Below are 229,658 nucleotides of genomic sequence, written 5' to 3' on the forward strand. Positions count from 1 at the left end.
TGTCGATCGCCGCGGTCAAGGTGGGCATGCTGGCGACGGCGGAGGCGGCCGCGGCGGTGACCGCGAAGGCCCGGTCCGGCGCCCTGCCGAACCTGGTCGTCGACCCGGTCCTGGAGGCGGCCGCCGGCCGCCGCAGGGGCGTCGTCACGGCCCTCGAACGCCTGCTGCCGTACGCCACGGTGGCCACACCCAATCGGGAGGAGGCGTCGGCCCTGGTGGGGTGGGAGGTCTCCACCCCGGCCGACATGGCCGGCGCGGCGGCGCAGATCGCCTCCAACGGCCCGAAGTTCGTCGTCGTGACCGGCGGCGACATGGTCGCGGGAGACGAGGCGGTCGACGCGGTCTGGACCGATGCCGGCGCCCGGTTCCTGCGCTACCCGAGGGTGCAGACCCGCAACAACCGCGGCACCGGCTGCACCTTCTCGGCAGCGATCGCCGGCCGCCTCGCCCAGGGCGACGAGGTCCTGGAGGCGCTGGTCGCGGCCAAGGAATACGTGTCGCGCGGCCTGTCCGGCGCGCGCGACTGGCAGTTGGGCAACGGCAGCGGACCGCTCGACCACTTCGGTTGGTCGACCTTCGCGGCGTTCTCCGCGAGCTAGTCGTCCTTCTGGGTAGTCGACCGCAGGCTGCGGCGCGGCACGTCGTCGCGGCGGCGTTCGTTGACCGGCTCGGGGGCGCCGAGGCCCGTGACCCAGTCGACGTATTCCTCGTCGCGCTCCCCGATCGGCTTGTCGCTGCCCTTGCCACGGCGGCCGCGGGTCGACTCCGGCGCCGGGTCACTCTCTGGCTCAGCGGGCGTCTCGGCGACCTCGGAGGTGTTGTTGCGGTTGCGGCGGAACAGCCCGCGGGACGGCGCCGGCTCGCCGGCGTCTGCTTTGGCGTCGTCGTCCTCTTCCGGCTTGGCCGGCTCCGGGTCGTCGATGTCCCAACTGCCCGCGTCGCCGCCGAGGTCGACGCTGCGCAGGTGGCGGTCGGAGCGCCCGGCCCTCCGGCCGCCCCGGGTGCCGCCGTCGCCGGCCGACTCGGCGGGTGTCTGGTCTTCGGCGCCGCGCGCCCGGTCGGCCCAGGACCGGCGACCGCCCTCGTCCGCGGCGTCAGGCACCGAGCCGAGGTGAGGCCGTCCCTCGGCCGGCCCGCCGCCGAAGCGTGGGTGGATCGAGTCGGCGTCGTGGCCCGGCCGTGAGATTTCCGAGTCGGCGTCGAAGCTTCCGGCGTGTGAGTCGGGCGTGCCCGAGTCTCGGCCCGCCCAGGCGCCGGTGGTCTCGGCGGCCTGGTCGCCACCGCCGAAGCGGCCGCTGACCAGCCCACCGAAGCCGAAGCCGCGCGGACCCGTAGGCGCTTGGTCGTTGCCTCCCGGCGCATCGTCGGGGTCGGCTGGTGCCGAGCTCGTTGCCGTTGGCACGTCGACCCAGTCGCTGTCGGTCGTCGGCGCGGGTGTCGCCGGCTCGGACTTGTTCTTGCGGCGGAAGAGGCCGCGGCGCTTCTGCTCCGGCGCCTTGGCCGGCGCGGTCGCCTCGGCGGGCGGCGCTGCGTCAACGCGGGCGCTGGGCCCTGCGGGCGGCATGCCCGGCCCGCCCGCCGTCAGGTCGGGGCCAGGGCCCGGCGTGATCGGTGGCGGCGGCGTCCAGGCCGGCGGCGCCAGCCGCCAGTCCGGCATCTCCCCATCGGCCTGGGCCGGCGCGGTGGTCGCCGTCGGCCGCCCGGCCGGTGGCGTCGATGCGCCCGGCCAGTCAGGTCGGCCGCTCCAACCCGACGACCCCGCGCCGCTGGTCTGTGCCGGGTCGTCGACCCGGCCAGCGCCGCCGCGCTGCCCGGCGCCGCCGAGGTGTCCGGCGCCGCTGGTCTGTGCCGAGTTGTCGACCCGGCCAGGCCCGCCGCGCTGCCCGGCGCCACCGAGGTGTCCGGCGCCGCTGGTCCGTGCCGGGTCGTCGACCCGGCCAGGGCCGCCGTGTCGCCCGGCGCCACCGAACGGGCCGGCGCCGCTGGTCTGGCCCAGGTCGTCAAGGCCGCCGAGCCGCCCGGAGCCGCCGAGGTGTCCTGCGCCGCTGGTCTGTGCCGGGTCGTCGAGGCGCACGGGGCCGCCGTGCCGCCCCGAGCCGGTCGGTAGGTCGATCGGTGCCAGGCCGTCGGCGTCGCCCGCGCCCGGCTGGCGGGGCACCCGGCTCGGCGTCGGGGGCTGCGGTCGGATCGCCGTGGGTCGCTGGTGAAGGTCTCCGTCGTCGCGGCGCTGCGGGCCGTTGGCCGGCACCACCGGCACGGACGCCGCCGTGAAACTCGAGGTCTTGTCGGTGCGCCAGTCGCCCGGGCCGCTCGCGGGCTGCCGGTCGAAGGGCCGGATCGGCGTCGGCTCGGGGCCAGGCGGCGGCGAGACGACCTCCGGCTGGCGCGGCGGCGCTACCGGCGTGGGCGGGTTGAACAGGGAGCCGCTAGTCGGCCCGTCGCCGACCCGTGGTGGCACGGACCGCTCGACGTCGCCGAGGTCTCGTGCCCGACCAAGCCCGGACCCGCCGAGCGGGTCGTCGCGGCCCGGGATCGTTCCGGTGCCGAACAGGTCGTCGTCGCGCTTGGCGGGCGGCGGGTCGACGTCGCCGCGGTCGAACGAGCTCGTCGGGGTCGTGTCGTCGCCCCAACGGCTCTCCGAGTCGCCTGGCTTCGTGGTGCCCCAGGCATCGAACGTGCGGGGCTCCTCGTCGCGCGCCATCGTGTCGTCGGCGCCGTGGCCGGGGAAGACCTCAGCGGTGTGGTCACCGTGCCGACCGGGGGCGCTCGCCGCCGCCCGTTCGCCGGTGAGTTGCCGCGCCACCGCGGCCAGGACCGATCCCAGACCGCCCGCCGCCACCGCGATCAGCGCGCCCCAGTAGGGCGCCGCCTGGTAGCGGTCGGGGTCGTCGCCCGGGCCCGCGATCAGATAGGCCAGCGCCAGCAGCGCCGGACCCACCACGCCGGACACCGCGACCGGAATCACGGGCAGCCCCCGCCAGCGGGCCAGGGCGCCGATGCCGGCGCCGGCGGCCAGCGCGAGAGCCGGCATCACGATCACGGCCAGCCGCTGGGCGAGGCCGTCGCCGAGCCAGGTCGCGTCGAGCACGCCGAGGCGTACCTCTGGCAGCGGGTCGTCAGGTCCTAGCGACGGAGCGACCGAGAGGAGCGCGACCAGCCAGACCACGACGGTGACCGCGCCCAGGTTTAGCCCGGCCACCCGCTGCGACAGCACCGCCACCGCGGCGAAGACGCCGACCAGGGCGCCCAGGACGGCGGACAGGCCGGCGATGGTGACCGCGCTGCCGGAGCTGATCGTCGCCACCCGGGACGGCAACATCGCCAGCGGGGCGACGGCCATCGCGCCGACACCGCCGGCGACGGCGACCGCGACGCGCGAACCGAGCGTCGGTCGTAGGTCGTCGCGAGCGGCCAGCCAATGGCCGGCCAGGGCGCCGGCGACCGCGGCCAACATCGCGAACCACGCGACCCAGGCGAGGTGTGCCGTCCACTGCCCGGGCGACTGCTCAAAGTCACGGGCGAACCGCACCACGCCCAGCCCGTAGGCGAAGCCGAGTTGACCGGCACCAGCGAGCAGGCCGACGCCGAGCGCCGCGAGCAGCACCCTGCCCCAGGTCCGATAGGCCATGCGGGCACGGTACGGCCCACGCAAGCGGACCGCCACCCGCCGATCGGAGACTGTGGATAACTACGCAGGGTCAGAGGTTCTGCAGGATACGCAGGGCGCGCGAGACGCGGAACATCGTGTCACTGTCGGCGACATCGACGACCTCGGTGAACCACTTCTTCATCGGCGACGACAGCCGGTCGGGCATGACCACATAGGACCCCATCGGCACGGCCAACGGTGAGTCACGCAACAGATCGGACTCGACCACTTCGACCACGATCAGGATCGGTACGTCGGTGCTGTTGTAGAGATCGGAACTGACCACCAGGCCGAGGCGTTCACGGGCGCCGTTGATGCGCCAGATCTCGCCCCTACGCGGCACGCCCGTCGCCTCCGAAGAGGGCCTCGTCGACCATCGCCGCCTCGCGCTCGTCGGCCAGCGCGGCGGCCTCGAGCTCCGCACCCGCCCGGCCGACCACCGCCGCGTGCGCCGTGAACAGCTCGCGGACCGCTTTCTCCCGGGCGGCCTGGTCCATCCACGCGGACAGGGACATCCCCTCGCGCTTGGCGAACCGGCGGGCCTCTTCGATGGTCTCGTCCGAGAACGAGAGAGTCACCTTGGCGGTCATACCAACGACCATACCAAGATGCATCCGTTGGGTACGCCCAGCAAGCGCACCGCAGCTCTTAGCACTTTTGAAACAAACGGGACGCCGCGCCGAAACGGGACACCCGCAGGCTTCCGAACATGGCCCCACGGTCCGGCGATCTGACGGGTTTCACCGTCGGCGTCACAGCGGACCGGAGCCGCGACACCCTCGGCAGTCTGCTCGAGGGCAGCGGCGCCCGGGTCGTACTCGCCCCCGCACTGCGGATCGTCCCGCTCGCCGACGACACGGAGCTGCGCGCGGCCACCAGGGCCTGCCTGGACCGCCCGCCGGACATCGTGGTGGCCAACACCTCGATCGGCATGCGCGGCTGGCTGGAGGCGGCCGCGGGCTGGGGCCTGGCCGAGCCGCTGCGCGGGGTCCTGGCGCAGGCCTATCTGGTCACCAGGGATCCCCGGGTACGCGGTGGTCCAGACCACGCGGCGCCGGTGGAGGAGAGCTACGCCGAGCTGATCGACCACCTCCGCGACCGGGGCGTACGCGGTCAGGTGGTGGCCATGCAACTGCCCGGCGAGCGCCAGCCCGAGTGGACCTCCGCGCTGGAGGCCGCCGGGGCGACCGTGATCGAGATTCCGGTGTACCGCTGGGCGCCGCCGCTCGACCCCGCGCCGCTGCACCGCCTGGTGGACCTGATCACCGGCCGGCTGGTCGACGCGGTCGCCTTCACCTCCGCTCCCGCGGTCAACGCCCTGCTGCGGGCAGCCGGGCCGGGCAGCGAGGACGTGCTGGCGGCGTTCCGGCACGACGTGCTGGCCGCCTGCGTGGGCCCGGTCACGGCGGCCCCGCTGCGCCGGCACGGCATTCCGGTGGTCGCGCCCGCCCGGGCCCGGCTGGGTGCCCTGGTCCGGACGATCATCAAGGAGCTGCCGCCGCGGGCGATCAGCGTGCGGGCGGCCGGCCACGACCTCACCCTCCGGGGTCACGCGGCAGTGGTCGACGGCGCGCTCAAACCGCTCGCTCCGGGCCCGATGGCGGTGCTCCGGGCGCTGGCCGCGGAGCCCGGCCGGGTGTTCTCCCGGGGCGCCCTCCAGCGGACCCTCCCGAGGGGCGCGGACGAGCACGCGGTCGAGATGGCGGTGGCCCGGCTGCGGGCCGGTTTGGGTACCCCTAGAGTGGTGCAGACCGTGGTGAAACGCGGCTACCGTCTGGCTGTAGACTGACGGTGGCCCCGGCCACAACCCCGTTTTGACCCTGCCTGCTCGCAGCAGGTATTGTTGTCTGCTGTTGTGCGCGACGTGTGACTATCTCTGGCGCGCGACCCCAGACCGACGACGAGACAAGGTAAACCTGTGCGTACGTACAGCCCGAAGCCGGGTGAGATCGAGCGTCAGTGGCTCATCATCGACGCGTCTGACGTCGTGCTGGGCCGGTTGGCCACCCACGCGGCCACGCTGCTGCGCGGCAAGCACAAGCCGACCTTCGCCCCCCACGTCGACACCGGCGATTTCGTCGTGATCGTCAACGCTGGCAAGGTCGCCCTGACCGGCAACAAGCGCCAGAACAAGGTCGCCTACCGGCACTCCGGTTACCCGGGCGGCCTCAAGCAGGTCTCTTACGAGGAGCTGCTCGCGAAGCGCCCCGACCACGCGGTCGAGCTCGCCGTCAAGGGCATGCTCCCGCACAACAAGCTCGGTCGTCAGCTGATCAAGAAGCTGAAGGTCTACCCCGGCGCCGAGCACCCGCACGCCGCGCAGCAGCCGGTGCCGTTCGAGATCAAGCAGATCGCGCAGTGAGCGCGGACGAGGAAGTCACCAACATGACCGACATCAGCGCGCCCACCCCGGTCGACGTCGCCGAGGCCCCGACCGAGACGGTCACCGCTCCGGCGCCCGCCGCGGCGACCCGCGCCCCGCGCGGCGACCGTCCGATCCAGACCGTCGGCCGGCGCAAGGAAGCCATCGTCCGGGTGCGCATCGTGCCGGGCACCGGCAAGATCACCTGCAACGGGCGCGAGCTCGAGGAGTACTTCCCGAGCAAGGTCCACCAGCAGCTCATCCGTGAGCCGCTGGTCACCACGGAGAAGGCCGAGGCGTTCGACGTCATCGCCAACCTCCGCGGCGGTGGCATCACCGGGCAGGCCGGCGCGCTGCGCCTGGGCATCGCCCGTGCGCTGATCACCAACGAGCCCGACGACCGTCCGGCGCTCAAGAAGGCCGGCTTCCTCACCCGTGACGCACGGGTCAAGGAAAGCAAGAAGTACGGTCTCAAGAAGGCCCGTAAGGCTCCGCAGTACTCCAAGCGTTGATTCACTGACCACACGGCCGGGATCTGCCATCGCCACGGCGACGGCGGCCCGGCCGTTGGCATTCCCGGACCCGAATTACAGCGGAGGATCAGATGGGTCGTCTCTTCGGCACCGACGGGGTACGCGGTAAGGCGAACGCCGACCTCACCCCGGAGCTCGCGCTCGCCGTGGCGGTCGCCGCCGCCCGTACCCTCGCCGAAGTCGACCGGTCCCACCCGCCGCTGGCCGTCGTGGGCCGCGATCCGCGGGCGTCCGGTGAAATGCTCGAGGCGGCCACCGTCGCGGGCCTGACCAGCGCGGGCGCCAACGTGGTGCGGGTGGGCGTGCTGCCCACGCCGGCGGTGGCCTACCTGGTCGCCGAGACCAAGGCCGACTTCGGCGTGATGCTCTCCGCCTCGCACAACCCGATGCCCGACAACGGCATCAAGATCTTCGCGGCCGGCGGGCAGAAGCTGCCGGACGACATCGAGCACCGGATCGAGGCGGCGATCGAGGCCGGCACCGCCGGCTGGACCCGGCCGACCGGGGCCAGTGTCGGCCGCGTGCACGACCTGCTCGACGGCGCCGACCACTACGTGCAGCACCTCATCGGCTCGGTCACCCACCCGCTGGCCGGGCTCAAGGTGGTCGTCGACTGCGCCAACGGCGCCGCCGCCGACATCGCGCCGGTGGTCTACCGCGAGGTCGGCGCCGAGGTGATCGCGATCCACGCCGAGCCGGACGGGCTCAACATCAACGACGAGTGCGGCTCGACGCACCTCGACGCGGTGCGCGAGGCGGTCCTCGCCAACGGCGCCGACCTGGGCATCGCGCTCGACGGCGACGCCGACCGGTGCCTCGCGGTCACGGCCACCGGCGACACGGTCGACGGCGACCAGATCATGGCGATCCTGGCCCTGGCCATGCGCGAGGCCGGCACGCTGACCGCCGACACGTTGGTCACGACGGTGATGAGCAACCTCGGCCTGAAGCTGGCCATGCGCCGCGAGGGCGTCAAGCTGGTCGAGACCAAGGTGGGCGACCGCTACGTGCTCGACGAGCTGCGCGCCTCCGGCCTTTCGCTGGGCGGCGAGCAGAGCGGCCACATCATCATGCCGGCGTACGCGACCACCGGTGACGGTGTGCTCGCCGGCCTGCACCTGATGGCCCGGATGGCCACGACCGGCAAGCCGCTCGCCGAGCTGGCGTCGGTGGTCAGCAAGCTGCCGCAGGTGCTGATCAACGTGCCGGTCGGCGACCGTACCGTCGGCGCCCAGGACCCCGCGGTGCGGGCGGCCGCCGAGGCGGCCGAGGCCGAGCTCGGTGACACGGGCCGGGTGCTGCTCCGGCCGTCGGGCACCGAGCCGCTGGTGCGCGTGATGGTCGAGGCGGCCACCGCCGAGGCCGCGCAGGACGTCGCGGAGCGGCTCGCGGCGGCTGTGCGTACCGCTTCGCCTGCCTGAGATCTTGACGTCCGATCTCCTTTAGTTGACGATTCAACTTTTAGGAGATCGGACACCCCCATGAATGTCGTTCTCTGGATCATCGCCATCCTGCTCGGCGGTGCCTTCGTCGCCGCCGGTCTGATGAAGATGCTCCAGCCGAAAGAGAAGTTGATCGAGACCGGGCTGGGTTGGACCGAGGGCTTCTCGCCCAACGCCATCAAGGCGATCGGCGCGCTGGACTTCCTGGCCGGCCTCGGCCTGATCCTGCCGGCGCTGTTCGGCATCGCCGAGATCCTCGTGCCGCTCGCCGCGGTGGGCATCGTGCTGCTGATGATCGGCGCGGTGGTGGTGCACGGCCGCCGGCGCGAGACGCCGATGGTGATCGCCAACCTCGTCCTGCTCGTGCTGGCCGCCGTCGTCGCCTGGGGCCGCTTCGGCCCGTACTCCTTCTAGTTCTTCCGTAGGCGGGCGACCGCTTCGTTGAGGACGGCCGGCCGTTTGCAGAAGGCGAACCGGACCAGCCGACGGCCGGCGTCCTCGTGGTCGTAGAACACCTGGGTCGGCACCGCCACGACGCCGGAGCGCTCCGGCAGCGACCGGCAGAACTCCACCCCGTCGGTGCCGCCCAAGGGTGTGATGTCGGCCGTCACGAAGTACGTGCCCTCCGGCAGCAGCACGCCGAAGCCGGCGTCCCGCAGCCCGGCCACGAGCAGGTCGCGCTGCGCCTGCAGGCCGGCGCGGAACTCGCTGAAGTAGTCGTCGGGCAGGCCGAGCGCGATCGCGATGGCCGGCTGGAACGGCGAGCCGTTGACGAACGTCAGGAACTGCTTGACCCGTAGGACCGCCGACACGAGCTCGCGCGGCCCGCTGGCCCAACCGATCTTCCATCCCGTGCAGGAGAACGTCTTGCCGGCCGACGAGATCCGCAGCGTGCGCTCGCGCATGCCGGGCAGGGTCGCCAACGGCACGTGCGGGGTCGCCGCGTCGGTGAAGACCAGGTGCTCGTAGACCTCGTCGGTGACCGCGTAGACGTCGTGCGCCTGGCACAGCTCCGCGACCAGGGCGAGCTCCGCGCGGGTGAAGACCTTGCCGGTCGGGTTGTGCGGCGAGTTCAACAACACCATCCGGGTACGCGGACCGAACGCGCCGCGCAGCTCGTCGGGATCCACCGCGTAGTGGCCGCCGGCGTCCGGGCGCAGCGTCACCGGCCGGCGGACCGCGCCGGCGAGTGCGATCGCGGCCGCGTACGAGTCGTAGTAGGGCTCGAAGCAGACCACCTCGTCACCGGGCTCGCAGAGGGCGAGGATCGTCGCCGCCACCGCCTCGGTCGCGCCGGCCGTGACCAGCACCTCGCCGTCCGGGTCGTAGTCGAGGCCCCAGAACCGCTGCTGGTGCGCGCCGATCGCGGCTCGCAGCGCCGGAATGCCGGGGCCGGGCGGGTACTGGTTCGCTCCGTTGTGGATCGCCTCGGCCGCGGCGTCGAGCATCTCCTTGGGACCGTCGGTGTCCGGGAAGCCCTGCCCCAGGTTGACGGCACCGGTCCGCACGGCGAGCGCCGACATCTCGGCGAAGATCGTGGTGCCGAACGGGCGCATCCGCGCGACCAACGGGTCCGTCACTGTTCCTCCTCGTAGCCGGCGACCAGGCGCTCGATGCCGTCGAAAATCATGGTGAGGCCGAACCGGACCTCCAGGTCGAACTCCTGCTCGCTCATGCCCTCTTCGGGGTCGTCGAACAAGCCTTCGTCGACGAGCCGGGCGAGGTCGGGGAGCTGATCCTTGTCGACGACCAGGCGCAGCATCTCGCCGTACGCGGGATAGCCCAGCGCCACGCCGGCCGCGCCCTGGTTGACCTCCTGCGCCATGCGCACCTGACCGCGGATGAAGATCAGCAGGAGCATCACCACACCGAGCCGGAGCTCGGAGGGCACGTGTGTCTTCCGGAAGGAGGCCAGGCCGCGGTCGAGCCAGGTGAGCTGGCCGGGGCCGACTGGCGGGGTCGGGCCGAGTGGCACGTTCAGCACCCAGGGGAACTGGCGGTAGAGACCGACCAACGCGTACGCCCAGCGTTCCAGATTGGGTCGCCAGCCCTCGGTTTCGTCGGGCTCGGGTGGCGGGTGCTTGACCGCGCTCACGTCGGTCATGAGCTGGAGCAGCTCGTCCTTGGTGCGGACGTAGCGGTAGAGCGACATCGCCGACTTGCCGAGTTTCTCGGCCACCCGGTTCATCGAGAGGGGTCCGAGCCCCTCGGCCGAGGCGATCTCGATGGCGGCGTCGACGATCTGCTCGATGCTGAGGTTCGGGCGCGGGCCGCGCTTGGCGGGTTCGCGGCGTCCCCACAGCACGTCGACTCCGGGTGGCAGGTCGGGCATTGCTTCATCCTAGAACTGCGTATAGCCTAAACAAATTAGCGTAGGCCATAAACAGTTGGGGGAGGGCGTGGACGCGATCCAGGTCCAGGGAGTTTCGAAGTCGTACGGTGCGCAACGGGTGTTGACCGACATCGACCTCGTGGTGCCGGCGGGCAGCGTGTTCGGGCTGCTGGGTCCGAACGGTGCCGGCAAGACGACGCTGGTGCGGATCCTCGCGACGCTGGTCCGGCCGGACGCCGGCCGCGCCAGCGTGGTGGGGCACAACGTGGTGACCTCGGCCTTCGAGGTGCGCCAGAAGATCAGCCTGACCGGGCAGTTCGCAGCGGTCGACGAGCTGCAGACCGGCCGGGAGAACCTGGTCATGATCGGCCGACTGCGGCGGCTCGGGCGGTCCACGGCTGCTCGGCGGGCGGACGTGCTGTTGGAGCGGTTCGACCTCGCCGAGGCGGGCCGCAAGCTGGTCAAGACCTACTCAGGCGGCATGCGGCGCCGGCTCGACCTCGCGATGAGCCTGGTCACCGAGCCGCCGGTGATCTTCCTGGACGAGCCGACGACGGGTCTCGACCCGCGCAGCCGGCAGCAGATGTGGTCGTTCGTGCGGGAGCTCGCCGACGCCGGGTCGACGATCTTCCTGACCACGCAGTACCTGGAGGAGGCCGACCAGCTCGCCGACCGCATCATGCTGATCGACCACGGCGTGGCCGTGGCCGACGGGACCGCGGAGTCGCTCAAGGTGCGGGTCGGCGGGGAGCGGGTGGAGTTCTCGTTCGAGTCGCCGTCGTCGTGCGAGTTGGCGGTTGCCGATCTTGGTGAGGCGGTCGTCGCGTCGAGTCCTTCGTCCCTGACCGTGGCGACCACCGGCAGCGCGGCCGAGGTGCGCGAACTGCTCGACCGGATGGACAAGATCGGCGCGACCGTCGACAAGGTCGCCATCCACCGGCCCACCCTCGACGACGTGTTCTTCGCCCTGACCGGAGGTAGCCCGCGATGACCAGCGTCTACTGGGCCGTCGACAACTCGTTCGCCATGATCGGCCGCAGCCTGCGCATCTCCGCCCGCAACGTCGAGGCGTTGCTGATGGCCGTCATGTTGCCGATCATGCTCATGCTGATCTTCGTCTACATCTTCGGCGGCGCGATCAACTCGGGCACGGCGTACGTCAACTACGTCGTACCCGGGATCATCATCCTGTGTGCCGGTTTCGGTGCCTCGACCACCGCGGTCAGCGTCACCCACGACATGGTCGGCGGCGTGATCGACCGCATCCGGTCCATGCCGGTGGCGAGCTCGGCCGTCCTCACGGGACACGTCGTCGCCAGCGTGGTCCGCAACCTGGTCGCGATGGCCATCGTGGTCGGGGTCGGCCTGCTGATCGGCTGGCGACCCGCGGCCGGCGTCCCCGAGTGGCTCGCGGCCATCGGCTTCCTGGCGCTGTTCATGCTGTCGATCTCATGGCTCGCGGCGTGCCTGGGCCTGTTGGTGCGCACCGTCGACGCGGCCGGCGGCGCGACCTTCGCGATCACCTTCCTGCCGTACGTCTCGAGCGCCTTCGTGCCCGTCGACACGCTGCCGTCCTGGCTGCGCGGCGTCGCCGAGCACCAACCGATCACGCCGATCGTGGAGACCACCCGAGGCCTGCTGATGGGTACGCCGATCGGATCGAGCTGGTGGATCGCGCTGATCTGGTTCGGCGGCATCACCCTGGTGGCGTTCAGCTGGGCGGCCCTGCTCTTCCGGCGCCGCACTGCCTAGTTCTCCTTCTTAGTCGAAGATCGTCCCGATGCAGAAGGCGCCGATGAGGCTGCCGTCGTCCGAAGCGGACTCCTTGCCGTTGACCGTGATCCGGCAGCCCAGGCCCTCGTTGTCGCCGTTGGACCGGGTGGCGCTCACGGTCAACAGCAACGAACCCTGGCCGCTGGTGAACTCGTGCGTCCACGGCAGCTTCTGGTTCTTCAGTTGACGGGTGTCGCCGGCGAGGTCGTCGACGTACGTGATGTCCGCCCGGCCAGTGCCGGTGATCTCGTACACGACGGTCTTGCCGGCGATCCCCGGCAGGCCGGGCAGTTCGGTCGGCAGGCCTCCCGGATCGTCGTCCGGCTCGAAAGTCGGCAGCGGGTCCACCGGATCCGGGTCGGGAAGGGCCGGGTTGGTCGGCTGGGTGACGACGGGGTCGTCGTCGCCGGCGTTGGCGATCAGCAGCGCCCCCGCGGTCGCCGCGCCGCCACAGAACAGCAGGGCGAGCACGACGACCAGCGCGATGATCGGACCGTTGCCCCGCTTCTTCTTGACGGGCTGGTCATAGACCGGAGCCGCGTTGTACGGGTTGTACGGCGCGCTAGGCCCGTAGCCGGGCGTGTTCGGCTGCGGGTAGCCGTAGGGGCTGCCGGCACCGGACACCGGCGGCGGGGCGTAGGGGTTGGCCGGGGGCGGGTAGGGCCCACTCGGAGCCGCGCCGTCCGGGGGAGCGAACGGGGCGTCGGACGGCGTACCCGGCGGCCGGGCATAGGGGCTCGGCTCGTAGGGATTCGGAGCTTCGCCGCTTGGCAAGGGTGAGGTCTTCGGGTACGAGCCGCCGGGCGGGGTCTCGGTCGAGTAGCCGGGTGGGGCGCTGGACGGGTAACCGACCGGGCTGCCGGGCGCGCTGGGGTAGACCGGGGCGGAGCCGGGGGTGAAGGTCGGCGTCGCCCCGCGCTGCGGGGTGCTCGGGAGCGGGGCCGTGGGTGGGGGCAGCGGGGTGGTCGGCTGGCCGCCGAAGGACGGCGGTCGGGGCGCGGTCGGGTCCGCGTCGCCGGTGGGCGCGGGCGGGAGGGGTGTGGTCGGTCCCGCGTCGCTGCCGGGTGCCGGCGGGCGGGGCGCATCACCTGGGACCGCGGGCGGCACGGTGAATCCGGACGCGGGCGCCGCTCCGCCAGCCGTCGGCGGAGCCGAACTCGTTGAGGGCGCTGGCGGGGCCGAGCTGACCGGAGGCGCGGAGCTGGCGGGCGGTGCTGGCCAAGCCGGGCTTGCCGAGGGCGCGGGCGGCGCTGAGTTGACCGGCGGCGCCGGCCAAGCCGGGCTGGCCGAGGGCGCAGGTGGGGCCGAGCTAACCGGCGGCGCGGGCGGTGCCGAGCTAACCGGCGGCGCGGAACTGACCGGCGGCGCCGGCCAAGCCGGGCTGGCCGACGGCGCCGGCGGAGCCGAGCTGGCCGACGGCGCCGGCGGAGCCGAGCTGACCGGGGGCGCGGATGGCGCGGGGCTGGCCGAAGCCGCGGGCCCGGCCAGAGTCAGGGACTCGGTCGCCTCAGCCTCGGGAGCCCGGGGCGCGGGCGCCACGGGCGCGGGCGGCGCGGAGCTGACTGGGGGCGCGGGCGGCGCCGGCGTGCTCGAGGGCGCAGGTGGCGGAGGGCTGACCGGCGGCTCGGACGGTGCCGGGCTCACCGAAGCCGCCGGACCGGCCGGGCTCAGGGGTTCGGTCGGCTCGGCCTCCGCGGCCGGTGGTGGCGGCGCCGGGGTGGTCGACGGGAACGGAGGCGGAGGCGGATAGGCCTGGGTCCTATCCGACGCGTGCTCGCCGTCTCCCGTTTGGTCGGGCTCAGGAGGGGTGGGACGGCTCATCTGCGCTCCAAGCGAGGGGCGGCCATGGGCGGCGACCCACGGCGCGGGACGCCGTCGAGCGTCCCCGAAACCGATGCCTCGGGCAAGCGGATAGCCGTCAAACGGCGGTTGGGCCCGACCGAGGCGATACGGGCCGACAGTACCGGTTGCGGTCCACAACGGGCGGTCTCGACCGGGCTGGTGAGCCGGCTTGGCGGGCACGGAACGTACACGGTGCATCGCTCATGTCAGATGATTGATAGGCACACTTTCGAGCACGCACCATGAGCGAATTTCGGCTAGAGTCTGGCTCATGTGTGGAATCGTGGGTTACGTGGGCGCCCGCCCGGCGCTCGGCATCGTGCTCGACGGGCTGCGGCGCCTCGAATACCGCGGCTACGACTCGGCCGGTGTCGCTGTCGTCGGTGCCGACTGCCTGCTGACCGAGAAGCGTGCGGGCAAGCTCGCCAACCTCGAGAAGGCCCTGTCCGAGCGCCCGGTCGACACCGCCGAGACCCACATCGGCAGCGGCACGACCGCCATCGGCCACACCCGCTGGGCGACCCACGGCGGCCCGACGGACCGCAACGCCCACCCACACCTGTCGCGCAACGGCCGGGTCGCGGTCATCCATAACGGCATCATCGAGAATTTCGCGGCGCTGCGGGCCGAGTTGGAGGCGACCGGCATCGAGTTCGCCAGCGACACGGACACCGAGGTCGCGGCGCACCTGATGGAGATCGCACTCGCCGCCGTACACCTGGAGAGCCCCGGCATCGGCCGCCCGCAGGCGCTCGCGGAGGCGATGCGCCGCGTCTGCCGGCGGCTCGAGGGCGCGTTCACGCTGCTCGCGACCGACGCCGGCACGCCCGGCGCGGTGGCCGCGGCCCGGCGCAACTCACCGCTCGTGGTCGGTCGCGGTGTCGGCGAGAACTTCCTGGCCAGCGACGTCTCGGCGTTCATCGAGCACACCCGCGAGGCGATCGAGCTCGGCCAGGACCAGGTCGTGCTGATCACCCCCGAGGCCATCGAGATCACCGACTTCGGCGGCGTGGTCGCCGCCGGCCGCGACTTCCACATCGACTGGGACGCGTCGGCGGCCGAAAAGGGCGGCTACGACTACTTCATGCTCAAGGAGATCGCCGAGCAGCCCCAGGCGATCGCCGAGACCCTGCTCGGCCGGCTGACCGAGCAGGGCGAGATCCGCCTCGACGAGGTCCGCCTCACCGACCAGGACCTGCGCGACGTCGACAAGATCTTCATCGTCGCCTGCGGCACCGCCTACCACGCTGGGCTCGTCGCCAAGTACGCGATCGAGCACTGGACCCGCATCCCGTGCGAGGTCGAGCTGGCCAGCGAGTTCCGCTACCGCGACCCGGTGCTCGACCGCTCCACCCTGGTCGTCGCGATCTCCCAGTCCGGCGAAACCATGGACACCCTGATGGCGCTCCGGCACGCCAAGGACCAGAAGGCCCGAGTGCTCGCCATCTGCAACACCAACGGCTCCACCATCCCGCGCGAGTCCGATGCGGTGCTCTACACCCACGGCGGCCCGGAGATCGCGGTCGCCTCGACCAAGGCGTTCCTGACCATGGTCGTGGCCTGCTACCTGATCGGCCTGCACCTGGCCCAGGTCCGCGGCATCAAGTACGCCGACGAGGTGGGCGCCGTCGTCGAGCAGTTGCAGGGGATGCCCGACAAGCTGCGTACGCTGCTCGGCCGCATGGACCCGGTCCGCGAACTGGCCCGTGACCTCGCGAGCGCCGGCACGATCCTGTTCATCGGCCGCCACGTGGGCTACCCGGTGGCCCTGGAGGGCGCGCTCAAGCTCAAGGAACTCGCCTACATCCACGCGGAGGGCTTCGCGGCCGGCGAGCTCAAGCACGGCCCGATCGCACTGATCGACCACGGCACCCCGGTCGTCTGCGTGGTCCCCTCCCCAGCGGGCCGAGGCATGCTCCACGACAAGATCGTCTCGAACATCCAGGAAGTCCGCGCCCGCGGCGCCCGCACGATCGTGATCGCCGAAGACGGCGACGAGGCGGTAGTGCCCTACGCCGACCACCTGATCTACGTGCCCCGCACGCCGACCCTGCTGGCCCCGCTGGTCACGACGGTCCCGCTCCAGGTACTCGCCTGCGAGATCGCCTCCGCCCGCGGCCACGACGTCGACCAGCCCCGCAACCTGGCGAAGTCGGTCACGGTCGAATAAGCGCGGATCTTTTCCCGGGTCCGCGGTGGCGACGACCGTCGCTCCCGCCGGGGACCGCTCCGCTGCGCTGCGCTGCCAGGTCCGCGCTGGGTCGCGCACTCGAGATCTAGGTAATTCGCTGCTGCCAGAACAGCAAAAATTTACCTAGATCTACCAACCCGCCGCGAAAGCGGCGGCGTCCCTCAGCTCCGCACCCGGGTGCCCGGGGCAGCGTGATCGGCCTCGCCCAGGTCGGACTCGCTGGGCTCGCGACGCCCGCCCGATCCCGCCAGGCGAGGCAACAGCCGACTAGGTGCCGCGCTGGCCGGCTGGGTGCCGCGCTGGCCGGCTGGGTGCCGCGCTGGCCGGCTGGGTGCCGCGCTGGCCGGCTAGGTGCCGCGCTGGCCGGCTTTGGCCAGCGTTGGCAGCCTGGCGCTGGCCTGGCCGCTGGTGGCACGGGCGTGCTCTGTCGTCGCCCTGGGCCAGAGGTGATGGTCCTGATGCGAGCTGTTCGCGGTCGGGCGGTCGGGGGCGTCGTCATTCGACGTGCCGTTGTTGTTCTGGGCCTAGGGCTATGTGGCCTCGCGCGGGCCGCCTTGGTCCGCGGGTGCCGCGGCTTAGTGCCATGCTGGCCGCGCTGGGTGGCTTGGCCTCGCGGGGACTGGTTTGGCCCGCGCTCGGCCCCCTGGCGCCGGCCTGGCGGGTGGCGGCGCCGGCCCGCTCGGTACCCGCCCGAGGCGGAGGTGATGGTCCCGGGTTGTTCGCGGTCGGGGGTGTCGTCATTCGACGTGTCGTTGGTGTTCTGGGCCTAGGGCTATGCGGGCGATGTCGGTCAGTGCGTCGTTGTCCGCGCGCCAGTAGCCGCTGTGGCCTCCCGGGTCGCTCGTGAAGACCTGGCCGCCGAAGTCCGGGTGGCTCGGGTTGCGGCCGAACCACAGGTCCTCGTTGGGGTGTGGTCGTAGGTCCGGCCGGAACGGGTTGGCCAGCTCGGCTCCCAGTCGGTTGAGCGGTTCCTTCCAGCCGGGCGCGAGGTAGGCGATCGGGTCGTCAGCCGCGGTCGTCGACCAGACTCGGGACGGTGGCAGGCCCAGCGCCGACGCGTGGTCGGCGCCCACGCCCGGTGAGCCCACGAAAATCAGGTCGTCGGCGGCCAGGCCCATGGAAGCGGCGGTCGCGCCGACCGTCAGTGAGCCGTAGCTCAGACCCAGCAGCGTCTGCTGCGCCGGCGGGCCCTCGTGGGTGGCGCGTAGACCCTCCGCGAAGCGGTGCAGGCCAGGCCCGGCGTCGTGTGCCCTGGCCGCGAACATGGCCTCGCCCAGATAGGACGGCGCGTCGTAGTCGAGCCACAGCACCGTCGACGTGCGTTGGCCCGGGTCGACCGCGGCTGCTCGGGTGGACACCGCCTCCGTGCGGGTCAGGTCGTCGCGGACCGCGGTCAGGTCGGCGGTCATCCCGGGCACGTAGGCCAGGACGTTGTCGGCTTGGTCCGGGTCGCCCAAGGCCAGCACCAGCCGGCCGTCGCCCTCGGGCACGAGGCTCATCAGGTAGGCCCGCTCGCCGGTCTCGGCCGACAACCTCGCCTCGACCGCGTCGATGCCCGACATCAGCCCGACCAGCCGGAGGCTGGCGGAGACCGCCGCGTGCCGGGGCATCGCCGTGCGGACCGCCTCAGCCCGCTCTCGCACCAGGCCGGCCCGCCACACCGCGAGGAGAGCCCGGTTGGCTTGGTCTCGGGCGGCGACCGGCACGCCGTCGAGGCGACCGACGCGGAACGGCTCGTAGACCAACAGCCACCGCCGTTCCGCCGGGGTCAGACTGGCCCACCACTGTCGGACGGCGCTCGGTGGTGCACCGGCCGGCGGGCGCTGCCGGGGCGGTGCGGTGGGCCAGCCCGCGCCGGCCGCCGCGGCGAGCCGGTCGAGGTGGGCGGACGTTTCCCGGTCGGCGTCGGTCGCCGCACGCAGCGTCGCGACGATCGCGGTCCCGACCCGGTCGGCCGCGTGCAGTGCGGCGACCCGGTCGATCCCCGTGACCGTGACGTCCGGCGCCGTGCGCCCGGTGCGGTCGATCTCGACGTGCGCCGGCGCCGCCCCGGCCACCGCCGCGGCGAGCATTCCGCGGGCCCGGGTCAGCGCGGACGCGAACCCGGACAACACCTGGTCGGTCTCGACGAACGCCAGCCGCGCCGCGTCGAGCGGCGGGCGCAGCGCGCGGACGTGACCGCCGGCCGCCGAACCCGCCGCGCCCCGCCACCCGTCGGCGACCCGCCCGGCCACCGCGCCCAGCTCGACAGCCCGCCGCCCGACGTCGACCGCCAACCGGGCCCAGGCCGCACCCGCCGCCCGCCACATAGCCGGGTCGGCCCGCCACAACTGCGCATAGGTCACCACGGCCCGCTCACCCGACCCGGTGCAGCCGGATCGCGGCCCGCAGGTCGGCCTCTTCGTAAGAGCGCGCGGCATCCCGTAGTAGCCCGCCCGAGCGGGCCACCCGCGCGGCCGCCGCACCAAGCGCCGAGGACGCGTCGCGGGTCAGACCGCTCAGGGCGGCCCCCGCCGACCACTCCAAAGCCGGGACGCACAGGTCGTCGCGGCCGACCGCCAGGGCGCGCGCCACCAGGTCGAGCTCGGTCGCCCGGTCGCGCAACAGCCCGGGATCGACCCGCAGGTCACCGTCCACGTCAACCTCCCCAAAAGAAAGTCAGGAGGTCACGCTAGGACGGCGGCAAGGCCCGAAGACCAGGCTGTGGACAAGCGGGCGGGCCGCGCAACGCAGGCTGTCCACAAGGCTTGTGCACCACGTACACCTGTTGCTAATAGGGTGGACCGATGATCGTCGCTGTCGGGATCGATGTGGTCCTCGTCGAACGGTTCACCGGGGCGCTGACCCGGACACCACTGCTCGGCGACCGGCTGTTCACCGAGGCGGAGCGGTTCACCGGCTCCGGCAACCCGCGCCCGCCGGAGTCCCTGGCGGCCCGGTTCGCGGCCAAGGAGGCCGTGGCCAAGGCCCTCGGCGCCCCCGGCGGCCTGCACTGGCACGACTGCGAGGTCGTCACCGACCCGGACGGCCGACCCTGGCTCACGGTGAGCGGCACGGTCGCCGCGGCGGCGGCCGAACGTGGCGTCAACCGCTGGCACCTGTCGCTCTCCCACGACGGCGGCATCGCCTCAGCGATGGTGGTGGCCGAGCAATGAGGAAAGCCTGGCGCGTCGCCGACGTCCGGTCGGCAGAAGAAGCCCTGATGGCCCGCCTCCCGGAGGGCACCCTGATGCAGCGCGCCGCCGCGGGCCTCGCCCGCCGCTGTGCCCTGATCCTGCACAACGTGTACGGCGCCCACGTCACCCTCCTCGTCGGCGCGGGCAACAACGGCGGCGACGCCCTCTACGCGGGCGCGATCCTGGCCAACCGAGGCGTCGCCGTCACCGCGATCCTGCTCGACCCGGCCCGCGTACACCAGGACGGTCTGAAGGCCTTGAAAGCGAGCGGCGGCCGAGAGAGCGCCCAGCCACCCCGCACAGTGGACCTCATCATCGACGGCATCGTCGGCATCGGTGCCAAGGGCGGCCTGCGCAGCGGAGCCTCCGCCACGCTGCAGAGGGCCAAGGAACGCCGGGGCCGCCACGGGCAGCGCCCGACCGTCGTCGCCGTCGACGTGCCCAGCGGCGTCGACGTCGACACCGGCGACGTACCCGGCAAAGCGGTCCAGGCCGACGTCACCGTCACCTTCGGCTGCCTCAAGCCCGCCCACGTGGTCGGCCCGGCCGCCCCGCTGGCCGGCGAGGTCGAGCTGGTCGACATCGGCCTGGCTCCATGGCTGCGGGCCGACCCCGCGATCCTGGTGCCCGACCGGGCGGACATCGTCGACGCGCTGCCGAAGCACCGCCCGACGGACGAGAAGTACACCCGCGGCGTGGTCGGCATCGCGACCGGCTCCGCGACGTACCCGGGCGCCGCGATCCTGTCCACCTGGGGTGCGCTGGCCGGCCCGACCGGCATGGTCCGCTACGCCGGGGGCGCCCGCGAGTACGTCGTGCAGGCGCACCCCAGCGTCGTCGCGACCGACCGGATCACCGACGCGGGTCGGGTGCAGGCGTGGGTGGTCGGCAGCGGCCTGGGCACCGACGAGGCGGCCGCGACGGCGGTACGGACGGTGCTCGCCAGCAGCCTGCCGGTGGTCCTCGACGCCGACGCGCTCAACCTGCTGGTCGACGGCACGATGGCCGACCTGATGCGCGGCCGCAGCGCCCCGCTCGTGCTCACCCCGCACGACCGCGAGTTCGCCCGGCTGGCGGGTGAGGAACCCGGGCCAGACCGGGTCGCCGCGGCCCAGAAGCTGGCGGCACACACCAACGCGGTGGTCCTCCTCAAGGGTGACCGCACGATCGTGGCCACCCCGAGCGGGCTGGCGTACGCGAACCCGACCGGCAGCGCGGCCCTGGCCACCGGCGGCACCGGCGACGTCCTGGCCGGCCTGCTGGGTTCCCTGCTGGCCGGCGGCCTGCGGCCGGAAGTGGCCGCCGTCACAGCCGCCTACCTGCACGGACTCGCTGGCCGGGAGGCGGCCCGCCAAGGCCCCGTCAGCGCGTCCGACGTGGCCGCCGCTCTGCGCCCTGTAGTCAATGACCTCCGCCCGGGTGACCAGGAAAACGTCGTTACCCCCAAGTAGGCTAAGCACCATGTGGCAAGCCGAAGTCCGCGTCGACCTCGACGCCATCCGGGCCAACGTGGCCCGGCTGCGCGCCGGCACCAGTGCCGCGGTGATGGCGGTCGTCAAGGGCGACGGCTACGGCCATGGCATGGTCCCCGCCGCCCGCGCCGCCCTGGCCGGCGGCGCGACCTGGCTCGGCGTCTGCACCCTCGACGAAGCGCTCGGCCTGCGCCGCGCCGGCATCACCGCGCCGGTCCTGGCCTGGCTGCTCGCCCCCGGCCTGCCCCTGCACGAGGGCGTCGCCAACGACATCGACCTGAGCGCCGCCAGCCTCGGTCAGCTCGACGAGATGATCACCGCCGGGCAAACAGCGCAGCGCCCCACGCGAGTGCACCTCAAGATCGACACTGGCCTGTCCCGGGGTGGCGCCACCGCCGACGACTGGCCGGCGCTGGTCGAGGCGGCGGCCAAGGCCCAGGCCGACGGCGCGATCGAGATCATCGGTGTCTGGAGCCACTTCGTCTACGCGGACGCGCCCGGCCACGAGACCATCGACCGCCAGCTCGACGCCTTCCGCGACGCCCTGGCGGTGGCCGAGCGGCTCGGTGTCCGCCCGCAGCTACGACACATCGCCAACTCGGCCGCCACGCTGACCCGGCCGGACGCCCACTTCGATTTGGTCCGCCCCGGCATCGCGGTCTACGGGCTGTCGCCGGTCCCGGGCGAGCGCTACGGCCTGCGCCCGGCGATGACCGCGCGCGCCCGGATCATGCTCACCAAGCGCGTCCCGGCCGGCACCGGCGTCTCCTACGGCCACACCTACACCACCGACCGCGAGACCACGCTCGCCGTCGTCCCGCTCGGCTACGCCGACGGTGTGCCGCGGCACGCGTCCAACATCGGGCCGGTCGCGATCGACGGGGTCCGGCACACCATCGCCGGCCGGGTCTGCATGGACCAGATCGTGCTCGACGTCGGCGACCAGCCGGTCGCGCCGGGCGACGTGGCGACGCTGTTCGGCTCCGGCGACAACGGCGGCCCCACCGCCGACGACTGGGCCGACGCGATCGACACGATCAACTATGAGATCGTCACCCGCTTCGGCAGCACCAGAGTGAACAGGGTGTACGACAAAGAGGACGGTGAATGAGTACCCGACGCCGCGCGGGAATCGTCGGTGCGGTGGTCGGTCTGGCCGCGGCCGGAATCGCCACCGGGATCGCCGTCGAGCGTGCGGTCGTCCGCCGTTCGAAGCGGGGCGTGTCCGACCCGTACGTCGACGAGCCGTTCGACCGGCTGCCCTATGACGAGTCGCTCGTCGTCACCACCGCCGACGGCACCGACATCCACGTCGAGGTGGTCGAGCCGACAGCCGCAGAAGGGGCGAAACCGACGCTCGTCTTCGTGCACGGCTTCTGCCTCGACATGGGCACGTTCCACTTCCAGCGCAGCGCGCTGACCGCCCGGGGCGAATACCGCATGGTCTTCTACGACCAGCCCGGCCACGGCCGCTCGGGCCGGATGGAGACCGGCGAATACGAGCTTCCGGCGCTCGGCGAGACGCTGCACGCGGTGCTGTCCGAGACCGTCCCGGACGGGCCGCTCATCCTGGTCGGGCACTCGATGGGCGGCATGACCATCATGGCGTTCGCCGAGCTCTACCCGGAGTTCTTCGAGGACCGGGTCAAGGGCTGCGTGCTGATCGCCACCTCCGGCGGCCTGATCGACGAGACCCGGCTGGGCCTGCCCGCGCTGATCGGCCGGGTCGGCGGCCCGCTGCTGCCGCTGGTCAACAGCGCGACCCGGCTCACCGGCCCGACCATCGACCGGGCCCGGGTCGCCGCCACCGACCTGGCCTGGCTGCTCACCCGCCGGTACGGCTTCGGTGAGTCCCGGCCCAGCCCGTCGCTGGTGTCCTATGTGGAGAAGATGAACTCGCGCACCTCGGTCGACACGGTCGCGCGCTACCTGCGCACCCTCTACACCCACGCCCGTTATCCCGCGCTGGCCGCCCTGGAGCGCACGCCGACCGTGATAATCGTCGGCGACAAAGACATGATCACACCGGTCGCGCACTCCGAGGAGATCCTCCGGCACCTGCCCGACGCGGAGTTCGTCAAAGTCAACGACAGCGGCCACGTCGTCATGCTCGAGCACGCCGACGAGGTCAACGCGACGCTCACCACCTTCCTGGAGAAGATCTCGGCATGATCGAGCTGACCACTGTGGACGACACGCGGGCGTTCGGGGCCCGGCTGGCGGCCGTGCTGCGCCCGGGCGACCTGGTCGTGCTCACCGGCCCACTCGGTGCCGGCAAGACCGCGCTGGTGCAGGGCATCGGCGCCGGGCTGCACGTGCTCGGTGCCGTCACCTCGCCGACGTTCGTGATCGCCCGGGTGCACCGGCCGGACCCGGCACACGGCGGCACAGTGCCGTTGGTGCACGCCGACGCGTACCGGATCGGCGCCGCGGCCGACCCTCTGGCCGAGATCGACGGGCTCGACCTCGACGCGTCCATGGACGACGCCGTCACCGTGGTCGAGTGGGGCGAGGGCATCGTCGAGCAGCTTCGCGAAGACCACCTCCGGGTACGCATAGACCGGCGCGACGACGACACTAGGGTGATCGAGCTGGAGGCGACCGGCGGCGACTGGGCCGCCCGCGTCGCGACGCTCACGGAGGATGCCCGGTGAACCTGCCCGACCTGTTGCCGAACGAGTGGCGCACCGCGCTGGAGTCGCACCTCGACCCGGCCGCCACCGCCGACCTGGGCGCGTTCGTGGCCGCGGCATACGCCGCCACACCGGTTTTCCCTCCTCTGCCCGACCTGTTCACCGCCTATCGGCTGTGCAAGCCCGCCGACACCAGGGTGGTCATCCTCGGTCAGGATCCGTACCACAAGGCGGGTCAGGCCCACGGGCTCAGCTTCAGCGTGCAGGCCGGCGTACGCGTGCCGCCCTCGCTCCGCAACGTCTACAAGGAGCTCGCCGCCGACCTCGGCGCCGCCGCTCCCGAGGGCGGTGACCTGCGTGGCTGGGCGACGCAAGGGGTGCTGCTGCTCAACGCGGTGCTGACGGTGCGCGAGGGTGCCGCGGGGTCGCACGCCAACAAGGGCTGGGAGGCGTTCACCGACGCCACCATCGCGGCCTTGCAGGACCAACCCGACCGGGTGGTGTTCCTGCTGTGGGGCAGCTACGCCCGCAAGAAGGCGGCCCTCGTCACCAACCCTGCCCACGTCGTGCTGGAGGCCGGCCACCCGAGCCCGCTCAACCCCCGCGGGTTCCTGGGCAGCCGCCCGTTCAGCGCCGCCAACAAGGCCCTCGCCGACGCGGGCCTGACGCCGATCGACTGGAGCCGTTCCGCATCGGCCTGAGCGGCACCCACCCAAGCGCGCCGGATAAGGTGCATATCGTGCTCGTTCTCGTTCTCGACACGTCGACGCCCGCGGTCACCGCGGCGCTGGCCGACGTCACTCCCACCGGTCACACCGTGACCGCCGAGCTGCGCACGGTCGACGGGCGGGCACACGGCGAGCTGATGGCGCCCGAGATCGACGAGGCGCTGCGAAAGTCCGGCGCGTCCGTCCGCGACCTCGTGGCGATCGTCGCGGGCACCGGCCCAGGGCCGTTCACCGGGCTGCGCGTGGGCCTGGTCACGGCGGCCAGCATGGGTCAGGCGCTGGGCATCCCGACGTACGGCGTCTGCTCCCTGGACGCCATCGGCGGCGTGCCCGGCCAGGTCACCCTGGCCGCCACCGACGCACGCCGCCGCGAGGTCTACTGGGCCATCTACGACCAGGCCGGCACGCGCGTCGAGGGTCCGCACGTCGACCTGCCCGACGTCGTCGCGGCGAAGACAGTCGCGGTAGCGGTCGGCGACGGTGCCCTGAAGTACGCCGACCGGCTCGGCGTCAAGGTGCTCGACGAGCCCCGCTATCCCGTGGTCGACACGTTCGTGCGACTGGCCGCCGAGCGGATCCTCGCCGGGGCGCCCAGCGAGCCGCTCACCCCCCTCTACCTCCGCCGCCCGGACGCCGTCGCGGCGGGAGGCCACAAGTCGGTGCTCCCGTGACGACCGGCACGCTGACGCGGTTGCGCTGGTGGCACATCGCCAAGCTGCTGCCGATCGAGGAAGACCTGTTCGGTGCCGAGAAGTGGTCGGCCGGCATGTTCTGGAACGAGCTCTCCAGTGGCCATTACTACCTGGTCGCGGAGGACGAGAACCGGATATTGGGGTACGGCGGTCTCGCGGTCAACGGCGACGAGGCGTGGATCCAGAACATCGCGGTCGTACGCGACGCGCAGCGCCAGGGCATCGGCCGCACGATCCTGGAGGCGCTGCTCGCCGAGGCCGCCCGCCGCAAGGCCCCGGCCGTGCTGCTCGAGGTCGCGGTCGACAACGCTCCGGCCCAGAAGCTCTACGCCACCTACGGTTTCGAGCCGATCGGCGTACGCCGTGGCTATTACCAACCCAGCAACACTGACGCACTGGTGATGAGACGTGACTGACGAACCGCTAGTTCTGGGCATCGAGACGTCCTGCGACGAGACGGGCGTCGGCATCGTCCGCGGCACGACGTTGCTCGCCGACGCGCTGGCGTCCAGTGTGGACCTGCACGCGCGGTTCGGTGGCGTGGTGCCCGAGGTCGCCAGCCGGGCGCACCTCGAGGCCATGGTGCCGACGATGCAGCGGGCGCTCGACGAGGCCGGCGTGACGCTCGCCGACGTCGACGCGATCGCCGTGACCTCGGGCCCGGGCCTGGCCGGGGCGCTGCTGGTCGGTGTCGCCGCCGCCAAGGGCTACGCGGTCGCCGCCGAGAAGCCGATCTACGGCGTCAACCACCTGGCCGCGCACGTCGCCGTCGACACCCTGGAGCACGGCCCCCTGCCCGAGCCGGCGATCGCCCTGCTGGTCTCCGGTGGGCACTCGTCGCTGCTGCTGGTCGACGACCTGGCCACCGGCGTGACCCCGCTCGGCTCGACCATCGACGATGCCGCCGGCGAGGCCTTCGACAAGGTGGCCCGGCTGCTCGGCATGCCGTTCCCGGGTGGGCCGCCGATCGACCGCGCGGCCCGCGACGGGCAGGCCACGATCGCTTTCCCGCGCGGCCTCACCGCCGCCAAGGACCAGGCCGCGCACCGGTTCGACTTCTCCTTCTCCGGCCTGAAGACGGCCGTGGCCCGCTGGGTCGAGGCGCGCGAGCGGGCCGGTGAGCCGGTGCCGGTCAACGACGTGGCGGCCTCGTTCCAGGACGCGGTCTGTGACGTGCTCACCGCCAAGGCGATCGACGCCTGCCGGCAGCACGGCGTCGACACGCTGGTGATCGGCGGCGGGGTGGCGGCCAACTCGCGGCTGCGCGTCCTGGCCGAGGAGCGCGCGGCGAAGGTCGGCATCAGGGTCCGAGTGCCGCGGCCCAAGCTGTGCACGGACAACGGCGCGATGGTCGCCGCGCTCGGTTCGCACCTGGTCGCGGCCGGAGTCCGGCCCAGCCGGCTGGATCTGCCGGCCGACTCTGCGATGCCGTTGACGCTCGTGAGTGTGTAATGTCCGGCACCGTGATCGTGCGCATGTGGGAGGCCCGCGCCGAGAAAGGGCGTCTGCCCGACCTCGTCGAGTGGGTCTGCGACACCGCCCTGCCGCGCATCGAGGTCAACCCGCTGCACATCACGAGCGAGGTGTTCTCCTCGTCCGACGACCGCTGCGTCGTGATTTCCAGATGGCGCAGCGACCCCGAGCGGCTGGCCGCCCCGCCTCCGCTGCTGGTGGCCAGGCCACCGCACGAGTGGGACTTCACCCTGGTCGACCGATAATCGGTAGCGCCGCCCGAAGTTGATCATCTAGCTTCGGCCTAGTCATGCGGCCTCTACCCGTCGGCGACCCCGGCAACCCAGACGTCCGGTCGGCCACTCGCTACCTCCTGTGGCTGGCGGCTCGCACCTGGCCTTCTCTGCTGGCCGCGATCGGGTTCGCGACCCTCTGGATGGTCAGCCAGGCGCTGATTCCCGCCACCGTCGGCCGGGCCATCGACGCGGGCCTGTCCGCGCGCGACCCCGACGGACTGCTGCGCTGGGGCGCGGTGCTGTTCGGCCTCGGCCTGGTCACCGGCGCGAGCGGCATCCTGCGCCACCGGATGGCCGCGTTCAACTATCTGTCCGCCATCTACCGCACCGTCCAGCTCACCGTGCAGCAGGCCAACCGGATCGGCGCCACCCTGCCCAAACGGTTGTCTACGGGCGAGGTGGTCAGCATCGGCACCTCGGACATCAACCACATCGGCGGCGCGCTCGACATCACCGCCCGGGGCACCGGCTCGCTGGTCGCCGTGATCACCGTTGGGGTCATCCTGCTCACCACGTCGGTGCCGCTGGGCCTCGTGGTCGTGGTCGGCGTGCCGGTGATGATGCTGATCGCGGGTGCCCTGATCAAACCGCTCCAGCGCCGCCAGCAGGTCTACCGCGACCAGGAGGGCAAGCTGACCACCCGGGCCGGCGACCTGGTCGCCGGCCTCCGGGTGCTGCGCGGCGTCGGTGGCGAGTCGACCTTCGCCGGCCGCTACCGCGCCGAGTCGCAGGATCTGCGGTCGGCCGGCGTACGGGTCGCCCGGATCGAGGCACTCCTCGCGGCGGCGGAGATCCTGCTGCCCGGCATGTTCCTGGTGCTGGTCACCTGGCTCGGCGCCCGGTTCGCCCTGCGCGGCGAGATCAGCGCCGGCGAGCTGGTCGCCCTCTACGGCTACGCGGCGTTCCTGGTCAGCCCCCTGCGCCAGCTCACCGAGGCGATCGACCGGCTGACCCGGGGCCACGTGGCGGCCCGCCGGGTGGTGCGGATGTTCACCCTGGTGCCGGAGTTCACGTCGCCGGCCGCGCCGGTGACCGCACCCCGTGGCCCGCTGGTCGACGCCGAATCCGGGCTCACCGTCCAACCCGGACGGTTGACCGCCATCGCGGCCCGGGAGCCCGCTGACGCGGCCGCGATCGCCGACCGGCTCGGCCGGTTCGCCGACGGGCCGGTGACGCTGTCCGGCGTACCCCTGGCCGATCTCGACCTGGCCGAGGTGCGGCAGCGGATCCTGTTGGCCGACAACGACGCCCGGCTGTTCGCCGGCCCGCTGCGGGACGAGCTCGACCCGGTGGGCAAGGGCGACCGGCACGTGGCGGACGCCCTCGACGCGGCCAGTGCGGCCGACGTGGTCGACGCGCTGCCGGACGGGCTCGACGCCCTGGTCGCCGAGCGCGGCCGCGAGTTCTCCGGTGGCCAGCAGCAGCGGCTCCGGCTGGCCCGCGCACTAGTCGCCGACCCGGAGGCGCTCGTGCTGGTCGAGCCGACCAGTGCCGTCGACGCCCACACCGAGGCCCGGATCGCGGCCCGGCTCGGCGCCGCGCGCGCCGGCCGCACGACGGTCGTCTGCACGACCAGCCCATTGGTGCTCGACCAGGCCGACGAGGTCGCGTTCGTCGCCGACGGCCGGGTGGTGGCCGCCGGCACCCACCGCGACCTGCTGCGCCGCCGCCCCGACTACGCGGCCGCCGTCACCCGGGAGGAAGACGAATGAGCAGGCAACTCCCGGTGGCCGACGCGGACGAGGTGCGCAGGTACGCCCGCAAACTGGTCCGTCGCCACCCTGGGCAGCTAGGACTCGCCCTCGGCCTGCACGGTTTGGCCGCGGTCGCCGGCCTGGTCGCGCCGCGCCTGCTCGGCAACCTGGTGGAAGGCCTTTCCAACGGCGCCACGACCCGCACGGTCGACGGGGTCGCCGTGGCCATCGCGGTGTTCGTGGTGACGCAGGCGTTGCTGACCCGGTTCGCCGCCTTCTGCTCGGCCCGGCTCGGCGAGCGGGTGCTGGCCGAGCTACGCGAGGAGTTCGTCGACCGGATCCTGGCCATCCCACTGTCCACCGTGGAACGCGCTGGCACCGGCGACCTGCTCACCCGCACCTCGCGCGACGTCTCGGCGTTGTCGCACAGTGTCCGCTTCGCGGTGCCGGAGACCCTGATCGCCATCGTCACCACGGTGTTCGTGGTCGGCGCGATCCTGCTCACCAGCCCGCTGCTGGCCCTGCCCTGCCTGATCGCGGTGCCGATGCTCTGGTTCGGCACCCGGTGGTACCTGCGCCGCGCCCCGGCCGGCTACCTGCGGGAGAACGCCGCCTACTCCGACATCACCGACGGCATCAGCGAAACGGTCGAGGGCTCCCGCACGACGGAGGCGCTGCGCCTCCAGGACCGCCGTCGGGCCCGCACCGACAGCGACATCGCCCGGTCGTACGCGGCAGAGAGATACACGCTGATGCTGCGTACCGTCTGGTTCCCGATCGTCGAGGTCGGCTACGTGGTGCCGGTCGTGGCGACGCTGCTCGTCGGCGGCTGGTTCTACCTCGAGGGCTGGGTGACGCTGGGCCAGGTGACCGCCGCGACCCTCTACGTGCAGGCGCTGGTCGACCCGATCGACCGGCTGCTGTCCTGGCTCGACGAGCTTCAGGTCGGCGGCGCGTCGCTGGCCCGGTTGCTCGGTGTCGCGGGCCGGCCCGCGCCGACCGCGGCGACCACCGAAAAGCCGGCCGGCCGCGGCCAGCGCCTCGTCGCGAAGGACGTCCGATACGCCTATGTGGAGGGTCGCGAGGTGCTGCACGGCATCGACCTGACCGTCGAGCCGGGGGAGCGGCTGGCGATGGTCGGCCCGTCCGGTGCCGGCAAGTCGACGCTGGGCCGCCTGCTGGCCGGCATCCACGCGCCCACCGGCGGCACGGTCACCGTCGGCGGCGTCCCGCTGGCGTCGCTGCCGCTCGACGAGCTCCGGTCACATGTGGCGCTGGTGACCCAGGAGCACCACGTGTTCATCGGCACGGTCCGCGACAACCTCGTGATGGCCCGGCCGGGCGCGACCGACGACGAGGTGCGGGCGGCGCTGGCGGCGGTCGACGCGCTCGACTGGGTCGCGACGCTGCCGTCCGATTTGGACACCGTGGTCGGCACCGGTGGCCATGCCGTGCCGCCGGCCCAGGCCCAGCAGCTCGCGTTGGCCCGGCTGGTGCTGGCGGACCCGCACACCCTGGTGCTCGACGAGGCCACCTCGCTGATCGACCCGCGCGCGGCCCGGCATCTGGAGCGGTCACTCGCCGCAGTCCTACAGGGGCGCACCGTGATCGCCATCGCCCACCGGCTGTTCTCGGCGCACGACGCCGATCGGGTCGCGGTGGTGGAGGACGGTCGGATCACGGAGCTCGGTTCACACGCCGAACTCGTCGCCGCCGGGGGCTCGTACGCCGCGCTCTGGCGGTCGTGGCATGGAGAGGAAGGGCATTCAGCCCAGAAACAGCGTCAAAGTCCTTATTCGACAGTGGCGTAATCGCTGGCGCTCAACGGGTAACGGCCATGTAGAGGCCGAGTAACAGCAAGGTCACGGCTGCGACCGCGAAGAGCACAAGTAGGTCACGGCGACCTGTGTGTGGGCTCTCAGGAAGCGGCGGAAGATCGCTGGTCACCACCGATAGATCACGCAGAGTGCTGGCGGCGTAGGCGTTTCCGACACGATCCGTGAACTCGTCGAGACTCAATCGGCCGACCGCCGTGTGCTGCTGTAACAGCTCGACCACGCGCTGTCGATCGTCGTCTGACGCACGAGTATCCAAAGTCAACCTATCCCCTCTCCGCGGGCGAAAGCGTACGCTCTGAGAGCGCTTTCTCGGCTCGCCCGAACGCATAGAAGCCGGTTCCAGTGCCGTGACCGGATCGTTACGGCAGCGTGTCGACCGCGCGAGGTAGCGCGTCAAATGCGCGAGTATTTTGTGTTTCGGATCGCCAGGGTCCGGGAGGTTAACAACGCCGTTCGCCCCCGTGCGGTCCGCTCAACGGCCATGAAGGAGTCCAAGGTTATGCGTAACCGATTTTTGTCGGTCGCCGTCGCCACTATGGCGGTCGGCGCGCTGGCACTTGCGGGTTGTGGATCCGACGACGGCGGCGGCGACGCGGCCGGTGGCGGCACCGCCGCCAAGAAGGTCGGCGTGATCCTGCCCGACGCCGCCACCTCTCCGCGCTGGGAGGCCAACGACCGTCCGCTGCTCAAGGCAGCGTTCGACGGCGCCGGCATCACGGCCAACATCCAGAACGCCGACGGCGACAAGGCCAAGTTCGGCACCCTCTGCGACAGCATGATCAACGAGGGCGTCTCCGTTCTCCTGATCGTCAACCTCGACCCTGACTCCGGCAGCGCCTGCCTGAAGAAGGCCCAGGGCGCCGGCATCAAGACGATCGACTACGACCGCCTGACCCCGGGTGGCGAGGCGTCCTACTACGTCTCCTTCGACAACGTCCAGGTCGGCAAGCTGATGGGCGAGGGCCTGACCAAGTGCCTCACCGACGCTGGCAAGACCAAGGCCAACATCGTTCAGATCAACGGTGACCCGACCGACAACAACGCCTCGCTGTTCAAGCAGGGCTACGTCGAGGCGCTGAAGCCGAAGGTGGACAGCGGCGACTACACCATCGTCGGTGACCAGACCGGTAAGTGGGACGCCACGGTCGCGGGCACCGCGTTCGAGCAGCTCTACACCCAGGCCGGCGGCAAGGTTGACGGCGTTGTCTCGGCCAACGACACCATGGCCCAGGGCATCATCGCCCGCCTGACCGCCAACGGCCTCAACGGCAAGGTGCCGGTCACCGGCCAGGACGCCAGCAAGGAAGGCCTCCAGGCCATCCTGTCCGGCAACCAGTGCATGACCGTCTACAAGGCGATCAAGGTCGAGGCCGACACCGCCTCCAAGCTGGCCATCGCGCTGATCAACGGCCAGACCCCGGGCAGCGACCTGGTCAACGGCTCGGTCAAGGACACCGTCCTGAACAAGGACGTCCCCTCGGCGCTCGCCACCCCGAAGGCCATCTACAAGGACTCCGTCAAGGACGTCATCGCCGACGGCTTCTGGAAGGCCAGTGACATCTGCACCGGCCAGTACGCCGCGCTCTGCACCTCGGCAGGCGTTCAGTAACTAACCGCCAAGGGCCCGGCAGGCGAGACCTGCCGGGCCTCTGGGCGCTTACGGCCACGGTTACTGCCGGGCCGGGAAACAACTAGTGAGGTGACCATGACGGTGCCGGAGGGTGCTGCGGGGGCGGCGACGGCGACGGAGGATGCCGCGCCGCTGCTGTCGCTGCGCGGGATCAACAAGAGCTTCGGCGCGGTCCACGTTCTACAGGACGTGGACTTCGATGCATATGCGGGACAGGTGACGGCGCTCGTCGGCGACAACGGCGCGGGCAAAAGCACCCTGATCAAGGGGATCGCCGGCAGTCAGCCGTTCGATTCCGGGGAGTACGTCTTCGACGGCCGGCAGGTCTCGGTGACCAATCCCAAGCACGCCAACGAACTCGGCATCGAGGTCGTCTACCAGGACCTGGCGCTCTGCGACAACCTGGACATCGTCGACAACCTGTTCCTCGGCCGCGAGGTCACGAAGAACGGCATCCTCGACGAGGCGACCATGGAACGCCGGGCCCAGGAAACGCTCGCGGGGCTGTCGGTCCGCACGGTCAAGTCGATCCGTCAGGTGGTCGCCAGCCTCTCCGGTGGCCAGCGCCAGACGGTGGCGATCGCCCGCGCGGTGATCTGGAACTCCAAGCTCGTGGTGCTCGACGAGCCGACGGCCGCCCTCGGCGTCGCGCAGACCGAGCAGGTGCTGCGGCTGGTGCGCCAGTTGGCCGACAACGGCCTCGCGGTCGTGCTGATCAGCCACAACCTCAACGACGTGTTCCAGGTGGCCGACCGGATCTCGGTCCTCTACCTGGGCCGGCTGGCGGCACAGATGAAGACCAAGGACGTCAAGAGCAACCAGGTCGTCGAGGTCATCACGACCGGACGGTCGGATGCCATCGGTGGCATCACCAACGGCAACGGGGAGTTGAAATGACCGCCCCGACGAAGGTCGAGACGACCGAAAAGCACGTCGAGGAGACCGGCCCGAGCAACCCGCTGGTCGCCGCGTTCGGCAACTGGTGGGCCCGGGTCCGCGGCGGCGACGCCGGCTCCCTGCCCGCGCTGCTCGGCATCGTCGCGCTGGTCATCGTGTTCGCGGCGTTGCGCCCCAACACGTTCACCAACGCGTTCAACTTCGCCAACCTGATCCACCAGGCGGCGGCCGTCATCGTCATCGCGATGGGCCTGGTCTTCGTCCTGCTGCTGGGCGAGATCGACCTCTCCGCCGGTTATACGGCCGGCACGGCGGCGGCGGTGATGGGCGTCGTGGTCACCCGCTGGGGTTGGTCCTGGCCCGTCGGCCTCCTGGCCTGTCTGGTCACCGGTGCCGTCGTCGGCCTGGTGATCGGTCTGCTGGTAGCCAAGCTGGGCATCCCGTCGTTCGTCGTGACGCTGGCGGCGTTCCTCGCCCTGCAGGGCGTGCTGCTTCAGTTGATCGGCGAAGGCGGCACGATCGCGATCCGCGACGACACGCTGCGGGCGATCAACAACAACGACATGCCGGTCTGGTTGGGCTGGGCGCTGTTCGCGTTGGTGGTCGGTGGCTACGCGGCGATCGTGCTCCGGCGCGGTGCGAAGCGGCGGTCCAGCGGCCTGACCTACGAGGCGATCCAGGTGACCCTGGCCAAGATCGCCGCGTTGGCCGTGCTGCTCGGCCTGATGACCTACTGGCTGAGCATCGAGCGCAGCCGGAACCCCGCGATCACCTCGATCAAGGGTGTTCCGATCGTGGTCGCGGTGCTGCTGGTCCTGTTGGTCGGCCTGACCTTCGTGCTGACCAAGACGTCGTTCGGCCGGCACGTCTACGCGACGGGTGGCAACGCTGAGGCGGCCCGACGGGCCGGCATCAACGTGGGGCTGGTCAAGCTGGCCTGCTTCGTGATCGCCTCGACGTTGGCGGCGGTCGGCGGCATCATGCTCGCCAGCCGCGACAACTCGATCTCGCCCTCGACCGGTGGCGCCTCGACCCTGCTGTACGCGGTGGGCGCGGCCGTCATCGGTGGCACGAGCCTCTTCGGTGGCAAGGGCCGGATCGTCGACGCGATCCTCGGTGGCCTGGTGATCGCGATCATCATCAACGGCATGGGTCTGCTCAACCAGCCGTCGAGCGTTGTCTACATGGTGACCGGCCTGGTCCTGCTGGTGGCGGCCAGCGTCGACGCGATCTCGCGCCGGCGTGCCCGCTCCACCGGTCGGGTCTGACCGATCCACTGCGAAAGGCCCCTGACGGCTACGGCCGTCGGGGGCCTTAGCTTGTGGCGATGGCGGCGACCGCGGCGCCGGTGAGGTGGACCAGGTCCGTGGGGGACAGCTCGAGCTGAAGGCCGCGTTTGCCGGCCGAGACGAAGATCGTCTCGAAGGCCAGGGCCGAGTCGTCGAGCACCACCGGGAGCTTGGAGCGCTGTCCGAGCGGGGAGATGCCGCCGGTGACGTAGCCGGTCGCGCGTTCGGCCGCCGCCGGTTCGGCCATCGCGGCGCGCTTGCCGCCCAGCGCGGCCGCCAGTGCCTTGAGGTCGAGGGTGCGGGCCACCGGGACCACACCCACGCCCAACTGGCCGTCGACGGTCGCGATCAGGGTCTTGAAGACCCGCGGCGGGTCGATGCCCAGTGCCGCCGCGACCGCCTCGCCGTAGCCCGAGGTCTTCGGGTCGACGTCATAGGGATGCGTCGTGAACGGGACCTTCTCGCGGGTCAACACCACCGTCGCGGGGGTTCCCTGCGCTCGTTTGGCCACCTTCGAAGGTTATCGGTGTCGCGAGCACGGCCACGTGCGCACCCGCCACCCGGGTCAGCAGCAGCGAGATCGAGGTGCGTCCGCGCAGCCGCAGGTCGCGCCGGAACTGCGCCGGGTCCAGCGCCGACCCGCGCTTGAGGATCTCCACCGTGCCCACGTCGCGGGCGCGGAGCTCGGCCCGGAGGCGCTTCAGCGAGAACGGCAGCACGTCGGTCACCGCGAAGCAGCGGCCGAGGGTGGTCGGCACCGGCGAGTCGGTCCACACGTACGCGATGGTCGGGTCCCCGATCCGGCCCCCGACGGTGGCGGCGAACTCGGCGACCAGACCCGCGCGGACCACCGCGCCGTCGGGGTCGTAGAGATAACCGCCGGCCGGGCCGACCGGTGCCGCCGAAGCGCCCGAGCCGGTCAGCGAGAAAGCCACCCCGGCGCGCAGCACCGTGGCCCGTCGGGGCACCGTCGCCAGTGAGCCGCACCACAGCGTTGCCTCGACCACGTCGCGGTCGACGCTGACGAGCTCGGTCTCCGCGCCCGCCGGCACCCGGGCGTGGTCGAAGCCGGGCGCCACCTTGACAGCCAACCGCGGCACCCGGGCCGCCAGCCCTTCGACGAAGTCCCAAGGCGGCGAGTACGCGGCCGGGTCGAACACCCGCCGGCCACCGGTCGAACGTCGCGCGGGGTCGCAGAACACCGCGTCGAAGCCGCTGACGTCGAAGGTCGTGGCATCCGCGCGGACCACCTCGAACAGGCCGGCGCCGTTGGCGGCGGCGACGGTGGCGGTGGTCTCGTCGATCTCGACGCCGACGACCCGGATCCCGGCCCGGGCGGCGGCCAGCGCGTCAGCGCCGATCCCGCAGCCCAGGTCGGCCAGCGACCGCACTCCGGCCGCGACCAGCCGGTCGGCCCGCCGCCTTGCCACCACCGATCGGGTCGCTTGTTCCAGCCCGGCCCGGGTGAAGAACAGACGACTCGCCTCGGCGCCGAACTTCGCCGCCGCTTGCCGGCGTAGCGTGGCCTGAGTGAGCGCGGCGGCCGCGAGGTCGGGCGGCACGCCCGCCGAGCGCAGCGCCGCTGCGGCGGCGAGCGGGTCGCCCCCGGCCAGGTCGGTCGCCGCTGCCAGGGCGGCTTCGCCATCGGGGGTACGCAGGTCCTGCAGGTCCACGGAGTGATTCTCCAGGGTGTGGCGAGCTGGCACTCTCCTTGACGGAGTGCTAGTCGCGGAATAACCTGCGATTAGCACTCTCAGTCTGAGGGTGCCAACAACGCCAGGCAGGTCCGGCTCCCGCGACGACGGTCCCGCCCTGGTGGCATGAGGCTAATTGGCGCCGGTCGGATCCTCGGCCGGCTACGAACCTGATACCCCAGGAGGGTATGCCCGTGACTACCGCGACCAAGGTTGCGATCAAGCCGCTCGAGGACCGGATTCTCGTCCAGGCCAACGAGGCTGAGACGACCACGGCGTCGGGCATCGTGATCCCCGACACCGCCAAGGAGAAGCCGCAAGAGGGCACCGTCAAGGCCGTCGGCCCGGGCCGCGTCGACGACAACGGCAACCGCGTTCCGGTTGACGTCAAGGTCGGCGACACGGTGATCTACTCCAAGTACGGCGGCACCGAGGTCAAGTACGCCGGCGAGGAGTACCTGGTGCTCTCCGCCCGCGACGTCCTCGCGGTCATCGAGAAGTAACTGATCACAAGCTGAACTGCGTGGCGCCCCGGACCGGTTATGCCCGGGCCGGGGCGTCGTGCGTTTGAAGGGACTTAAATGGCGAAGATCCTGAGCTTCTCGGATGACGCCCGACACCTGCTCGAGCACGGCGTCAACGCCCTCGCGGACACGGTCAAGGTCACCCTCGGCCCGCGCGGACGCAACGTCGTCCTCGACAAGAAGTTCGGTGCTCCGACGATCACCAACGATGGCGTGACCATCGCCAAGGAGATCGAGCTCTCCAACCCCTACGAGAACCTGGGCGCCCAGCTCGTCAAGGAGGTGGCGACCAAGACCAACGACGTAGCTGGTGACGGCACCACCACCGCGACGGTGCTCGCCCAGGCCATGGTCCGCGAGGGCCTGCGCAACGTCGCCGCCGGCGCGAGCCCGAGCGACCTCAAGCGTGGCATCGACGCCGCCGCCAACGCGGTGTCCGAGGCCCTGCTGGCCAAGGCCGCCGACGTCGACACCAAGGGCTCCATCGCCAACGTCGCCACCATCTCGGCGCAGGACGCCACGATCGGCGAGCTGATCTCCGAGGCGATGGAGAAGGTCGGCCGCGACGGTGTCATCACCGTCGAGGAGGGCTCGACGCTGGCCACCGAGCTCGAGGTGACCGAGGGTCTGCAGTTCGACAAGGGCTTCATCTCCCCGCACTTCGTGACCGACGCGGAGGCGCAGGAGGCGGTGCTCGACGAGCCGTACATCCTGATCACCACCCAGAAGATCTCCGCGGTCGAGGACCTGCTCCCGCTGCTGGAGAAGGTCGTCCAGACCGGCAAGCCGCTGCTGCTCGTGGCCGAGGACGTCGAGGGCCAGGCGCTCGCGACGCTCGCGGTCAACGCGGTGCGCAAGACGCTGAAGATCGCCGCCGTCAAGGCGCCGGGCTTCGGTGACCGCCGCAAGGCGATGCTCCAGGACATGGCGATCCTGACCGGCGGCGAGGTGATCGCCCCCGAGCTTGGCTACAAGCTCGACCAGGTCGGTCTCGACCAGCTCGGCTCGGCCCGGCGCATCGTCATCGACAAGGACAACACCACCGTCATCGACGGCGGCGGCAACAGCACCGACGTCGCCGAGCGGGTCTCCCAGATCCGCAAGGAGATCGAGGCTTCCGACTCCGACTGGGACAAGGAAAAGCTGGCCGAGCGGCTGGCCAAGCTGTCCGGCGGCATCGCGGTGATCAAGGCCGGCGGCGCCACCGAGGTGGAGCTCAAGGAGCGCAAGCACCGCATCGAGGACGCCATCGCGGCGACCAAGGCCGCGGTCGAGGAGGGCACCGTCCCCGGCGGCGGCGCCGCCCTGGTGCAGATCGTCTCCGTGCTCGACGGCGACCTGGGCCTGACCGGCGACCAGAAGACCGGTGTCTCGATCGTCCGCAAGGCGCTCAACGAGCCGCTGCGCTGGATCGCCGAGAACGCCGGCCACGACGGCTACGTCGTCGTCGAGAAGGTTCGCGGCAAGGAGTGGGGCTACGGCCTCAACGCCGCGACCGGCGAGTTCGTCGACCTGGCCAAGGCCGGCATCATCGACCCGGTCAAGGTGACCCGCAACGCGGTGCTCAACGCCGCGTCGATCGCCGGCCTGCTGCTCACCACCGAGAGCCTGGTGGTCGAGAAGCCGGAGCGTTCGGAGCCCTCCGAGGGCGGCCACGGCCACGGCCACGGCCACCAGCACGGCCCGGGCTTCTGACCCGAGCAAGCCAAGAACGATCCGCGCGGCCGGGGGGATCCCCGGCCGCGCGGTCGTAGGAGCACACTTGCTGCCGTGACCCGCAAGTCGTGGAAGTTCGGTGCGCTGGCCGGAGTCGCCGCCGCCGCCGTCGCACTCGGCCTGGCCGAGGTGGTCGCCGTGGTGACCGGGTCGCGCAGCGCCCCGCTGGTCGCCGTCGGCGGCGTGGTCGTCGACCACGTTCCGGAGTCCCTCAAGCAGTTCGCGATCACCCTGTTCGGCGTACACGACAAGACCGCCCTGCTGGTCGGCACCGCGATCCTGCTCGGCCTGTTCGCCGCGGTGATCGGCGCGCTCTGCGTCCGTTGGCTGTGGGCCGGCTTCGCCGGCATCGGCGTGTTCGCCGCGGTGGGTGTCGCCGCCGCGCTGACCCGCCCCGACGCCGGACCCGCGGCCGCCCTGCCGGCCCTGCTCGGTGCGGCCGCCGCCGGCGCCACACTCTGGCTGCTCGTGGTGGGTCCGCTGGCCCCGGCCGAGGTGACCGAGCTGGTCGCGCCGAGCGTCCAGGAAGAGGAAGAGGCGCTCGCCGGCCGGCGCCGGTTCCTCCGGGGCGGCCTGCTGTTCATCGCCGGTGCGGTCGCACTCGGTTTCGCCGGGCGCTGGCTCTCGACCCGGCGCAGCGTCTCCACGGCCCGGGCCGAGGTGCGGTTGCCGGCTCCGGCCACCCCCGCGCCCGAGGTGCCGGCCGGTGCGGACCTGCGGCTGGCCGACCTGGCGTCCTACGTCACTCCGAACGACGCGTTCTACCGCATCGACACCGCGCTCGTGGTGCCGCAGGTCGACCCGACGGACTGGACGCTGCGGATCCACGGCCGGGTGCGCAAGGAGCTTCGGCTGACCTACGCGGACCTGCTGGCCCGGCCGATGGTCGAGCGCTACGTCACCCTGGCCTGCGTGTCCAACGAGGTCGGCGGCGACCTGATCGGCAACGCGCGCTGGCTCGGCGTACCCCTTAAGCAGCTCTTGGACGAGGCCCAGCCGCTCGACGGCGCGGATCAGGTGGTCGGTCGGTCGGCCGACGGCTGGACCTGTGGCACGCCGACCGCGGTCATGCGCGACGGCCGCGACGCGCTGCTGGCCGTCGGCATGAACGGGGCGCCGCTGCCGATCGAACACGGCTTCCCCGTACGCGTCGTCGTGCCCGGCCTGTACGGCTACGTCTCCGCGACCAAATGGGTCGTCGAGCTCGAGCTGACCAGCTTCGCCGACTACGACGCCTACTGGGTGCCGCGCGGGTGGTCGGCCCAGGGTCCGATCAAGACACAGTCCCGGATCGACACCCCGCGCGGACGCAACGGACTGCGGCCCGGCCCGGTCACCGTCGCCGGAGTCGCGTGGGCGCAGCACCGTGGCGTCGCCAAGGTCGAGGTGCAGGTCGACGAGGGGCTGTGGCAGGAGGCCCGGCTGGCCAGCGCGGTCTCCGACGACACCTGGGTGCAGTGGTCATGGAACTGGGAGGCCACGGCGGGCGACCACGAGCTACGGGTCCGGGCCACCGACAAGACCGGAGCGACGCAGACCTCGCAACCGGCCGACGTGGTGCCGGACGGGGCGACCGGCTACCACAGCGTCGCGGTCACCGTCGGATGAACAGCGGTCCGGGACCTCGACGGGTCCCGGACCGGAAGAATGGAACTGTCAGCTCGCGCGGCGCTGCGCCGGCGCGGGGGACGGCCGGAGCACGGCCGGCACCGCTGACTTGTGTGGGCGGCCGAGACGGGCCTCGAGCCGTTCGACGTCGACCCGGATCTGCCGGCGGTCGGCCAGGTCCTCCCAGCCCATCGCCAGCAGGCGGAGCCGTTCGGACTCGCTGAAACCGCCCCAGACGCCGTAGGGCTCGCGCACCGAGAGGGCATGCGCGGCGCACTCGGCACGCACCGGGCAGGCGCCACACACCTGCTTGGCCTTGAGCTCACGACGGTTGCGGGACGATCCGCGTTCTCCGTCGGGATGGAAGAACTGGGCACTGTCGCGGCCCCGGCAGGAACCGAGTCGCTGCCAGTCCCAACGCTCGTCGATGGGACCGGGCAGCCTGCGTACGTTGGACATCGGCACCCCTCCTTCCGCGCGCGCCTCCGCGCCGTACTGGACTAGGGGAGTCACTACCCCAGGCGATGTGAACTCACACGTGCCTGATCGATTCCTTGGGCGCACCTATCGCATCGGCGTGGCGAACTGTCCGGAACTTTCCTGTTCTTTCCACTGAAACGCCGTAATGATCTCAGCGCTGCGTGGTCCTCTTCTATGAGGAGAGGAGGACCACCGTGCGTACTGTCCTCGTTTGCGTTCGGACATCGCAGGCCGCGCAGAACGTCAATGCGGCAGCGGCTCGGCTCGGAGTAGCCGGCGCCGTGAGAACTGCGGTATCCGAGCCCGAGGTATTGCTCCGTCTCGCCGAGCGCCCCGCTGATGTGGTGCTCGCGGACACAGCCGTCACCAGACCGGACACCGTCGGATTCACCCAGCGCGTGCTGGGCCGAGCACCGGGGGCGACGATCGTGCTCTTCGGGTCAGAGGACCCGAGGATCGCGGCCGCCGCCGTCAACGCCGGAGCCCGAGCCTTGATCCAGGGCGGTGACCAGGATCTGGTCAGCGTCGTAGCCAAGGCCGTGCTGCTGCTCTGCGTCGCCGGCCGGGTGCCGGCCGCCGTCGGCAGTCTCGCCGGCGCCGCGGGCACCCGCAACGCCGGGCCGATGCGGATGCAGGCCGGCGTGGGTGCCGGACATCCACAGATCGGCCTCGCCGAGTCGACCGCCGTCGTCCCGGTGCAGCGCGGAGACGTGGGCCCCGGCATGGACGTCCGCGACAACGCCGAGGAAGGTCGTTACTTCGGCGGCCAGCCGGACCCGGTCAACCGCTACGGCGCGCGTGAGGAGCCGGTCACCCGGCGAGCCGCGCTCACCGAGCGGGAGCTCCAGGTGCTTCGCGGCATGGCCGATGGCAAGAGCAATGCCGAGATCGGGCGTGAGTTGTTCGTGTCGGAAGACACGGTGAAGACCCACGCCCGGCGGCTGTTCCGGAAGCTGGGCGCGCGTGACCGCGCGCACGCCGTTGCCGCCGGCTTCCGATCGGGCCTCGTGGCCTGACTCACGCACCGACCGGCCGCACCCCTCTCCTTGGCCGGTCAGGTGTGAGGCGACTTACGATCCCGGGCTGCCCGGTTCGCCGGGTAGCTCGGGATCGTCGGCTTCATCGGCTTCGTCGGCCAGGGTGTCGTGCACGCCGTCGGCGTAACCCTTGGCGTACTCCCAGGTGACGTAATGGTCGGGATCGGGATCGTAGGCGGGCTCGTGCACCCTGGGCCGACCTGAGCTCAGCAGGTGACGCAGGTTGCCGCGGAGCAGGTCCCAATCGAAATAGTGGGGTTCGTGGCAGTCTTCGCACTCTATGACCAGCCCACGAATCCCGACCGGACCAAGCAGCGCCTGGTAAACCTCGAGATCGGCAAGGTCTTCGAGCACGTCCTGCCGCTCGACCTCGGTCAATGGGTCGAGAGTCGGGTCGTCGTCGCCCGCGTCGTCAGACAGGCCCGCGGCGGGGTCGTCCTTGAACGGATCGATGGGCTCGTCGTTCACCCTTCCCACCGTAGTCGTTTTCCGGCCCATCGCGCCTGCCCGGAGCGGGGCGCGCCGGCCGGGCCGCGCGCCCGCGCGGGTAGCATGGCGTATCGCGCCGCTGAGGGGACAAACCATGGACAACTCGCCCGTCAACGACCTGCCGGTCGGCACCTTCGGAGACCCGGGAGCGGGCTCCGCGGCGACCGTGCCGCTTGGTCTGACCTTCGACGACGTCCTGCTCCAGCCCGGTGAGAGCGATGTCGTGCCGAGTCAGGTCGAGACCGGCACCTTCCTCACCCGCAACGTGCGTCTCGGCATTCCCCTCATGTCCAGCGCGATGGACACCGTGACCGAGGCCCGCATGGCGATCGCGATGGCCCGCAACGGCGGCATCGGCGTGCTGCACCGCAACCTGTCGATGGAAGACCAGGCGCTCCAGGTCGACCTGGTCAAGCGGTCCGAGGCCGGCATGATCACCAACCCGGTGACCTGCAGCCCCGACGACACCATCCGCGACGTCGACGCGCTCTGCGGGCGCTACCGCATCTCTGGCGTTCCCGTGGTCGACAACGCCGGTGCGCTGGTGGGCATAGTGACCAACCGCGACATGCGCTTCGTCACCAACGGCAACACCCCCGTGCACGAGGTCATGACCCGGATGCCCCTGATCACCGCCGGGGTCGGTGTGACCAAGACCGAGGCCCTCGACCTCCTGCGCCAGCACAAGATCGAGAAGCTGCCCCTGGTCGACGACAGCGGCCGGCTGCGCGGGCTGATCACCGTCAAGGACTTCACCAAGAGCGAGCAGTTCCCGAACGCCACCAAGGACGACGCCGGCCGGCTGCGGGTCGCGGCCGCCGTGGGCGTCGGTGACGAGGCCTACAAGCGCGCCCGGCTGCTCATCGACGCCGGTGTCGACGTGCTGATGGTCGACAGCTCACACGGCCACAGCCGCAACGTGCTGGAGATGGTCGCGCGGCTCAAGCGCGAGACCCAGGTCGAGGTCGTGGGCGGCAACGTCGCGACGTACGCGGGTGCCAAGGCGCACATCGAGGCCGGCGCCGACGCGGTCAAGGTCGGCATCGGTCCGGGCGCGATCTGCACCACGCGGGTCGTCGCCGGCGTCGGCGTCCCGCAGATCACCGCGATCATGGAGGCCACCCGGGCCGCCCGCCCGGCCGGCGTGCCGGTGATCGCCGACGGCGGCATCCAGTTCTCCGGTGACATCGCCAAGGCGATCGTGGCCGGCGCCCACTCGGTGATGCTGGGCAGCCTGCTGGCCGGGTGCGAGGAGAGCCCCGGCGAGCTGATCTTCATCAACGGCAAGCAGTTCAAGTCGTACCGGGGAATGGGCTCGCTGGGCGCGATGCAGTCGCGTGGCCAGGGCCGGTCCTACTCCAAGGACCGCTACTTCCAGGACGACGTGCTGTCCGAGGACAAGCTGGTGCCGGAGGGCGTCGAGGGTCAGGTGCCCTACCGCGGCCCGCTGTCCCAGGTGGCGCACCAGCTCATCGGCGGCCTGCGGGCGGCCATGGGCTACGTGGGCGCGGAGGACATCACCGAGATGCACCGGCGTGGCCAGCTCATCCGGATCACCGCGGCCGGGCTCAAGGAGAGCCACCCGCACGACATCCAGATGACCGTCGAGGCACCCAACTACCACACCCGCTGACCTTTACAGGAGACCCCCGTGCGTGACGTGGTCGAGATCGGCTTGGGGAAGACCGCGCAGCGCGGCTATCACCTGGACGACATCGCTATCGTGCCGAGCCGGCGTACCCGCGACGTCGACGACGTGTCGACGTCGTGGCAGCTCGACGCCTATCCCTTCAAGATCCCCTGCGTGGGGCACCCGAGCGACGCCACGATGAGCCCGGCCTCCGCCGTGGCCCTTGGGCGGCTCGGCGGCCTCGGCGTGCTCAACGTCGAGGGCCTGTGGACCCGCTACGAGGACCCGAGCAAGATCCTCGACGAGCTGGCCGCCCTCGACGAGGACTCCCCGGCGACCCGCCGGCTGCAAGAGGTCTACGCCGAGCCGATCCGGCCCGAGTTGATCGTCGAGCGGGTCCGCGAGATCCGTGAGGGCGGTGTCACCGTCGCGGTCCGGGTGTCTCCGCAGCACACCCTCGCGCTGGCCCCGGTGATCCTCGACGCGGGCGTCGACCTGCTGGTCATCCAGGGCACGCTGGTCTCGGCCGAGCACGTCTCGACCACCGACGAGCCGCTCAACCTCAAGGAGTTCATCGCCGACCTCGACCTGCCGGTCATCGTGGGCGGTTGCACCGACTACAAGACCGCGCTGCACCTGATGCGCACCGGCGCCGCCGGCGTGATCGTCGGGGTGGGCGCCGACGAGTGGTCGACCACGGACACCGTGCTCGGCATCCGGGTGCCGATGGCCACCGCGATCGCCGACGCGGCCGCGGCCCGCCGTGACTACCTCGACGAGACCGGCGGCCGCTACGTGCACCTGATCGCCGACGGCGACGTGCAGACCTCCGGCGACATCGCCAAGGCGCTCGGCTGCGGTGCCGACGCGGTGATGCTCGGCGAGCCGCTCACCCAGGCGGCCGAGGCGCCGGCGAACGGCGCCTGGTGGCACTCGGTGTCCAGCCACCCGAAGCTGCCCCGGGGCGCCTTCGGCGTCGCCGGCCCGCCGCTGGGGAGCCTGGAGCAGTTGCTGTACGGCCCCGCCGACGACCCGGACGGCCAGCTCAACCTGTTCGGCGGTCTCAAGCGCGCGATGGCCAAGTGTGGCTACCGCGACCTCAAGGAGTTCCAGAAGGTCGGCCTGGTCATCGACCGCTAAGGCCCATACTGGGGCTTATGTCCGAACCAGCGGACGACGTGCGGGAGCGGCGCGGTCGGGGACTCGACCGCGCCATCTCGTTCAGCGACGCGGTCATGTCGATCGCGCTCACCCTGCTCGTGCTGCCGCTGGTCAACATCGCCACCGACAATCCGGAAGAGCCGGTCGTCCACCAGCTCGGCCGGTTCTCGCCCGAGATCCTCGGCTTCCTCGTCTCGTTCCTGGTGATCGCGCAGTTCTGGGGCGCCCACCGCAGGCTGTGGGAGTACCTCGTCGACTACGACGAGACGCTGCTCACGATCAACACCTTCTGGCTGCTGTTGATCGTCTTCCTTCCGTACCCGACCGCCCGGCTGTTCACCGAGGAGGCGACGAACGATGGCGCGGCGATCTTCTACCTGCTCGTGCTCCTGGGCATCGGGCTCCTGATGCTGTTCGAGGCCTGGTACGTCGCTGTGCACCCGAGGCTGCGGCACGCCGGGGACCGACGTTCGCTGCGGGAGCAGCTCCTGCCGACCGTCGGCACCACCGGGGTGTTCGCCCTGGCCATCCTGCTCACGCTGGTCAACCGCGAAGTCGGGCTGGTGTCCCTGGTCCTGCTGGTCCTGGTGCAGCGGTTTCAGCGGCAAGTACGACCGTCTCGCCGCCAACCGCGTCGTGAGACGCGCCCGTGACTCCCGAAAGTTAGGCTCTGGTGATGATGATCAGGCGATCGGCACTCGCCGTCCTGACGGTCCTGACCATCGGCGGCGCTGCCGCCTGCACCGACTCCGGCCAGGCCGACGAGGGTTTCGCGCCCGGCGCCGCCGGCATCGGAGACCCCTACTTCCCGACGTACGGCAACGGCGGCTACGACGTCACCAACTACGCGCTGGCGCTGCGCTACGACCCGGCCAGTGACCGCCTCGAGGGCACCGCGAAGATCACCGCCACGGCGACGCAGAACCTGTCCCGGTTCAACCTGGACTTCCGTGGTCCGGAGGTCTCGGCGGTCACCGTGGACGGCGCCGCCGCGCAGCAGAAGCGCGAGACCGACGAACTGGTGGTCACGCCGAAGAGCGGGCTGCGCAAGGGCAGCAGCTTCACCACCGCGGTGACGTACGCGGGTGTGCCGCAGCCGATCACCAGCCCGGAGCTGGGCACCGGCGGCTGGCTGGCCACCGCGACCGGGGCGATCGCGCTGGGCCAGCCCGAGTCGGCGAGCAGTTGGTACCCGGTCAACGACCACCCCAGCGACAAGGCGACCTGGGCGCTGGAGATGACCGTCCCCTCCACCATCTCCGCGCTGAGCAACGGCGTGCCGGGGGAGAAGACCGAGAAGGACGGCTGGACCACTTGGCGGTGGACCGAGACCGAACCGATGGCCAGCTACCTGTCCACCGTGGTGATCGGCAACTACCGGGTCACCACCGGCACGCACCAGGGCAAGCCGATCGTGACGGCTGTCGACGCCGGGCTGCCCCGCGATTCCAACGCGGACAAGGCGATGGCCCGCACCGGCGAGGTCGCCGACTTCCTGGCCACCCAGTTCGGGCCGTACCCCTTCGACGCGTACGGCGGCATCGTGGTCGTCGACGGCCGGATCCGGTACGCGCTGGAGACCCAGTCCCGCCCGGTCTACAGCGACTCCTTCTTCGGCAGCTCGACCAGCGAGTGGGTGGTGGCGCACGAGCTCGCACACCAGTGGTTCGGCGACAGCGTGTCGATCGCGGCGTGGAAGGACATCTGGCTCAACGAGGGCTTCGCCACCTACGCCGAGTGGCTGTGGTCGGAGCACGACACCGGGGTGCCGGTCCAGACCTCCTTCGACAAGGCGTACGACACCGTCACCTGGACCGACCCGACCTACGACCCGGGTCGGACGGGGATGTTCGGCAACTCGGTCTACATCCGGGGCGGGCTGACCGTCCACGCGCTGCGGCTCGAGGTCGGCGACGACGCGTTCTTCCGGATCCTCCAGGAGTGGACCAGCCAGAAGCGCAACGCCACCGCGACCACCGACGAGTTCATCGCGCTGGCCGAGCGGATCGCCGGCAAGCCGCTGCGCGACTTCCTGATGACCTGGCTGACCTCGAAGACCGCCCCGCCGAAGCCGGCGAACTAGCGCTTCACCACCAGCTTCGGATGGGCCTTGAGGTATGCGTCCGCCTTGCCCGTCCGGAGGGCCTTGATGAAGTCCCGGCCTTCCTTGGTGAGCTGCTCGCCGCGGTAGCCGCCGCCGCTGCCCACGCCGCCACCCGGCAGCGAGACCAGCTTCAGCGTCTCCGGGCGCAGCTTGGACAGGGCGAAGCCGTACTCGACCGGGGTGCGCTCGCCGGCGATCACGTCGACCGAACCGCCCAGCGCCTTGAACAGGCGTTGGATCGCGTCGGCATCAGTGGGCAGGCCCGTCGACAGCGCCTTCGCCAGGATCGCCTTGATCAGTTGCTGCTGGTGCCGCTGCCGGGCGTAGTCGCCACCGGCGGTGTAGCGCTGCCGGGCGTAGTCGATCGCCTGCCAGCCGGCGAAGTGCCGGTTGCCCGGGTTGTAGGTCGCCTGCGGCCCCACGTAGTCGCCGCCGCGCAGCGTCCGCGGCTTCCCGTTGGGCTGCCGGTGCTTCGAGACCACCTTCTGGTCGACGTACAGGTCGACGCCGCCGAGCTCGTTGATCAGCTTTTCGAAGCCGCCGAAGTTGAGGATCGCGCCGGCCTGGAACTTCTTGATCCCGGTGTACTTGCTGACCGTCTGGCTCAGGAGCTGAAAACCCTGCGCGGCCGAGGGCTCGCCCTTGCCCCGCCGGCTCCCGTAGCTCATCGCGTGGGTCAGCTTCGTCGTGCCGCCCCGGTAACCCGCCTTCGGGAACGCCGGGATGTCGACGACCAGGTCACGCGGCAGCGAGAACAGGTAGCCGCTCTCGAGGTCCGCGTTGACGTGCAGGATCAGGACCGCGTCGGCGTGCGGCTCCCAGCCTTTGACGGAGACGCGGGTGTCGACGCCGACCAGCAGGAGGTCGAGCGGCCCGCGCATATCGGCGCCGGGTTGGACGGTCGGCGTCGGGCTCGGGGCGGGTGCCGGCGCGCTCTCGGTCGGCGCATTGGACGGCGCGGCTTTTGGTGTCGCCTCGTCACTTCGGGTCGCCGCGAACACCGCGCCACCGATCAGCAGCACCGCGACCACCGCCGCCGCGACCAGGAGCACGGGCCTGCGCCCGCGCAGCCGCTGCCAGAATTTGTGCGCTTCGTTCCCCGTGCCAGTCACGCGAAAATGATGACGGGATTTCACGATGGCGCAATACCTACCGGCCGGTAATGATGAGGGCATGCGGTACGACGTGGTCGTCATCGGCTCCGGCTTCGGGGGCAGCGTGGCCGCGTTGCGCCTGGTGGAGAAGGGTTATTCGGTCCTCGTGCTGGAGGCCGGGCGGCGGTTCGCCGACGACGAGCTGCCGGCGACCTCCTGGCGGCTGCGGCGCTTCCTGTGGGCACCCCGGCTGCGCTGCTTCGGCATCCAGCGGATCGACGTGCTGCGCCCGGCCAGCCGGAGGGCCGCCGGCGACAAGGTCCTGGTGCTCTCCGGCGCCGGGGTCGGCGGCGGGTCGCTGGTCTACGCCAACACGCTCTACGAGCCGCTGCCGGACTTCTACACCGACCCGCAGTGGCAGGGCATCGCCGACTGGCAGGCCGAGCTGGCGCCCCACTACGACCAGGCCAAACGGATGCTGGGCGTCGCGACGTACCCGCTGACGACCGCCGCGGACCGCGCGATGCGCGCGGTGGCTGACCGGATGGGTGCCGGTTCGACGTTCCACCCGACGCCGGTCGGCATCCACTTCGGGCGGCCGGGCGAGACCGTCGACGACCCCTACTTCGGCGGGGCCGGGCCGGCGCGCACGGGCTGCCTGCACTGCGGAGCCTGCATGACCGGCTGCCGGCACGGCGCCAAGAACAGCCTGGTGAAGAACTACCTGTGGCTGGCGGAGCGGCTGGGCGCGGAAGTGCGGCCCCTGACGACGGTGACCGGGGTGGGGCCGCTTTCCTCCGGGTACGCGGTCTCCACTGTTCGCACCGGCGGCCGGCGGCGGAGTGTCGTCGAGGCCGACCAGGTGGTGTTCGCGGCCGGGGCGCTCGGGACGGTCCGGCTCCTGTTCTCGTCGTCGCGCGCGCTGCCCGGTCTCTCTTCCAGGCTTGGCGCGCTGGTCCGCACCAACTCCGAGTCGATCCTGGGTGCGACCGTGCCAGGGCGCAGCAAGGTCGACTATTCAGCCGGCGCGGCGATCACGAGCTCTTTTCACCCCGACGCGCGTACGCACATCGAACCGGTCCGCTACGGGCGCGGCTCCAACTCCATGGGGCTGCTCCAGTCGGCGCTGGTCGACGGCGGGCCGCACCGGGTCCGGCGGCTGCTGGCGACGCTGGCCCGGCAGCCGCTGACCTACCTGCGCACGCTGTCGGTGCGCGACTGGTCCCGGCGCACGGTGATCGCGCTGGTGATGCAGTCGGTCGACAACTCGTTGACGCTGGCCTGGCGGCGTGGGCGGCTGGTCTCCACACCGGGCCACGGTGCGCCGAACCCGACCTGGGTGCCGGCCGGCAACACGGCGGCCCGGTTGCTCGCCGAGGAGATCGGCGGGGTCGCCGGGGGGTCGCTCAGCGAGGCGTTCGACATCCCGATCACCGCGCACATCCTGGGCGGCGCGGCGATCGGCGCGTCGCCCTCCTCCGGCGTGATCGACCCCTATCAACGGGTGTACGGCCATGCGGGGTTGCACGTGGTCGACGGCGCCGCGGTGCCGGCGAACCTGGGCGTCAACCCGTCGCTGACCATCACCGCGCTGGCCGAGCGGGCGCTGTCGTTCTGGCCCAACAAGGGCTCGGCCGATCCGCGGCCTTCGCTCGGTGCGCCTTACGCGGCGGTCCCTCGCGTCTGGCCCTCGCGACCCGCCGTGCCACCCACGGCGCCGGGCGCGCTGCGCTAGCCTGCCGGCCATGACGGCGGCGCGCGTGCTCGTGGTCGAAGACGACGCTCGGGTGGCGGCTGCTTTGCGCCGGTCGCTGGAGTACGCGGGCTATCCGGTCACGCTGGCTTCGGACGGGCCGGCCGGGCTGGCTTCCGCGATCCGGTCCGCGCCGGATCTCGTGGTGCTCGACGTCAACCTGCCCGGGCTCGACGGGTTCGGTGTGTGCCGGGCTTTGCGCGCCTCCGGTGCGACCGCGCTGGTGCTGATGCTGACCGCCCGGGACGCGACCGCCGACCGGGTCTCCGGGCTCGACGCCGGGGCCGACGACTACCTGGTCAAGCCGTTCGCGCCCGAGGAGCTGCTGGCCCGGGTGCGGGCGTTGCTGCGCCGGGCGCCGGCGCCCGCTGAGGTGCTTCGGTTCGCCGACCTGGTGGTCGATCCGTCGGCCCGCGAGGTGCGTCGCGGTGTGCGGCCGGTGGAGTTGACCGCGCTGGAGTTCGACCTGTTGGCGTACCTCGTGCGGCATCCGCGCCAGGTGTTGCGCCGCTCGCAGTTGCTGTCCGCGGTCTGGGGCGGCGAGCCGGTGGCCAGCAACGTCGTCGACGTCTACATCGGATATCTGCGGGCGAAGCTGGAGGCGGGCGGCGAGGCGCGGCTGGTGCAGACCGTGCGGGGCGTGGGGTACGTGCTGCGGTGATCTCGATCCGGGCGCGGGTCACGCTGTTCGGCGTGGCCGTGGTGGCGGTGATCTACGCCGTGGTCGCCGTTTTGATCTACGTGCTGCTCTCGTACGGGTTCGCCGAGGACCAGGATCGGCTGCTGGCCTCGCGGGCTTCGGCGGCCGTTAGCGCGCTGGCCGAGTTGCCCCCATCCTCGTTGGGCGCCACGCCCTTGATCCCTATCGACGCGGTGGCGACCGGTGAGGCGATCGTGGTGGTGCTGGACTCCTCGGGCTCGGTGATCTCGTCGACCGGACACGTCGGCGCGGGACCTTTGCGTTTTCCTGCTGAGCTGCTGGGCACCTCGTCGCGGTCTGGCTTCGCGGTCGAGACGGTGCCGGTGGCTGGTGTGCCGACCCGGGTGTGGGTGGTGCCCTGGGATCGGGGGTACGTCGTCGCCGCGCAGCCCATCCGGGCTCTCCAGGTGGAGCGACGGGGCATGATCGGCGTGTTGGCGATCGTCGGCTTTCTGGGGTTGGTGGCGGCCTTCGCGGCGACCTGGTTCGCCGTCGGGCGTGCGCTGCGGCCGTTGCGCGTGCTCGCCTCGCTCGCCGACTCGGTGGGCGGTTCGGCGGACCTGACCCGGCGGCTGCCTTCGGTGCGGCAACGGGACGACCTTGGGCGGCTGACGGTCAGCTTCAACACGATGATGGATCGGCTGGCCTCGGCGTACGCGCGGACCGAGTCCGCTCTGGCGGCGCAGCGTCGGTTCACCGCGGACGCTTCGCACGAACTGCGTACGCCGTTGACGACGATCCGCGGCAACGTCGGGTTCCTGTCGGCGCATCCGGACGCGCGGGCCTCCGACCGTTCGGATGCGCTGGGCGATCTCGAGGCGGAGAGCGCGCGGATGGCCCGGTTGCTGGACGACCTGTTGCTGCTGGCCCGGTCCGACGGCGGGGCCGCACCGTCGGTGTCCTCCGTGGACCTGCTGGCGGTGGCCCGCTCGGTGTGCCGGCAGGCGTCCGTGTCGTGCTCCGGGTCTGGGTCGGTGTTGGTCTCGGGCGACGCGGACGCGCTGCGGCGGCTGGTCTGGATCCTGGTCGACAACGCGCTCGGGCACGGGTCGGGCGCGGTCTCGGTCTCGGTGTCGGTCTCCGCCGGCGTCGCGCGGTTGGTGGTGACCGACGAAGGCCCGGGTGTGCCGGTCGGGCTGGAGTCGGCGGTGTTCGAGCGGTTCTTCCGGGGTGATCCGGCACCGCCTGGTGGGGTAGGTCTCGGGCTGGCGATCGCCCGGTCTTTGGTGGCGGCGCACGGCGGCACGATCACGGTCACCGGCGCGGTGTTCACGGTGACCTTGCCGCTCTCATCAGATTCTTAATCGCGCCTCACCGCCGTCTCACGCCCGCCCACCAGGCTCTTCCCCATGCGCTTCTGGTCCGTGCTCCTCCTGCTCCTGCTCGCCCCCTGGGTGGGCGAATACCTGCTGGGCAACATCTCGATCGAGCGCCTGCCGCTGCTGCCGTTCCTGGTGCCGCTCTACGGCTGCGGAGCCCTGCTGGTGCGTGAGCTGGCCCGCCGCACCGGCCGTGGCTGGCCCACGATCTTCCTGTTGGCCACCGCCTATGGGGTGATCGAGGCGGGTTTGGTCGACCAGTCGCTGTTCAACCAGACCTTCGAGGGTCTGGACCAGGTCGGCGTGACCCCGGTGCCCTGGCTGGGCATCAGCGCCTACAACGCGGCCGCGTTCCTCATCGGTCATGCGGTGTGGAGCATCGGGGTGCCGATCGCGCTCGTCGAGCTCTGGTTCCCGAGTCGGCGCGAGGGGCCGTGGCTGGGCGCGGTCGGCCTCTCCGTCACGGCGGTGGGCTATCTGCTCGGGTGCTGGCTGATCTTCAAGGAACTGCGCGACCAGGAGAACTTCCTGGCCGCACCACACCAACTCCTGGTGGCCGCGGTGACCGCGGTCGCCCTGATCACCCTGGGCTTCCTGATACCGCGCCGCCGACTATCGCCGCCTGCCGACGGCCGGTCGTGGTTGCCGCGGCCGTGGGTGATCGGCATCGTGACCTTCGTTACTGCGAGCGTGCATGCCGCGGTCCCGGAGAGCTGGCTCGGGTTCGGGATCGACGTGGTGACCACGTCGACGGCGGCCGTCGCCGTGGCATGGCTGGCCCGGCGGCCCGGCTGGGGCGACCGGCAACTGCTGGGGTTGCTGGCCGGGGCATTGCTGACCTATGCCTGGCTGGCCTTCGTGCTGACCTCGCTCTACGGGCCGGACGACCGGTTGCGCTGGATCGGCAACGGTGTGTTCGCGGTCATGGCAGTGCTGTTGCTGGTGGTCACCCGATGGGTGGTCGCCCGCCGTGAGTTGCGTCCCGCCGACGCCCGGGAGGGGGTGAGCGAGCGACGGCTGGCCGAGCACGGTCGGTAAACTCCGGACGCATGACCACGCCACGCCCGGTTCTCGTCGTCGATTACGGCGCGCAGTACGCACAGCTCATCGCACGCCGGGTGCGGGAGGCGAAGGTCTACTCCGAGATCGTGCCGCACACCATGCCGGTCAAGGACATGCTGGCCAAGGACCCGGTGGCGATCATCCTGTCTGGTGGTCCGTCCAGCGTCTACGAGGTTGGCGCCCCGCAGGTCGACGGCGGCCTGTTCGAGACCGGTGTCCCGGTGTTCGGCATCTGCTACGGCTTCCAGGCGATGGCCCAGGCCCTGGGTGGCGCGGTGGCACACACCGGCCGCCGCGAGTTCGGTGGCACCGAGCTCACCGTGGCGCCCGAGGCCGGTGTGCTGCTGCGTGACCTGCCTGCGGCGCTGCCGGTGTGGATGAGCCACGGCGACAGCGTGACCGCGGCGCCGGCCGGCTTCACCGTCACCGCCGCGACGCCGGGCGCTCAGGTGGCCGCGTTCGAAGACCTGGTCGGTCGGCGGGCCGGCACCCAGTTCCACCCCGAGGTCATGCACACGGCGCACGGGCAGGACGTGCTGACCCGGTTCCTCTACGACATCGCCGGCATCGAGCCGAGCTGGACGCCTGACAACATCATCGACGACCAGGTCGCCGCGATCCGCGAGCGCGTCGGCGACAAGGAGGTCATCTGCGGCCTCTCCGGCGGCGTCGACTCCGCGGTGGCGGCGGCGCTCGTCCACAAGGCGGTCGGTGACCAGCTCACGTGCGTGTTCGTCGACCATGGTCTGCTGCGGGCGGGCGAGGCCGAGCAGGTGGAGCAGGACTACGTCGAGGCCACCGGGGTCAAGCTCAGGGTGGTCGACGCCGCGGACCGGTTCCTCTCGGCCCTGGACGGCGTGATCGACCCGGAGCAGAAGCGCAAGATCATCGGCCGGGAGTTCATCCGGGTCTTCGAGCAGGCCGCCCGCGAGGTGGCAGCCGAAGGCGACGTCGAGTTCCTGGTGCAAGGCACGCTGTACCCGGACGTGGTCGAGTCCGGCGGCGGCACCGGCACGGCCAACATCAAGTCACACCACAACGTGGGCGGCCTGCCCGACGACCTGAAGTTCAGCCTGGTCGAGCCGCTGCGCACGCTGTTCAAGGACGAGGTACGCACGCTGGGCACGGCCCTCGGCCTGCCCGACCCGATGGTCTGGCGGCACCCGTTCCCGGGCCCGGGCCTGGCGATCCGCATCATCGGCGCGGTCAGCCGCGACCGGCTAGACATCCTGCGCGCGGCGGACCAGATCGCCCGCGAGGAACTCACCGCGGCCGGCTTCGACCGCGACGTCTGGCAGTTCCCGGTGGTCCTGCTGGCCGACGTACGCAGCGTCGGAGTCCAGGGCGACGGCCGCACCTACGGCCACCCGGTGGTCCTGCGCCCGGTGTCCAGCGAGGACGCGATGACCGCCGACTGGTCCCGCCTGCCCTACGAAGTGATCGCCCGCATCTCGACCCGCATCACGAACGAGGTCCCCGAGGTGAACCGCGTCGTCCTCGACGTGACCAGCAAGCCCCCGGGCACCATCGAGTGGGAGTAACCCAAACCACCCGCTAGATCGGCCTCGGTCGTGCCGGCCCGCGTTGTGCGGGCCGGCAGGCTTCCCGCCGACGACCGGCCCCGCCGTCACGCCCGGGGCGTGGTGTTCGGGTCGTCGCCCTCGTTCGTGTTCGTCCCGGTGCCGAATCCCGTGCCCGTCGTCGGCGGCTGGGCGTTCGGCGTCGGGTAGGTCGGCTCCACGTAGGACGCCTGCGGACCAGGCTGCTGGCCCGGGTAGGTCGGCGGCTGGTAGTAGCTGCCGCCGCGGGTCTGTGCCTGCCAGTCCGCGGGCGCACCGCCGCCCGGACCCCACGCGCCTGCGGCCTGACGGTCTTCCGGCATGAGGAACCACAGCACCGGGTACGCCAGCAGCGCCAGGCCGCCGGTCAGGACTACGGTGACCGCGAAGATCACTCGCATTAGGACCGGGTCGACGCCGAAGTAGCGGCCGAGGCCGCCGCACACCCCAGCGATGATCTTGTCGTCGGTGGTTCGGCGTAGTTGTTTGTACGGTGGGTTCGCGCTCGTCGTCATGCTTCTACGGTCCACCCGCCAGGACGGTTCTACCTCGGGTACCGCCCGGACCCGTACCCTGAAACCTGACCCCTGCGGGTGATCAAGTGTCAGCAATCCGACTCCAGCCCCGGAGGTGTCGAGTGATTCGGGAAGAATCTCCCTCTGTGACCCCTGCGCTCGAGCCTGTCCGCCGCATCGCCGCTTATGCCGTCTGCACCGACGGCAGCGGTCGTGTGCTGTTGGTCCGGGCGTCCACGAGGTCCGGCACCCCGGGTGCCTGGTCCCTGCCCGGTGGCGCTGTCGACCATGGCGAGGACCCCAACCACACGGTCGTACGCGAGAGCGCCGCCGAGACCGGCCTGTCGATCACCGTGACCGGCCTGCACGACGTCCTCGCCGACATGCGCGCGCTGCCGCACCGCGGCGTCACCATCCACACTGACCGCCTCGTCTACGCGGCGTCGGTGCGTGGCGGCACCCTGGTCGACCGGGTCGGTCAGCCGACCGACCTCGCCCGCTGGCACACCCTCGACGAGGCCAAGGGCCTGCCGTTGCGCCCGTTCACGGCCAACGCGCTCGGCCTGCCGCCCGGCTCGATCGACCTGCGCCCGGACGAGACCCCCGACTTCCCGTCGTTCTACGCCGCACCCGGCCCGGACGGCCTGCACCGCGCCCAGCGCTTCGCCGCGTACGCCGTGGCCACCGACCCGGACAACCGCGTGCTGCTGACCCGGGTCGCCGCCGGCTACCCCGGCGCGGGTTGCTGGCACCTCCCGGGCGGCGGCACCGACTTCGGCGAGCAGCCCGGCGCGGCGCTGCTCCGCGAGCTCGTGGAAGAGACCGGCCAGGCCGGCCGCCTCGTCTCCCTGCTCGGCGTGGCCAGCCACCGCGACGCGGCGTCGCTCGGCCCCGAGGGCTACCCGATCGACTGGCACGGCGTCCGGGCGTTCTACCGGGTCGCCGTCGACAGCCCGGTCGCGGCCCAGGTCGCCGACGTCGGCGGCTCGACCGACGCGGCCCGGTGGTTCCCGGCAGACGAACTCCGCGACCTGCCCGAGTCGGCGATCACCGAGGTCACCGCCGAAGCCGTCCGGGCAGCGTTCCCCGGGTAGAACCTCAACCCAGCAGCCACCGGCTACCGGCCGGTAAGATCGTTCTCGATGGAGCGACGGCGGCGAATCGGTGCGTACGGGCTGTGCCGGGACGGGGATCGGGTGCTACTCACCCGGACGTCGGACAAGTCCGATTTTCCCGGAGTCTGGCAGATCCCCGGCGGCGGCCTCGAACACGGTGAGGCGCCGGTGCACGCGCTGGTCCGCGAGTACCGCGAGGAGACCGGCCTGGAGATCGAGGTCGGCCGCCCGCTGACCGCGCTCGCGTCCGTGCGCGAGCTCTGGGACATCGACGTCTCCTGGCATTTCGACCTGATCGTGTACGAGGTCCGGGTGCTGGGCGGCACGCTCCGGCGCGAAGCGGTCGGCACCAGCGACGACGTCGCCTGGGTCGACCAGCGCGACCTGGCCGACCTGCGCCTGATGCCGTTCGCCGCCGAGTTGCTCGGTCAGCCCGTCGTTCCCCTGGACTTCGCCGCACCGCACCCGCTCGGGCGCCGGCGGCCGCCACCGCCGCTTCGAAAAGACCAGGGCCAGCGGTTCGCCGCGTACGGGTTGGTCACCTCGCCGCGCGGGGTACTCCTGACGAAGATCTCCCAGGGTTTTCCCGGTGCCGGCAAGTGGCACCTGCCCGGCGGCGGCACCGACTTCGGCGAACAGCCGGCGGCGGGGCTGCTGCGGGAGATCGCGGAGGAGTCCGGCCAGCTAGGCGAAGTCGTCGAGCTGCTCGCGGTGTCCGACCGGCACAACCCGCGGGCGATCGGGCCAGAGCCCCATCCGATGGACTGGCACGCGGTGCGGGTGATCTACCGCGTCGCGGTGCCGGTGCCCACCGAACCCCGGGTAGCCGAAGTGGGCGGGTCGACGGTCGACGCGCGCTGGTTCGCCCCAGACGAGCTGGGCGGGCTGACGCTCACCGATGTCGCCGCGACCGCGACCGCGGCCTACCGTGCCTGAGCTGCCCAGACGTCGACAAATCACCAATGTGACTGGCTAGGGCCTATAATCGGTGGTTGGGCCAAGAGCTCGTACCGTCGGCTATGCCGCATAAATGAAAACTGTCGCGTTCGTGCCTGGTTCATCCGATAGAACCGTGTACGAGTCTCGCCAACCAGCCCCATCTGTGCGATGGTGTAAACCGCAAGATCGGGCGGTTGTTCGATCTGGCGGCGGAGAGATCCGATCCTGGACCTGGAGGACCACGTGCCGAGAGCCCCTTGGCGTCGGCGTATCAGCAGTGATAGTCCGCGTCTCGCTTTCGACAGCCCGCGCCCCGGCGGTCGCCGGTGGTACGGCCTTCGTCGCGGCGGCAGCACGCTCGCCCGACAGGTCCTGCGCGTGCGGGTCGGCCGGCGCTCCCGAGTCGCCCTGGTGCACCCGGACAGCCACTCCATCGACCCGCTGGCCGTCCGCGAGATCCAGGCGATCGCGCCGATCAGCCCCGCCGTCGGCCCGAGCGAGCCCGCGCCCGCTGCCGGCATGTCGATCCCGCTGCTGCCCGGTGAGCGTACGCTCGCCCGGCGCGCGAAGTTCACCCTGGTCAACAGCTGCACTCTGGCCAGCCTCGGGCTCGGCCTGCTGGCCATCTTCCTGGCGATGCAGGGCGACGTCCGCATCGCCGCGATCTGCCTCGTCGCCTGCGTCGTCTTCGACGGTCTCGACGGCCTGCTCGCCCGCCGCCTCGGCGTGGCCAGCCCGTTCGGTGCCCAGATGGACTCGCTGGCCGACATGTGCTCGTTCGGCCTTGCCGCACCGGTCGTGGTCTACGCGTCGCTGGCCGGCACGGTCTCCACGGCCGCGGCCGCGGTGGCCTGTGCCCTGGTCGCCGGCTGCGCCGCGATCCGGCTCGCCCGCTTCAACGTCTCGCCCAAGGACGGCCGCTTCTTCTGCGGAGTGCCGACCACCATGGCCGCGGCGGTTCTCGCGCTCGCGGTCCTGATCGGCCTGCCCGTCTCGGGCACGTTGGTCGTGGCCGGCGTCGCCATCCTGGCCTTCACGATGGTCTCCAGCTTCCCGTACGCCAAGCTCGCCCGGCTGGTGAAGCTGCCGCCGTGGCTGCTGCTGGTGCCGGTGATCGGCGGCCTGCTCGACATCCGCGCGACCTTCTTCGCGATCGTCATCGCGTACCTGGCCAGCGGCCCCCTGCTCTGGCTCCGCCAGCGCCGCACCGCCTGACCCAGCCGCAGCAAGCAAGAACGGCCCCTACCGGAAACGGTGGGGGCCTTTTTGCTCATCGGGTACGGGCGTGCGCCTCCAGACCGTCGACCAGCAGCGCGATGCCGAAGTCGAACGCCTGTGGCTCGTGAGGCTGGTCGGTCGGGTTCTCGTGGTCCAGCGAGTGCCGCTCGGCCACCGCGCCCAGGCTGTCGGCCTGCATGCGCTGCTGGCGGTGGAACGCGTGGCCGACGACGAAATGCACCATCGTCTCCGCGGCCAGCGCGACCGTCCGGTCGTCGAAACCGCCGTCGCCGAGCGCCACCGCGAGCCGCCGTTGCAGGTCTTCCGCGCCCAGTCCCAGCGCGAGCGTGCTCGAGACCACCTCGGCGCCGTCCTTGAACGCCAGCAGCGCGTCGTGCAGCGCCGCCGCCTCGGCGCGGACCGCGCTCCGCCAGTCGCCCGGTGCGGCCTGGGCCGAGCGCGCCCCCGCGATGATCCGGTCCGACACCGCGGCCAGCAGCGACTGCTTGTTGGGGAAATGCCAGTAGAGCGCGCTGGGCGCGACGCCGAGCGAGGTGGCCAGGTGCCGCATGGTCAGGTCGGGCAGGCCCTGCTGGTCCAGAATCCCGAGGGCCGCGCTCACGACGTCGTCGCGGCTGTTGCGGACATACCCGGAGCTATCCGATCTCGGCATCTCACCACTATAGTGAACGCCGTTCAGGAGAACAGTGTTCAGGTGAACGGCGTTCAAGAGGGGGAGACGATGGACGGATCTCGCAGGCTCGAGACGCGCGACATTACGAGAATCGTGGCCTTCGCCGCCATCCTGGCGGTGCTGGGCATCCCGGGCGCGATACCCATCGGCGGAGCCGTGCCGATCACCGCGCAGACCCTCGGCGTCATGCTCGCGGGCGCGGTGCTGGGCGCCTGGCGCGGTGCGGCCGCCGTGGTCATCTTCCTGGTGCTGGTCCTGGCCGGCCTGCCGCTGCTGTCCGGTGGCCGCGGCGGCGCCGGCGTCTTCGCGGGCCCATCCGCCGGCTTCCTGATCGGCTGGATCTTCGGCGCCTTCGTGGTCGGCGCGATCGTCCGCTTCGCCGGCCGGCCGCCGGTCTGGTGGCGGACCGCGGTCGGCTGCTTCGTCGGCGGCGCCCTCGTGGTCTACGCGATCGGCATCCCGGTGCAGTCGGCGGTGACCGGGCTCGGGCTGCGGGAGACCGCGACCACCAGTGCCGCCTTCCTGCCCGGTGACCTGCTCAAGGTGGTCGCCGCCACGGTCATCACGATGGCGCTCTGGCGGGCCTACCCCCGCGCGTTCGGCAACCCCACCCGACTCGGGCGGGTCCCTTCGTGACCGCACTGCTCTGCGGTGACACGGTCCTGTCGGCGGCCGAGCTCAGCGACAAGATCGCCGCACAGGCGATGGACCACGTGGCCGGCATGACGGTGCCGATCCGCCACCCGGACCGGGTCACCGCCCTGATCAGCGCGCTCGCCGTGCACGACGCGGGCGGCGTGCCGCTGGTCGGCGACGACCGGTGGGACGACACCTACTGGGCCGGCCTGCGGCACCGGGTGGAGTCGGCCGCACCCGTGCCGGGCCTGGGGTGGGGCACGTTCACGTCCGGGAGCACCGGAGCGCCGCGCATGATCGTGCGGACCGCCGCGTCCTGGGCGGCCTCGTATCCGGCCGTCGAGCGCCTGACCGGGCTCACCGCCGACGACGTCGTCTACCTGCCCTCCCCGCTGGTCTCCTCGGTGACGATGTTCTCGGTCGCGCATGCCCGAGCGCTCGGTGCCACGGTCCTGCTGCCCCGCACGCACACCGTCTCGGCCGCCGACCTGGCCCATGCCACCGTGCTCCACGGCACCCCGTACGCCCTGCGCGACATCCTCGAGACCGGTGCGGCACACCGCCTGCGGGTCGCCCTGATCGGCGGCGCGCGGCTCGATCCGGACCTGCGCGCCCGGGCCGAGGCGGCCGGGATCCGGGTGGTCAGCTACTACGGCGCGGCCGAGCTGTCGTTCGTCGCGGTCGACCCCGACGGCGCTGGCCTGCGTCCGTTCGAGGGCGTCGAGCTGCGGGTCGACGACGGCGTCCTGTGGGTCCGTTCCCCCTACTTCGCCGCCGGCTACCTGGCGGCGACCGACGGCCCTGGTCGCGGCAAGGACGACAGCGGTACGGCCGGTGGGCCCGGCCGCCTCGAAACGGCGGTCGGCTACCCAGGCGTGACCGACGGACCCTTTCGCCGCGACGACAACGGCTGGGGCACGGTCGGCGACCTGGTCGACCCCGCCACGGACGGCCCGCTGCGGCTGCGCGGGCGCAGCGACGGTGCCATCCTGACGGCCGCCGCGACCGTGGTGCCGGAAGACGTCGAGGCCGCGCTGCTCGGCATCGACGGGATCGCCGACGCCGTGGTCTTCGCGCTGCCCCATGAGCGGGCCGGCGAGCTGGTCGCCGCGCTGATCGAGACCGAGCCGGGCCGGCGGCCGCCCACTGCCGCCGAGCTGCGCAGCCAGGCCGGCACACTGCTGACCGGCACCCACCGGCCGCGGCGCTGGTTCTGGACCGACAAGCTGCCCCGGACCGCCACCGGCAAGCCGGCCCGCGAGCAGATCCGGCACGCGGCGATCGAAGGACGGATGACCCGCATTGGTTGACCCGAACACGCCGGTCGTGGTGGCCGCGCGGCGCACACCGATCGCGCCCAAGGGCGGTGCGCTCGCCCGGCTGACCGCCGCCGAGCTGGCCGCACCGGTGATCCGGGCCAGCGTCGACGAGACCGGCCTGGCCGAGGTCGGCGACGTCGTCCTCGGCAACGTCATGGGTCCGGGCGGCAACATCGCGCGGGTGGCCGCGCTGGCGGCCGGCCTGGACGTGACCGTGCCGGGGATGACCATCGACCGGCAGTGCGGCAGCGGCCTCGCGGCGATCATCACCGCCGCCGAGGCGATCCGGGCCGGCGACGGCCGGTTACGCATCGCCGGCGGGGTGGAGAGCTGCTCCACCACGCCGATCCGGATCGCCGACGGCGTCGCCTACGACCGGGCGCCGTTCGCGCCGCCCGGGCATCCCGACCCCGACATGGTCCGCGCCGCGCAGGACCTCGCCGTCTTCGACGGGATCGACCGCGACCGCCAGGACGCGTACGCCGCGCGCAGCCATCGCCTCGCCGTGCTGACCCAAGGCCATAGGGGGTTCGACGCCGAGCTCGTGCCGCTGGCCGGGGTGACCGCCGACAGCGGTCCACGCGAACGCATGCCGACGATGCTCGACCGCTTCCCGCCGCTGTTCCCGGGCGCCGGCGGCACGCTCACCGCGGGCAATTCCTGCCGGGACAGCGACGGCGCCGCGGCGGTGGCACTCGTACCCGCCGGCGCCGGTCTTCCTGGCCTGGCCCTCATCGCGACGGCCACCGTCGGCTGCGACCCGGCACTGCCCGGCCTCGGCCCGGTGCCCGCGGTCGAGCGCCTCCTGGCCACCGCCGGCGTCACGCTCGCCGACGTCGCCGCCATCGAGCTTGTCGAGGCCTTCGCCGCGCAGGCGCTGGCCGCGCTCACCCGGCTGGGTCTGACCGACCAAGACTCGCGGGTCTGCGCTGACGGCGGCGCGCTGGCGCTCGGCCACCCGTGGGGCGCCAGCGCCGCCGTCAGCGTGGTCCGCCTGTTCAGCCGCCTGGTCCGGTCCGGCGCACCGGCCGGCACGCTAGGTCTGGCCACCGCGGCGGTCGGCGGTGGGCTCGGCGTGGCCGCGCTGTTCGAGGTCGTCCGGTGACCGACATCGAGTTGTCCGCCGTCACGGTCGAGTTCCCCGGCCGGACCGCGCTGCGGGACGTGTCGGTGCACCTGCACCAGCGCCGGATCGCCGTGATCGGCTCCAATGGGTCCGGCAAGTCGACCTTCGCTCGTACGCTCAACGGCCTGGTCACCCCGACCACCGGTGAGGTGCGGGTGCACGGCATCGACCCGGTCCGGCAGTCGCGACAGCTTCGCCGCCGGGTCGGCTTCGTGTTCAGCAACCCGGACATCCAGATCATCATGCCGACGGTCGCCGAGGACGCGGCCTTCTCGCTGCGCGGCCGAGGGCTGTCCCGCGCCGAGGTCCGCGAGCGCGTCGCGGCCGCGCTGGACCGGGTGGGCCTGTCCGAGTACGCCGACTCGCCGGCGCACAGCCTCTCCGGCGGCCAGAAGCAGCTACTCGCCTTGTGCGCGGTGCTGATCGGCGAGCCCAGCCTGGTGGTGGCCGACGAGCCGACCGCCTACCTGGACGCGGCCAACGGCCGGCGGATCGCCCGCTTCCTGCTCGACGAGATGCCCCAGCAGCTCGTCCTGGCCACCCACGACCTGCGGCTGGCCGCCCGGTGCGACATCGCGGTGCGGTTCGAGGACGGCCAGGTGGTCGACCAGGGCGACCCGGCACCCGTCATCGCCCGGTACGAGCACGACCAGGACCAGACGTGATCTCCCTGTACCGCCCCGGCGACAGCCTGCTGCACCGCCTCCCGGCCGGTCCGAAGCTGCTCGTCGTGATGGCGCTCGCCCTGGGGGTCTCGCTCGCACCGGCGAGCCCCTGGACGCTGACCGGCACCGCACTGGCAGTCGCCGCCTGCTACGTGCTGGCGGGACTCGGCGCGATCGAGATCGCCCGCCAGGCGTACAAGCTGCGCTGGTTGGTGCTGGTGATGGTGTTGAGCCAGGTCTTCTTCCTGCCCCCGTTGACCATGGCGGCCAACGTCGTGCGGGTGGTCGTGGTGATCCTGCTGGCCAACCTGGTCACCCTGACCACCCGCACCGAGCAGTTGGTCGACGCGATCGAGCGCGCGCTGACGCCGCTGCGGCGGCTGGGTGTCAATCCGAGCCGGGTCGCGCTGATGCTCTCCATGACCATCACGACGATCCCGGTCATCGCCGGTTTCGCCAGTCAGATCCGGGAGGCACAGCGCGCCCGGGGCGTACCCGTGGCGCCGCTGGCCTTCGTCGTGCCTCTATTGATCATGGCGCTGAAGCACTCGGACGACCTGGCCGACGCCCTCAACGCCCGCGGAATCGACTAGAGGCTAGGAACGCCAGCGGGCGATCACCGAGTTGCCTATGACCGCCAGCGGGCGATCACCGACGCCCCGCCGACGACCCGGTCGCCGGGTGCCACGAGCGCGTCCGCGGTGCCGGCGGGCAGGTAGACGTCGGTGCGCGAGCCGAACCGGATCAGGCCGAACCGCTCGCCGCGGGCCAGCAGTGCACCGACCGGCGCGCGCTGCACGATCCGGCGGGCGATCAGGCCGGTCCGCTGGGCCACCACCACGGTGCCGCGCGGGGTGTCGAGCACCGTGTAGGCCGCCACGTTGTGCTCCGCCGCCGGCTTCATCGCGGCCGCGTAGCCGCCGTCGGTGACGAAGTAGTCGACCACCTTGCCGGCCACCGGGCTGCGGTTGACGTGCACGTCGAGGACCGACAGGAAGACGGCGACGCGGAGGAACTCGCCCTCGCCGAACCGCTCGTCGGTGACCCGCTCGACCGAGAGGACCTTGCCGTCGGAGGCCGCCACCACGGCGGTCGGGTCTTCCGGCACGTCCCGCTCGGGGTCCCGGAAGAAGGCCGCGACGGGCAGCGCGGCCAGCGCCGGCACCAGCCACAGCTTGGACGACGGGCGGGCGCGGCGGGTCAGCGCGGCCAGGCCGAGGGCGATGCCCGCGGCGGCCACACCGTTGGAGTCGATGTGCATCGAGCGGGTCAGCGGGACGCTCGACGGCCGGTAGGCCGGCGCGAGCCGCTCGGCCAGCGCCGCGTCGGCGGGCGAGAACCGGAGCCGGTGCACCCGCACCGGCGGCCGGTTGGCCAGCACCAGGTCGGAGCCGACGCCGAAGAGCGCGGCCTGGCGGTCGAGCTCGGCGGCGGCGCCACCGGTCAGGCCGGGCAGCGCCGGTGCGCCGACGGACAGCACGCCGCCGTCGGCCAGGTATTTGGCCAGCCCGTCGATGGTCGCGCGGGCGTCTTCCGCGGTGCCGGTCAGCGCCTCGGCGACGATCACGATCTGGGCCGGGTCGGACTCGCCGACGGACTCGGCCACCCGCACGCGGTCGCCGACCCACTGACCCTGCTGGTGGACGTGGGCCCGCAGCGCGGCGCTGGTGGTGCCCGCGCCCGGGGTGACGACCAGCGCGTCGCCCGGCAGCAGGGCGTCGATCGCGGCCTGGAGCACCGCCGAGCCCGGCGCCGCACCGACCACCAGGGCGGTCTTCGGGCCGGCGTGACGGGCGAGCTCGGCGGCGAGCGTGCGCGCCGCGCGCTCGCCGAAGCTGTCGCGGCCGCGGTCGGCGGGGTGCGCGGGGGAGGCGGTCATGTCGGGCTGGCTCCTCAGCGTTCGAATCGGTGATGCCGGCGGGACAACGCACTGGCCGGCGGAGGTGAAAACCTCCACCGGCCAGCATAGGTGGCGCGGGGCTCAGTCGTGGTTTTGACCGCGCGGCGGAGCCGAGACGGGGTCGCCGAGGTCGGCGGTGAGCGCCGGCTCCGGGTCGATCGACGGGGACGCATCGGTGCCCGGGCTGACCGGGACCGCGGACCGCTGTGCCGCGTTGGCGTTGCGGGCCGACCGGACCGCCCCGACCAGGCCGAGCAGGCCCAGCAGGATCAGCCCGAACGCCACCCACCAGCCCGCGGCCGGCACGTTGACGTTGACGACCTGGGCGAACACCCACCAGCCGACGATCGCCAGGAAGATCACCGCGAAGATCAATGAGACCGCGTCGGTGCGATGGGCCTTCATCGGGTCACCTCCACCCGTCCGGCGTTGGCATGGATGGTCAGCCGCAGCGTGCCGCCGCCGACCCCGTCTTCACCGTTGTCCGCGACGGTCACGGACTGGCCCAGCCCGCTGGTCGACCGGTCGAAGACCTGTGCGTCACCGGCGTCGACGTTGACATCGGCGATCACGTCGACGTTCTCGGGCACCCGTACCTCGAGATCGCCCGCGTTGATGTTGACGTCGATCTCCCTGTCCAGGCCGGTGAAGTCGAGGCTGGTCAGGTCGAGCCGGGCGTCACCGAACGGCAGCCGGTAGCTGGTCCGGAGCTCGTCCATCGACCGCGGCTCCCAGATCGCCTCGCGCGGCCCGATCTTGTCGTGGTCGACCTGGTACTCGGCGATCGAGGAGATGCCCAGCGCCGCCGCGGCGGCCAGGCCGAGTGCGATCAGCCAGCGGGCCCGGCCCAGCCAGGCGCCGACCAGCAGGCCGAGCGCGATGGTCAACAGCGCTGCCGCGAAGTACGTGGTCGGGCGGACCCGGATCACGTTGAGCAGGTCGAGCATCGCCACGACGCCCATGGCCACGAAGATCATCGAGAACGTGGCGAAGCCCAGCGCCGAGCGCTCCTTGGGTGGCTTCGGCGGTTTGGCCGGCTTCGGTGGCGCCGGCGGGGGCGGTGGCGGCGGCCCACCGTACGGGCCGTAGGGCGCGAACGGTGGCTGGTAGCCCTGCTGCCGCGGCGGGTACGGCCCAGCGGTGGGCGGGAACTGCGCGGTCGGTTGCGGGTACTGCGGCGGTGCGTCGTACGCCCGGGTCGGCTCGTCGTACGTCCGGGTCGGCTCGTCGTAGGTCCGGGTCGGCTCGTCGACCGCGACCGGTGGCGGCCCCGCGGGGGCGGGAGCGGCGCCCGGTGCGGCGGCGAACGGCTGGGTCGGCTGTTCCGGAGCGGACCGCCACGGTGTGGCGCCGCCCCATGGTGCCGATCCCGACCAGGGTGAGATGTTCGACCAGGTGAACCGCTCGTCCCCCGGCCCGGCCGGCACGGGCTGCGGCCCGCGCTGGTTGCGGTTGAGCAGCAACGCGCCTCCTATCAGAATCGCGGCGCCCAGCACGACCGCGCGGAACGCGTCGGTGACCAGGAAGCCGAACAACACCGTGCAACCGACGCCGAGGACGATCGCGGTGACCGGCGACATGCTCGACCGGCCCTTGCCGAGTACCGACTCGATCGGCGACGCGGTGTCGCCTTCGGCCGGGATGAGCAACCATGCGGTCACGTAGATCAACACGCCGACCGCGAAGAACAGGGTGAGCACGGCGAACAGCACGCGCCACAGGATCGGGTCGGTGTTGGTGGCCCGGCCGATCGCCGCGCAGACCCCGGCGAGGTATCGCCCGTTGTACGGTCGGGTCAGCCCGTACCGCGTGGCGAAGCCGGCTGTGTCCGGCGCGGTGCCGGCCCCGGGCGGGGGCGGCGGCGGTGGTCCGGGCGGCGGCGCGGCGGCCTCGCCCGCCGGGCGCTGGCCGGCCGGTGTCTCGGGGGTCTCGGTCATACCGTGAATATTGGCGGGGCCGGTGCCCGAGCGACCTCCGGCACGGACCCTGAGCGCACCCTGAGAAATACGGCGCCCCAGGTTAGGGGGCCTCCCCATGGTCGTGGCACGCCATCACGTGTGACCCTTGAAATCACCCGAACGGAGGCCCGCCATCACCGCACCCGCCGCACCCGCCGCACCACGCCTGTACCGAGCCCGCGACCGCCGCATGGTCGCCGGTGTCGCTGCCGGCCTGGCCGAGCACCTCGGCGTGCCACCCACCCGGGTGCGCGTGGCGTTCGTGTTGCTGCTGGGGTTCAGCGGTCTCGGGCTCCTGCTCTACGCCGCGTTGTGGGCGGTGCTGCCACAGCGGTCCCGCACCTCGGGTGACACGACCCGCCGCGGCCTGCCCCAGGTGCTGCCCTTCCTGCTGATCGGCATCGGGGTGCTGATCAGCCAGGCCCTGCTGCTCAACTCGGTCGGCGCGGCGGCCACCGGCGGCTGGCTGATCGCCCTGGTCGCGGTCGGCGCGGGCGTGATCTGGCACCAGTCCGACCCCGAACGGCGCCGGCAGTGGAGCGAGACGCTGCCGTCGATGCCCTGGCTCGCGGCGGTGGTCGACGAGAGCGACCGCCGCGCGTTCCTGCTCCGCTTCATCGGCGGCGGCGTACTCGTCGCGACCGGCGTCATCGGCGTGGTCGCGGTCTACGCGCCGTCCGGTGACATCGGCGCCGTGATCAACGGCGTGATCTTCGCGCTGGTCGGCCTGTTCGGCGTCGCCGTGGTGGCCGGCCCGGCCCTGTGGCGGACGTTCAACCAGCTCCGCGCCGAGCGCGAGGGCCGGATCCGCGAGCAGGAGCGCGCCGAGGTCGCCGCCATGGTGCACGACCAGGTGCTGCACACGCTCGCCCTGATCCAGCGCAACGCTGGCGACGTCAAGGTGGTCCAGCGGCTGGCCCGCGGCCAGGAACGCTCGCTGCGCAACTGGCTCTACAAGCCGACGGCGTCGCCGACCGAGCGGTTCGCGGCGGCGCTGGAGCAGGCGGCGGCCGAGGTCGAGGACACCTTCGGAATCACCGTCGAGACCGTCGTGGTCGGCGACCGGGAGACCGACGAACGGGTCGGCGCGCTGGTAGCCGCCGCCCGCGAGGCCATGGTCAACGCCGCCCGGCACGCCAAGGTCCAGACTGTCTCTCTTTACGCGGAGGCGGAACCCGACCAGCTGAGCGTCTTCGTTCGCGATCGCGGAGCGGGATTCGACCCCTCTACAGTGGAAGAGACCCGGCACGGGGTGCGCGGCTCGATCATCGGCCGGATGGCCCGCCACGGCGGCCGGTCGGAGATCCGCAGCGAGCCGGGCACCGGCACCGAGGTGCGCCTGTTCCTCCCGATCGCACGGATGTCGACCCCAGCAAACGCCAGCAAGGACAGGTGAGCGTCAGATGACCGAGAACCCCACGCCGACCGAGGCGCCTCAGGCGTTGCGGGTGTTCGTCGTCGACGACCACGCCATGTTCCGGGCCGGCGTCCGCGCCGAACTGGCCGGCCGCGTCGACGTGATCGGCGAGGCCAGCACCGTGGCCGAGGCGGTCAGCCGGATCGGAGCACTCGAGCCCGACGTGGTCCTGCTCGACGTACACATGCCCGACGGCGGCGGCCGCGCGGTGCTCGAGGTCGTCCGCCGTACCCACCCGCAGGTCCGCTTCCTGGCCCTGAGCGTCTCCGACGCCGCCGAAGACGTGATCGGCCTGATCCGAGCGGGCGCGCGCGGCTACGTCACCAAGACCATCTCCTCCGAGGAGCTCGCCGCCGCGATCCGCCGGGTAGCCGACGGCGACGCCGTGTTCAGCCCGCGCCTGGCCGGCTTCGTGCTGGACGCCTTCGCGAGCCGTTCCGACACCGCGGTCGCCGACCCGGAGCTCGACCAGCTCACGAACCGCGAGCGCGAGGTGCTGCGCCTGCTGGCCCGCGGCTACGCCTACAAGGAGATCGCGAAGGAGCTGTTCATCTCCATCAAGACGGTGGAGACGCACGTGTCCAACGTTCTCCGCAAGCTCCAGATGTCGAACCGGTACGAGCTCTCCCGCTGGGCCGCCGACCGACGCCTCGTGTAAATATTCGGATTTACCCACATTTGCTCGGTTCCGCGGCGGTCCAGACCGTCGCTCCCGCCAGAGACCGCTCCGCTGCGCTGCGCTGCCAGGCCCGCGCCGGGCCGCGCACCCAAGATCTAGGTAATTTGTTGCTGCCCCGGCAGCAACAAATTACCTAGATCTTGCCTGCGCCACGCAGCGGCCGCGTGTCTCACCGCGGTCCTGCGCGGCGTGTCGACCTTGTCCAGGCTCTACCGCCCGCCACCGCCGTTGCGCCAGCGGGCCGCGACCGTTACCGCTGGCCGTGGCCCGCCGCCGCCGTTGGGCCAGCGGGCCGCGACCGTTACCGCTGGCCGTGGCCGTGGCCGTGGCCGTCGCCGTCACCGCCCGTTTGGGCTGGCGTCCGTCACCGCTACTGGTGCCGCTGCGGGCTGACGTCCGCCACCGTTGCTGCTGGCCGCCACCGCGCCGCCCGTGCGGGCCGGCGTCCGCCGCCGTCACCGCCACCGCCCCCGTGCGGGCCGGCGTCCCCATCGCTGCTGCCGCTGCGGGCCGGTGTCCGCCGCCGTTATTGCCGCTGGGGCTTGTGTCCGCTGCCGCCGTTGCCGCTGCGGGCCGTGGTCGGAGCATGAGGCGGGCCCGGCCAAATGGCTGACTGCGTGGGCCGCTTTAACGCGTCCGGCGCTGATCAGGAACGGTTACGAAACACTTTCGCGCCTGCGTAAACCTTCGGTCGGGGTCGACGGAGGGCATTGCCGCGGGGACTGTTCGTGGCGAATTGTTGCCAGCCCGTAGACGGTCGGGTCAAACCCTTGTGTACGGCGGCCAGATGTGTTGATCTAGCGGCTGCGTACGCCGCGCCGGTTGTCCGGTCGCTTCGCCTGAGCGGTGGACGTGGGTTGGGCAAGGAGCGGCGGGCCGTCTTCTGCGAGCCGCCGGGCGACACAAACTCGCCGCGTGGCCGCAAGGGTCCATCACAATCTTCGCCCAACCGTGCAACCTAAAATCTCCGCTGGCGCGTCTCGTCAGCTGCACGGAGCGTGTCGGAGCGCTGGCGGGTGGCTAATGGACACACTGGTGGATCGGTGCAAATCGCCCCCAAACGATCGCGTTGAGCGCGGTCGATTTGGTCCGATTTGCGCTGCCCTCCGTCTGATGTGCACGGTCGGCTGGCTGTTACACCCGACCGCCCGTTCGTTGACATCACTGTTATCTGAACGATGCATTCGACTATTCCGAAGTCGCTTCATGACGGCTAGCTTTTGCCGAACAGGCGAAGCGACCCTTCGTCCGATCTAGGAGGCCCCCGTCCATGAGGAAGACCGACTCGGCGCATGACGTCCCTGCCGCCGGCACAACCGACGGCCTTGGCGGGACCGTCGCGTTGGAGGTCAATTCCCCGGTCGACGCCCCCATTGAGGCGCAGAAGAAGGAGTTCGTCGGTCGCTCGCCCGGTCAGCTCGCCTGGCTGCGCCTCAAGCGTGACCGCACGGCCGCGGTCAGCGCGATTACGCTCGCCATTCTCGGCGCCATCGCGCTTCTCGCCCCGCTGATCGGCAAGCTGCGCGGCATGTCGCCGACGCAGCCGTTCACCGACAAGCTCAACGACTTCGCCATGCCCCTGGGCTACGCGGGCGGCATGAACAGCACGCACTGGCTCGGTCTGGAGCCCGGCAACGGGCGCGACATCATGATGCAGTTGGTCTACGGCATGCGCACCTCGCTGCTGATCGCGTTCGCCTCGGCGATCGTCGCCTCGACCATCGGTGTCCTGATCGGAATCCTCGCCGGCTACGCCCGCGGCTGGCTCGACACCGCGATCAACTGGGTCATCGACCTGACGCTGGCGTTCCCGTTCCTGATCTTCGCACTGGCCGTCATCCCGATCGTCGAGGACCGCTTCTTCGGTGCCCGCGACGCGATCCCCGCCAGCTTCCGGGTCGGTCTGATCATCGCGACGTTCGCCATGTTCAGCTGGACCTACACCGCCCGGCTCGTCCGCGGCCAGGTCATCACGCTGCGCGAACGCGAGTTCGTCGAGGCCGCGCGGGCGGCCGGCGCGGGCACCTGGCACATCCTGTTCCGGCAGCTGCTGCCCAACATCTGGGCACCCATCCTGGTCACGCTGTCGCTCAACGTGCCGGCCTTCATCACCACCGAAGCCGCGCTGGCCTTCGTCAACATCGGCGTCATCGAGCCGACACCCGACCTCGGTCGGATGATCTTCAACTCGATCGCCTACGTGGCCAGCGACCCGTACTACACGCTGTGGCCCGGTCTGACGATCTTCATCCTGGTGCTCGCGTTCAACCTGCTCGGTGACTCGCTGCGTGACGCTCTGGACCCCAAGTCCACCCGCTAAGCCCGCGGAGCACCAAAGACTTTGCAACACGCACGTTTCGTTCGGAAATTTCGGGAGCTGAGGGAGCCCCCAGCCGGGCGGGAAGGGAGAAGATCGTGCGATTTAAGGGAGGAGCGCTGGTTGCCGGCGCTCTGACCGTGGCGCTTGCCGCCGCGGGTTGTAGTGAAACCACCAACAATGGCGGAGGCGACGACGCGCCTCAGGCGACGACCCAGTCCGGGTCGATCTCTTACGAGGCCGCCGACAACACCGGGCCGGCGAAGGCCGTCGACGGCGCCACCAAGGGCGGCGTCCTGACGGTCATGCAGCAGGCCGACTTCGAGCACCTTGACCCGGCTCGTAACTACGTGAACGTGCAGCAGCTGACGGGCAACCTGATCTACCGGTCGCTCAACGGTTACGTCGAGGACGGCAGCGGCAAGATGCTGCTCGTCGGCGACCTGGCCACGAACCCGGGCACCGACGTCAACAAGGACTGCAAGGTCTGGGAGTACAAGCTCCGCGACGGCCTGAAGTACGAGGACGGCTCGGCGATCTCGTCGAAGGACGTCGCCTACGGCATCGCTCGTAGCTTCGCGGCGGAGCTCAACGAGGGCCCGAAGTACATCCAGCAGTGGCTCTACCCGGGCGGCGCCTACAACGCCTCCTACAAGGGCCCCTACGAGGGTGGCCAGATGCCGGCCGGCATCGAGACGCCGGACGACAAGACCATCAAGTTCACGTTCGCGGCTCCGCACTGCGACATGCCGTACGCGGCCGCGCTGCCGACGTCCGCGCCGGTCCCGCAGGCGAAGGACACCAAGGGCCAGTACGACCTGAAGCCGTTCTCCTCGGGTCCGTACAAGGTCAAGTCCTACACCCGTGACAACGCGCTCGAGCTCGAGCGCAACCCGAACTGGGACGCCAACACGGACCCGATCCGCACCGCGTACCCGGACACCTACAAGTTCACGTTCGGTCTCGACCAGCAGCAGATCGCTGAGCGGCTCGTCGCTGACGCGGACGCCGACAAGGCCTCGATCACCTGGGGCGACACCCCGCCGGCCGTTCTGCCGCGTACCACCGGGGCCGGTGTGGCGGAGCGCGTTGCCAAGGGCCCGACGCAGTACGTCTGGTACTTGGGTATCAACAACCAGCGGATCAAGGACAAGAAGATCCGTGAGGCGCTCTACTACGGCCTCGACCGTGACGCCGCGCTCAAGGCGATCGGTGGCACCTCGGCCGGTACTCCGGCCAGCACGCTGATGTCCCCGACCACTGCGGGCTTCGAGGCGTACGACGCCTACAACGCTCCGGCGACCGGCGACCCGGCGAAGGTCAAGGAGATCCTGGGCGGCACCACTCCGCCGCCGCTGGTGCTGGCGCACAGCAACACGCCGCTGCGTACCGCGCAGGCTGAGGCGATCCGTGCCAGCCTGGTCAAGGCGGGCTTCCAGGTCACCCTGAAGGCCATCGAGGCGACCAGCTACTACGACGAGGTCGGCCGCAAGACCACGCCGTTCGACCTCTACCTGCACGGTTGGGGTTCGGACTGGCCGACCGGTTCGACCATCATCCCGCCGCTGTACGACAGCCGCGAGATCGTCGACGAGGGCAACCAGAACCTGGCCTACTTCGCCGAGCCGAGCATCGACGCCGAGATCGACCGCATCAAGACTCTGTCCGCGGCCGAGCAGGACGCGGCGTGGATGGCGCTCGACAAGAAGATCATGACCGAGTTCCTTCCCGAGATCCCGGCGTACTACGACGCCACCCACGAGCTCTTCGGCTCGAAGGTTGGCAACGTGTACCTGAGCGACGCCTTCGGCGCCATTCAGCTGAACAAGATCTACGTCAAGCCGTAACAAGCTCGACGGTTTCTCCTAGCTATTCCTGATCCGCTGTGATCGGGTGCGGGTGGGCTTCCCAGAAGGAGGGCCACCCGCACCCGACCGGCAGTCTTCATCGGATAGGTGCGTTCCATGGTCCGGTTCATTACCCGCCGCGTGCTCGTCGGCGTCGCGACGATCATCGCGATCAGCATCATCGTCTTCGGGCTGTTCTTCGCCGTGCCGTCGTCGCCGGCGAAGGTCATGTGCGGGAAGAACTGCGACCCGGCCAGCATCGCCGCAGTGGAGACCCGCCTCGGCCTGCGTGAGCCGATCGTCGAGCAGTACACCGGCTTCATGAAAGGCGTCTTCGTCGGCCGGACGTACGCCGAGGGCACCGCCTTCGAGCAGCGCTGCGACGCGCCCTGCCTGGGCTACTCCTTCCGTAACAACGAGCCCGTCACCGCGATCCTCAGCCGGACGCTGCCCGTCACCGTGAGCATCGTCGCCGGCGCCGCGGTCCTCTGGCTGCTGATCGGTGTCTCGCTAGGCATGGTCTCGGCACTTCGAAGAGGCACCCTGTTCGACAAGGTCGCGATCGGCATCTCGCTGACCGGCGCGTCGATGCAGGTCTTCTTCTTCGGCCTGATCCTGCTCTACGGCACCGTGTACGCCACCGGCCTGCTGCCATTCCCGTCTTACACCCCGATCACCGAGAATCCGCTGAAATGGGCGACCGGCCTGATCCTGCCCTGGGTCACGCTCGGCTTCCTCAACTCGGCGATCTACGCCCGGCTGTCGCGCGCACAGATGCTCGAGACTCTCTCCGAGGACTACGTGCGCACCGCCCGGGCCAAGGGCCTGCCGCTCAGCCGCGTCTACACCAAGCACGCGCTGCGCGCCGCGATCACGCCGATCGTGACGATCGCCGGCCTCGACATCGGTGCGTCGCTGGGTGGCACCTTCATCACCGAGACCATCTTCGGCCTGCGCGGTCTCGGCAAGGAGACCGTCGAGGCGGTCAACTTCCTGAACTTGCCGATCGTCGTCGCTACGGTCCTGCTGGCGGCGGTGTTCATCGTCATCGCCAACCTGATCGTCGACTTGCTGTACGCCGTGATCGACCCACGGGTCCGGCTGAGCTGAAGCGCGAGGGAGAACAACAGTGACTGCACCAGCCTCGGCGCCGAACAGCCCGACGACCACCGACAAGGATCCGTACCTGCGGGTCAACGACCTGCGCGTGCAGTTCCCGACCGAAGACGGCGTCGTCAAGGCCGTCGACGGGGTGTCCTTCTCGGTCGAGCGCGGCAAGACCCTGGGCATCGTCGGCGAGTCCGGATCCGGCAAGAGCGTCACCTCACTGACCATCATGGGTCTGCACAACACGAAGCGCGCCCGCATCTCCGGTGAGATCCTGGTCGGCGGCCGCAACGTGGTCGGCATGTCCGAGGAGCAGACCCGCCGCCTGCGTGGCCGCGACATGGCCATGATCTTCCAGGACCCGCTGTCCGCGCTGCACCCCTATTACAAGGTGGGCTCGCAGATCGCCGAGGCATACAAGGTCCACCACCCCAAGGCGTCGAGGGCCGAGTCGAAGAAGCGCGCGGTCGACATGCTCGGCCGGGTCGGCATCCCGCAGCCGGCGCGCCGGGCCGACTCGTACCCCCACGAGTTCTCGGGCGGCATGCGGCAGCGCGCCATGATCGCGATGGCCCTGGTCAACGACCCTGACCTGCTGATCGCCGACGAGCCGACCACCGCGCTCGACGTGACCGTGCAGGCGCAGATCCTCGACCTGCTCGAGGACCTCCAGCGCGAGTTCAACTCCGCGATCATCATGATCACGCACGACCTCGGCGTGGTCGCCCAGGTCGCCGACGAGGTGCTCGTCATGTACGGCGGCCGGGCCGTCGAGTTCGGCACCGTCGAGCAGGTCATGCGCCGGCCGCAGCACCCCTACACCTGGGGTCTGCTGGCCAGCGTGCCGTCCCTGCACGGCGACTCCGACGCCGACCTGGTGCCGATCAAGGGCAACCCGCCGTCGCTGATCAACCTGCCGACCGGCTGCGCCTTCCACCCGCGTTGCCGCTACGCCGGCCGCAACGGCGACCGGTCGCTCACCGAGGTGCCCGAGCTTCACCAGGTCCACGAACGGGGTCACCTGGTCGCCTGTCATCTGTCCGAGGCGGACCGCACGAAGTTCTACGCCGAGGACATCGCACCGTCCGCTGGAGTCGCGCAATGACCGAGACCCTGGTCCAGGAGCCCGGCACGGAGCCGGTCAAGCCGTCCCGCCCGTCCGGCGAGCCGCTGCTGGTGGTCGACAACCTGACCAAGCACTTCCCGGTGCGGTCCGGCCTGTTCGGCAAGACCGGCCTGGTGCGCGCCGTCGACGGGGTCAGCTTCTCCGTCGCGCCGGGCGAGACGCTCGGCCTCGTCGGCGAGTCCGGCTGTGGCAAGACCACCACCGGCCGCATGCTGGTGCGCCTGCTGGAGCCCACCTCGGGGAAGATCACCTTCGAGGGCAAGGACATCAGCCACGCCAAGGGCGGTGGCCTGCGTCAGCTCCGCCAGGACATGCAGATCATCTTCCAGGACCCGTACGCGTCGCTGAACCCGCGGCACACGGTGGGCCGGATCGTGGCCATGCCGTTGCAGGTCAACGGGATCAACCCGCCCGGCGGCGTGAAGAAGCGCGTCCAGGAGCTGCTCGAGCTGGTCGGCCTCAACCCGGAGCACTACAACCGCTACCCGCACGAGTTCTCCGGCGGCCAGCGCCAGCGCATCGGCGTTGCCCGCGCGCTGGCCCTGAAGCCGAAGATCATCGTCGCTGACGAGCCGGTCTCGGCGCTCGACGTGTCGATCCAGGCGCAGGTCATCAACCTGCTGCGTGGGCTCCAGCGCGACCTCGACCTGGCGTTCGTCTTCATCGCGCACGACCTGGCCGTGGTCCGGCACTTCTGCCAGCGGATCGGCGTCATGTACCTCGGCAAGCTCGTCGAGATCGGCGACCGCAACTCGATCTACGAGCGGCCGGCCCACCCGTACACCCGCGCGCTGCTGTCGGCGGTGCCGGACGTGACCAAGATGGGCGCCTCGGGCCGCATCCGCCTCGAAGGCGACGTGCCGACGCCGCTCAACCCGCCGTCCGGCTGCCGCTTCCGCACCCGTTGCTGGAAGGCACAGGACATCTGCGCGACCGAGGAACCGCCGCTCACGATCAAGCCCAGCGGCACCGTCGCCGCGTGCCACTTCCCGGAAGACGGCACGATCAAGTAACCCCTCGCCGCACGGAAAGAGGCAGGTCGCCGACCTGCCTCTTTCGCGTTCACCGCGCCAGGGCCGCGATCAGCCAGTCGAAGACCGGACCCAGCGGCGGCGTGGCCGGCCAGTCGTTGATCACGCCGATCAGGTGGACGTACCGCTCGGTCCGCGGGTCGTTCGCGGTCCGCAGGCGGGCCAGCAGCCTCGTCCGGTACGCGGCGGAGTCGGTCGTCCCGAAGGTTTCCGCATAGCGGGCGACCACATCGGACAGCACCGCGGCCGCCGCCGGCGCGGTCGGTTGGATGCCCGCCGCGATCGCCGTGGTGACCTGGTCGCGCACCTCGATGGTCAGCTTGTGGTGCAGGCCCATCCGGCCGCCCTCGGCGATCTCGGCCGCCTGGTGCTCGGCCATCCGCCGCACGCTCGCGACGAAGTCCGGGTCACGCACCAGCTCCGCCAGCTCGACCCAGGCGTCGACCTGCTCGGTGGTCGGCTCGTCCGGCAGGTACGGCAACGCCGACCGAAGCCAGGCCACGAAGTCCTGGTTGGCGTCGAGCCCGCCGAAGGCGCGGTCGACGAAGTCGTCGATCAGGCGGTGTCGTTCGGCCTCGGACAGTTGGACGACACGGTGCATGAAAGCCATCTCCTCTGGTGCGGTGTCGCGCCGGGCCACCGCCCGCAGCACGGCCAGGCGCAGGCGCAGGACCCGGATCTGCACGTCGAGCGCGTCGGCGTGCCGGCCCGCGGCCTGCGCCACCGTGAGGTCCTCGGCCAACACCCGCCGGATCGTGGCCAGGTCCAGGCCGAGATCGCGGAGCGTACGGATGAGGTCCAGGCGGGCGACGGCCGCGATGTCGTAGCGGCGGTGGTTGGCGGCGCTGCGATCGGTCGGCGGCAGGAGCCCGGCGTCGGAGTAGAACCGGATCGTGCGCACTGGCAGCCCGGTGCGGCGGGCCAGGTCTCCTATCGAGTACCGCATGCCGACCACCCTCCGACCTCCACCCGCTGGAGATGCAAACGCTATGACCTGAACCACGAGAGCTACCCCTCCGACGACCCGTTTCGTACGGTCGGCGCATGGGGGAACAGATCGATGCGGTGGTCGAGGCTTGGCGGCGGGCGATCGTGCTGTGCACGGAGGCCCTGCCAGGCTCCTTCGAGCGGCTCGGACCGCACGGGACGGCGGAGCTGGTCACCGGCCTGCCGGTGCCGACCATGAACGGCGTGATCCAGATCGGGCCGGCGGTCGACGCCGACGAGGTCGCGGCGTTCGCCGCGTCGCCCCGGCTGGCCGACCTGCCGTGGAGCCTGCAGGTGCGTGACGCCCACGCGGCGGACCGGGTCGCGGCGATCGCGGCGGATCACAAGCTCGACCAGCGCAGTCCGCTGCCGCTCATGGTCAAGGAGCTCACCGACGCCGACGCGACCGCCGACGAGCCCACCGTGCGCCGCGTCTCGGGCGACGACAGCGACCTCTACCGTCGGGCGCTGGCGGCCGGTTTCGGGGCCCCGGAGTTCATCTTCACCGGGTTCAGCGCGCCCGCGCTGCTGGACAACCCGGCCATGGCGCCATACGTCGTCGAGGTGGCCGGTGCGGTGGTCGCCACCTCGTTCGGTGTCCGGGTCGACGACATGATCGGCGTCTACAACATCTCCGTCCCACCGGAGCACCGGCGGCGGGGCTACGGGCGCGTGGCGACGGCGGCCGTGCTCGGCGACGCCTACCGGGACGGCGCGCGGACCGCGTTCCTCAACGCCTCCGTGCTGGGCGAGCCGCTCTACGCCGCGATGGGCTTCCACACCGCCGAGACCTGGACGGTCTTCACCGCCTAGCGTCAGCCGACCCGGCTGCCGATCAGGCCCGACAGCTCCATCGTGGCTTCGTGGCAGGCCGCGGACCAGCGGGTGAACTGCGGGAACCCGTGGGTCAGGTCGGGGTTGTGCACGTACGTCAGGTCGTTGCCGGCCTCCGCCAGCCGCTGTGCGTACGCGTGCCCGACATCGCGCAGCGGGTCGAAACCGTTGGTGACCAGGATCGCCGGTGGCAGGTCGGCGTGCGACTCCGCGTTCATCGGCGTGACGTACGGCTGCCGCCCGTCATCGGTGTTCTTGAGGTAGTTGCGGACCATCTCGTAGATCCCGTTGGTCTCCAGGTAGAGCCCGGCCCGGTTCTCGCTGCCGGCGAGCGTGTCACCCGGGAAGGCTGCCTCGGGGAAGAGCGGCACCTGCAGCGCGAGCCGTGGCCCGCGCTCGTCGCGCAGCTTCAGCGCCACCACGCAGGTCATGTTGCCGCCGGCCGAGTCGCCGCCGAGGGCGATCCGGCCCGGGTCGACGCCCTGGTCGTCGGCGTTGTCGAACAGCCAGCGCACGAAGTACTCGATCTCGTCGATCTGCACCGGGAACTTAGCCTCGGGCGCGAGCTGGTAGTCGATCGTGTAGGTGGCGATGCCGGCCCGCTCGGCGATCAGCCGCATCGGCACCTCGAACTCGTCGAGCGTGCCGTAGCTGAACCCGCCGCCGTGCACGTACACCAGCGCGCCGGACGGGGCTCGTGGCGGGCGGGCCGGCGTGTGCCGACGCACCGTCAGCGAACCGTGCGGGCCGGGCAGCACGAGCGTGTCGACCGCGCCGATGTCCGGCCACGGCCCCGCGCCGAGCATCTCGTGGTCGCGTCGGCCCTGCGCGATCGACACGTCCGCGCCCAGAGTGGGTCCGTGCGGCAGCCACTGCGCCAACTCCGGGTCGAGCGTGCCCCGGCCTACCGACGCGGGAATGGTGGTCCGGTCGTAGATGGGCATAGACCCATGCTGCGCCGGGTACGCGTCGCGGCGCGGGCGTTCGCCGGTTCTACAGCGCTCCGCGGCCCGCGCGCAGGATCAGCAGCGCGAGTTGGGTGCCGTCCGCTCCCAACTCGGTGCGGAACTTCTCCAGGATCTCCCGCTCACGGGACAGCACGAGGCGGGTGCCACCCGAGGCGACCCGGGTCGCACCGACCTGCTGAGACAGGTTCGCGCGCTCCTGCCACAGCTCGATCAGCGCGGTGTCGATCGCGTCGATCCGCTCGCGCATCGCGCGGATGCGCTGTGCGGCGGCTTCGTCTTCCGTGCCGGTGGTCGGCTGGGCGACGGCGTTGGTGCTCATGTCGTGCTCCTCGGGGGCCATCTCGGTTCTCTTTTGGCTGGTGGGCGCCGGTCGGACCCCGGAGGCAGAAAAGCCCCGGGCTCCAGGAGCCCGGGGCTTTTCGCAGGTCTTGTGCTCAGGCGCGACCTACAGCTGCCGGACTCCCGGTGCCGTAGTAAAAGTAAAATCGCGGACGCTGGATCACGTTGGCAAGTATGCCCGCGGCTCCCAAACCGGCGCAAGAGCCACCGGGGTGTGGCGCCCGACCCATCCCGACCAGCGGGACAGAACGGGCGCCCACCGCCGGATCAGCCGAGCCGGGTGATGCGGTTGGCCGGTCCCGGTGCCACCGGTGCGTTCGCACCGAGGTACCCGACCAGCGCGTCGACGTCGAAACCGGGCGCCGTGGTGCGGTTGGTGCCCGCGGTCAGGTTGGTGAAGCCGTCGCCACCGTTGGCCAGGAAGTCGTTGGTCGTGAGCCGGTAGGTGGCGGCCGGGTCGATCGGGGTGCCGTTCAGCGCCAGGGCGCTGACCCGCGAACCCGCCGGCAGCGTGGTGTTGTAGGTGTACGTGAACCCGGCCGAGACCTGGAGCACGCGCTGGACGGTCTGCCCGCCGAAGCCGACGAACTGCTGCTCCAGCACGTTCTTGATCTGGGCGCCCGTCACCGTCTGGGTGACCACCAGGTTGTTGAACGGCTGCACGGTGAACGCCTCGCCGTAGGTCACCTGGCCGGGCGCCTCGCCGCCGGGGGAGTTGGCGTACGAGAACGAGGCCCGGATGCCGCCGGGGTTCATGAAGGCGATCTGGGCGCCGTCGGCCTGCGTCCAGGCGAGCTGCGCGTCGGCGATCACGTCACCGAGCGGGCTCTCCTGGTTGGGCTGGTTGTCGCGGACGATGTCAGCGGTGATCGCGCCGACCACCCGGTTGGAGATCGGGGCGACCGCGGTGCGGTACTTGTCGGCCAGCCGCTTCGCCGCCGCGTCGACCAGCGCCGGGTTGCGTACGAAGGTGCCGTCGGGGTTGGTCTGGAAGGTGCCGTCCGCGTTGCGGACGCCGTTCTCGGCGATCACGTTGCGCGCGGTGATCGAGGCGAACTTGCCCGTCTTCTTGTCGAGCGAGTAGTCGATGTCGGTGACGAGCTGGCCGTTGGTGCCGGCGCTGGTGACCACGACGTTGTTGCCCGCCGAGTTGGGCAGCGAGCACGAGTAGAAGCGGTGGGTGTGACCGGAGACGACGATGCCGTACTCCGGGCGCAGGCCCTTCACGATGTCGACGATCGGCCCGGCGAAGTTGTTGCAGCCGTCGACCGGCTGCGGGGTGCCGGACTGCGCCCCGCCCTCGTGCAGCAGCAGCACCATCGACTTGACGCCCAGCAGGCGCAGCAGCGTGGCGTACTTGTTGGCGGTCTCGATCTCGTCCTTGAAGTTGACGTCCTGGATCCCGGCGGGGTTGACGATGCTCGGGGTGCCCTCGAGGGTCATGCCCACGAAGCCGACCGGCACGCCGTCGACGATCCGGATGTTGAACGGCAGCAGCAGCGGCAGACCGAGGCGCTTGGTCACCACGTTGGCGGCGAGGTACGTGAAGTCGGCGCCGCGGAACGGGTCACCGTCCTGGCAGCCGTCGACCGGGTGGCAGCCGCCGTACTGGAGGCGCTTGAGCTCGTCGGTGCCCTCGTCGAACTCGTGGTTGCCGACCGACGTGATCTCCATGCCCATCACGTTGAGCATCTCGATCGTCGGCTCGTCGTGGAACGCGGCGCTGACCAGCGGCGTTGCGCCGACCATGTCACCGGCGCCGACGGTGGTGCTGAGGCGGCCCTCGCTCTTGGCCTCGGCGCGCAGCCTCTTGACCGCGGTGGTCAGGTATTCGGAACCGCCGGCCGGGACTCCCGCGACGACCGCGCCGGAGCCGACCGGCGGGTCGATGGAGCCGTGGAAGTCGTTGAACCCGAGCAGGTTGCCCTGGGCCAGCTTGGCACCGTGCGATTGCCCAAAGGTGACCGAGACCGGCGTCAGCGCGGGTGCCGCGGACGCGGGGGACGGGCCGGCCCCGGGCAGGGCGACGATCACCCCGAGGGTGATGGCCGGTGCCGCGAGGTAGCGCAGCCACCGGCTAGGTCGACTCGTGATCGGCATGTCACATCCTGTGTGATCGATTGGGGCGTCACCCGGACGGGGAGACGCGACAAAGGTCATCGTTCTCTTTCGGGCGACAAGACACCAGGGCCGCATTGATGACATGAGGGTGTCGGATAGGGGTGCGAGCGGGCCGTTCGGACGCAGCGCCGCCTCCGGAAGTTGTCAGGCGGTCGGAATAGACTTCGCGGTGCGATGCGTGCTCTCTTCGAACTCCCCAGCCCTGACGGCCAGCCCGCCGTGCTCGCCTCCGACGCCGACAGCCGGCCCAGGCGGCCCCAACTCGACCCCGAAGCGTTGGTGGCCGGCCTCAACGGCCCACAGCGCGACGCGGTGACCCATGCGGGCTCACCGCTGCTGATCGTGGCCGGCGCCGGCTCCGGCAAGACGCGGGTGCTGACCCACCGCATCGCCTACCTGCTGGCGGCTCGCGACGTGCACCCCGGCCAGGTCATCGCGATCACCTTCACCAACAAGGCCGCCGGCGAGATGAAGGAGCGGGTGGCCGCGCTGGTCGGCAACCGCGCCCGGCTGATGTGGGTGTCGACCTTCCACTCCGCCTGCGTACGCATCCTGCGCGCCGAGCACGACCACGCCGGCCTCAAGTCGACGTTCTCGATCTACGACGCCGACGACTCACGCCGGCTGATGCAGCTCGTCGCCCGCGAGCTCGACCTCGACCCCAAGCGCCACCCGGCCCGCGGCCTGGCCACGCAAGTCTCCAACCTGAAGAACGAGCTGGTCGACCCGGAGACCTTCGCCGCCCGCGCCAAGGGCCCGATGGAGCGCGCCGTCGCCGAGGCCTACACGCTCTACCAGCGCCGCCTCAAAGAGGCACACGCGCTCGACTTCGACGACCTGATCATGACGACGGTGCACCTGTTCCAGTCGCACCCGCACGTCGCCGAGAACTACCGACGGCGCTTCCGGCACGTCCTCGTCGACGAATACCAGGACACCAACCACGCCCAATACCAGCTCATCAAGGAGCTGGTCTCGGGCACCGAGGGCCTGGAGCCCGCCGAGCTCTGCGTCGTCGGCGACGCCGACCAGTCCATCTACGCCTTCCGCGGCGCGACCATCCGCAACATCCTCGAGTTCGAGCGCGACTACAAAGACGCCCGCACGATCATGCTCGAGCAGAACTACCGATCCACCCAGACGATCCTCAACGCCGCCAACGCGGTGATCAGCCGCAACCCGTCGCGCAAGCCCAAGCGCCTGTGGAGTGACCAGGGCGCGGGCGAGAGCATCGTGGGCTACGTCGCCGACACCGAGCACGCCGAGGCCGACTGGGTCGCACGCGAGATCGACCGCCTCACGGACGACACGGACGCCCGCCCCGGCGACGTCGCGGTCTTCTACCGCACCAACGCCCAGTCCCGGGTCTTCGAAGAGGTGTTCATCCGGGTCGGCCTGCCCTACAAGGTGGTCGGCGGCGTCCGCTTCTACGAGCGGCGCGAGGTCCGCGACGCGCTCGCCTACCTGCGCGCCATCGTCAACGACGACGACACGGTCAGCATCCGCCGCATCATGAACACCCCACGCCGAGGCATCGGCGACCGCGCCGAGGGCGCGGTAGAGGCCTTGTCGTCCCGCGACCGCATCTCCTTCGGCGCCGCGATGCGCCGGGCGGCCGACGCACCCGGCATCTCCAGCCGGGCGGTCAACGGCATCGGTGATTTCGTCGCGCTGCTCGAAGGCCTGCGCGAGCTGTCCGAGACCGCGCCCCCCGAAGAGGTGCTGGAAGCGACCCTGACCCGCTCGGGCTACCTGGCCGAGCTGGAGGAGAGCACCGACCCGCAGGACGCCGGCCGTGTCGAAAACCTCCAGGAGCTGGTCTCCGTCGCCCGCGAGTTCACCGAACGGGTGGAAGGCAACGACGAGCAGGCCACCCTGGCCGGGTTCCTGGAGCAGGTCGCCCTGGTCGCCGACGCCGACCAGATCCCTTCAGACGACCCCGACCACCAGGGCGTGGTCACCCTGATGACGCTGCACACGGCCAAGGGCCTGGAGTTCCCGATCGTCTTCCTGACGGGCCTCGAAGACGGCGTCTTCCCGCACATGCGCGCACTCGGCGACAACAACGAGCTGGAAGAGGAACGCCGCCTGGCGTACGTGGGCATCACCCGCGCCCGGCAGCGGCTCTATCTGTCGCGGGCCGTGACCCGGTCGGCGTGGGGCGCGCCTTCCTACAACCCGACCTCGCGCTTCATCGCCGAGCTTCCGGAAGAGCTGGTTCGCTGGGAGCGAACCGAGGGGTCCTATACGTCGTGGTCCGGCACCGGCGGTGGGGTCGGCAACCGCGGTGGCAGCGGTGCCAGCGGCGGGGCCGCACGTGGTGGCGGCTTCTCCGGCGGCACGCCCAAGGCTGCCGCCCTCGCGCAGCGGTTGGGCATCGACGGCAGCAAGCTGTCGACAGCTTCGGAGCTGCGTCAGGCCGCGCCCAAGGTTGCGGTGGGGGATCGGGTCAACCATCAGCGGTATGGGCTCGGGCGGGTGCTGGCCGTTGAGGGTCAGGGTCCTAGCGCGCGGGCTCAGATCGATTTTGGGGATCAGACCATGTGGTTGGTGCTTCGGCATGCGCCGGTGGAGAAGATTTGACTTTGGTTGCGCGCCGTTTGGGTGGAGCTCCTCGTCGGGCTTCGCCTTAGGGCACCAGGATCTCCGGACGGCGACAAGGTCGTTCGTCCGGTTGGGCGCTCCACCTTGTCGCCGTCCGGAGATCCTGGTTCATCGGGCTACGCCCGACGAGGAGCTCCACCCCGTTCCCCCCGGGGGGTGGTTGGGGCGTGGGGTGGTCTTCAGCGCTGGGTTGTCGCGCCGGGGCGCGCGGCGACCAACACGATCCAGAGCGGTCGAGCCGCGCGGGCCGCGACCGGGCCGCTGCACGAAAGGCTCGGGCGCTCGTGCCGGTCACCTCGCAAGCGGCCCGACCACCTCGCCCTCCTGAAGACCTGATGCCCACCCCACCCCCCGACGAGGAGCTCCACCCAAACGGCGCGCAACCAAAGACCCTCGCGCCGCCACCGCGGCGAAAAGGCATTGCGCCAAAGACATTCCAACCAGTCCAATGACGACGGTGACCGTCCTCTTGCGCCCCTACCGCGACACCGAAGACGCACGACCATTCGGCGTAGTAGCAGAAGAGCATGGCGAGATAGTCGGCCGCGGCTGGATGGACTCGTGGGACGAGGCCGACGGCACGCGCCTGCACCTCCTCTCCGGCTGCGTCGACCCGCGCTGGCGCAGGCGGGGAGTGGGCACCGCGATCCTGCGCTGGCTGGAGGAACGCGTCGACCGGACGCCCGGATCCACCTTCGGCGTCAACGTGGCTCCGCACGAAACAGGCAAGCTCGCGATGATCACCGCGCACGGCTACCGACTCGCGTTCACCGTCGTGGAGCTGGCCCGCGACCTCAACAACCTTGAGCCTCACCCGCTCCCGCCCGGGCTCGTCCTGCGGCCGGTCGAACCCGCGCATCACCCCCTGATTTACGCGGCAATCGACGAGTGCTTCGCCGACTCCGGACACGGCCACCAAACACAGACGTACGACGAATACCTTCGCGACGTGCAGGACGTCGAGCTCTGGACCGTGGCCTGGGCCGGCGACTCGGTCGCGGCCGTCGTGGTCAACGAGCGCCAGCCCGACGGCACGGCGAGCACGCCGTGGGTGGCGGTTCGGCCGCCTTGGCGACGTCGTGGGGTCGGGCTCGCGTTGATGAGCCAGACGCTGCGTACCCTCGCCGATTCGGGTGTGACGCGGGCTCGGCTGAGGACCGTCCAGGAGAACCCGCACAACAGCGTGGGGCTCTACGAGCGCGCCGGCTACGCGATCGTCGACCGGCAACCCCGCTACCGCAAGGCTCTTGACTCACCCACCTACCCTGAAGACATGCCGCACCCATAGGGCCGCCGCCTCTACCTCGTCACCCGAGCCGACCTCCCGCCCGGTGACCAGGCCGCCCAACTGGCACACGCCGCGATCGAGTTCACCGCGCGTTGTGGCCGCGCCTCCGACATCGTCGTGCTGCTCGCCGCACCGGACGAGCTTGCCCTGACTCGGCTGTATGCCGACGCGGTCGACGCCGTCGCCGTTCATGAGCCCGACCTCGACGGGGCTCTCACCGCTGTCGCGTTCGAGTCGGCCTCGCGCCGGCTCGTGGCGCACCTTCCTCTGGCATTCGCGGAGGGAGGTGAAAAACCATGACCACGGACCTGCGGGCCCAACTGGTCGAGTTGGCAGCGGAGCGCGACGCGCTCAAGGCGCAACTCGCCGGTGACCTCCCGAAGGCGACCCGCTGGCTGCAGCAGAAGGTCTGGCGGCAGGCCGCCGCCCTTGACCGGCTGAACCAGCGTGTCGTCAACCAGCGGTTCGTCCTGCGCATGCTCGACGAACTCGGTCGGTCGCTGACCGCGGACGAACTCCGTGCAACCTCAGCCGACGCTGCGGCGTCCTAACCCATGGGTGGGCGGTGTAGGCCGCCCACCGCCAAGCCCCAGAGGTCCGACGGACGGGCGGCCGCCTCTAAAGCGGTGATAGCGGGTTCGACTCCTGCCTGGGGCGCACGGAGCCTTCGATAAGGACGACGCACCTCTGCGGGAGCCGAGCTACCTCATCCTCACCTCGTTGGCGGCCGAGCCGAGGCACGGCTACGCCGTGATCGAAGACGTCAAGCAGATCTCGGGCGGCCGGGTCGTGATCGGCGTCGGCACGCTCTACACCGCGATCGACCGGCTGCACGCCGACGGGCTCATCGAGGTCGACCGGGAAGAGGTCGTCGACTCCCGGTTGCGCCGCTACTACCGCCTGACCGGCGACGGTGCGCGGCGGCTGGCGGCCGAGACCAAGCGGTTGACCCGGCACGCCGCCGCGGCGACCGCCCGGCTGAGGGTGCTGGGAGTTGAGCCGGCATGACGGAGCTCGAGGGGCACTACCGCCGCCTGCTCGCGCTCTTCCCGCGCCGGCACCGGCAGGCGTACGAGGCCGAGATGCTGGACGCCCTGCTGGCCGGAGCCCGCCCGGGGCAACGCCGACCGCGCGCCGGCGAGGTCCTCGACCTGGCCCGGGCGGCGCTTACCGCCCACGTCGCGGGCCGGTCGACCTGGTCGGCGGCCGCCGGTGTCGTCGGTGCGATCGGGATGGCCGCCAGCGCGCTGCGTGGGGCCGGCGTCCTACACACGACCCTCGTGCAGCCCGACTGGACCTTCGCCGTGACCGTGCTGGGATGGCTGCTGGCGGCCGCCGGCTCGGTCGCGGGCTGGCGTGTGCTCGCGGTCACCGCCGCCACGGTCGGACTGGTCATGCAGGCCACGTTCAGCTTCCTGGCGTTCGGTGTCGATCACCTGCCGATAGCGGTCGTCGCCGCGCTGCTGACCGCTGGCTGCCTGGCCGTGTGGGCGATCACCGATGGCCCGGTCTTCCGCGGGCGTGCTCTGTGGCCGACCCTCGGAGCCGGCGTGGTCGGCGCGGTGACCGGTTGGATCCCGCGCGCGCCGTTCTCCAACACGATGCCCTGGCTGCCCGTCGAAGGGAACTGGCAGTACGGGGCCGGTGCGCTGGGCATCGCGGCGGTGACGGTCAGCACCGTCCTGCTCACCGTTCTGGCGCTGCCCGGTCCGGTTCGCGGCCGTGTCGTCGTGCTGGCGCTGCCGGTGGTCGGGCTGGCCCTGGTGCACAACGCGGGCCTCTCGTACCCCTCGACCTTCGTGGTGCTTTGTCTCCTGGTCGCGCCGTTCGCCGGGTTGGGGCTCGTGCGAATGAGGTCCCGCGCGACGGCGAACTGACGATGGGCCCGACTCCTTGTGGAGTCGGGCCCATCGTCACCGGGGGGCAAGTAAGCCTTAGCAGCCGACGATCGGCACGCCCTTCTCCTTCAGGAACGGGGCGGGGTCGATCTGGTTCCACATGGCGCCCTGGTGCACCTCGAAGTGCAGGTGGGGGCCGGTGGAGTCGCCGGTGGAGCCTTCGTAGCCGATGATCTGGCCGGCCTTCACCGTCTGGCCCACCTCGACCGCGGTGCGGTTCTGGTGCGCGTAGTGCGTGAAGTAGCCGTCGCCGTGGTCGATGACCACCGAGATGCCGTAGCCGGTGTACGCCCAGCCGGCGGCGATCACGGTGCCCGCCGCTGCGGCGCGCTCAGGCGTGTTCTCCGGCATCGCGAAGTCGATGCCCTGGTGCGGGACACCCCAGCGCATGCCGAAGCAGGAGGTGATCTCAGAGCCCGGCATGGGGGAGGTCCAGCCGGCCTTCGAGATGCTCGGACCGGCGGGCTTGGGCTTCGCGGGGGCCTTGGGGGCGGCCTTCTTCGTAGCCTGGGCCTTCTTGGTCGACTTGGGCTCCTTCACCTCGGCCTTGGGGGTGGCGGCCTCGGTGGTGGGGCTTACGGTCGGAACCGCGATGGGGGAACGCAGCGCGCGGTCGGCGCGGCTGGCGGCGTCGATGCGGGCCTGCTGGTCGGCCACCGCGATGGTGGTCGGTGATGTCGAGTCATCGTTACCCAGAGTAGCGACGGCGCCACCCGCGATGCCGAGGCCGAGCAGGCCGACAGCGGCCAGCGCGGCGACGCGACCGCGCCCGACGAGCGACGAGCGCACGCGGTCGCGGACGCCGAGCGGCGCCTGCGGCGTCGGCTGCTCTGGCCCGTTTTGAGCGTGAAACTCCTGCTCAGGCTGCTGGTCGTACGGGTAGTTCGATTGCACGGGGGTGAACCTCCGCGGTTGAGCGGCACGGACCGGCAAATGGTTGTACGAGCCGTGTTCAACGCGGCGACAGCCATGCGTATGCCGTGGTTATGACCACGCTGAGTGAGGGAGGCTATGTCCCGATCTGGACCGCTACACCCCGTACGCGTTCCGCCTGTGGGAGTGGCCGGGGTCACATTGGCGGCTGTGGCGCAGGAAACTTTGGCGAACAGCGGGCAACGAAAAACCGCCCATCGCGTTGGCGACGGGCGGTTCGACGGACAGTACGGTGCGTGTAGGGCTCGCTACTCAGCCGTAGATTGAGGCGACTTGTAGCTGGATGTCCACTCCACGCTCGCGGAAGAACGGGATCGGGTCCGTAGACTCGCCGTCGACCTGCGTCTCCAGGTGAAGCTGCGATCCATAGGCGTGCCCGGTCGAGCCGACCAGGCCGATCATGTCGCCGGCTTTGACCTCTTGGCCCTTCTTCACGAGGACCTGACGCGCGTGGGCGTAGATGATGTCGGTGCCGTCGCCGTGGTCGATGATCACGGCCATCCCGTATCCACCGATCCAGCCGGCTTCCTTGACGACACCACCGTGCACCGCGGCGAACGGGGTGCCCTCGGGCGCGACCAGGTCGATGCCGGCGTGGAGCTGCTTGCCCTGCACGCCGTACGGGTTGGTGAAGGTGTAGCCGGAGAGCGGGAGCTGCCAGACGTCGGGAGAGTCGGCGAGCGACGTCTCCATCTTGTCGGTGCGCTCGGACCGCGAGGCCTTGCCGGCCTGGTCAGCACGATCTTGGAGGGCGTTGTTGACGGTGGCGCCGTGCAGGTCCGCGAGAACCTGGGGGTCGACGGCCTTGGCGTCCGGCATGGCGCTCGCGCCCATCGCGACAACACCGGCACCGACGAAAGCTCCGGTGACGACGATCGCGTAACGGCTGCGGGGCGGAGTGGGTACGCGCCGGCGACCGCGATAGCGGTCCTTCTCAGACGACAAGCGCTGGCGCACGCACACCCTCCGTTGTCGGAACAGTTGGGCGGAAGCGGCGTTTGTCACGGGGGGTGAACGCCGGTGATCCGCAGTGCCATTCCGGGGGGATCGGTTTGGCAGCCGTGGACACGGTAGCCGTCCCTTAAGCGACTCTCAAGCTGAGCGAGTGTTTCGCGGACATTAAGTCCGACCGTCCGCAGTGGAATGCCTGATTTCGTAACCTTTTGTGGGGAGCCTCGTTAATAGCTCTCCGTAACATCGAGCATTACTTATTGTTATGTGGCACGCCGCACCCGGTGTCGCCCTTAAGGGCGTGATCGGGTTACCGTTCGTTAAGGCAACGTAGCCCCGCTGGAGGACTGATGAGCGCACGGATACGGGTTGTGGTCGCGAAGCCCGGCCTGGACGGGCACGACCGGGGCGCCAAGGTGGTCGCGCGCGCGTTGCGCGACGCGGGCATGGAGGTTGTCTACACCGGGCTGCACCAGACCCCCGAGCAGATCGTCGAGACCGCCATCCAGGAAGACGCCGACGCCGTCGGGCTGTCCGTCCTTTCCGGGGCGCACATGACGCTGTTCAAGCGCGTTCTCGAACTGCTGGAATCCCGCGGCGCCGGCGACATCGTCGTTTTCGGCGGGGGCATCATTCCCGAAGGCGACATTCCCGAATTGCAGCGTATTGGCGTGGCCAAGATCTTCACGCCGGGTGCGACCACCCAGGGCATCGTCGACTGGGTACGCGAAAACGTCGCTCAGCCAGTCGGCTAAAGCGAATTAAGGGGAGAGGCCGGACGCACCCCTCACACGCCCGGCCTCTCTATGCACGATGCCCCGCCGCCACCCCTCGACCGACAGGGCATCGGCCGTTTTTCGTCGGCTTTGTCGCTTGCGTGCCGACACTGAAGTCAACGACGCCCTTATCCGGCGGTTACGCGCCATCTCAGAAATTTCCGGGAAGCCCGATCCTGTGGAGTGCCGCACACCGGTGACCCGGCCGGGTTGCCGACATCGCCACCGTGGATAGGCTCCCCTCAAACACCAGAATGGGCGCGGCGCAAGGGTGCGTCGCGGAGACGAGGACGGGACGCGTAGACGTGGACCTGTACGAGTACCAGGGGCGCGATCTCTTCGAGCGACACGGTCTCCCCGTGCTCGCCGGCGGTGTCGCCGAGACCCCGGAGGAGGCCCGCGCGATCGCGGAGCGCCTCGGCGGCCGTGTGGTCGTGAAGGCCCAGGTCAAGGTCGGTGGCCGCGGTAAGGCCGGCGGCGTGAAGCTGGCCGACGGGCCGGAGGAGACGGTGGCCCGGGCGACCGACATCCTCGGGATGGACATCAAGGGCCACACGGTCCACAAGGTGATGCTCGCCGAGACGGCCGACATCCTCGAGGAGTACTACTTCTCCTACCTGCTCGACCGCGCGAACCGCACGTTCCTGTGCATCGCGAGCGTGGCCGGCGGCATGGACATCGAGCAGGTCGCCGCCGAGACCCCCGAGCGGGTGGCCAAGGTCGCCATCGACGCCAACAAGGGCGTCGACGTCGCGACCGCCAAGGAGATCGTCGCCAAGGCGCAGTTCCCCGCCGAGGTGGCCGACGAGATCATCGAGATCGCGATCAAGCTGTGGCGGGCGTTCGTCGCCGAGGACGCCACGCTGGTCGAGGTCAACCCCCTCGCCAAGGTGGCCAGCGGCCGGGTGCTCCTGCTCGACGCCAAGATCACTCTGGACGAGAACGCCGGCTTCCGGCACCCCGACCACGAGGCTCTGGTCGACCAGAGCGCGGTCGATCCGCTGGAGCAGGCCGCCAAGGCCAAGGACCTCAACTACGTCAAGCTCGACGGCCAGGTCGGCATCATCGGCAACGGCGCGGGCCTGGTCATGTCGACGCTCGACGTGGTCGCGTACGCGGGTGAGCGGCACGGCAACGTCAAGCCGGCCAACTTCCTCGACATCGGCGGCGGCGCGAGCGCGGCCGTGATGGCCAACGGCCTGGAGATCGTGCTCTCCGACCCCAGCGTCAAGAGCGTGTTCGTCAACGTCTTCGGCGGCATCACCGCCTGCGACGAGGTCGCCAACGGCATCATCCAGGCGCTGGCGCTGCTCGAGCAGCGCGGCGAGGCGGTCACCAAGCCGCTGGTCGTCCGCTTGGACGGCAACAACGCTGAGGCCGGCCGGGCGATCCTGGACGGCGCGGCGAACCCGCTCGTCGAGCGGGTGGACACGATGGACGGTGCGGCCGAACGTGCCGCCGAGCTCGCGGCTGCGGGGGTCTGACATGGCAATCTGGCTGACCAAGGACTCGAAGGTCATCGTCCAGGGGATGACCGGCTCCGAGGGTTCCAAGCACACCCGGCGGATGCTGGCGGCGGGCACCCACGTGGTCGGTGGCGTCAACCCGCGCAAGGCAGGCACCACCGTCGACTTCGACGGCACGTCGCTGCCGGTGTTCGCGTCGGTCGCCGACGCGATGAAGGAGACCGGGGCTGACGTCTCCGTCATCTTCGTGCCGCCGCAGTTCACCAAGGCCGCCGTGGTCGAGGCGATCGACGCCGAGATCCCGCTGGCCGTGGTGATCACCGAGGGCGTGCCGGTGCACGACACCGCCGCGTTCTGGGCCTACAACGTCGAGAAGGGTCAGCGGACCCGGATCGTCGGCCCGAACTGCCCGGGCATCGCCTCGCCGGGCGCGTCCAACGCGGGCATCATCCCCGCCGACATCACCCCCGCCGGCCGGATCGGCCTGGTCAGCAAGAGCGGCACGCTGACCTACCAGCTCATGTACGAGCTGCGCGACATCGGCTTCTCGACCAGCGTGGGCATCGGCGGCGACCCGGTGATCGGGACGACCCACATCGACGCGCTGGCCGCGTTCCAGGACGACCCCGACACCGACGCGATCGTCATGATCGGTGAGATCGGTGGCGACGCCGAGGAGCGCGCGGCGGCGTTCATCAAGGAGCACGTGACCAAGCCGGTCGTCGCCTACATCGCCGGCTTCACCGCTCCGCCCGGCAAGACCATGGGCCACGCGGGCGCGATCATCTCGGGTTCGGCCGGCACGGCCGACGCGAAGAAGGTGGCGCTGGAGGCGGCCGGGGTCAAGGTCGGCAAGACGCCGAGCGAGACCGCGCGCCTCATGCGGGAGATCATCCAGAGCCGATAAGGCTTTCGGCGGTACGGGGGACGGCGTTCGCGCCGTCCCCCTTCCGTTTGTCTAGTGGTAGTAGACGCCCGGGTACTGCCGCGTGAAGTTGAGTACCAGGCTGGCCACGATGTTGATCACGCTGAGCGCGATCGCCAGCCAGCCGAGCAGCTGTGACTGGCCGAACCGGCGCGCGTCGCGCAGCGACAGGACGCCGAAGATGATGCCGAGGACGCCGCAGCAGATCAGGCCGATGACGATGCCCAGGATGCCCCAGAACTTGGAGTGGTCCTGCGCGCCCCAGCCAGAGCCGCGCCCCATCGGGAAGCGCCCGCCGGGACCACCTGGGCCGCCCGGTCCGCCCGGCCCTCCTGGCCCGCCCGGTCCGCCGCCGCCTCCGTAGGGGGGCGGTGGGTAGCCTGGCCCCTGTCCGGGCGGCGGGTAGCCGACCGGCGGACCGTAGCCCGGCGGTTCCTGGCCCGGCGGGTAACCGCCCGGCGGCGGCTCCTGCCCGGGCGGCGGGGGATACGAGGGGTAGCTGGCGTCCTGGCCCGGATAGCCGGGGTAGCCCGACGGCGGACCGGACGTCGGCGGCGGGTACGCGCCCGGCGGGTCCGGGTTGGCCCCTGGCGTCACCGGTCCACCCGGCGGGTAGGACGGGCCCGTCGGTGTTCCGGGCGGTCCCCAGGCGGAATCGGGAGGACCCGACGCGGAGCCGGCGCCGCCGGGCGCCGGCGGGCCGGCGGATCGGTGCGGCTCGTCCGGCTCCTGCCCGCGGGGCGGATACTCGGCGGTCATGCGGCGCCTCCCGGTCGTTCGGGACCGAATCAGGTAGTTCGACGTATGTTATCCCCTACTTTACGAAGCTTGTCCGCTTTCGCCGGTTGACGCGATGATCGAGGTCCGTGGTGTCGCGCCTAACCAGTGGGGCCGGCGTGAAAAAGTAGGCGGCGATGCGCAGTCCGACCCCCGACGGCCAATCCCCGGCCGCCGACGACCGACGGGACCCGGCGACGGGCCCCATCCCCGGCATGGGCTCGGACGCCGAGGCGATCGGCCTGGACCTTCCGCGCCACGACGACCCACCGCTGGCCCGCGAGCGCGTCGCAGAGCCAGAACCCGAGCCGGAGCCCGACGACGCGGAGCTTCGCAACCGCCCGACGGAGCGGCTGGATGTGGGCAACCGCCCGACCGTCCGCCTGCCACGCCAGCGCACGGCACCGCCCGCCGGCCGCGCGCCGCTGCTGGTCGCCGGCCCGGTCGCGGCCCTGTTCGCCGCGATGTTCTCGTTCCTGCCGGTGGCCGTCGTGCTCACCCTGGCGCAGCTCACCGAGGGGGCCAACACACTCGGCGGGGCCACCCGGGCCGGGCTGGCCGCCTGGCTGCTCGCACACGGCGTGCCGCTGGGCACCTCGCTGGGCCCGCTCGGCCTGCCCCCGCTCGCCGTCGGCGTCTTCGCGGCCTGGCGGGTCAGCCGGGCGGGCGTGCACACCAGCCGGGCGTACGGCATCGCCCAGCGCGGCTCACCGCTCCAGGCCGCCGCGGTCGCCGGCACCGTCGCACTCGGCTACGGCGTGGTCGGCACCGCCGCCGCCCTGCTGGTCGACCAGCCCGGGCTCGAGACCTCCGCGCTGCGGGCCTTCCTGCACTTCGTCGTCTTCGGCTTCCTGGCCGCGTTGGTCGGCGCGCTGCGGGTGACCGGAGCGCTGCGGGTCATGGCGGTGCGGATGAACCCGGTGCTGCGCGACGGCATCCGCACCGGCGTGGTCGGCGCGGTCCTGGTGCTCGGCACCGGCGCCGCGATGGCCGGCCTCTCGGTCGCGCTCAGCGGTGGTGACGCGGCGGACGTGCTCGGCGCCTATCGCACCGGCGTCGCCGGGCAGGTGGGCATCACGCTGATCTGCCTGGCGTACGCGCCGAACGCCGCGATCTGGGCGGCCGCGTACCTGCTGGGTCCGGGTTTCGCCGTCGGGGTGGACACCGTCGTGCGGACCACCGAGGTCGACGTCGGCACGTTGCTGCCGCTGCCGCTGGCCGCGGGCATCCCCAAAGGACCGGTCGGCGGGCTCGGCGCGCTGCTGCTGGCGGTGCCGGTGCTGGCCGGAATGGTCGCGGGTTGGCTGCTGGCCCGCCGGGTGCTCCGGCTGCGCGCGGGAGACGTGGCCGCTGGGCATCTCGGCGGCCGGCGGGGCTCGTGGGGTTCCCTGGTCGGTGCCGCCGCGCTCGGCGGGCCGATCGCCGGTCTGTTGCTCGGCGCGGCCGCGCTGGTCTCGCGCGGGCCGGTCGGCGGGCCGAGGCTGGCCGAGATGGGCCCGGTGCCGTGGCAGGTCGCATTGGCCGGCGCGGTCGTGGTGACGATCGGCGCCACTGTGGGCGCGGCGGCGACCCGAGCCCTCGCCGGTCCGTAACAACCCCGGCGAGGGTCGGTCAGTCCGTCAGAGGCCGGGCGAGTTGAAGACGTTCAGCAGGCCGAGCACGAGCGACAGCACGGACAGGCCGCCGCCGACGAGGCCACAGATGAAGCCGGCCTTGGCCTGGCCGAGGTTGTTCGCCAGCCCCTGTGCCACCTTCTGCTTGCCCAGGTGGCCGAGCACGGCGGCAGCGGCGCCGGCCACGATGCCGAGCGGCGCGCAGCACACGAGCGGGATCGACGCGATGCCGAGGATCAGCGACACGAGGCCCATCGTGTTGTTCTGCGGTTGGGCCGGCGGGCCGTAACCCTGCGGCGGGTATGGGTTGGTCACGAAGTGTCCTTCCAGGGTGGTTGGCCTGCAAATATTCCTGGAAGATCATCACTGCGTCAAGGCCGGTCGCGAGGGGTGCCCAAGTGGGCCGGTATCGTCTACCTACGTGCCCGTGTCCGCTCGCATCGTGGTTCTGATCTCTGGCTCCGGCAGCAACCTGGCCGCCCTTCTCGATGCCTGTGCCGATCCCGGCTACGGCGCGACCGTGGTGGCGGTCGGTGCCGACCGCGACGGCATCGCCGGCCTCGACCGGGCAGCCGCCGCCGGCCTGCCGAGTTTCGTCGAACGGGTGAAAGACCACCCGTCCCGGGACGCCTGGGACGTCGCGCTCACGCAGCGCGTCGCCGAGCACAAGCCCGACCTGGTCATCTCCGCCGGTTTCCTCAAGCTGGTCGGCGACCATTTCCTGACCGCCTTCGGCGACCGCTACCTCAACACGCACAACGCGCTGCTGCCGGCTTTCCCCGGCATCCACGGGCCGCGCGACGCGTTGGACTACGGGGTCAAGCTCGCCGGCGCGACGCTGTTCTTCGTCGACGCGGGTGTCGACACCGGACCGATCGTGGCCCAGACGGCCGTGCCGGTCCTGCCCGACGACACCGAGGAGACGCTCACCGAGCGGATCAAGGTCGCCGAGCGCAAGCAACTCGTCGACAACGTCGGCCGCCTGGTCCGCGAGGGCTGGACCATCACCGAAAGGAAGGTCACCATCCCATGAACGACGACGCGCGGCGGCCGCTGCGACGAGCCCTGGTCAGCGTGTACGACAAGACCGGGCTGACCGAGCTCGCCACCGCCCTGCACGCCGGCGGCGTGGAGATCGTGTCGACCGGGTCGACGGCCGCGGCGATCGCCGCCGCGGGCGTGCCGGTCACCAAGGTCGAGGACCTGACCGGCTTTCCGGAGGTGCTGGACGGCCGGGTCAAGACGCTGCACCCGCGGGTGCACGCCGGCCTGCTCGCCGACACCCGCCTGCCGGCACACCTCGAACAGCTCACCGACCTCGACATCGCGCCGTTCGAGCTGCTGGTGTCCAACCTGTACCCGTTCCAGGAGACGGTCGCCTCCGGCGCCACAGTGGACGAGTCCATCGAGCAGATCGACATCGGCGGCCCGGCGATGGTCCGCGCGGCCGCGAAGAACCACGCCTCCGTCGCGGTGGTGACCTCGCCCACGGCGTACCCGATGGTGCTCAACGCTGTCTCCGGTGGTGGGTTCACCCTCGCGGAGCGCCGCACGCTGGCGGCCAAGGCGTTCGCCGACATCGCGGACTACGACGTCGCGGTGGCCGACTTCTTCGCGACCACGGTGGCGCCCGCCGAGTGGCCGACCTTCGCGGGGCTCACCCTGCACGTCGAGACGCCGCTGCGGTACGGCGAGAACCCGCACCAGCAGGCGGCGCTCTACACGAACCCGTCGTCGCCGGCCGGGCTGGCGCAGGCCGAGCAGTTGCACGGCAAGGAGATGTCCTACAACAACTACGTGGACGCGGACGCCGCCTGGCGCTCGGCACACGACTTCGACGCGCCGGCCGTCGCGATCATCAAGCACGCCAACCCGTGCGGCATCGCAGTGGGCGACGACGTGGCCGAGGCACACCGCAAGGCGCACGCCTGCGACCCGGTGTCGGCCTTCGGCGGCGTGATCGCGGTCAACCGCGAGGTCACCGTCGAGCTGGCCGAGCAGGTCGCGGAGGTCTTCACCGAGGTGCTGGTGGCGCCGTCCTTCGCCGACGGTGCGCTGGACATCCTGAGCCGCAAGAAGAGCATCCGGTTGCTGAAGGCGCCCGCCTTCGACCCGATGCCGGCCGAGTGGAAGCCGATCACCGGCGGCGTCCTGGTGCAGATGCGCGACGCGATCGACGCACCCGGCGACGACCCGGCGGCCTGGCGCCTGGCGGTCGGGACCCCGGTGTCCGACGAGGTGCTGGCCGACCTAGCGTTCGCCTGGCGGGCGGTCCGCTCGGTCAAGTCCAACGCCATCCTGCTGGCCCACGACGGCGCCTCGGTCGGCGTCGGCATGGGCCAGGTCAACCGCGTCGACAGCGCGCGGCTGGCGGTCTCCCGGGCAGGCGCCGAGCGCGCCGCCGGCGCGGTCGCCGCTTCGGACGCGTTCTTCCCGTTCGCCGACGGCTTCCAGATCCTGGCGGACGCGGGCGTACGCGCGGTGGTGCAACCGGGCGGCTCGATGCGCGACGAAGAGGTGATCGCGGCAGCCGAGGCGGCCGGGGTGACCATGTACCTGACCGGCGCCAGGCACTTCTTCCACTAGGCCACGGTCAGCCGGAGTTCGCCGCGCTCGCCGTTGGCGCGCTGCGCGGTGATCGTCCAGCAGCCCGGTTCCGGGAACACGAACCCGGTGCCGTATTCGGTGCCGGGGCGTTCCCAGGTGCTGCCGCTGTGTCCCGTCGGCCCCCAGGCCAGCTTCGCCTGGGAGCCGTCGGGACCGGTCGCCGAGACGGTGAAGTCGCCTGCACCGCCGATCTTCCAGACGATCTTCGTTTCGGCGCCGGCGACAAGGCGCGGTATGCCCCTGGGTGGGGAAGAACAGCGCCCAGAGGGAGCCGGTCCCCTGCATCTCGCTGTTGACCGGCGAGGCACAGGCGGCCGGCGGCGATGGTGTGGGTGCGGCTTCCCGATCCCCCGAACAGCCCGCCGCGAGCACCAGCACGAGACCGGCCAGCACCACACCGAGACGCCGCACACTCATGACCATGCCTAGGCAGAGCCACGATGGCGGTCCCGGGTTCCCGCGAGGTCAGCGGGAGAGCGCCCGTTCCAGCTCCGCCTTGGTCATGCGGGAGCGGCCTTTGAGATTGCGCTGCTTGGCCTCGTTGTAGAGCTGTTCCTTGGTGCGGCCCTGTGCGCCGGAGTGCGACCGCTTGCCGCCGCGGTGCCCGGACGACACGTCGTCGATCGAGCTGCGGCTGGCGGTCCGCGACTCACCGGCGCGGGCGCGCTCCTTGTTCACCGTCCGGGCGGCGATCTCCTCGGCCAACCCGGTCGACGCGCCGCGTTTCTTGACGCTCTGCTTGATGTGCTTGTACTGCCGCTCACGCTTGGCGTTCGACCCTGCGGGCATCACGGCCTCCTTCCAGCCTGACGATGCCTGAGTTCCCAGCCGCCCGATACACAAACCGGCCGTGGCTACTGTTGTGCCGTGCTGACGCTGCCTGATGCGGTCCGTGAACTGTTGGTGGAGTTCGACGCACCCGCGCGGCTGGTCGCGCACCTGCGGCTCGTACACGATGTCGCGGTTGAGTTGACCGGTGCGCTGGCGGCCCGGTACCCGGCGCTGGACTTCGATCGGGCGGCGGTTCTTTACGGTGCGGCGACTCACGACATCGGCAAGGTCGTCCACCGGGAGGAGCTGACCGGCCCGGGGTCCCGGCACGAGCCTGCCGGGGAGGCGCTGCTCATCGCCCGGGGCGTGGCACCGCGGTTGGCGCGTTTCGCCGGCACGCACGGCAGTTGGACGGCGCCGGGCACGACCGTCGACGACCATCTGGTCAGCCTGGCCGACAAGGTCTGGAAGGCCAAGCGGGTGCCCGACCTCGAAGATCTGGTCATCGCGCGACTCGCCGCCGACTGCGGCGTCGCGCGGTGGGAGGCGTTCGCCGGGCTCGACGACATCCTCGACGCGATCGCGGCCGGCGCCGACGAGCGGCTGGCCTACCAGGCGCGTCATCCCGCCTAGATGTGGCGGCGCAGGATGTCGCGGGTCGAGCCCATGCCGTAGCGGTCTTCCGTGCTGGACAGCTCGGCCACCTCCGCCAGGATCGGGGTCAGGTCGACGCCGGCGCGGCGGGCCTGGTCGACCAGGTCGCGCAGGCGCAGGAGCTCGTCACGGGTGTCCGTGCCCTGGTCCCGGGCCGCCCAGCGGATCAGCTCGGCCCGGAACTCGGCCGGGGTGGTCGGTTCATCCGGAGCGGGCGACACGGAAGCCCAGGTCTTCGACGCGGAAGGTCGGGTGGCTGCGGCGGCGCACCGAGGCGCGGCAGCTCCAGTGTTCGTCGCACCAACCGCCTCCGCGCAGGACGCGGTACGTGCCGTAGACCTCGGCGTCGTAGATGTCCCAGCACCAGTCCCAGACGTTGCCGAGCATGTCGTGGAGGCCCCAGGCGTTGGGCTCGCGGCTGCCGACCTCGTGGATCCGCTCGCCGGAGTTGCCGCGGTACCAGGCGATCTCGTCCAGTGGGCCGTAGCGCGGGCCGGTCGTGCCGGCGCGGCAGGCGTGCTCCCACTCGGCCTCCGTCGGCAGCCGGTAGCCGTCGGCCGACCGGTCCCAGTCCACGTCTTCGCCAGCGATCGCGTACGCCGGTGTCAGGTCCTCGGCCACCGAACGAAGGTTGCAATACCGGACCGCGTCCAGCCACGAGACCGTTTCGACCGGCAGCCGGTCACCGGTTGCGGCGCTCGGGCGGTCGCCCGTGACCGCGGCGTATTCGGCCTGTGTCACCGGGAACGCACCCAGATGGAAGGCTTCGACGGCGACCGACCACCGGGTCTGGGTACGGCGGTCGGACAGCGTCACCTCCCCGCCCGGCACCGGGACCATCACGGCTCGACGATGGCGCCGTAGCTGATCGCCACCAGTGCTGCCTGCGCGAGGTCCATGCGTACGCCGGTCAGGTCGAGCTCGTTCAGCGCCACGTTGGCGAGGTCCGCACCGCGCAGGTCGGCGCCCTTCAGCGCGGCCTGGCGGAGCTGGGCGCCGGCCAGGTCGGCGCCGCGCAGGTCGCAGCGGGTCAGGTCGGCGTCGCTGAGGTCGGCGTCGCGCAGCTTGACGCCGGCCAGGGTGACCCCGCTGAGCTTCGCGCCGCGGGCCACGACGAAGGACCAGTCGCCGCCGGTCACGGTCAGCGGACGCAGGTCGCACTCGTCGAACGTGGTGCCGGTCAGCTTGCAGTCCTCGAGCCGGGCATTGAAGAAGACGGACTTGCGGATCGTGCAGCGCAGCAGGGCGCAGCGGGTCAACACCGCGCTGGACAGCTTCACCCTCGACAGGTCGCACTCGTCGAACCGGCAGCCGGTCAGCACGGCCTCGGTCAGGTCGACCTCGTCGAACGCGCAGCGTTCGAAGGTGACCCGGTCGAGCTCGTCCAGCGCCCAGTCCTCGACCGTGAACCGAGAACCAACGTACGTCGCACCCGCTTCGATCACCCCGACAGCATGCCAACCGGCCCGCCGGCCCGCGCACCCGGCAACGCCCGTGCGGTGACCAGTTGGACTTCGATGGGCGCCGCGACCGCGCCCGTCGGGGAGACGAAGGAGGCCAGCGCTGTGCGGCAGTCGGCGACGATCCGGTCATGCACGTCGGGTTCGAGAGCGCCGAACGGCAGGAGCTCCACCGCGAGGAAGGTGTCCAGCGAGTCCAGCCGGGTCGCACCCGTCCACGTCTCGAAACGATCGACCAACAGCCCGGCCTGGTCCATCAGGTCCGCCAGGAACGCCGGCGACCCAGCGCTGAAGTAGACGGACAGCAGGTCACCGGTCGCCGGGCCGGCGTGCCGGGACACCACCTCAGCCAGCGCGCGGTAGCCGGCACTCTCGGACAGCCGGCCCGGCACCTGCACCACCACGCGGCCGGCGACGCGGCCCAGCTCCCGCAGCGCCGCCACCGGGTCGCCGAAGAACATCAGCCCGGCCTGCGAGATGGCCACGTCGAAGGTGCCCGCGGCGAACGGCAACGCGCACGCGTCACCTTCCAGCCAGCGCAGGTCCGGCCGCAGCCGGCGGGCCACGGCCAGCATGGCCGGATTGCGGTCCACCCCTACCACCGTGCCGGTCGGGCCGACCACCGAGGACGCGGCCCTGGCCACCGCACCCGTTCCGCAGGCCACGTCGAGCACGGCCCGCCCGGGCGTCAACCCGGCGGCCCCGACCGCCCGCCGCGCCATCGAGTCGAACAGCGCGGGCACGAACGTCGACTCGTAGAACTCCGCCGCTTCGGCGGACAACGCATACGACATGGGTCCAGCACACCGCGCCAACCCGTACATGCGGAAGCCCGCCCACGGTTAGCGTGGGCGGGCTCCGAACGAACCGAGAGCTCAGCCGACCTTGCGGGCCAGGTTCTCGTCGAGCGCGTTCATGAACTCGTCGGTGGTCAGCCACGGCGCGTCACGGGAGATGAGCAGCGCCAGGTCCTTGGTCATCTGACCGCCCTGGACGGTGTCGATGCAGACCTGCTCCAGCTTGTTGGCGAAGTCCGTGACCGCCGGGGTGTTGTCGACCTTGCCCCGGTGGGCCAGACCGCGGGTCCAGGCGAAGATCGACGCGATCGGGTTCGTCGACGTCTTCTCGCCCTTCTGCCACTGGCGGTAGTGCCGGGTGACCGTGCCGTGCGCGGCCTCGGCCTCGACGGTCTTGCCGTCCGGGGTCATCAGCACCGAGGTCATCAGGCCCAGCGAGCCGAAGCCCTGCGCCACGGTGTCCGACTGCACGTCGCCGTCGTAGTTCTTGGCGGCCCAGACGAAGCCGCCCTCCCACTTGAGCGCCGCCGCGACCATGTCGTCGATCAGGCGGTGCTCGTAGGTGATGCCGGCCGCCGCGAACTTATCCTTGAACTCGGCGTCGAAGACCTCCTGGAACAGGTCCTTGAAGCGGCCGTCGTACGCCTTGAGGATCGTGTTCTTGGTCGACAGGTAGACCGGGTAGCTGCGCTCGAGGCCGTACCGGAACGACGCCCGCGCGAAGTCGCGGATCGAGTCGTCGAAGTTGTACATGCCCATCGCGACGCCGCCGCCGGCGAAGTCGGCGATCTCGAACTCCATCGGCGCGGAGCCGTCGGTGGGGGTGTAGGTCATGGTGACGCGACCCGGGCCGGGGACCACGAAGTCGGTCGCCTTGTACTGGTCGCCGTGCGCGTGACGGCCGATCACGATCGGCTTGGTCCAGCCGGGCACCAGCCGCGGCACGTTGGACATCACGATCGGCTCGCGGAACACGACGCCGCCGAGGATGTTGCGGATCGTGCCGTTCGGCGAACGCCACATCTTCTTGAGGCCGAACTCTTCGACCCGGGCCTCGTCGGGCGTGATGGTCGCGCACTTGACGCCGACGCCGTGCCGCTTGATGGCGTTGGCCGCGTCGATGGTGACCTGGTCGTCGGTCGCGTCGCGGTGCTGGATCGACAGGTCGTAGTACTCGAGGTCGACATCGAGATACGGCTGGACCAGCTGCTCCCGGATCTGCTTCCAGATGATCCGGGTCATCTCGTCGCCGTCGAGCTCGACGACCGGATTCGCTACCTTGATCTTGGCCATTCGCCGGCGCTCCTCTCGGACTTCTCGTTAGCAGTACGAGCGTACTGCAGCCGCTCGGGGGGCTTCGCCGCGCCCCTCACCGTGGGAGCATCGGGCGATGCCCCTCCAGCACCAGGTCGGAGAAGCCACGATCATCGTCCTGCCTGACGGCGAAGGTCCCTTTTTCGAACCCCGCACAAAGGCGTTTCCCACCGCAACGGCAGACGATTGGCGCAAAGCCGACGAGACCGACCCGGCCTCGGTGACCGCGGGCGGCGACTGGCTGCTCCGCTTCCGGTGCTTCGCGATCCGCCTCGGCGGCCGCACCGTGATCGTCGACGCGGGCATCGGCCCGGCCGACTCGCCCGCCGCCGCGTGGGCACCGGTGCCCGGCCGGCTGCCCGCCTCGCTCGCGGAGGCCGGCATCGACCCGGGCGATGTCGACACGGTCGTCCTGACCCACCTGCACACCGACCACATCGGCTGGGCGATGCAGGCGGGCAAGCCCTTCTTCCCCAACGCGCGCTACGTCATGCAGCAGACCGAGATCGAGGCCATCGCGGAGCACTCGGCCCCGGCCGGCCCGTACGCGCTGGACCCGCTGCGGGCCGCCGGTCTGCTCGACGCGGTCGACGGCGAGCACCGGCTGGCGCCGGGGTTGCGGGTCATCCACACTCCGGGCCACACCCCTGGCCACCAGTGCGTGCTGCTCGAAGACGGCGGCGACCTGGTGGTGGTCACGGGCGACCTGTTCGTGCACGCCGTCCAGGTGGTCGCGCCGGAGACGGCGTACACGCACGAAATGGATCCCGAACTGGCTCGCACGACCCGCGTCGCGTTGCTGCGCGAGGCGCGCGAAAAAGGGGCCACCCTGGCGGTTTCCCACCTGGGCGACCCCTTCATCAAGATCTAGAGGTTGGCGATGTCGCCCTGCTTGGCGCGGACCGCCTCGGCGGCCTCGCTCAGGGCGGCGCGCTCCGACTCGGTGAGGTCGGTCTCGACGACCCGCTTCACGCCGCCGGCGCCGATCTCGGCCTCGACGCCGAGGTAGACGCCGGAGATCCCGTACTCACCGTCGACCCAGGCGCAGACCGGCAACACCGTGCCGCTGTCCTCGGCCACCGCGCGCGCCATGCGGGCCGCGGCGGCCGACGGGGCGTAGTAGGCCGAACCCGTCTTGAGCAGCGCGACCACCTCGGCGCCACCGTTGCGGGTGCGGACCACCAGCTCGTCGATCTTGTCGGCGGGCAGGAGCTCGGAGAGCGGCTTGCCGTTGACCGTGCACTGCGACGGCACCGGCACCATGGTGTCGCCGTGCGAGCCCAGCGTCAGGGTCTTGACGGTGCCGACCGGGACGGCCAGCGTCTCGGCGACGAAGTTGCTGAACCGGGCGGTGTCGAGCATTCCGGCCTGGCCGAGCACCTGGTTCTTCGGGAAGCCGGTGGCGATCTGGGCCAGCGCGGTCATCTCGTCGAGCGGGTTCGACACGACGATCACGACGGCGTCCGGCGCGTGCCGGGCCACCTGCTCCGAGACGCCACGGACGATCTTGGCGTTGGTCTCCAGCAGGTCCATCCGGCTCATGCCCGGCTTGCGCGGCAGGCCGGCCGTGATCACGACGATGTCGGAACCGGCGATCTTCTCGTAGCCGGAGCCGTCGGTGCCCGTGGTGACACCGACGACCTCCGTCTCGAAGCCCTCGATCGGCCGGGACTGGTTCATGTCGAGGGCGAGACCCTCGGGCTTGCCGTCGATGATGTCGGTCAGCACGACGGTCTCGAAGACGTCGTACTCGGCCAGCCGCTGCGCCGTCGTCGAGCCGTAGAAACCGGCACCGACGACGGTGACCTTCTTGCCCATGGTCGCCTCAACTCCCTGTTACCGGCAGATTTCCCGCGACCGTATCAGCGCCGGTCAGGGCCGCCGGACCTAGGGGCACCAGCCGTTCACCGGGTCACTGCGACCGGTCCAGAGGAACGCGTCGCTGATGTAGCCGCCGTCCTTGAGCTTGCTCCACAGGTTCGTGGTGAACCCGTTGCGCCCGACGTGCGTCGTGCCGCGCTTGGAGCACACGATGTCGATCGTCTCACCGTCGGCCGTCTCACCGACCTGTGAGTAGCTTTCGCCCGGACCTGACCGGTGGATCGTGCTGCCGCCGCCGTTGGTGTCGACGATGCCCTGGCGGAAGCCGAGTCGGCCGTAGTTGTACAGCTCGCCGCCGATCTCGGCCCGGGTCGAGCCGTGCAGCGCGAACCCGTCGTACAGGGCCTTGTTCTCCTCGATCACCCACTTGCCGATCGCGGTGCCGTCGATCGCCACGTACTTGTTGCTGTAGCGCAGGGAGAAGTGCACGTGCGCGCCGGTCGACGAGCCGCCGCAGGAGACGTCGTTGCCGATGTTGCCGAGGAACTCGCCGTCGGCGACCTTCTTGCCGCTCGCCTTGATGTTGCCGGACAGGTGGTAGTAGTCCGTGGCCCAGCCGCGGTCGTGGATGACCCGGAGCCAACCAGTGCCGGACGAGCACATCGTGTACGCGAGCCCGGCGCGGGCCGCGAGCACCCGGCCGTCACCGCCGGACAGGTCGATCGAGCTCCGGACGGTGTTGCTCATGCGGTGCGGACCGCCGGTCAGCAACCAGGCCTGGCCGTTGGCGTAGGGCAGCCGGAGGCCGGTGCGCTTGTCGAGTGACTTCTCGGCTCGGCGGTCGACTCCGAAGGCCTGACGTTCCGCGGAGCTCAGGATCGGCGACTTGCCGGCGAGGGTGGCGAACGCCGGCTCGCCTTCGAGGGCGGCGGTCCAGCCGTTCTTGTCGCGGTGGGCGATGAACAGCCAACCCTCCGGGTACGCTCCGGCCGTTTCCTTGGCGACCAGGACCGCGGTGCCGAAGCCCCAGGTCTTGGTGGTGCGCGAGGCGATGTTCACTTGCGGCTCGGGCGCGGCGACGGTCGACGTCTTGCTGCGGGCGATCAACAGTTGTCGCACCGCAGCCGTGAGGTCGGCTTTCGGACCGGCTTGGGCGCTGCTGGCGACCCCGGCGGTTCCGATCAGTGCGGTTAGGACGGCAGATGCGGCTATTGCGATACGGAGTCGCATAATACGATGATCGGAAATTAGGGCATCTCGGTCACGCCGCCACGCCGACGGCGATCCGGGCTCAACGGTTTTCGGCCCGGTCGGCCAGGTTGGTCAGGGCGGCGACGCGACTCCGCCGGGGGCCTTCGCGGTGGCCCGCCTCGACCGCCGGGCAGCCCGTCCGCAGGTGGAGCCCGCTCGATCGGGCACCGGTCACAGTGGGTAGTCGCTTGCTCGCCGCGATCCGCGCTCCATGTCCGACATGTCGGTCTTAGGGACGGGCCGTTTTGCCCCTGGACCTGAGGCATAATTTGCCCCGGCCCATTCGTGGACCTTGCACTGTGTGGCCGTTCCACAACAGACGAAGAGCTTGATCCGCAACACCTGGCGACCGGCGTCGTGACCTCGTCGTGATCCGCCGGTTTGGCTGAGGGAGTCCGTTGACTTACCTTTGCCGACGTTGCACTGCGTCACCCGACCGGTGGCGCGTCGACCCGCGCGCGCGAGCAAGTGCCACCAAGGAGGCTCCATGCAGGTTCGCAGGCTGATCGCCCGGACCCTCGTTCCCCTGGCCATCACCGCCGGCCTGGTCGGATGCAACAGTGGCGATTCCGCGAAGGTCGATCCGACCGGTGTGGTCAGCATCCAGATCGCCGAACCGCAGCACCTCCTGCCGTCCAACACCAATGACGCGAGCGGCATCCAGGTGCTGTCCGCGCTGTACGCGTCTCTGGTCGGCTACGACCAGAGCTTCAAGCCCGTGCCGGACGCCGCCCAGTCGATCGAGGCGTCCGACGACCACCGGGTCTGGACGATCAAGCTCAAGGACGGCTACACCTTCCACAACGGCGAGAAGGTCACCGCCGACAACTACATCAACGCCTGGAACTACGCCGCGTACGGTCCGAACGCGCAGAACAACGGCTACTTCTTCAGCCGGATCCAGGGCTTCGGGGCAACCCAGCTCGGCACGGACCCGGACGGCGCCGACGGTCCGAAGAAGGCCGATCCGCCGACGGCCAAGACGATGAGCGGCCTGAAGAAGATCGACGACCTGACCTTCCAGGTCACGCTGGCCGAGCCGTTCACGGAGTTCGAGACGGTGCTCGGCTACAGCGCGTTCTACCCGCTGCCGAACGCCGCGTTCTCCTCTCCCGGCGTGATCAACGAAGACTTCGAGGCCGCCCCGATCGGCAACGGCCCGTTCCAGATGAACGGCAAGTGGGAGCACGACGCCAAGGTCGAGGTGGCCAAGTACGACGGCTTCCCGGGCACCAAGCCCAAGGTCGGCGGCGTCGAGTTCCGCATCTACCTGCAGCCCAGCGCCGCGTACGCGGATGTCCTCTCCGACAACCTCGACGTGATCCCGCAGATCCCGACCGAGAGCATCGTGACCGCTCCGGACGACCTCGGTGACCGGTTCCAGCGAAGCTCGGCGTCGCAGTTCCAGTTCCTGGCCTTCCCGACGTTCGAGGAAGAGTTCAAGAACCCCGACGTGCGCAAGGCGATCTCGATGGCGATCGACCGCGACGAGATCGTCCGGTCGGTCTTCAAGGGGTCCCAGCAGTCGGCCCGGTCGTTCGTCTCGCCGGTCGTCGCCGGCTACCGGGAGAACACCTGCGGTGAGGCCTGCGAGTTCGACCCGGGCAAGGCCAAGAGCCTCTACCAGTCGGCCAACGGCCCGAACAGGCTGACGCTGACCTACAACTCGGACGGTCCGCACAAGGACTGGATCGACGCGACCTGCAACCAGCTCAACGCCAACCTCGGCGTCGAGTGCGTGACCGTGCCGGAAGCGAAGATCGCGGACCTGCTGACCAAGGTCGAGGAGAAGAAGCCGGTCGGCATCTTCCGGCTCGGCTGGACCATGGACTACCCGTCCATGGAGAGCTACCTGGGCCCGCTCTACACGACCAAGGGCTCGTCCAACTACTACGGCTTCAGCAACGCCGACTTCGACCGACTGGTCGGCGAGGGCGCCGCGGCGAAGACGCCGGAAGAATCGATCGTGAAGTACCAGGAGGCCGAGAACATTCTGGCCCAGCAGCTCCCGGTCATCCCGCTGCGCTTCACGCAGAACAACTTCGGGTTCTCGACCCGCGTGCAGAACGTGGTCGTCGACCTGTTCAGCCGGATCGACCTCAACCAGATCGAGGTGCTGGGCTGACCTGACGCACCGCGCGACCGCCGGTTCTTTCGGGACCGGCGGTCGTCGGCCGTCAGGGGACGCGGGGTAAGTTCACCTTCCGGATCATCCCCCCGCACCCGGCGCACAGAGACTGGCACGCATGGCTCGCTACATCATCAGGCGTCTTCTCCAGATGGTCGTCACCTTCATCGGGGCGACCTTCGTGGTGTACGCGCTGATGTTCGCGAACCAGAACGACCCGATCCAGGCGCTCGCCGGCGACCGGCCGGTCAGTGACAACGTCCGGCAGGTGCTGACCGAGCAGTACCACCTGAACGACCCGTTCGTGGTGCAGTACGGCTACTACATGCGGGGCCTGCTGACCGGCGACTTCGGCAAGACCCTCACCGGCCGGCCGATCGGCGACGTGATGTCCGACGCCTGGCCCAACACGATCAAGCTCGCGCTGCTCGCGCTGTTCTTCGCCACGCTGTTCGGCATCGGCGCCGGCCTGGTCGCCGGCCTGCGGCGCGGGAGCGCCTTCGACAACACCACGCTCGCGCTCACCCTGGTCGTCGTCGGGCTGCCGATCATCGTGTTGGCCCCGATCGCCCAACTCGTCTTCGGCGTCAAGCTCGGCTGGTTCCCGACCACGGCCGGCGCCAGACCCAGCCTCTACGGGCTGATCCTGCCCGCGCTCGTGCTCGGCGCGGCCTCGACCGCGACCATGCTGCGGTTGACCCGCGCCTCGGTGGCCGAGAACGTCCGCGCCGACTACGTGCGCACCGCCCGTGCGAAGGGGCTCTCGGCCCGCCGGGTGGTCGCCGTGCACGTGCTGCGCAACTCGATGATCCCGGTGATCACCCTGATCGGCGTCGACCTCGGCACGCTGATGGCCGGCGCGATCATCACCGAGGGCGTGTTCAACATCCCGGGCGTCGGCTCCAAGCTGCTCCTGGGCATCCAGACCGAGGACGGCCCGCTGGTGGTCGGCTTCGTCAGCGTGCTGGTCGTCGTCTTCCTGGTCACGAACCTGCTCGTCGACCTGCTCTACGCCGTACTCGACCCGAGGATCCGGTATGAGTGACCTGGAGATGGCGGCCACCAGCGAGCTCGGCGTCCGCCCGTCGGCCGACCCGTCCGCCGGCCCCGCGTCGACCGCCAGGACACGCAGCCTGACCGCCGACGCCTGGTACGACCTCCGCCGCAACTGGATCTTCTGGGTGGCCTCGGCCCTGGTCGTGCTGGTCGTGCTGATGGCGGTCGCGCCGGGACTGTTCAGCTCGGCCGACCCGACCGCCTGCACCACCCGCCGGCAGTTCGCCGGTCCGTCCGGTGGCGCGATCTTCGGCTACGACTTCCAGGGTTGTGACGTCTTCTCCCGCACCGTGCACGGCGCCCGAGCGTCGGTGCTGGTCGGCGTCTTCGCCGTACTCATGACCGGGGTGATCGGCCTGGTCTTCGGCATGCTGGCCGGCTACTTCGGCGGCTGGCTCGACGCCGTGCTGTCCCGGGTGGTCGACGTCGTGCTCGGCATCCCGCTGCTGCTGGCCGCCATCGTGCTGAGCAAGCGCCTCTCCGCCGACCAACAGGGCTCCGGCATCGCGACCGTGGTCATCGTGCTGGGCATCCTCGGCTGGACCACCGCGGCCCGGGTGATGCGCTCGTCGGTGATCGCGGCGCGCAGCCAGGACTACGTCGCCGCGGCCCGGATGCTCGGCGCCGGCCCGCTGCGGATCATGTGGCGGCACATCCTGCCGAACGCGCTCGCGCCGTTCATCGTGGTGCTGACCATCGCGCTCGGCACGTTCATCGCGACCGAGGCGACCCTGTCGTTCCTCAACATCGGGTTGCGACCGCCGGCGATCTCCTGGGGCATCGACATCGCGACCGCCGGCAAGCACGTCCGGGAGTCGGCCACGCCACTGGTCGCGCCCTCGGTATTCCTCACCCTGACGGTGCTCGCCTTCATCATGCTCGGCGACGCCATCCGGGACGCCTTCGACCCGAAGCTGCGCTGATGACCTACTCGAATCCGTACCAGCAGCAATGGCCGAACCAGCCCGCGCCCGCCGCACCGGTCGTCGCCGGATGGGACGACCCGAACCGGGGTGGCTGGGACACGCCGACCGCGGCCTGGTCGACGCCGCCGAGCCGGGCGCGGGTCAACCAGCCGCGCTCCGGTGAGCACCTGCTCGACGTGCGCGACCTGCGGGTCGAGTTCGGCACCCGGGACGGCGTCGCGCATGTGGTCAACGGGGTGTCGTTCCACGTCGACCCCGGGGAGACGCTGGCCATCCTCGGTGAGTCCGGGTCCGGCAAGTCGGTCACCGCGCAGGCCGTGATGGGCATCCTGGACACCCCACCGGCAGTGGTACGCAGCGGCCAGGTCCTCTTCGGCGGCGAGGACCTGCTGACGGTGTCCGCCGACCGTCGCCGGCAGGTGCGTGGCCAGGAGATCGCGATGGTCTTCCAGGACGCGCTGTCCGCGCTCAACCCCGTCTTCCCGGTCGGGTGGCAGATCAGCGAGGCGCTCCGGTCGCGGCGCGGGATCAACAAGGCCGACGCGCGGCGCCGCGCGATCGAGCTCATGGACATGGTGCAGATCCCGGCCGCGGCGGAGCGCGTCGACGACTATCCGCACCAGTTCTCCGGCGGCATGCGGCAACGCGTCATGATCGCGATGGCGCTGGCCATGCGGCCGAAGGTGCTGATCGCGGACGAGCCGACCACCGCGCTGGACGTGACGGTGCAGGCCCAGATCATGGACCTGCTGGCGACGTTGCGGGCCGAGCTCGAGATGGCGCTCATCCTGATCACGCACGACCTCGGCGTCGTCGCCGACGTCGCGGACCGGATCACCGTGATGTACGCCGGCCGGGTCGTCGAGCACGCCGACGTGCACACGTTGTACGCGCAGCCCGCGCACCCGTACACCCGGGGTCTGTTGGCCTCGGTGCCCCGCCTGGACCATCGCGGGCACGGCCTGCACTCGATCAGCGGGACGCCACCGAACCCAGCGGCCATTCCCGACGGCTGTGCCTTCCACCCGCGGTGCCCGTGGGCGCAGCAGGTGTGCCGGATGACCGCGCCGACGCTGGTGCGGATCGGCCGGCTCGACCGGGCCAGCGCCTGCCACTTCCCGCCGGAGGCACTCGATGCCCGTCTTGCCTGAGCCGATCCTGCGGGTCGAGAACGCCGTCAAGCACTACCCGATCAGCCGCGGCGTGCTGCTGCCGAAGAAGGTCGGCGCGGTCAAGGCGGTCGACGGGGTCAGCTTCGAGCTGCGTCCCGGCGAGACGCTCGGGCTGGTCGGCGAGTCCGGCTGCGGAAAGTCGACGCTGGCCAAGCTGCTGATGCGGCTAGAGACGCCGACCGCCGGCCGCGCGTACCTCAAGGGCCACGACCTCTTCCGGATGCGCGCCGGCGACCTGCGCCGGCTGCGCCGTTCGATGCAGATGGTCATGCAGGACCCGTACACGTCGCTGAACCCTCGGATGACCGTCGCGGACATCGTCGGCGAGCCGTTCGACATCCACCCGGAGGCGGCTCCGAAGGGCAACCGCGACCAGGCGGTACGGGAGCTCCTGGACCAGGTCGGCCTCTCGCCGGAGCACGCCAACCGCTACCCGCACCAGTTCTCGGGCGGCCAGCGCCAGCGCATCGGCATCGCCCGCGCGCTCGCCCTGCGGCCCGAGGTGATCATCTGCGACGAGCCGGTGTCGGCCCTGGACGTGTCGGTGCAGGCGCAGGTCGTCAACCTGCTGGAGCGGCTCCAGGACGAGCTCGGGCTGGCGTACATCTTCATCGCGCACGATCTGTCGGTGGTCCGCCACATCAGCGACCGGATCGCCGTGATGTACCTCGGCCGGATCGTCGAGACCGGCACGTCCGACCAGGTCTACCTGCGCCCGACCCACCCGTACACGCAGGCGCTGCTGTCGGCGGTCCCGGTGCCGGACCCGACGGCCCGGTCCCGCCGCCAGATCATCCGGCTGACCGGTGACGTGCCGTCGCCGGCCGATCCGCCCAGCGGCTGCCGCTTCCGGACCCGTTGCTGGAAGGCGCAGCCGCGCTGCGCGAGCGAGGAACCACCACTGTCGCAGCGGGCCGTCGACCCGCACCCGTCCGCCTGCCACTACGCGGAGCTTCACCAGGTCATCGCCTAGCGCGCTTGGGGTGTCACTGCCCTATTTGCTCGGTTAATCCTGGAATGATCCCCGAGGTTGCTCGTCGGTGGGGGTCTGGGTGAAACGTCGGTCTGTCGTGCGGTTCGCGGTCGCGGTCAGCGTGCTGCTGGTGGCCTCGCTCATCTCGGGACCGGCGCCCGCGGCGCGTCCCGATACCGGACAGGACCGCGGCTACGGGCCGCAGGACCCGCCGCTGATGGCCTTCGCGTGGACACAGTTGACGCCGGGCGGGACCCAGGTCAGGTACGCCACCCCGGAAGCCGACTGCCCTTCGCTGGTGGTCACGGTCGGCGGTCAGTCCTCGAAGCGGCAAATGGCGCTCGAGTCCCGGCTGGATCGCTATCCGACCTCGGCCACCCTGTGCGCCCTGCGGGTCGAGCGGGCCGTCACCGCCGCGCGGATCGACACCGGCGGCGTCGGCGTACCCGTGCATCCCGATCCGTTCGGTGTCGTGCCGTTGCCCGACTGGACGCGGCCCAACGCGACCAAGCCTCGGCCTGAGAACATCGCCGTCATCGGCGACACCGGGTGCCGCATCCCGGACGCCGGCCCGATGCAGGACTGCACGCCACCGGGCTGGCCGCTGTTGCCGGTGACGGACAGCGCCGCCGTCCGCCCGGTGCCGCCCGACCTGGTCGTCCACGTCGGCGACTACCTCTATCGGACCAGGCCCAGCCGGCAGCCGACGCCACTGTGCGGTGCTACGGGGCTCGGCAACAACGCACACACCTGGGGCTGTCTGGTCACCGACTTCTTCCTGCCGGCGGAGAACCTGCTCGGCCAGGCGCCGTTCGTGTTCGTCCGCGGCAACCACGAGAACTGCGGACGCAGCGGCGAGGTGTGGTTCCGGTACCTGGCGACCACGCCGAGCACGACCGCGTGTTCCGGTTCGCACCCTGAGGACTTCACGCCGCCGGAGCGGATCGACGCGGGGACGCTCGGGCTGATCGTGATGGACACGTCGTGCGCGTCCGACGAAGGCTCGACCTGCGATCACGGCGCTCGCCTGGCGACCTATACGGCGCAGTTCAACGAGATCAACAACAACCTGGTGCGCGGCGGCGACAACTTCCTGCTCAGCCACACGCCGCTGTGGGCCGTGCACGGGCGCACCGCCAGCAACAACCCACGGTGGATCGACGAGTTGCTCGACGACGCGGTGCGGGCGTCCGGCGCTCATCAGCTCGACCAGCGGATCACCGTGGTGCTGTCGGGCCACGTGCACCTGTACCAGGCGCTCGACTTCGGCGTCACCACCGCGGCCCGCCGGCCGCCGCAGCTCACCGTGGGCGCGTCGGGCACCACACTCGACCGGCAGGACTGGGTCGACGGCGACATGATCGGCAAGGACGTCGACGGTGAGCCGCTGGGGCAGCTCATCACCCGGCGCGAGTTCGGGTACGCGGTGCTGCGCGACCTGTCGCCTCGGTGGAACGTGCGGTTCTTCGACCAGGCCGGCACGGTGGTGGCCGGCACCGACTGTGACCTCGGGCCGGCGCAGTTCGTCGGGTGCTCTTAGGGGATCTTGCGGGACTGCTGGCCGACGCCGGCCGGGCCGTAGGGGTAGTCGGCGACGCGCGGTGCGCTGGCCTCGTCGAGGCGGGCGCGTTCGGCGGCGTCGAGCACTAGGTCGCCGGCGGTCAGGTTGTCGTCGAGCTGCTCGGTCGTGCGGGCGCCGAGGATCACCGACGTGACAGCGGGCGCGTCGGCGAGCCAGGCCAGTGCGACGGCCGCCATCGACGCGTCGCGCGCCTCGGCGACCGCACGCACGGCGTCGACCACCTGCCAGGTCTGCTCGGAGGCGTTGCGGCCGGCGTACGCCTCGACGCCCCGGTTGGGGTTCTCGCCCAGCCGGGTCGCGCCGGTCGGCAGTTCGTCGCGGCGGTACTTACCGGTCAGCCAGCCGCCGCCGAGCGGCGACCAGGGCAGGATGCCGATGCCCTCGTTGAGGCAGACCGGCACGACCTCGTGCTCGATGTCGCGGGCCAGCAGGTTGTACTGCGGCTGCACCGTCACGATCGGCGAGAGGCCGCCGAACCGGGCCAGCAGCGTCGCCTTCTGCAACTGCCAGCCGACGAAGTTGCTGACACCGACATAACGGATCTTGCCCGCGCGTACGGCGTCGTCGAAGAAGCGCAGCGTCTCTTCGATCGGGGTCTGCGGGTCCCAGGCGTGCGCCTGGTAGAGGTCGATCGTCTCGACGCCGAGCCGGGTCAGGCTCGCGTCCAGCGCACGGGACAGGTGCACCCGGGAGAGCCCGGCGTCGTTGCCGCCGTCGCCCATCGGGAAACGGCCCTTGGTCGCGATCACCAGCCGGTCGCGCACGTCGGGACGGTCGCGCAGCCAGCGCCCGATGATCTGCTCTGAGATGCCCCGCGAGTAGACGTCGGCGGTGTCGAGGAAGGTGCCGCCGGCCTCGACGAACCGGTCGAGCTGGGCGTGGGAGCCGGCCTCGTCGGTCTCGTTGCCGAACGTCATCGTGCCGAGGCACAGCGTCGACACGATGGTTCCCGTGGACCCGAGCTTGCAGTAGCGCATGCCGACCTCCGTGCTGATCATTGGCCGGGCCAATCTAACCCGAGAGCACCTCAGGTGCGCGGCGGGGTGTTAGGCCAGGACGAGTCCTAGGAGCAGCGCGGTGAAGAAGATCAACTGGGTGGAGTGGATCAGGATGCCCAGCCAGGCGCTGCGGAAGCGCTTCGTCGGGTAGGCGAAGAGCAGGCCGGACAGCGTCGCGGTGGGAATCGACCAGGGCTGGTGCAGGTGGTACGCGCCGAACAGGACCGCGTTGGCGATCCAGTCGGTCTTGCCGAACGCCGCCCGCATCCTTGGCAGCAGCAGGCCGCGGAACAGGAGCTCTTCGCCGAGGACGGTGTTGAACGTCAGCATCATGACGATGGCGGCGAACAGTGGCCAGTTGTCGCGCAGCGCGGCCTGGCCGTCTTCGGAGCTCAGGAAGGCGCCGAAGTCGTGGCTGGCTACGGGTGGCACGTTGATCGGCAGGAACTCGAGCGCGGCGAAGCCGAGGGCGAACGGGATCGCCCAGAGCCAGAGTCGGCCGCCGCGCCGGGTCTCGGTTTTGGGTGCACGTAGCCAGAGTGCGTCCCGAATGCTGCGGGTCTCTCGGCTTTCTCGGTTTGCCAAGATCCACGCCAGGAGGAACTGCCAGACCAGGCCGGCGGTGAGTGCGCCGATGAGGGCCTCGGCGAACCGGCGTGGGCTCGGGTCCGGTCCGGCTATCGCGGGCGCGACGACCCAGGCCAGCGCGGCCATCGGCAGCGCCGCGGCGGCCCAGACGGCCAGCACGCCGGTGCGGGTGTACTGCGTTGTCTGCTTGGTGGCTGTGACGGTCATGGTCCGCTCCTGGTCGCGGGATGCAGGCACTGTCCATCGTGGTCACCGGAGTGGGTCGGGTCGATCCGGCCAGCCGCCGGGTTGGTGGGGTGCTGGCCCTACCGCTTGCAAACCGTACGTACGTATTGTTAGATCGACCCATGATCGGCAAGCTGCTGCCGGCGCCGGGTACGCCGCGGGTCCTGATGTTCGCCACGCTGGTGAACACGGTCGGCAATGGCGCGTACCTGGCCACGGGGGCGTTGTTCCTCACCCGCTCGGTCGGCCTGACGCCGGGTCAGGTCGCGTTGGGGCTCAGTGCCGCCGCGTTCGCCGGGATCGTTTTGAGCACGCCGATGGGCGCGTTGGTCGACCGGTGGGGGCCGCGCGGGGTGCAGGTGGCGGCGCTGCTCGCGCTCGCGGGGTGCTTCGCGGGGCTGACCCGGGTGCACCACCTGTGGTCGTACGCGCTGCTCGCCTGCGTGATCGCGGTGGGCGACGCGACGGTCAAAGCGGCGACCGGCGCGATGATCGCGGGCGCGGTGCCGCCGGCCGAGCGGGTCCGCACGCGGGCGTTCATCCGCTCGACCAACAACGCCGGCATCGCCCTAGGAACCGCCGCCGCCGCGGTGCCGCTGTTGCTCGACAGCCGGGCCGGCTACCTGGCGGTGCTGTTCGGCAACACGGCCAGCTACCTGCTCGCGGCGGTGGTGGCCAGCCGCGCGGGCCAGGTCACGCGCGCACCGCGGCCGCCCGGCGGACCAAGGCTGGCGGCCCTCCGCGACCGGCCGTTCGTGGCGTTCGCGTTGGTCGACGGAGTGGTCGCCTCCCTGTACAACGGGCTGTTGGCGCTGGCCCTGCCGCTCTGGCTGGTGACCCGCACCCACGCACCGGCCACCCTGGTCTCGGCCGCGTTGCTGGTCAACACGATCGGCTGCGTCACGCTCCAGGTCTGGGCGTCGCGCGGCGTCTCGACCGCGGCCGACGCGGTGCCGGTCAGCCGCCGCGGGGCACTGGTGGTCGCCGCGTCCTGTGTCCTCTTCGCGCTGACCGCCGGCCGCTCGGCCCGACTGGCCGGCGCGCTGGTCCTGACGGCCGCGGCGGTGCACGTGCTGGGCGAGCTCTGGCTCTCCAGCGCGACGTTCGCGGTGGCCTTCGACCTGGCGCCGGACTGGGCACAGGGCCAATATCAGGGCGCACTGCAAACAGGACGCCAAATAGGCAACATGCTGGCGCCGCCACTGCTCACCGGCTTGGTAATAGGCTGGGGCGGGCCGGGATGGGTCGTGCTGGCGGCGGTGTTCGCGGTGGCCGGCCTGGCCTACCCGCCCATCGTGCGGTGGGGCCTGCGCCAGCGAGTGCCCGCCATCCCTCGCGTTAGCAAGGGACCCTTATACAACGGAAAGCGTTAACAAGGTGCCCTTCCTTAACGACTTCGCGACCGTACCCACGACGACGTTCGCCGACCTGCTGGACCGCAGCCAGGTAATGGATTTCGGCGTCCGCCCACTGTGGGCACCGATGCCCCGGTTCGCGGGCCCGGCCTATCCGGTGCGCTGCCCGCCGGGCGACAACCTGATGCTGCACGCGGCGATCTACCGCGCGCCGGCCGGCTCGGTGGTGGTGGTCGAGACCGGCGACGTCGACTACGCGGTGGCGGGCGGGAACGTCTGCGCTGTGGCGCACCGGCGGGGGATCGCGGGCTTCGTCGTGGACGGTGTGATCCGCGACCTGGCCGAGGTGCGCGAGATGGGCTTCCCGGTCTTCGCCCGGGGCGTGATCCCGAAACCCGGCACCAAGGCAGCGGTGACGCCGCTCGACGAACCGGCCCGCTGCGGAGGAGTGCTGGTGCACCCGGGCGACCTGGTGGTGGCCGACGAGGAGGGCGTCGTGGTGATCCCGCACGACCACCGCACCACTGTTCTCGAAGGCGCCCGAGCGAAACTCGCCGCGGAGGCGGAGGAGACGCTCGACGAGTGGGAAGCGGCGCATCACGCCCGCATCGACGCGATCCTCCGCGAGAACGGCTTCGTCGAGAACTAAAGGCGCCGCCCTCCAGCGGCGCCTGCGAAGGCGTGGCCGGTTCGCGCTGCCTGCGTCGGATTGGCTGGCGGCCGAGCACGCTGGTGTGGGCTGGTTGTCGGGCGGGGTGTGGGGTGTGCCGGCCGCTGTCGTGGGGGCAGTGACCACGTGTGGTTCCGGCGGCTGTGGCGCTGGTGTGGACTGGTTGCCTGGCGGGTCGCGGGATTTGCCGGCCGCTGCCGTGGAGGCGGTGACCGCGTTCGGTTTCGGCGCCGGTGACGGGACGTCAGTGCGGATCGTCGGCCGGCGCCATCCCCGCGGACGGCGGTCGGGAGTCTTCGCGCGGGCCTACGTGTTTTGGCACGTAGGCACATGCCGGAACATGTGCGCCGCCGGGGAACAACCCCGCCACCGCCTCGGTATCGCCGATGCCCAGCAGCGGTAAGGCGAGCTGGCACGTCGCGGCGGCCTCAGCCATGGCCGCGATCAGACCGTCGCGGCCACCGGCGAGCTTCCGGCGGCCGCACCATCGCCCCCACCCCGGCTAAAGGCCGGCGGTGACGCCGGCTTGATCGGTAGGACGTGCGCTAGGGGTCTTCGGACTGGGTCGCCGGTTCTTGGTCGCGTGGCTTGATCTGCCGCGGCGGTTGAGAAGCCTTGGCCGGGCGCCGATCTCTTGTCGAGCGGTCGGGCTGGGTCGCCTGGCGTTTCCCGTATCGGTCGGCGGCGTTCGTCAGGTCGTCGGCCAAGCCGCTTCGGCGGGCTATCCGTTCCAGTTCGCCGTCGCCGCCCTCGGATATCAGGTAGAGCAGCACGATGTCTGGCGCTACCGCCCAGGGGGTGTAGGTAGAGCTTTCCTCGCGGAAGCCCGCCAACCATTGCTTGTCGTTGGCTGCTCTCGTCATGAGGTCGGCGAGTTCACCCAGGGTTTCGATGCCGCCGCGGCGTAGGGCCGTCACCAGGCGGGAGACGCTGTTTTCCCACAGCCCCGAGGTGTCTGTTTGTCGATCTGGTGTCGACCATAGGTCGATCATGGATTTCGTGTCCGAGTCGGATCGCCAGCCGGCCGATTCGGCCGCGTCGTGGAGTTGGCGGATCGGTAGCTTGGACCACATCTCGCGGAGGGCGTCCCGGTCGACCGGCAGGCGTCGCCACTCGGCGCGGCCTTCCTTTGAGCGGTACAGCTTGCGGGTGGATGTCACGCTCTCGCGGAAGTCGTCGAACAGTTCGTCGCTGGTTTCCAGCATCGCGGCCACGCGGTAGAGCTTTCGCCGGCCGTCTTCCGGGACCTCGCTTTCGGTTTTGTATTCCAGACTGTGGCTGATCAGCGCCCACGCGTGTTGCAGGATCGACCTGACCTGCAACTCCGCGACGAGGTCCTTGTAGTCGCTCCATTCGGGCAGCGAACTGCGCGGCTCGCGGAGCCGGATGAGCATGTGCTCGCTGCTGTATCCGAAGGTGGCTACGTTGCCGCGGCCGTGGTGCACCGCTTCGACGATCTCGAACTCGCGCTCGACGAGTTGGGTGACCTCTTCCACGTCGCCGAGGTAGCGGGTGATGACCCGTACGCCGATCTTGTCAGTCAACGAGTCCAGGTCTTTGTAGGTCTTGCGGCGCAGCTTCTCCGCCACGCTCTTGCCGTCTTTCGCCCGCGCCTCGACCGAGTCGATTTCTATGTCGGTCTCCCGGCACAGGCTGTCCAGCAGAATGCGCAACGCGTCCGCGAACCGTTGATAACGCGGCCAGTCCGACTCGTACTGGACCCGAAGTTTCGAGACGGTCCGGTCCTCCATGAAGCTCGGGCCTTCCCGCGAGACGGTCGAGACTGGAATTGTATGACCAGCGGGCAATCGCTATTCGGTCGTGAGGTGCCAGGTCGGGCCGTCGGGGGTGTCGCGCAGTTCGACGCCGGCCGTTGTCAGCCGGTCGCGGACCGCATCGGAGGTGGCGTAGTCGCGGTTTTCCCTGGCCCTCGTGCGTAGCTCTACCAAGGCCTCGACGAACGGCCCGACCGTCTCGGCCGGGTCGGCCGCGCCCCGCCGGGCTAGCTCGCCGAGCCGGACCACCATGCCGCGCAGCACCGACCGTGGATGGTCGGCGCCGTCGTTGGTCTCGGTGTCGCCGGCCCAGTCGACGATGGCCTGCTCGAGCTCGAGCATCGCCGCCACGCAGGTGTCGACGTCGCGTGCCGCGAGGGCCGTGGTGAATCGGGCGTCGAGGGCATCGGCCGCACCCCGCAACGAGGGCTGGTCGGCCGGCGAGGCGAGGTCGAGGGCCGGGAGCGCCACGGGGACCGGGACCACCGCGGCCGACGGGCCAGCCGAGAGGTCCGCGAAAGACAGCACTGTGCCCGCAGGGAAGACCGCGCTCACGCCCGACCGGCGCAGCGTCAGCGCCCCGTTGCCGGACACCGTCGCCGTCTTCGCGTCGAGGTCGAAGACGACCGCCGTGTGCTCGTCGACGCCGATGATCAGGTGGCCCGGTGGAAGCGAAGCCTCGAGAGCGGCCAGGCGCTGCGCGCCCAGGTAGCAGTAGCGGGTGTCGTGGTTGCCGCCCTCCGCGTTGTCGTAGTGCGGGATGAGCACCGCCGGGAAACCCAACACGCCCTCGATCAGGTTGAGCCCCGGCTCCCAGTGCGGCTCGATGCCGGCCTTGTAGATCTCGTAGACCGGCACCGTGTGCGTGCCCAAGGTCAACGCTGCTGCGGACGCGAACAGCACCACGCCCGAACGGGCCAGCTTGTCGGCCAGAAGCTCGGGGATCGCGGTCTCCCGCCACTGCCGCAGCGTGTAGGTCGGGCTGCCCGGACCGGCGAACACCCAACCAGCCGCACGTAAAGACGCGAGCGCGAGCTCCTGGGCCACCGCGTCGACCGGCGGCCTCCGCCACGAGACCACCGAGACCGTGCGACCGACGCTCTGGTCGAAGTAGCGGACCGCGCGCTCCGAGATGTCGTCGGCGTTGGACTGGAAGCCGTAGGGCGTGTCGAGCAGCACGCTGGGGCCGGTCACCCGCTCGAACACCGCCCGGTGCGGCTTGACCATCGTCGGCGCCGTCTCGCCGGAGCCCATCACCACCAGCAGCCGGCTCATGACCGCACCAGCGAGAGGAGATCGGCGGCCACCTCGGCGGGGTGTTGTGCGTGCAGGTCGTGGTCGCCACCGGCGTAAGGACGTACAACGGCGTCAGGGATCGACGCGGCGACCGAAGGCGACGGAAGACCCCGACCGGCCGGCATCAGCAGGACAGGCATCGTCAACGCCGGATACCACTGCGCAGGCGGCTCGTCGTACATGCTCCGCAGGATCTCCATATGCCGCGCGACGGGCAACCGCCGCGACACCAGCCCGTCAGCGTCGACCCGCAGGTTGGCCAGGGTCGCCTCGACGGCGGAGGCGGACCAGTCCGGGTGCCCGGACCGCAGCCGCGCGCGGAAATCGGAAGCTCGCAGGCCGTCGAGCTCCGGCGGCCGCAACGCGGCCGCGCACGCGGACCAGGAGCCGAACGTGGCGGGCAGGTCGATCCAGCCGCCGTCGACCAGGGCCAGCGCTCCGACGACCCCGGGAAAGGCAGCCGCCAACCGCACGACGACGTTGCCGCCCCACGACTGACCCGCGACGATCGGTCGGGAGAGACCCAGGGAAGCGATCACGGCGGCCAGGTCAGCCGCCGCGGCCGCGGTGGAGAAGCCTGAGGAGGGCAGATCCGACTCGCCATGCCCGCGCAGGTCGACGGCGTAGGACGGATGCCCGGCCGCGGCCAGCGCCGAAGCCACCTCGGACCAGAGCCGGGCGTTGGACGCCAACCCGTGGACGAGCACGAACGCGGGCGCCGACGGGCCCGCCGTGTGGAGCACGTTGAGCCCGACGCCTTCGGCGACTGTCACCTTCACGGCGTGAATGTAGCCGCGCCCAGTGACAGTTTCAGATCCCCCGGCCGTACCGGTGCAGGGTCGAAAGCACGTTCTCGACCTTGACGGCGCCGGTCAGCGCGGCCATGGCGATCGCCGTGCGCGGCTCGCGCCAGTTGGCCCGCACCGCCTGCCGGGTCCACTTCCACGCCTCGGCGCGGTTGCCGGAGGCCGCGTTCCAGCAGGCGAGCTGGCCGTAGACCCGGGCCGCGCCAGGCGCGCAGCCGCGGATCTCCGGGTGCCGGTCCATCATCCAGCGCAGGGAGGAGATCTTCGTCTGGTACTCGTACGCGTATTGCGAACTGCGCCCCCAGAGCACCTGCACCAGCGGCTCGTCCACGTGCACGATCGGATGCCGGCGGGCGGCCCGCAGCAGCAGGTCCCAGTCCTCGTTCTGCGAGCCCGGCGCGTCCTCCGCGACCAGCCCGATCCGGTCGGACTCGACCAGCGCGGACCGCGACATCAGGAACGTCGACGAGTGCAGCATCGCCATCCGCGAGCGGGCCAACTCGGCCACGCCGACGGACGCCATCCCGGCCAGCCGGGGAGTGACCTTTCCCTGGTACGACACGGCTATCGCGCAGGTCGCGAACTCGGCCGAGGAGGCCTGCAACGCGGGCACCTGGACCCGCAGCTTGTCCGGCGCCCACTCGTCATCGTCGTCGCAGAAGGCCACCAGGTCGGTGTCCAGGGCGAGGATCCCGCTGTTGCGGGTGCCGGCCAGACCCGACGTGCGCCAGTTCGAGATGACCATCACGGGTACGCCGTCCGTGGTGGCCAGCAACAGGTCCGGCTCGGTCTGGTCGAACGCCACCACGACCCGCAACTGTCCCGGGTAGTCCTGCCGGCGCACCGCTTCCAACGCCCGCCGGAGCAACTCCGGCCGGTTGCGGGTCGGGATGACCACACCGACCGACGGCCACGGGGTCACCGCGCACCACCGCGCGAGACCATGACCGGGTAGCCGTAGGCGCGCAGCAGCGGGGCGCACACCGCGCCGACCAGCCGCCGGTCGGTGGCCGGCAGGCCGCGCAGCCAGCCGTCGTCGCGGCGCAGCGGTATCCGGCCGACCGAGAACCGCATCGGGTTGCCGGCGGCGCTGTGCCCGGTGGTCAGGTCGGCGTGCGACTCGGTCAGGAAGTCCAGATCGGAGTCGTCGAGGGTGAGCCCGGCGAAGGAGGCCAGCGCGTGCAGGCCCGCGCGCGGGTCGGCGACGAACTGCTCGTAGCGGACTCGCAGCAACGGCACGCCAAGGCGGGCCAGCAACCCGAACGCGGCGTTGTGCGCGTTCCAGAGCATGGCCGAGCGGCCGGGGGAGTAGCGCGTCATCTCGCTCTCGCCGTCGGCCTCCGGCCGGGCCACCACCTTGGTCCAACTGTGCGCGACGCCGCGCGGATCGCGTACGACGTGCGCCACCCGCAGGTCGAGGTCGGCGGACCAGCGCAGGCAATGCGCCAGCGCGCTGTGCTTGGACGAGTCGACGAGCACGGACGCCCCGGTCACCTCGGCCGCCGCTTGGTAGACGGCGGTGTAGTAGCCGGCGTACTCGCGCACCCGCACGCGGTAGTCGTCGGGCAGCCGGGTCGAGGCGAGCCGCGGGATGTGCCGGGTCCGTTCCACCGTCGCTTGGAGCGCCAGCACCCGGTGGACGTCGACGTTGGACCAGCCGCCGAACGCGAGCTCGCCGACCCGAGTCCAGAACTCGCATTCGGAGAAGCGGTCGCCGCATCCGCAGCGTTCGTCGCCGCGGATGTCGCGTTGCCAGAGGTGCACGACCTCCCCGAGCGCGCAGACCCCGGGCAGCTCACCGAGCAGCCGTTCGACCAGCGTGGTGCCGCTGCGGCCCAGTCCGCCGACGAAGAGTAGCCGTGCCACTTTTACCCACCTTCGCTCGTTTCACACACATAACGAGCGGGAGAGCCGAAGTGTCGCTTCATTACGGATTTGCCCGAGTTCACCTGGACGGTTCTCGGCTCCACATGATCACCGAACGCCGGGTGGTCACCGTGGTTCGGCAGGCACTGGCGCGCGGGCACGGCGGGCGCATCCTCACGCCCAACGTCGACATCGTCCGGCAGGCCAGGCTGGACCCGGAGGTGCGGTCCTTCCTGGACGACGCCACCCTGGTCGTCGCCGACGGGATGCCGCTGGTCTGGGCCAGCCGGCTGGCCCGCAACCCGCTGCCGGAGCGGGTCACGGGTTCCAACCTCATCTGGTCGCTCTCCGCGGGGCTGGCCGAGGACGCCCGCTCGGTCTTCGTGCTCGGCGGCGACTCACCGGCGCTCGCCGAGCAGGCCGCCGACAAGCTGGCCGAACGCTTTCCGGGCCTGAGCGTGGCCGGCCACGAATCTCCACCCTTCGGCTTCGACGCTGACCCCGCCGCGGTCGACGAGGTCGTCGCCACCGTCAGGGCGACAAAACCGGACCTGGTCTTCGTCGGCATCGGCTTCCCCCGGCAGGAGCGGCTGATCGGCCGGCTGCGCGCCGAGCTGCCGGACACCTGGTTCCTCGGCTGCGGCATGGCCGTCAACTTCGTGGCCGGCCTCCAACACCGTGCGCCGGCGTGGATGCAGCGGGCCGGCCTGGAATGGGCGCACCGGCTCAAGACCGAACCTAGGAGACTGGCCCGCCGCTACCTGCGCCACGACGCCCCGTACGCCCTGCGCCTGTTGGCCACCGCGAGCCGACGCTAAGGAGCGTTGGCCAACGACCCCGCCAACTCCTTGAACGCCGCGAAGGCCTGCTCGTCGTCGGAGATCTTGAAGTGCAGGGTCGACGGGTTGTCGTCCGGATCCGAGTCGAAGTACGCGACCGCGCGGATCTGCGGGTTGGCCTGGAACACCCGCGTCGCGTCCCGCATCCACTCCGCGCGGCGATCCGGCCCCCACTCCCGGGCCACCCCGAACTCGCCCACGATGATCGGCTTCGGCCGCTCGCCCGCCCACTTCAGGAAGTTGCCCATCAGCTCGTCGAGCGGCCGGTACGAGCTGCTCGCGTAGACGTCGACGCACGTCCAGTCGACCTGGTCGTCGCCCGGGTAGAACAGCGGCGCGTCACCCCGGTCGAAGCCCTCGGCGGTCGGGCACCACACCCACGACGCGTTGGTCGCGCCCTCCTCCTTGAAGATCTGCCGGGTGTACTTCCACGCCGCGATGTAGTCCTCCGGCGACCACATCGTCGCCCGCAGGTTGGGTCGGTCCATCTCCCAGCGGAACCGCATCATCACCGGCCGCTTCGCGCGCGCGACCCGCTTCGCCTGCGCACGGATCATCTCGTCGTGCTGACCGTCCAACATGGATCGCGTGTCGCCGGACGCCCAACTGACCATCACGATGCTGCCGCGCTTCACGTACTCCTTGTCGGTCTCGGTCCAGAACTTCTCGTCGAAGGTCCGGTAGGTGTTGATCACGTCGAACCGGCGACCGAGCTTCTTCTCGACACCGAGCACCGCGTCGCGGCGTCCCGCCTGCCCCCACACCGCCGGCTTGACCCAGGCGCCGACCCAGACCCTGTCCGTGGGCGGCTTGACCGGTCCGCTCTCGAACGGTCCTGTTCTGGTCGCCACCCCCGGGGGATGCCGGCCGAAATCGGCCGACGGCGCCGGTGAGGGGTCGGTCGCGGTGCAGCCCGCCAGTGCGGCGGCGAGAACGATGACGGACACAACGGCGGCGGGGATACGCGCGACCACGTTTCTCCTCTTTCGTCGGACGGACCGTAAACCCGGGCGTCGGTCAACCGCTCTTGCGGCGACCAGGGCGAAGCGCCTTCAAGGCGTCCAACGCGAGCGGCCCGCGCAGGAGGCGGACACCGGCCAGATACGTGGTGACCGCTACACCCAGGGCGGTCACCGTGGCGACGGCTCCGGTCCCGAGGGTGAGACCGACGATCCGCGGCGCGACGCCGAAACTGAGCACCGTGACCCCGGCCGCGGACAGCCAGCCGGCGCCGAACGGGTGCAGCCCCAGCCCGAACCCGACCTGGGCGAGCGGCAGCACGTTGTTGGCCACCACGGCGGCGGCCAGCCCGATCGCGGCGCCGAGCGCGCCCAGCCTGGGTATCAGGGCCAGGTCGAGGGCGATCGTCAGGCCGAGTGCGACCAGCACGTTGCCCAGGTTCCAGGCAGTCCGTCCGGCCATGGACAGCACGATGTCGACCATCCCGCAGCCGGTCGCCACCAGCATCGCTGCCGCCAGCACCACGACGATCGTGGCCGCATCGCGGTAGGCGGAGCCGAAGATGCTCAGGTACGCCGGCGCGTACGTCATCACCAGCAGGTAGAGCGGCCAGGTGAGCAGCACGAGCCAGCCGGTCGCGGTCTGGTAGAGGGTGTTGGCGGCGGTGCGGTCCTTCAGGGCGAGCGCCTCGGCCAGCCGGGGCTGCACGGCCTGCGAGATGCCCTGGTTCGCGAACTGGCCCAGCACGACGAACCGGCCCGCGACCGCGTACAGGCCGGCGGCGCCGAGCCCGGCGAGCGCGGCGACCAACAGCACGTCGACCCGTTGCAGGGCGAGTTGGGCGACCGAGGCGATCGAGCGCGGGCCGGTGAACCGCCAGAACTGCCGCCGCATGCTGGCCCGGTGCGAGCGCTTCACCCGGGTCGGCACGATGTCGCCCATGGTCTTGGTGTGCGCGCGGTGCAGCGCGTAGCCGGCGAGCAGGGCCGTCGGGACGTAGGGCAGCGCCCAGGCGAGCGCGAACAGGCTCGGGCTGGCCGCGCCGCTGACCGCAACCGCCGCGACTCCGGCCGTCTGGAGTCCGGGCCGGACCAGCTTGTCGAGCAGCACGGTCGGCCGGATCAGGCGGTAGCCGCGGGTGGCCGCGAGCAGCGTGTCGGACAGCACGGCCAACGGCACGAACGCGGCGAGCAGGCGGAGCTGGGTGGCCAGTTCCGCGTGCACCGGCGGCGGTGCGTCACCGGCGGTCAGCCGGGCCAGCTCGGGCGCGGCCACGAACAGCGCCACCCCGACCGCCAGCGCCGCGCAGACCACGGGTGCGAAAGCACTGCGCAGGCAGGCACCGAGCAGGAACCCGTGTCCCCGGGCGCGCAGCCGGGCCGGCCAGTAGACCAGCCCCGTCTGGGTGCCCAGCTTCGCCAGCGTCGAGGTGAGCACGAATGCCGCCGTGGCGGCGAAGAACGCGCCCGCGTGCTCGGGACCGAGCCGGTGCGCCACCAGCCAGGTGACCGCCAGTCCGGCCAGCCCGGCCACGCCCGCGCCGAGGATCCCCGCCGCCCCGCCCCGGGCGACACCGCCGATCGCCTTCTTCGTCTCCGCCGCGGCCTCGGGCGACTCGGCGACGAACGCGGGGAGCGCCGGGGGCGCGGTCATCGGCGCCAGACCGGCGGGTGGCCGAGCCATTCGGTCAGGCGGTCGTCGTGCGCCGCGAAATGTCCGGTGAGGTCGCGCCGGGTCTGTTCGTCCATGCCGGACTCGCGCGGTCGGGCGTTGTGCCGCTCGAACGGGGGATAGCCGAGGTTCGGCAGCCCCAGGAAGGCCAGCACCTCGTCGTAGACCTCTTCCGGCGTGGTGAAGAACCGTTCGCTCTCCACCACCAGCATCCGGTCGCGGCCGATCCGGCCGGCCATCGCCGAGAGGTACGTCGCGTACTCGCCGCGGGCCCGGTAGGCGTGGTGCTGGTGGGCGAAGCTGTAGTAGGTCGGATCGTCGGCGAGCCGTTCCTCCTGGCCGTGCAGCCGGCCCGGCTCGAGCGCGAGCGCCCGGGCGAACGACGGCTCCGCCTCGAAACCCCGGGCCAGCTCGTGCGCGTGCTGCGAGTAGGCGCGCTCGACCGGGTCGCGGACCAGCGTGACCAGCTTGACGCCGGGCAGGTCGCGGGCGATCCGGGCGACGGCGTGCGGGTGGTACATGTAGTAAGGGCTCGACTCGAAGGTCTGCGCCGGCACCCCGAACCGCTCTTCCACCTTGGCGGCGGTGCGCTGGAGCGGGAAGTGCCCGCGATACCACGACAGCCCGTGCTGATATGAGGTGTCGAAGTAGTGCACACCTTTGTGCAGCACGGCCTTGAGCACCACCGGGTGCGCGGCCAGCGCGCGGTACAGCGAGGTCGTGCCGCACCGCTGGCCGCCGCAGATCAGGAACGACGGCAGCATCCGGGCCGGCGCGGTGATCCGCCCGTACGACCGGGATCCGAAGTGGACGACCCGCTTGACCGGGGTCGGGACATGTGACGACTTCACCGGAACGCCTCCACGCGGCGGACGAGAACGGGCAGCAGCCAGGTGCCGAGCACGCCGAGCCGGGCACCGGCCTCGGCCTGCCGGTCGGCGAGATAACGGGCGGCCAGGTCGATCAGGTAGAGCAAGGCGGTGAGCTCGGCCGCCGCCCTGGGCACCTCGAACGGTGCGAGCAGCCGCGGCGCCCGGGTGACCGTGCGCTCGACGGCGGCCGCCGCGTCGGGGTCGGTCTGGATCCGGCGCTGTAGCTCGTAGTGCAGCGCGTCGAATCCCATCGGCACGCCCAGGGTGAACCGTTCCCAGTCCCAGACCAGCAGCGATCCGGCCAGCGTGGCCATGTTCCAGGGCGCCCAGTCGCCGTGCCAGGCCCCGTACCGCAGGTCGGTGTCGCCGGCCCGGGCGGCCAGGTCGCGGGCGGCCGCGGCCAGTGCGGCACCGTCCGGCCGGTCGGCGACGCCGGCCAGCCGCTCGCGCAGCTCCGACCAGTACGGGCTGGTCGACAGCCAGCCCTTGGACGTGCCGCAGCACAGCGCGACCGCCCGCTGAGCGGCGGCCAACCGCTCGGCGCTGAGCGGCGCCCGTGGCTGCCAGACCGGCAGCGCGCTCTGGACCAGCACCTGGTGGCCCCGCCACTGCCCGCTGTGCAGCACGCTGGGGATGGTGACGTCGTCGACCACGGCGTGTGACAGCGCTTCCAGCGCCGAGGTCTCGGCCCGCACCAGCCGGCGGGTCAACGGTCCGGTGCCCATCTTGCCGAAGCCGACCGTGCGACCGTCCCGGGCGATGAGCTGGAGCACGGGTTTGCGGTTGGCCCGTGCCGGTCCGATGTGGATGCTCAACGCGACGTCGGCACCGAGCACCCGGTGCAGGTAGCCGTCGATGGTCTCCGCATCCGGCCCGTAGACCCGGATCCGGTCTCGCAGCAGCAGCCCGCTCGCCCCGCTGCGCAGTGCGGTGACCACTGCGTCCCGCTTGAGCTTGGCGATCCGGCCCTGCGGCTCGGCGTAGCGGCGGACCGCGGCGGCGGCGATCCGCCGGGACCGGGCCGGCACCAACAGCCGTGGCCGCCGCAAATCCGGCACGACCAGGTAGTCGGCCACCGCCGTGCCGGCCACCCGGCCGTCGGTGTCGTCGCCCGGAGCCCCGTCGGTGAAGCAGGGCGCCGGATAGAGCAGATCCAGCACTTCGCGCAGGTAGGCCGCACGTAACTGGGCGTCCCGCGCGCGTAGGTGGGCCGGCGCCGTGGCGACAGGGCTCAAGGGGTCACTCCGCTCTTCTCCTGGGGCGAAGTCGCGTTGCGCCAGAGCAGCGCGTACGCGAGGAACATGAACGCCAGCGGGGTGACCAGCGTGTTGTACCAGAACATCGCGACGAACGAGCCGACCAGCGCGCAGCCGCCGGCGATCCCGATCGGGCTGCGGTCCCGCCGGAACCGCCAGAGCCCGTAGCCGAAGAAGCCCAGATAGCCCAGCGTGCCGATCAGCCCGTGCGCGAAGATGAGCTGCCAGAACTGGCCGTTGCCCCCGATGGTGAAGTTGCCGCAACGCTCGCAGTCGTGGCTCTCGCCCACGGTGATCGAGTTCCGGCCGCCGATCGTGGTCCGGGTCGACCCGAAGCCGATCAGCGGCGACTCGACCGCGCCGGTCACCGCCCGCTCGACCAGGTACGAGCGGACGCCGTTGGACTTGCCGTTGTCGAGCCGCGCGTTGACGACGTCGCCCAGCGGGGTGACCACCAGGGCGGCGCCCAGCGCGGCGAGTGCGGCGATCAGCACGCCGATCACCCAGACCCGGCCGGCGAGGGCGAGGCGGATGGCCGCGTACAACGCCGCGACGCCGATGCCGATCCACAGCCCCCGGTTCAGCGAGATCACCACGGGGATGACGGACACCGCGAGGCAGGCCACGGCGAGCACCCGGGTCCGGCGACGGCTGGCCGCGCCGAAGACCGCGGCGCAGAACCAGACCATCAGCAGGCAGAAGTTGTTGCCCCAGGTGTTCGTGTAGCCCCAGGGTGCCGCCGGGCGAGGCCGGTCGTCGCCGAGGATGTCGTGGATCTGGGCCGCGTACGGGTGGACCAGGCTCCGGATGAAGCCCTTGTCGCGGATGTGTTCGGGCAACAGGAGCTCGATCGGCGAGGTGAACTCGAACGTGCCGGCGAAGACGCCGAGCAGTCCGCCGGCGACCGTGACGGCGAACAGCCAGGCGAGCTGCCGGACCAGTTTGGCCATCGGTAGCTCGCGCTCGGTCAGGTTGCCGGCGTAGAGCAGGAGCACGGTCAGCGCGGCGTACTCGCCGAGCCGGAACAGCACCCCGGGGATCCGTTCGATCCCGCGCTCGGGCACCGTGCCGATCGGGTCGGCACCGAGGACGGCGACACCGATCACCAGCACGGCGAGGAACACGACCCAGAACGCGAACCCGGGTGGCAGCCGCACGGCGCGCCCCGACGTGTGCACCTTGATCAGGTACCAGGCCATCGGCACGGCGGCCATCGGGAAGATCAGGACGCCGAGGCCGAGCGCCCACCACAGTGGATAGAGCAGGAGGATTCCGGTCAGCGGCCAGGCGGGAAGCCAGACGTCCGGTGCCAGCGGCCGCCGCGCCGAAGCGGGGCGGCCACGGTCACGAAGCGGTGTGCTGACCATTGTTGGCGGCGCGGTCCATGTCGCGGAGGGTTTCGCCGTCGAGCCGGCGCAGCACCGCGGTGTCGGGGTCCTCGGGCTTGGCGCGGCCGGGGCGCCGGGGCGCCGTCGGCCGGTTGCGCAGCCGGGGCTGACTGCCGGAGAGGTTGACGCCGGCCACGCTCAGGTCGCCGGAGTCGTCCTCGGCACCGGAGGGCCGGGCCCGGGGCAGGTCGCGGCCCTTGTCGGCCCGCTGGTCGCCTCGGCCCTCGCCCCGCAGCACCTCGCCGGAGGGGTCCAGGTCGCGCAGGTCGTCGAAGTCCGGCGTGTCCTCGTCGTGGCTGAAGTCGGCGTCGTCGTCGCCGAGCCCGGACTGGCTTTCCGCGGCCGGCACGAGCCGGGGGATCACCACGGTGCCGAGCAGCGGCGTGCCGACCCGGGTGAGCTGGGCGACGGCGTCGACCACCTCGGGGCGGCGGGTGCGCCGCAGCTCGACCGTGAGGATCGCCGCGTCGGCGAGGCGGGCCAGGCTCTGCGCGTCCGCGCTGCTGGCGGTGGAGGGTGCGTCGATCACCACGTACCAGTCCCGGCGGCGGAGCTGGCCGAGCGCCTGGCGCAGCGCCTGCGACTGGAGCAGTCCGCCGGCACTGCCGGTGCCGCCGGTGGTGATCACCCGCAGCGACGGCACGCGGGGTGCCCGCTGCACGGCCGCGCGCAGCGGGACCTTGCCGGTCAGCACGTCGCCGAGGCCCGGTGTGGCGCCGACTCCGAACAGCCGTGCCAGTGGCGCGGCGTCGACCATGCTGTCCGGCAGGTGGGCACCGAGCAGCAGCACCTCACTGCCGCTGCGCGCCATGGCGGCGGCCAGGTTGGCGGCGACCAGGGTGGACGCCACCCCCCGGCTGGCGCCCGCGACGACCACGACCCGGTCCTCGGGACGCAGGCTGGCCAGCACCTCGTTGCGCAGGCGGTTGAAGGTGCGGCCGCCGGTCGCGTACGGCTGGAAGACCTCGTCGAGCTGCGGACCGCTGGCCAACGTGAGCTCGGCCAGCACGGGCACCCGGGACGCCCGCTCCACGTCGGCGGCCGCTCGGACCCGGCGGTCGAGCCGCTCGCGGATCACCGCGACCGACAGGCCGAGCAGCAGTCCCAGCATCGCGCCGGTGGCCAGGTTGAGCTTCCGGTTGGGCTTGCTCGGCGTGGTCGGCAACTGCGCGTCACTGATGATCTTGCCTGCGCTGACCGTCTCGGTGGTCAGGTCGTTGAGCTTGCCGCTCAGCGAGTTGAGCTGGCTCTGGTTGGTGCTGCGCTGGCTCTCCAGGCTCGGCCGCGACGCGCTGTCCCGGGGCAGGTCGGCGAGCTTGGAGTTGATCTGGGTGAGGCTCGTGTTGAGCTGCTTGACCTTGCTGTTCAGTGCGGAGATCTGCGCGTCGATGCCGGCTTGCGCGCTGGCCTCGCGGTTGCGCAGGTACGCCTCGGCGAAAGCGTGCGAGCCGGTCTGTGCCCGGGCGGGATCGGCCGACTTGTAGGTGATCTCCAGGACCGCGGTGTTCGGCGGGACGGTGACCGAGACGCCCTTGGCCAGCACGTCCGGCGCGTCGCCGGAGCGGAGCAGGTCGGCCGCCCCGACCGCGATCTGGGTCGAGCCGACTAGCTGCGCTTCGGTGTCGAGGTTGATGTCGCCCTTGGTCCGGCCGCCGGCCACGTTCGTGTCCTGGCCGGCCGGCTGTACGAGGACGGAGGTGACCGACTCGTAGGTCTTCGGCATGACCTGGGTGGCGCCGAGGCCGGCGCCGACTCCGAGCGTGCAGCCGAGTACGACGAGCCACCACTGCCTGCGGAGGAGGCCGAGGTAGTCCGAAAGGTCGGGCGCGGTGGGGCCGGTGGTTTCCACGGGTGGTTCAACGGGCGGGCCGGGTCTCGCGTAACTCGCCCGTGGGGGGACGAATCAGTACATAGGGCGTACTGGTCGGTCACCCATAAAAACCGCTAAGGCTCCCAAGTAGCTGATTTTGGATAAAGTCGGACGTGTGCACCATCAGCCACGCCGGTAGACAGGCGTCACGATGGAGGGAAAGTGATGGTCAGACCATTCGGAGCACGCGCCGCGATCGCGGCTGGCCTCACCGGCTTCGCCATCCTGGCGGGCGTCGTCGGCGGTGCCCTCGGGTCCAATCCCGACCTCCGTCTGGCGGCCAGTGCCGACGGCTACACCACGACCGTCGCCGACGGGCCGAACAGCGGCCGCCTCCAGTTGGTCGCCGGCGGCATGGGTGGCGGTGCCGCGGTCACCTACCTCAAGTTCGACGTGACCAGCCAGCGGGCCAAGCGCAAACCGGCCGCGGCGGAGCTCACGCTGACCCGGCGGGCGGGCGCGCTGCCACCGCTGATCGAGCTCAGCGCGGTGCCCGCGACCTCGTGGCTGGAGGACCGGCTGGACCGGCGGAGCGCGCCGCGCCTGGGCTCGGTGATCGCCGCCGCACGTCCTGGGCGCTCCGACAGGTCGGTCCGGTTCGACGTCTCCAAGGCGATCAAGGGCCGGGGGACGTACGCGTTCGCGGTGACCGCTCCCGGCGGTGGGCTGGCCGACTTCTTCGACGCCGACGACGTGCGGCCTTCGCAGGGCCGGACCGAGCCGACACTGCGGGTGTCCTGGCAGGACGCTGTGCTCCCGTGGTTGGGCGGTGGCGGTGCTCCGGGGATTCCCGGTGGCGGCGGTGCGCCCGGCATCCCCGACCCTGACGACGTGCCCGGGGTGCCCGGGGGCGGCGGAGCGCCGGGCGTGCCCTCGTTCCCTCGGCCGAGTCTGCCGCCGCTGCCCGACCTGCCGGATCTGCCCGACCTACCCGACCCGGACCCGACTGATGACCCGACGACGCCGGCCCCGACGCCGACCCAGACTCCTACGTCGACTCCGACCGTGACTCCGACGACGGATCCGACCACGCCTCCGCCGACCACGAACCCGACGCCGACCACCAACCCGACGCCGACCACCAACCCGACTCCGACCAGTGACCCGACTCCGACCGTTGGGCCGACCACGCCGGCTCCGACGACCAGCCCGACCGTCGGGCCGACCACGCCGACGCCGACCCCGACCACAGACCCGACGCCGGGTGACCCGCGCTGCACGTTGGGCGCGAAGCTCGTACCCACGTGTGGGGTGCTCTGGGGTGTCGCACCTGGTGCGCATACCGACCAGTCACGCGACGAGGCGCTGGCCGACTTCGAGTCGGACACCGGCCGGACGCAGGCGATCTACCACGCGTATCACCGTGGCACCGAGATCTTCCCGACCTCGATGGAAATGCGGCTGGCCCGCGACCCGGCCAAGCCCCGCCTGCTGTTCCTCAACTGGAAGCCGACGGGCGCGAGCTGGGCCCAGATCGCCCGTGGCGACGAGGACACCGACAACTACCTGGACCGGCTGGCCGAGCACATCCGCGACAACTTCAACGAGCCGTTCTACTTCACCGTGCACCACGAGCCGGAGAACGACGTCCGGGCGAGCAGCGGTTCCGGCTACACGGCCACCGACTACCGGAACATGTTCCGCTACGTCATCAACCGCATCCGCGCGCAGGGCGTGACCAACCTGGTGTCGGTGATGGTGCACATGGCGTACATCCCATGGCTGACGCAGTCGTGGTGGGAGGACCTGTATCCCGGTGACGACGTGGTCGACTGGCTGGCCTGGGACGTCTACGCGCACAGCGTTCCCGGCGAGCACGGGTACGGCGACTTCAGCGAGTTGATGAACCGCACGTCCAGCAGCGCGCCGGACTGGCCGGGCTTCTACAACTACGCGGCACAGCGGCATCCGAACAAGCCGTTCATGCTGGCCGAGTGGGGCGTCTGGTACTCGTCCCAGGACCGCGACCACCAGGCCGAGGTGTTCGATTCGGTGGCCAAACAGCTCTCGCTGTTCCCGAGGCTCAAGGCGATGGTCTACTTCGACACGCCGGCCGACCAGAGCGGCAAGGACTCGCGGGTGACCCGCACCGCCGACGGCCTGGCCGCGTACCGCCGGCTCGGTCTGGACCAGAACTTCCAGGTGGACCTGAAGTGACCAGGTGCGGGTGCCCCCTCCTCGGGGGGCACCCGCCGTGGTCACGAGAGCTTCGCGAGGTACGCGGCCAGCGCGTCGTAGGACTGACCGGCGCCCTCGGACATCCCGGACTCGATCATGCCGTCGCGCTCTTCCTTCGTGTCGAAGCGCGTGACGCTGGTGACGGTGGTCTTGCCGTCGTCCTCGGTCAGCTCCAGCGTCTCCACGCAGATCTGGCCGGGCATGCCCTCGAACTCGAACGTCTGCACGATCCGGTTCGGCGCCTGGATCTCCCGGTACTCGCCGCGGAACGCCCAGTCGCCGTCGGGCGCGTGCTCGACGAAGCGCCAACGGCCGCCGACCCGGAAGTCCAGCTCGCAGTCGAGCGGATTGCCGCGCCCCCACCAGTGCTTGACGTGTTCGCACGAGGAATGCGCGTCGAAGACCAGGGCGAGCGGCGCGTCGAACACCCGCACCATCTTGACTTCCAGGTCGGACGGTGTGGTCACGGTCAGGTTCTGCGACATCTCAGTTCTCCTTCTGGATCTTCGTCAGATACGTGCCCAGTTCGTCATAGCGCTCCTCCCAGAAGCGCCGGTACTCAGTCACCCATTCGGCGACCCCACGCAACGGCGCGGCGTCCAACCGACACGGCCGCCACTGCGCGTGTATGCCCCGAGTGATCAGCCCGGCCCGCTCGAGCACCTTCAGGTGCTTGGACACGGCCTGCAAGCTGATCGGAAACGGCTCGGCGAGCTCGTTGACCGTGGCCTCTCCCTCCGCGAGCCGAGCCAGAATCGCCCGCCGCGTGGGGTCAGCGAGTGCGCTGAACACCTCGCTCAACCGGTCCACCCCGCCTACCTTCCTCAACCACTCGGTTAATCAACCCATAAGTTGAATATGCTGCGTACGGCCACCGCTGTCAAGCCGTTCGCGGGTTTTCCTAGGGGCGGCGGTGGTACTTCGGGCCGTCCGCGTCGCCCATCTCGCCCCGGTAGACGCCGTGGCGCAGCTCGGACACGTAGCCCTCCAGCTCGGGCATGCCCATCCGCCTGGCCGTGTCGAGCTCGGCCTCGACGTCGTAGGGGACGCGCACGAACTGGATGCCGAACGGAGCCTCGCGCTCAGAGCCGACGGCGCCTTCGAGGATCACGTACACCGGCGTGGGGTCGTCCATCGCGTTTCCGACGCTGCCGGTGTTGAACAGCGTCCGGCGGTTGCGGTCCACCTCGTAGAACGGGTCGTGCGTGTCGCCGTAGCCGACGATGGTCGGTGGTGGGCCGTCGCCGGTCGCCGGGGTGTTCGCGAACATCCCGAGGAACTCGTCCTCGTCGTGGTCGAACCGCACGCGGCGGTGCACGCTGGCCGCGGAGGCGTGGAAGAGCCGCACCTGCCGGCCGCTGAGCAGGAAGTCGTGGCTGAAGGGCAGACCGCGCAGCCACGCGCCCTGGCCGTCGGCGAGTTGCGCCAGCCACCACGCCATCGCCTCGTTGTCGTACGTCCGGTCCGGGTCGGGCAGGAAGTCGTCCCAGTTGCCGAGGATGTTGACCTCGCACCGCTGCTGGCAGATCTCGACCACCTCGCGGCCGCGCGGACCTTTGCCCACGTAGTCGCCGAGGTTGAAGATCCGGTCGATCCCACGCGCGTCGATGTCGGCCAGGACTGCCTCGAGCGCGGTCAGATTGCCGTGGACGTCAGAGATGAGAGCGATGCGATCCACGCCCCGATGGTAGGCGAGGCGTGATCTTGCGATAGACCGCGCGAGCGTGCCCGGGTCCCCCTCGAACCCGGGCACGTCGGCGGGTGTCAGTCAGGCGTAGGCCGGCACCTCGGGGCGGCTCGTGTGTCGCGCCGCCGCCTCCGCTCGGCTCGCACTGCGCAGAATGCTGACGCTGATCGCCAGCGTCCACAGGCTCCACAGCGCGCCCATGCTCGCGGTGGTTCCCCAGCCCTGCGCGCTGTAGAAGTCGGCGGCGTCGTCACCGAAGAACACCGCGGGGACGAAGGCCAGGTTGATCACCGCGAGGACGTACGCGGAGCGGCCCACCCACTTCGGCAGGAACCGCAGCCGGCCCACCGCGATGCCCAGCGCGACAAGCAGCAGCGCCATCAGCAGGCGGGAGATCCCGCCCTGCATCAGGTACTGGGCCGCGGCGAACGGGCCCTCGGTGGTCGTGTCGATGTCGCGGTCGACGGAGATGGCCGCGCCGGCCTCCATCGACTGCGTCACGAAGACCATGACCACCCAGAGCGCGCCGGCCACCTGGATGAGGCTCGCCAGCCACTCCGCGCGGGGGTCGACCGTGCGGATGAGCTGCCGCAGCCCGGCGAAGAACACGAGGTAGAGCGTGCATCCGGTGATCCCGACCAGGCTGCGGGTCAGGATGTCCCAGTCGGGCGGCGTCTCGTAGAGGAAATAGAGCGGCACCTGCGCGACGATGAACAGGCTGGCCAGGATGCCGAAGGTGCCGGCGGTGCGGCGGGTTGCTGCCTCGCTCACGGCGAGTCCTTTCGTTGGGTACGAACACGGCGGCGCGCACGGCGGCGAGCCGCGACGAGACGTATCGTCTCGCACGCTTTCGACGCTAGGCTCCGGTTCGCCCCTCCGTCAAGACGGACCGTCTCGTCTTCTTGCTAAACTTCGGCGCATGAGCCCGAACCTGGACCGCCGCAACGAGCGGTCGCGCCAAGCGATCATCGAGGCGGCCATGGCCCTGTGCCGTGAGCAAGGGCTCGCCCGCACGACCGTCGAGGAGATCGCCAAGCGGGCCGGCGTCGGCAAGCAGACGATCTACCGTTGGTGGCCGTCCAAGACCGCGGTGGTCGAGGAGGGCATCAACGAACTGGCCGGCACGGCGACCGACTTCCCGGACACCGGGGACCTGCTCGCCGACCTACGCACCCAGATGGCCGGCGTGGCGTCGATCCTGTCGAGCCCGCTGTTCGCGCCCTACCTCAGCCTGATCGGGGCGGCCCAGGACGACCCGGAGCTGGCCAAGTCGTTCCTGGACGGCCTGGTCAAACCACGGGTGAACGCGGCCCGCGAACGCCTGCGGGCGGCCCAGGACCAGGGCCAACTGCGCGCGGACGCCGACCTCGACGACGTGGTCGAGCTGCTCTACGGCCCGATCTACTACCGCGCGCTGCTGCACACCCGCCCACCATCGCCGGCGCAGGTCGACGAGCTTCTCCGCATCGCCTTCGCCGGTCTGGCCCCGCGCTGATGAGCACGGTTGTCCTGATCCACGGTGGGCTCTGGGACGACGACATGAACGCGGACCGGTTCTGGCGCCGGCCCGGGATCGTGACCGGTCTGGAGCGGCACGGCATCGAGGTGCTGGCGCCCGATCGGCCAGCGCGGGCACCGGGTTGGGCGGCCGAGGCCGATCAGCTCGCGGCGGTGCTGCCCGACCGGCCGATCATCCTTGTCGGGGGGTCCAACGGCTGCTCGACCGCGGTACGCCTCGCCCTGGCGTGGCCGGAACGGGTCGCGCGGCTGCTGTTGGCCTGGCCGGCCACCGCCGGCGACCCGGACGTCGACGCCCGCACCCGCCAGGGCCTCGCAGACCTCGGTGCCGCACCGCAGATAGCCGACGCGCTGCTGGCGGGCCAGACGCTGCGCGGCCTTAGCGACGACGAGCTGGCCGAGATCAAGGCACCCGTCGGCGTGCTCCCCTCGGTCCCGGAGAACCCGATGCACCAGCGGCGCACCGTCGACGCCCTGCTGCGCATCCTGCCCGACGCCGTCGAGCTGCCCGGCTGCCCCGAACCTCCCCGCCCGGAGTTCACGGCCGAGGCCTTCGTCGCCGGGTTCAGTGTTTGGGCTCTACCCAGCCCGTCTCGGTCAGGTAGTCCAGGACCGTACCCACCGCTTCGTCCACGCTGAGCGTGCTCGTGTCGATGGTGAGCTCCGCGTCGCGCGGGGTCTCGTAGGGGTCGTCGATCCCGGTCATGCCCTTGATCAACCCAGCTCGGGCCTTGGCGTAGAGGCCCTTGCGGTCGCGCTGCTCGCAGACCTCCAGCGGCGTCGCCACGTGCACCAGCACGAAACCGGCACCCGCCAGCGTGGCCATCTCGCGGGCCGTCTTGCGCGCCTCGGCATACGGGGCGATCGGGCAGCAGAGCGCCATCCCGCGGTGGCGGGCCACCTCGGCCGCCACCCAGCCGATCCGGCGGATGTTCAGGTCGCGGTCTTCCTTGCTGAAGCCGAGGCCCGCGGACAGTTCCCGCCGCACCACATCGCCGTCGAGCAGGGTCACCGTGCGGTCGCCGGTCTCGCGCAGGTGGTCCGCGATGCCCCGGGCGACCGTCGACTTGCCGGAGCCGGACAGCCCCGTCAGGAACACCACGATGCCGCGCTGGCGGCGGGGTGGGCGGGCGCGGGCCAACTCCTTGGCCACCGCCGGCGGGGTGTGCCACTCGGGCAGCGGGAAGCCCCGGTCGAGCAGGTCGTCGATCTCGTCGTTGCGCAGCGCCAGGCGGCGGTTGCGGGGCGGGATGTCGTCGCGCCAGCGCCACTGGCCGTCGCGGTTGTCGTAGGCGAGCTCCCGCGGGACCAGCACCCGCGGGCCGCCGCCGGAGAGCATGTCGCCGGTGGAGAGCAGGTGGGTGACGCCGTAGGCGGCGGCGACCCGTGCCCGCAGCAGCGCGTCGCGGATCTCGTCGCCGCGGCGGACCAGCGGCACCGCGACCAGGGTGGCGGGCGGCATCCGGTCGCGGGCGGCGAACACCGTGCGGACCAGCACCTCCGGCGACAGACCGCCGGGGCCGGCGTCGCCGACCGGGATCAAGATCAAGACATGGGCGGCCAGCGTACGCGCGGCGTGCGCGATCTGGGCCAGTTGCGGCCGGTGCAGTGGGCGGTCGGCGACCACGCCGAGGACCCGGCCGGGTGGCAGCAGCTCGCGTACCTCGGCGGGCGTGCGGCGCAGCCGTTGGAACGGGCCGTGCCGGCCGTCGCCGATCTGCCGGACCACACCACCCACGCCGTAGCGGCCCTCGCGCGTCGGCCAGGCGTCACCGACCTCGATCGCCGCGATCGGGGCGCCCTCCTGGTCGGTGAGCACCACCGAGCGTTGGGTCGGGTCCTCGAGGACGAGGCCGAGGGCCAGCGACTCGGGGATCTCCAGGGTCACCGGCAGCGGCCAGGGAGTCCCGTCGGCGAGCCGGCCGCGGCGTTGGAGAGCGGTCAGGTCGGCTCGGCCGAGGAAACCGGTCAGCGGCGCGTAGGCGCCGGTGAGCAGCAACTCCAGGTCGGCGAGCTCGCCCGGCCGAGGGTTGTATGCCGGCGCGTCGCGCAGCATCTCGTCGGGCATCAGCCAACCGCGCTCGCTCAAACCAACCCCCTCGGTCAATCCGCGCCCAAGTGTCTCAGCCCGGCACTCGAAGGGTCGAGTCGGACCCACCTATCCCTTTAGGGCCTGTCTCAGGGTTTGTCTCAGGGAGAGTTCAGGCGAGATCCGGGGTGCGCCGGATCCACGGAGGTGACGCTGGGTCATACGCTGAGCCGCGTGACACTCATCGCGACCGAGTCGCTCACCAAGACGTACGGCGGCCGGGTCACCGCGCTGTCCGACCTAACGGTCAGCGTCGAGCCGGGGATCATCGGGCTGGTCGGCGCCAACGGCGCGGGCAAGTCGACCTTGATCAAAATCCTGCTCGGGCTGCTGCCACCGACGTCCGGCCGGGTGCACGTGCTCGGTCTGGACCCGACCGTCGATCCGATGGGAGTCCGGGCCCGGGTCGGCTACATGCCCGAACATGACTCGCTGCCGCCGGACCTCAGCGCCGCCGAACTGGTCACGCACCTCGGCCGGATGAGCGGCCTGCCGAAGACCACTGCCCGTGAGCGCGCCTCCGAGGCGCTGCGGCACGTCGGCCTCTACGAGGAGCGCTACCGCCAGGTCGGCGGCTACTCGACCGGCATGAAGCAGCGGGTGAAGCTGGCCCAGGCGCTCGTCCACGATCCCGATCTCCTGCTGCTCGACGAGCCGACCAACGGCCTCGACCCGGCCGGCCGCGACGCCATGCTGGCGCTCGTGCAGCGGATCGGCACCGAGTTCGGCATCTCCGTGGTCGTCTGCTCGCACCTGCTCGGCGAGGTCGAGCGGATCTGCGACCACCTGATCGCGATCGACGGCGGCAAGCTGCTGCGCTCCGACAACGTCTCCGCGATGACCACCTCGACCGACGTGCTGGTCGTCGAGGTCAGCGAGGGCAGCGAAGAGCTCGAGCAGCGGCTGCTCGAGATGCGGCTGCCGGTCACCCGCGACGGCCACGCGCTGCTCGTACCCCTGGAAGACGATCTGACCTATGACCGGATCCTGACCGCGGTGGCCGATCTCGACCTGCCGCTGCACCGCCTCGACCAGCGCCGCCACCGGGTGGCCGAGCTCTTCGCCGACCGGGAGGCCGCGCATGTCTAGCCCCGCGGGTGTCATCCATGACATCGGATACCAGCGGTACGAGGGCGAGCGGCTCGGTCGTGGCGACGTGTTCCTCGCGCTCTACGCGGCCAGCCTGCGCACCGCGTTCGGACTGGGCCGCAGCTTCAAGGCGAAGATCTTCCCCTGGATCATCGTGGGCGTGGTCGCGATCGTCGGCATCGTCATCATGGCGATCCGGGCGCAGACCGGCGAGGTCGTCATCAAGTACGCGGAGCTGCCTGAGGTCCTGGGCACCCTGATGGTGCTGTTCGTGGCGATCGCCGCACCGGAGCTCGTCTCCCGCGACCTGCACAGCGGCGTGCTCCCGCTCTATTTCTCGCGCCCGCTGCGCCCGGCCGACTACGCGCTGGCCAAGCTGTCCGCCCTGGTCACCGCGATCGTGCTGGTGTGGGGCGGTGCGCAGGTGCTGGTCTTCATCGGGGCCGCGTTCTCGGTCAAGGGCTTCGGCAACGTGATGAACGAGTTGGCCGACGCCGGCCTGGGCGTGGTCTACACGGCGCTCTACGCGGTCGTCTTCGGCAGCATCGCGATTCTGGTCGCGTCCCTGCTGAAGCGACGCGCGGTCGCGGCGGCGGCGATCGTCGGCTCGTTCCTGATCACCGGGCCGATCGTGGCCATGTTCTACATCCTGCCGTCCGAGACGGCGCACCAACTGGCCCAGTTGTTCAACCCGGCGAGCCTGGTCGGCGGCGTCGGTGACTGGCTCTTCGAGCCGTCGAGCTCGAACGAAGAGCTGGGAATCGGTCCCTTCGGGCCGCTGTACGCACTGGTCGCGCTCGGTCTGATCGCACTGTGCGTGACGCTGCTCATCGCCCGCTACCGGAAGGTGTCGAAGTCATGACCCTCGAAGTCACGGGCGTGTCCCGCTGGTACGGCAACGTGGTCGCCGTCAACGACGTGACCATGACGCTCGGCCCCGGGGTGACGGGTCTGCTCGGCCCCAACGGCGCCGGCAAGACGACGCTGCTGCACATGATGGCCGGCTTTCTGGCACCCTCGCGCGGCACGCTGACCGTCGACGGCGAGCCGACCTGGCGCAACCCGGCGGTCTACCGCAAGCTCGGCCTCGTCAGCGAGCGCGAGTCGGTGCACTCGTACCTCACCGCCCACGAGTTCGTGCTCGTCAGCGCCAAGCTGCACGGGCTGACCGATCCCGCGGCGGCGGCCACCCGTGCGCTCGACCTGGTCGAGATGGCCGAGTTCCAGGACCGCCGCATCGGCACCTACTCCAAGGGCATGCGGCAGCGCACCCGCGTCGCGGCGGCGCTGGTGCACGAGCCCGACGTGCTGCTGCTCGACGAGCCGTTCAACGGCATGGACCCACGGCAGCGGATGCACATGATGGATCTGCTGCACCGGCTCGGCACCGCCGGCCGGACCATCCTGTTCAGCTCGCACATCCTCGAAGAGGTCGAGCAGCTCTCCGGCACCGTGCAGGTGATGGTCTCCGGCCGGCTCGCCGCGTCCGGCGACTTCCGCACGATCCGGCGACTGATGACCAACCGGCCGCACGTGTTCGCGGTGCAGTCGACCGACGACCGGCGGCTCGCGGTGGCGCTCATGCACCAGCCGTCGGTCAACGGCGTCGACCTGGGCCGCGAAGGACTCACGGTGCGGGCCGGCGACTACGGCAGTTTCACCCGGGCACTGCCCCGGATCGCGCTCAAGGAAGGCATCCGGGTGCGCCGGCTGCTGCCCTCCGACGAGTCTCTCGAAAGCGTCTTCTCTTACCTGGTGGAGGCCTGATGTCCACGGTCGCCTGGATCACCACGCGCGGCCTGCTCGGTCGGCGCCGGTTCCTGCTGCTCCTGCCACTGCCGATCCTGATGATCGGGGTCGCGCTCATCCCGCGTTTCGAAGGAGTCAGCCCGCAGGAGTGGGCCCAGCCCGTCCTCGTCGCGATGGGCTTCACCACGTTGCTGCCGATCGTCGCGCTGATCGTCGGCACCGGCGTGCTCGGCGCGGAGATCGACGACGGCACGATCACGCACATCCTGTCCAAGCCGCTGGCGCGCTGGCGGATCGTCGTGCCGAAGCTGCTGGTGGCGATCGCGGTCACGGCCGCCAGCGCGGCGGTCCCCTTCTACATCGTCGGCGCGCTGGCCTCCGGCCCGCGGCTGGGCATCGGCCTGGTGGTCGGCTCCACGGTCGGCGCCGTGCTCTACTCGACGATCTTCGTCGCGCTGAGCCTGATCTCCCGGCGCCCGGTGCTGCTCGGCCTGGTCTACGTGATCATTTGGGAGGGCCTGCTGTCGAACCTGGTCAGCGGGACCCGGGTGTTGTCGGTTCAGCAGTACGCGCTGACCATCGCCGACAAGGCCTCGGCATCGGACCTCCTGAACGGCAACGTGTCGTTCGCGGTGGCGGTCGTGATGAGCATCGTGGTGACAATCGGCTTCCTGGTGCTGGCCATCCGCAAGCTGAGCTCGTTCTCGGTGACGGGGGAAACCAGCTAAGGCAGCGCGCTCGGCACCAGCCATTCAGGTAGTGAGCGTAGGAGCGCGACCAGGATCGAGATGACGATCCCGGTGAGGAACATGAGACCGAGACCGGTCAGCCCGGAGTATCGCTTGGGCTGGCCGGTCTTCTTGTCCGGCGCGGGCGACACGGGCTCGGCCCACGGTCGTTCGACTCGTAGCCACAGCAGCATGCCGAGGCCGAACGGGAGCCCGCCCAGGAAGAACCAGAACCAGCGGGTGCCCAGTTTCGGCGCCGGCCCCTGGATCAGGATCGCCAGGCAGAGCAGGGCGAGGATCGTGGCCAGCACGGGCGGGAAATAAGGCACCGGATTGCCCTGGCGATCCGTCGGCAGGAGCCGGGCCAGGTCGTCGGACCGGGTCGGTGGACTGACGACCGAGAAGTCCGACCCGGGTTGGATGGGTTGAAGCTGCCCAGGCTCCGTCGGCACACCGTCGAGCGAGTAGCCCGACCGAGGATCGCCGGCCGGGACCTGCGCGTAGTGCACCCGGCCGAAGCCCGTGCGCCAGATGAAGACCTGTGGGGCCGCGTCGCCGCTGTAGGTGAACGGCACCGCGGTGAACCAGAGCAACGAGCCGTTGGCGTCGCCGAACGAGTCGGCCCATTGATAGGAGACGACCCTGTCGGCCGCGGCGTCGGCCTCGGCCCGCTCGAACGTGGCGGCCCGGGGCGCCACCCACCACGCGGCGGCGGCCCAGACCACCCAGAGCCCGACCAGGGCGAGCCGGAGCACCGGGAACACCCGTGACGGGGCCCGCACCGCATCTACGACCGTCATGACGCTGATGGTCGCAGCAGGGTGCGACAGCTTTCAATCAGCCGGTGTTGCGCATCCCCGCCGCGATGCCGTTGACCGTGGTCAGCAACGCCCGCTCCAACGCCTGGCCGTCGCCGGGGCCGCGTCGACCGCCCGGAGCCGTGGCCACCGCGCGGCCGGCCGCGCCCGAGTCGCGGTACTGCCGCAGCAGGGCGACCTGGAGGTGGTGCAACGGCTCCAGGTAGGTGTCCCGGACCGCCAGCGTGCGCTGGAGCACCGTGTTGTTCTCCAGCAGCGCGGGGGAACCGGTGATCGCCAGGACCTCGCGCTTCGTCAGCTCGTACTCCTGCTCGATGACCTCGAAGATCCGCCGCAGCGGCTCCGGGACCAGTGTGTCGACGTAACGCCGCGAGATCGACAGGTCGGTCTTGGTCAGCATCATCTCCACGTTGGACAGGAACGTCCGGAAGAAGTGCCAATCGCCGTGCATCTCGGCGAGCACCGGCGCGAGACCGGCGGCCCGGGCGGCCTGCAGCCCCGAACCGACGCCGAACCAACCCGGCACGATCTGCCGCGACTGGGTCCAGCCGAACACCCACGGGATCGCCCGCAGCCCGCCGAGGCCGGCGTTGGCGTTGGGGCGCTTGGCCGGGCGGGAGCCGATGTTGAGCGCGCCGAGCAGCTCGGTCGGCGTCGAGGCCCAGAAGTAGTCGGGCAGATCGGGATCTTCGACCAGGGCGCGGTACGCGGAGAACGCTGCGGCGGACACCTCGTCCATCGCGTCGTCCCACTTCGACAGCATCTCCAGCGGCTGGCGCGGCTCGGTGTGCAGCAGTGTCGCCTGGAGCACCGCCGCCACGGTCAGCTCCAGGTTCTCCCGGGCCAGCGCGGGCAGGGTGTATTTGTCGGAGATGACCTCGCCCTGCTCGGTGACCTTGATCGAGCCGTCCAGCGTGCCGTAGGGCTGGGCCAGGATCGCCTCGTGGGTCGGGCCGCCGCCCCGGCCGACGGTGCCGCCGCGACCGTGGAAGAGCGTCAGGCGTACGCCATGCCGGGCTGCGACGTCGCGGAGCGCGCGCTGGGCCCGGTGGATCGACCACTGCGAGGTGGTGATGCCGGCTTCCTTGTTGGAGTCGGAGTAGCCGAGCATGACCTCCTGCACGTCACCGCGCGCCCGCACCAGCGCCCGGTAGGCCGGCAGCGACAGCAGCTCGTCAAGGATCTCGCCGCCGGCGGTGAGCTCGGCGGGCGTCTCCAGCAGCGGCACGAAGCCGACGTCGGCGCGGTTGTTGTGCACGTCGACCAGGCCGGCCTCGCGGGCCAGCACGGCCGCGGCGAGCACGTCGTCGACGCCGAGGGTCATCGAGATGATGTACGACTCGATGACCTCGGGACCGAACCGGTCCTGTGCCTCGCGGATCGCGGTGAACACGTCGAACGTCTTGCGCGCGGCATCGGTGAGCGCGGTGCCCACGCCCGCCAGCGGGCGACGCCCGGACAGCTCGGTGGCGAGCAGCTTGGTGCGCTCGTCGCGGGGCAGCGTGCGGTAGTCGGTGACCTCGCCGACGTGGCCGTAGAGCTGGGCCAGCACCGCGTGGTGCGCCTCGGCGTGCTCGCGGATGTCCATGGTGGCCAGGTGCAGCCCGAACGAGGACACCGTGCGGATCGCGCTCGCCAGCTTGCCTACGGCCGTGAGCTGACCGGCGTTGCGGGCCAGCGAGGCGCGCATCAGCTCCAGGTCGGCGATCAGGTCGACGGTGCCGCGATAGTCGCGCCCCGGGACGTGGGCGGTGCCCCGCGACAGCCGGAGCCGGGTGTTGGCCAGCTTGGCCTTCACGCAACGGGCCTTCAGCCGGTACGGCTCCTCGGCGTTGACCCGGCGGAACCGCTCGGCGACCTCGGGCAGGTTGTCGAGGTCGCGGGCCAGGCTCGCGGACAGGTCGAGGGACACGCCGCGCAGCCGCCGGGACACCGAGACCTCGTTGATCAGGTCGTCGAGAGCCTGCTCGGTGGCCTGGATGCCGTGCTCGTACTGGATGAGGAGCACGTCGCGGGTGACCTTCGGGGTGACGAAGGGGTTGCCGTCGCGGTCGCCGCCGATCCAGGTGCCGAAGGTCAGCGGACGCGCGGTCGGCGAGGTCTCGATGCCCAGCCGGCGCAGCGTGTCGGCGAGATCGTCGAGCACCTGCGGCGCGGCGTCGGCGTAGAGGTCGCGCAGGTAGTAGATGGCGTTGCGGGCTTCGTCGGTCGGATCGGGCCGGTCGAGGCGCAGCTCGTCGGTCTGCCAGAGCAGGTCGAGCAGCTCGGCCAGGCGCCGGTCGTCGGCGTGCGGCGGGGCGCCGTAGAGCACGCTCTCGGCGGCCTCGGCGTCGAGCTCGTCGGCGATGCCGCGCAGCTTCGACAGGATGGACCGGCGGGCCGCCTCGGTCGGGTGCGCGGTGAACACCGGCCGCACGGCGAGCCGCCGCCCGGCCGCCGCGATCTCGTCGGCCGGCACGCCGCGCTCAGCGATCAACTTGGCCGCCTGGTCGAGCCAGCCACCGGCGGTCGCCCGCCGCCGCCGCAGCTCCCGGGCGCGGTGCACCTGCTCGGTGATGTTGGCCAGGTGGAAGTAGGTGGAGAAGGCCCGGGCGAGCTTGGTGCCGGTCGTGACGTCCATCGACGAGAGCCGGGTCGCGGCGGCCTCGGCGTCACTGCGGACCAGGGCGCGGATCTCCTCGACCAGGTCGAGCAGCGGGCGCCCTTCCTGGCGGGCCAGGGTGTGACCGAGCAGCGTGCCGAGCCGGCGGATGTCGGCTCGCAGCGCGGCATCTGGGTCGTCAGGAGTGGTCGGCACAACGGGGTCGGACACGGGTGCGCTCCTTACGGCGGTGCGGGGCGGACAGCGCTGTCCCGTGCATGATGATGCTACCTGCGCCAACTGGACCGGCGGGCGGTGTGGCCGTTGCCTCCTGGGTGGTTAATCCCGTTTGCGAGGGTGACTAACCTGCCCTCATGGAGTACCCACCGAAGCCTCGGCCCGGGTCGCGCGTCGCGGTGATCTCCCCGTCGGCCGGCCTGCCAGCGATCTTCCCCGAGGTGTTCGAGCTCGGGCTGCGCCGCATGCGCGACGAGTTCAAGCTGGAGCCGGTGGAATTTCCCACCACCAGGGTGCTGGGCGCAGCACCGGCGGACCGCGCCCGCGACGTCATGGCGGCGTTCGCCGACCCGACGATCGACGCGGTCGTGGCGACCATCGGCGGCGACGACCAGCTACGGATCCTGCGCTATCTGGACCCGGCGGTCCTGCGCGCCAACCCGAAGCCGTTCTTCGGCTACTCCGACAACACCACCCTGCTCAACTACCTCAGCGGCCTCGGCATCGTCGGCTACCACGGCGCCTCGGTCCTGGTGCAGTTCGGCCGAGCGGGCTTCATCCACCCGCTGACCCGCGACTCACTCTCGGCGGCGCTGTTCCACTCGGGTTGGTTCGACCTGGCCGCGTCGCCGGACTACACGGACGAGCCGGTCGACTGGCGCACTCCCGATTACGAGAGCGCCCAGAACACCATGTTTCCCTCGGCGGGCTGGCGCTGGCACGGCACGAGCGCCTCGGTGACCGGGCGGCTGTGGGGCGGCAACATCGAGGTCCTGACCTGGCTGCTCGCGGCCGACGTGGTCGCCGCCCCGCCGCCGGGCGCGGTCTTCTTCATGGAGACCTCGGAAGACATGCCGCCGGCGACCGAGGTCTACTACATGCTCCGCAACCTCGGGGAGCGTGGCTGGCTGACCGACGTGCCGGCCATCCTGGTCGGCCGGGCCAAGTGCTGGGACATCGGGAACCGGCTGGCACCTGACGCGAAGCGCGCGTACGCCGACGACCAACGCGCGGCGGTCCTGCGAGCGGTCGGCGAGTACGCCCCGGACGCGGTGGTCGTCCTCGACCTCGACATCGGCCACACGGACCCGCAACAAATCCTCCCGTACGGCGGCGAGGTCCGCGTCAACGCCGAGGAGCGCACGATCTCCGTCCGCTATTGAGCCATGAGTCTCGCCCAATCGCGTGACGACTATGACCGTGATCAATTGATAGCCTCCTGAGTGATCGTCGCAGCTGCGTTGGTCAACTGAGGAGTCTCGGCCATGCCGATCGAGAAGGCCGTTTTCAATGCTGTCGGCCCCGTCGCGAAAATGCTGTGGACCAAGTTCTTCGCCCAACCACAGGGCGCCGGGCTGGCGACCAAGACTCCCAAACTCGACAGCAGGCTGCCGTTCACCAAGCCCAAGACCAGCCTTGACGGGGCCGATCTCGACCGGCTGACGACCAAGTTGGCGAGCCGGCTGGACGAGATGCGAAAGGCGGAGTTCCCCGATCTCGCCGAGGGGGATGTCGCCGTCGCGATCGAGCGGGTCGGGCGGGCGCTCGAGCGCGTCGCGCCGCTCGACGCGACCAAGCTGTTCGAGCTGGACCTGCGGCCCGAGCGGCTGGCGAAGCTGGTCATGCAGGTTCCGCGAAACGCCGAGCGGCGCGCCGACATGGGCTCCGGCGGTCGGTTCTTCGATCGAATCCTCGATCTGGTCTGCGTGCACATCGTCGAGTTCTTCACCACCCGACCGGAGTTCGAGCGTCGTGCGGCGGTGGAGCAGATCCGGCGCTCCGGCACGCCGGCGAGCAGTTCCGGCCCCACGTCGGCGCGGGCGGCCGACTACATCGCGTTCGAGCGGCAGTACGCCGATTCGGTCGTACGGCGCATGAACAAGGTCAGCTTCTACGGCCTGCGCAGCGGCGGCTATCCGGACGAGATGTCGCGCGATCATCCGCTCGATTCGACGTACGTCCCGTTGCGGGCCGCGCCGACCACGCCCGGCGGGAGGGCGGAGTCCGCGCTGTCGGCAGGTGCTTCGCCGCTCGAAGAGGTGCTGGGAGACAACCGGCGTCTGATCATCACCGGGTCGGCGGGCACGGGCAAGACGACGGCGATGCAGTGGCTCGCGCTGTCCGCCGTGGGACACGTGGACAACTCCCTGTCCGCGAGATTGCGGGGCGTGATGCCCTTCTTCCTGCCGATCAGGACGTTCACCGAGGCGAAGGCGTTCCCCGATCCCGAGAGTTTTCTCCTGCCCATCGCTCCGCATTCCGCCGGAGCGATGCCGCACGGCTGGGTCCACGACTGCCTGCGCAGCGGGCGCGCGGCGGTGCTCGTCGACGGCATCGACGAGATACCCAAGCCCCGCCGCCAGGCGGCGGTGAAATGGGTCGCGAGCTTGGTGGAGGAGTTCGAGAACGCGCGATTCGTCGTGACGTCTCGGCCTGCCGCCCTCGAATCCGCCTGGTCGAGTCTTCCCGGCTTCGCGGGCTACGAGTTGACGCCGGCGTCACCCGACGACGTCCAGGCGATGCTCCGCAGTTGGTCACAAGTCGCCGACCTGGACCCTTGGGCGAGGGAGGCGACCGACGAGCTGACGGAGCTGGCGGGGTCACGACCGCACCTGGCCCGCCTTCTGGGTAATCCCGCTCTGTGCGCACTCGCGTGGAGGTTCGCCGCGCACGGCTCGGGTAGCAGCGTTCCCGCAGACGTCATGTCGTTGTGTGACGCGAGCGTCAATCTCTTCGTGAGTCGTCGGGACATGGCACGCGGCCTTTGGGCAACCGAGGACGTCTGGCTCAACGTGCGCGAGCATCGCTATCTGCTGGCTTCCATCGCCTGGTGGATGACCCGCAACGGGCTCGAATCGGCGCCGGTCGCCGCCGTCATCGATCAGATCGCCCAGGAGCTGCCCCGGGTCTATCCGCAGGCGGGTAGCAGCGGTCCCGACCAGCGGGAAGCGGCGGAAAGGGTCCTGCGGTTCCTGCTGGTCAGGTCCGGGTTGGTCGGCCGCGTCGCCGACGATCGGATCGGTTTCTCGAACGACACCATTCGGGACTACCTGTCAGCGGTCGGCGCCCTCGGCCGCGGAGACGCCAGCATGCTCGCCAATGACGCGCCGAACGGTCGATGGGAGCAGACCACCGTGATGGCGACCGCCTTGGAGCCCTCGCTGGTCGACCTCCTTCTCTCGCGAGCACAGGACGGTGGGGCCGATCGTCCGGATCTGCTGAGGCTGCTCGGTGCTGCCCTCGAAATGGGTGGTCGCGCGCCGGCCGGCGCCTTCGAGCAAACGGTTGCCCGGCTTGTTCCGCCGGCCGACACGAGCGAGGCGGGCGTGCTCGCGGCGTGCGGTCCGGCCGTTCTGCCGTTGCTCGCCGCGTTGCCAGACCTTTCCGAAGCACAATCGGCGGCGGTGATCAGGACGGCCGCCCTGATCGGCGGTCCCGCCGCCCTCGACCTGATCCGTCGCCACCGCTCGGACGACCGGCCATCGGTGGTGGCGGAGTTGGTCCGTGGCTGGCCGAGGTTCGATCCGGAGACCTACGCCCGGGAGGTCCTCGCCGAGGCCGCTCTCGCCGCCCAGTCGCTGCGGGTCGACAGCGAGGTCCTGCTTCCCCACCTGCGCTTCCTCACGCAACTGACGAGGCTGCGATGCACGGGTGATCTCGACCTCGGCAAGCTCGACCGCCCCTCCGCGTTGGACACGGTCGAGATCCGGGACAACTCGGTGCTGACGTCGGACGACCTGCGTCCACACCTCGACGGGCTGACGACGTTGATCCTGGAGAACTGCCCGGCCTTGACGGACCTCTCGGTCCTGGACGGCGCGAGGCTGCTGCGGCTGTGTGTCCGCGACTGCGCCGTCGACCTGCGGACGATACCGCCGGGGTGCACCGCCGAACTCGAACTCGAGCTTCAGGCATCTGGGTCGCTCGCGGACCTGCCCGCCGCGCTTCCCCTGGTACGGCTGGCCTGGCCTTCGACCTCGGCGCAGGTGCGGGATCTTGGCCTCGTCGCGCGGTATCCGTCCCTGCGGGATCTGACCACCTCGGGCTGGCCGACGCTGGCGGAGTTCGCGGTGCTGGCCGCGCTGCCGGATCTACAGGCTCTGGAGATCAACGGCGCGGTCATCGACGACTTCGCGCCGCTCGCCGCGCTGACGAACCTTCGCCGGCTCCGCGTCTCGTACTACGTTGCCCCGTCCGACCCGTCGCCGATCGGGCGGCTTGCCCACCTCGGTCGGCTGTGCCTAGAAAACCGGGGGATCGGCCCAGCATCATTCGACGAAGCCGCGATTGGCACGAAAGCCAAGGTCACGTTGCGGTAGGGAACAAATCGGACACGTACGTCGTTCTATCTGCGGCAGGAAACGCAAACGCGGGTTGTCGTACGCCCGGCGTACGCTTAGAACCGCACGTCGCACCCCCCGTCCTTGCCGGTCGGGGGGCCGTCCTGCGTGCCCGAAAGGATCATCCATGCTTCAAGGTCTGCTGGCCGCGGCCCTGGGTGACGCGGGGTTGGCCCGTGCGCGCGACCTTGCCCGGGCCGGTTTCCCCGACGCTGACGGGCTCGATCTCACCGCGCCCGCCGCCCTGCGCCCGTTCGTGGTCGCCGCTGTCGCGGCCGCCACCGACGGCGCCGATCGACCCGTGCTCGCTGTCACCGCCACCAGTCGCGAGGCCGACGACCTGGCCGCCGCGCTGGGCAGTTTGCTTCCCGAGGACCAGATCGTCAGCTATCCCGCCTGGGAGACGCTGCCCCACGAGCGGCTCTCGCCCCGTTCCGACACCGTCGGGCGTCGGCTCGCGGTCCTGCGCAGGTTGGCCCACCCCGAGGGCAACCCGGTCAAGGTCGTCGTGGCCCCGGTGCGGAGCATGCTTCAGCCTCAGCTCAAGCGGCTCGGCGACCTCGAGCCGGTCGCCCTGAACGCCGGAGCGGACGCCGATCTCGACGAGGTCGCGCACCGGCTCAACGACATGGCGTACGCCCGGGTCGACCTCGTCACCAAGCGCGGCGAGTTCGCCGTACGCGGTGGGATTCTCGACGTCTTCCCGCCCACCGACGAGCACCCCTCCCGCGTCGAGTTCTGGGGCGACCAGGTCGAGGAGATCCGCACCTTCGCCGTCGCTGACCAGCGGACCATCGACAAGGTCGAGACGATGTTCGCCCCGCCGTGTCGCGAGTTGCTGCTCACCGACGCGGTCAAGAGGAAAGCGCGAGCCCTCAGCGAGAAGCACCCGGAGCTGCTCGAGATCCTCGACAAGCTGGCCGAGGGCATCCCGGTCGAGGGCATGGAGTCGTTGGCGCCGGCGCTGGTCGGGGTCGACGAGCTCGAGCTTCTGGTGCACTGCATGCCCAGGGACACCCACGTGCTGCTCTGCGACCCCGAGCGGATCCGCACCAGGGCGCACGACCTCGTGCGCACCAGTGACGAGTTCCTCCAGGCCTCCTGGGCCGCGGCCGCCGTCGGTGGTCAGGCGCCGATCGACCTCGGTGCCGCGGCGTTCAAGACGTTGGCCGAGGTGCGGCACGCCGCCGCCGAGTTGCGCCAGCCGTGGTGGTCGGTTTCTCCGTTCGGCCTCGTGGAGAGCGCCGTCGAGGCGGGGCCGCAGCCGTGGGAGGACCCGGTCGAGGCGGTGACCGTCACGCCCGACGCCGGTGACGCGATCGCGCTGTCCGCCCAGCCGACCACGCTCTACCACGGTGAGACCGCGCGGGTGATCAAGGACGTCGAGGAGTGGCGGGCCGCCGGCTGGGCGGTCGCGCTGGTCTTCGAGGGGCACGGGCCGGCTCAGCGGGCCGTCGAGGTGCTGCGCGACGCCGGTCTGGGCGCGGTCCTGACCGAGGGCATCGACACGCCACCGGCAAAGGGAGAGGTGCTGGTCACCTGCGGCGGGCTCAACCACGGGTTCGTCGACGAGGCGTCCAAGCTGGTCGTGCTGACCGGCAACGACGTGACCGGCGGGCGCGGCGCGACCACCCGCGACATGCGCAAGATGCCCAGCCGGCGGCGCAACACGATCGACCCGCTGGAGTTGCGCAACGGCGACTTCGTCGTGCACGAGCAGCACGGCATCGGCAAATACGTCGAGCTCGTGCAGCGCGTGGTCAACGGCGCGAGCCGGGAATACCTGGTCATTGAATACGCGGCTTCCAAGCGCGGCCAGCCCGGCGACCGGCTCTACGTGCCGACCGACCAGCTCGACCAGTTGTCGCGCTATGTCGGCGGGGAGACCCCGGCGCTGCACAAGATGGGCGGGTCCGAGTGGCAGAAGGCCAAGACCCGGGCCCGCAAGGCCGTCCGTGAGATCGCAGCCCAACTGATCCAGTTGTACGCGGCCCGCAAGGCGTCGAAGGGGCACTCGTTCGGCCCGGACACGCCGTGGCAGCGGGAGCTGGAAGACGCGTTCCCGTGGACCGAGACGCCCGACCAGCTCTCGGCGATCGACGAGGTCAAGCGCGACATGGAGCAGGCGATCCCGATGGACCGGCTGATCTGTGGCGACGTGGGTTACGGCAAGACCGAGATCGCGGTACGCGCGGCGTTCAAGGCCGTGCAGGACGGCAAGCAGGTCGCGGTGCTCGTGCCCACGACCCTGCTGGCGCAGCAGCACTACAACACGTTCTCCGAGCGGATGAACCAGTTCCCCGTCCAGATCCGGCAGCTCTCGCGGTTCCAGACGCCCAAGGAGGCCGAGGAGACGCTCGACATGGCGGCGTCCGGCACGGCCGACATCGTGATCGGCACGCACCGGTTGATCCAGTCGGCCACCCGCTTCAAGAACCTCGGCATGATCGTGGTCGACGAGGAGCAGCGCTTCGGTGTCGAGCACAAGGAGCGGCTCAAGTCGCTGCGCACCTCGGTCGACGTGCTGACGATGTCGGCGACGCCGATCCCTCGTACCCTCGAAATGGCCATCACCGGCATCCGCGAGATGTCGACGATCGCCACCCCGCCCGAGGAGCGGCACCCGGTGCTGACCTTCGTCGGCGCGCAGGACGACCGCCAGGTCGCCGCGACCATCCACCGTGAGCTGCTCCGTGACGGGCAGGTCTTCTACCTGCACAACCGGGTCGAGTCGATCGACCGGGCGGCGCGCCGGCTGCGTGAGCTGGTGCCCGAGGCGCGGATCGCGGTGGCGCACGGCCAGATGGGCGAGGACGCCCTGGAAAAGGTCATGGTCGGCTTCTGGGAGAAGGAATACGACGTCCTGGTCTGCACCACGATCGTCGAGTCCGGCATCGACATCCCGAACGCCAACACGCTGATCGTGGAGCGGGCCGACCTGCTCGGCCTGGCCCAGTTGCACCAGATCCGCGGCCGGGTCGGCCGGGGCCGGGAGCGGGCGTACGCCTACTTCCTCTACCCGCCGGACAAGCCGCTGACCGAGCACGCGCACGAGCGGCTGGCCACCATCGCCCAGCACACGGAGCTCGGCGCCGGCATGTACGTGGCGATGAAGGACCTGGAGATCCGCGGCGCCGGCAACCTGCTCGGTGGCGAGCAGTCCGGGCACATCGAGGGCGTCGGGTTCGACCTCTACGTGCGGATGGTCGGCGAGGCCGTGTCGGCGTTCAAGGGTGAGAAGCCCGAGGAGGACTTCGACTTCAAGATCGATCTGCCGGTCGACGCCAACCTGCCGCACGACTACATCGCGGTCGAGCGGCTGCGCCTGGAGATGTACCGCAAGCTGGCCGAGGCCCGCACCACCGAGAAGCTCGACGAGATCGTCGCCGAGCTGACCGACCGCTACGGCGAGCCGCCGGAGCCGGTCCAGAACCTGGTGGCGATCGCCCGGTTCCGCCTGGTGATGCGTGCGCAGGGGATCACCGACGTCTCGGTGCAGGGTCGCCACCTGCGGTTCTCGCCGATGCCGTTGCCCGACTCGCGGCAGTTGCGGCTCAAGCGCTACCACCCGGACGCGGTCTACAAGTCGGCGACCGACCAGGTCAGCGTCCCGCGCCCGACCACCCGCCGGATCGGCGGGGAGCCGCTGCGCGACCAAGCCCTGCTGCAATGGTGCGAGCAGTTGGTCAAGGACGTCCTGGGGTGAAAACGCGGCGGGTACGGACTCGTGAGAGAGTGTCGACCATGCTTCGTGCCCGCCGCATCGCGTCGATCGTGGTCGTCGCCGCCCTCGGTCTGGGTGGCCTGGCGGCCTGCCGTTCCGAGCCCTCCGTCGCTGCCTACGTCGGCGACCGGAAGGTCACCGAAGACCAGGTGACGCAGATCTTCAACGGTGCGGGAGCGGGCGCTTCGGCGACGCCGGCAGCGGAAGAGCAGCCGGCCGCCGAGCCGACCAAGGTGCCCGGCCCGGCGGTCAGCCGCCAGCAGGTCGTCGACCTGGAGGTCACGCTCGGCCTGGGCCGTCAGGTCGCGTCCGAGCAGGGCGTGCAGCCGGTCAACGCGGTCACCGCCGACCAGGTCGCCGGCGAGCTCGGCGTCCCGGCGACGAGCCAGTACGCGGTGGACTACACCGAGTGGGTCAACCTCTCGCAGGGCATCTTCGCCAAGATGGGCACCAGCGTGCCGGCCGTGACCGACGAGCAGCTCCAGGGCGTCTACCAGGCACTGGTCAAGGTCAGCGCGATCGAGGCGGGCTTCGACCTGGCGCAGATCAAGCAGGCCTTCGGCGGCGGCGAGTTCGTCTCGGCCGCGTACCAGCTCACCGGTCTGCTGGAGAAGGCGGCTTCGGCCAACGACACCACGGTCAACCCGCGCTACCTGCCGCTGGCCGCCCCGATGGTGGTCTCCTCGCAGGGCGGTGCGATCTTCTACGACCTGCCGTACCTGGTCGGCAGCGACACGGTCAACGACCGCGCGTAAGTACGTGCCCCGGATCCTTCTGCTGGTCACCTCGCCGCGGCTGCCCGCCGGGCTGTTGACCGCCGCCGCCTGGGACGCCGTCCGCGCGCAGCCCGTGCTGGCCGCCGCCGAGAGCCCGTTGACGTCGGCGGTGCGCGAGGCCGGCGGCACCGTGACGATCGTGCCTCCCACGGTCGACACCCTGCTGGAACGGGCACGGGACACCGACATCGTCTGGCTGGCCGGGCCGACCGGCGACCCGGATCTGGCCCGTGAGCTGGGCGTACGCCTGGCCCGGCAACCCGGTCTGGCCGAGCTCGAGGTGACCTACGGTTCGTGGGACCCGGCCGGCGCCCGGCTGCTCGACGCGGTCGCCGTGATGGACCGCCTCTACTCGCCCGGCGGCGACCCGTGGAAGCGGGCGCAAACCCACCGGTCGCTGGCCCAGTTCCTGCTGGAAGAGGCGTACGAGGCCTACGACGCGATCGAGGCCGAAGACCTCACCGGCCTGCGCGAGGAGCTCGGCGACGTGCTGCTCCAGGTGGTGCTGCACGCCCGACTGGCCGAGGAGCTCCCCGAGGGACGCCGGTGGACGGTCGACGACGTCGCCGCCGGCCTGGTGGACAAGATGATCCGGCGCAACCCGCACGTCTTCGCGGGCACCGAGGTCGGCTCGGTCGACGAGATCATCGACAACTGGGAGCAGATCAAGAAGGCCGAGAAGTCCCGGGACTCGGTCCTGGACGGGGTCGCGCTGGCCCAGCCCGCGCTGGCACTGGCCGCCAAGTTCCTGCAACGGGCGGAGCGGGCAGGCATCAGCGTGCCGCTCCCCGAGGGCGACGACCTCGGCGCCCGCCTGCTCCGGCTGGTCGCCGCCGCCCGGGCCGCGGGCGAGGACCCGGAGGCCGAGCTTCGCGCGGCGGCCCTGCGTTACGCCGACGCCGTCAGGGCGGCCGAGCGCTCCTGATCCTTGGCGCGCGGTCGGGTCAGCCCGAACGCCAGCCCGGCGGCGACGGTCAGCACGCCGAGCGCCGGCCCCACACCGGGCAGGGTGGTCGCCATCACGGCGGCGGTGGCGAGGGTGGCGACCGGCATCAGACCGACCAGGATGCCGGCCTGTTCGACGCCTAGGCGCTCCAGGCCGATGAACCAGACGACGAACGCCGCGACCGTCATCAGCAACGCCAGGTAGACCAGCGCGCCGGCCTCGGTCGGTGTGGGGAGCCGCCAGGCGGTGGTTTCGCCGGCCGCCAGGGCACCGCCGAACAGCAGGGGCACGGCCAGGGCGCAGCTGTACGCGGCCACCCGGACCGCGCCGAGGCGGGGCAGGACCACCGCGGCGAGCAGCGAGAACAGGATCTCGCCGACGAGCGCGCCGGCGGCGGCGAGCAGGCCGATCCGGCTGGCCTGGCCGGTGCCCTCGACGAGAGCGGTGCCGGCGACCACGACCACGGCGGCCGCGACGAGACGACCGCTGGGCCGGCCCCGCCGCCCGGCGACCAGCGGGCCGAGCAACGCCAATCCGAGCGGCGCGGCGCCGATGACGGTGCCGACCACGGCCGGCTCGGTGTCGTGCTTCAACGCGAGCATGATGCACGCGTTGAAGCCGGCCATGCCGGTCGCCGCGACCACGAGCAGGATGCCGAGCTCGCGGCCGGTCGGGCGGACTCCGGGCCGCGCGCCACCGAGACGCGGGAAACGGTGGGCGATCAGGAAGAGCACGGCCGCGGCGGCGGTGTAGCGGATGGCCTGAGCGGTCAGGGTCGGATAGTCGAGCAGAAGCTCGCTCACCGCCACCGAGCTGCCGACCAGCGTCATGCCGAGCACGCAGAGGGCCACAGCGGTGCCTTTGGAGATGGTCACGCCCTCGACGCTAAGAGCACAATGGTCCGGTCAACAGGTCCACTTGCTGCGTGTTTGGGGAGACCACATGGAGGCGCTGGTCCAGCTCGACCACTCGCGGCCGGGACTCGGCGAGCAGCTCACGGCCGCACTGCGGGCCGCGATCGCCGACGGCCGGCTGGCGCCCGGTGCGCGGCTGCCGTCCAGCCGCCAGTTCGCCGCGGACCTGAGAGTGTCCCGAGGTGTGGTGGTCACGGCTTACGAGCAGTTGGTCGCCGAGGGCCGGCTGATCTCGCAGCAGGGCTCGAAAACGACTGTCGCTTGCTCTGCACCCATCTACGCACCACCCGCTGTCGGGGGTGTTGCGTATATGGGTGCAGAGCAAAGCCTGCCGATTGACCTGCGCCCGGGCACCCCTGACCTGGCCGCTTTCCCGCGAGCGGCCTGGCGCCGTGCCTACGAGCGGGTGCTGGCCACCGCGACCGCGGCCGACCTCGGCTACACCGACGCCATCGGTGCGCCCCGGGTCCGGCAGACGTTGGCCGACTACCTGGGCCGGGTCCGCGCCGCCCGGGTCACCGCCGACGACGTGGTCGTCACCACCGGCGCCGCGCAGGCCTTCGCGTTGGTCGCGCACCACCTGCGCCAGGCCGGCGCGGTCCGGTTCGGCGTCGAGGAACCCGGCAGCCCGAGCATCCGGGCCCACATGACGGCGCACGGGCTGCGGCTGGTGCCGATCGCGGTCGACGAAGACGGCCTCGACGTGGCGGCGTTGCGGGCCAGCGACGTCCAGGCCGTCATGGTCACGCCGGCGCACCAGTACCCGACCGGGGTCGTGCTGGCCCCGCACCGGCGCGCGGAGTTGATCGCGTGGGCCCGGGAGACGGGTGGACTCATCGTCGAGGACGACTACGACGCCGAGTTCCGCTACGACCGCGACCCGGTCGGCTGCCTGCAAGGGCTCGCGCCGGACGTGGTCGCGCACCTCGGCTCGGCCAGCAAGGCACTGGCGCCGGCGCTGCGGCTCGGCTGGCTCTGCCCGCCGCGGGACCGCCGACGTGCGGTGCACGCCGCCAAGGACGCGGCCGACCACGGTGGACCGGCGCTGGAGCAGCTCGCCTTCGCGGACCTGCTCGCGACCGGCGCGTACGACCGCCACCTGAGACACGGCCGGCGGGCCTACCGCCGGCGCCGGGACGCCCTCGTCGCAGCGCTCGCCGCCTACCTGCCGCAGTGCCGGGTGCACGGCGTCGCCGCGGGCCTGCACCTGGTCGTCGAGCTGCCGCCGGGCACGGACGACGCCGCGCTGGCCGCGAAGGCACACGCCGCGGGCCTCGGCCCGGTGCCACTGAGCGCGACCCGGCTCGCACCGGGCGGCCCGCCGGGTCTGGTCATCGGCTACGCCAGCCAGCCGCCGGACCGGATCGCCGCGAGCGTTTACCGGCTGAGCGAGCTGATCTGATCGTCTAGGTTGGACGGCATGCCCGAGTTCGTGCCCCTCGCAGAGCGGATCGTCGACGCGCTTCTCGACAGTGACCCGCACCTCGCCGCTTCGGCCGGCGACCACCGCCTCGACGGCGAACTGCCCAACCTGTCGGCCGACGCGGTCCAGGCGCGGTTCGCGATGTTGCGCGACGCCAGCGGCGCGCTGGCCGAGGTCGACGGCGACGCGCTCGACGCTCAGGAGCAGGTTGACCACGCGATCCTGACCGCCCGGGTCGAGCGCGGCATGTTCGAGTTGTCCGAGGTTCGTGAACACGAGTGGAACCCGCTCGTGCACAACCCGGGCGACCTGATCCACGAGCTGATCGCGCGTCCGTTCGCACCGGTTGACGTACGACTGGAAAGCCTGACCCAGCGGCTGGAAGCGGTGCCGGACGCCCTGGCCACCGCGCGCGCCGTGCTCACCGACCTGCCGCGGATCCACGTCGAGACCGCGATCGGGCAGTTCGCGGGCACGGCGGCGTTGGTGCGCGACGAGGTGCCGGCGATGTTGGAGCAGGCGCCGCCGATGCGGTCGAGCGTGCAGCCGGCCGCGGACGCCGCGGTCGCCGCCCTCGACGAGTTCGCCGGCTGGCTGCGGGAGCGGCTTCCGACCGCCGAGCGCGACCCCCGGCTGGGCCGTCGGCTCTGGGAGGCGCGGCTCTGGCACACCCTGGACACCGAGCTCAGCGCCGGCCAGGTGCTCGAGCGGGCGCGGGAGAACCTGGAGCGGGTCGGCGGGGACCTGCGCCGCGCCGCCGCCGAGCTGACCGGTGGCCCCGCCACCGACGAGACCGTGCGGGAGGCGCTCGGCCGGCTCGGTGCGGAGCACCCCGACAACGACACGATCGTCGAGCTGGCCAAGGCGACGATGGTCGAGACCACCGACTTCGTACGCGAGCATGACCTGGTCACGCTCGTCGACGACCCGTGCGTGATCCAGGAGATGCCGGAGTTCGCCCGCGGCGTCGCGGTCGCCTACTGCGACTCGCCCGGCCAGCTCGAGACCGCCGAGCTGCCGACGTTCTACTGCATCTCGCCGACGCCGGCCGACTGGTCGCCGGAGCGCGTGGAGTCGTTCTACCGCGAATACAACAACCACATGATCCGCAACTTGACCGTGCACGAGGCGATGCCGGGGCACTACCTCCAGCTCGCCCACTCACGCCGGTTCCAGGGCACCACCCGGGTGCGCAAGCTGGGCGTGTCCGGCTCGTTCGCGGAGGGCTGGGCCGTCTACGCCGAGGAGCTGATGACCGGCCTGCGCTTCGGCGGCCTGCCGATCCGCCTCCAGCAGCTCAAGATGCAGCTCCGGATGACCATCAACGCGATCCTCGACCAGGCCGTGCACTGCGACGGCATGACCGAGGACGAGGCGATGGCGCTGATGACCGGCCCCGGTTTCCAGGAGGAGGGCGAGGCGGCCGGCAAGTGGCGGCGCGCGCTGCTCACCTCGACGCAGCTCTCCACGTACTTCGTCGGCTACCAGGAGATCCTGGACACCGCCCTGCGCCGCCCGGCCGGCACCTCGACCCGCGCCTGGCACGACGCGATGATCGCGCACGGCTCTCCGCCGCCGCGCCACCTGCCCCTGCTGCTCGGTCTGGAGCCTCGCCTGTGAACCTCGACGACCTGCCGCTGGCCGAGTTCGCTTTTCCCGGCCCGCTGCGCGACAAGCTGGTCGGCGCGATCCTTTCCGGACAGAAGACCAGCACGTCGGCGCTGCTCGCCGGCTACGGCGACGAGCCGTTGCCCGTGGTGGGCCGGACCTCGGCGGTGGTCGACTCCGCCGGCAGAAAGGTCGCCGCGATTCAGCTGACCGAGGTACGCGAGGTCCGCATCGGCGACGTCGACCTCCAGCACGCCATCGACGAGGGCGAGGGCTATCGGTCGGTGGCCGACTGGCGGGCCGGGCACGAGGAGTTCTGGCACAGCCCGGAGCTGCGCGCGGAGCTCGGCGACCCGGGCTTCACCGTCGACGACGACACGCCGATCATCGCCCAACGGTTCCGGTTGGTCTATCGGGCCGACTCGGCCACGGCCGCGTCGATCAGCCAGCGGGAGATCGAGTAGGTCGGCGGCAGCGCGTCCGGCAGGTCGTTCAACGGGAACCAGCGGGCCTCCGCCAGTTCCTTGCCGTCGACGACCGGCTCGGCGCCCGGTGCAGCGGTGGCCAGGAAGCCGGTCAGCACCACGCCCGGCCCGGACATCGCCCACGGCTGGCTGCCGAAGTAGCGCAGGTTGGAGACGGTCAGGCCGACCTCCTCGCCGACCTCGCGGTGCACCGTCTCCTCCAGCGACTCGCCCGCCTCGACGAAGCCGGCGACCAGCGCCCACAGCTCGGTCGGCCCGTACGTGTGCTTGACCAGCAGGATCTCGTCACCACGGCGGATCGCGGTCAACACGGCGGGGGAGAGTTGCATCGGGACGTACAGGTCGCAACCGGGGCAGCGGCGCGCGTGCTCGCCCGGCACGTCGACCAGCTCCGTCGCGCAGGCGCCGCAGAACCGGTGACTGTGCCGCCAGGTGACGATCTGTAACGCTCGGCCGGCCAGCGCGGCCAGCGGCTCGCCGAGCGACGCCGCGACCGAGGGCCAGCCCCGCCAGCGGCCCAGGGTGTCGATCCGCTCGGGCAGGCCGGCCGCCCAGACCCGGACCCCGTCGAGCGCGCCGAGCGGCACCCAGGCCACGTCATCAGGGAGTTCGGCGAGGTCGGCGCGGCGCGGGAACGGGGTCAACAGCCGGCGACCGGCGACGAGCACGCAGTGGTCAGCTGGGCTGGGCGGCGCCGCGGAAACGGCGTCGGGCACGAACCGGCTCACGGACCCGAGGGTAGCGCCCGATACGCTCCTACGGGGACGCAGCGTCGCGGCCGCGAGACCACGACCATCAACACACGGTAGGAGTCGGAACAGTGGCCACCATTGAGGGAATCGTCGCCCGGGAGATCCTGGACTCGCGCGGCAACCCCACCGTCGAGGTCGAGGTCGGGCTCGACGACGGCACGATCGCGCGGGCCGCGGTGCCGTCGGGTGCGTCGACCGGGGCGTTCGAGGCAATCGAGCTGCGCGACGGTGACAAGAGCCGTTACAACGGCAAGGGCGTCGAGAAGGCCGTCGCCAACATCGAGGACCGGATCGTCGACCAGCTCATCGGCTTCGAGGCCAGCGAGCAGCGCCTGATCGACCAGAAGATGCTCGACATCGACGGCACCCCGGACAAGTCGCAGCTCGGCGCGAACGCCATCCTGGGCGTCTCGCTCGCCGTCGCCAAGGCCGCCGCCGGCGCCTCGGAGCTCAGCCTGTTCCGCTACCTGGGCGGCCCGAACGCGCACCTGCTGCCGGTGCCGATGATGAACATCCTCAACGGCGGCGCGCACGCGGACTCGAACGTCGACGTGCAGGAGTTCATGATCGCGCCGATCGGCGCGCCGACCTTCCGCGAGGCGGTCCGCTCGGGCGCCGAGGTCTACCACGCGCTCAAGACCGTGCTGAAGGCCAAGGGCCTGTCGACCGGCCTGGGCGACGAGGGCGGCTTCGCGCCGAACCTGCCGACCAACGCCGCCGCGCTGGACCTGATCGCCGAGGCGGTCGAGAAGGCCGGCTACCGGTTGGGCACCGACATCGTGCTCGCGCTCGACGTGGCCGCGACGGAGTTCTTCGCCGACGGCGTCTACACGTTCGAGGGCGAGAAGCGCAGCGCCGACGAGATGAGCGCCTACTACGAGAAGCTCGTCGCGGACTACCCGATCGTGTCGATCGAGGACCCGCTGGCCGAGGACGACTGGGCCGGCTGGACCTCGTTCACCGCGCAGGTCGGCGACCGGGTGCAGATCGTCGGCGACGACCTGTTCGTCACCAACCCGCAGCGGATCGCCCGCGGCATCGCCGAGCGCTCGGCCAACGCGGTGCTCGTGAAGGTCAACCAGATCGGCTCGCTGACCGAGACGTTCGACGCGGTCGACCTGGCGCACCGCGCCGGTTTCTCGACGATGATGAGCCACCGTTCGGGCGAGACCGAGGACACCACGATCGCCGACCTGGCCGTCGCGGTCGGCTCCGGCCAGATCAAGACCGGCGCGCCGGCGCGCTCCGACCGGGTCGCCAAGTACAACCAGTTGCTCCGGATCGAAGAGGAACTCGCGGACGCGGCGCGCTACGCGGGTGCCGGGGCGTTCCCGAGGTACCGTTCGGCTAGCTGACCCCGCGTGTGTCCGGGGCCTCCGCTGAGGCCCCGGCACGCCGGGACCTCGGGGGAGGGGGTGTCGGGAAGTGACGCAGCGCCGCATGCCCAGCGGGCAGGGACCCTCCCGTCGCCCAACCGGCGCCGGCCGCGGTTCCGCCACCGGGCGGGCCAGCACCGCTAGGTCCAATCGCGAGACCGTCGTGGCCGCGCGCTCGGCCGGCACACCACGCTCGCCCAACCGGCCGGCCGCCGCTCGCCGGGCCGCACCGGGCGCCACCGCCGGCACCGCACGCCGCACCGCGGCACCACAGCCGCGCCGGCTGACGGGCCGGGCCACCGTGCTTGTGGCGGTGTTGATCGCGCTGGCGTTGGCGTACACCTACCCGATCCGGGTCTATCTCAACCAGCAGTCGGACATCGCGGAGATGGAGTCGGCGCAGGCCGCCCAACGCGACACCATCAAGCGGCTGCAGGACGAGGCAGCGCTCTGGAAAGACCCGAACTACATCAAGACCCAGGCGAGGAGCCGCTTCTTCATGGTCCTCCCCGGCGAAGAGCTGCTGATCCTGCTCTCGGACCCGGACGGCGCCGCTCGCGACGCGGGGTTGCCCCCGCCGGGAGCCACGCCGCCCGAGCCCGATCCCTGGTACGGGACGCTGTGGTCCAGTGTCGAAGCAGCCAACGCGGAGAGTGCAGGATGATCCCCCCGCCACCGGTGCGCGAAGAGGCCACCGAACGCGACCGCGCCGCGGTCGCCGCCCAGCTCGGCCGCCCGCCGAGGGCGATCCGCGCGGTCGCGCACCGCTGCCCGTGCAGCCTGCCCTCCGTCGTCGAGACAACGCCGCGGCTCGCCGACGGCACGCCGTTCCCGACGCTGTTCTACCTCACCTGCCCGCGCATGACCGCCGCGTGCAGCCGGCTGGAGTCGGCGGGGCTGATGAAGGAGATGGCCGCCCGGCTCGCCGAGGACCCGGAGCTCGCCTCCCGCTACCGGGCCGCCCACGAGGACTATCTGGCGCGGCGCGAGGCGGTCGCGCACGTCGAGGAGATCGACGGCATCTCGGCCGGCGGCATGCCGGGCCGGGTCAAGTGCCTGCACGTGCTCGTCGGGCACGCGCTCGCCGTCGGCCCGGGCGTCAACCCGTTCGGCGACGAGGCCCTGGAGCAGATCGGCCCGTGGTGGGAGGGCGGTCCCTGCGTCGAGGTGGCCGACTGATGGCCGACATCGTCGTCCGGCGGGCCCGCACCAGCGACGTGCGGGCGATCCGTGGGTTGATCGACGCGTTCAGCCCCGGCGGCCGGCTGCTCAGCAAGGCCACTGTCACGCTGTACGAAGACGTGCTGGAGTTCTGGGTCGCGGTCGACGGCGACACCGTCGTCGGCTGCGGCGCGCTGCACGTGATGTGGGAAGACCTGGCCGAGATCCGCACGGTCGCGGTCGACAAGGCCCGCCAGGGGCGCAAGATCGGCCACGAGCTGGTGACCGCACTGCTCGCCGCGGCGCGCGATGTCGGCGTACGCCGCGTGTTCGTGCTCACTTTCGAGACCGACTTCTTCGGCCGGTTCGGCTTCCGGGAGATCGACGGAGCCCCGGTGCCGCAGGCGGTGTTCGAGCAGCTCCTGCGCTCGTACGACGAAGGTGTCGCGGAGTTCCTGGACCTCGAACGCGTCAAACCCAACACCCTGGGCAACACCCGGATGCTGCTGCACCTCTCGTAGTGTCGACCTTGTGACCCGGGTAGCTGCCATCGACTGTGGAACCAACTCCATCCGCCTGCTCGTCGCCGACGTCGGCCCCGACGGGGCCTTGACCGACGTGACCCGCCGGATGGAGATCGTCCGGCTGGGCCAGGGCGTCGACCAGACCGGCCGGCTGGCGCCGGAGGCGATCGAGCGGACCCGGGTGGCGCTGGCCGACTACACGGCGCAGATCCGTGCGCTCGGAGCGTCTCGGGTGCGGATGTGCGCGACCTCGGCGTCCCGCGACGCGGCCAACGCCACCGACTTCACCGACATGGTGCTGACCACCCTGGGCGTGGCGCCCGAGGTGGTCACCGGTGACGAGGAGGCGCGCCTGTCGTACACGGGCGCGGTGCGCGGTCTGGTCGCTCCGGCGCCGTTCCTGGTCGTCGACATCGGCGGCGGGTCCACGGAGTTCGTCACAGGCTCGTCGGCGGCCGGCCCCGAGGCGGCGATCTCGGTCGACATCGGCTGTGTCCGGATGACCGAGCGGCACCTGCACAGCACCCCACCGACGGCGGCCGAGGTGGCCGCGGCGGAGACGGACATCGCGGAGGCCGTGGACCGCGCGCTGGCGGCGGTCCCGGGCCGGGACGCGGCGACGCTGATCGGCGTGGCGGGCTCGGTCACGACGGTCGTCGGCATCGCGCTGGACCTGCCCGGCTACGACCCGACGCGGATCCACCATGCCCGCATCTCCTACGACGACGTGGCGAAGGTGACCGCCGACCTGCTGTCGAAGACTCCGGCGGAGCGCCTCGAAAACCCGATCATGCACCCGGGCCGCGCGGACGTGATCGGCGCGGGCGCCCTGGTCCTACGGATCATCATGGAACGCGCCGGCATGTCCTCGGTGATCGCCTCAGAACACGACATCCTCGACGGCATCGCGTACAGCCTGGCGTAGAAAACCGCGTGCGGGTGGGCCATATGATTTTCATATGGTTACCACGGTCAATCTGCCCGACGCGCTTCACGAGCAGCTCAAGCGGCTCGCCGAAGAAGAGCACCGCTCGATGAACGCCACCATCGTGGTCGCGCTCGAGGAGTACGTCTCGGCCCGGAGCCGTGGCGCGCGGGTCCGGGAGCTCGCCGGCGAGGTGGTCCAGCGCGACGCCGAGCTGTTGCGGCGGTTGGCGCAGTGATCCACTACGCCGAGGTCGACGATCTCGTGGAGATCGCGTCGATCATGTTGGGTGAGGCGCCGCAGATCCGTGACTTCGGCCTGCTCTCGTCGGCCGCGGTCCGGCCGGCCACAGTGGCGTTCGGCCAGGAGGCCTATACCGATCTGTGGAGCAAGGCGGCCGCGCTGCTGCATTCCGTGTGCATGAACCATGCCCTGATCGACGGCAACAAGCGCCTGGCCTGGGTGGCCACCCGGGTCTTTCTCGCCCTCAACGGGGTGCCGATCCAGGACGTCGACGTGGACGAGGCCGAGGCGCTCGTGATGGCGGTCGCGAGCGGTTCGCTGACCGACGTCCCGGCCATCGCCGGTGGTCTTCGCCAGCTTTACGCCTGAGCAGAAAAAGGGGCGCCCCCGGTTCTCGGGGGCGCCCCTTTCGCTATCTGCGGCCGGCTGTCGCCGGTTGCCGTTCGGTTGGCGGCGCCGGGACCTCCGGCGGCGCGGGGATGTGCGGCGTGACGTCCGTGAACTCTTCCTTCGGGTCGTGTAGCTGACCCAGGGAGACCGTCTCGCGGCGCAGGAACAGCGCCAGCATCCAGTCGATCAGGACCCGCACCTTGCGGTTGGTGGAGGGGATTCGGCTCAGGTGGTACGCCCGGTGCATCAGCCACGCCACGATGCCGGTGAGCTTGATGCCGTAGACCTGGGCCACGCCCTTGTGCAGGCCGAGGCTGGCCACGCTGCCGACGTGCTTGTGCTTGTACTGCGCCGGCTGGCGTCCCCGGATCACCGAGCGGATGTTGTCGGCGAGCTGGTTGGCCTGGCGCACCGCGTGCTGCGCGCTCGGCGAGCAGAACGCACCCGGCGCACCGGTCAGGTCGGGCACCGCGGCGCAGTCGCCGGCGCTCCACGCGCCCTCGACGACCTCGTCGCCGTCGACGACCTGGAGGCTCGCGTTCGTGGTGATCCGGCCGCGCTGGTCCTTCGGCAGGTCGACGAAGTCGAGCATCGGCGACGGCTTGACGCCCGCCGTCCAGACGATCGTGTCGGCCGGCAGGCTGTCGCCGTCGGAGAGCTTGACGATGCCGTCGACGCACGACTCCAGGCGGGTGCCGAGGCGGATGTCGAGCTTGCGCTTGAGCAGCACCTGCACCGTGTACGCGCCCATGTCGCGGTCGACCTCGGGCAGCACCCGGTTGGTCGCCTCGACGAGCACCCAGTGCATCTCGTCGATCGACAGCTCCGGGTAGTAGCGCTTGACCGCGTCGTGCGCCATGTCTTCCATCTCGGCCACGGCCTCGATGCCGGCGTAGCCGCCGCCGACGAAGACGAAGGTCAGCGCCCGCTCGCGTACGGCCGGGTCGGTGGTCGAGGCAGCCACGTCGAGCTGGTCGAGCACGTGGTTGCGCAGGTAGATGGCCTCACCGATGGTCTTGAACCCGATGCCGTGCTCGCGCAGGCCGGGAATCGGCAGGGTACGGGAGACGGAGCCGGGCGCCACGATGATGTGGTCGTACTCGATCTCGCGGGGCGGCCCGACGATCGGCTGCACCGTGGCGACCTTGCGGTCGTGGGAGACGTCGGTGACGGTCCCGGCGACGATGTGACAGTTGCGGAGTTCCCGACGCAGCGGCACAACGGCGTGCCGAGGGGAGATGTTGCCCGCCGATGCCTCCGGCAGGAACGGCTGGTACGTCATGTGCGGCTGGGGATCGACAACGGTCACCTCGGCCTCGCGGGCACGCAGCTTCTTCGACATGCGAAGGGCTGCGTAAAGCCCGACGTGCCCGGCACCGACCACGAGAATCCGTTGAGGTCTCACGCCGTCAACGATCCCCTCAACGGCCCCGGATCGCCGCCTCAGAAGGCCCGTTTGTGATGGAGGACAAGCCTGTGACCTGCATGACATTCACGCTCGGCGTTTGACCAGCCAGCCCAGGACCGCGGCGATTGTGACGGCCACCACCAAGCCTCCCAGCGCGGCCAGGGTCAGCGAGGTGTCCCCGCCGATGCCGGCGATCGACACCAGGAGCACGCCGCAGACCGCTGCGGCCAGGACCACCGCTGCCGCTCGGGCGACCCAGCGGGCCAGCACCTCGGTCGCGACCAGGGCGTCGCTGGGCAGCACCGCGGCCAGCGCGGCCAGGGTGTGCGCCAGGTAGAGCGTGGCCGACAGGCCGAGCAGTCGCCAGAGCTGGATGCCCTCGACCGCCTCGGCTGTCACGATCACCCAGCCGACCACGATCGCCACGATGAGCAGCGTGGTCGTCACTCCGCGCGGTGCGAGGGCCGGGAGCACGGCCACGACGACCAGGGCGGCGACGGTGCGCCCGAAGAACAGCGCGGGCGGGAAGGCGAAGCCCATCGCGGCCAGGAAGGCGGCGAACAGGCCGACCCGGATCAGCAGCGGGACCATTGTGGCGCGGGTGACGGTGGTGTGCAGCCGCCGGAACTTCTGCGTGAGCGCCCCGATCATCGACCCACCGCCTTCGGTGCGGAGGCCAGTCGGGCCACGTCGCGCAGCACCGTGTCGAGGCTGCCGGCGCCGGCCCAGGCGACCACGGGCACGCCGTGCTCACGGAGCTGGTCGATCATGTTGTCCCGTTCCAGTCGCCAGACCCGGTGGGCGATCTCCGTCCACGGCCCGCGGGCCGGCGGCGCGGCCTGCTCGGGCATCGTGTCGACCGCGACCACGTAGCGGCCGGAGCGGGCCAGCCGGGCCAGCATCTCCGCCGAGCGGTTGTCGATCAGCGGGGTGAGCACCACGACCAGCGCGTTGTGCGAGAGCACCTGCGAGCCGAACACCGTGTCGTACGGCTGGAACTCGGCCGGGTACACCTTCACGTCCAGCAGCCACTCCAGCACCGTCAGGTACTGCCGGCGGCCGGTGGCCGGACGGAGCCGGCGCGCGACCGGGCCGTACTCCAGCAGCGAGACCCGGTCGCCCCGGTGCAGGTAGTGCTCGGCGATCGCGGCCGCCGAGCGGACCGTCATGTCGATCACCGAGGCGGAGCCCTTGGCCCCGCCGGAGCGGCCGGCCTCGTTGAGCACGTCGAGCAGCAGCACGACCTCGGCGTCGCGGTCGGACAGCGTCGCGGCCACGTGCAGGCGCTCGGTGCGCAGCGACACCCGCCAGTCGATCCGGCGCAGCCGGTCACCCGGTCCGAAGATCCGTACGCCGGCCAGCTCACCGCCCTCGCCGGGCCGCCGGGAGCGGTGGCCGCCGACCAGGCCGGCGGCGCGCGGCATCGCCTCGTCGGCGTCGAACGGTTCGGTCGACGGGTAGACCCGCACGTTGCGGGCGCCGCTGACCACCGGGCGGCCGGCGATCAGCCCGTCGCAGGCGGTGATCCGGGCGGACGCCGGGCCGAGTGGGTGCCGGCCCCAGCGCAGCGCCTCGCCGTCGAGCTCGATCTCCTTGGCCCCGCCGCGGGCGACCGTGATGACGTGCGGCCGGTCGGCCTTCTCCACCGCGAGCCAGGGCGAGACGAGGGTACGCACGACGACCAGGTCGTAGCCCACCGTGTCGCGGTTGACCACCTGGACGCCGGCGGTGAGCCGGGCACCCTCGACGTGGTGGTTGTCGTCCGTGCCCAACCGGATCCGGGGCACCGCGCCCGGCCGGCGGCGCAGCGCGAAGGCGGTGCCGATCGCGAACGGAGCGGCCAGCACCACCAGGTCGACCCGGCCGAGCAGCACGCCGGCGATCAGCAGGAGGCCGGTGAGCAGCACCGCCCGCCCGAGCGCGCGGGTCGGCACCCACTGCGGCTCGGCCTGCTCGTCCTCGACCGGCGCCACCACCTCAGGCACCGCCGGCCCCGCGTCAACGAGAGTCATTGCCCGTGGCGGGACGGCGTCGGTACCTCGGCGAGGCGGACACCGGTGTCGGACATAGCGTTGTAGCTGGGCAGCGCGCCGCTGGCCGGTGCCGGCGTCTGGTCGAGCACTTCGGCGACGACGAACGACGGGTCGACCCGGCGCAACCACATCTCGGGGCGCAGCGTGATCCGGTGGGCCAGCGCGGGCGCCGCCACCTCCTTGACGTCCTCCGGCACCACGTAGTCGCGGCCGGCGAGCACCGCCTTGGCCCGAGCCAGCAGCAGCAGCGCCAGCGAGCCACGCGGTGAGGCGCCGACCAGCACCGACGCGTGCTCGCGGGTGGCCGCGGTCAGGTTGACGATGTAGCGACCGATCGAGTCCTCGACGGCGACGTCCTCGATCGCGGCCTGCATGCCACGCAACGTGCCGGCGTCCACGACGGGCTGGAGCTCGGTCTCTTCCTGCCGGCGGGACATCCGCCGCTGGAGGACCTCGTACTCCTCGTCGCGGTTCGGGTAGCCGAACGAGACCCGCAGCAGGAACCGGTCGAGCTGGGCCTCGGGCAGCGGGTAGGTGCCCTCGTACTCGATCGGGTTGGCGGTCGCGAGCACGTGGAACGGCGGGTCCAGCCGGTACGTGACGCCCTCGACGGAGACCTGCTTCTCCTGCATGGCCTCGAGCAGCGCCGACTGGGTTTTCGGCGGCGTCCGGTTGATCTCGTCGGCGAGCAGCAGGTTGGTGAAGACCGGGCCGGCCCGGAAGCTGAAGTCGGCGCGCCGCTGGTCGTAGAGGAACGAACCCGTCACGTCGGCCGGCAGCAGGTCGGGGGTGAACTGGAGCCGGCGGAAGTCGAGCCCGAGGGCCTGCGCGAAGCACCTGGCGGTCAGCGTCTTGCCCAGGCCAGGGAGGTCTTCGAGCAGCACGTGGCCGCCGGCCAGGATGCCGGCCAGCACTAGCTCCAGCGCGTCACGCTTGCCGACCACCACACTGCCGACCGAGTCGAGCACCGCCCGCGCCATCCGGCCGACGTCGTAGACGGGTACCGGGACCAGGTCTTTCATAACCTCTCCAATGACTGGACGTACGCCGTCGCGTCGCGCGGCGCCAGGTTGCGGGTGGGCGGTGTGGCGAGATAGGTCCACAGCGGTTCGCCGAGCAATGCCCGCGCCCGCTCCGGGTCGCCGGCACGGGTCAGGCCGTGTCGCTGGCGAAGCCGCTCGTCGACGATCTCGGCGAGCGTACGCTGCACGGCGCGGGCAGAGCCGGCGTCGCCGCCGGCCCGTTGCAGCAGGCGTTCCCAGCGGCCGACCACCGTGCGGAGCGCGTCGCGGTCGCTGAAGTTGTACGAGCCGTCCTCGGTCGCCCCCGCCGAGCGCCGGCGTTGGCGGGTCACCTGGGGTGGGACGAGTGCGCTGGTGACCCGGCGCAGCACGATCAGCGCGACGATGACGCCGACGACGGCCACGATCGGCACCGTGTAGCCGGCCACCCGCAGACCGAAGATCGCGACCGCGACGAGCCCGGCCCCGGCGAACACCGCCTTGATCCACCAGCGCAGGCCGGTGCCGGAGCGGCCACCCCGTCGAGCGGGCTCGTCGTCATCCTCGAACGTGAAGAGGTCGTCGATCAGGGTCTCGTCCTCGACCCGCTCGTCGAGATCGTCGTCGTAGTCGGCGGAGGTCGTCATGCTGACACCGCCGCGGTGAGCTCGGTGCGGATCCGCTGGAGCGCCGAGCGGGCCTGGGTGCGCATGCGGTCGTCGACCGCGTGGGTGGCGTAGCGGGCCTCGCGGTAGACGTCGGCCAGAGCGGCCAGCACGTCGGCGCTGATCTGGTGCGCGTGCAGCAGCCGGGCGACCAGGTCGGTCGGGCTGTCGCCGACCCGCTTGGGCGTGCCGGCCGCGGCAGCCGCCTGTTCCAGCCGCAGCCAACAGGCGATCACCGCCCGGCGCGGGTCGCCGTCGGTGTCGGACAGATCCGTCAGGCCGGCCTCGACGGCCGCGACCACCTGGGCGGCGTCGGGCGCCGGCGCGGCCGGGTCGGCGTACTTGACCGGGCGGCGCCGCAACCGGCGCAGGCCGTCGCGGACCAGGATCCAGATCACCAGCACGACCACCACGAGCACGACGGCCGCGCAGAGCACGCCGGCGGCCGGCGCGAGCCAGCCGGGCAGCTCGCGGGGTTCGGCCGCGGCGACCTCTTCCTCTGGCGGGAACGACGGTTGGATCGGTTGGCTGAAGTCTTCCTGCCCGCCCTGCGCCTGCTCGGCCGCCGGCTTGGCCTCGACCTGGCCGATCTGCAGCGACGAGTGGCCGGCGGCGAGCGCGGCGAGGCCGAGGAGGCCGACCACCAGCGCGAGCGGCCACCAGCGGCGCAGGGATGCGAGATCCATGCTTATGCCCCCCTGGCCAACTCCTTGGCCCGAGCGAAGATGTCGTCGAGCATCGCGGGCGTCAGCCGACCGGTGAAGGTGTTCTGCTGGCTGACGTGATAGCACCCGAGCAGGTGAGGATATCCACCGTCCGGGCTCGTCCAGTGTGCCCCATGACCGAACCGCGGGCGCGGACTGGGCGGCGCGCCGCCGTACACCCTGCTCATGGCCGGCCACCACGCTGCCCAGGCGAACGCACCCAGTGCGACCACGACGCGCACAGTCGGTTTTATCAGTTCGAGCTCGCGCCAGAGCCAGGGCGCGCATGTGTCGCGCTCGACCGGCGTCGGCTTGTTGTCCGGCGGGGCGCACCGCACCGACGCGAAGATCCGTAGGTCTTCCAGTTCGAGTCCGTCGTCCGCGGAGACGCTCGTCGGCTGGTTGGCCAGGCCCGCCCGGTGCAGGGCGGCGAACAGCACGTCGCCGGAGCGGTCTCCGGTGAAGATCCGGCCGGTGCGGTTGCCGCCGTGTGCGGCCGGCGCCAGACCGAGGATCGCGATCCGCGCGTCGGCGACGCCGAAACCGGGCACCGGTCGTCCCCAGTAGACCTGGTCGCGGAACGCCGCCCGGCGGGTCGCTGCCACCTCTTCCCGCCACGCGACCAGGCGTGGGCAGGCGAAGCAGTCGACCACGCCGGCATCCAGCGCGGACAGGTCGGCCGAGCCGGCCGCGCGAGCGGCGACCTCGGCGGGGGAGTGCACCACCACCGTTTGTTCTTACACCACCGTGGGCGCCAGTCTCCGCACGGTCTCGATAGTGCGTGCCCAGGCCGTCACCGCGTCGACCCGGTCATAGCTCTCCGGCCGGTCGTCGTTGAAGAACGAGTGCCGGCTGCCGGGGTAGTCGTAGAGCTTCACCGTGCCGCCGCCCTCGGCGATGGCATCCGCTGCCGACCGGACGGCCGCCGCGGTCGAGGTGCCGTCTTCCTCGGTGCAGTGGATCACCGCGTGCTTGCCGGCGTAGCCGGACCACTCGGGTGCGACCCATTCCCAGGGCAGCGACGGGTAGAAGCCGACGCCGGCCGTCACTCGTTCGGAGAGCGTCGGTGCCCAGAGGGCAAGGCTGCCACCGATGCTGAAGCCGACCGCGCCGATGTCGCCGCTGACCTCGGGCCGGGCCGCGAGGAACTCGGCCGCGCCGGTCAGGTCGTGTGCGACCCGGTCACGCGACAGGTCGGCGACCAGTTGGCGTGCGGTCTCCCGGTCGGTCGTGGAGCGGCCCTGGTAGAGGTCGGGCGCGAGGGCGACGAAGCCGGCCTCGGCGAAGCGGTCGGCGATCGCGGTGATGTGCGGGGTGAGACCCCACCACTCGTGCAGCACGATCACGCCGGGCGCGCCGTCGGTGGCACCGGCCGGCACGGCGAGGTAGCCGTCCGTGGTGCCCTCGAGGCTCGAGTAACTGACCTTCGTACCCATGGGCCGTCCTCCTGTCGGGTCAGACATCGTCGGCTGCCGTAAATGCGGTCCGCGGGTAGCGGTGCCAAAACTTTGCCATGCCGTAGGGGCGAACGAAAGACGACGGCGACGTGGCATACACCTCGCTTTTCGCGCTCGGTGCACGCCCCGTCGCCCTCGATGACGGTCGATAGGATGGTCAGTTGGTCGGCGTCGGCACCGCCGTGGCGGTCGGGGTGGCGGTCGGCGCCGGTGTGCTGGTCGGCCCTGGCGTCTCGACCGGTACTTCCGAAAGCGGCAGCTCTGTCCGCTGCGGCTCCTCGGTCGGTGCCAGCCCGGGGCGCGGCGCGACCACGTACGGCTGCTGGTTCGGGCAGTACGGGTACGCGGGAGCGCCGGCCTGAGCCTGGTAGAACGCCTCCTGGCAGCGGTACGGGTCGCCGAGCTGGATCGGGTTGCCGCCCTGGTCGTACAGGCTCACGTCGGTCAGCGGGTTGCCGTTCGAGTCGTAGACGTAGACGTCCTGGATGTACTCGTACGGGTTACCCGACACGCTCTGGGGCTCGTTCCAGCCGCCGCCGTACTGGTCGGCCTTGTCGAAGACGACCATGCCGAAGAGCACGAGCGCCACCCCGCCGATGGCGAGGCCGGTGCGCGGCACGGACGCCAGCGTGGGCTCGCGCCGACCGAGCCAGATGGACGCGACCAGGCAGACCGCGAGCAGGAGCGCGGCCGCCAGCGTGCTGCCACCGAGCCTGGGCAGCAGGCCCGCCTCGTTGCCGTCCGAGGTCAGCCAGGTGATCGCCATCGCCGCCAGATAGCCGCGCAGCACCCACCAGCCCGGCGCCAGCATGCGCAGGAACTCGCTGGCCCGCCCGTAGCCGAGCAGCGGACCGGTCCTGCGGTCGGCGGCACCGACCACGCCGCGGGCCCGGCGCAGCACGGCCGAGACCCGGTCGTCCAGGCCGCGGGCGGCGGGTGTGGTCGCGACGTCGAGCCCGGCGGCCATCCGAAGCTCGGCCGCGTACGCCTCGGGCGGCCCGAGCCGTTCGGTCAGCGTGGCGTCGCCCTCGGCGGCGACCTCCGCGAAGTGCTCCGGGAGGTCCTCCAGCAACTCGTCGCGGACCGCGGGGTCGAGATCGGCCAACGCCCGCCGCACCGCCTCGAGATAGGCCTCCTGCTCCGTCGCGACATTCATGCCGCCACCCCCCGTTCGTCGAGCAGGCCGTCCATCGTGGAGGCGAAGGTGCGCCAGGTCTTGCCGGCGCGGTTGAGCTGGTCGCGACCGGCGGCGTTGAGGCCGTAGTACTTGCGGTGCGGCCCCTCCTCGCTCGGCACGACGTAAGTGGTCAGGAGCCCGGCCTGGAAGAGCCGGCGCAAGGTGCCATAGACGGAGGCGTCGCCGACCTCGTCGAGCCCGGCCGTCCGGAGCCGGCGCAGGATGTCGTAGCCGTAACCGTCCTCGTCCTTGAGCACGGCCAGCACAGCGAGGTCGAGCACCCCTTTGAGTAGCTGGGTGGTGTCCACGGTGGAGAAGCTACTTCGCATTGCGAGGTAGTGTCAAGAACGCGGTAGTCCTGATGGGTTAAACCCACATTTCTGGGTAAGTCCGGCGAAAGGGGGAGAGATCAATGGCGAAGACCCAGCAGATCAAGCCGCAGTTCCGCCACATCGACGGGCTCGCCGTCCGGTACGCCGAGAGTGCGCCGCGCGACGTCGACGCCCTGCTGCTCAGCCCTTGGCCGGAGAGCGTCTACGCGTTCGACCAGATGTGGTCGCAGCTCGCCGAGGACACCCACCTGGTCGCGATCGACCTGCCCGGGTTCGGCCGGTCCGAGCGCCGTGACGCGATGATGTCACCGCACGCGATGGGCGACTTCGTGGTGCGCGTCGCCGACGAGTTCGAGCTGGAGCAGCCACACATGGTCGGCCCCGACGTCGGCACCGGCACCGCGCTGTTCGCGGCGGCCAACCACCCCGGCCGGATGCGCAGCCTGGTCGTCGGCAGCGGAGCCAGCAGCGTGCCGATCACCCTCGAAGGGCCGCTGCGGGACTGGGTGCTGAGCCCGAGCGTCGACGAGTACCGCGCGGTCGACGGCCGGGTGATCGTCAACGCGGCGCTGGGCACGATCCAGGACTACGACCTGCCGGGCAAGATCCGGGAGGACTACCTCTCGTCGTACGAGGGCGACAGGTTCGTCGAGTCCATGAGCTACGCGCGGGCGTATCCGGAGGATCTGCCGGTGCTCCGGGACCTGCTTGGCTCGCTGGCGACGCCGGTCGAGATCATCGCGGGCCGGGACGACCGGGCGGTGCCCACGGCCAACGCGGAGTTCCTGCACGACCGGCTGCCGCACAGCAAGCTCGACATCATCGACGCCGCGCACTTCACGTGGGAAGAGGCCCCGACCACGTACGCCGACCTGGTGACCTCGTGGTGGACCGGCGGCTACCAGAAGCCCTAGAGGACGGCGCGGACGGCGGCCGCGTCGGTGGCCGCCACCACCAGGATCTCCGGTGCGGGGTCGGCGGCCACGAGGTCGGCGGCGACCACGCGGAGCTGGTCGGGCAGCGTGGTGTCGTTGGGGAGCCGGGGCACCTCCTGGCGGACCCGGCCCTCCACGTCGGCGGCGAGGTCGGCGAGGCGCTGGACCAGGTGGTAGACCGCGTCGCCCCGGGTGCCTTCCCCGGTCGCGGCCGGTGCCGCCCAACGTGGCGCCTGCCAGTGCGAGACCTGCCGGGTCAACAGGTCGACGATCCGCCCAAGGTCCTGATCCGTCACGACCGACAACCTATCGCCGGATGTAGCTCAGCAGGCGGAGGATCTGCCAGTAGAGGTAGATCAGGCCGACGAGCATGCCGAACGCGCAGTACCAGGCGTAGCGGCGCGGCAGGCCGTAGCGGACGCCCTGCTCGACGGCGTTGAAGTCGAGGATGAAGGTGAGCGCGCCGACGCCGATGCAGACGATCGCGAACACGTACGGCACCCAGCCGACCTCGCCGGTCCGGGTGTAGACCTCCAGGCCCTGCCGGCCGCTGACCCAGAACACGATCAGGTTGGCGAAGCCGAGCACCACCACCCCGATCAGCGCGCCGATCACGAAGCGGGTGAACCGGGGTGTGGCGCGGATGATCTTGGCCCGGTAGAGCAGGCCCATGCCGAGGAAGACGCCGAGCGTGCCGACCACCGCCTGGATCACGATCCCCGGGTAGAGCTCCTCGAAGCCCCGGCTGGCCACGCCGAGCAGCACGCCCTGGAGGATCGCGTACAGGCTGATGACCAGCGGGTTGGTGATCCGCCGGAAGCTGATCACCAGCACGAGCGCGAGGCTGGCGATCGAGCCGCCGATGAGGCCGAAGCGCAGCGCCGGGCCGCTCTCGATGGTGAACCAGGAGACCGCGGCGACCGCCGTGGTCAGCAGGAGCAGCGCGACCGTGCGGATGACCACGTCGTCGACGGTCATCGCGCCGGTGGCCGAAGCCTGGCCGAGCACCTGGCGCTCGGTGCGGGCGGTGTCGTCGAGGTGGGTCAGGACCGGGTTCGAACTTTGCATGGCTGCTTACCCCCGGTTTCGACCATACCGGCCGCAAATGGGAGCGCCCCCGCGTCTCGCGACGGCGGGGGCGCTCAGGTTGGCAAAGGGGTCAGTCGTCGCCTTGCAGGAAGCTGAGCAGGCGCAGCACCTCGAGGTAGAGCCAGATCAGGCTGACCAGGATGCCGAACGCGGCGACCCACGAGTAACGCTCGGGCAGGCCCATCCGGACGCCCTCTTCGACCTCGTGGAAGCTGAGCACGAAGCTCAGCGACGCGATCACGATGCAAACCAGGCTGAAGCCGATGCCGAGCGCGCCGTTGTCGCGCAGGCCGGTGTTGAAGCCGAACAGCGACAGCAGCAGGTTGATCATGATCACCGCGAAGACGCCGGCCAGCGCCGCCACCATGAACTTGATGAACCGCGGCGTCGCCCGGATGACCTTGGCCTTGTAGAGCATCGCCATCAGGAAGAAGACGCCGAAGGTGGCGACCACGGCCTGGAGCACGATGCCCCGGTAGCCGGCGATGTTCTCGTAGAACTCGCTGATCAGACCGACGAAGACGCCCTCGATCACGGCGTACGTGATGATCAGTGCCGGGTGGGCCATCCGCATGAACGAGATGACCAGGCCCAGGCCCAGGCCGCCGATCAGGGAGACGATCAGGGCCGGGAAGACCATCGAGTCAGGGATCGCGTTCCACGCGACCGTGGCCGAGACGCCCACGAGTGCGAGGAGCGCGACAGTCTTGATGACGACGTCGTCGATCGACATCGGTCGTACCGCGGGCGGTGCGGCCGGATAGGCTCCCGCGCCCGCCGGGTATGGCTGGGCGTAGCCCGGCTGGCCGGCTGCGCGTTCGCGCTCGGCCGCCTGGCCCAGCCCCGCCAGCACCGGGTTGGACGTCTTCACAGTCACGCCTCCATGAGGGAAGAATTTGGTGCCCAAAGGGTACTGGTAATGCGCGAGTAAGTGGAGAATCACGTTCGCCACGCTCCGGCTCGCGCGTACCTTGGTGCGAATGCCAGCTACCGACATCGACCTGGTGCTCGCCGCGCAGTCCGGCGACGTCAGCTCACTCGGTTCGTTGCTCACTCGGCACCGGCCCGGCCAGCTCGCCGTCGCCTACGGCATTCTCGGTGCCGGCCCCGACGCCGAAGACGCGGTGCAGGAGGCGGCCCTGGTCGCGCTGCGCCGGATCGGCGACCTGCGCGACCCCTCGGCGGTCGGCCCCTGGCTGCGGATGATCGTCCGGAACGCCTGCAAGATGCGGCTGCGGGGTCCTGTCTCGGCCGCTCTGGACGAGCGGTTGGCCGAGACGCTGCCGTCGGCCGAGCCCGACCCGGCCGAGCTGCTCGAACAGCACGCCGCCCGGGACTGGGTGTGGCACGCCCTTGACGAGCTTTCCCCGTCGTTGCGGCTGGTCGTCATGCTGCGGTACTTCACGGGCGTCACCTCGTACCAGGACATCGCCGACGCCTGCGGTGTGCCGGTCGGGACCGTCCGCAGCCGGCTCAGCGAGGCCCGCCGGAAGCTGGGCGAGGCCCTGTTGGCCACTGCCGACACGGCCCACGACGACGTGACCGCCCGCACCGCCGCGCGCCGCCGGACCGCCGAGGAGGCCTTCGCCGGGGCGGATCGGGGTCAGTTCGCCGCGGTGCTGGCCGAGGACTGGTCGCCCACCGTCGAGTCGTTCTGGCCGCCGGGCATCCGGGCCACCGGCCACGACTTCCTGGTGCGGGGCATGGACCACGACCTGGCCGACGGCGTGGCGCACCGGCTGACCAACGTGGTGGCCAGCCGCGACCTCGACATCTGGGAGTTCGACCTGGTCAGCCCGCCGGACGACCCGGCGCACTGCCCGCCTGGCGCGGTCTGGGTCCAGCACCGCGAGGGTGGATTGGTGCAGCGGGCGCGGCTCTTCCACCTGCCGCGCCCGGTCGGGTGACCACGGACACCCGTGTCGGCGTCGAACTTCCGGGGTGATTGGCGCATCTTGGCGGTGTGACCACAGAATTCGTCGCCTCGATCGAGGGGGCCGAGGCGGAAGCGATGCTCGCCTACGAGAGCTCGAGCTCGCCGGACTTGCGGGACCGCCTTGGGCTCGCCGCCGCCCGAATCGGGGGCGGGGTGGTGCTGTCCGTGCGCCACGATCCCGCCGGCTACTGGAGCAAGGCCCTCGGGTTCGGGTTCACCGAACCCGTGACCAGGGACCTGGTCGACCGGATCATCGGGTTCTACCGGTCTGAGGGCACGCCGAGCGCGGTCATCCAGATCGCGCCCGCGGTGCTCCCGGACGACTGGGAAGAGATCCGGACCGCGTACGGCCTGGAGCCGATGTCGTCCTGGATCAAGCTCGCGGCCCCCGTCGAGGCGGTCCGACCGGCCGGCGGCACGCGGCTGCGGGTAGCCCCGGTCGATGCCGCTGACTTCGACGAATGGGCCCAAGTGCTGCTGCGGGGGTTCGGCATGCCGGCTGACGGCCTGGACCAGATGATCTCGGGGGCGGTGCGGAACCCAGCGTTCCGGCCGTACGGCGTCTGGGACGGACCCGAACTGGTCGGCGTGGGGAACGTCTACTTCCACGGCTCGGTCGCGGCGCTCAGCGCCGGCACCGTGCTGCCGGACCACCGCAACCAGGGCGCGCAGTCGGCGCTGATCACCGCTCGGGCCGAGGCGGCGCGGGCAGCCGGGTGCCGGTGGTTGGTGGCCGAGACCGGGCAGCCCGCGCCGGGCGAGCGCAACCCGTCCATGGACAACCTGGTGCGCGCCGGTCTGACGGTCCGCTACGCCCGGCAGAACTGGCGCTGGCGCGCCTGACGTCGACAGCCAACGCGCTCATCGTCTGGGCTGGACCGTGTGTGCCGTGCCCGGAGCGGGACTCGAACCCGCACGCCTTTCGGCAGCCGCTTTTAAGGCAGCCGTGTCTGCCGTTCCACCATCCGGGCGGCGGATCACTCTCACGGTAACCGCCTGTCACGGTAACCGGTTGGCCGCGGCTACGGTGGAGGCGGCACCTGCCACGCCACTTCGCATACTAGGGTCTAGCGCGTGACCAGCACTGCCCGCGCCGCGCAGCAGGCCGACCCCGCCGACCCGCCACCGGCGCCGGGGCGATCCGCGCGCTGGTCGGCCGACCGGCTCCGGCCACATCTCGCGGACCTGGCCATCTGCATCGGCTTCCTGTTGTTGGCGGCGTGGATCATGCATGGGCTGTGGCCCTCGCCGACCGGGAAGGTGCTCGGCCTCAACCCCGAGGACCAGACGCTCTACGAGTGGTTCCTCGCGGTCGACTCGCGGGTGCTGCACGGCGACTTCTCGCTGGTCACCGACCGGCTGAACGCGCCGGACGGGGTCAACCTGATGGCCAACACCACGGTCATCGCGCTCGGGGTGTTGTTCTCGCCGGTCACCCTGCTCTTCGGCGCACCGGTCACGTTCGCGTTGCTGGCAACCCTGACCCTCGGTCTCACCGCGGTCGCGTTCTACCTGCTCTTCCGGCGGGTGCTCGGCACACACCGGCTGGCCGCGGCCATCGGCGGCGGGTTCTGCGGCTTCGCGCCCGGCATGATCTCCCAGAACAACAGCCACCTGCACATGACCGCGCTGTGGTTGGTGCCGGTGCTGGTCTGGGCGGTCATCAGCATCGTCCGTGCCGCCGACCCGGAGGACCCGACCAACGCCGGCCGCGAAGGCGGGCGCAACTGGCGCCGGATCGTGGTCTTCGGCGTCGTCCTCGCGCTCACGATCACGATCCAGGTGTTCATCGGCGAAGAGGTGCTGTTCCTCACCGCGCTCACCCTCGTGATCATGACGCTGGTCTACGTCGGCGCCCGGCCCGCGTTCAGCCGCCGGGCCCTCCGCGGTGCCCTCGGTGGCCTCGGAGTCGCCGTCGTGCTCTCCGTGGTGGCGCTGGCGTACCCGCTGTGGTTCCAGTTCAAGGGGCCGCAGAGCGTGCCCAACGGCGTGTTCAGCCCGCACTTCTTCTCGGCCGACCTGGCCAGCTTCAAGACCTTCTCACCGTTGTCGTGGGCCGGCAAGGACGAGAACGCCCGGCTGAGCACCGGCGCGGCCGAATACAACACGTTCTTCGGCTGGCCGCTGATCCTGGTGGCGATCGGCTGCGCGGCCTGGCTGATCCGCCGCCCGCTGGTGCTCGCGTGCACGATCGCCGCGGTCGTGATGGCGGCGCTCTCGCTCGGCCCCGAGGTGGTCGTCAACGGCGCCCGCAGTGACATCAGCGGCCCGTACCGGCTGCTGCTCGGCCTCCCGGTCGTCGACGGCGCCCTGCCGATGCGGTTCGCGCTGGCCCTGATCCCGCTGATCGCCACGGTGCTCGTGGTCGCCGTCGACACCGCGCTCAAGATGGAGTGGCAGCCCGGCCGCGTCCTGGTCCCAGCCCTGGTGGCGCTGGCCCTGCTGCCGGTCTTCCCCAGGCCGCTGCCGACCGTCGACCGCGCCCCGGTCCCCGAGTTCATCAGCGGGGGCTACTGGCGCGAGTGCGTCTCACCAGGCGGCGTCATGCTGCCGGTCCCGGCGGCGACACCGAAGGAGCCCTGGCCGATGCGCTGGGCCGCCGCGGCCGACGCCGGCTTCGCGATGCCCGAGGGCTTTTTCATCGCGCCGTACGGCGCCAACGGCACCGCCTCGATGGGCACCTTCAAGCAGCCCACGTCGCAGCTGATCAACCAGGCCGCCACCGAGGGCGTCGTGCCGGGCATCGGCGACTTCCAGCGAGCACAGGCCAAGTCCGACTTCGCCTTCTGGAAGGCGGAGTGCGTGGTCCTGGCCGACGGCACGGTCAACGAGGCGACGCTGCGCACCACGCTGGAGCAGCTCATCGGCCCCGGCAAGCGGATCGCCGACGTCACCACGTGGAAGGTCGGCTGACGCTGCGCCTCGTCTCCCTGCTCCCGTCCGCGACGGAGATCGTCTACGCCCTGGGCGTGGGCGACGACCTGGTCGGCGTGACCTTCGAGTGCACGATCCCTGCCGGCTTCAGCCCCGCGATCGTGGTCGGTGGTCGGGACACCCGGGACCTGACCCCTGGGGAGATCGACGCGTACGTCCGGTCGGCCGCCGCCACCGGCGCGGACCTCTACACGCTGCACGCCGACGCCCTCGCTGACCTACGCCCGGACCTGATCCTCACCCAGGACCTGTGCCGGGTCTGCGCGCTGCCGTCCGGCCGGGTCACCGACGCCCTCGCCCATCTGGGCTGCCAGTCGGACGTCCTCACGCTGGACCCACACACCTTGGCCGAGGTACTCGACTCGATCAACGCTGTCGGCGACCGGGCCTTCGCCGCCGCCGCTGCCGCCACCCTGGTCACCTCGCTGCGGGCTCGACTGTCGGCGGTCGCCACCGCGGTGGTCGAGCGGCCCCGCCCACGGGTAGCGGTCGTCGAGTGGACCGACCCACCTTTCGGCGCGGGCCACTGGATCCCCGACCTGGTGGCTGCCGCCGGCGGCACCCCGGTGGTCGCGCACCCGGGCGCCCGTTCGGCGGCGACCACGTGGGCCGCCTTCCAAGAGGCTGATCCGGACGTGGTCGTCGTAGCCCCGTGCGGCTACGACGTGATCGGCGCCGCCGCCCAGGCCCGCACGGTCCTGCCGCACTTCCCGTCGACCCCGGTCTGGGCCATCGACGCGGACGCCCTGATCGTCCGCCCAGGCCCGCGCCTGGTCGACGGAGTCGAGGCCCTAGCCGCGATCCTGCACCCGGACGCCGTCGAGCAACCCCCACCGGGCCAGATCACCCGCGTCGCGTAGCCCCGAACGCCTGGTTGTGGACCGCGGACCTGGCAGGGACGGGCCCCCTAGGGCCCGGCCCGGTCTCCGGCGGGAGCAACGGTCGCGCCCCCGACGGACCCGGGAAATGCTGATTCCGAACTTGGACTAGCTGAGTCGCTCCAGCACCATCGCCATGCCTTGGCCGCCGCCGACGCACATGGTTTCCAGGCCGATGGTCTTGTCGTTCCAGTCCAGGGAGTTGATCAGGGTGCCGGTGATGCGGGCGCCGGTCATGCCGAAGGGGTGGCCTACCGCGATCGCTCCGCCCATCACGTTGAGCTTGTCGATCGGGATGCCGAGGTCCTGGTAGGACGGGATGACCTGGGCCGCGAACGCCTCGTTGATCTCGACCAGGTCTACGTCGTCGACGGTCATGCCGGCCCGCTTCAGGGCCTGCAGCGACGCGCCGACCGGGCCCAGGCCCATGATCTCCGGGGACAGGGCGGTCACGCCGGTCGAGACGACCCTGGCCAGTGGGGTGATGCCCAGGTCGCGGGCGCGGGCGGCGCTCATCACGATCACGGCGGCGGCGCCGTCGTTGAGCGGGCAGCAGTTGCCCGCGGTGATCCGGCCGTCGGGGCGGAAGACCGGCTTGAGGCCCGACACGCCTTCGAGGGTGACCCCGGCCCGCGGGCCGTCGTCCTGCGACACCACGGTGCCGCTCGGCGTCGTGACGGGGGTGATCTCGCGCGCCCAGAAGCCGTCGGCGATGGCCTTCTCCGCGAGGTTCTGGCTGCGTACGCCGAACTCGTCCATCTCCTCGCGGCTCACGCCCTTGACCTGGGCCAGGTTCTCGGCGGTCTGGCCCATCGCGAGGTAGACGTCGGGCAACTCGCCGTCGGCGCGCGGGTCGTGCCAGACCTCGCCGCCGGCGGCCGCCCGCTTCGAGCGCAGGCGGGCCGGGGCGAAGCGGTTGTTGTCCCACGGGCCGCCGACGAGCTCCTGCGCCTCGGGCGGCAGCCCGTCCGACGAGCCTCGGGCGAACCGCGACACGCACTCGACGCCCGCCGAGATGAACACGTCGCCCTCGCCGGCGCGGATCGCGTGGAAGGCCATCCGGGTGGTCTGGAGCGACGACGAACAGTAGCGGGTGATCGTCGCGCCCGGCAGCCCGTCCAGGTCGAGCATGGTCGCGACCACCCGCGCCATGTTGAAGCCCTGCTCCCCGCCGGGCAGACCGCAGCCGAGGTAGAGGTCGTCGATCGTGGTCGGGTCGAGCTCGGGCACCTTGTCGAGCGCCGCCCGCACGATGGTGGCCGTCAGGTCGTCGGCCCGCAGCTCCCGCAGCGACCCTTTGACAGCCCGACCGATGGGTGAGCGAGCGGTGGCGACAATGACGGCGTCGCGGTCCGACAGGATGGCCATGTCACACGTTAACCCGACGCGCGCCGGGCGTGAGGATGTGATTCCTCTCAATCGACAGGGCTCAGGGCGCGGCTGATCGACCCAGCCCGGCCAGCGCGGATACGGCTGGCAGCAGGGCATGCGCCCACACCCGGTAGCCGTCGGCCGAGGGGTGGAAGCCGTCGAAGCACAGCGTGCCCGCGTCGGCCCGGAACACCGCGCCGGTCTCCGCCGCGAGGTCGACCACGGCGCCACCGGCGGACCGGACCGCGCGGCCCTGCGCCGCCGCGGTCTGCCTGCCCCACCAGCCGGCGATCTCGCGCAGCGGCTGGTCGATCGCGCGGGCAGCGCCGAGGTCGGGGCAGGTGCCGACGACGACCTCGACACCGGCGTCGCGCAGGCGGCGCACCGCGGCCGCCAGGTAGGCGGCGGACTCGCCGGGCCGGCGCAGGGCGGTCGCGTCGTTGGCACCGATCAGGATCACGGCCAGGTCGGGCCGTTCGCCGAGCAGCGCCCGGGCCACCTGGGTGGCGAGGTCGGTCGAGCGCGAGCCGGACACACCGACGGACGAGAGGTGCACGCGCAGCCCGGCGTCGTCGGCGAGCAGCCGGGCGAGCTGGCCGCCGACCGTGTCGTCGACGTCGTCGACGCCCACACCGAGCGATGTGGAGTCGCCGAGCAGCACCAGCCGCACCTCCGGGGCGCCTTCGCGGCCCACGGACGTGCGCAGGGCCAGCCCGAGCTGGGGCTGCGCGTAGCGGCGGTTGCGGGCGGTGACGAACTCGCCGGCCAGCAGTGCGGCGCCGGCGAGGCCGCCGGCCAGCAGCGTCATGGCGGCCGTGCGGCCCAACCGGCCGACCAGACCGCGTGACGTCATGCCAACTCCTCCACCGTGGACGGCTCCGCGTCGTCGCGGGCCGGCTCCAAGGGTAACGTCGGCGCGGTCCCGCGGAGGTTCCCGAACAGGCGACGGGCACCACCCGGGCCGGGGCCGAACCACGCGGCCGGGCGACGGCGGAGCTGCGCCCAGCGTCCCGCGGGGCCACGGTCGCGGCCCGCGACCTGCGTGCCGCTGACCTCGGTGCCCGGCTGGCGGGCGGCCTCCTGCGCGGCCTGCGGCAGCGAACGCACGCCCTCGCCGGCCGCGAGTGCCACCCGCTCCTCGGGCGCGCCGAGCGCGGCCAGCACGCTGGGCAGCATCGCCGCGGCGGCCAGCGCGTAGCCGTCGGCGGACGGGTGGAACCGGTCGAGGCCGAACATCCGTGCCGGCTCGGCCGCGAACCGCGGGCCGAGCAGGTCGCCGAGGGAGACCGTCCAGGCGCCGGCCTCGACGCTGGCGACGGTCTGCGCGGCGGCGAGCTGGCGGCTCCACCGGCCGGCGAGCCAGCGCAGCGGCGGCTGGATGGGCTGGATCGTGCCCAGGTCGGGGCAGGTGCCGACGATCACCCGGGCGCCCGCGCCGCGGAACTTGCGGACGGCGTTGACCAGGTGCCGCACCGCGATGTGGGTGCTGGTGCGGTGGGTGACGTCGTTGCCGCCGATGATGATGACCGCGACGTCGGGGCGCGGCGTGCGTTCCAGCGCGGCCTCGACCTGGTGCGGCAGGCCGGCCGAGAGGGCGCCGACCACGGCGTGCCGGTGCAGCCGGACGGGCCGCTGAAGGCGGCGGGAGACGCCGGTGGCGAGCAGGGCGCCGGGTGTCTCGCGGGGCTTGTGCACGCCGTAGCCCGCGGCCGACGAGTCGCCGACCACCACCATCTCGATCGGCTCGCCCGGGAACCGGGTGCCGTAGACGCCGTCACCGCGCGGCGGTGGCTCCTGGGCCTGCGGGATGCGCCGGCGGGCCTGCTCGGCCTGCCCGACGATGAGCGCGGCTCCCGCCACCGCTCCGAACGCCGTCACACCCGCTCCGACGGCCGTGAAACGCGCGACCGTCCGGGCGGCGGTGCGCCAGGCCGCTGCCTCGGCTGCCCCCATTGGCTGTGCCCCCCATGCTTCGCTTCCGGCTACGAGGCTAACGCCGCGACGCCCAAAAAGGTGCTCCACGCTCCCTGGGGTGTTTCGCGGATCAAACCTCTCGGCGGTTCGGGGTGGCGCGTTCTGGGCATCATGGTGCGGAGGAGGTCGATAGCCGATGGCGAAGACGTTGAAACGCACCGCGGCGTTCGCCGCACTGGGCCGGGCGTTGACCGCCGGTGCCCGGGGCGGCCCCGGTCTGGGCGCCCGACTGGCGGCGCTACCCCGGATGATCAAGGCAACCGCGAGCGGACAGTACGACGGCGGCCTGCGCCTGGCGATGATGACGGCCGCGACGATCTACGTGGTGTCCCCGCTCGACTTCGTGCCGGAGGCGTTCCTCGCGCTGTTCGGGCTGGTCGACGACGTGGTGATGGTGACCTGGCTGGCCGGCAGCGTGCTCGCCGAGACCGACCGGTTCCTGGCCTGGGAGGCCCGCCGTGACACCGTCATACCCGGCACCGTGTTGTCCTGACCTGCGCACGTAGGCTGGGAACGACTCGCCGACCCGGCGGGGCGGACCAGAAGGGCACAACGCCGTGCGCTACTACGACAACGTCGTCGACCTCATCGGTAACACGCCGCTCGTCCGGCTGCGCACCGTCGCCGCCGGCATCGACGCGACGGTGTTGGCCAAGGTCGAATATTTCAACCCCGGTGGCTCGGTCAAGGACCGCATCGCGCTGCGGATGGTCGAGGCCGCCGAGAAGGCCGGCCTGCTCCAGGCCGGCGGCACGATCGTGGAGCCGACCAGCGGCAACACCGGTGTCGGGCTGGCCCTGGTCGCCCAGCTCAAGGGTTACCGCTGTGTCTTCGTCTGCCCCGACAAGGTCAGCGAGGACAAGCGCGACGTGCTGCGCGCGTACGGCGCCGAGGTGGTGGTCTGCCCGACCGCCGTCGCTCCGGAGGACCCGCGGTCGTACTACAACGTCTCGGACCGGCTCGCCAGCGAGATCCCGGGCGCCTGGAAGCCCAACCAGTACGCCAACAAGGAGAACCCGCGCTCGCACTACGAGACGACGGGTCCCGAGGTCTGGGAGCAGACCGCCGGCCGGGTGACCCACTTCGTGGCGGGCGTCGGCACCGGCGGCACGATCTCCGGCGTCGGCCGCTACCTCAAGGAGGTCTCCGGCGGCGCCGTCAAGGTGATCGGCGCGGACCCGGAGGGCTCGGTCTACTCCGGCGGCACCGGCCGGCCGTACCTGGTCGAGGGCGTCGGCGAGGACTTCTGGCCCGAGACCTACGACCGGGACATCTGCGACGAGATCGTCGAGGTCTCCGACAAGACCTCGTTCGACATCACCCGCCGGCTCGCCCGCGAGGAGGGCCTGCTGGTCGGCGGCTCGTGCGGCATGGCGGTCGCGGCCGCGCTCGAGGTGGCGCACCGCGCCGGCCCGGACGACGTGATCGTGGTGCTGCTGCCCGACGGCGGCCGTGGCTACCTGTCGAAGATCTTCAACGACGAGTGGATGGCCCGGTACGGCTTCCTGGCCACGGGCGGCGAAGAGCCGACCGTGCGGGACGTGCTGGCCGGCAAGAGCGGCGAGATGCCGGAGCTCGTGCACGTGCACCCGACCGACCCGGTCCGCGAGGCGATCGACCGGATGCGGGAGTACGGCGTGTCGCAGGTGCCCGTGCTCAAGGCGGAGCCCCCGGTGGTGACCGGCGAGGTGGCCGGCTCGATCGTCGAGAAGGAGCTGCTGGACGCGCTGTTCACCGGCCAGGCGCACCTGCACGACATGGTCGAGAAGCACATGCACTCGCCCCTGCCGATGATCGGTGGCGGCCAGCCGGTCAGCGAGGCCGTGGCACTGATGGAGAAGTCCGACGCCGCGCTCGTGCTGATCGACGGCAAGCCCAAGGGCGTGATCACCCGGCAGGACCTGCTGGCGCACCTGGGCTCGCGTTGAATTTTTCTCCCATAACGGCTAGTTAAGGCAAAACGCGAACTCTGTCCCATTCGCGGTGAATACTACCTCTTGGAGGTTTATTCGCTTCGGGGGGCGGTTTACGCATGGCCAGGAAAGCCAGATGGTTGGCCGCGACGGCGGTGGGAGCCGTCGCGGCCGGCGCTTCGCTGTGGATGTTGACGCCGGCGTCCGCGACCGGGCCGGTCAACCCGGTCGAAGGCGGGCTCGGCTTCCTCGTGCTCGTCGAACGCGACGCGTCGCTGACCGGCACCGAAAGCGAAGGCCCGGTCGCGATCGGCGGTGACCTCACGTTCGGCTCGGCCTACCGGATCGCTACGGAGCGCAACGTACGGGTCGGCGTGGGCGACAGCCCGCTGGTGATCGGCGACCGGGCGTTGATCGGTGCGCCGCCGGTCGTCGACGCCAAGGTCTTCGGCACGTCCACCAAGGACGACAGCCCCGGGGTTCTGCTGCGCGGCGCGGACGCCGCGACTCCCGTGCCGGGCGCCCGCAAGGCGAGCCTCGACGCGCAGGAGGCGCTCGACTTCGCAGGGGTGTTCGCCACCTTCCGCGAACGGTCGCAGCAGTTCGACACCTGCGCCGAGACGGTCAAGCTGCGCAACTCCGGCGGCGGTGCGCTGGACCGGCCGATCAGCACGCCCGGCACCCGGGCGTACGTGTCGCTCACGGCCAATTCGACCAACGTCCTGAACCTGACCGGCGACGAGTTCAACAACCTGTCCGACCTGACCTTCAACACGCAGCCCAGTGCCGAGACGCCGCTGCTGGTCAACGTGGGCACGGGCGCCGACTACGAGTGGCGGACCGCTAACTTCGCCGGGATCAGTGACGAGCAGGCGCCGTACATCCTGATGAACTTCCCGGACGCCACCACGATCACCCAGGTCGGCGCGGACACCGCCGAGGGCACCATCTACGCGCCGAACGCCGCGTTCACCGACGTCAACTCCGCCAACAACGAAGGGAACCTCGTGGTACGCAGCTACACGCACGGCACGCCCGCGGCCAACGGCGGTGAGACGCACGATCTGCCCTTCAACACGACGGTCCAGTGCGGTGCGGCGACGGCCCGCACGCCCGTGACCGCACCGCCGGCGACGACCGAGCCGGTCGCCACGGCAACAACGCGGTCGACTAAGAGCGTTCCGGTCCGGACCTGGTCTCCGACGCCGGGCGCCACCGCCTCGTTCGTGGAGCCGCCCGTCATCGGTGAGATCCCTACCGATCCGGCGGTTCCGACCGATGCCGCACTTCCGACCAGCCCGGCCATCTCGACCGATCCGGCGCCGATGGACAGCAAGCTGCCCTGGGTGTGGCCGACCGACCCACGGTTCCTGCCGCAGGACGAGCCGTCCGCGGTGGAGCCCTCCCGGCCGGCGGCCCAGGCCTCCGCCGCGGCCCCGGTCCTGCCGGGCGAGGCTCCCGCGCTGCCCGGCGATCCGCTGCCCAGTGAGCCGGTGGCCAGCGAGCCGGTGCCTGGTGACGAGCCCGCGGCGAACGGCGACCCGGCCGACGACGCCGGCGCGGTGGAGCCGGGAGACGACAACCTCCCGTACTTCCCGAACGCCGGATCGGCGAGTCCGGAGCCCACCCCGTCCGGCCCCACCGCCACGCCCACGGGCAGCACCGAGCCGGCCGTGGTCGCGAACTACGGCCCGCTGCCCGGCCAGGGCGGCGCGCAGGGCGGCGAGGAGCTCACGCGTCCGTCGACGGTCCGCCTGGTGATCGCGGGCCTGTCGATCCTGGTGGTCAGCGCCGCACTGCTGCTGCTCGGCCGCCGCCGCAAGAACCGGCGCCGCCACGCCCTCTGACCCGGCACCACCCGGCCGAGCCGGCTCCCCACGGCAGGGGGAGCCGGCTCGACCACGTCTAGCGGGTGCTCAACTCCGCGGGAACGGTGACGACGTCCACGTACGCGCCGCGGCGCAGCAGGGTCACCGGCAGGCGGTTGCCGATCGCCGGGCCGAGCATCAGCCGCTGTAGGGCCTGCACGTTCTGGATCTGCTGGCCGCCCGCGGTCAGCAGGATGTCGCCCAGATAGATCCCGGCGACCCCGGCCGGGCTGCCCGGCACGACCTCGACCACCCGCAGCCCGCTGTGTTGCCCGGTGCGATCGGTGACCTGCGGCGGCAGCGGCACCGGCACACCCGCGACTCCGAGCCAGGCCCGGCGTACCCGCCCGTCCCGGATCAGGTCGCCGATGATCTGCCGGGTGTTGCGGTTGATCGGCACCGCGAGACCGAGCCCGTAGCCCGCCACGGCGGTGTTGATGCCGATCACGTGGCCGGAGGAGTCGACCAGCGCGCCGCCGGAGTTGCCCGGGTTGAGCGCGGCATCGGTCTGGATCACGTCGTCGATCAGCCGGATGGCACGCCCTTCGCGGGCCGGCAGCGACCGCCCGAGTCCGGAGACCACGCCCGCGGTGACCGAGCCGGCCAGGCCCATCGGGTTGCCGACGGCCACGACGAGTTGGCCGATCTTCAGCCGGTCGGCGTCGCCCAGCGGGGCCGGTGCGGCGCCGGGGTTGCGGACCCGGAGCACCGCGAGGTCGGAGAGCGGGTCGCGGCCGACGACGTCGAAGGCGGCCTCGGCACCGTCGCCGAAGGTCGCGGTGCCGCCGGCCGCGCCCTCGACCACGTGTGCGCTGGTGAGCAGGAAGCCGTCGTCTGTGAAGGTCACCGCCGACCCCGCCCCGGCACCCCGGCTGGTGCGCACCGCCACCGCGGCCACGCTGGGCAGGATCTGTGCGGCGACCGTCGTGACGACCTGCGAGTAGACGTCGAGCGCGGCGGCCTCGTCGCGCTCCGGTTGGGTCGGTTCGGTGTCCACGCATCCCACAACACGGCGAGGCCAGACGGGATTGCGATATTCGCTCAGAGCGAAAGGGGTGCGGGCGCCGGCTCGATCGGCTCGAGGCAGACGGCGGGCAGGTCGAACCAGCGCAGCGCCTCGAAACCGGGCGACACCGAGGCGCCGCCGTCGCCCTCGGCGCAGCCGCTGCCGTCCTGCCGGCCGAAGATCATCTTGGCCTCGGCCAGGTAACCCGGCAGCGCCTCGTCGGTGGCCCGTTCGGCGGGCACCGCGTCGGCCCAGCGCACCCCGGCGCCGTCGAAGGTGAGCCCGGTCAGCCGCAGTGCCGGCTCGGACAGGCCGAGGCGGTGCCGCCAAAGGCCGGAGTACGGGTCGAACCGGTAGTCCGGGAGCAGCTTCCAGCCGTCGCGGGCGATCAGGTCGACCGCCTCGACGATGTAGCGACAGACCGCGTCGGTCAGGAAGTAGTTGAAGCTGACCCGCACCCAGCCCGGCTTGATCCCCTCGCAGCCGGCCATCACCTCGCGCTCGAACCGGTAGGAGTGCTCGAGGTCGATGCCGAGCAGCCGGTGGCCGTACGGCCCGGCGCACGAGCAGCCACCCCGGGACTGGATGCCGAACAGGTCATTGAGCAGAGCCACGACGAAGTTGTGGTGCAGATAGCGGTCACCCGGCCGGCGTACGACGAAGGACAGGATCGAGAGCCGGTCGGCGCGCGGGTTGCCGAGCACCTCGATCGCCGGGTTCGCGGCCCAGGCGTCCATCGCCGTGCGGCGGAACCGCTCCTCCTGGTCGTGGATCACCTCGGTGCCGACGGCCCGTTTGAGCGCGAACACCAGACCGGCCCTGATCGACTCGACGATCGCCGGCGTGCCGCCTTCCTCCCGGTGGGCCGGGTCGCTCAGATAGTGGTGCTCGACCGCGTTGACGTAGTCGACGGTGCCGCCGCCGGGCACGGTCGGCACCCGGTTGAGCAGGAGGTGCCGGCGCACCACGAGCACGCCCGGCGTGCCCGGGCCGCCGACGAACTTGTGCGGCGAAAGGAAGATCGCGTCCTTGCCGGCCATGTCGATGTCCACGTACGGCCCGGCGGCGGCGTAGTCCCAGCAGGCCAGCGCGCCGTGCTCGTGCAGCAGGGCGGAGATGGCGGCGGCGTCCGTGAGGATCCCGGTGACGTTGGAGGCGGCCGAGAACGACCCGATCTTTAGTGGCCGGTCGGCGTGCCGGGCCAACGCGTCGGCCAGGGCCGCGCAGTCCACGTGGCCGTCGGCGTCCTCGGGCACGACCACCACGTCGGCGATCGACTCCCGCCAGGGCAGCTCGTTGGAATGGTGCTCGTACGGCCCGATGAAGACGACGGGTCGCTGATCGGGCGGGATCCTGTCCTTGAGGCCGTAGGCGTCGTCTAGCTCGGCCGGCAGCCGGATGCCCAGGATCCGGACCAGCTTGTCGATCGCGCCGGTCGCACCCGAGCCCGCGAAGATCACCACCGTGTCGGCGTCGCCGCCGACCGCGTCGCGGATCACCGTGCGGGCGTCCTCGCGCAGCCGGGTGGTTTGCCGGCCCGTGCCCGACGACTCGGTGTGGGTGTTGGCGTAACGGGGGAGAACCTCGGCGCGAATGAAATCCTCGACGAAATCGAGTGCCCGGCCCGAGGCGGTGTAGTCGGCATAGGTCACCCGGCGGGCGCCGTAAGGCCCCCACATCACCTGGTCATCGCCGATGACGCCCTCGCGGATCAGGCGCAGCAGCGGCGGCTCTGCCGTGCTCATGGCTCATTATGCGAGCGCGTTACGGGTTTGGGGACGCGATTGTCGGGGACCCGCTAGCCCTTACAAACCGGATTATTCCGGGAAGTCGCACAGACTGTCCGATTGCGGGCGACCGCGAGACGGTTCCATATGCGTACGGCGGCCGGCGGGCCGCCGCGAACAAGGGGGACCGATGGTCAGCGTCGACCATACCGTGCGGACCACTTCGGACCGCGAAACCGCGCCGGACGATGTTGTCGACCGGCTCCTCTGGCAAGACGCCCGGGACATTCTCGGGCGGCACGCACGACCCGGCCGCGACGGTGGCTGCGACGGATGCGGTGGGGCTTGGCCCTGCCACTCCCGGCGCGTCGCCGAGCACGCCTTGGCGGCATCCCGTCGCTCCTGGCGTGAAGGCTGGACAGCCCGGCACGACCTCAACAGCGTGCGCGCGAGCCGCAGCCGGGTCGCTGTCAGCTAACTGAAGACCTCAACCCCAGCGGTGACCGCCGCGTGCTCCGCCAGCACAGCGGCATTCCCGCGAACACCCACCCGTGGTCCGGACCGACTAGCCTCCGTCGGTCACGATGCCTCCGGCCAGGCATCAGCGGGCAGCGGTTGGGTACGGCGGGCGAGGGTGCGTGACCAATCGGTTCCCCCGCATATCTCGGTCACGCACTCTCGCCCAGCCAACTCCGACGTTCGTAGCGGAGTTGGCGGGTGGGAGCCACGCCCATCAGTTCCTCGCGTTCGCGGCCGTCGGGCCGCCAACCGCCGCGCTCGTAGAAGCGCCGGGCGTGCGCGTTGCCCTCGAGCACCCAGAGGACGACCCGGTCCCAGCCCTTGTGGCGCATCGTCTCCAGTGCGTCGACCATCAGCGCCCGGCCGATCCCGCGCCCCTGCGCGGCCGGGTCGAGGTGGATCGCGTACAACTGGCCGACGTCGGCTTCGTGGTATTCCTCAGGCCCGACATAGCTGAAGCCAACCGTCTGGCCGTCGTCGACCGCCACGGTGAGCCGGTGGGTATCGGACTCGTAAGCGAATCTTTCTCGCCACCACGCGGTGAGCGATTCTGGCGAGAGCGCACTGAGCCCGGCAAGCGGTACGAAATCGCGATAGGCGGCAATGCGCGAGTCGTAATGGAGTGCACCAACGGCGTCGATGTCGGCGGCCTGTGCGGGTCGTAGCGAGAGCGTCACGGAAATGGCTCCAGAACGGCTGTCAGCCGATTGTCTGATCGGATCGAACCAGGTCGTCCGTACGGATCGCCTTCAATCCTAGGTATTCGCCCCGGCGGAGCCCGAGAAAGGGTTCGACCCCCGGGGACAACCGTGCGAACACGGGCCGGCTGGACTGGGCCGGCGCCCCGGGGGTCGGGTGGCTGCTTGTGTTTCGCCGCACCGCTGCCACACGGTCTCGACGAACGAAAACTGTCAAGGACAGCGGCTAGCGGGCAGCCACCTCACGAGTCCCAGTGCTATACAAAGCTGGACCACCTCCTTTCCCGTGTATCGCCACGCTATCCACGCGACGAGGTGCCGAGCAACGGTTTTTTCTGGGTCATACGCCACTTTTGGCGCGAGCCCATGGATCGAATTTTGACCAGCAACCGCGGAACCGACCGTTTGGGGAACGGTCGTGGCGGTCGAGGGGGGATCGGACGACGTGATGGGTAAGCACGCGGCCCGCACAGGGGTGGTTCGGTGGATGGTGCTCACCTTCCTGCTGCTCGGTCTGCCGGCCCTGGTGGTCGCCGGCATCGTCCTCGTCCGCAGCGACGGCTGGTCGGCGCTGTCGTCCGGCGACGCGGCCTGCGAGCGGAAGCTGAAGGTGGTCACCGCCTCGTCGTTCGCGCCCGTGCTCGCCGCCATGGCGCCCGAGCTCGGCAAGTCCGACAAGTGCGTGCGGATGGACATCATCGTTGCCGACGGCCGGGCCGCGCCCGACACGGTCCGGCAGACCGGCGCCGACCTCTGGATCCCCGACGACACCTCGTGGGTCGGCACCGCACCCGACCTCGAGCTGGCCCGGCTCGGTCCGGAGAACACGGTGGGCACCGGCGGCGCCGGCACGGTGGTCGCCGACAGCCCGATCTACATGGTCACCGACGCGGCGACCGCGGCGAAGCTGCGCTCAGCCGGCGACTCGTGGCTCGCGCTGGCCACTCTCCTCGACACCGACCCGGACGTGAAGCTGGCCGTCCGCGAGCCCGGCACCTCCGGCGACGGCATGGTCGGCGCGGGCTCGATGGCCGAGACGGTCTGGGAGGGGCAGGGCATGGACGCGTCCGCCCAGGTGCTGTCCCGGGCGTACCTGAAGACCCGCACCGTGCGCGGCGGTGGCGTCGCGCTGCCGCAGCGGCCCGGCGAGGTCGGCCTGGTCGCCGAGTACGCGCTCGTGCCGCAGCTCGGCAAGCTCAACCGCGACCGCGCGGTGCTCGCCGGCAAGGACTGGCGGGTGGCGCTGCGCTACACCTGGTTCCCGACCAAGGCGGCCCTGGCCGACGAGGAAAGCGCCGCCGCGCTCGCTCGGCTGCTCGACGCGCTGGAGTCCCCCGACGGGGTGTCCGCGATCGCCGAGGCCGGCCTGCGTACTCCGCGATCGGCCGAGCCCGACGAGCCGCCGCCGGGCGCCGGGCAGCTCCCGCCGCTGGCCACCAAGGAGATGCCGTTCCTCGGTGCCCACCACGTCGACCACGTGCTGGCCACCTGGTACGCCGAGGACCGCCAGACCGACCTGCTGATGGTGGTCGACGTCTCGGGCTCGATGGACGACCCGGCGCCCGGTTCCGACCAGTCGCTGATCCAGCTCGTCGCGCAGGGCTGCGCGGAGCTGGAGAACCTGCTGCCCGACGACAGCCGGTTGGGCCTCTGGGAGTTCGGCAACCAGCTCGACCCGCCACACGACTACCACGAGTTGCTGCCCGCCGAGTCGCTGACCGAGTCGCACCGGCAGGCGACCGCCGAGGCCTGCGGCAGGCTCAAGACCCATTCCAACGGCACCGGGTTGTACGAGACGATCCTCGCCGCGTACAAGAGCGCGCAGGATGACGCCCGCAAGGACGTACCCAACCGGGTCGTGATCTTCACCGACGGCCGCAACCAGGACGCCGACTCGAAGCTGACCCTGTCGGCGCTGACGGCGGACCTGCGGGCCGCGGCCGACAAGGAGCGCCCGGTGAGCTTGAGCGTGGTGGTCTTCGGCGACGCCGAGGCGACCAAGGAGTCGTCGGCCGCTCTGGAGAAGGCGCTCGAGCCGGCCGAGGGCTATGTCGACACGCTGGCGACGGCCAAAGAGGTGTCGGCGGTGTTCATCCACGTCGCGGCCGGCGGGCTGCACGGCTGATCCTGTGTCGGGCTCGGCTGATCGGAAAATAGTCGTGGATCTCTGAGAGCGCTCTCTTGACACGACGTTCATCTATCTGAAAGGTTTCCAGACAGTTACATCCATCACTGGATTCCGTTGATGAGGTGATCGTCGTGCTCCGTCCCCGCACACTGATCGCAGCCGCGGCGAGCGCCGTCTTCGTCGCGACCGCGCTGGTCGTGCCGCTGGCCGCCGCCCCCGCCAGTGCCGCACCACCGCCAGGCGCGCTCGTCTGGTCCGATGAGTTCAACGGAGCCGCCGGCAGCGCCGTCGACCAGTCGAAGTGGCGCTTCGACACCGGCGGCAGCGGCTGGGGCAACAACGAGCAGCAGTACTACACGAACAGCACGCGCAACGCCGCCATGGACGGCGCCGGCAACCTGGTGATCACCGCGCGCCGGGAGAACCCGAGCAACTTCCAGTGCCACTACGGCACCTGCCAGTACACGTCCGCCCGGCTGCTCACCGCGGCCACCTTCAACCGCACGTACGGCCGGTTCGAGGCCCGCATGAAGATCCCGCGCGGCCAGGGCATCTGGCCGGCGTTCTGGATGCTCGGCAACCCGGTCAACTGGCCGACCAGCGGCGAGATCGACATCATGGAGAACATCGGCCGCGAGCCGAACATGGTGCACGGCACGATCCACGGCCCGGGCTACTCGGGCGCGGAGGGCATCGGCGCCGGGTATTCGATCGGTGGCGCGTTCGCCGACGGCTTCCACACCTTCGCCGTCGACTGGTCACCCAACCTGATCATCTGGTACGTGGACGGCAACGAGTACCAGCGCCGTACGCCCGCCGATCTGGGTGGCGACCGCTGGGTCTTCGACCACAACTTCTTCATGATCATGAACGTCGCGGTCGGTGGCTACTGGCCCGGCTACCCGGACGGCTCGACCACGTTCCCGCAGTCGATGACCGTCGACTATGTCCGCGCGTACGCCCTGCCCGGCGGCACCACCAACCCGCCGACCGGCGGCGGCCGGATCACCGGCATCGGCGGCAAGTGTGTCGACGTGGCCGGTGCTGCGACCGCGAACGGCACCGCGGTGCAGTTGTGGGACTGCAACGGCACCGGCGCGCAGACCTGGACGTGGGCGACCGACGGTTCGGTGCGGGCCCTGGGCAAGTGCCTCGACGTGCCGTCGGGCTCGACCGCCAACGGTGCCAAGCTCCAGCTCTGGGACTGCAACGGCAGTGGCGCTCAACGCTGGACGTTCAGCGGTGCCAACGACATCGTGAACCCCCAGTCCAACAAGTGTTTGGACGCCACCGGGGCCAGCTCGGCAAACGGCACCAGGCTGCAGATCTGGGACTGCGGCGGTGGTGCCAACCAGAAGTGGTCGCGCAGCTAAGGCTGCCCGCCCGACCGCTTCGGATGAAGGGGCCCATTTCCGTCCTGGGTGGGCCCCTTCGTCTGCGTACGCCCGGGTAAGGGATGGGGGTGCGTCGCTGTTACACCTGGTGGAGCGAGAGGAGTTTCCACCGTGTTCCTGCGTCGAATGAAGTCCGACCTGCCCGCCCCCGGCAAGGCCATCCCAGGCCGCCCGCTCGGGATGCCCATCGCCGACAAGCACGTGGTGCTCGGCACGCCGATGGTCGGACCGTGGCCGGAGGGCGCCCAGGTCGCCGTCTTCGGCATGGGCTGTTTCTGGGGAGCCGAGCGGTTGTTCTGGACGCTGCCGGGCGTGATCTCGACGGCATCCGGATACGCCGGCGGCCAGACCCGAAACCCCACCTACGAAGAGGTCTGCTCCGGCGGCACCGGCCACACCGAGGTGGTCCAGGTGGTCTACGACCCGAGCAGGATTGACTACGAGGACCTGCTCAAGGTCTTCTGGGAGAACCACGACCCGACCCAGGGCATGCGCCAGGGCAACGACGTAGGCACCCAGTACCGGTCGGCGATCTACGTGACCACCGACGAGCAGTTGGCCACGGCCCAGTCCTCGCGCGATGCGTTCGCCCCGATCGTGCGCGCGACGGGCCGCAGCGACATCACGACGGAGATCGGCAAGCTCACCGATTTCTACTACGCCGAGGACTACCACCAGCAGTACCTGTCGGACTCGAAGAACCCGTACGGCTACTGCAACCACGGCCCGAACGGCATGAGCTGCCCAGTCGGCGTAGCGAAGACGGCCTGACCTCGCGGTAACGCTGGCGCGGGTCTTCGGACCCGCGCCAGACCTGCCACACTGAGCAATGGAGGTGTGACTCATGTCTACCGGAGCTCAGCGCTTCGACGGTTCGCGGCGGTTCTCGCACGGTCGCGAGTCTCTTGACGAGCAGGCGCGACGTCGTGGCATCGTCCCCATCCGCGACGTCGCCGACATGGCCGACCTCGGCATCTTCGAAAGCGACACCGAGCTATCCGCCTTCCTGTCTCACGTTGATGCGGAGCGCCACGCCAATCTGGCGTGATCGTGAACTACGTCGTCCTCGACACTGACGTCGCGTCCCGCATCTTCCGAAACAAGGTTGACCGAGCCATGTCGGCGCGTCTCGTCGGCACGGCATGGTGCCTGACCTTTGTCAGCGTCGGTGAGCTGACGCAATGGGCTTCGCTACGCGACTGGAGCCACCGCAACCTCGCGGCGCTCGACGGATGGATGTCCCACTGCCTCATGCTCGATGCTGGTTGGGAAACCGCACAGACTTGGGGCCGCTTGTCGGCCGCCGGTCGCCGCCGTGGTCGGATGCACCCGACCAACGACGCCTGGATCGCAGCCTCGTGTCTCACTGAGGGTCTGCCCCTCGCGACCTACAACGTCAAGGACTACGCCGACTTCGTCGAACACCACGGGCTGATGCTCGTGAACCCCAGCGGATAGCGGTCAGGAGCGCCAGGTGTGTTGGGGGTTGTAGCCCAGGACTCGGCGGGCCTTTTCGATCGACAGGAAGGTGCCGTGTTCTCCGACGTCGTGGGTGATCGGGATGTCGGGGAAGACCTCGGCCGCCAGGTCGGCGGACTTCTGCGGCATCACCGAGTCCGCGTTGGCGATGATGAAGATGTCCATGCCTGTCGCTTCGAGCTCCAGCGACAGCCGCACCGCTTGGGCTCCGTCGCGGGCGTCGATGTAGGACCAGGCGTTCCAGCTTCGCAACCGAGGGTCGTCCGCATAGGACGGGAACGCCGCGTAGTCGTGCGGCTCCATCACGTTCGAGAAGCGTAGGCCGATCATCTTCAGGGCGGGGTTCCAGCGGCAGAACTGGGCGGCCATCTGTTCTTCCAAGTGCTTGGCCAGCGCGTACGAAGACTGCGGGCGGGCCGGATACTCCTCGTCCACCGGCAGGTACGGCGGCGGCACCTGGCCGAACGGGAGGCCCAGCAACGTCTCGCTGCTCGCCCACACCACGTTCGTGATGCCGGCCGCGCGGGCGGCCGCGAAGACGTTGTGGGTCGCGGTGATGTTGTGCGTGAACGTCGCCGCGTTGGCGGTCAGGCCCGGCGCCGGGATCGCGCCCAGGTGGACCACCGCGTCGACCGACGGGTACCGGTCCTCGATGCCCGACAGCGCTTCGATTACCTGTCCATAGTCACCCAGGTCGATCCGCGTGAACGGGGCCACCGGGTCCGGCGACGGGATCCGGTCGATGTTGTGCACCTCGTACCCGTGCGAAAGCAGGTCTCGCACCACGGCCCGGCCGAGTTTGCCGCTGCCGCCTGTGACGACGACTCGTGTTGTCATTTCACGAAAACTACAGCGCCGCGCCGATTCGCTTCGCGTAGTCCCGGGCCTCGTCGTCGGTGGCGTATTTGGTTCGTGGCCAGAAGAAACCCCGCAAACCGTCACCCTTCGTGCGGGGTACGACGTGCGTGTGCAGGTGCGGCACCGACTGCGAGACGCGGTTGTTCAGCGCCACGAACGAGCCGCCGGCCTCCAGGGCCGTCTGCACAGCGCGATCAACAGCCTGCACGAACCCGAAATATCCGGACAGGCCAGAAGCCGGCAAATCAGACAAAACCACAAGATGCGCACGGGGTACGACCAAAGTGTGGCCTTTGAACACTGGCCGGGTATCCAGGAAAGCCACGCATTCGGGCGTCGATCCGACCACGAATGCGGGCACCTCACCCGCCACGATGCCGCAGAACACGCACTCCGCCACCGACGAAGACTAGCCTCCATCCAATGACCTACGGTTTCGAGACGCTCGCCATCCACGCCGGCCAGGACCCGGAGGCGCGCACCGGGTCGGTCGTGCCACCGATATACCAGACCAGCACGTACGCCCAGGACGGGGTGGGACAGCCCCGGGAAGGCTACGAGTACAGCCGGTCCGGAAATCCCACCCGCGACGCCCTGCAGGAAGTCCTGCGCGCGCTCGAGGGCGGTCGGCGCGGTCTGGCCTTCGCGAGCGGCCTCGCCGCCGAGGACACCCTGCTGCGCACGGTCTGCCAGCCGGGCGACCACGTGGTGATCCCCGACGACGCGTACGGCGGCACGTTCCGGCTCTTCGCCAAGGTGGCCGAGCGCTGGGGGCTGACCTGGACCGCGGCCAGCATCCACCACCTCGACACGATGCGGAACGCGATCCGGCCGGGCCAGACCAAGGTCATCTGGGTCGAGACGCCGTCGAACCCGCTGCTCGGTGTCAACGACATCGCCGCCACCGCCGCCCTGGCCCACGACGCCGGTGCGCTGTTGGTCGTCGACAACACGTTCGCCTCGCCCTACCTGCAGCAGCCGCTCGGCCTCGGCGCCGACGTCGTCGTCCACTCGACGACGAAATACCTCGGCGGCCACTCCGACGTCGTCGGCGGCGCGCTGATCGTGAGCGACGACGAGCTCGGCGAGCGCCTCGCGTACCACCAGAACGCCATGGGTTCGGTCAACGGGCCCTTCGACGCCTGGCTCACCATGCGGGGCATCCGGACCCTGGGTGTACGGATGGATCGGCACTGCGACAACGCCGAGCGCGTGGTCGACTACCTGCGCCATCACAAGGCCGTGTCCGAAGTGCTCTACCCGGGCCTGCCGACCCACCCGGGGCACGAGACGGCCGCCAAGCAGATGAAGCGGTTCGGCGGCATGGTCTCGTTCCGCGCCGCGGGCGGTGAGGAAGCGGCGGTACGCATCTGCGAGAGCACCGAGCTGTTCATCCTGGCCGAGTCGCTGGGTGGGGTGGAGTCGCTGATCGAGCACCCGGGCCGCATGACGCACGCCAGCGCGGCCGGTTCGCCGCTGGAGGTACCCGCCGACCTGGTGCGGCTTTCGGTGGGCATCGAGACTGGTGACGACCTTCTGGCCGACCTGGAGCGCGCGCTCGGCTGACCTATTGAGACACTGCGGGGCAGGGTCGCGGGAGCGGCCTGATCAGTGCGGCCCGATGGGGAGGGTGGCCCGTGCCTGAGACTGTGCCCAGCTGGGTCGGTGCGACCGCGCGTCAGATCGCCCGCGCGGTGCGCCGTGGCGACACGACCGCGACCCGCGTCGTCGCCGACCATCTCGACCACATCACCGCCGCCGACCCGGTCGTGTCCGCTTTCCGGACCGTCCGGGCCGGCGCGGCGATCGTCGAGGCGGAGGAGGTCGACGTCCTCGAGGACCTGTCCAGCCTGCCGCTGGCCGGCGTCCCGGTGGCGATCAAGGAGAACACCGCGATCGCCGGTGTGCCGGTCTGGAACGGCTCGGCCGCCGCGCGTACCCCCGTCGCGGCCGAGGACCACGAGGTGGTCCGGCGGCTGCGCGGTGCGGGCGCGGTGGCGGTCGGCATCACCCGGATGCCGGAGCTCGCGCTGTTCGGGATGACCGACGACGAGACCGCGGTGACCCGCAACCCGTGGCGCACCGACCGCACGCCGGGCGGGTCCTCGGGTGGCGCGGCGGCCGCGGTGGCCAGCGGCATGGTGCCGGTCGCGCACGGCACCGACGGGCTCGGCTCCATCCGCATCCCGGCGGCCTGCTGCGGGCTGGTCGGCCTCAAGCCGGGGCGCGACGTGGTGCCCCGCGAGCTCGGCGCCGACGGGTGGTTCGGGCTCAGCGAGCACGGCGTGCTCGCCACCAGCGTGGCCGACGCGGCCCTGGTGTTCGCGGTGCTGGCCGGCCGCAACCCGGAGAAGCTGGTCGAGCCGACCCGGCTGCGCGTCGCGATGTCGACCCGCTCGCCGGTGAGCGGCATCCGGCTGGACGCACCCAACCGCGAGGCGGTCGCGACCGCGTCGAAGCTCCTGGTCGACGTCGGGCACGACGTGACCGGCGTCGACCCCGTGTACCCGGTCTCGCTCGGCCTGAAGGGCATGGCGCACTGGTTCGCCGCTGCGGCCAGCGACGCCGACTTCGACTCGCTCGACCGCGCCGCCCTGCAGCCGCGCAGCCGCCGGCACGCGAAACTGGGCGACTGGGTCACCCGCCGCGGCTACGTCCGCCAGAGCGACCGCGAGGCCTGGCGCCAGCGCTCGATCGACTTCTTCACCGACAACAACGTCGACGTGCTGGTCACCCCGGCCCTGGCCGCCGCGCCTCCAGCGGCCGACCTGTGGTCCGCCCGATCGTGGCGGGCCAACCTGACGACCAGCCTGCGGTACGCGCCGTACGCCGCGCCGTGGAACATCGCCGGTCTGCCGGCGTTGGTCGTGCCGGTCGGCATGCGTCCCGACGGGCTGCCGCTCGGTGTGCAGCTTGTCGGCCCGCCCGGCAGCGAGTCCCTGCTGCTGTCGATCGCCGGCCAGTTCGAGGTGGCCGCGCCCTGGCCCCGGCACGCCCGCTCGTGGCCACGGGTCGAGGACCCGGCGGGCACCGCCTGATCGGCGTCGATATCTAGCCAACCGGTTGATCTCCGCGGCTGAGCCCGGCGCGGAAAATCTCCTCCGTTCAAGATCGAAAACGGGGGATGGATGATGAGCCAGGCTGTCTACGAAGGTCACCGGACCTATCGACTTCGCAGCGTCGGCGTGGTCACGACCGTCGCTGTCGCCGTGGCGGCGGTGACGTTGGTGGTCCTGACGGCCCTCTACTGGGCGGTCAAAGTCACCACCGACCGGGCCGGCGCCACCGGCAGCCTGGAAACCCCCGAGCGACTGGAGCGGCTGACCGTCCTGGTTGCCAGGGGGTTGACCGCCGCACAGATCGCGGCGTTGGCCCTGACCATCGTCTGGCTCTGGCGGGCACGGAAGAACCTCGACGCCTTTCCGGACGCGGACCCCTACCTCACTCCCGGCTGGACCATCGGCGCCTGGTTTCTGCCGTTCTCCAACATGTTCGTGCCCGGCCGGGTGATGGCCAACGTCGCCCGCGAGAGCAGCACGGAGCGGTGGGTCACCCTCGCGGCCAGGGGCTGGTGGATCGCGCTGGTGGTCTCGATGATCGCCTACCGCTTCGGACCCATGGTGGCGCAGGACCGGCTCGGGGCGGTGTATGCCGTCGACGCGACAGCGGTGTCGACCTACTACGGCTCGTTGGGAGCCGTCGACACCGTGGCCGCCGCGACCGGTCTCGTCGCCGCGGCGGCGTTCGGGTTCACCGTCCTGCGGATCTCAGTGGCGCAGGAGGAGCGGATCCACCGCGGCTGGTACGAGGAGCAGAACCGCGCCATGACGGCTCCCGACGAGTCCGTCGTGCAGCCGGTCGCGGGGAATGAGCGATGAACCAGTTCGTCTACGAAGGCCACCGGACCTATCGGAACCGTGGCGTCGGCGTGGCCGCGATCATCGTGGTCGGCCTGACCGCGCTGGCCCTGGTGGTCGCGGCGGTGCTGTTCTGGGCGATCAAGATCAGCATTGGCCAGGGCGGGTACGCCGGCGATCTGGAGACCGCCTCGAACCTGGAGCGCTTTGCCGAAGTCGCCGACCTCGCCTTCGCCGTCGGGCAGTTCCCGGCTCTGGTGCTGACCGTCATCTGGCTGTGGCGGGCGCGCAAGAACCTCGACGCCTTCCCGGACACGAAACCGTCTCTCGCGGCCGGTTGGACAATCGGCGGCTGGTTCTTCCCGATCGCCAACCTCTTCGTGCCCGGCCGGATGATGGCGAACGCGGTCCGGGAGAGCACCCGCAACCGGTGGGTCACCCGCGTGGCCATCGTCTGGTGGATCGCGCTGCTGGTCGCGATGGTCGCCAACCGCTTCGGGAACGTGTGGGCCGAGAACGCGCTCTACTCCGACATCTCCGACATCGCGATCGTGTCGGACTACTACCGCGAGCTGGCCCGGGCCAACACCGTGGCCGCCGCGGCGGGCTTGATCGCCGCGGCCGCCTTCGCCTTCGTCGTATCCCGGACCTCCGCGGCGCAGGAGGACCGGATCTACCGCGGCTGGTACGAGGCGCAGAACCGCGCCCTGACCGCGCCGGCCGACGCGCCGACGGCGTTCGTAGGCAGCCCGGCCCAGGAGCGATGGGACCCGGCGGCCTCGTCCGGAACGGGCCAGGAGACACGCCCGGTGGGCGCCGGTCCGGACCCGACGGCCTCGCCCGGAACGGGCCAGGGGACAGGCCCGGTGGGCGCCGGTCCGGACCCGACGGCCTCGCGCGGAACGGGCCAGGGGACAGGCCTGGTGGGCGCCGGTCCGGACCCGGTGGGCTCGCCCGGCACCGACCCAGTGATCGGCGTAACACCACGGGCCGCCGCGCCGGACGGCGATGGAAGTGCGACCATCGGGGCATGACGGACCTTGTCGGGCTGGCCGACGTCGAGGCGGCGCGCGAGCTGCTGGCCGGCGTCGTGCGCACCACGCCGATGGAACCCTCCCGCCCATTGAGCGCCCGGCTCGGCGGCCCGGCCTGGCTCAAGTGCGAGAACCTGCAACGCGCCGGCTCGTACAAGGTCCGCGGAGCGTATGTCCGGATCGCCCGGCTCACCGACGCCGAGCGTGCCCGCGGCGTGGTCGCGGCCAGCGCCGGCAACCACGCGCAGGGCGTCGCGCTCGCCGCCGAGATGCTCGGCACCAGCGCCACCGTCTTCATGCCCGAGGGCGCACCGCTGCCGAAGGTCGCGGCGACCAAGGGCTACGGCGCGGCCATCGAGCTCGTCGGCGCCACGGTCGACGAGTCGCTGGTCGCGGCCAAGGAGTTCGCCGACCGTACCGGCGCGGTCTTCATCCATCCCTTCGACCACCCCGACGTGATCGCCGGGCAGGGCACGGTGGCCCTGGAGATCCTCGAACAGTGCCCGCAGGTCCGCACGATCGTGACCGGGGTCGGTGGCGGCGGCCTGGTCTCGGGTCTGGCCGTGGCGGCGAAGGCGATCAACCCGCACGTACGCGTGATCGGGGTGCAGGCAGCCAACGCCGCCGCGTTCCCGCCCTCGCTGATCGCGGGGGAGCCGACCCGGCTCACGAACTACTCGACGATCGCCGACGGCATCGCGGTCGGCTGCCCCGGTGAGATCACCTTCGCGCATGTCGAGAAGCTGGTCGACGAGATCGTCACCGTGACCGAGGAAGACATCTCACGGGCGCTGCTGATGCTGCTCGAGCGCGGCAAGCTGGTCGTCGAGCCGGCCGGCGCGGTCGGCGTCGCGGCATTGCTCGCGGGTGTCGTCGAGGCCGAGCCGCCGACCGTCGCGGTGCTCTCCGGCGGCAACATCGACCCGCTGCTGCTGATGCGGGTGATCGAGCACGGCCTCGCCGCCGCGGACCGGTTCCTGCGGTTCACGGTGCGCTGCGTCGACCGGCCGGGTCAGCTCGCGAACCTGCTGCGGCAGATCGCCGACCAGCGCGGCAACGTGGTCGACGTATCGCACCAGCGGCAGAACCCGCACCTGCGGCTCGGCGAGGTCGAGGTCGCGCTGTCCGTGGAGACCCGCGGCTCGGAACATTCCGACCAGGTGGTCGGCGCACTGCGGGCGAGCGGATACGTCGTCTCGTTCGCGTAGATACACGCGCGGCGCACGAGCCGGGTTCGTCCAGCCGTGCGCCGCGGGTTATGCCGTTTGGTCCTCAGCCCTCGAAGGGCGCGAACTTCACCACGGTGACCTTGATGTCGGCGCCGCTGGGGGCCGTGTAGGTCACGGTGTCGCCGTTGTGCGCGCCGAGGATGGCCTTGCCGAGCGCCGACTCCGGGCTGTAGACGGTCAGGTCGGTGGTCGCCGAGATCTCGCGCGAGCCGAGGAGGAACGTCTCGGTGTCGCTGGCGTCGTCGTCGAAGTGGATCGTCACCACGGTGCCCGGCGCGACGGCGTCGGCGGTGGGGGCGTCGCCGACCTGCGCGGTGCGCAGCAACTCTTTGAGGTAGCTGATCCGGTGCTCCTGCTTGCCCTGCTCTTCGCGGGCGGCGTGGTAGCCGCCGTTCTCGCGCAGGTCGCCTTCCTCGCGGCGGGCGTTGATCTCGGCGGCGATCACCGGGCGGGCCTTGATCAGGTCGTCGAGTTCCGCCTGGAGCCGGTCATGCGCGTCCTGGGACAACCAGGTGACGGGAGCCCCGCGGTCGGTCGTGGACACAGACGATCTCCTTGGGTGGCGGTTGACAGGTACGAACTTCCAACTTACCAGCGATCGACCAACGGGTGTCGCGCCCGAAACACCCGTTTATTGCACGGGCACGCAGCGCAGCACTTCTCCGATAAATGGCTCAGCCGTCGTGACCAGGCGTTGGGTGACCGTTGTCGTGGCACCGTCGCCGGACTGGTCCTGGACCACGACCGACTGGCGGCCGACCTCGGCGCCGTCCTTGGAACGCGCCCGCATGACGCAGCTCGCCTGCCCACCCTCTGGGATCGTGACCCGGAACGTCAGCGTGAGCCCGGCGTCGCTGATGTCGGTGTACGTCACTACCTGGGCGTCGTACGCCGGGTCGCCGTAGTTTTTGTATAGCCGGACCGACACGAGCCCGCCGATCACCAGGACGACCAGGGCCAGGCCGGCGACCACCCAGGGCCGGCGCCGCTGCGGCTCGCGCCGGCGGCCGTAGCGGCCGGGCGGGAACACGGGCGCGCGTGGCGTGGTTGCTGTGGCTGATGTCGGAGTCTCGGTCAACGGGGGCACCCCTGCGGCTAGGTCCCGGCGAAATCTTGTCGGTGCGATCGGCCAGAATGGCAGGGTTCCATCCTCGCAGCCGAGGATGAGCAGGTCCGAGGCAGGGACGAGGGGGAGCAGTTCGTGGCAGAGCAGTTGCGTCTGATGGCCGTGCACGCCCATCCGGACGACGAGTCCAGCAAGGGTGCCGCGTCGGCCGCGCGCTATGTGGCTGAAGGGGTCGACGTGTTGGTCGCGACCTGCACGGGCGGCGAGCGCGGCAGCGTGCTCAACCCCAAGCTCGACCGGCCCGACGTCTGGGAGAACATCGCCGAGATCCGGCGCGCCGAGATGGACGCCGCCCGGGCGATCCTCGGCGTCAAGCAGGCCTGGCTGGGGTTCGTCGACTCGGGCCTACCCGAGGGCGACCCGCTGCCGCCGCTGCCGGAGGGGTGTTTCGCGCTCGAGCCGCTCGAGGTGGCCACGGCGCCCCTGGTGCGCCTGATGCGGGAGTTCCGGCCGCACGTGGTGACCACCTACGACGAGAACGGTGGCTACCCGCACCCCGACCACATCATGTGCCACAAGGTCAGCGTGGCGGCGTTCGACGCGGCCGGCGACCCGGATCGCTACCCCGAGCTCGGTGAGCCGTGGCAGCCCCTCAAGCTCTACTACAACATCGGCTGGAGCCGCAGCCGGCTGCTGGCCACGCACGAGGCCATGCTGGCCGCCGGCCTGGAGTCGCCCTACACCGAGTGGCTCAAGGACTGGGACACCCGCGAAGACAAGGGCGACCGGGTCACCACCCGGGTCGAGTGCGGCGAATACTTCGAGACCCGCGACGACGCCCTGCGGGCACACGCCACCCAGGTCGACCCCGACGGCGCCTGGTTCCGGGTTCCGCTCGACCTGCAGCGCAAGGTCTGGCCGACCGAAGACTTCGAGCTGGTCAAGTCGCTGGTCGACAGCCCGGTGCCCGAGTCCGACCTGTTCACCGGCGTGCGGGAGGCGGTGCGCGCCCACTGAGCGCGCGGGCGTAGCGTGAAGGGCCGCTGCCGACCCCCGGGCGAGAAGGAGTGTGCCGCCGATGCGGACTGTCGTCGACGTGCTCGCCGTCAACAACTTCGGTGACACCCGCGAGGGCGGGCTGGCCGGCCCGATGGGGCTGCTGCTCATCATTCTGCTGGGCACCGCGACGGTTCTGTTGATCCGCAACATGAACAGCCGCCTCAAGCGGCTGCCCGAGCGGTTCCCCGGACCGGATGACAATGTCGTGGATCCGACCACCACGAAATCTGTCGCGGCGAAACCATCTGACCCGATTGACCGTTCCTGACTACCACTGGATTCGTTCCAGACTGGGCAATCCGGTGCTGACCAGGCACGACGGCACCCATTGACGGCCAAACCAGACGTCTGACCCCTGTTGCGCCCACTCGGATTGGCTTAGCCTTCCGCCGTGGGGACCCGTGTGGGTTTCCGTGGCGTGCGCGGAAGGGGGCGCCGATGACGATCGCCGGCCGCTCCCGGCATGATCTGTCCTTTGCCGATCATTGCCCCGCTCCCGTCAACCGTCCCGTGGGCGGGAGCAGGCGATGAGCGCGCTGCGTGCCGGCATCGACCGCGTCGCCCGGGGCTCCGGCGCGGCGGAGGTACCCGTCCGCGCGCACGCCTTCACCGGCCTGCTCGTGGTGCTCGCGGTCGTCGCGACGATCAGTGGGCTGCTCTGGCCGGCGTTCCTCCGGGAAGGCGACTCGCTGCCGCCGGCCGCCCGGTTCGGCATCGCCTGCGGCGTGATGGCGCTGGCGCAACTCGCGAGCCTCCGACTACGCATCGGCTCCGGGCGACTATCCGTCACCTGGGGCGAGGCCGCGCTGATCATCGGCCTCTACGTCGCACCGTCCGGCTGGCTGCCGGCCGCCACCTTCGCCGGCACGTTCGCCGCCTGGCTACTCATGTCGGTCTTCGCGAAGCTCCGCACGCCGCTCGAGGTCCTGTTCATCGCGGCCAGCCAGACCGTCGCGGTCGCCGGCGCCGTCACGGTCGCCTGCCTGCTCGCCGACCCGATCGGCGCCCGGCTCACCCCGCCGCTGGCCGCGGCCCTGATCCTGGGCGCGCTCACGTACCTGCTGGTCGGCGCACTGCTCGCGGTGCTCTTCCTGCGCCTCGTCCACGGCGTCCCGGTGTTCGCGACCCTGGTCCGCGCGCTCAACGACAAGCTGCTGATGTTCATCGGCAACGTCGTCGTCGGCCTCGCCGTGGTCGCCATGGTCCACTCCGACCCGGCCTGGCTGTTCCTGCTCCCGCCCGCGCTCTGGCTGCTCCAGCAGACCTACGGGCAGCGCCTGCGGGCCGCCGACGAGCGCCGCGCCTGGGAAGAGTTCGCGGGTGCGACCAGCGCCCTCAAGAAGCTCGACGAAGACGAGGTGGCCACGGCCGGCGTCGCCGGTGCGCTGCGCCTCCTGGTCGCCGAGCGGGTCGACCTCGACGTGGTCCGCATGGACGGCGGCTGGCGGCGCCACCACGGCGACGCCGACGGCGGCAGCGGCACCATGGACGTCGACGAGCGCCCGGCCACCGAGGGCGACGACTCCACGCTCGTCCGCGAGCTCACCGTCCGCGGCCAACTCGTCGGCCAGATCCGGGTCGCGCTGCCGAGGCCCACCCTGCCGTCCGCCCGCGACGAGTTCGCCCTGCGGTCCTTCGGCGACACCCTCGCGGTCGCCCTGCACGACGCCGTCACCCACCGGGCGTGGTCGCTGCTCCAGGAACGCTCGTCGTACGACGCGGTGCACGACGCACCGACCGGCCTGCTCAATCGGGCCGCCGTGGTCGCACAGGGCGACGCGGCCCTGCGCAAGCTCGGCCGCGACCACCCGATCGCGATGCTGGTCGTCGACATCAACCGCTTCCGCGCCGTCAACGACACCCTCGGCCACGCCGCCGGCGACGAGCTCCTCGCCGCCACCGCGACCCGCATGAACACCCTGACCGGCCCCGGCGAACTACTCGGCCGACTCGGCGGTGACCAGTTCGCGCTGCTGATCGCCGGACCCGAGCGGATGACCACCTCCCGCGCGCTGGACCGGGCCGACGAGATGGTCGACGCCGTCGCCGAGACCACCGAGGTGCAGGGCATCGCCCTGGCGGTCGAGGCATCCGCCGGCGTCGTCGTCGCGGCTGCCGGTGGTGCCAACATGGGCGAGTTGCTTCGCCGCGCCGACATCGCGCTCCGGCAGGCGAAGGAGGGTGGGGGCGGCAACACCGCCTGCTACGACCCGAGCCGCGACGAGAGCAGCACCGACCAGTTGACCCTGCTGTCCGAGCTCCGCGAGGCACTCGAGGCCGAAGACCAGCTCGTGCTGGCGCTGCAGCCGGCGGTCGACCTGACCACGGGCGCCCCGACCGGCGTCGAGGCCCTGATCCGCTGGCGCCACCCCCGCCGAGGCATCCTCAAGCCCGGCGACTTCGTCCGCGCGGCCGAGGACAGCGACCTGCTCGGAGCCTTCACGCTGTACGTGATCGACCGTGCCCTGCGCGTCGCCGCCGACGTGGCCGCGCACAACATGGACGTCCCGATCGCCGTCAACCTCTCGGCACACAACCTGCTCGACCAGCACCTCCCGAACGCCGTCGCCGAACTGCTCCGCAAGCACGCCGTCGGTCCCGAGCGCCTGGTCTTCGAGATCACCGAGACGGTCGTGATGAGCGACCAGGAGGTCATCGACGAGGTCCTGGCGGCCCTGCGCGCCATGGGCATCCGGATCGCCCTCGACGACTTCGGCACGGGCTACTCGTCGCTGGCCTTCCTCGAACGCGTACCGGTCGACGAGGTCAAAGTGGACCGCTCCTTCGTGATGCGCATGGCCGAGTCCCCCCAGGCCGCCGCGATCGTCCGCTTCACCATCAACCTCGGCCAGGAGTTGGGTCTCCGCGTCGTGGCCGAAGGTGTCGAAACGGCTGCCCAACGCGCGGCCCTCGAGAACCTCGGCTGTGCGGCCGCCCAGGGTTACCACTTCTTCAAGCCGATGCCCGCTGACAAGATCGTCGCCGTTTTAAGTCAGCTCACCGATTCGGCTCGCGCCAAAGTCTTTCCGCTTCGCGCCGATGGGTCGGCCTGAGTCCCACGACCGGTAGCGGCTCGTTTCATCGGATGTCGCTGCGTCGTTGGTCGCGCTCTAGGGCGGGGGAGGATGTTGTGCGTGCCGACAGGCCGCATAGACCGCGACCTCTATAGTCGGCACCCACAACATCCTCCCCCGCCCTGACCTAGTTCAGCCTTGGTCGACTCCGATTCCCGGTCGCGGGCCACAGTCCATTGGTTGGTCTCCGCTGCGCGATTCGTGGGGGGCTCAGGCCGCGGGGTTGCTGGCGGTTGCCGGCACGGGCGATGCCGTCTTGTGGTCGTCGGTGCACACAATGTTTGTGTGCGGGTGGTGGCCAAGGGCGCGTCTGGCGAGTGGGACGCTTGGCGGGTTGGGCGGCGGCGGCTTGCTTGGCGACCCGTCTACATGGGATGGAACCTCAACGATTCCGTCGACATGACCGGGATCCTGCTCGCCCTGAACCTCCTCCCGTTCGTCTTCTGGCTGCTCAACTGGTTAGCGGCGCTACTGACGACTGTTTTCGTCTGGCCTTGGCGAGCCGTGAGCGGCCGTTGGCTCGTGGTCGCCTACACGACGACCGGCAACGAACCCGACCGTCGCGCCCACGTGCGCGGTCGCGCGCCGGCCGACGCTTTGGCTCGGGAGTGGGCAAAGGAGATCATCGGTCGTCCCGTTTGTGGTCTGGCGGCTCGTGCCGCGGTCTCTCCGCTTCACGCCGATGGGCCCGCTTGAGACCACGACCGCTCGCTCTTCGCCTCGCCGGATGTCGCTCCGTCGCAGCCCGCCCTAACCCAGCCCAGCGCTGGTCAACTCCGCCGCCCGGCCGTGGATCGGCTGATCTCCGTCGCGCGACATGCGCACGGTTGCGGTCCCGGGCACGCGCAGGCTTGCCAGCGAGCCCGATTGCGAGTCGAACTGGTCGACTTTCTCGGGCGCAGCTCGCCGGTGAGGTCGATTACGAGTCGGTTCAGTTGGCTTTCCTCAGTAGGAGGGCGCTGCCTAGGCTGGCTCGGTGACACGTGCGTCTGGTAGCGGTCTCGGCCTGACTCGGGCGGTCTATCCCGGGACGTTCGACCCCTTCACGCCGGGCCACTTCGACGTAGTCGACCGGTCGCGTCGCATGTTCGGCCACCTCACCGTCCTGGTGGCAGTCAACGACGACAAACGCCCGTCTCAGACAACTGCTGCACGGGCGAAGGCGATCCAGCGCTCGCTCCCAGCAAACTGGGCAGACGTCTCGGTCGCCACCTGGCATGGGTTAGTCGTGAACTATTGCCGACGCCATGGATGCGATGTGATTGTCCGCGGAGTCAGAGACTCGACCGACTACCAACGCGAGTACGAACTCGCCGCAATGAACGAAGCCCTAGGCGTGCCGACGTTGTTCCTGCCCACCCGACCAGAGCTAGCAACGATGTCATCCACCGCAGTACGAACCCTACGAACCTGACCGCTCACCTCGACCACGCACGACCGGTGCCCCAGGACAACTGCGTGCCGCAGGCCGAATCCCCGGCCACACCATGTCGATCAGGTCCGACGGCGGTCAGGCACAGTGGAAGCCCCGACCCACCGACGGGACATTGTGGGTGGCAGGGGGCGGGGCGCGATGTCCTCTCGCAATGCCGCCGCCTACCCCGCAACCTCGACCCCCGCGGCAGTCGCGAAGCGAAGGCCGGCCGATGGACTGTGTCCCGCGGCCCGGAATCGGAGTCGACCGACGCTGAGCTGAGTCGGGGCGGGGGAGGATGTTGTGGGTGCCGACTATAGAGGTCGCGGGTTATGCGGCCTGTCGGCACGCGCAACATCCTCCCCCGCCAAGACCGCGACCAGCGACGCAGCGACATCCGAACGACGGACGGGGACCGGTCGTGGGACGGCGCGCGCTGAGAGCGACAGCCCCAAGGGTGTGACAGGCTGGAACAGTGAACCGGCTAGGTGATGCCACCTCCCCATACCTGCTCCAACACGCTGACAACCCGGTCGACTGGTGGCCCTGGGGGAGTGCGGCGTTCGAGGAGGCTCGGCGTCGGGACGTGCCGGTGTTGATCTCTGTGGGGTATGCCGCTTGTCACTGGTGTCATGTGATGGCGCACGAGTCTTTTGAAGATGCCGGTGTGGCCAAGTTGATGAATGACAGCTTTGTCAGCGTCAAGGTCGACCGGGAGGAGCGGCCCGACGTCGATGCGGTCTACATGACTGCTACCCAGGCTATGACTGGCCAGGGTGGGTGGCCGATGACGGTGTTCGCGGCCCCTGATGGGACTCCGTTCTTCTGCGGCACCTATTTTCCCAAGGCCAACTTCTCTCGACTGTTGGAGTCGGTGACGAAGGCCTGGCACGAGCAGCGCGACGAGGTTCTTCGGCAGGGTGCCGCGGTGGTCGAGGCTATCGGCGGGGCACAGGCGCTCGGCGGGATCAGCGCGCCGTTGACCGCTGAGGTGTTGGACGGTGCGGCCGCCAAGTTGGCGAGCGAGTACGACGGTGAGAACGGCGGCTTTGGGGGCGCGCCCAAGTTTCCGCCACAGATGAACCTGCTCTTCCTGTTGCGGCACTTCCAGCGGACCGGCAATGCGCGGTCGTTGGAGGTGGTGCGGCACACGTCTGAGGCGATGGCTCGCGGCGGGATCTACGACCAGCTCGCCGGTGGGTTCGCTCGCTACTCGGTGGACGCTCGGTGGATCGTGCCGCATTTCGAGAAGATGTTGTACGACAACGGGTTGCTGCTGCGCGTCTACACGCACCTGTGGCGGTTGACCGGGGATCCGTTGGCACGCCGGGTCGCTGACGAGACGGCGCAGTTCATCATGCGCGACCTGGGTACGCCCGAAGGTGGCTTCGCTTCGTCGCTCGACGCCGACACCGACGGGGTGGAGGGGCTCACGTACGCGTGGACGCCTGGCCAGTTGGTTGATGCCCTTGGGGACGACGACGGGGCGTACGCCGCGGGGATCTTCGGGGTGACCGCGGCCGGCACGTTCGAGAAGGGTGCCAGCGTGCTGCGGCTGGCCCGGGACATCGACGACGCGAATCCGCCTGTCGCGGACCGGTGGGCGGAGGTCAGGCGGCGGTTGTTGGCCGCTCGTGACCAGCGGCCCCAGCCGGCCCGTGACGACAAGGTGGTCGCCTCCTGGAACGGGATGGCGATCGTGGGTCTGGTCGAGCACTACTTCGCCACCGGTGGCGCGGAGTCGCTGGACGCCGCGGTGCGGGCCGCGACGCTGTTGGCCGAACGGCACGTGGTGGACGGCCGGCTGCGTCGGGTGTCTCGCGATGGCGTGGTGGGTGATCCGCCCGGGGTGCTCGACGACTACGGGGCTGTCGCGGAGGCGTTCTGCGCCGTGCATCAGGCGACGCTCGACGGGAAGTGGTTGGAGTTGGCCGGTGGGCTGTTGGACGCCGCGCTGGCGCACTTCCCGACCGGCAACGGTGGCTACTACGACACCGCCGACGACGCCGAGCGGTTGGTTACCCGGCCCGCGGACCCGACCGACAACGCCACCCCGTCTGGGCTCTCGGCGCTGGCGGCCGCGTTGGTCAGTTACACGGCTTTAAGTGGTGAGACGCGCTATCGGGAGGCGGCCGAGGCGGCGCTGGGGACTGTGGCGCCCATCGTTTCGAAGTATCCGCGGTTCAGCGGGTATGCGGCTGCTACCGGGGAGGCGTTGCTTTCCGGGCCGTACGAGATCGTGATCGCCACTCGCGACGATCCGACCGGTGATCCGCTGGTGGCGACCGCTTACGAGTTGGCCCCGCCGGGGGCCGTGGTGCTGGTCGGTGCTCCGGACGCGCCTGGCGTACCCCTGCTGGCTGATCGTCCGTTGGTCGATGGCGCGCCTACGGCGTACGTCTGCCGCGGCTTTGTCTGTGACCGCCCGACGACGGCGGTGGCGGACCTCACCGCGCAGCTCGCGCGGCGATAGGGCCGGGATAGGCTTCGCGCGCCATGGATTCGCGTACCGGACTGCCTATCGTCGGCATGGTGGGTGGTGGCCAGTTGGCCCGGATGACCCACCAGGCCGCCATCGCCCTCGGCCAGTCGCTGCGGGTGCTCGCCGCCCATCCTGACGACGGTGCCGCGCTGGTCGCCGCCGACGTGCGGATCGGCGAGCACACCGACCTGGCCGCGTTGCGTACCTTCGCCAAGGGCTGTGACGTGGTCACCTTCGACCACGAGCACGTGCCGGAGGCGCACATCCGCGCGCTGGCCGCCGACGGCGTCAAGGTCTTCCCGTCTGCCGACGCGCTGGTGTTCGCGCAGGACAAGCGCCGGATGCGGGAGCGGCTGTCGGAGTTGGGTGCGCCCGTGCCGCGTTGGCAGCCGATCGCCTCGCCCGCCGACCTGGCCGCGTTCGGTGAGCGGGCCGGCTGGCCGCTGGTGCTCAAGGCGTCCCGGGGCGGCTACGACGGGCGTGGCGTGTGGGTCGTCGACTCGCCGGAGGCGGCCGCCGAGGTGCTGGCAAGTGGCACGGAGCTGATCGCCGAGGAGCTGGTGCCGCTGCGCCGTGAGCTGGCGGTGCAGGTGGCCCGGTCGCCGTTCGGACAGGTCGCGGCCTACCCGGTGGTGGAGACGGTGCAGCGCGACGGGATCAACGTCGAGGTGCTCGCGCCGGCGCCGCTGCTGCCGGAGGACCTCGCCGTCGAGGCGCAGAAGCTGGCGATCGACCTGGCGACCGCGCTGGATGTGGTCGGGCTGCTCGCGGTGGAGCTGTTCGAGACATCCGGCGGGCTGGTCGTCAACGAGCTCGCGATGCGGCCGCACAACTCGGGGCACTGGACGATCGAGGGTGCGCGGACGTCGCAGTTCGAGCAGCACCTGCGTGCGGTGCTCGACTATCCGCTCGGCGACACCGCACTGGCCGCGCCGGTCGTGGTGTCCGCGAACGTGCTCGGCGGGCCGGCCGGCGGGATGTCGATCGACGAGCGGATGCACCACCTGTTCGCGGAGGACCCCGGCGCCCGGGTGCATCTCTACGGCAAGCAGACCCGTCCGGGCCGCAAGATCGGCCACGTGACGGTCCTCGGCGACGACCTGGCGTCGTTGCGTGCCCGCGCTGCCCGCGCGGCCTGGTGGCTACGCGAAGGGACCCACGAGTGACGGCCGTCGGCTTGATCATGGGCAGCGACTCCGACTGGGCGACGATGCGCGCCGCGGCGGAAGCACTCGACGAGTTCGGTGTCGACTACGAAGTCGGCGTCGTGTCCGCACACCGCACACCCGACAAGATGATCGCGTACGCGCGTACCGCCGCCGATCGTGGCCTTCGGGTGATCATCGCCGGTGCGGGCGGTGCCGCACACCTGCCGGGCATGGTCGCCTCGGCCACTCCGCTGCCGGTGATCGGTGTGCCGGTCCCGCTGAAGTACCTCGACGGCATGGACTCGCTGCTCTCGATCGTGCAGATGCCGGCCGGCGTGCCGGTGGCCACGGTCTCGATCGGCGGCGCGCGCAACGCCGGCCTGCTGGCCGTCCGGATCCTGGCCACGGCCGACCCGGCGCTGCGCCAGCGCATGCTGGAGTTCCAGGCCGGCCTCGAGGTGCTGGTCGCCGAGAAGGAAGCCGCGCTCAAGGCGTCCCTGCGGTCGGCATGACGCTTGTCCGCCCGCGGCGAGCGGCTGACCTGCCGGGCTGCGTCGCCGCGCTGCGTGCCGTGCACGAGGCCGACGCGTACCCGCTGAACTGGCCGTTGGATCCGGTCGGCTGGCTGGACCCGCCGGGCCTCGTGCGGGCCTGGGTCGCCGAGTTGCCGGAAGGCACGATCGCCGGCCACGTGGCGATCCAGGCGGGCGAGTTGTCCCGGCTGTTCGTCACCCCGGCCGCGCGGCGCCGCGCGGTCGGCACCGCGTTGGTCAGCGAGGCGACGGCCTGGGCGGCCGCGCACGACGTCGAGCTGAGCCTCGAGGTCACCGACGAGCAGCGGTCGGCCGCGGTCGCCTTCTACGCGGCCACCGGCTGGCAGCACAGCCACACCACGCAGGCTGACTGGACCGGCCCCGACGGCGGCCCGGTCCAGTTGCGGCGCTACACGCGCTAACGCATCCCGCGCAGGCTGCGGATGCGCTCCTGGGCGCGGCGGCGGTTCTCGTTGTTGGCGCCCAGGACCAGCAGGATGACGCCGATCGGCAGGACGACGTAGTACGGGCCGACCCGGGTCACGGTGAAGTGGATCGCCGAGATGCCGGTGACCACCGCTCCCACGATGACCGGCGCCTGCTGCTTGACCATCGCGCCGAAGATGAGGGTCGCGGCCGCTCCGACCAGCAGGAGCAGTTCGCGGGTGTCGGTGGTGTCGCGGGTGAGCACCAGGACCGTCGTCGGCAGGAACGCGGCCACCAAGGCCGGGCCGTACGCCACCCAACTGCCCAGCGACGGGCGCTGGCGCAGCTCGATCAGGCCGGCGACCAGCGCCACCGCGGCGAACGGCAGCGTGTAGGCCTCGAGCAGCCGCACCTCGCCCAGGTCCATCAGCAGCCACCAGGCGACGACCTCGCAGCCCAGGGCGGAGTAGAACATGACCCGGCGGCGGGAGGCCCGGCGACCGGGGCGACCGGCCGCGATCCCGAGCACGGCGCCCCAGGCGGCGAGCAGGCCGGCCAGGTGCGGCAGCGAGTCGAAGGCCAGCGCGAACGCGATCAGGCCGGCCCCGTAGCCGCTCCACTCGACCGTGGTCGCCTCGCGTCGCGCCTGGGGATGGCGCAGTCGGGGCACCAGCGCGGCGCCGATCAGCAGCGCGGCGCCGACCCCCAGCACGCCGAACGCCGACGTGGTGCGCGGCAGGCCACCGACCAGGCCGAGGGTCAGCACGAAGGCCTGCGCCATGATCGCGGCGAACAGCCAGCCGAGGATGCGGGCCCGCTCGGTCTTGCCGTAGAGGGCGGCCGCCGCGCCGACCAGCACCGCGCTGCCCAGCGTGAACAGGGTCATGCCGCGGGTGGCCAGGCTGCCGGACAGGCCCGCGTTGCCGGCGGCCAGCCCGATCACGAAGGCGGTGATCCGGGCCGAGCGCAGCGACTGCGCCAGCTCCGACTCCGGCGGCGGCGGGGTCAGCGCCAGAGCGAGCATGGTGACCGCGAAGACGGCCAGCGCCGCCTGGGTGGTCTGCGGCCAGCCGAGACCGAGGGACATCGGCGTGATCAGGATGGTCACCGCGATGCCGGGCAGCACCACCGGGATCGCCCGGGCCGGCCGGCCGCCGGAGAACGCCAGTGCGGCGAGCCCGGCCGCCACGGTCAGCAGCAGTGCGGAGAGCACGTTGGACGGGTCCACCGCGGCCTCAGGCGGGTCTAGCAGCGCCGCCGGCGGGCCTTCCCACACCCGGTTGACCACCTGGAGCGGGTCGATCAGGGCGGCGATCAGCGCGGGGCCGAGGGCATAGAGGGCGAAGAGGATGCCGGGTACGGCCAGCAGCAGCGCACCCATCGCCGGCTCCAGCGACCAGCGCCGGCCGGACGCGGCGAGCTGGCGGCGCCAGGGACCCGAGCCGAACGCGCTCCACCGGCGGACCCGCTCCGCCTCGCCGCCCGGCGAGACGGTCGCCCGCAGCAGTTCGGCGAGGATGCCGAGCATCGCCGCGGCGGCCGCGTACACGCCGGGTGAGACGCCGGTGCCCAGGGCCGTGGCGGCGGTGATCGTGGCGCCGCCGGCCAGGCCGACGGAGGCGTAGGCGAGGAACGGCGCCATCCGGGAGCGGGTGAGTGCCAGCAGCGCCATCCCGAGGCTGGAGCCGGCCAGGGCGGCCGTCAGCACTACGACCGCCGAGCTGCCCACGGACGCGGCGAAGCCGGCGAGGGCCCCGGGCAGCGCCAGCAGAGCGCCGCCGAGAGCGAGGCCGCCGACGGTGCTCAGGTGCGGCGGCGCGGCGATGTCGGCCGAGGTGGCCGCCCGCTCGCCGGTGGCGGCCGCGCGGGGCCGGGTCATCGTCGCGGTGCCGCCACCGCCGGTCGGAGCGCTGCCGCCGGCTGACGGGCCGAAGTCTTCGTCGCCGGCAGGCACGGTGATCCGTTCGGTGCCGGGCCGGCTGTTGGGCACCGTGACCCGCTCGCCCGCCGCCCGCGCCTGAGCGTCGACGCCGATCGGGCCGGCGGACTCGGCGTCGGGGTAGCCGGCGGACTCGGTGGTGGCGCCGGTGCCTGGGCGGGAGAACAGCGGCCAGCGCGGCCCGGCCTCATCCGCAGGGCCGGCCACCGCGTTGGCGGCCAGGCCGGCTACGACGGCGCCGATCAGCACGATGATGCCGAGCGCCGCCGCGGTGGTCCACGGGCGCACGACGCTGGCGCCGACCGCGTGCAGGGCGACGGCGGCGGCGACCCAGATCCGGGCGATGCCGGCCCGGGGGTCGGCGGCCATCACGGCGGCCACGCCGTAGATGGTGGCGACGGCGCCGCCGACCAGGATCGGCGAGTACCAGGGCAGGCCGAGGGCGGCCGGGGCACCGATCGTGGCCAGGCCGACGAACACCCCGGCGACGTCGTAGGACCAGGGGCGGGGCAGCACGATGGCCGCGGCGCCCGCGAGCAGCACCAGCGCCACCGGCGCCTGCCAGGAGCCGATCGCGTCGGTGCTGCCGGGCCACCGGGAGAGGTCGGCCTCCCAGAGCGCGCCCGGTGTGGCGAGGATCCGCAGGCCCCCGGCGAGGGACTGGTAGCCGGCGACGGCCGCGATCACGCCACCGCCTACGGCGATGCCCAGTGCCGGGCCGCGCCGCCAGCCCTCCGGCAGCGCCCGCACGGCGATGGCGACGACCAGGATCATCGCGGCCACGGTCGCGATCTCACCGCCGGGTGCGAGGATCGCCGCGATCCGGGCCAGCGCGCCGATCAGCGCGGTGGTCGCGGCCGCCGAGGCGAAGTCGGCACCGTCCAGCATCCGGTCGGCCCGGCGGCCGTGGTCGATCGACGGCGCCAGGAACAGCAGCACGGCGGCGACCAGCATCAGCGCGCCGACCAGCTTGTCGGCGACCATGGACTGCGGAGCGGCGAACGCGGCGGCGGCGACGGTCATCGCGCCCAGCCCGGTGCCGACCGTCAGCGGGATGCTCAGGTGTCGCTCGGCCACCTGGTTGAGCGCCGCGAAGCTGAGCGTCGCGCAGACCGCGAGGAAGCCGGTGGCCAGGATCGGCACGGTGGCGTTGGTGGCCGGCACGGTCGCGGCGACGAAGCTGGCCACGGCGCCCGGGAAGGCGAACGCCGCACCGCCGGCCGCCCACTCACCGACCGCGTCGGCGCCGGCGTTGTCGCGGATCGTGGCGGAGCGGGCAGCCGCGGCGATCAGTGCCCCGCTGGCGGCGATCACGAGCAGCACCGCGGCGGTCAGCGCGGGCCGGGCGGTGGAGGCACCGGCCGCGGCCAGCCCGACCAGGGCCGCGCCGACGGCGTGTGCGACACCGGCGCGGTTGGTGCGGGCCCAGAGGCCGGCGACGCCGATGGCGATCGCGGCGATCGCCGGCGGCCACGGCGCGGCGGCCCAGCCGAGGTCGAACGAGGCGGGAGCGGCCAGCGCGGTCAGGGCCGCGCCGGCGACCGCCAGCTCACGACGGATCTCCTGCGGGGCGGCCAGCACGGCGGCGATGGTGAGCAGGGCGGCCGCGACCGCGAGCTGCCACTGTGCGGAGCCGATGGCGGCGTCGAGCTTCGCGTCGTACGCGGTCAGGTCGGCCCGCCACATCGGCAGCGCGGCCTCGACCGGCGCGATCGCGGCGCGCAGGGTGTTGCCGGCGATCACCACGCCGAGCACCAGCATGGCCGCCGTCGAGGCGAGCTGCGGGCCTCGGCGGGACTCGTCGGGCAGGGCGCGGACCGCGAAGCCGATCAGCGCGATGATCGCGGCGACCACGACCAGCGCGTGCCCCGGCAACGCGACCGAGGCGACCCGGCCGGCCGCGCCGATGATGGCCAGCGTCATGACCGCGCCGGCCACGTCGGGCAACGGCCGGCGGCGGAGCTGGAGCGAGCCGACCAGCCCGATGCCGGCCGACAGGACCAGCGCGATGCCGGCCACCGTGGCCGCCGGCAGGGTGCGGGCCTCGACCAGACCGGCCACCGCGTAGATCAGGGCGGCGCCGATGGCGATGCCGAACAGCACCCACGACATCTCGCGCAGCCAGCGGGCGGTGACCTCGGTCTGTGGCGGCGGGCCGGACACTGGGGCGTCGCTGGGGCCGGCGTCGAGCAGCACCTCGGCTTCCTCTGCGGCACCCTCGGGACGGCGGATCCCGGCCGCTGCCGGGTCACCCGCGCCCTCTTCCTCGGTGCGCTGGCCCGGCACCGGGCTCGACACGATCCGGGACACCTTGGGGCCGGCGTCGTCCTCGGCGGTGGTGGTCTTGGCGGTGGCGGCGGGCTCGTCGACGGGGGTCGGGCGTGGTGGTGCCAGGCGGGCCGACCAGGCGGGCGGGACCAGGGAGCCGAAGGCGGCGTACTGCCGGCCCAGCCAGACGTCCATGGCGGCCACCGCGGCCAGCGAGAACGCCCAGCCGGTCGGTCCGTTGATCGAGCCGTGCGCGAGCAGGGGGATGACCGGCTGCAGCGCGAGCACCGTGGCGTAGCGGGGCACGCTGAGGCCGGTCGCGCTGGCGTAGACCGCCGCGATCGCGGCCGTCACGGCGAACACGATGCCGCCGAACACCTCACCCGGCACGGGTCCGGAACGGACGGCCGGGACGAGGTAGAGCGCGTAGCCGATGAGCGGCACGAGGGTCAGGCCGACCGCGGAGACGGTCTCGGCGGTCGAGCTGAGCTGTCGGGCCCGGACGAACGGCGCGACGCCCAACATCAGCGCGGCCGCGCCGGTCAGGATCGCCAGGCGGGGGATCGCGAACGGCGTCACGCCGGCGAAGACCACCGCGGCGACGCCGAGCAGAAGGGCGCCCAGGCCCAGGTAGACGTTCTGGATCTCGCGGGGCGACGCCTCCGGGCGTACCCCCTCGTCGTCAAGGTCCTGCACCCGAGGCGGCGGAGGCGGTTCCGGGGGTGCTCCCGCACCGGTCGGCTGCTGCCGAGGGATCCGGGGACCGGTTGGGTCGGCGGTCGGCGGACGCTTGGTGGCCCGGCGGCGCAGCACCCGGCGCGGCTTCTTGATCTGCTCCTTGAGCCGTTCCTGGTTGGCCGCGGAGAGGATGTCGCGCTGGAACCGGGCGGCCTGCATGCGCTGCGCGAGCAGCCGCTGGTCACGCGCGAGCTGGATGTCCTGGCGTCGGATCTCGGCGATCTCGCGCTCGATGCGTTGCACCTCGTCGGCCCATCGGCCCTGCTCAGCGTTGCAGTAGGGGCAGCGGGGAGCGGGATCGATCTCCCGGCCGCAGGAGGGACACGGATACCTTTCCATCGCACCTCTTCGCGGCAGGACGGTGACGCCTATACGGAAGCATGCCAATACTGGACGTCGATTGAACAGTCCCTTTGGGCGTGTCCGGACGCGACACCCGAAATCGGTGACGTCCCTCCAATGTGAAAGGGCGCCCCCGGGGTGCGAAACCCCAAGAGCGCCCTTCGAAAGAACAGACTGTTACGGGCGACCCATCCCGCGGTACGTCCAGCCGGCCTGGGTCCACAGTGCCGGGTCCAGGCAGTTGCGGCCGTCGATGACCTTCTTGCCGGCGACCAGGTCGCCGAGGGCCACCGGGTCGGCGTTGCGGAAGTCGGCCCACTCGGTCAGCACGCAGACCAGGTCGGCGTCGCGCACCGCGTCGTTGAGGGTGGGCTCGTACGTCAGGTCGGGCGACGCCTTCTTGGCGTTGTCCATGCCCTCCGGGTCGTAGACCCGCACGTCGGCACCGGCCTTTAGCAGCAGCCCGGCGACCGCCAGCGACGGCGCGTCGCGGATGTCGTCGGAGTTGGGCTTGAAGGTCGCGCCGAGCACCGCGATCCGGGCGCCGGACAGGTCCGGACCGGCCGGGCCGGAGCGGCGGCCGAGCAGGTCGGCGGCCAGGTTGAGCACCCGGGTGCGGCGGCGCAGGTTGATCAGGTCGACCTCGTGCAGGAAGCGCAGCGCCTCGCCGGCGCCGAGCTCCTGGGCCCGGGCCTGGAACGCGCGGATGTCCTTGGGCAGGCAGCCACCGCCGAAGCCGACGCCGGCCTGGAGGAACCGGTTGCCGATCCGGGGGTCGTAGCCGATCGCCCGGGAGAGCTGGGTGACGTCGCCGCCGGCGACCTCGCAGACCTCGGCCATCGCGTTGATGAACGAGATCTTGGTGGCCAGGAACGCGTTGGCCGCGACCTTGACCAGCTCGGCGGTGGCGAAGTCGGTGATGACCAGCGGGACCTCGCGGTCCTCGGTCGCCGCCAGGTCGAAGACGCCCTTGTGGGCCGAGTAGAGCAGGCCGTTGGCCCAGTCGCTCTTGACACCGACCACGATGCGGTTGGGGCGCAGCACGTCTTCGACGGCGAAGCCCTCCTGCAGGAACTCGGGGCTCCACGCGACCTCGACACCGAGCTCCGGGGCGACGTGCTTGCCGACCAACTGCTCGATCCACTCGGCGGTGCCGACCGGCACGGTGGACTTGCCGACGATCAGCGCCTTGCGGCTCAGGTGCTGGGCGAGGTTGACGACCGCGGTCTCGACGTAGGTCAGGTCGGCGCCCATGCCGTCGCCCCGCTGCGGGGTGCCGACGCAGATGAAGTGGACGTCGCCGAACTCGGCGGCTTCCTGGTAGTCGGTCGAGAAGCGCAGCCGGCCGGCGGCGATGTTGCGCCGCAGCAGCTCGTCAAGGCCGGGCTCGTGGAACGGGACCACGCCGGCGGCCAGCCCGGCGATCTTCGCCTCGTCGACGTCGAAGCCGAGCACCTCGTAGCCCAGCTCGGCGTAGCAGATGGCGTACGTCGCACCCAGGTAACCGGTGCCGAGGAAGGTCAGCCGCGGGCGGGCGGCACCGGACGGTGGCGTCACCGCCGCGATCGCCGGCATGGGCTGGGTGTTCGGGTACGGGATCGTCACGCCTTGGTTCTCCGCTCACGCTCGGCGGCGCCACTGTGCGCCACGTCGGTTGCCGGGACTGGCCGCGCCCGCACGGCGCGTCAGCTAGGACATCTGTTCTTCTGTCCCGCCGGAGCGGGTTCACCTACGTGCGCAGGCGAGGATAGTGCGTGAGCCTACCCACTGTGCATCCGAGCCAACGTTACCGGTCGGTATCCTCAGCACTGGGCCGGATAGACACATGCCCGACGCACGCTACCGGTGGCGTAGTCCGCCGGCCAGGGGAGGGCTGCAATCATGACACAGGGTTCGTTCGACGTTTACCTACTGCCAGAAGAGCACAGCACGATCAGGGCCGCGGTACGCGAACTGTGTGATGCCCGCGTCGCCCCCAACGCCGCGCACGCGGACGAGACCGGCGACTTCCCCAAGGCCTCCTACGAGGCGTTGCGTGCCGCCGACTTCCACGCGCCGCACATCCCGGTCGAATACGGCGGTGCCGGCGCCGACGCCCTGGCCACGGCGATCGTGATCGAAGAGGTGGCCCGCGCCTGTGCGTCGTCGTCGCTGATCCCGGCGGTCAACAAGCTGGGCACGATGCCGCTGTTGCTGGCCGGCTCCGACGCGGTCAAGGCCGAGTTCCTCCCGCCGGTCGCGCGGGGCGAGGCGATGTTCTCGTACTGCCTGTCCGAGCCCGACGCGGGCAGCGACGCCGTGTCGATGACGACCCGGGCGGAACGGTCCGGCGACGGCTGGGTGCTCAACGGGGTCAAGCGCTGGATCACGAACGCCGGTGTGTCGGAGTTCTACACGGTCTTCGCGGTCACCGAGCCCGGCGCCCGGTCCCGCGGCATCTCGGCGTTCGTCGTGTCCAAGTCGGATGCCGGTGTGTCCTTCGGCGCACCGGAGAAGAAGTTGGGCATCAAGGGCTCGCCGACTCGCGAAGTTTACTTCGACAATGTGCATATTCCGGATTCGCGCCGGATTGGCGAGCCGGGCACCGGCTTCGCCACCGCGATGCGCACGCTCGACCACACCCGGGTCACCATCGCCGCACAGGCGGTCGGCATCGCCTCCGGTGCGCTCGACTACGCCCTCGGATACGTGAAGGAGCGGCACCAGTTCGGCAAGCCGATCGCCGACTTCCAGGGCATCCAGTTCATGCTCGCGGACATGGGCATGAAGCTCACCGCCGCCCGCGAGCTCACCTACGCGGCGGCCGGGCGGTCCGAGCGCGGCGACGCCGACCTGACCTACTTCGGGGCGGCCGCCAAGTGCTTCGCGTCCGACGCCGCCATGGCGATCACCACCGACGCGGTCCAACTGCTCGGGGGGTACGGCTACACCCGTGACTACCCCCTCGAACGGATGATGCGCGACGCCAAGATCACGCAGATCTACGAGGGCACCAACCAGGTCCAGCGGGTCGTGATGGCCCGCCAGCTCCTCAACGGCGTCGGCTGACCCTCTTCGGCCGGGTGCGCGGCACTCAGAGGCGGCGGGTGGCGTCCGGGTCGCTGGGTGGCGTGGTCGGCGTGGCATGGCCGGGTGGTGGATAGGCGGCCGGTGGCGGCGGCGTGCCGTGCAGCGGCCGGGTGCGGCCGTCCGGCGCGGCCCGGTCGCTCGACTCGTCGCTGTCCGGACCGGGCTCCTCGGCCGGTTTCAGCACGGTCGTCTGCTCGTCGCCGTCCGCGTCGTCGCTCGTCGCCGGCCGCAGCAGCGTGGTCTGTTCCTCGCTGTCCGGGGCGGGCCTCGCCGACGGTCCCAGCAACGTCGTCTGCTCGTCGCCGTCCGGGTCGAGGCGGGTCGTCTCGTCGTCCGTCAGCCGGGTGGTCTCGTCCTCCGCCGCCGGGGGCGGCGTGAGTCGAGTGGTCTCGTCCGTGGCCGGCGGCGGCGTGAGCCGGGTGGTCTCGTCGGTGGCCGGGCTCAACCGGGTCGTGGCGTCGGTGCCGCCGAGCCGGGTGGTGGCGTCCGTGGCGTCGGCCGCGTCGCTGGCGCCCGGCTGGCGGGGCACGTGCGGGGTGAACCGCGGCGGCGGTGGTGGCGGCGTCCGTTCGCTGCCAGGCGGGCGGGGCGGCGTGCGCTGGCTGGCCGGCGGGCGCGGCGGCGTCGTCCAGGCACTGGCCCCGGCGATCGTCGGCCCGGCGGTCGCCGGCCCGGCCGTCGGCGGTGGGGCGGGCGTTGGCGGTGGGGCGGCCGTCGGGCGGGGTGGCGGCGGAGCGCTCTGCCCGGAGGGTGGCGGCGGCCCGGGCGGCCCGCTGGCCGGCGCGGCCGAGGTCGGCACGGGGACCGGCGGCACTCCGTACCCCTGGCCGTAGAGCGCACCGGTGGCGTAGGGACCGGCCGGCGATCCGGGAGCCGCGGCGAACGCCGGCGAGGTCGGATAGGCCGGCGGGTAGCCGGGTGGCGGGGCGACCGTGGCGCCTGGATAGATCGGCTGCGTGGGCAACGCCGGCGCCGGATGCCGCTGCCAGCGCCGCGGGCTGGTCACGGTCAGCAGCAGCAGCGTGCCGACCACCGGGCCGATCGCCACGATCGGATTGACCAGGCCGGCCGGGCGGCCGAACACGGAGGCCGTGAACAGCTCACGGAACAGTCCCGGGTCCTGGCCCGCCCACACGCTGACCACGATGAACGCCAGCCCCGCCGTCGCGGGACCGACCGGGGAGAGCCGGGTCAGCACGAGCAGGGTGAGTAGCACCCCGGCCGCGGCGAGTGCCGCGTAGCCGCCGACCATCCGCAGGTCGAAGCGCCCGACACCGATCGAGACCTCGTTCATCCCGTAGCCGGACAGCACCCAGATGGCCGGGGCCAGGAGCAACGACAAGAGCAGCGAACCGAGATGGCGCATCGGGCCTCCCGCGGGGCTGCGGTCGATCCGGTGGATCGACCCAGGTGAAGCGCACCGTACCCCGAGGGAGCGACGAACTCTGTCGCCTATTCGGCCTTACCGTCCGGGCGGTACGGCACCGGCGGTGACGACCACGGTGAGCCCCCGGCGGTGGGCGTTCCGCCGAACGACTCCGTCCGGGGCGCCGGCACGTCGGCCGGCGGGTAGGCCAGCGTCGGCGGGCGGGAGTCCGGGTCGGTGCTGAAACCGCCTGCGAACAGGTCCGGGTCGGTGTCGTCCACACCGGACGTCGCGGTCGCGGTGGTGGCGACCGGCCAGCGGCGCCAGCGCTGCACGCTGAACGCCGCCATGGCCAGCAGCAGGCCGAGGAACAGCAGCGTGCCGTTGTCGAGCGGCAGGCGAAGCTGCAGCGGGTCGCCGAACAGCCGCCAGCCGCCCGGCACCGCGGACCGCACCCGCAGCGGGGCGATGAACATGCCCACGTACGGCGCCATCAGCAGCAGGCCGGCGATCAGCGGACCAAGCGGCGACCAGCGCAGCGTGGCGAGCACGCCGAGAGCGATCCCGGCGGCGGCGAGGTAGACCGCGGGCTCGATCAGCCGGGCGGTGTTGAACGCGGAAGTGTCGGCCCAGGTGGTGATCGTCGAAGTCGATCCGTCCTGGCCGAGCGCGAGCAGAATCCAGACCAGCGGCGCGGCGACGATGCCGGCGAGCAGGCTCCACAGATGACGCACGCGAGCACCGTACCGGAGCGCGTTCCGGACCGTGAATGTGTGCGCGGCACCCACATGTCAGCGCCCTCGCATAGGGGAGGATGGCCGAATGAGCAACGAGGTGTTGTGGACGCCGCCGTCCGACGTACGCCAGACCAGTCGGATCGGCCACTACCTGCAATGGCTCGAACGCGAGCGGGGTCTGGCGTTCGCCGACTACGAGGCGTTGCGGCTGTGGTCTGTCCAGAACATCCCGGATTTCTGGAGTTCGATCTGGGACTACTTCGAGGTGGTCAGCCACACACCGCCGACCGCGACCATCGGTGATCGGCACATGCCCGGCACGCGGTGGTTCCCGGGCGCGACGCTCAACTACGCCGAGAACGTGCTGCGGATGCCCGGCCGGGCCGGCGACGACCCCGCCGTGATCGCGCACGGCCAGACCCGGGCGCCACAGACCCTGACCAAGGACGAGCTACGCGACGCGGTGCGGCGGTGCGCCGCGGGTCTGCGCCGGCTCGGTGTCGGGCCGGGTGACCGGGTCGCGGCGTACGCGCCGAACATCCCCGAGACGTACGTGCTGATGCTGGCCTCGGCCAGTCTGGGCGCGATCTTCTCGTCCTGCGCACCCGAGTTCGGCACGCGCAGCGTCTGCGACCGTTGGCAGCAGATCGAGCCCAAGGTGCTGGTCGCGGTCGACGGCTACCGCTATGGCGACAAGCCGGTCGACCGCGCGGCCGAGGTCGAGGCGATCCGGGCGGCTCTGCCGTCGGTCGAGCACCTCGTGATGATCAACTACCTCGACCCGGCGGCGGGTTCCGGTTGGGACGAGCTCACCGCTCCCACCGACGAGCCGCTGACCTTCGCGGCGCTGCCGTTCGACCACCCGCTCTACGTGCTCTACTCGTCGGGCACCACCGGGCTGCCGAAGCCGATCGTCCACGGTCACGGCGGCATCCTGCTCGAGCACCTCAAGATGCTCGCGCTGCACCACGACCTCGGCCCGGCGGACCGGTTCTTCTGGTTCACCACCACCGGCTGGATGATGTGGAACTTCCTCGTCTCCGGCCCGGCGGTCGGCGCCACGATCGTGCTGTTCGACGGCAACCCCGGCGCGCCGAGCCTCGACACGCTGTGGGCAATGGCGGAAGAGACCCGGATGACCTATTTCGGGACGTCCGCGCCGTTCCTGCTCGCCTGTCGCAAGTCCGGCCTGGTGCCGCGTGTCGACCACGACCTGACCGCGCTGCGCGGGCTCGGCTCGACCGGCGCTCCGCTGCCGCCGGAAGGCTTCGCCTGGGTGTACGCGGACGTCAGCGACACGCTCCAGCTCCAGTCGCTGTCCGGTGGCACCGACGTGTGCACCGGCTTCGTCGGCGGGGTGCCGCTGCTCCCGGTGCGATCCGGTGAGATCGCCTGCCGGGCGCTCGGCGCGGCGGTCGAGGCGTTCGGGCCGGACGGCATGCCGGTGCGCGACCAGCTCGGCGAGTTGGTGATCACCGAGCCGATGCCGAGCATGCCGGTCGGCTTCTGGAACGACCCGGACGGCAGCCGCTACCGGGAGGCGTACTTCGACGTCTATCCGGGCGTCTGGCGACACGGCGATTGGATCACCATCAACGAGCACGGCGGCTGCGTGATCACCGGCCGCTCCGACGCCACCCTCAACCGCGGCGGCGTGCGGCTGGGCACGTCGGAGTTCTACTCCGTGGTCGAAGGGCTGCCGGAGATCGCCGACTCGCTGGTCATCCACCTGGAGGACAGCGAGGGTGGCGCCGGTGAGCTGCTGCTGTTCGTGGTCACCACGGACGAGCGCGACCTCGACGGCGACCTGACCGCCAAGATCGCGAAAGAGCTGAAGACCGCCCTGTCGCCGCGGCACGTCCCGGACGCGGTCTACCGGATCCTGGGCGTACCCCGCACCCTGTCCGGCAAGAAGCTCGAGGTGCCGGTCAAGAAGATCCTCACCGGCACGCCGGCGGAGAGCGCGGCGGCCAAGGGCGCGCTGGCCAACCCGGAGTCGCTGGCCGCGTTCGAGAAGCTGGCCCGCGAGGGCGTCAGCTGAGGTCGCGGGTGACCTGCTCGCTGGCGATCCGGCCGGCGAGCTTGGCGCGGTCGAGGTTGCCGCAGAGCACGATGCTGGCTCCGGCGGCCAACGGCGCCAGCAGCCAGTCGCGCGGCTCGGGGTGGGTCGCCGCGTCGATCAGCACCCGGTCGCCGGGTTGCAAGCCGAACGGGTCTTTCCTCGACCATTCGGAAGAGCCGCGGGGGTACGCGGCGAAGACGTCACCGTAGGCCCGGACCGCCACGGTGTAGTCCTGCCAACCCGAGGGCACCTCGCGCATCGGCAGGGCGAGCGGGTGCAGTGACAGCGCGTAACGATCGCCGGCCGACCAGTCGTCGGCCTCGGCGACCCGCGCCTCGGTGGCGAACAGGACGTCGACGGGTCCGGGTGTCGTGGTGACCTCGACGCCCGCCGCCCAGCAGCCGAGCAGCACGGCGGCGGTCTGCCAGTGCGGTGGCAGCAGCACGCCGGCCCGGTCGCCGTCGCCCAGCCCGGCGCCGTCGACCAGCAGGTTCGCGGTTTTCTCGACCCAGTTGTCGAGCGTGGCGCCGGACAGTTCGGTCCGTTCGCCGGTCGCATCGTCGTACCAGGTCAAAAGCGGTCTTGTCGGATCTCGGCGGATTGCCGCCGCGAACATCCGGGCGATTTCGTCCGCGCTCTCTTCGGCCATCGGTCGCACCTCACCGGCTAGGCATCGATCGTTCGCCGTGTCGTCACGGTGTCACCGGCTCCGACCCGTCGCTGGCTCAGCGTAGGCTTGGCACCAAAGTGGCCTGGCACACACCGCACCCTTGAGGAGCCCGCACCGTGACTTCCGGTCCGCCCCGCGTACTCGTCGACGCCACCAGCGTTCCCGCTGACCGCGGCGGCGTGGGCCGCTACGTCGACGGGCTTCTAGGCGCGCTCGGCAAGGTCATCGGCTCTGAGGTGGAGCTCGCGGTGGTGGGCCTGCGCACCGACGCGGAGCGTTACAGCCGCATGCTGCCCGCGGCCGAGGTGGTCGCCGCGCCGGCCGCGGTCGCGCACCGCCCCGCCCGGCTCGCCTGGGAGCAGACCGGCCTGCCGCTGCTGGCCCAGCAGGTCGGCGCCGACGTGCTGCACTCGCCCTTCTACACCTGCCCGCTGCGGGCCGGCTGCCCCGTGACGGTGACCGTCCACGACGCCACGTTCTTCACGGAGCCGGAGCACTACGACAAGTCCCGGC

The 229,658-nt window shown here is 71.1% G+C and carries 212 protein-coding genes, 1 tRNA gene and 1 pseudogene (2 of these 214 only partly in view); 128 read left to right on the forward strand and 86 right to left on the reverse strand.

Features of this window, described 5'->3' with window-relative positions; genetic code table 11:
• On the forward strand, positions 1-599 hold the 3' portion of the coding sequence (gene thiD, locus BLV39_RS05375) for a bifunctional hydroxymethylpyrimidine kinase/phosphomethylpyrimidine kinase (protein ID WP_090787996.1). It extends 211 nt beyond the left edge of the window; 599 of the gene's 810 nt are visible here — the last part of the coding sequence; the start codon falls outside the window, past its left edge; the stop codon is at positions 597-599.
• Here thiD and BLV39_RS05380 read toward each other — a convergent pair.
• The 3 genes from BLV39_RS05380 to BLV39_RS05390 form a co-directional block, all read right to left on the reverse strand.
• On the reverse strand, positions 596-3,628 hold the full coding sequence (locus tag BLV39_RS05380) for a hypothetical protein (protein WP_090787998.1): 3,033 nt from the start codon (positions 3,626-3,628) through the stop codon (positions 596-598). The two genes, thiD and BLV39_RS05380, sit on opposite strands and share 4 nt — an antisense overlap.
• Before the next feature lie 70 nt (positions 3,629-3,698).
• Positions 3,699-3,992 (reverse strand): type II toxin-antitoxin system PemK/MazF family toxin, encoded by a 294-nt coding sequence (locus BLV39_RS05385; RefSeq protein WP_090788000.1) that lies wholly within the window; start codon positions 3,990-3,992, stop codon positions 3,699-3,701.
• A complete protein-coding gene (locus tag BLV39_RS05390) occupies positions 3,982-4,239 on the reverse strand; it encodes a DUF6364 family protein (RefSeq protein ID WP_090788002.1) in 258 nt (85 codons plus the stop codon). Before BLV39_RS05390 ends, BLV39_RS05385 begins: the two co-directional genes overlap by 11 nt.
• A 119-nt stretch (positions 4,240-4,358) precedes the next feature.
• On the opposite strand from BLV39_RS05390, the gene BLV39_RS05395 reads away from it, so the two are divergent.
• The 5 genes from BLV39_RS05395 to BLV39_RS05415 all read left to right on the forward strand — a co-directional run bounded on the left by BLV39_RS05395 (position 4,359) and on the right by BLV39_RS05415 (position 8,400).
• Positions 4,359-5,438 (forward strand): uroporphyrinogen-III synthase, encoded by a 1,080-nt coding sequence (locus tag BLV39_RS05395; protein WP_090788004.1) that lies wholly within the window; start codon positions 4,359-4,361, stop codon positions 5,436-5,438.
• Between the two features lie 129 nt (positions 5,439-5,567).
• Positions 5,568-6,011: a 50S ribosomal protein L13 gene (rplM, locus tag BLV39_RS05400; RefSeq protein ID WP_090788006.1), complete on the forward strand. Its 444-nt coding sequence runs from the start codon at positions 5,568-5,570 to the stop codon at positions 6,009-6,011.
• Positions 6,012-6,034: 23 nt separating this feature from the next.
• Complete coding sequence (gene rpsI / locus BLV39_RS05405) at positions 6,035-6,523, forward strand: 30S ribosomal protein S9 (RefSeq protein ID WP_239083747.1); 489 nt, start codon at positions 6,035-6,037, stop codon at positions 6,521-6,523.
• 92 nt (positions 6,524-6,615) lie between these two features.
• Positions 6,616-7,965 carry a phosphoglucosamine mutase gene (gene glmM / locus BLV39_RS05410; protein ID WP_090788008.1) on the forward strand — a complete coding sequence of 450 codons (1,350 nt, stop codon included), beginning with the start codon at positions 6,616-6,618 and terminating at the stop codon, positions 7,963-7,965.
• A 60-nt stretch (positions 7,966-8,025) separates the two neighbouring features.
• Positions 8,026-8,400 (forward strand): DoxX family protein, encoded by a 375-nt coding sequence (locus BLV39_RS05415; RefSeq protein ID WP_090788010.1) that lies wholly within the window; start codon positions 8,026-8,028, stop codon positions 8,398-8,400.
• On the opposite strand, the gene BLV39_RS05420 is transcribed toward BLV39_RS05415, so the two are convergent.
• Together BLV39_RS05420 and BLV39_RS05425 are read right to left on the reverse strand one after the other, a co-directional pair.
• Positions 8,397-9,566, reverse strand: a complete 1,170-nt coding sequence (locus BLV39_RS05420) for a pyridoxal phosphate-dependent aminotransferase (RefSeq protein WP_275414266.1) — start codon at positions 9,564-9,566, stop codon at positions 8,397-8,399. The two genes, BLV39_RS05415 and BLV39_RS05420, sit on opposite strands and share 4 nt — an antisense overlap.
• On the reverse strand, positions 9,563-10,318 hold the full coding sequence (locus tag BLV39_RS05425; protein ID WP_090788012.1) for a TetR/AcrR family transcriptional regulator: 756 nt from the start codon (positions 10,316-10,318) through the stop codon (positions 9,563-9,565). Before BLV39_RS05425 ends, BLV39_RS05420 begins: the two co-directional genes overlap by 4 nt.
• 67 nt (positions 10,319-10,385) lie before the next feature.
• On the opposite strand from BLV39_RS05425, the gene BLV39_RS05430 reads away from it, so the two are divergent.
• Both BLV39_RS05430 and BLV39_RS05435 read left to right on the forward strand, forming a co-directional pair.
• Entirely contained in the window at positions 10,386-11,309 is a 924-nt protein-coding gene (locus BLV39_RS05430; protein ID WP_090788014.1) for an ATP-binding cassette domain-containing protein, read from the forward strand.
• On the forward strand, positions 11,306-12,070 hold the full coding sequence (locus BLV39_RS05435) for an ABC transporter permease (RefSeq protein ID WP_090788016.1): 765 nt from the start codon (positions 11,306-11,308) through the stop codon (positions 12,068-12,070). The genes BLV39_RS05430 and BLV39_RS05435 overlap by 4 nt, the downstream gene beginning before the upstream one ends.
• Before the next feature lie 9 nt (positions 12,071-12,079).
• Here BLV39_RS05435 and BLV39_RS05440 read toward each other — a convergent pair whose 3' ends face one another.
• Entirely contained in the window at positions 12,080-13,198 is a 1,119-nt protein-coding gene (locus BLV39_RS05440) for an MmpS family transport accessory protein (protein ID WP_143049649.1), read from the reverse strand.
• 1 nt (position 13,199) lies between these two features.
• On the opposite strand from BLV39_RS05440, the gene BLV39_RS44720 reads away from it, so the two are divergent.
• Together BLV39_RS44720 and glmS are read left to right on the forward strand one after the other, a co-directional pair.
• Positions 13,200-13,841: a hypothetical protein gene (locus BLV39_RS44720; protein WP_143049650.1), complete on the forward strand. Its 642-nt coding sequence runs from the start codon at positions 13,200-13,202 to the stop codon at positions 13,839-13,841.
• 363 nt (positions 13,842-14,204) lie between these two features.
• Positions 14,205-16,103: a glutamine--fructose-6-phosphate transaminase (isomerizing) gene (gene glmS / locus BLV39_RS05445; RefSeq protein ID WP_090788020.1), complete on the forward strand. Its 1,899-nt coding sequence runs from the start codon at positions 14,205-14,207 to the stop codon at positions 16,101-16,103.
• 758 nt (positions 16,104-16,861) lie between these two features.
• Here the strand turns inward: glmS and BLV39_RS05450 are convergent.
• Both BLV39_RS05450 and BLV39_RS05455 read right to left on the reverse strand, forming a co-directional pair.
• Entirely contained in the window at positions 16,862-18,472 is a 1,611-nt protein-coding gene (locus BLV39_RS05450) for an alpha/beta hydrolase (RefSeq protein ID WP_239083724.1), read from the reverse strand.
• A gap of 7 nt (positions 18,473-18,479) precedes the next feature.
• Entirely contained in the window at positions 18,480-18,761 is a 282-nt protein-coding gene (locus BLV39_RS05455; RefSeq protein ID WP_090788024.1) for a hypothetical protein, read from the reverse strand.
• A 149-nt stretch (positions 18,762-18,910) separates the two neighbouring features.
• Here BLV39_RS05455 and BLV39_RS05460 point away from each other — a divergent pair, with 149 nt between their 5' ends.
• From BLV39_RS05460 to BLV39_RS05515, 12 genes are read left to right on the forward strand one after another with little or no spacing between them, the layout of a single operon-like run.
• Positions 18,911-19,279, forward strand: a complete 369-nt coding sequence (locus tag BLV39_RS05460) for a holo-ACP synthase (RefSeq protein ID WP_090788026.1) — start codon at positions 18,911-18,913, stop codon at positions 19,277-19,279.
• Positions 19,276-20,751 carry an NAD(P)H-hydrate dehydratase gene (locus tag BLV39_RS05465; RefSeq protein WP_090788028.1) on the forward strand — a complete coding sequence of 492 codons (1,476 nt, stop codon included), beginning with the start codon at positions 19,276-19,278 and terminating at the stop codon, positions 20,749-20,751. The genes BLV39_RS05460 and BLV39_RS05465 overlap by 4 nt, the downstream gene beginning before the upstream one ends.
• A gap of 10 nt (positions 20,752-20,761) precedes the next feature.
• Positions 20,762-21,883: an alanine racemase gene (alr, locus tag BLV39_RS05470; protein ID WP_090788030.1), complete on the forward strand. Its 1,122-nt coding sequence runs from the start codon at positions 20,762-20,764 to the stop codon at positions 21,881-21,883.
• Complete coding sequence (locus tag BLV39_RS05475) at positions 21,880-22,944, forward strand: alpha/beta fold hydrolase (RefSeq protein ID WP_090788032.1); 1,065 nt, start codon at positions 21,880-21,882, stop codon at positions 22,942-22,944. The genes alr and BLV39_RS05475 overlap by 4 nt, the downstream gene beginning before the upstream one ends.
• Positions 22,941-23,426: a tRNA (adenosine(37)-N6)-threonylcarbamoyltransferase complex ATPase subunit type 1 TsaE gene (gene tsaE / locus BLV39_RS05480; RefSeq protein WP_090788034.1), complete on the forward strand. Its 486-nt coding sequence runs from the start codon at positions 22,941-22,943 to the stop codon at positions 23,424-23,426. The genes BLV39_RS05475 and tsaE overlap by 4 nt, the downstream gene beginning before the upstream one ends.
• Complete coding sequence (gene ung, locus BLV39_RS05485) at positions 23,423-24,106, forward strand: uracil-DNA glycosylase (RefSeq protein WP_090788037.1); 684 nt, start codon at positions 23,423-23,425, stop codon at positions 24,104-24,106. The genes tsaE and ung overlap by 4 nt, the downstream gene beginning before the upstream one ends.
• A 38-nt stretch (positions 24,107-24,144) precedes the next feature.
• The gene (tsaB, locus tag BLV39_RS05490) at positions 24,145-24,804 is read left to right on the forward strand and encodes a tRNA (adenosine(37)-N6)-threonylcarbamoyltransferase complex dimerization subunit type 1 TsaB (protein ID WP_090788039.1); all 660 of its coding nucleotides are present in this window, start codon (positions 24,145-24,147) and stop codon (positions 24,802-24,804) included.
• Positions 24,801-25,241 carry a ribosomal protein S18-alanine N-acetyltransferase gene (rimI, locus tag BLV39_RS05495; RefSeq protein WP_239083725.1) on the forward strand — a complete coding sequence of 147 codons (441 nt, stop codon included), beginning with the start codon at positions 24,801-24,803 and terminating at the stop codon, positions 25,239-25,241. Before tsaB ends, rimI begins: the two co-directional genes overlap by 4 nt.
• Positions 25,234-26,277 (forward strand): tRNA (adenosine(37)-N6)-threonylcarbamoyltransferase complex transferase subunit TsaD, encoded by a 1,044-nt coding sequence (gene tsaD, locus BLV39_RS05500; protein WP_090788041.1) that lies wholly within the window; start codon positions 25,234-25,236, stop codon positions 26,275-26,277. The genes rimI and tsaD overlap by 8 nt, the downstream gene beginning before the upstream one ends.
• Before the next feature lie 11 nt (positions 26,278-26,288).
• The gene (locus tag BLV39_RS05505; protein WP_090791158.1) at positions 26,289-26,543 is read left to right on the forward strand and encodes a hypothetical protein; all 255 of its coding nucleotides are present in this window, start codon (positions 26,289-26,291) and stop codon (positions 26,541-26,543) included.
• A 44-nt stretch (positions 26,544-26,587) separates the two neighbouring features.
• Entirely contained in the window at positions 26,588-28,285 is a 1,698-nt protein-coding gene (locus BLV39_RS05510; protein ID WP_090788043.1) for an ABC transporter transmembrane domain-containing protein, read from the forward strand.
• A complete protein-coding gene (locus BLV39_RS05515; protein WP_090788045.1) occupies positions 28,282-30,078 on the forward strand; it encodes an ABC transporter ATP-binding protein in 1,797 nt (598 codons plus the stop codon). Before BLV39_RS05510 ends, BLV39_RS05515 begins: the two co-directional genes overlap by 4 nt.
• A 10-nt stretch (positions 30,079-30,088) precedes the next feature.
• Here BLV39_RS05515 and BLV39_RS05520 read toward each other — a convergent pair whose 3' ends face one another.
• Complete coding sequence (locus BLV39_RS05520; RefSeq protein WP_239083748.1) at positions 30,089-30,433, reverse strand: DUF1707 SHOCT-like domain-containing protein; 345 nt, start codon at positions 30,431-30,433, stop codon at positions 30,089-30,091.
• 171 nt (positions 30,434-30,604) lie between these two features.
• Here BLV39_RS05520 and BLV39_RS05525 point away from each other — a divergent pair, with 171 nt between their 5' ends.
• The 3 genes from BLV39_RS05525 to BLV39_RS05535 all read left to right on the forward strand — a co-directional run bounded on the left by BLV39_RS05525 (position 30,605) and on the right by BLV39_RS05535 (position 33,900).
• Positions 30,605-31,714, forward strand: a complete 1,110-nt coding sequence (locus tag BLV39_RS05525; protein WP_090788047.1) for a sugar ABC transporter substrate-binding protein — start codon at positions 30,605-30,607, stop codon at positions 31,712-31,714.
• 96 nt (positions 31,715-31,810) lie between these two features.
• A complete protein-coding gene (locus BLV39_RS05530; RefSeq protein ID WP_090791161.1) occupies positions 31,811-32,632 on the forward strand; it encodes an ATP-binding cassette domain-containing protein in 822 nt (273 codons plus the stop codon).
• Positions 32,629-33,900: a sugar ABC transporter permease gene (locus BLV39_RS05535; protein WP_090788049.1), complete on the forward strand. Its 1,272-nt coding sequence runs from the start codon at positions 32,629-32,631 to the stop codon at positions 33,898-33,900. Before BLV39_RS05530 ends, BLV39_RS05535 begins: the two co-directional genes overlap by 4 nt.
• Before the next feature lie 46 nt (positions 33,901-33,946).
• On the opposite strand, the gene ybaK is transcribed toward BLV39_RS05535, so the two are convergent.
• Positions 33,947-34,432, reverse strand: coding sequence for a Cys-tRNA(Pro) deacylase (ybaK, locus tag BLV39_RS05540; RefSeq protein WP_090788051.1), 486 nt, complete (start codon positions 34,430-34,432; stop codon positions 33,947-33,949).
• The gene (locus BLV39_RS05545) at positions 34,353-35,594 is read right to left on the reverse strand and encodes a class I SAM-dependent methyltransferase (protein ID WP_090788053.1); all 1,242 of its coding nucleotides are present in this window, start codon (positions 35,592-35,594) and stop codon (positions 34,353-34,355) included. The genes ybaK and BLV39_RS05545 overlap by 80 nt, the downstream gene beginning before the upstream one ends.
• Before the next feature lie 209 nt (positions 35,595-35,803).
• On the opposite strand from BLV39_RS05545, the gene groES reads away from it, so the two are divergent.
• From groES to BLV39_RS05560, 3 genes are all read left to right on the forward strand, one after another.
• Positions 35,804-36,118, forward strand: coding sequence for a co-chaperone GroES (gene groES / locus BLV39_RS05550; protein WP_089244996.1), 315 nt, complete (start codon positions 35,804-35,806; stop codon positions 36,116-36,118).
• Positions 36,119-36,196: 78 nt separating this feature from the next.
• Entirely contained in the window at positions 36,197-37,834 is a 1,638-nt protein-coding gene (gene groL, locus BLV39_RS05555; RefSeq protein ID WP_090788055.1) for a chaperonin GroEL, read from the forward strand.
• 75 nt (positions 37,835-37,909) lie between these two features.
• Positions 37,910-39,463, forward strand: coding sequence for a molybdopterin-dependent oxidoreductase (locus tag BLV39_RS05560; RefSeq protein ID WP_090788057.1), 1,554 nt, complete (start codon positions 37,910-37,912; stop codon positions 39,461-39,463).
• 48 nt (positions 39,464-39,511) lie between these two features.
• Here BLV39_RS05560 and BLV39_RS05565 read toward each other — a convergent pair whose 3' ends face one another.
• Positions 39,512-39,922 (reverse strand): WhiB family transcriptional regulator, encoded by a 411-nt coding sequence (locus BLV39_RS05565; RefSeq protein ID WP_090788059.1) that lies wholly within the window; start codon positions 39,920-39,922, stop codon positions 39,512-39,514.
• A gap of 215 nt (positions 39,923-40,137) precedes the next feature.
• Here BLV39_RS05565 and BLV39_RS05570 point away from each other — a divergent pair, with 215 nt between their 5' ends.
• Positions 40,138-40,959 (forward strand): helix-turn-helix transcriptional regulator, encoded by an 822-nt coding sequence (locus tag BLV39_RS05570; RefSeq protein WP_090788061.1) that lies wholly within the window; start codon positions 40,138-40,140, stop codon positions 40,957-40,959.
• Between the two features lie 54 nt (positions 40,960-41,013).
• Here BLV39_RS05570 and BLV39_RS05575 read toward each other — a convergent pair whose 3' ends face one another.
• On the reverse strand, positions 41,014-41,448 hold the full coding sequence (locus BLV39_RS05575) for a DUF5319 domain-containing protein (protein ID WP_090788063.1): 435 nt from the start codon (positions 41,446-41,448) through the stop codon (positions 41,014-41,016).
• A 115-nt stretch (positions 41,449-41,563) separates the two neighbouring features.
• On the opposite strand from BLV39_RS05575, the gene guaB reads away from it, so the two are divergent.
• From guaB to BLV39_RS05595, 4 genes are read left to right on the forward strand one after another with little or no spacing between them, the layout of a single operon-like run.
• Positions 41,564-43,102, forward strand: a complete 1,539-nt coding sequence (gene guaB / locus BLV39_RS05580; protein WP_090788065.1) for an IMP dehydrogenase — start codon at positions 41,564-41,566, stop codon at positions 43,100-43,102.
• A gap of 18 nt (positions 43,103-43,120) precedes the next feature.
• A complete protein-coding gene (locus BLV39_RS05585; RefSeq protein ID WP_090788067.1) occupies positions 43,121-44,239 on the forward strand; it encodes a GuaB3 family IMP dehydrogenase-related protein in 1,119 nt (372 codons plus the stop codon).
• A 17-nt stretch (positions 44,240-44,256) separates the two neighbouring features.
• Positions 44,257-44,913, forward strand: a complete 657-nt coding sequence (locus tag BLV39_RS05590; RefSeq protein ID WP_090788069.1) for a TMEM175 family protein — start codon at positions 44,257-44,259, stop codon at positions 44,911-44,913.
• 26 nt (positions 44,914-44,939) lie between these two features.
• On the forward strand, positions 44,940-46,343 hold the full coding sequence (locus tag BLV39_RS05595; protein WP_090791163.1) for a M1 family metallopeptidase: 1,404 nt from the start codon (positions 44,940-44,942) through the stop codon (positions 46,341-46,343).
• On the opposite strand, the gene BLV39_RS05600 is transcribed toward BLV39_RS05595, so the two are convergent.
• Entirely contained in the window at positions 46,340-47,476 is a 1,137-nt protein-coding gene (locus BLV39_RS05600; RefSeq protein ID WP_239083726.1) for an LCP family protein, read from the reverse strand. The two genes, BLV39_RS05595 and BLV39_RS05600, sit on opposite strands and share 4 nt — an antisense overlap.
• A gap of 61 nt (positions 47,477-47,537) precedes the next feature.
• Here BLV39_RS05600 and BLV39_RS05605 point away from each other — a divergent pair, with 61 nt between their 5' ends.
• Genes BLV39_RS05605 through guaA form a run of 5 tightly spaced genes read left to right on the forward strand, consistent with a single transcriptional unit; the run spans position 47,538 to position 53,833 of the window.
• The gene (locus tag BLV39_RS05605) at positions 47,538-49,193 is read left to right on the forward strand and encodes an FAD-dependent oxidoreductase (RefSeq protein WP_090788073.1); all 1,656 of its coding nucleotides are present in this window, start codon (positions 47,538-47,540) and stop codon (positions 49,191-49,193) included.
• 10 nt (positions 49,194-49,203) lie between these two features.
• The gene (locus tag BLV39_RS05610) at positions 49,204-49,872 is read left to right on the forward strand and encodes a response regulator transcription factor (protein ID WP_090788075.1); all 669 of its coding nucleotides are present in this window, start codon (positions 49,204-49,206) and stop codon (positions 49,870-49,872) included.
• A complete protein-coding gene (locus BLV39_RS05615; RefSeq protein ID WP_090788077.1) occupies positions 49,869-51,215 on the forward strand; it encodes a sensor histidine kinase in 1,347 nt (448 codons plus the stop codon). Before BLV39_RS05610 ends, BLV39_RS05615 begins: the two co-directional genes overlap by 4 nt.
• 45 nt (positions 51,216-51,260) lie before the next feature.
• Positions 51,261-52,268 carry a hypothetical protein gene (locus BLV39_RS05620; protein ID WP_090788079.1) on the forward strand — a complete coding sequence of 336 codons (1,008 nt, stop codon included), beginning with the start codon at positions 51,261-51,263 and terminating at the stop codon, positions 52,266-52,268.
• Between the two features lie 11 nt (positions 52,269-52,279).
• Positions 52,280-53,833: a glutamine-hydrolyzing GMP synthase gene (gene guaA / locus BLV39_RS05625; protein WP_090788081.1), complete on the forward strand. Its 1,554-nt coding sequence runs from the start codon at positions 52,280-52,282 to the stop codon at positions 53,831-53,833.
• 230 nt (positions 53,834-54,063) lie between these two features.
• On the opposite strand, the pseudogene BLV39_RS43975 reads toward guaA, so the two are convergent.
• Positions 54,064-54,366 (reverse strand): annotated as a pseudogene (locus tag BLV39_RS43975) (PspC domain-containing protein); the annotation flags it as partial.
• A 146-nt stretch (positions 54,367-54,512) separates the two neighbouring features.
• Between BLV39_RS43975 and BLV39_RS05635 the strand changes: the two are divergent.
• The 3 genes from BLV39_RS05635 to BLV39_RS05645 all read left to right on the forward strand — a co-directional run bounded on the left by BLV39_RS05635 (position 54,513) and on the right by BLV39_RS05645 (position 57,635).
• Positions 54,513-55,460, forward strand: coding sequence for an NUDIX domain-containing protein (locus BLV39_RS05635; protein ID WP_090788085.1), 948 nt, complete (start codon positions 54,513-54,515; stop codon positions 55,458-55,460).
• A gap of 48 nt (positions 55,461-55,508) precedes the next feature.
• On the forward strand, positions 55,509-56,417 hold the full coding sequence (locus tag BLV39_RS05640) for an NUDIX hydrolase (protein WP_090788087.1): 909 nt from the start codon (positions 55,509-55,511) through the stop codon (positions 56,415-56,417).
• 381 nt (positions 56,418-56,798) lie between these two features.
• Complete coding sequence (locus tag BLV39_RS05645; RefSeq protein ID WP_373315346.1) at positions 56,799-57,635, forward strand: CDP-alcohol phosphatidyltransferase family protein; 837 nt, start codon at positions 56,799-56,801, stop codon at positions 57,633-57,635.
• 55 nt (positions 57,636-57,690) lie between these two features.
• Here the strand turns inward: BLV39_RS05645 and BLV39_RS05650 are convergent, their stop codons facing one another.
• Entirely contained in the window at positions 57,691-58,311 is a 621-nt protein-coding gene (locus BLV39_RS05650) for a TetR family transcriptional regulator (RefSeq protein WP_176984777.1), read from the reverse strand.
• A gap of 114 nt (positions 58,312-58,425) precedes the next feature.
• Here BLV39_RS05650 and BLV39_RS05655 point away from each other — a divergent pair, with 114 nt between their 5' ends.
• The 5 genes from BLV39_RS05655 to BLV39_RS05675 are packed head-to-tail and all read left to right on the forward strand — an operon-like array spanning position 58,426 to position 62,671.
• Positions 58,426-58,968, forward strand: a complete 543-nt coding sequence (locus tag BLV39_RS05655; RefSeq protein ID WP_204082792.1) for a biotin transporter BioY — start codon at positions 58,426-58,428, stop codon at positions 58,966-58,968.
• Complete coding sequence (locus BLV39_RS05660; RefSeq protein ID WP_204082793.1) at positions 58,965-60,278, forward strand: class I adenylate-forming enzyme family protein; 1,314 nt, start codon at positions 58,965-58,967, stop codon at positions 60,276-60,278. Before BLV39_RS05655 ends, BLV39_RS05660 begins: the two co-directional genes overlap by 4 nt.
• Entirely contained in the window at positions 60,271-61,392 is a 1,122-nt protein-coding gene (locus BLV39_RS05665) for a thiolase family protein (RefSeq protein WP_090788096.1), read from the forward strand. The genes BLV39_RS05660 and BLV39_RS05665 overlap by 8 nt, the downstream gene beginning before the upstream one ends.
• Entirely contained in the window at positions 61,389-62,078 is a 690-nt protein-coding gene (locus BLV39_RS05670) for an energy-coupling factor ABC transporter ATP-binding protein (protein ID WP_090788098.1), read from the forward strand. Before BLV39_RS05665 ends, BLV39_RS05670 begins: the two co-directional genes overlap by 4 nt.
• A complete protein-coding gene (locus BLV39_RS05675) occupies positions 62,075-62,671 on the forward strand; it encodes an energy-coupling factor transporter transmembrane component T family protein (protein ID WP_204082794.1) in 597 nt (198 codons plus the stop codon). The genes BLV39_RS05670 and BLV39_RS05675 overlap by 4 nt, the downstream gene beginning before the upstream one ends.
• Before the next feature lie 35 nt (positions 62,672-62,706).
• On the opposite strand, the gene BLV39_RS05680 is transcribed toward BLV39_RS05675, so the two are convergent.
• The 3 genes from BLV39_RS05680 to BLV39_RS05690 all read right to left on the reverse strand — a co-directional run bounded on the left by BLV39_RS05680 (position 62,707) and on the right by BLV39_RS05690 (position 65,915).
• A complete protein-coding gene (locus BLV39_RS05680) occupies positions 62,707-63,957 on the reverse strand; it encodes a phosphatidylserine decarboxylase (protein ID WP_090788100.1) in 1,251 nt (416 codons plus the stop codon).
• Positions 63,958-64,059: 102 nt separating this feature from the next.
• A complete protein-coding gene (locus BLV39_RS05685) occupies positions 64,060-64,383 on the reverse strand; it encodes a hypothetical protein (protein ID WP_239083727.1) in 324 nt (107 codons plus the stop codon).
• A complete protein-coding gene (locus BLV39_RS05690; RefSeq protein WP_090788102.1) occupies positions 64,380-65,915 on the reverse strand; it encodes a PspC domain-containing protein in 1,536 nt (511 codons plus the stop codon). Before BLV39_RS05690 ends, BLV39_RS05685 begins: the two co-directional genes overlap by 4 nt.
• Before the next feature lie 127 nt (positions 65,916-66,042).
• Between BLV39_RS05690 and BLV39_RS05695 the strand changes: the two genes are divergently transcribed.
• The 7 genes from BLV39_RS05695 to BLV39_RS05725 all read left to right on the forward strand — a co-directional run bounded on the left by BLV39_RS05695 (position 66,043) and on the right by BLV39_RS05725 (position 75,442).
• Positions 66,043-67,332, forward strand: a complete 1,290-nt coding sequence (locus BLV39_RS05695) for a PspC domain-containing protein (protein WP_373315347.1) — start codon at positions 66,043-66,045, stop codon at positions 67,330-67,332.
• A 7-nt stretch (positions 67,333-67,339) separates the two neighbouring features.
• Positions 67,340-68,011 (forward strand): response regulator, encoded by a 672-nt coding sequence (locus tag BLV39_RS05700; protein ID WP_090788106.1) that lies wholly within the window; start codon positions 67,340-67,342, stop codon positions 68,009-68,011.
• Positions 68,012-69,302: 1,291 nt separating this feature from the next.
• The gene (locus tag BLV39_RS05705; protein WP_090788108.1) at positions 69,303-70,352 is read left to right on the forward strand and encodes an ABC transporter permease; all 1,050 of its coding nucleotides are present in this window, start codon (positions 69,303-69,305) and stop codon (positions 70,350-70,352) included.
• A gap of 95 nt (positions 70,353-70,447) precedes the next feature.
• Positions 70,448-72,196: an ABC transporter substrate-binding protein gene (locus BLV39_RS05710; protein WP_090788110.1), complete on the forward strand. Its 1,749-nt coding sequence runs from the start codon at positions 70,448-70,450 to the stop codon at positions 72,194-72,196.
• A gap of 117 nt (positions 72,197-72,313) precedes the next feature.
• Positions 72,314-73,306 carry an ABC transporter permease gene (locus BLV39_RS05715; RefSeq protein WP_090788112.1) on the forward strand — a complete coding sequence of 331 codons (993 nt, stop codon included), beginning with the start codon at positions 72,314-72,316 and terminating at the stop codon, positions 73,304-73,306.
• A 19-nt stretch (positions 73,307-73,325) separates the two neighbouring features.
• On the forward strand, positions 73,326-74,408 hold the full coding sequence (locus BLV39_RS05720) for an ABC transporter ATP-binding protein (RefSeq protein WP_090788114.1): 1,083 nt from the start codon (positions 73,326-73,328) through the stop codon (positions 74,406-74,408).
• A complete protein-coding gene (locus tag BLV39_RS05725; protein ID WP_090788116.1) occupies positions 74,405-75,442 on the forward strand; it encodes an ABC transporter ATP-binding protein in 1,038 nt (345 codons plus the stop codon). Before BLV39_RS05720 ends, BLV39_RS05725 begins: the two co-directional genes overlap by 4 nt.
• Positions 75,443-75,491: 49 nt before the next feature.
• On the opposite strand, the gene BLV39_RS05730 is transcribed toward BLV39_RS05725, so the two are convergent.
• Positions 75,492-76,406: a MerR family transcriptional regulator gene (locus BLV39_RS05730; protein ID WP_090791168.1), complete on the reverse strand. Its 915-nt coding sequence runs from the start codon at positions 76,404-76,406 to the stop codon at positions 75,492-75,494.
• A gap of 98 nt (positions 76,407-76,504) precedes the next feature.
• On the opposite strand from BLV39_RS05730, the gene BLV39_RS05735 reads away from it, so the two are divergent.
• Entirely contained in the window at positions 76,505-77,260 is a 756-nt protein-coding gene (locus BLV39_RS05735; protein ID WP_090788118.1) for a GNAT family N-acetyltransferase, read from the forward strand.
• A gap of 2 nt (positions 77,261-77,262) precedes the next feature.
• On the opposite strand, the gene BLV39_RS05740 is transcribed toward BLV39_RS05735, so the two are convergent.
• The 3 genes from BLV39_RS05740 to BLV39_RS05750 all read right to left on the reverse strand — a co-directional run bounded on the left by BLV39_RS05740 (position 77,263) and on the right by BLV39_RS05750 (position 80,688).
• Complete coding sequence (locus BLV39_RS05740; protein ID WP_090788120.1) at positions 77,263-78,225, reverse strand: alpha/beta hydrolase; 963 nt, start codon at positions 78,223-78,225, stop codon at positions 77,263-77,265.
• A 49-nt stretch (positions 78,226-78,274) separates the two neighbouring features.
• Positions 78,275-78,589: a chorismate mutase gene (locus BLV39_RS05745; RefSeq protein WP_373315348.1), complete on the reverse strand. Its 315-nt coding sequence runs from the start codon at positions 78,587-78,589 to the stop codon at positions 78,275-78,277.
• 266 nt (positions 78,590-78,855) lie between these two features.
• The gene (locus BLV39_RS05750; protein WP_090788122.1) at positions 78,856-80,688 is read right to left on the reverse strand and encodes a bifunctional metallophosphatase/5'-nucleotidase; all 1,833 of its coding nucleotides are present in this window, start codon (positions 80,686-80,688) and stop codon (positions 78,856-78,858) included.
• Positions 80,689-80,883: 195 nt separating this feature from the next.
• Here BLV39_RS05750 and pcrA point away from each other — a divergent pair, with 195 nt between their 5' ends.
• From pcrA to BLV39_RS05780, 5 genes are all read left to right on the forward strand, one after another.
• Positions 80,884-83,292, forward strand: a complete 2,409-nt coding sequence (gene pcrA, locus BLV39_RS05755) for a DNA helicase PcrA (RefSeq protein ID WP_090788124.1) — start codon at positions 80,884-80,886, stop codon at positions 83,290-83,292.
• A 478-nt stretch (positions 83,293-83,770) separates the two neighbouring features.
• The gene (locus BLV39_RS05760) at positions 83,771-84,601 is read left to right on the forward strand and encodes a GNAT family N-acetyltransferase (RefSeq protein ID WP_176984778.1); all 831 of its coding nucleotides are present in this window, start codon (positions 83,771-83,773) and stop codon (positions 84,599-84,601) included.
• A 296-nt stretch (positions 84,602-84,897) separates the two neighbouring features.
• Positions 84,898-85,152: a hypothetical protein gene (locus BLV39_RS05770; protein WP_090788130.1), complete on the forward strand. Its 255-nt coding sequence runs from the start codon at positions 84,898-84,900 to the stop codon at positions 85,150-85,152.
• A gap of 169 nt (positions 85,153-85,321) precedes the next feature.
• The gene (locus tag BLV39_RS05775; protein ID WP_239083728.1) at positions 85,322-85,609 is read left to right on the forward strand and encodes a PadR family transcriptional regulator; all 288 of its coding nucleotides are present in this window, start codon (positions 85,322-85,324) and stop codon (positions 85,607-85,609) included.
• Positions 85,606-86,478: a hypothetical protein gene (locus BLV39_RS05780; protein ID WP_090788134.1), complete on the forward strand. Its 873-nt coding sequence runs from the start codon at positions 85,606-85,608 to the stop codon at positions 86,476-86,478. Before BLV39_RS05775 ends, BLV39_RS05780 begins: the two co-directional genes overlap by 4 nt.
• 57 nt (positions 86,479-86,535) lie before the next feature.
• Here the strand turns inward: BLV39_RS05780 and BLV39_RS05785 are convergent, their stop codons facing one another.
• On the reverse strand, positions 86,536-87,393 hold the full coding sequence (locus BLV39_RS05785; RefSeq protein ID WP_239083729.1) for a M23 family metallopeptidase: 858 nt from the start codon (positions 87,391-87,393) through the stop codon (positions 86,536-86,538).
• 291 nt (positions 87,394-87,684) lie between these two features.
• Positions 87,685-88,389, reverse strand: a complete 705-nt coding sequence (locus BLV39_RS05790; RefSeq protein WP_090788136.1) for a M23 family metallopeptidase — start codon at positions 88,387-88,389, stop codon at positions 87,685-87,687.
• Positions 88,390-88,733: 344 nt separating this feature from the next.
• Here BLV39_RS05790 and icmB point away from each other — a divergent pair, with 344 nt between their 5' ends.
• From icmB to sucD, 3 genes are all read left to right on the forward strand, one after another.
• Complete coding sequence (gene icmB, locus BLV39_RS05795; protein ID WP_089246086.1) at positions 88,734-89,138, forward strand: coenzyme B12-dependent isobutyryl CoA mutase small subunit; 405 nt, start codon at positions 88,734-88,736, stop codon at positions 89,136-89,138.
• Positions 89,139-89,464: 326 nt separating this feature from the next.
• Positions 89,465-90,643 carry an ADP-forming succinate--CoA ligase subunit beta gene (sucC, locus tag BLV39_RS05800; RefSeq protein WP_090788138.1) on the forward strand — a complete coding sequence of 393 codons (1,179 nt, stop codon included), beginning with the start codon at positions 89,465-89,467 and terminating at the stop codon, positions 90,641-90,643.
• A 1-nt stretch (position 90,644) separates the two neighbouring features.
• On the forward strand, positions 90,645-91,532 hold the full coding sequence (gene sucD / locus BLV39_RS05805; protein ID WP_090791174.1) for a succinate--CoA ligase subunit alpha: 888 nt from the start codon (positions 90,645-90,647) through the stop codon (positions 91,530-91,532).
• A 51-nt stretch (positions 91,533-91,583) separates the two neighbouring features.
• Here sucD and BLV39_RS44965 read toward each other — a convergent pair whose 3' ends face one another.
• Complete coding sequence (locus BLV39_RS44965; protein WP_089245068.1) at positions 91,584-91,832, reverse strand: hypothetical protein; 249 nt, start codon at positions 91,830-91,832, stop codon at positions 91,584-91,586.
• A gap of 632 nt (positions 91,833-92,464) precedes the next feature.
• Between BLV39_RS44965 and BLV39_RS05815 the strand changes: the two genes are divergently transcribed.
• Entirely contained in the window at positions 92,465-93,919 is a 1,455-nt protein-coding gene (locus BLV39_RS05815) for a cell division protein PerM (RefSeq protein WP_176984779.1), read from the forward strand.
• A 27-nt stretch (positions 93,920-93,946) separates the two neighbouring features.
• Here the strand turns inward: BLV39_RS05815 and BLV39_RS05820 are convergent, their stop codons facing one another.
• The gene (locus tag BLV39_RS05820; protein ID WP_090788139.1) at positions 93,947-94,255 is read right to left on the reverse strand and encodes a hypothetical protein; all 309 of its coding nucleotides are present in this window, start codon (positions 94,253-94,255) and stop codon (positions 93,947-93,949) included.
• A gap of 106 nt (positions 94,256-94,361) precedes the next feature.
• Between BLV39_RS05820 and purN the strand changes: the two genes are divergently transcribed.
• Positions 94,362-94,973: a phosphoribosylglycinamide formyltransferase gene (gene purN / locus BLV39_RS05825; RefSeq protein ID WP_090788141.1), complete on the forward strand. Its 612-nt coding sequence runs from the start codon at positions 94,362-94,364 to the stop codon at positions 94,971-94,973.
• Positions 94,970-96,526, forward strand: a complete 1,557-nt coding sequence (gene purH, locus BLV39_RS05830) for a bifunctional phosphoribosylaminoimidazolecarboxamide formyltransferase/IMP cyclohydrolase (protein WP_090788143.1) — start codon at positions 94,970-94,972, stop codon at positions 96,524-96,526. The genes purN and purH overlap by 4 nt, the downstream gene beginning before the upstream one ends.
• A gap of 486 nt (positions 96,527-97,012) precedes the next feature.
• Here the strand turns inward: purH and BLV39_RS05835 are convergent, their stop codons facing one another.
• On the reverse strand, positions 97,013-97,336 hold the full coding sequence (locus tag BLV39_RS05835) for a plasmid stabilization protein (RefSeq protein WP_090788145.1): 324 nt from the start codon (positions 97,334-97,336) through the stop codon (positions 97,013-97,015).
• Between the two features lie 78 nt (positions 97,337-97,414).
• On the opposite strand from BLV39_RS05835, the gene BLV39_RS05840 reads away from it, so the two are divergent.
• Complete coding sequence (locus BLV39_RS05840) at positions 97,415-97,951, forward strand: phosphohydrolase (protein WP_204082795.1); 537 nt, start codon at positions 97,415-97,417, stop codon at positions 97,949-97,951.
• On the opposite strand, the gene BLV39_RS05845 is transcribed toward BLV39_RS05840, so the two are convergent.
• The 5 genes from BLV39_RS05845 to BLV39_RS05865 form a co-directional block, all read right to left on the reverse strand.
• Entirely contained in the window at positions 97,948-98,193 is a 246-nt protein-coding gene (locus tag BLV39_RS05845) for a hypothetical protein (RefSeq protein ID WP_090788149.1), read from the reverse strand. The two genes, BLV39_RS05840 and BLV39_RS05845, sit on opposite strands and share 4 nt — an antisense overlap.
• Complete coding sequence (locus BLV39_RS05850; RefSeq protein ID WP_090788150.1) at positions 98,174-98,812, reverse strand: formylglycine-generating enzyme family protein; 639 nt, start codon at positions 98,810-98,812, stop codon at positions 98,174-98,176. Before BLV39_RS05850 ends, BLV39_RS05845 begins: the two co-directional genes overlap by 20 nt.
• Positions 98,812-99,417: a pentapeptide repeat-containing protein gene (locus BLV39_RS05855; protein WP_239083730.1), complete on the reverse strand. Its 606-nt coding sequence runs from the start codon at positions 99,415-99,417 to the stop codon at positions 98,812-98,814. Before BLV39_RS05855 ends, BLV39_RS05850 begins: the two co-directional genes overlap by 1 nt.
• Positions 99,414-100,226: a methyltransferase domain-containing protein gene (locus BLV39_RS05860; protein WP_204082796.1), complete on the reverse strand. Its 813-nt coding sequence runs from the start codon at positions 100,224-100,226 to the stop codon at positions 99,414-99,416. The genes BLV39_RS05855 and BLV39_RS05860 overlap by 4 nt, the downstream gene beginning before the upstream one ends.
• A gap of 81 nt (positions 100,227-100,307) precedes the next feature.
• Positions 100,308-101,522, reverse strand: a complete 1,215-nt coding sequence (locus BLV39_RS05865) for an NADP-dependent isocitrate dehydrogenase (RefSeq protein ID WP_090788154.1) — start codon at positions 101,520-101,522, stop codon at positions 100,308-100,310.
• 97 nt (positions 101,523-101,619) lie between these two features.
• Here BLV39_RS05865 and BLV39_RS05870 point away from each other — a divergent pair, with 97 nt between their 5' ends.
• Positions 101,620-102,414 carry an MBL fold metallo-hydrolase gene (locus BLV39_RS05870; protein WP_090788156.1) on the forward strand — a complete coding sequence of 265 codons (795 nt, stop codon included), beginning with the start codon at positions 101,620-101,622 and terminating at the stop codon, positions 102,412-102,414.
• Here the strand turns inward: BLV39_RS05870 and mdh are convergent.
• Positions 102,411-103,361, reverse strand: coding sequence for a malate dehydrogenase (gene mdh, locus BLV39_RS05875; protein WP_090788158.1), 951 nt, complete (start codon positions 103,359-103,361; stop codon positions 102,411-102,413). The genes BLV39_RS05870 and mdh overlap by 4 nt on opposite strands.
• Before the next feature lie 69 nt (positions 103,362-103,430).
• Positions 103,431-104,483 (reverse strand): M23 family metallopeptidase, encoded by a 1,053-nt coding sequence (locus BLV39_RS05880; protein WP_176984780.1) that lies wholly within the window; start codon positions 104,481-104,483, stop codon positions 103,431-103,433.
• 619 nt (positions 104,484-105,102) lie between these two features.
• On the opposite strand from BLV39_RS05880, the gene BLV39_RS05885 reads away from it, so the two are divergent.
• The 6 genes from BLV39_RS05885 to BLV39_RS05910 all read left to right on the forward strand — a co-directional run bounded on the left by BLV39_RS05885 (position 105,103) and on the right by BLV39_RS05910 (position 112,410).
• Positions 105,103-106,740 (forward strand): peptide ABC transporter substrate-binding protein, encoded by a 1,638-nt coding sequence (locus BLV39_RS05885; protein ID WP_090788162.1) that lies wholly within the window; start codon positions 105,103-105,105, stop codon positions 106,738-106,740.
• A 121-nt stretch (positions 106,741-106,861) separates the two neighbouring features.
• Positions 106,862-107,788, forward strand: a complete 927-nt coding sequence (locus BLV39_RS05890; RefSeq protein WP_090788164.1) for an ABC transporter permease — start codon at positions 106,862-106,864, stop codon at positions 107,786-107,788.
• Positions 107,781-108,722 (forward strand): ABC transporter permease, encoded by a 942-nt coding sequence (locus BLV39_RS05895; protein WP_090788166.1) that lies wholly within the window; start codon positions 107,781-107,783, stop codon positions 108,720-108,722. The genes BLV39_RS05890 and BLV39_RS05895 overlap by 8 nt, the downstream gene beginning before the upstream one ends.
• Entirely contained in the window at positions 108,722-109,876 is a 1,155-nt protein-coding gene (locus tag BLV39_RS05900) for an ABC transporter ATP-binding protein (protein ID WP_090788168.1), read from the forward strand. Before BLV39_RS05895 ends, BLV39_RS05900 begins: the two co-directional genes overlap by 1 nt.
• Positions 109,860-110,870: an ABC transporter ATP-binding protein gene (locus BLV39_RS05905; RefSeq protein ID WP_090788170.1), complete on the forward strand. Its 1,011-nt coding sequence runs from the start codon at positions 109,860-109,862 to the stop codon at positions 110,868-110,870. The genes BLV39_RS05900 and BLV39_RS05905 overlap by 17 nt, the downstream gene beginning before the upstream one ends.
• Before the next feature lie 79 nt (positions 110,871-110,949).
• On the forward strand, positions 110,950-112,410 hold the full coding sequence (locus BLV39_RS05910) for a metallophosphoesterase family protein (protein WP_143049652.1): 1,461 nt from the start codon (positions 110,950-110,952) through the stop codon (positions 112,408-112,410).
• Here the strand turns inward: BLV39_RS05910 and BLV39_RS05915 are convergent.
• Together BLV39_RS05915 and BLV39_RS05920 are read right to left on the reverse strand one after the other, a co-directional pair.
• The gene (locus tag BLV39_RS05915; protein ID WP_090791178.1) at positions 112,407-113,429 is read right to left on the reverse strand and encodes an aldo/keto reductase; all 1,023 of its coding nucleotides are present in this window, start codon (positions 113,427-113,429) and stop codon (positions 112,407-112,409) included. The genes BLV39_RS05910 and BLV39_RS05915 overlap by 4 nt on opposite strands.
• Before the next feature lie 69 nt (positions 113,430-113,498).
• Positions 113,499-114,245: a CPBP family intramembrane glutamic endopeptidase gene (locus BLV39_RS05920; protein ID WP_090788174.1), complete on the reverse strand. Its 747-nt coding sequence runs from the start codon at positions 114,243-114,245 to the stop codon at positions 113,499-113,501.
• 140 nt (positions 114,246-114,385) lie between these two features.
• On the opposite strand from BLV39_RS05920, the gene BLV39_RS05925 reads away from it, so the two are divergent.
• Complete coding sequence (locus BLV39_RS05925) at positions 114,386-115,636, forward strand: MFS transporter (RefSeq protein WP_090788176.1); 1,251 nt, start codon at positions 114,386-114,388, stop codon at positions 115,634-115,636.
• Between the two features lie 4 nt (positions 115,637-115,640).
• Positions 115,641-116,267, forward strand: coding sequence for an RraA family protein (locus tag BLV39_RS05930; RefSeq protein WP_090788178.1), 627 nt, complete (start codon positions 115,641-115,643; stop codon positions 116,265-116,267).
• A 566-nt stretch (positions 116,268-116,833) separates the two neighbouring features.
• Here the strand turns inward: BLV39_RS05930 and BLV39_RS05935 are convergent.
• Genes BLV39_RS05935 through BLV39_RS05955 form a run of 5 tightly spaced genes read right to left on the reverse strand, consistent with a single transcriptional unit; the run spans position 116,834 to position 122,031 of the window.
• A complete protein-coding gene (locus BLV39_RS05935) occupies positions 116,834-118,039 on the reverse strand; it encodes a GTP pyrophosphokinase (RefSeq protein WP_090788180.1) in 1,206 nt (401 codons plus the stop codon).
• Positions 118,040-118,099: 60 nt separating this feature from the next.
• A complete protein-coding gene (locus tag BLV39_RS05940) occupies positions 118,100-119,338 on the reverse strand; it encodes a hypothetical protein (protein WP_090788182.1) in 1,239 nt (412 codons plus the stop codon).
• Entirely contained in the window at positions 119,335-120,138 is an 804-nt protein-coding gene (locus BLV39_RS05945) for an alpha/beta fold hydrolase (protein WP_204082797.1), read from the reverse strand. Before BLV39_RS05945 ends, BLV39_RS05940 begins: the two co-directional genes overlap by 4 nt.
• A gap of 31 nt (positions 120,139-120,169) precedes the next feature.
• Positions 120,170-121,087, reverse strand: a complete 918-nt coding sequence (locus BLV39_RS05950; protein ID WP_090788186.1) for a glycosyltransferase family 2 protein — start codon at positions 121,085-121,087, stop codon at positions 120,170-120,172.
• Positions 121,084-122,031 (reverse strand): sulfotransferase family protein, encoded by a 948-nt coding sequence (locus BLV39_RS05955; RefSeq protein WP_090788188.1) that lies wholly within the window; start codon positions 122,029-122,031, stop codon positions 121,084-121,086. The genes BLV39_RS05950 and BLV39_RS05955 overlap by 4 nt, the downstream gene beginning before the upstream one ends.
• A 104-nt stretch (positions 122,032-122,135) precedes the next feature.
• Between BLV39_RS05955 and BLV39_RS05960 the strand changes: the two genes are divergently transcribed.
• Positions 122,136-122,849, forward strand: coding sequence for a WecB/TagA/CpsF family glycosyltransferase (locus tag BLV39_RS05960; protein WP_090788190.1), 714 nt, complete (start codon positions 122,136-122,138; stop codon positions 122,847-122,849).
• Here BLV39_RS05960 and BLV39_RS05965 read toward each other — a convergent pair.
• From BLV39_RS05965 to BLV39_RS05990, 6 genes are read right to left on the reverse strand one after another with little or no spacing between them, the layout of a single operon-like run.
• Positions 122,846-123,844 carry a glycoside hydrolase family 26 protein gene (locus tag BLV39_RS05965; RefSeq protein WP_239083731.1) on the reverse strand — a complete coding sequence of 333 codons (999 nt, stop codon included), beginning with the start codon at positions 123,842-123,844 and terminating at the stop codon, positions 122,846-122,848. The genes BLV39_RS05960 and BLV39_RS05965 overlap by 4 nt on opposite strands.
• Positions 123,845-123,887: 43 nt before the next feature.
• On the reverse strand, positions 123,888-125,483 hold the full coding sequence (locus BLV39_RS05970; RefSeq protein WP_143049653.1) for a lipopolysaccharide biosynthesis protein: 1,596 nt from the start codon (positions 125,481-125,483) through the stop codon (positions 123,888-123,890).
• Positions 125,480-126,352 carry a sulfotransferase domain-containing protein gene (locus BLV39_RS05975; RefSeq protein ID WP_090788192.1) on the reverse strand — a complete coding sequence of 291 codons (873 nt, stop codon included), beginning with the start codon at positions 126,350-126,352 and terminating at the stop codon, positions 125,480-125,482. Before BLV39_RS05975 ends, BLV39_RS05970 begins: the two co-directional genes overlap by 4 nt.
• Positions 126,349-127,608 carry a hypothetical protein gene (locus tag BLV39_RS05980; RefSeq protein WP_090788194.1) on the reverse strand — a complete coding sequence of 420 codons (1,260 nt, stop codon included), beginning with the start codon at positions 127,606-127,608 and terminating at the stop codon, positions 126,349-126,351. The genes BLV39_RS05975 and BLV39_RS05980 overlap by 4 nt, the downstream gene beginning before the upstream one ends.
• Positions 127,605-128,996, reverse strand: a complete 1,392-nt coding sequence (locus BLV39_RS05985; protein WP_239083732.1) for an O-antigen ligase family protein — start codon at positions 128,994-128,996, stop codon at positions 127,605-127,607. The genes BLV39_RS05980 and BLV39_RS05985 overlap by 4 nt, the downstream gene beginning before the upstream one ends.
• A complete protein-coding gene (locus BLV39_RS05990) occupies positions 128,974-130,866 on the reverse strand; it encodes a GNVR domain-containing protein (RefSeq protein ID WP_090788196.1) in 1,893 nt (630 codons plus the stop codon). The genes BLV39_RS05985 and BLV39_RS05990 overlap by 23 nt, the downstream gene beginning before the upstream one ends.
• Positions 130,867-131,052: 186 nt before the next feature.
• Between BLV39_RS05990 and BLV39_RS42825 the strand changes: the two genes are divergently transcribed.
• Positions 131,053-133,044 carry a glycoside hydrolase family 26 protein gene (locus tag BLV39_RS42825; protein ID WP_176984781.1) on the forward strand — a complete coding sequence of 664 codons (1,992 nt, stop codon included), beginning with the start codon at positions 131,053-131,055 and terminating at the stop codon, positions 133,042-133,044.
• A 41-nt stretch (positions 133,045-133,085) separates the two neighbouring features.
• On the opposite strand, the gene BLV39_RS06000 is transcribed toward BLV39_RS42825, so the two are convergent.
• The 4 genes from BLV39_RS06000 to BLV39_RS06015 form a co-directional block, all read right to left on the reverse strand.
• Positions 133,086-133,550, reverse strand: a complete 465-nt coding sequence (locus tag BLV39_RS06000) for an SRPBCC family protein (RefSeq protein ID WP_090788199.1) — start codon at positions 133,548-133,550, stop codon at positions 133,086-133,088.
• A 1-nt stretch (position 133,551) separates the two neighbouring features.
• On the reverse strand, positions 133,552-133,875 hold the full coding sequence (locus BLV39_RS06005) for an ArsR/SmtB family transcription factor (protein ID WP_204082798.1): 324 nt from the start codon (positions 133,873-133,875) through the stop codon (positions 133,552-133,554).
• Positions 133,876-133,966: 91 nt separating this feature from the next.
• On the reverse strand, positions 133,967-134,743 hold the full coding sequence (locus BLV39_RS06010; protein ID WP_090788203.1) for a metallophosphoesterase family protein: 777 nt from the start codon (positions 134,741-134,743) through the stop codon (positions 133,967-133,969).
• A gap of 90 nt (positions 134,744-134,833) precedes the next feature.
• Complete coding sequence (locus BLV39_RS06015; protein WP_090788205.1) at positions 134,834-135,523, reverse strand: hypothetical protein; 690 nt, start codon at positions 135,521-135,523, stop codon at positions 134,834-134,836.
• Positions 135,524-135,671: 148 nt separating this feature from the next.
• Between BLV39_RS06015 and BLV39_RS06020 the strand changes: the two genes are divergently transcribed.
• The gene (locus BLV39_RS06020) at positions 135,672-136,247 is read left to right on the forward strand and encodes a TetR/AcrR family transcriptional regulator (protein WP_090788207.1); all 576 of its coding nucleotides are present in this window, start codon (positions 135,672-135,674) and stop codon (positions 136,245-136,247) included.
• Positions 136,247-136,909 carry an alpha/beta fold hydrolase gene (locus tag BLV39_RS06025; RefSeq protein ID WP_204082799.1) on the forward strand — a complete coding sequence of 221 codons (663 nt, stop codon included), beginning with the start codon at positions 136,247-136,249 and terminating at the stop codon, positions 136,907-136,909. Before BLV39_RS06020 ends, BLV39_RS06025 begins: the two co-directional genes overlap by 1 nt.
• Here the strand turns inward: BLV39_RS06025 and cysC are convergent.
• Complete coding sequence (cysC, locus tag BLV39_RS06030) at positions 136,836-138,338, reverse strand: adenylyl-sulfate kinase (RefSeq protein ID WP_090791185.1); 1,503 nt, start codon at positions 138,336-138,338, stop codon at positions 136,836-136,838. The two genes, BLV39_RS06025 and cysC, sit on opposite strands and share 74 nt — an antisense overlap.
• 195 nt (positions 138,339-138,533) lie before the next feature.
• Between cysC and BLV39_RS06035 the strand changes: the two genes are divergently transcribed.
• From BLV39_RS06035 to BLV39_RS06050, 4 genes are read left to right on the forward strand one after another with little or no spacing between them, the layout of a single operon-like run.
• Positions 138,534-139,448 (forward strand): ABC transporter ATP-binding protein, encoded by a 915-nt coding sequence (locus BLV39_RS06035; protein WP_090788209.1) that lies wholly within the window; start codon positions 138,534-138,536, stop codon positions 139,446-139,448.
• Positions 139,441-140,310 (forward strand): ABC transporter permease subunit, encoded by an 870-nt coding sequence (locus BLV39_RS06040; protein ID WP_090788211.1) that lies wholly within the window; start codon positions 139,441-139,443, stop codon positions 140,308-140,310. Before BLV39_RS06035 ends, BLV39_RS06040 begins: the two co-directional genes overlap by 8 nt.
• The gene (locus tag BLV39_RS06045) at positions 140,307-141,215 is read left to right on the forward strand and encodes an ABC transporter ATP-binding protein (RefSeq protein ID WP_090788212.1); all 909 of its coding nucleotides are present in this window, start codon (positions 140,307-140,309) and stop codon (positions 141,213-141,215) included. Before BLV39_RS06040 ends, BLV39_RS06045 begins: the two co-directional genes overlap by 4 nt.
• The gene (locus tag BLV39_RS06050; protein ID WP_090788214.1) at positions 141,215-141,925 is read left to right on the forward strand and encodes an ABC transporter permease; all 711 of its coding nucleotides are present in this window, start codon (positions 141,215-141,217) and stop codon (positions 141,923-141,925) included. Before BLV39_RS06045 ends, BLV39_RS06050 begins: the two co-directional genes overlap by 1 nt.
• Here the strand turns inward: BLV39_RS06050 and BLV39_RS06055 are convergent.
• On the reverse strand, positions 141,922-142,725 hold the full coding sequence (locus BLV39_RS06055) for a hypothetical protein (protein WP_143049654.1): 804 nt from the start codon (positions 142,723-142,725) through the stop codon (positions 141,922-141,924). The two genes, BLV39_RS06050 and BLV39_RS06055, sit on opposite strands and share 4 nt — an antisense overlap.
• Before the next feature lie 37 nt (positions 142,726-142,762).
• Entirely contained in the window at positions 142,763-145,540 is a 2,778-nt protein-coding gene (gene ppc / locus BLV39_RS06060; RefSeq protein WP_090788218.1) for a phosphoenolpyruvate carboxylase, read from the reverse strand.
• A 158-nt stretch (positions 145,541-145,698) separates the two neighbouring features.
• Between ppc and BLV39_RS06065 the strand changes: the two genes are divergently transcribed.
• The 5 genes from BLV39_RS06065 to BLV39_RS06085 all read left to right on the forward strand — a co-directional run bounded on the left by BLV39_RS06065 (position 145,699) and on the right by BLV39_RS06085 (position 155,326).
• Positions 145,699-146,724 (forward strand): S66 family peptidase, encoded by a 1,026-nt coding sequence (locus BLV39_RS06065; protein ID WP_090788220.1) that lies wholly within the window; start codon positions 145,699-145,701, stop codon positions 146,722-146,724.
• Between the two features lie 102 nt (positions 146,725-146,826).
• A complete protein-coding gene (locus BLV39_RS06070; RefSeq protein WP_090788223.1) occupies positions 146,827-149,880 on the forward strand; it encodes an NACHT domain-containing protein in 3,054 nt (1,017 codons plus the stop codon).
• 148 nt (positions 149,881-150,028) lie between these two features.
• Positions 150,029-153,607 (forward strand): transcription-repair coupling factor, encoded by a 3,579-nt coding sequence (gene mfd / locus BLV39_RS06075; RefSeq protein ID WP_090788225.1) that lies wholly within the window; start codon positions 150,029-150,031, stop codon positions 153,605-153,607.
• A gap of 38 nt (positions 153,608-153,645) precedes the next feature.
• Positions 153,646-154,380: a Ros/MucR family transcriptional regulator gene (locus tag BLV39_RS06080; RefSeq protein WP_090788227.1), complete on the forward strand. Its 735-nt coding sequence runs from the start codon at positions 153,646-153,648 to the stop codon at positions 154,378-154,380.
• 4 nt (positions 154,381-154,384) lie between these two features.
• Positions 154,385-155,326: a nucleoside triphosphate pyrophosphohydrolase gene (locus BLV39_RS06085; RefSeq protein ID WP_090788229.1), complete on the forward strand. Its 942-nt coding sequence runs from the start codon at positions 154,385-154,387 to the stop codon at positions 155,324-155,326.
• Here BLV39_RS06085 and BLV39_RS06090 read toward each other — a convergent pair.
• Entirely contained in the window at positions 155,290-156,222 is a 933-nt protein-coding gene (locus tag BLV39_RS06090; RefSeq protein ID WP_090788231.1) for a DMT family transporter, read from the reverse strand. The two genes, BLV39_RS06085 and BLV39_RS06090, sit on opposite strands and share 37 nt — an antisense overlap.
• 67 nt (positions 156,223-156,289) lie before the next feature.
• On the opposite strand from BLV39_RS06090, the gene pdxR reads away from it, so the two are divergent.
• From pdxR to BLV39_RS06105, 3 genes are read left to right on the forward strand one after another with little or no spacing between them, the layout of a single operon-like run.
• A complete protein-coding gene (gene pdxR / locus BLV39_RS06095) occupies positions 156,290-157,663 on the forward strand; it encodes a MocR-like pyridoxine biosynthesis transcription factor PdxR (protein WP_090788233.1) in 1,374 nt (457 codons plus the stop codon).
• An 18-nt stretch (positions 157,664-157,681) separates the two neighbouring features.
• A complete protein-coding gene (locus BLV39_RS06100; RefSeq protein WP_090788236.1) occupies positions 157,682-159,304 on the forward strand; it encodes a DUF885 domain-containing protein in 1,623 nt (540 codons plus the stop codon).
• Positions 159,301-159,756 carry an ASCH domain-containing protein gene (locus BLV39_RS06105; RefSeq protein WP_239083733.1) on the forward strand — a complete coding sequence of 152 codons (456 nt, stop codon included), beginning with the start codon at positions 159,301-159,303 and terminating at the stop codon, positions 159,754-159,756. Before BLV39_RS06100 ends, BLV39_RS06105 begins: the two co-directional genes overlap by 4 nt.
• Here BLV39_RS06105 and nudC read toward each other — a convergent pair.
• A complete protein-coding gene (gene nudC / locus BLV39_RS06110) occupies positions 159,702-160,505 on the reverse strand; it encodes an NAD(+) diphosphatase (RefSeq protein WP_090788238.1) in 804 nt (267 codons plus the stop codon). The genes BLV39_RS06105 and nudC overlap by 55 nt on opposite strands.
• A 92-nt stretch (positions 160,506-160,597) precedes the next feature.
• Here nudC and eno point away from each other — a divergent pair, with 92 nt between their 5' ends.
• The 7 genes from eno to BLV39_RS06145 all read left to right on the forward strand — a co-directional run bounded on the left by eno (position 160,598) and on the right by BLV39_RS06145 (position 165,127).
• A complete protein-coding gene (gene eno, locus BLV39_RS06115; RefSeq protein WP_090788240.1) occupies positions 160,598-161,884 on the forward strand; it encodes a phosphopyruvate hydratase in 1,287 nt (428 codons plus the stop codon).
• Between the two features lie 85 nt (positions 161,885-161,969).
• Positions 161,970-162,569, forward strand: coding sequence for an FtsB family cell division protein (locus tag BLV39_RS06120; protein ID WP_373315361.1), 600 nt, complete (start codon positions 161,970-161,972; stop codon positions 162,567-162,569).
• Entirely contained in the window at positions 162,566-163,084 is a 519-nt protein-coding gene (locus tag BLV39_RS06125; protein ID WP_090788244.1) for a DUF501 domain-containing protein, read from the forward strand. Before BLV39_RS06120 ends, BLV39_RS06125 begins: the two co-directional genes overlap by 4 nt.
• A complete protein-coding gene (locus BLV39_RS06130; protein WP_090788247.1) occupies positions 163,084-163,587 on the forward strand; it encodes an amino-acid N-acetyltransferase in 504 nt (167 codons plus the stop codon). The genes BLV39_RS06125 and BLV39_RS06130 overlap by 1 nt, the downstream gene beginning before the upstream one ends.
• A 10-nt stretch (positions 163,588-163,597) precedes the next feature.
• Positions 163,598-164,515: a Ppx/GppA phosphatase family protein gene (locus BLV39_RS06135; protein ID WP_176984782.1), complete on the forward strand. Its 918-nt coding sequence runs from the start codon at positions 163,598-163,600 to the stop codon at positions 164,513-164,515.
• Positions 164,516-164,549: 34 nt separating this feature from the next.
• Positions 164,550-164,753: a FitA-like ribbon-helix-helix domain-containing protein gene (locus tag BLV39_RS06140; RefSeq protein WP_090788251.1), complete on the forward strand. Its 204-nt coding sequence runs from the start codon at positions 164,550-164,552 to the stop codon at positions 164,751-164,753.
• On the forward strand, positions 164,750-165,127 hold the full coding sequence (locus BLV39_RS06145; RefSeq protein WP_090788253.1) for a type II toxin-antitoxin system death-on-curing family toxin: 378 nt from the start codon (positions 164,750-164,752) through the stop codon (positions 165,125-165,127). The genes BLV39_RS06140 and BLV39_RS06145 overlap by 4 nt, the downstream gene beginning before the upstream one ends.
• A 43-nt stretch (positions 165,128-165,170) precedes the next feature.
• On the opposite strand, the gene BLV39_RS06150 is transcribed toward BLV39_RS06145, so the two are convergent.
• The 10 genes from BLV39_RS06150 to BLV39_RS06195 form a co-directional block, all read right to left on the reverse strand.
• Positions 165,171-166,553, reverse strand: a complete 1,383-nt coding sequence (locus BLV39_RS06150) for an NAD(P)/FAD-dependent oxidoreductase (RefSeq protein ID WP_090788255.1) — start codon at positions 166,551-166,553, stop codon at positions 165,171-165,173.
• Positions 166,554-166,640: 87 nt separating this feature from the next.
• On the reverse strand, positions 166,641-167,207 hold the full coding sequence (locus BLV39_RS06155) for a hypothetical protein (RefSeq protein ID WP_090788257.1): 567 nt from the start codon (positions 167,205-167,207) through the stop codon (positions 166,641-166,643).
• A complete protein-coding gene (locus tag BLV39_RS06160; protein WP_090788259.1) occupies positions 167,204-168,568 on the reverse strand; it encodes a DUF58 domain-containing protein in 1,365 nt (454 codons plus the stop codon). Before BLV39_RS06160 ends, BLV39_RS06155 begins: the two co-directional genes overlap by 4 nt.
• Positions 168,565-169,611 (reverse strand): AAA family ATPase, encoded by a 1,047-nt coding sequence (locus BLV39_RS06165; RefSeq protein ID WP_239083735.1) that lies wholly within the window; start codon positions 169,609-169,611, stop codon positions 168,565-168,567. The genes BLV39_RS06160 and BLV39_RS06165 overlap by 4 nt, the downstream gene beginning before the upstream one ends.
• Positions 169,608-170,237, reverse strand: a complete 630-nt coding sequence (locus BLV39_RS06170) for a hypothetical protein (protein ID WP_090788263.1) — start codon at positions 170,235-170,237, stop codon at positions 169,608-169,610. The genes BLV39_RS06165 and BLV39_RS06170 overlap by 4 nt, the downstream gene beginning before the upstream one ends.
• On the reverse strand, positions 170,234-170,941 hold the full coding sequence (locus BLV39_RS06175; protein WP_090788265.1) for a DUF4129 domain-containing protein: 708 nt from the start codon (positions 170,939-170,941) through the stop codon (positions 170,234-170,236). Before BLV39_RS06175 ends, BLV39_RS06170 begins: the two co-directional genes overlap by 4 nt.
• Positions 170,942-170,943: 2 nt before the next feature.
• On the reverse strand, positions 170,944-171,687 hold the full coding sequence (locus BLV39_RS06180; RefSeq protein ID WP_090788267.1) for a uracil-DNA glycosylase: 744 nt from the start codon (positions 171,685-171,687) through the stop codon (positions 170,944-170,946).
• A gap of 9 nt (positions 171,688-171,696) precedes the next feature.
• Entirely contained in the window at positions 171,697-172,395 is a 699-nt protein-coding gene (locus BLV39_RS06185) for a dienelactone hydrolase family protein (RefSeq protein ID WP_090788269.1), read from the reverse strand.
• A gap of 178 nt (positions 172,396-172,573) precedes the next feature.
• Positions 172,574-173,572 (reverse strand): HAAS signaling domain-containing protein, encoded by a 999-nt coding sequence (locus BLV39_RS06190; RefSeq protein WP_090788271.1) that lies wholly within the window; start codon positions 173,570-173,572, stop codon positions 172,574-172,576.
• Positions 173,569-173,901: a PadR family transcriptional regulator gene (locus tag BLV39_RS06195; RefSeq protein WP_090788273.1), complete on the reverse strand. Its 333-nt coding sequence runs from the start codon at positions 173,899-173,901 to the stop codon at positions 173,569-173,571. The genes BLV39_RS06190 and BLV39_RS06195 overlap by 4 nt, the downstream gene beginning before the upstream one ends.
• A 104-nt stretch (positions 173,902-174,005) precedes the next feature.
• Here BLV39_RS06195 and BLV39_RS06200 point away from each other — a divergent pair, with 104 nt between their 5' ends.
• On the forward strand, positions 174,006-174,839 hold the full coding sequence (locus BLV39_RS06200) for an alpha/beta fold hydrolase (protein ID WP_090788274.1): 834 nt from the start codon (positions 174,006-174,008) through the stop codon (positions 174,837-174,839).
• Here the strand turns inward: BLV39_RS06200 and BLV39_RS06205 are convergent.
• From BLV39_RS06205 to BLV39_RS06215, 3 genes are all read right to left on the reverse strand, one after another.
• Positions 174,836-175,156, reverse strand: coding sequence for a hypothetical protein (locus BLV39_RS06205; RefSeq protein ID WP_090791189.1), 321 nt, complete (start codon positions 175,154-175,156; stop codon positions 174,836-174,838). The two genes, BLV39_RS06200 and BLV39_RS06205, sit on opposite strands and share 4 nt — an antisense overlap.
• A gap of 10 nt (positions 175,157-175,166) precedes the next feature.
• Entirely contained in the window at positions 175,167-175,928 is a 762-nt protein-coding gene (locus tag BLV39_RS06210) for a Bax inhibitor-1/YccA family protein (protein WP_090788276.1), read from the reverse strand.
• A 91-nt stretch (positions 175,929-176,019) separates the two neighbouring features.
• Positions 176,020-176,820 carry a Bax inhibitor-1/YccA family protein gene (locus tag BLV39_RS06215; RefSeq protein WP_090788278.1) on the reverse strand — a complete coding sequence of 267 codons (801 nt, stop codon included), beginning with the start codon at positions 176,818-176,820 and terminating at the stop codon, positions 176,020-176,022.
• A 109-nt stretch (positions 176,821-176,929) separates the two neighbouring features.
• Here BLV39_RS06215 and BLV39_RS06220 point away from each other — a divergent pair, with 109 nt between their 5' ends.
• Entirely contained in the window at positions 176,930-177,856 is a 927-nt protein-coding gene (locus BLV39_RS06220) for an RNA polymerase sigma factor (protein ID WP_090788279.1), read from the forward strand.
• Positions 177,857-177,912: 56 nt separating this feature from the next.
• Complete coding sequence (locus BLV39_RS06225) at positions 177,913-178,728, forward strand: GNAT family N-acetyltransferase (RefSeq protein WP_204082800.1); 816 nt, start codon at positions 177,913-177,915, stop codon at positions 178,726-178,728.
• A 47-nt stretch (positions 178,729-178,775) separates the two neighbouring features.
• On the opposite strand, the gene BLV39_RS06230 is transcribed toward BLV39_RS06225, so the two are convergent.
• Positions 178,776-178,856: transfer RNA gene (locus BLV39_RS06230), tRNA-Leu, on the reverse strand.
• A gap of 103 nt (positions 178,857-178,959) precedes the next feature.
• On the opposite strand from BLV39_RS06230, the gene BLV39_RS06235 reads away from it, so the two are divergent.
• Both BLV39_RS06235 and BLV39_RS06240 read left to right on the forward strand, forming a co-directional pair.
• A complete protein-coding gene (locus tag BLV39_RS06235; RefSeq protein WP_090788280.1) occupies positions 178,960-180,798 on the forward strand; it encodes a hypothetical protein in 1,839 nt (612 codons plus the stop codon).
• The gene (locus BLV39_RS06240) at positions 180,783-181,679 is read left to right on the forward strand and encodes an ABC transporter substrate-binding protein (RefSeq protein ID WP_239083736.1); all 897 of its coding nucleotides are present in this window, start codon (positions 180,783-180,785) and stop codon (positions 181,677-181,679) included. Before BLV39_RS06235 ends, BLV39_RS06240 begins: the two co-directional genes overlap by 16 nt.
• Positions 181,680-181,805: 126 nt before the next feature.
• Here the strand turns inward: BLV39_RS06240 and BLV39_RS06245 are convergent, their stop codons facing one another.
• The 3 genes from BLV39_RS06245 to BLV39_RS06255 all read right to left on the reverse strand — a co-directional run bounded on the left by BLV39_RS06245 (position 181,806) and on the right by BLV39_RS06255 (position 185,021).
• A complete protein-coding gene (locus tag BLV39_RS06245; RefSeq protein WP_090788282.1) occupies positions 181,806-183,065 on the reverse strand; it encodes an acetyl-CoA C-acetyltransferase in 1,260 nt (419 codons plus the stop codon).
• Between the two features lie 61 nt (positions 183,066-183,126).
• Positions 183,127-183,921 carry an SGNH/GDSL hydrolase family protein gene (locus tag BLV39_RS06250; RefSeq protein WP_090788284.1) on the reverse strand — a complete coding sequence of 265 codons (795 nt, stop codon included), beginning with the start codon at positions 183,919-183,921 and terminating at the stop codon, positions 183,127-183,129.
• The gene (locus BLV39_RS06255) at positions 183,918-185,021 is read right to left on the reverse strand and encodes an SGNH/GDSL hydrolase family protein (RefSeq protein ID WP_090788286.1); all 1,104 of its coding nucleotides are present in this window, start codon (positions 185,019-185,021) and stop codon (positions 183,918-183,920) included. Before BLV39_RS06255 ends, BLV39_RS06250 begins: the two co-directional genes overlap by 4 nt.
• A gap of 157 nt (positions 185,022-185,178) precedes the next feature.
• On the opposite strand from BLV39_RS06255, the gene BLV39_RS06260 reads away from it, so the two are divergent.
• The 3 genes from BLV39_RS06260 to BLV39_RS06270 all read left to right on the forward strand — a co-directional run bounded on the left by BLV39_RS06260 (position 185,179) and on the right by BLV39_RS06270 (position 188,802).
• Complete coding sequence (locus BLV39_RS06260; RefSeq protein WP_090788288.1) at positions 185,179-185,535, forward strand: YkvA family protein; 357 nt, start codon at positions 185,179-185,181, stop codon at positions 185,533-185,535.
• 64 nt (positions 185,536-185,599) lie between these two features.
• The gene (locus BLV39_RS06265) at positions 185,600-186,970 is read left to right on the forward strand and encodes a cystathionine beta-synthase (RefSeq protein ID WP_090788290.1); all 1,371 of its coding nucleotides are present in this window, start codon (positions 185,600-185,602) and stop codon (positions 186,968-186,970) included.
• A 104-nt stretch (positions 186,971-187,074) separates the two neighbouring features.
• Positions 187,075-188,802: a choice-of-anchor A family protein gene (locus BLV39_RS06270; protein ID WP_090788292.1), complete on the forward strand. Its 1,728-nt coding sequence runs from the start codon at positions 187,075-187,077 to the stop codon at positions 188,800-188,802.
• A 58-nt stretch (positions 188,803-188,860) separates the two neighbouring features.
• On the opposite strand, the gene BLV39_RS06275 is transcribed toward BLV39_RS06270, so the two are convergent.
• The 3 genes from BLV39_RS06275 to BLV39_RS06290 all read right to left on the reverse strand — a co-directional run bounded on the left by BLV39_RS06275 (position 188,861) and on the right by BLV39_RS06290 (position 192,752).
• Positions 188,861-189,820, reverse strand: a complete 960-nt coding sequence (locus tag BLV39_RS06275; RefSeq protein WP_090788294.1) for a S1C family serine protease — start codon at positions 189,818-189,820, stop codon at positions 188,861-188,863.
• Between the two features lie 44 nt (positions 189,821-189,864).
• Complete coding sequence (locus tag BLV39_RS06280; protein WP_090788296.1) at positions 189,865-191,574, reverse strand: aminotransferase class V-fold PLP-dependent enzyme; 1,710 nt, start codon at positions 191,572-191,574, stop codon at positions 189,865-189,867.
• A 650-nt stretch (positions 191,575-192,224) separates the two neighbouring features.
• The gene (locus BLV39_RS06290; RefSeq protein ID WP_090788300.1) at positions 192,225-192,752 is read right to left on the reverse strand and encodes a GNAT family N-acetyltransferase; all 528 of its coding nucleotides are present in this window, start codon (positions 192,750-192,752) and stop codon (positions 192,225-192,227) included.
• A gap of 439 nt (positions 192,753-193,191) precedes the next feature.
• Here BLV39_RS06290 and BLV39_RS06295 point away from each other — a divergent pair, with 439 nt between their 5' ends.
• The 5 genes from BLV39_RS06295 (at position 193,192) to BLV39_RS06315 (ending at position 197,753) form a co-directional block, all read left to right on the forward strand.
• Positions 193,192-194,898: a substrate-binding domain-containing protein gene (locus BLV39_RS06295; RefSeq protein WP_143049655.1), complete on the forward strand. Its 1,707-nt coding sequence runs from the start codon at positions 193,192-193,194 to the stop codon at positions 194,896-194,898.
• A 134-nt stretch (positions 194,899-195,032) separates the two neighbouring features.
• Entirely contained in the window at positions 195,033-196,274 is a 1,242-nt protein-coding gene (locus BLV39_RS06300; RefSeq protein WP_204082801.1) for a glycoside hydrolase family 16 protein, read from the forward strand.
• 132 nt (positions 196,275-196,406) lie between these two features.
• On the forward strand, positions 196,407-197,066 hold the full coding sequence (msrA, locus tag BLV39_RS06305) for a peptide-methionine (S)-S-oxide reductase MsrA (RefSeq protein WP_090788304.1): 660 nt from the start codon (positions 196,407-196,409) through the stop codon (positions 197,064-197,066).
• Positions 197,067-197,139: 73 nt separating this feature from the next.
• Positions 197,140-197,343, forward strand: coding sequence for a hypothetical protein (locus BLV39_RS06310; RefSeq protein WP_090788307.1), 204 nt, complete (start codon positions 197,140-197,142; stop codon positions 197,341-197,343).
• Positions 197,344-197,345: 2 nt separating this feature from the next.
• Positions 197,346-197,753 (forward strand): type II toxin-antitoxin system VapC family toxin, encoded by a 408-nt coding sequence (locus tag BLV39_RS06315; protein WP_090791196.1) that lies wholly within the window; start codon positions 197,346-197,348, stop codon positions 197,751-197,753.
• A gap of 3 nt (positions 197,754-197,756) precedes the next feature.
• Here BLV39_RS06315 and BLV39_RS06320 read toward each other — a convergent pair whose 3' ends face one another.
• Both BLV39_RS06320 and BLV39_RS06325 read right to left on the reverse strand, forming a co-directional pair.
• On the reverse strand, positions 197,757-198,611 hold the full coding sequence (locus BLV39_RS06320) for an NAD-dependent epimerase/dehydratase family protein (protein WP_090788309.1): 855 nt from the start codon (positions 198,609-198,611) through the stop codon (positions 197,757-197,759).
• 10 nt (positions 198,612-198,621) lie between these two features.
• Positions 198,622-199,032 (reverse strand): HIT family protein, encoded by a 411-nt coding sequence (locus BLV39_RS06325; RefSeq protein ID WP_090788311.1) that lies wholly within the window; start codon positions 199,030-199,032, stop codon positions 198,622-198,624.
• A 23-nt stretch (positions 199,033-199,055) separates the two neighbouring features.
• On the opposite strand from BLV39_RS06325, the gene BLV39_RS06330 reads away from it, so the two are divergent.
• From BLV39_RS06330 to ilvA, 5 genes are all read left to right on the forward strand, one after another.
• A complete protein-coding gene (locus tag BLV39_RS06330; RefSeq protein WP_090788313.1) occupies positions 199,056-200,198 on the forward strand; it encodes a cystathionine gamma-synthase in 1,143 nt (380 codons plus the stop codon).
• A gap of 71 nt (positions 200,199-200,269) precedes the next feature.
• Positions 200,270-201,670, forward strand: coding sequence for an amidase (locus BLV39_RS06335; protein WP_090788315.1), 1,401 nt, complete (start codon positions 200,270-200,272; stop codon positions 201,668-201,670).
• A 93-nt stretch (positions 201,671-201,763) separates the two neighbouring features.
• Entirely contained in the window at positions 201,764-202,510 is a 747-nt protein-coding gene (locus tag BLV39_RS06340) for a DUF4328 domain-containing protein (RefSeq protein ID WP_176984783.1), read from the forward strand.
• Positions 202,507-203,523 (forward strand): DUF4328 domain-containing protein, encoded by a 1,017-nt coding sequence (locus BLV39_RS06345; protein ID WP_090788319.1) that lies wholly within the window; start codon positions 202,507-202,509, stop codon positions 203,521-203,523. The genes BLV39_RS06340 and BLV39_RS06345 overlap by 4 nt, the downstream gene beginning before the upstream one ends.
• Entirely contained in the window at positions 203,520-204,731 is a 1,212-nt protein-coding gene (gene ilvA, locus BLV39_RS06350; RefSeq protein WP_090788321.1) for a threonine ammonia-lyase, read from the forward strand. The genes BLV39_RS06345 and ilvA overlap by 4 nt, the downstream gene beginning before the upstream one ends.
• Positions 204,732-204,795: 64 nt before the next feature.
• Here the strand turns inward: ilvA and greA are convergent, their stop codons facing one another.
• Together greA and BLV39_RS06360 are read right to left on the reverse strand one after the other, a co-directional pair.
• The gene (gene greA / locus BLV39_RS06355) at positions 204,796-205,296 is read right to left on the reverse strand and encodes a transcription elongation factor GreA (protein WP_090788323.1); all 501 of its coding nucleotides are present in this window, start codon (positions 205,294-205,296) and stop codon (positions 204,796-204,798) included.
• Positions 205,297-205,383: 87 nt separating this feature from the next.
• Positions 205,384-205,830: a DUF4307 domain-containing protein gene (locus tag BLV39_RS06360; protein WP_239083737.1), complete on the reverse strand. Its 447-nt coding sequence runs from the start codon at positions 205,828-205,830 to the stop codon at positions 205,384-205,386.
• 123 nt (positions 205,831-205,953) lie between these two features.
• Between BLV39_RS06360 and mca the strand changes: the two genes are divergently transcribed.
• The 9 genes from mca to BLV39_RS06405 all read left to right on the forward strand — a co-directional run bounded on the left by mca (position 205,954) and on the right by BLV39_RS06405 (position 215,950).
• A complete protein-coding gene (mca, locus tag BLV39_RS06365; RefSeq protein WP_090788325.1) occupies positions 205,954-206,835 on the forward strand; it encodes a mycothiol conjugate amidase Mca in 882 nt (293 codons plus the stop codon).
• 61 nt (positions 206,836-206,896) lie between these two features.
• Positions 206,897-207,145 (forward strand): hypothetical protein, encoded by a 249-nt coding sequence (locus tag BLV39_RS06370; protein ID WP_090788327.1) that lies wholly within the window; start codon positions 206,897-206,899, stop codon positions 207,143-207,145.
• Between the two features lie 259 nt (positions 207,146-207,404).
• On the forward strand, positions 207,405-209,930 hold the full coding sequence (locus BLV39_RS06375; RefSeq protein ID WP_090788329.1) for a putative bifunctional diguanylate cyclase/phosphodiesterase: 2,526 nt from the start codon (positions 207,405-207,407) through the stop codon (positions 209,928-209,930).
• Positions 209,931-210,236: 306 nt separating this feature from the next.
• The gene (locus tag BLV39_RS06380) at positions 210,237-210,647 is read left to right on the forward strand and encodes a hypothetical protein (RefSeq protein ID WP_143049656.1); all 411 of its coding nucleotides are present in this window, start codon (positions 210,237-210,239) and stop codon (positions 210,645-210,647) included.
• A gap of 280 nt (positions 210,648-210,927) precedes the next feature.
• Positions 210,928-211,365 (forward strand): pantetheine-phosphate adenylyltransferase, encoded by a 438-nt coding sequence (gene coaD / locus BLV39_RS06385; RefSeq protein WP_239083738.1) that lies wholly within the window; start codon positions 210,928-210,930, stop codon positions 211,363-211,365.
• 475 nt (positions 211,366-211,840) lie between these two features.
• Positions 211,841-213,838 (forward strand): thioredoxin domain-containing protein, encoded by a 1,998-nt coding sequence (locus BLV39_RS06390; protein ID WP_090788333.1) that lies wholly within the window; start codon positions 211,841-211,843, stop codon positions 213,836-213,838.
• A 23-nt stretch (positions 213,839-213,861) separates the two neighbouring features.
• Complete coding sequence (locus BLV39_RS06395; protein WP_090788336.1) at positions 213,862-215,013, forward strand: 5-(carboxyamino)imidazole ribonucleotide synthase; 1,152 nt, start codon at positions 213,862-213,864, stop codon at positions 215,011-215,013.
• Positions 215,010-215,507, forward strand: a complete 498-nt coding sequence (purE, locus tag BLV39_RS06400; protein ID WP_176984784.1) for a 5-(carboxyamino)imidazole ribonucleotide mutase — start codon at positions 215,010-215,012, stop codon at positions 215,505-215,507. The genes BLV39_RS06395 and purE overlap by 4 nt, the downstream gene beginning before the upstream one ends.
• Positions 215,504-215,950: a GNAT family N-acetyltransferase gene (locus BLV39_RS06405; RefSeq protein ID WP_176984785.1), complete on the forward strand. Its 447-nt coding sequence runs from the start codon at positions 215,504-215,506 to the stop codon at positions 215,948-215,950. Before purE ends, BLV39_RS06405 begins: the two co-directional genes overlap by 4 nt.
• On the opposite strand, the gene BLV39_RS06410 is transcribed toward BLV39_RS06405, so the two are convergent.
• A complete protein-coding gene (locus tag BLV39_RS06410) occupies positions 215,947-221,238 on the reverse strand; it encodes an SCO7613 C-terminal domain-containing membrane protein (RefSeq protein WP_143049657.1) in 5,292 nt (1,763 codons plus the stop codon). The two genes, BLV39_RS06405 and BLV39_RS06410, sit on opposite strands and share 4 nt — an antisense overlap.
• A 180-nt stretch (positions 221,239-221,418) precedes the next feature.
• The gene (locus tag BLV39_RS06415; RefSeq protein ID WP_090788340.1) at positions 221,419-222,846 is read right to left on the reverse strand and encodes a UDP-glucose dehydrogenase family protein; all 1,428 of its coding nucleotides are present in this window, start codon (positions 222,844-222,846) and stop codon (positions 221,419-221,421) included.
• 276 nt (positions 222,847-223,122) lie between these two features.
• On the opposite strand from BLV39_RS06415, the gene BLV39_RS06420 reads away from it, so the two are divergent.
• Positions 223,123-224,289: an acyl-CoA dehydrogenase family protein gene (locus BLV39_RS06420; RefSeq protein ID WP_090788342.1), complete on the forward strand. Its 1,167-nt coding sequence runs from the start codon at positions 223,123-223,125 to the stop codon at positions 224,287-224,289.
• A 25-nt stretch (positions 224,290-224,314) separates the two neighbouring features.
• Here BLV39_RS06420 and BLV39_RS06425 read toward each other — a convergent pair whose 3' ends face one another.
• Positions 224,315-225,676 (reverse strand): hypothetical protein, encoded by a 1,362-nt coding sequence (locus BLV39_RS06425; protein ID WP_090788344.1) that lies wholly within the window; start codon positions 225,674-225,676, stop codon positions 224,315-224,317.
• An 86-nt stretch (positions 225,677-225,762) separates the two neighbouring features.
• Positions 225,763-226,410, reverse strand: a complete 648-nt coding sequence (locus BLV39_RS06430; RefSeq protein WP_090791205.1) for a hypothetical protein — start codon at positions 226,408-226,410, stop codon at positions 225,763-225,765.
• A gap of 88 nt (positions 226,411-226,498) precedes the next feature.
• Here BLV39_RS06430 and BLV39_RS06435 point away from each other — a divergent pair, with 88 nt between their 5' ends.
• Positions 226,499-228,454 (forward strand): acetoacetate--CoA ligase, encoded by a 1,956-nt coding sequence (locus tag BLV39_RS06435; RefSeq protein WP_090788346.1) that lies wholly within the window; start codon positions 226,499-226,501, stop codon positions 228,452-228,454.
• Here the strand turns inward: BLV39_RS06435 and BLV39_RS06440 are convergent.
• Entirely contained in the window at positions 228,447-229,124 is a 678-nt protein-coding gene (locus BLV39_RS06440) for a TIGR03089 family protein (protein ID WP_090788348.1), read from the reverse strand. The two genes, BLV39_RS06435 and BLV39_RS06440, sit on opposite strands and share 8 nt — an antisense overlap.
• Before the next feature lie 137 nt (positions 229,125-229,261).
• On the opposite strand from BLV39_RS06440, the gene BLV39_RS06445 reads away from it, so the two are divergent.
• On the forward strand, positions 229,262-229,658 hold the 5' end (the start) of the coding sequence (locus BLV39_RS06445; protein WP_090788351.1) for a glycosyltransferase family 4 protein. The gene runs 746 nt beyond the window's last position; the window shows 397 of its 1,143 coding nt (coding positions 1-397); it begins with the start codon at positions 229,262-229,264; the stop codon falls past the right edge of the window.

This window comes from Asanoa ishikariensis, assembly GCF_900107455.1.
Classification (GTDB): Bacteria; Actinomycetota; Actinomycetes; order Mycobacteriales; family Micromonosporaceae; genus Asanoa; species Asanoa ishikariensis.

Coding starts and splice junctions, on each gene's coding strand:
- purH (WP_090788143.1), top strand. CDS start 94,970: ATGAACGACGACGCGCGGCGGCCGCTGCGACGAGCCCTGGTCAGCGTG.
- mdh (WP_090788158.1), bottom strand. CDS start 103,361: ATGGGCAAGAAGGTCACCGTCGTCGGTGCCGGTTTCTACGGCTCGACG.
- BLV39_RS05985 (WP_239083732.1), bottom strand. CDS start 128,996: ATGGTCAGCACACCGCTTCGTGACCGTGGCCGCCCCGCTTCGGCGCGG.
- glmS (WP_090788020.1), top strand. CDS start 14,205: ATGTGTGGAATCGTGGGTTACGTGGGCGCCCGCCCGGCGCTCGGCATC.
- BLV39_RS06050 (WP_090788214.1), top strand. CDS start 141,215: ATGTCCACGGTCGCCTGGATCACCACGCGCGGCCTGCTCGGTCGGCGC.
- BLV39_RS05770 (WP_090788130.1), top strand. CDS start 84,898: ATGACCACGGACCTGCGGGCCCAACTGGTCGAGTTGGCAGCGGAGCGC.
- BLV39_RS05620 (WP_090788079.1), top strand. CDS start 51,261: ATGCGCTTCTGGTCCGTGCTCCTCCTGCTCCTGCTCGCCCCCTGGGTG.
- BLV39_RS06425 (WP_090788344.1), bottom strand. CDS start 225,676: ATGCGCCATCTCGGTTCGCTGCTCTTGTCGTTGCTCCTGGCCCCGGCC.
- BLV39_RS05870 (WP_090788156.1), top strand. CDS start 101,620: ATGCCCCTCCAGCACCAGGTCGGAGAAGCCACGATCATCGTCCTGCCT.
- BLV39_RS05590 (WP_090788069.1), top strand. CDS start 44,257: ATGTCCGAACCAGCGGACGACGTGCGGGAGCGGCGCGGTCGGGGACTC.
- BLV39_RS06210 (WP_090788276.1), bottom strand. CDS start 175,928: ATGCAAAGTTCGAACCCGGTCCTGACCCACCTCGACGACACCGCCCGC.
- BLV39_RS06130 (WP_090788247.1), top strand. CDS start 163,084: ATGGCCGACATCGTCGTCCGGCGGGCCCGCACCAGCGACGTGCGGGCG.
- BLV39_RS06330 (WP_090788313.1), top strand. CDS start 199,056: ATGACCTACGGTTTCGAGACGCTCGCCATCCACGCCGGCCAGGACCCG.
- sucD (WP_090791174.1), top strand. CDS start 90,645: ATGGCAATCTGGCTGACCAAGGACTCGAAGGTCATCGTCCAGGGGATG.
- BLV39_RS05730 (WP_090791168.1), bottom strand. CDS start 76,406: ATGCGGTACTCGATAGGAGACCTGGCCCGCCGCACCGGGCTGCCAGTG.
- BLV39_RS05920 (WP_090788174.1), bottom strand. CDS start 114,245: ATGACCGTCACAGCCACCAAGCAGACAACGCAGTACACCCGCACCGGC.
- BLV39_RS05685 (WP_239083727.1), bottom strand. CDS start 64,383: ATGAAGGCCCATCGCACCGACGCGGTCTCATTGATCTTCGCGGTGATC.
- BLV39_RS05925 (WP_090788176.1), top strand. CDS start 114,386: ATGATCGGCAAGCTGCTGCCGGCGCCGGGTACGCCGCGGGTCCTGATG.
- BLV39_RS05475 (WP_090788032.1), top strand. CDS start 21,880: ATGAGTACCCGACGCCGCGCGGGAATCGTCGGTGCGGTGGTCGGTCTG.
- BLV39_RS06420 (WP_090788342.1), top strand. CDS start 223,123: ATGACACAGGGTTCGTTCGACGTTTACCTACTGCCAGAAGAGCACAGC.
- BLV39_RS05610 (WP_090788075.1), top strand. CDS start 49,204: ATGACGGCGGCGCGCGTGCTCGTGGTCGAAGACGACGCTCGGGTGGCG.
- BLV39_RS06200 (WP_090788274.1), top strand. CDS start 174,006: ATGGCGAAGACCCAGCAGATCAAGCCGCAGTTCCGCCACATCGACGGG.
- icmB (WP_089246086.1), top strand. CDS start 88,734: ATGAGCGCACGGATACGGGTTGTGGTCGCGAAGCCCGGCCTGGACGGG.
- BLV39_RS05715 (WP_090788112.1), top strand. CDS start 72,314: ATGGTCCGGTTCATTACCCGCCGCGTGCTCGTCGGCGTCGCGACGATC.
- BLV39_RS06155 (WP_090788257.1), bottom strand. CDS start 167,207: ATGATCGGGGCGCTCACGCAGAAGTTCCGGCGGCTGCACACCACCGTC.
- BLV39_RS05650 (WP_176984777.1), bottom strand. CDS start 58,311: ATGCCGAGATCGGATAGCTCCGGGTATGTCCGCAACAGCCGCGACGAC.
- BLV39_RS05745 (WP_373315348.1), bottom strand. CDS start 78,589: ATGGCCCCCGAGGAGCACGACATGAGCACCAACGCCGTCGCCCAGCCG.
- pcrA (WP_090788124.1), top strand. CDS start 80,884: ATGCGTGCTCTCTTCGAACTCCCCAGCCCTGACGGCCAGCCCGCCGTG.
- BLV39_RS05915 (WP_090791178.1), bottom strand. CDS start 113,429: ATGCGCTACTGCAAGCTCGGGTCCACGGGAACCATCGTGTCGACGCTG.
- tsaE (WP_090788034.1), top strand. CDS start 22,941: ATGATCGAGCTGACCACTGTGGACGACACGCGGGCGTTCGGGGCCCGG.
- BLV39_RS05705 (WP_090788108.1), top strand. CDS start 69,303: ATGAGGAAGACCGACTCGGCGCATGACGTCCCTGCCGCCGGCACAACC.
- BLV39_RS06440 (WP_090788348.1), bottom strand. CDS start 229,124: ATGGCCGAAGAGAGCGCGGACGAAATCGCCCGGATGTTCGCGGCGGCA.
- BLV39_RS05900 (WP_090788168.1), top strand. CDS start 108,722: ATGACCTACTCGAATCCGTACCAGCAGCAATGGCCGAACCAGCCCGCG.
- mfd (WP_090788225.1), top strand. CDS start 150,029: ATGCTTCAAGGTCTGCTGGCCGCGGCCCTGGGTGACGCGGGGTTGGCC.
- BLV39_RS06125 (WP_090788244.1), top strand. CDS start 162,566: ATGATCCCCCCGCCACCGGTGCGCGAAGAGGCCACCGAACGCGACCGC.
- BLV39_RS06370 (WP_090788327.1), top strand. CDS start 206,897: ATGCGGACTGTCGTCGACGTGCTCGCCGTCAACAACTTCGGTGACACC.
- BLV39_RS06170 (WP_090788263.1), bottom strand. CDS start 170,237: ATGACGACCTCCGCCGACTACGACGACGATCTCGACGAGCGGGTCGAG.
- BLV39_RS06140 (WP_090788251.1), top strand. CDS start 164,550: ATGGTTACCACGGTCAATCTGCCCGACGCGCTTCACGAGCAGCTCAAG.
- BLV39_RS06405 (WP_176984785.1), top strand. CDS start 215,504: ATGACGCTTGTCCGCCCGCGGCGAGCGGCTGACCTGCCGGGCTGCGTC.
- glmM (WP_090788008.1), top strand. CDS start 6,616: ATGGGTCGTCTCTTCGGCACCGACGGGGTACGCGGTAAGGCGAACGCC.
- BLV39_RS05890 (WP_090788164.1), top strand. CDS start 106,862: ATGGCTCGCTACATCATCAGGCGTCTTCTCCAGATGGTCGTCACCTTC.
- BLV39_RS06040 (WP_090788211.1), top strand. CDS start 139,441: ATGTCTAGCCCCGCGGGTGTCATCCATGACATCGGATACCAGCGGTAC.
- BLV39_RS05380 (WP_090787998.1), bottom strand. CDS start 3,628: ATGGCCTATCGGACCTGGGGCAGGGTGCTGCTCGCGGCGCTCGGCGTC.
- BLV39_RS05435 (WP_090788016.1), top strand. CDS start 11,306: ATGACCAGCGTCTACTGGGCCGTCGACAACTCGTTCGCCATGATCGGC.
- BLV39_RS06395 (WP_090788336.1), top strand. CDS start 213,862: ATGGATTCGCGTACCGGACTGCCTATCGTCGGCATGGTGGGTGGTGGC.
- BLV39_RS05520 (WP_239083748.1), bottom strand. CDS start 30,433: ATGCGTTCGGGCGAGCCGAGAAAGCGCTCTCAGAGCGTACGCTTTCGC.
- pdxR (WP_090788233.1), top strand. CDS start 156,290: ATGGAGGCGCTGGTCCAGCTCGACCACTCGCGGCCGGGACTCGGCGAG.
- BLV39_RS06055 (WP_143049654.1), bottom strand. CDS start 142,725: ATGACGGTCGTAGATGCGGTGCGGGCCCCGTCACGGGTGTTCCCGGTG.
- BLV39_RS05850 (WP_090788150.1), bottom strand. CDS start 98,812: ATGGTCCCGGTGCCGGGCGGGGAGGTGACGCTGTCCGACCGCCGTACC.
- BLV39_RS05515 (WP_090788045.1), top strand. CDS start 28,282: ATGAGCAGGCAACTCCCGGTGGCCGACGCGGACGAGGTGCGCAGGTAC.
- BLV39_RS06340 (WP_176984783.1), top strand. CDS start 201,764: ATGAGCCAGGCTGTCTACGAAGGTCACCGGACCTATCGACTTCGCAGC.
- BLV39_RS06255 (WP_090788286.1), bottom strand. CDS start 185,021: ATGGGGGCAGCCGAGGCAGCGGCCTGGCGCACCGCCGCCCGGACGGTC.
- BLV39_RS05510 (WP_090788043.1), top strand. CDS start 26,588: ATGCGGCCTCTACCCGTCGGCGACCCCGGCAACCCAGACGTCCGGTCG.
- BLV39_RS05395 (WP_090788004.1), top strand. CDS start 4,359: ATGGCCCCACGGTCCGGCGATCTGACGGGTTTCACCGTCGGCGTCACA.
- BLV39_RS06160 (WP_090788259.1), bottom strand. CDS start 168,568: ATGACTCTCGTTGACGCGGGGCCGGCGGTGCCTGAGGTGGTGGCGCCG.
- BLV39_RS06310 (WP_090788307.1), top strand. CDS start 197,140: ATGTCTACCGGAGCTCAGCGCTTCGACGGTTCGCGGCGGTTCTCGCAC.
- BLV39_RS05835 (WP_090788145.1), bottom strand. CDS start 97,336: ATGCCCGCAGGGTCGAACGCCAAGCGTGAGCGGCAGTACAAGCACATC.
- BLV39_RS05865 (WP_090788154.1), bottom strand. CDS start 101,522: ATGGCCAAGATCAAGGTAGCGAATCCGGTCGTCGAGCTCGACGGCGAC.
- BLV39_RS05960 (WP_090788190.1), top strand. CDS start 122,136: ATGATCACCGAACGCCGGGTGGTCACCGTGGTTCGGCAGGCACTGGCG.
- BLV39_RS05605 (WP_090788073.1), top strand. CDS start 47,538: ATGCGGTACGACGTGGTCGTCATCGGCTCCGGCTTCGGGGGCAGCGTG.
- BLV39_RS06100 (WP_090788236.1), top strand. CDS start 157,682: ATGCCCGAGTTCGTGCCCCTCGCAGAGCGGATCGTCGACGCGCTTCTC.
- BLV39_RS05595 (WP_090791163.1), top strand. CDS start 44,940: ATGATCAGGCGATCGGCACTCGCCGTCCTGACGGTCCTGACCATCGGC.
- BLV39_RS06080 (WP_090788227.1), top strand. CDS start 153,646: ATGCTTCGTGCCCGCCGCATCGCGTCGATCGTGGTCGTCGCCGCCCTC.
- BLV39_RS06190 (WP_090788271.1), bottom strand. CDS start 173,572: ATGAATGTCGCGACGGAGCAGGAGGCCTATCTCGAGGCGGTGCGGCGG.
- BLV39_RS06045 (WP_090788212.1), top strand. CDS start 140,307: ATGACCCTCGAAGTCACGGGCGTGTCCCGCTGGTACGGCAACGTGGTC.
- BLV39_RS42825 (WP_176984781.1), top strand. CDS start 131,053: ATGGTCAGACCATTCGGAGCACGCGCCGCGATCGCGGCTGGCCTCACC.
- BLV39_RS05415 (WP_090788010.1), top strand. CDS start 8,026: ATGAATGTCGTTCTCTGGATCATCGCCATCCTGCTCGGCGGTGCCTTC.
- BLV39_RS06220 (WP_090788279.1), top strand. CDS start 176,930: ATGCCAGCTACCGACATCGACCTGGTGCTCGCCGCGCAGTCCGGCGAC.
- BLV39_RS05525 (WP_090788047.1), top strand. CDS start 30,605: ATGCGTAACCGATTTTTGTCGGTCGCCGTCGCCACTATGGCGGTCGGC.
- BLV39_RS05465 (WP_090788028.1), top strand. CDS start 19,276: ATGAGGAAAGCCTGGCGCGTCGCCGACGTCCGGTCGGCAGAAGAAGCC.
- BLV39_RS05860 (WP_204082796.1), bottom strand. CDS start 100,226: ATGTCGTATGCGTTGTCCGCCGAAGCGGCGGAGTTCTACGAGTCGACG.
- BLV39_RS06175 (WP_090788265.1), bottom strand. CDS start 170,941: ATGGATCTCGCATCCCTGCGCCGCTGGTGGCCGCTCGCGCTGGTGGTC.
- BLV39_RS05970 (WP_143049653.1), bottom strand. CDS start 125,483: ATGACCGCGCCCCCGGCGCTCCCCGCGTTCGTCGCCGAGTCGCCCGAG.
- BLV39_RS05815 (WP_176984779.1), top strand. CDS start 92,465: ATGCGCAGTCCGACCCCCGACGGCCAATCCCCGGCCGCCGACGACCGA.
- BLV39_RS05905 (WP_090788170.1), top strand. CDS start 109,860: ATGCCCGTCTTGCCTGAGCCGATCCTGCGGGTCGAGAACGCCGTCAAG.
- alr (WP_090788030.1), top strand. CDS start 20,762: ATGTGGCAAGCCGAAGTCCGCGTCGACCTCGACGCCATCCGGGCCAAC.
- BLV39_RS05780 (WP_090788134.1), top strand. CDS start 85,606: ATGACGGAGCTCGAGGGGCACTACCGCCGCCTGCTCGCGCTCTTCCCG.
- BLV39_RS06025 (WP_204082799.1), top strand. CDS start 136,247: ATGAGCACGGTTGTCCTGATCCACGGTGGGCTCTGGGACGACGACATG.
- BLV39_RS06435 (WP_090788346.1), top strand. CDS start 226,499: ATGAGCAACGAGGTGTTGTGGACGCCGCCGTCCGACGTACGCCAGACC.
- BLV39_RS05740 (WP_090788120.1), bottom strand. CDS start 78,225: ATGCCCATCTACGACCGGACCACCATTCCCGCGTCGGTAGGCCGGGGC.
- BLV39_RS06250 (WP_090788284.1), bottom strand. CDS start 183,921: ATGACGTCACGCGGTCTGGTCGGCCGGTTGGGCCGCACGGCCGCCATG.
- BLV39_RS06245 (WP_090788282.1), bottom strand. CDS start 183,065: ATGGCCATCCTGTCGGACCGCGACGCCGTCATTGTCGCCACCGCTCGC.
- BLV39_RS05680 (WP_090788100.1), bottom strand. CDS start 63,957: ATGACCGCCTCCCCCGCGCACCCCGCCGACCGCGGCCGCGACAGCTTC.
- guaA (WP_090788081.1), top strand. CDS start 52,280: ATGACCACGCCACGCCCGGTTCTCGTCGTCGATTACGGCGCGCAGTAC.
- BLV39_RS05535 (WP_090788049.1), top strand. CDS start 32,629: ATGACCGCCCCGACGAAGGTCGAGACGACCGAAAAGCACGTCGAGGAG.
- BLV39_RS05530 (WP_090791161.1), top strand. CDS start 31,811: ATGACGGTGCCGGAGGGTGCTGCGGGGGCGGCGACGGCGACGGAGGAT.
- BLV39_RS05425 (WP_090788012.1), bottom strand. CDS start 10,318: ATGCCCGACCTGCCACCCGGAGTCGACGTGCTGTGGGGACGCCGCGAA.
- BLV39_RS06070 (WP_090788223.1), top strand. CDS start 146,827: ATGCCGATCGAGAAGGCCGTTTTCAATGCTGTCGGCCCCGTCGCGAAA.
- rpsI (WP_239083747.1), top strand. CDS start 6,035: ATGACCGACATCAGCGCGCCCACCCCGGTCGACGTCGCCGAGGCCCCG.
- BLV39_RS06185 (WP_090788269.1), bottom strand. CDS start 172,395: ATGGGTACGAAGGTCAGTTACTCGAGCCTCGAGGGCACCACGGACGGC.
- groES (WP_089244996.1), top strand. CDS start 35,804: ATGCCCGTGACTACCGCGACCAAGGTTGCGATCAAGCCGCTCGAGGAC.
- BLV39_RS05735 (WP_090788118.1), top strand. CDS start 76,505: ATGGGGGAACAGATCGATGCGGTGGTCGAGGCTTGGCGGCGGGCGATC.
- BLV39_RS05935 (WP_090788180.1), bottom strand. CDS start 118,039: ATGGAGGACCGGACCGTCTCGAAACTTCGGGTCCAGTACGAGTCGGAC.
- BLV39_RS05940 (WP_090788182.1), bottom strand. CDS start 119,338: ATGAGCCGGCTGCTGGTGGTGATGGGCTCCGGCGAGACGGCGCCGACG.
- BLV39_RS05700 (WP_090788106.1), top strand. CDS start 67,340: ATGACCGAGAACCCCACGCCGACCGAGGCGCCTCAGGCGTTGCGGGTG.
- BLV39_RS05725 (WP_090788116.1), top strand. CDS start 74,405: ATGACCGAGACCCTGGTCCAGGAGCCCGGCACGGAGCCGGTCAAGCCG.
- BLV39_RS05565 (WP_090788059.1), bottom strand. CDS start 39,922: ATGTCCAACGTACGCAGGCTGCCCGGTCCCATCGACGAGCGTTGGGAC.
- cysC (WP_090791185.1), bottom strand. CDS start 138,338: ATGCCCGACGAGATGCTGCGCGACGCGCCGGCATACAACCCTCGGCCG.
- BLV39_RS44965 (WP_089245068.1), bottom strand. CDS start 91,832: ATGGGGCGCGGCTCTGGCTGGGGCGCGCAGGACCACTCCAAGTTCTGG.
- BLV39_RS05895 (WP_090788166.1), top strand. CDS start 107,781: ATGAGTGACCTGGAGATGGCGGCCACCAGCGAGCTCGGCGTCCGCCCG.
- BLV39_RS05750 (WP_090788122.1), bottom strand. CDS start 80,688: ATGCCGATCACGAGTCGACCTAGCCGGTGGCTGCGCTACCTCGCGGCA.
- BLV39_RS05390 (WP_090788002.1), bottom strand. CDS start 4,239: ATGACCGCCAAGGTGACTCTCTCGTTCTCGGACGAGACCATCGAAGAG.
- BLV39_RS06345 (WP_090788319.1), top strand. CDS start 202,507: ATGAACCAGTTCGTCTACGAAGGCCACCGGACCTATCGGAACCGTGGC.
- ilvA (WP_090788321.1), top strand. CDS start 203,520: ATGACGGACCTTGTCGGGCTGGCCGACGTCGAGGCGGCGCGCGAGCTG.
- BLV39_RS06280 (WP_090788296.1), bottom strand. CDS start 191,574: ATGAGCACGGCAGAGCCGCCGCTGCTGCGCCTGATCCGCGAGGGCGTC.
- BLV39_RS06120 (WP_373315361.1), top strand. CDS start 161,970: ATGCCCAGCGGGCAGGGACCCTCCCGTCGCCCAACCGGCGCCGGCCGC.
- BLV39_RS06270 (WP_090788292.1), top strand. CDS start 187,075: ATGGCCAGGAAAGCCAGATGGTTGGCCGCGACGGCGGTGGGAGCCGTC.
- BLV39_RS06165 (WP_239083735.1), bottom strand. CDS start 169,611: ATGAAAGACCTGGTCCCGGTACCCGTCTACGACGTCGGCCGGATGGCG.
- guaB (WP_090788065.1), top strand. CDS start 41,564: ATGGACAACTCGCCCGTCAACGACCTGCCGGTCGGCACCTTCGGAGAC.
- BLV39_RS06000 (WP_090788199.1), bottom strand. CDS start 133,550: ATGTCGCAGAACCTGACCGTGACCACACCGTCCGACCTGGAAGTCAAG.
- BLV39_RS06410 (WP_143049657.1), bottom strand. CDS start 221,238: ATGGAAAGGTATCCGTGTCCCTCCTGCGGCCGGGAGATCGATCCCGCT.
- BLV39_RS05885 (WP_090788162.1), top strand. CDS start 105,103: ATGCAGGTTCGCAGGCTGATCGCCCGGACCCTCGTTCCCCTGGCCATC.
- BLV39_RS06375 (WP_090788329.1), top strand. CDS start 207,405: ATGAGCGCGCTGCGTGCCGGCATCGACCGCGTCGCCCGGGGCTCCGGC.
- BLV39_RS06320 (WP_090788309.1), bottom strand. CDS start 198,611: ATGACAACACGAGTCGTCGTCACAGGCGGCAGCGGCAAACTCGGCCGG.
- BLV39_RS05640 (WP_090788087.1), top strand. CDS start 55,509: ATGGAGCGACGGCGGCGAATCGGTGCGTACGGGCTGTGCCGGGACGGG.
- groL (WP_090788055.1), top strand. CDS start 36,197: ATGGCGAAGATCCTGAGCTTCTCGGATGACGCCCGACACCTGCTCGAG.
- BLV39_RS06020 (WP_090788207.1), top strand. CDS start 135,672: ATGAGCCCGAACCTGGACCGCCGCAACGAGCGGTCGCGCCAAGCGATC.
- BLV39_RS06260 (WP_090788288.1), top strand. CDS start 185,179: ATGGCGAAGACGTTGAAACGCACCGCGGCGTTCGCCGCACTGGGCCGG.
- BLV39_RS06065 (WP_090788220.1), top strand. CDS start 145,699: ATGGAGTACCCACCGAAGCCTCGGCCCGGGTCGCGCGTCGCGGTGATC.
- BLV39_RS05690 (WP_090788102.1), bottom strand. CDS start 65,915: ATGACCGAGACCCCCGAGACACCGGCCGGCCAGCGCCCGGCGGGCGAG.
- BLV39_RS05460 (WP_090788026.1), top strand. CDS start 18,911: ATGATCGTCGCTGTCGGGATCGATGTGGTCCTCGTCGAACGGTTCACC.